Origin of the sequence: Pseudomonas frederiksbergensis, assembly GCF_003732275.1 — a bacterium.
Classification (GTDB): Bacteria; Pseudomonadota; Gammaproteobacteria; order Pseudomonadales; family Pseudomonadaceae; genus Aquipseudomonas; species Aquipseudomonas frederiksbergensis_H.
In genome coordinates this window covers 173,015-403,700 of record NZ_MOBM01000038.1, presented here as the reverse complement: position 1 = coordinate 403,700, position 230,686 = coordinate 173,015, and the positions used below count along the sequence as shown (strand labels likewise).

At 58.7% G+C, this 230,686-nt stretch carries 197 protein-coding genes and 6 pseudogenes (1 of these 203 only partly in view); 84 read left to right on the top strand and 119 right to left on the bottom strand.

Annotated elements, in window-relative coordinates; genetic code table 11:
• Positions 1 to 1,257: the 5' portion of an IlvD/Edd family dehydratase gene (locus BK662_RS21105; RefSeq protein WP_123359680.1), read on the bottom strand. Its footprint begins 480 nt before the window's first position; only the first 1,257 of its 1,737 coding nucleotides appear in the window; its start codon is at positions 1,255 to 1,257; its stop codon lies off the left edge, out of view.
• Between the two features lie 192 nt (positions 1,258 to 1,449).
• Here BK662_RS21105 and BK662_RS21100 point away from each other — a divergent pair, with 192 nt between their 5' ends.
• From BK662_RS21100 to BK662_RS21055, 9 genes are all read left to right on the top strand, one after another.
• Complete coding sequence (locus tag BK662_RS21100) at positions 1,450 to 2,772, top strand: MFS transporter (RefSeq protein ID WP_123359679.1); 1,323 nt, start codon at positions 1,450 to 1,452, stop codon at positions 2,770 to 2,772.
• A gap of 156 nt (positions 2,773 to 2,928) precedes the next feature.
• A complete protein-coding gene (araD1, locus tag BK662_RS21090) occupies positions 2,929 to 3,921 on the top strand; it encodes an AraD1 family protein (RefSeq protein ID WP_123359677.1) in 993 nt (330 codons plus the stop codon).
• A gap of 10 nt (positions 3,922 to 3,931) precedes the next feature.
• Complete coding sequence (locus BK662_RS21085; protein ID WP_123359676.1) at positions 3,932 to 5,512, top strand: aldehyde dehydrogenase (NADP(+)); 1,581 nt, start codon at positions 3,932 to 3,934, stop codon at positions 5,510 to 5,512.
• A gap of 467 nt (positions 5,513 to 5,979) precedes the next feature.
• Complete coding sequence (locus tag BK662_RS21075) at positions 5,980 to 6,276, top strand: DUF5629 family protein (protein WP_123359674.1); 297 nt, start codon at positions 5,980 to 5,982, stop codon at positions 6,274 to 6,276.
• Complete coding sequence (locus tag BK662_RS21070) at positions 6,263 to 7,438, top strand: lactonase family protein (protein WP_123359673.1); 1,176 nt, start codon at positions 6,263 to 6,265, stop codon at positions 7,436 to 7,438. The genes BK662_RS21075 and BK662_RS21070 overlap by 14 nt, the downstream gene beginning before the upstream one ends.
• A gap of 155 nt (positions 7,439 to 7,593) precedes the next feature.
• Positions 7,594 to 7,773 (top strand): hypothetical protein, encoded by a 180-nt coding sequence (locus BK662_RS21065; protein ID WP_019650041.1) that lies wholly within the window; start codon positions 7,594 to 7,596, stop codon positions 7,771 to 7,773.
• 206 nt (positions 7,774 to 7,979) lie between these two features.
• Positions 7,980 to 8,105 (top strand): hypothetical protein, encoded by a 126-nt coding sequence (locus BK662_RS35500; protein WP_259695949.1) that lies wholly within the window; start codon positions 7,980 to 7,982, stop codon positions 8,103 to 8,105.
• Between the two features lie 115 nt (positions 8,106 to 8,220).
• Positions 8,221 to 8,433: a hypothetical protein gene (locus BK662_RS21060; protein ID WP_123359672.1), complete on the top strand. Its 213-nt coding sequence runs from the start codon at positions 8,221 to 8,223 to the stop codon at positions 8,431 to 8,433.
• Positions 8,430 to 8,687, top strand: coding sequence for a hypothetical protein (locus BK662_RS21055; protein ID WP_123359671.1), 258 nt, complete (start codon positions 8,430 to 8,432; stop codon positions 8,685 to 8,687). Before BK662_RS21060 ends, BK662_RS21055 begins: the two co-directional genes overlap by 4 nt.
• Before the next feature lie 156 nt (positions 8,688 to 8,843).
• On the opposite strand, the gene BK662_RS21050 is transcribed toward BK662_RS21055, so the two are convergent.
• From BK662_RS21050 to BK662_RS21005, 10 genes are all read right to left on the bottom strand, one after another.
• A complete protein-coding gene (locus BK662_RS21050) occupies positions 8,844 to 9,440 on the bottom strand; it encodes a glutathione S-transferase (protein WP_123359670.1) in 597 nt (198 codons plus the stop codon).
• The gene (locus tag BK662_RS21045; protein ID WP_123359669.1) at positions 9,437 to 13,078 is read right to left on the bottom strand and encodes an AAA family ATPase; all 3,642 of its coding nucleotides are present in this window, start codon (positions 13,076 to 13,078) and stop codon (positions 9,437 to 9,439) included. Before BK662_RS21045 ends, BK662_RS21050 begins: the two co-directional genes overlap by 4 nt.
• The gene (locus BK662_RS21040) at positions 13,075 to 14,319 is read right to left on the bottom strand and encodes an exonuclease SbcCD subunit D C-terminal domain-containing protein (RefSeq protein WP_123359668.1); all 1,245 of its coding nucleotides are present in this window, start codon (positions 14,317 to 14,319) and stop codon (positions 13,075 to 13,077) included. The genes BK662_RS21045 and BK662_RS21040 overlap by 4 nt, the downstream gene beginning before the upstream one ends.
• A gap of 181 nt (positions 14,320 to 14,500) precedes the next feature.
• On the bottom strand, positions 14,501 to 16,153 hold the full coding sequence (locus BK662_RS21035) for a BatD family protein (RefSeq protein ID WP_123359667.1): 1,653 nt from the start codon (positions 16,151 to 16,153) through the stop codon (positions 14,501 to 14,503).
• A complete protein-coding gene (locus tag BK662_RS21030) occupies positions 16,150 to 17,886 on the bottom strand; it encodes a tetratricopeptide repeat protein (protein ID WP_123359666.1) in 1,737 nt (578 codons plus the stop codon). Before BK662_RS21030 ends, BK662_RS21035 begins: the two co-directional genes overlap by 4 nt.
• On the bottom strand, positions 17,883 to 18,962 hold the full coding sequence (locus BK662_RS21025; protein WP_123359665.1) for a vWA domain-containing protein: 1,080 nt from the start codon (positions 18,960 to 18,962) through the stop codon (positions 17,883 to 17,885). Before BK662_RS21025 ends, BK662_RS21030 begins: the two co-directional genes overlap by 4 nt.
• Positions 18,955 to 19,449, bottom strand: coding sequence for a DUF4381 domain-containing protein (locus tag BK662_RS21020; protein ID WP_123359664.1), 495 nt, complete (start codon positions 19,447 to 19,449; stop codon positions 18,955 to 18,957). The genes BK662_RS21025 and BK662_RS21020 overlap by 8 nt, the downstream gene beginning before the upstream one ends.
• Positions 19,446 to 20,390 carry a DUF58 domain-containing protein gene (locus tag BK662_RS21015; RefSeq protein ID WP_123359663.1) on the bottom strand — a complete coding sequence of 315 codons (945 nt, stop codon included), beginning with the start codon at positions 20,388 to 20,390 and terminating at the stop codon, positions 19,446 to 19,448. Before BK662_RS21015 ends, BK662_RS21020 begins: the two co-directional genes overlap by 4 nt.
• A gap of 5 nt (positions 20,391 to 20,395) precedes the next feature.
• The gene (locus tag BK662_RS21010; RefSeq protein WP_007901181.1) at positions 20,396 to 21,355 is read right to left on the bottom strand and encodes an AAA family ATPase; all 960 of its coding nucleotides are present in this window, start codon (positions 21,353 to 21,355) and stop codon (positions 20,396 to 20,398) included.
• Positions 21,356 to 21,649: 294 nt separating this feature from the next.
• The gene (locus BK662_RS21005; protein WP_123359662.1) at positions 21,650 to 22,003 is read right to left on the bottom strand and encodes a hypothetical protein; all 354 of its coding nucleotides are present in this window, start codon (positions 22,001 to 22,003) and stop codon (positions 21,650 to 21,652) included.
• 503 nt (positions 22,004 to 22,506) lie between these two features.
• On the opposite strand from BK662_RS21005, the gene BK662_RS21000 reads away from it, so the two are divergent.
• Positions 22,507 to 27,414 (top strand): NAD-glutamate dehydrogenase, encoded by a 4,908-nt coding sequence (locus BK662_RS21000; RefSeq protein ID WP_123359661.1) that lies wholly within the window; start codon positions 22,507 to 22,509, stop codon positions 27,412 to 27,414.
• 190 nt (positions 27,415 to 27,604) lie between these two features.
• Here BK662_RS21000 and BK662_RS20995 read toward each other — a convergent pair whose 3' ends face one another.
• The 3 genes from BK662_RS20995 to pdxR all read right to left on the bottom strand — a co-directional run bounded on the left by BK662_RS20995 (position 27,605) and on the right by pdxR (position 30,101).
• A complete protein-coding gene (locus BK662_RS20995; protein ID WP_123359660.1) occupies positions 27,605 to 28,024 on the bottom strand; it encodes a cupin domain-containing protein in 420 nt (139 codons plus the stop codon).
• Between the two features lie 226 nt (positions 28,025 to 28,250).
• Positions 28,251 to 28,544, bottom strand: a complete 294-nt coding sequence (locus BK662_RS20990; protein ID WP_063343499.1) for a putative quinol monooxygenase — start codon at positions 28,542 to 28,544, stop codon at positions 28,251 to 28,253.
• A 123-nt stretch (positions 28,545 to 28,667) separates the two neighbouring features.
• Positions 28,668 to 30,101 (bottom strand): MocR-like pyridoxine biosynthesis transcription factor PdxR, encoded by a 1,434-nt coding sequence (gene pdxR, locus BK662_RS20985; protein ID WP_123359659.1) that lies wholly within the window; start codon positions 30,099 to 30,101, stop codon positions 28,668 to 28,670.
• Positions 30,102 to 30,305: 204 nt separating this feature from the next.
• On the opposite strand from pdxR, the gene BK662_RS20980 reads away from it, so the two are divergent.
• Positions 30,306 to 30,746 carry a carboxymuconolactone decarboxylase family protein gene (locus BK662_RS20980; protein WP_123359658.1) on the top strand — a complete coding sequence of 147 codons (441 nt, stop codon included), beginning with the start codon at positions 30,306 to 30,308 and terminating at the stop codon, positions 30,744 to 30,746.
• A 270-nt stretch (positions 30,747 to 31,016) separates the two neighbouring features.
• On the top strand, positions 31,017 to 31,997 hold the full coding sequence (locus BK662_RS20975; protein ID WP_123359657.1) for a LysR substrate-binding domain-containing protein: 981 nt from the start codon (positions 31,017 to 31,019) through the stop codon (positions 31,995 to 31,997).
• A gap of 126 nt (positions 31,998 to 32,123) precedes the next feature.
• On the opposite strand, the gene BK662_RS34910 is transcribed toward BK662_RS20975, so the two are convergent.
• From BK662_RS34910 to BK662_RS20960, 4 genes are all read right to left on the bottom strand, one after another.
• A complete protein-coding gene (locus tag BK662_RS34910) occupies positions 32,124 to 32,273 on the bottom strand; it encodes a hypothetical protein (protein ID WP_185047173.1) in 150 nt (49 codons plus the stop codon).
• Between the two features lie 181 nt (positions 32,274 to 32,454).
• Entirely contained in the window at positions 32,455 to 33,213 is a 759-nt protein-coding gene (locus BK662_RS20970; protein WP_123359656.1) for a metal-dependent hydrolase, read from the bottom strand.
• A 3-nt stretch (positions 33,214 to 33,216) separates the two neighbouring features.
• Positions 33,217 to 34,164: a fatty acid desaturase family protein gene (locus BK662_RS20965; RefSeq protein ID WP_259695948.1), complete on the bottom strand. Its 948-nt coding sequence runs from the start codon at positions 34,162 to 34,164 to the stop codon at positions 33,217 to 33,219.
• Positions 34,101 to 34,895, bottom strand: a complete 795-nt coding sequence (locus BK662_RS20960; RefSeq protein ID WP_259695947.1) for a hypothetical protein — start codon at positions 34,893 to 34,895, stop codon at positions 34,101 to 34,103. Before BK662_RS20960 ends, BK662_RS20965 begins: the two co-directional genes overlap by 64 nt.
• A 329-nt stretch (positions 34,896 to 35,224) precedes the next feature.
• On the opposite strand from BK662_RS20960, the gene BK662_RS20955 reads away from it, so the two are divergent.
• On the top strand, positions 35,225 to 35,752 hold the full coding sequence (locus tag BK662_RS20955; protein WP_123359655.1) for a GNAT family N-acetyltransferase: 528 nt from the start codon (positions 35,225 to 35,227) through the stop codon (positions 35,750 to 35,752).
• Positions 35,753 to 35,778: 26 nt separating this feature from the next.
• Here the strand turns inward: BK662_RS20955 and BK662_RS20950 are convergent, their stop codons facing one another.
• Positions 35,779 to 36,471, bottom strand: a complete 693-nt coding sequence (locus BK662_RS20950) for an aspartate/glutamate racemase family protein (RefSeq protein ID WP_123359654.1) — start codon at positions 36,469 to 36,471, stop codon at positions 35,779 to 35,781.
• A 234-nt stretch (positions 36,472 to 36,705) separates the two neighbouring features.
• On the opposite strand from BK662_RS20950, the gene BK662_RS20945 reads away from it, so the two are divergent.
• On the top strand, positions 36,706 to 37,200 hold the full coding sequence (locus tag BK662_RS20945; RefSeq protein WP_123359653.1) for a hypothetical protein: 495 nt from the start codon (positions 36,706 to 36,708) through the stop codon (positions 37,198 to 37,200).
• A gap of 135 nt (positions 37,201 to 37,335) precedes the next feature.
• Here BK662_RS20945 and BK662_RS20935 read toward each other — a convergent pair whose 3' ends face one another.
• Both BK662_RS20935 and ccoN read right to left on the bottom strand, forming a co-directional pair.
• A complete protein-coding gene (locus BK662_RS20935) occupies positions 37,336 to 37,557 on the bottom strand; it encodes a cbb3-type cytochrome c oxidase subunit 3 (RefSeq protein ID WP_123359652.1) in 222 nt (73 codons plus the stop codon).
• A gap of 15 nt (positions 37,558 to 37,572) precedes the next feature.
• On the bottom strand, positions 37,573 to 39,000 hold the full coding sequence (gene ccoN / locus BK662_RS20930) for a cytochrome-c oxidase, cbb3-type subunit I (RefSeq protein WP_123359651.1): 1,428 nt from the start codon (positions 38,998 to 39,000) through the stop codon (positions 37,573 to 37,575).
• A gap of 433 nt (positions 39,001 to 39,433) precedes the next feature.
• Here ccoN and nirA point away from each other — a divergent pair, with 433 nt between their 5' ends.
• The 3 genes from nirA to BK662_RS20910 all read left to right on the top strand — a co-directional run bounded on the left by nirA (position 39,434) and on the right by BK662_RS20910 (position 42,495).
• A complete protein-coding gene (nirA, locus tag BK662_RS20920) occupies positions 39,434 to 41,107 on the top strand; it encodes a nitrite reductase NirA (RefSeq protein ID WP_123359649.1) in 1,674 nt (557 codons plus the stop codon).
• Complete coding sequence (locus BK662_RS20915; protein ID WP_123359648.1) at positions 41,104 to 41,598, top strand: DUF934 domain-containing protein; 495 nt, start codon at positions 41,104 to 41,106, stop codon at positions 41,596 to 41,598. The genes nirA and BK662_RS20915 overlap by 4 nt, the downstream gene beginning before the upstream one ends.
• A 225-nt stretch (positions 41,599 to 41,823) precedes the next feature.
• Entirely contained in the window at positions 41,824 to 42,495 is a 672-nt protein-coding gene (locus BK662_RS20910) for a DUF3313 domain-containing protein (RefSeq protein ID WP_123359647.1), read from the top strand.
• Between the two features lie 186 nt (positions 42,496 to 42,681).
• Here BK662_RS20910 and BK662_RS20905 read toward each other — a convergent pair whose 3' ends face one another.
• Entirely contained in the window at positions 42,682 to 43,107 is a 426-nt protein-coding gene (locus BK662_RS20905) for a YciI family protein (protein WP_123359646.1), read from the bottom strand.
• Between the two features lie 297 nt (positions 43,108 to 43,404).
• Here BK662_RS20905 and tpx point away from each other — a divergent pair, with 297 nt between their 5' ends.
• From tpx to BK662_RS20870, 7 genes are all read left to right on the top strand, one after another.
• Positions 43,405 to 43,905, top strand: coding sequence for a thiol peroxidase (gene tpx / locus BK662_RS20900; protein ID WP_123359645.1), 501 nt, complete (start codon positions 43,405 to 43,407; stop codon positions 43,903 to 43,905).
• 179 nt (positions 43,906 to 44,084) lie between these two features.
• Positions 44,085 to 45,401 (top strand): MdtA/MuxA family multidrug efflux RND transporter periplasmic adaptor subunit, encoded by a 1,317-nt coding sequence (locus BK662_RS20895; protein ID WP_123359644.1) that lies wholly within the window; start codon positions 44,085 to 44,087, stop codon positions 45,399 to 45,401.
• Positions 45,398 to 48,493: an MdtB/MuxB family multidrug efflux RND transporter permease subunit gene (locus BK662_RS20890; RefSeq protein WP_123359643.1), complete on the top strand. Its 3,096-nt coding sequence runs from the start codon at positions 45,398 to 45,400 to the stop codon at positions 48,491 to 48,493. The genes BK662_RS20895 and BK662_RS20890 overlap by 4 nt, the downstream gene beginning before the upstream one ends.
• Positions 48,494 to 48,650: 157 nt before the next feature.
• Positions 48,651 to 51,758 carry an efflux RND transporter permease subunit gene (locus tag BK662_RS20885; RefSeq protein WP_123359642.1) on the top strand — a complete coding sequence of 1,036 codons (3,108 nt, stop codon included), beginning with the start codon at positions 48,651 to 48,653 and terminating at the stop codon, positions 51,756 to 51,758.
• Positions 51,755 to 53,236, top strand: a complete 1,482-nt coding sequence (locus BK662_RS20880; RefSeq protein ID WP_123359641.1) for an efflux transporter outer membrane subunit — start codon at positions 51,755 to 51,757, stop codon at positions 53,234 to 53,236. The genes BK662_RS20885 and BK662_RS20880 overlap by 4 nt, the downstream gene beginning before the upstream one ends.
• 324 nt (positions 53,237 to 53,560) lie before the next feature.
• Entirely contained in the window at positions 53,561 to 55,642 is a 2,082-nt protein-coding gene (locus tag BK662_RS20875) for a putative bifunctional diguanylate cyclase/phosphodiesterase (RefSeq protein ID WP_123359640.1), read from the top strand.
• Between the two features lie 240 nt (positions 55,643 to 55,882).
• The gene (locus tag BK662_RS20870; RefSeq protein ID WP_008069154.1) at positions 55,883 to 56,629 is read left to right on the top strand and encodes an SDR family oxidoreductase; all 747 of its coding nucleotides are present in this window, start codon (positions 55,883 to 55,885) and stop codon (positions 56,627 to 56,629) included.
• A gap of 150 nt (positions 56,630 to 56,779) precedes the next feature.
• On the opposite strand, the gene mapR is transcribed toward BK662_RS20870, so the two are convergent.
• The 3 genes from mapR to BK662_RS20850 all read right to left on the bottom strand — a co-directional run bounded on the left by mapR (position 56,780) and on the right by BK662_RS20850 (position 60,199).
• A complete protein-coding gene (gene mapR / locus BK662_RS20865; RefSeq protein WP_123359639.1) occupies positions 56,780 to 58,189 on the bottom strand; it encodes a GntR family transcriptional regulator MpaR in 1,410 nt (469 codons plus the stop codon).
• Between the two features lie 168 nt (positions 58,190 to 58,357).
• Positions 58,358 to 59,770, bottom strand: a complete 1,413-nt coding sequence (gene ccoG / locus BK662_RS20855; protein WP_123359638.1) for a cytochrome c oxidase accessory protein CcoG — start codon at positions 59,768 to 59,770, stop codon at positions 58,358 to 58,360.
• Positions 59,771 to 59,965: 195 nt separating this feature from the next.
• A complete protein-coding gene (locus BK662_RS20850; RefSeq protein WP_123359637.1) occupies positions 59,966 to 60,199 on the bottom strand; it encodes a DUF3203 family protein in 234 nt (77 codons plus the stop codon).
• A 130-nt stretch (positions 60,200 to 60,329) separates the two neighbouring features.
• Between BK662_RS20850 and BK662_RS20845 the strand changes: the two genes are divergently transcribed.
• Positions 60,330 to 60,830: an MgtC/SapB family protein gene (locus BK662_RS20845; protein ID WP_123359636.1), complete on the top strand. Its 501-nt coding sequence runs from the start codon at positions 60,330 to 60,332 to the stop codon at positions 60,828 to 60,830.
• Positions 60,831 to 60,855: 25 nt separating this feature from the next.
• On the opposite strand, the gene BK662_RS20840 is transcribed toward BK662_RS20845, so the two are convergent.
• Entirely contained in the window at positions 60,856 to 61,038 is a 183-nt protein-coding gene (locus tag BK662_RS20840) for a hypothetical protein (protein ID WP_123359635.1), read from the bottom strand.
• 214 nt (positions 61,039 to 61,252) lie between these two features.
• On the opposite strand from BK662_RS20840, the gene BK662_RS20835 reads away from it, so the two are divergent.
• The 3 genes from BK662_RS20835 to glgB all read left to right on the top strand — a co-directional run bounded on the left by BK662_RS20835 (position 61,253) and on the right by glgB (position 69,029).
• Complete coding sequence (locus BK662_RS20835; RefSeq protein ID WP_123359634.1) at positions 61,253 to 63,250, top strand: alpha-1,4-glucan--maltose-1-phosphate maltosyltransferase; 1,998 nt, start codon at positions 61,253 to 61,255, stop codon at positions 63,248 to 63,250.
• Positions 63,251 to 63,453: 203 nt separating this feature from the next.
• Positions 63,454 to 66,795, top strand: coding sequence for a maltose alpha-D-glucosyltransferase (gene treS, locus BK662_RS20830; RefSeq protein WP_123359633.1), 3,342 nt, complete (start codon positions 63,454 to 63,456; stop codon positions 66,793 to 66,795).
• Positions 66,796 to 66,797: 2 nt separating this feature from the next.
• Positions 66,798 to 69,029 (top strand): 1,4-alpha-glucan branching protein GlgB, encoded by a 2,232-nt coding sequence (gene glgB, locus BK662_RS20825; protein ID WP_123359632.1) that lies wholly within the window; start codon positions 66,798 to 66,800, stop codon positions 69,027 to 69,029.
• 133 nt (positions 69,030 to 69,162) lie between these two features.
• Here the strand turns inward: glgB and BK662_RS20820 are convergent, their stop codons facing one another.
• From BK662_RS20820 to BK662_RS20755, 14 genes are all read right to left on the bottom strand, one after another.
• Positions 69,163 to 70,230: an autotransporter domain-containing protein gene (locus tag BK662_RS20820; protein WP_123359631.1), complete on the bottom strand. Its 1,068-nt coding sequence runs from the start codon at positions 70,228 to 70,230 to the stop codon at positions 69,163 to 69,165.
• A 388-nt stretch (positions 70,231 to 70,618) separates the two neighbouring features.
• Complete coding sequence (locus BK662_RS20815; protein WP_123359630.1) at positions 70,619 to 71,458, bottom strand: endonuclease/exonuclease/phosphatase family protein; 840 nt, start codon at positions 71,456 to 71,458, stop codon at positions 70,619 to 70,621.
• Positions 71,459 to 71,703: 245 nt separating this feature from the next.
• Positions 71,704 to 72,462 (bottom strand): PIG-L deacetylase family protein, encoded by a 759-nt coding sequence (locus BK662_RS20810; RefSeq protein WP_123359629.1) that lies wholly within the window; start codon positions 72,460 to 72,462, stop codon positions 71,704 to 71,706.
• Between the two features lie 336 nt (positions 72,463 to 72,798).
• Positions 72,799 to 74,958: a glycogen debranching protein GlgX gene (gene glgX, locus BK662_RS20805; protein ID WP_123359628.1), complete on the bottom strand. Its 2,160-nt coding sequence runs from the start codon at positions 74,956 to 74,958 to the stop codon at positions 72,799 to 72,801.
• Between the two features lie 177 nt (positions 74,959 to 75,135).
• Positions 75,136 to 75,486, bottom strand: coding sequence for a DUF2934 domain-containing protein (locus BK662_RS20800; RefSeq protein WP_123359627.1), 351 nt, complete (start codon positions 75,484 to 75,486; stop codon positions 75,136 to 75,138).
• Between the two features lie 21 nt (positions 75,487 to 75,507).
• Positions 75,508 to 78,306, bottom strand: a complete 2,799-nt coding sequence (locus tag BK662_RS20795; RefSeq protein ID WP_123359626.1) for a malto-oligosyltrehalose synthase — start codon at positions 78,304 to 78,306, stop codon at positions 75,508 to 75,510.
• Positions 78,303 to 80,381, bottom strand: a complete 2,079-nt coding sequence (malQ, locus tag BK662_RS20790) for a 4-alpha-glucanotransferase (RefSeq protein WP_123359625.1) — start codon at positions 80,379 to 80,381, stop codon at positions 78,303 to 78,305. Before malQ ends, BK662_RS20795 begins: the two co-directional genes overlap by 4 nt.
• Entirely contained in the window at positions 80,378 to 82,174 is a 1,797-nt protein-coding gene (gene treZ / locus BK662_RS20785) for a malto-oligosyltrehalose trehalohydrolase (protein ID WP_123359624.1), read from the bottom strand. Before treZ ends, malQ begins: the two co-directional genes overlap by 4 nt.
• A 13-nt stretch (positions 82,175 to 82,187) precedes the next feature.
• Complete coding sequence (gene glgA, locus BK662_RS20780; protein WP_123359623.1) at positions 82,188 to 83,774, bottom strand: glycogen synthase GlgA; 1,587 nt, start codon at positions 83,772 to 83,774, stop codon at positions 82,188 to 82,190.
• A gap of 590 nt (positions 83,775 to 84,364) precedes the next feature.
• A complete protein-coding gene (locus BK662_RS20775; RefSeq protein ID WP_123359622.1) occupies positions 84,365 to 85,312 on the bottom strand; it encodes a D-2-hydroxyacid dehydrogenase family protein in 948 nt (315 codons plus the stop codon).
• Between the two features lie 14 nt (positions 85,313 to 85,326).
• On the bottom strand, positions 85,327 to 86,376 hold the full coding sequence (locus BK662_RS20770) for an alpha/beta fold hydrolase (RefSeq protein WP_123359621.1): 1,050 nt from the start codon (positions 86,374 to 86,376) through the stop codon (positions 85,327 to 85,329).
• 172 nt (positions 86,377 to 86,548) lie between these two features.
• Positions 86,549 to 86,983 carry a YqaA family protein gene (locus BK662_RS20765; protein ID WP_123359620.1) on the bottom strand — a complete coding sequence of 145 codons (435 nt, stop codon included), beginning with the start codon at positions 86,981 to 86,983 and terminating at the stop codon, positions 86,549 to 86,551.
• Positions 86,983 to 87,429, bottom strand: coding sequence for a DUF411 domain-containing protein (locus BK662_RS20760; protein ID WP_123359619.1), 447 nt, complete (start codon positions 87,427 to 87,429; stop codon positions 86,983 to 86,985). The genes BK662_RS20765 and BK662_RS20760 overlap by 1 nt, the downstream gene beginning before the upstream one ends.
• A 170-nt stretch (positions 87,430 to 87,599) precedes the next feature.
• Complete coding sequence (locus BK662_RS20755) at positions 87,600 to 88,595, bottom strand: aldo/keto reductase (RefSeq protein WP_123359618.1); 996 nt, start codon at positions 88,593 to 88,595, stop codon at positions 87,600 to 87,602.
• A gap of 118 nt (positions 88,596 to 88,713) precedes the next feature.
• Here BK662_RS20755 and BK662_RS20750 point away from each other — a divergent pair.
• Positions 88,714 to 89,641: pseudogene (locus BK662_RS20750) on the top strand (LysR family transcriptional regulator).
• Between the two features lie 12 nt (positions 89,642 to 89,653).
• On the opposite strand, the gene BK662_RS34915 reads toward BK662_RS20750, so the two are convergent.
• Entirely contained in the window at positions 89,654 to 89,791 is a 138-nt protein-coding gene (locus tag BK662_RS34915) for a hypothetical protein (RefSeq protein WP_185047172.1), read from the bottom strand.
• 153 nt (positions 89,792 to 89,944) lie between these two features.
• On the opposite strand from BK662_RS34915, the gene BK662_RS20745 reads away from it, so the two are divergent.
• The gene (locus tag BK662_RS20745; protein WP_007901365.1) at positions 89,945 to 90,133 is read left to right on the top strand and encodes a hypothetical protein; all 189 of its coding nucleotides are present in this window, start codon (positions 89,945 to 89,947) and stop codon (positions 90,131 to 90,133) included.
• On the opposite strand, the gene BK662_RS20740 is transcribed toward BK662_RS20745, so the two are convergent.
• Entirely contained in the window at positions 90,123 to 90,527 is a 405-nt protein-coding gene (locus tag BK662_RS20740; protein ID WP_123359617.1) for a fe2+ zn2+ uptake regulation protein, read from the bottom strand. The genes BK662_RS20745 and BK662_RS20740 overlap by 11 nt on opposite strands.
• A gap of 225 nt (positions 90,528 to 90,752) precedes the next feature.
• Between BK662_RS20740 and pvdQ the strand changes: the two genes are divergently transcribed.
• Positions 90,753 to 93,098, top strand: a complete 2,346-nt coding sequence (gene pvdQ, locus BK662_RS20735) for a bifunctional acylase PvdQ (protein WP_123359616.1) — start codon at positions 90,753 to 90,755, stop codon at positions 93,096 to 93,098.
• A gap of 55 nt (positions 93,099 to 93,153) precedes the next feature.
• On the opposite strand, the gene BK662_RS20730 is transcribed toward pvdQ, so the two are convergent.
• Complete coding sequence (locus BK662_RS20730) at positions 93,154 to 94,155, bottom strand: FecR family protein (RefSeq protein WP_123359615.1); 1,002 nt, start codon at positions 94,153 to 94,155, stop codon at positions 93,154 to 93,156.
• 247 nt (positions 94,156 to 94,402) lie between these two features.
• Positions 94,403 to 99,232, bottom strand: coding sequence for a dermonecrotic toxin domain-containing protein (locus BK662_RS20725; protein WP_123359614.1), 4,830 nt, complete (start codon positions 99,230 to 99,232; stop codon positions 94,403 to 94,405).
• A 261-nt stretch (positions 99,233 to 99,493) separates the two neighbouring features.
• Between BK662_RS20725 and BK662_RS20720 the strand changes: the two genes are divergently transcribed.
• On the top strand, positions 99,494 to 100,534 hold the full coding sequence (locus BK662_RS20720) for an Ldh family oxidoreductase (protein WP_123359613.1): 1,041 nt from the start codon (positions 99,494 to 99,496) through the stop codon (positions 100,532 to 100,534).
• A gap of 171 nt (positions 100,535 to 100,705) precedes the next feature.
• On the opposite strand, the gene BK662_RS20710 is transcribed toward BK662_RS20720, so the two are convergent.
• Complete coding sequence (locus BK662_RS20710) at positions 100,706 to 101,023, bottom strand: ElaB/YgaM/YqjD family protein (RefSeq protein ID WP_123359612.1); 318 nt, start codon at positions 101,021 to 101,023, stop codon at positions 100,706 to 100,708.
• A gap of 165 nt (positions 101,024 to 101,188) precedes the next feature.
• Here BK662_RS20710 and BK662_RS20705 point away from each other — a divergent pair, with 165 nt between their 5' ends.
• Complete coding sequence (locus BK662_RS20705; protein WP_123359611.1) at positions 101,189 to 101,440, top strand: hypothetical protein; 252 nt, start codon at positions 101,189 to 101,191, stop codon at positions 101,438 to 101,440.
• Positions 101,441 to 101,642: 202 nt separating this feature from the next.
• On the opposite strand, the gene BK662_RS20700 is transcribed toward BK662_RS20705, so the two are convergent.
• The gene (locus tag BK662_RS20700; protein ID WP_123359610.1) at positions 101,643 to 102,557 is read right to left on the bottom strand and encodes a LysR family transcriptional regulator; all 915 of its coding nucleotides are present in this window, start codon (positions 102,555 to 102,557) and stop codon (positions 101,643 to 101,645) included.
• 85 nt (positions 102,558 to 102,642) lie between these two features.
• On the opposite strand from BK662_RS20700, the gene BK662_RS20695 reads away from it, so the two are divergent.
• Positions 102,643 to 103,566: a carbon-nitrogen hydrolase family protein gene (locus BK662_RS20695; RefSeq protein ID WP_123359609.1), complete on the top strand. Its 924-nt coding sequence runs from the start codon at positions 102,643 to 102,645 to the stop codon at positions 103,564 to 103,566.
• A gap of 113 nt (positions 103,567 to 103,679) precedes the next feature.
• Here the strand turns inward: BK662_RS20695 and BK662_RS20685 are convergent, their stop codons facing one another.
• A complete protein-coding gene (locus BK662_RS20685) occupies positions 103,680 to 104,225 on the bottom strand; it encodes a GNAT family N-acetyltransferase (protein WP_123359607.1) in 546 nt (181 codons plus the stop codon).
• 103 nt (positions 104,226 to 104,328) lie between these two features.
• Here BK662_RS20685 and BK662_RS20680 point away from each other — a divergent pair, with 103 nt between their 5' ends.
• A complete protein-coding gene (locus tag BK662_RS20680) occupies positions 104,329 to 105,906 on the top strand; it encodes an alkaline phosphatase D family protein (RefSeq protein ID WP_123359606.1) in 1,578 nt (525 codons plus the stop codon).
• Between the two features lie 3 nt (positions 105,907 to 105,909).
• On the opposite strand, the gene BK662_RS20675 is transcribed toward BK662_RS20680, so the two are convergent.
• Together BK662_RS20675 and BK662_RS35505 are read right to left on the bottom strand one after the other, a co-directional pair.
• Positions 105,910 to 106,383: an LEA/WHy family protein gene (locus BK662_RS20675; protein WP_123359605.1), complete on the bottom strand. Its 474-nt coding sequence runs from the start codon at positions 106,381 to 106,383 to the stop codon at positions 105,910 to 105,912.
• A 61-nt stretch (positions 106,384 to 106,444) separates the two neighbouring features.
• Positions 106,445 to 106,642, bottom strand: a pseudogene (locus tag BK662_RS35505) (xanthine permease XanP); the annotation flags it as partial.
• Positions 106,643 to 106,778: 136 nt separating this feature from the next.
• Between BK662_RS35505 and BK662_RS20665 the strand changes: the two are divergent.
• The 5 genes from BK662_RS20665 to BK662_RS20645 all read left to right on the top strand — a co-directional run bounded on the left by BK662_RS20665 (position 106,779) and on the right by BK662_RS20645 (position 110,370).
• A complete protein-coding gene (locus BK662_RS20665; protein ID WP_123359604.1) occupies positions 106,779 to 107,495 on the top strand; it encodes a helix-turn-helix transcriptional regulator in 717 nt (238 codons plus the stop codon).
• Between the two features lie 52 nt (positions 107,496 to 107,547).
• Positions 107,548 to 107,889, top strand: coding sequence for a nuclear transport factor 2 family protein (locus BK662_RS20660; protein ID WP_007897370.1), 342 nt, complete (start codon positions 107,548 to 107,550; stop codon positions 107,887 to 107,889).
• A 154-nt stretch (positions 107,890 to 108,043) separates the two neighbouring features.
• Positions 108,044 to 109,162, top strand: a complete 1,119-nt coding sequence (gene zapE, locus BK662_RS20655) for a cell division protein ZapE (protein WP_123359603.1) — start codon at positions 108,044 to 108,046, stop codon at positions 109,160 to 109,162.
• A gap of 18 nt (positions 109,163 to 109,180) precedes the next feature.
• On the top strand, positions 109,181 to 109,762 hold the full coding sequence (locus BK662_RS20650; protein WP_123359602.1) for a DinB family protein: 582 nt from the start codon (positions 109,181 to 109,183) through the stop codon (positions 109,760 to 109,762).
• A 116-nt stretch (positions 109,763 to 109,878) separates the two neighbouring features.
• The gene (locus BK662_RS20645; protein WP_123359601.1) at positions 109,879 to 110,370 is read left to right on the top strand and encodes a GNAT family N-acetyltransferase; all 492 of its coding nucleotides are present in this window, start codon (positions 109,879 to 109,881) and stop codon (positions 110,368 to 110,370) included.
• A gap of 185 nt (positions 110,371 to 110,555) precedes the next feature.
• Here the strand turns inward: BK662_RS20645 and BK662_RS20640 are convergent, their stop codons facing one another.
• Both BK662_RS20640 and BK662_RS20635 read right to left on the bottom strand, forming a co-directional pair.
• On the bottom strand, positions 110,556 to 112,301 hold the full coding sequence (locus tag BK662_RS20640) for a phosphoethanolamine transferase CptA (protein ID WP_123359600.1): 1,746 nt from the start codon (positions 112,299 to 112,301) through the stop codon (positions 110,556 to 110,558).
• Positions 112,302 to 112,497: 196 nt separating this feature from the next.
• The gene (locus BK662_RS20635) at positions 112,498 to 112,680 is read right to left on the bottom strand and encodes a DUF6026 family protein (protein WP_123359599.1); all 183 of its coding nucleotides are present in this window, start codon (positions 112,678 to 112,680) and stop codon (positions 112,498 to 112,500) included.
• Positions 112,681 to 112,952: 272 nt separating this feature from the next.
• Between BK662_RS20635 and gnd the strand changes: the two genes are divergently transcribed.
• Genes gnd through BK662_RS20620 form a run of 3 tightly spaced genes read left to right on the top strand, consistent with a single transcriptional unit; the run spans position 112,953 to position 116,270 of the window.
• Positions 112,953 to 113,933: a phosphogluconate dehydrogenase (NAD(+)-dependent, decarboxylating) gene (gene gnd / locus BK662_RS20630; RefSeq protein WP_123359598.1), complete on the top strand. Its 981-nt coding sequence runs from the start codon at positions 112,953 to 112,955 to the stop codon at positions 113,931 to 113,933.
• Positions 113,930 to 115,456: a glucose-6-phosphate dehydrogenase gene (zwf, locus tag BK662_RS20625; protein ID WP_123359597.1), complete on the top strand. Its 1,527-nt coding sequence runs from the start codon at positions 113,930 to 113,932 to the stop codon at positions 115,454 to 115,456. Before gnd ends, zwf begins: the two co-directional genes overlap by 4 nt.
• Positions 115,449 to 116,270 (top strand): HAD family hydrolase, encoded by an 822-nt coding sequence (locus BK662_RS20620; RefSeq protein WP_123359596.1) that lies wholly within the window; start codon positions 115,449 to 115,451, stop codon positions 116,268 to 116,270. The genes zwf and BK662_RS20620 overlap by 8 nt, the downstream gene beginning before the upstream one ends.
• A 131-nt stretch (positions 116,271 to 116,401) precedes the next feature.
• On the opposite strand, the gene nhaB is transcribed toward BK662_RS20620, so the two are convergent.
• From nhaB to BK662_RS20600, 3 genes are all read right to left on the bottom strand, one after another.
• Positions 116,402 to 117,904 carry a sodium/proton antiporter NhaB gene (nhaB, locus tag BK662_RS20610; protein ID WP_123359595.1) on the bottom strand — a complete coding sequence of 501 codons (1,503 nt, stop codon included), beginning with the start codon at positions 117,902 to 117,904 and terminating at the stop codon, positions 116,402 to 116,404.
• 78 nt (positions 117,905 to 117,982) lie between these two features.
• Positions 117,983 to 119,272 carry an NHL repeat-containing protein gene (locus tag BK662_RS20605; protein WP_123359594.1) on the bottom strand — a complete coding sequence of 430 codons (1,290 nt, stop codon included), beginning with the start codon at positions 119,270 to 119,272 and terminating at the stop codon, positions 117,983 to 117,985.
• Between the two features lie 283 nt (positions 119,273 to 119,555).
• A complete protein-coding gene (locus tag BK662_RS20600; RefSeq protein WP_123359593.1) occupies positions 119,556 to 119,822 on the bottom strand; it encodes a hypothetical protein in 267 nt (88 codons plus the stop codon).
• 343 nt (positions 119,823 to 120,165) lie between these two features.
• Here BK662_RS20600 and BK662_RS20595 point away from each other — a divergent pair, with 343 nt between their 5' ends.
• Positions 120,166 to 121,491 carry a sigma-54 dependent transcriptional regulator gene (locus BK662_RS20595; RefSeq protein ID WP_123359592.1) on the top strand — a complete coding sequence of 442 codons (1,326 nt, stop codon included), beginning with the start codon at positions 120,166 to 120,168 and terminating at the stop codon, positions 121,489 to 121,491.
• 69 nt (positions 121,492 to 121,560) lie between these two features.
• Here the strand turns inward: BK662_RS20595 and fapF are convergent, their stop codons facing one another.
• From fapF to BK662_RS20545, 9 genes are all read right to left on the bottom strand, one after another.
• The gene (fapF, locus tag BK662_RS20590) at positions 121,561 to 122,841 is read right to left on the bottom strand and encodes a fibril amyloid transporter FapF (RefSeq protein WP_123359591.1); all 1,281 of its coding nucleotides are present in this window, start codon (positions 122,839 to 122,841) and stop codon (positions 121,561 to 121,563) included.
• Positions 122,842 to 122,887: 46 nt separating this feature from the next.
• The gene (gene fapE, locus BK662_RS20585) at positions 122,888 to 123,625 is read right to left on the bottom strand and encodes a fibril amyloid subunit FapE (RefSeq protein ID WP_123359590.1); all 738 of its coding nucleotides are present in this window, start codon (positions 123,623 to 123,625) and stop codon (positions 122,888 to 122,890) included.
• Between the two features lie 32 nt (positions 123,626 to 123,657).
• On the bottom strand, positions 123,658 to 124,338 hold the full coding sequence (fapD, locus tag BK662_RS20580) for a fibril amyloid maturation endopeptidase FapD (RefSeq protein WP_123359589.1): 681 nt from the start codon (positions 124,336 to 124,338) through the stop codon (positions 123,658 to 123,660).
• Between the two features lie 62 nt (positions 124,339 to 124,400).
• Positions 124,401 to 125,774: an amyloid-like fimbrin subunit FapC gene (fapC, locus tag BK662_RS20575; protein WP_123359588.1), complete on the bottom strand. Its 1,374-nt coding sequence runs from the start codon at positions 125,772 to 125,774 to the stop codon at positions 124,401 to 124,403.
• A 51-nt stretch (positions 125,775 to 125,825) separates the two neighbouring features.
• Positions 125,826 to 126,398, bottom strand: coding sequence for a fibril amyloid subunit FapB (gene fapB, locus BK662_RS20570; protein WP_123359587.1), 573 nt, complete (start codon positions 126,396 to 126,398; stop codon positions 125,826 to 125,828).
• Between the two features lies 1 nt (position 126,399).
• Positions 126,400 to 126,837 (bottom strand): functional amyloid chaperone FapA, encoded by a 438-nt coding sequence (gene fapA, locus BK662_RS20565; protein WP_123359586.1) that lies wholly within the window; start codon positions 126,835 to 126,837, stop codon positions 126,400 to 126,402.
• Positions 126,838 to 127,338: 501 nt separating this feature from the next.
• Positions 127,339 to 127,863, bottom strand: a complete 525-nt coding sequence (locus tag BK662_RS20555) for an AAA family ATPase (protein WP_123359585.1) — start codon at positions 127,861 to 127,863, stop codon at positions 127,339 to 127,341.
• On the bottom strand, positions 127,860 to 128,423 hold the full coding sequence (pnuC, locus tag BK662_RS20550; protein ID WP_123359584.1) for a nicotinamide riboside transporter PnuC: 564 nt from the start codon (positions 128,421 to 128,423) through the stop codon (positions 127,860 to 127,862). Before pnuC ends, BK662_RS20555 begins: the two co-directional genes overlap by 4 nt.
• A gap of 211 nt (positions 128,424 to 128,634) precedes the next feature.
• Positions 128,635 to 130,269, bottom strand: a complete 1,635-nt coding sequence (locus BK662_RS20545; protein ID WP_123359583.1) for a methyl-accepting chemotaxis protein — start codon at positions 130,267 to 130,269, stop codon at positions 128,635 to 128,637.
• Between the two features lie 292 nt (positions 130,270 to 130,561).
• Here BK662_RS20545 and BK662_RS20540 point away from each other — a divergent pair, with 292 nt between their 5' ends.
• Together BK662_RS20540 and BK662_RS20535 are read left to right on the top strand one after the other, a co-directional pair.
• The gene (locus tag BK662_RS20540) at positions 130,562 to 131,392 is read left to right on the top strand and encodes an undecaprenyl-diphosphate phosphatase (protein WP_123359582.1); all 831 of its coding nucleotides are present in this window, start codon (positions 130,562 to 130,564) and stop codon (positions 131,390 to 131,392) included.
• Positions 131,389 to 131,820 (top strand): DUF1294 domain-containing protein, encoded by a 432-nt coding sequence (locus BK662_RS20535; RefSeq protein ID WP_123359581.1) that lies wholly within the window; start codon positions 131,389 to 131,391, stop codon positions 131,818 to 131,820. The genes BK662_RS20540 and BK662_RS20535 overlap by 4 nt, the downstream gene beginning before the upstream one ends.
• Positions 131,821 to 131,826: 6 nt before the next feature.
• Here the strand turns inward: BK662_RS20535 and BK662_RS20530 are convergent, their stop codons facing one another.
• Together BK662_RS20530 and BK662_RS20525 are read right to left on the bottom strand one after the other, a co-directional pair.
• A complete protein-coding gene (locus BK662_RS20530; protein WP_123359580.1) occupies positions 131,827 to 132,186 on the bottom strand; it encodes an MmcQ/YjbR family DNA-binding protein in 360 nt (119 codons plus the stop codon).
• On the bottom strand, positions 132,183 to 133,091 hold the full coding sequence (locus BK662_RS20525) for a LysR substrate-binding domain-containing protein (protein ID WP_123359579.1): 909 nt from the start codon (positions 133,089 to 133,091) through the stop codon (positions 132,183 to 132,185). Before BK662_RS20525 ends, BK662_RS20530 begins: the two co-directional genes overlap by 4 nt.
• 129 nt (positions 133,092 to 133,220) lie before the next feature.
• On the opposite strand from BK662_RS20525, the gene BK662_RS20520 reads away from it, so the two are divergent.
• Positions 133,221 to 133,832, top strand: a complete 612-nt coding sequence (locus BK662_RS20520; RefSeq protein WP_038983429.1) for an FMN-dependent NADH-azoreductase — start codon at positions 133,221 to 133,223, stop codon at positions 133,830 to 133,832.
• Positions 133,833 to 134,002: 170 nt separating this feature from the next.
• Entirely contained in the window at positions 134,003 to 135,040 is a 1,038-nt protein-coding gene (locus BK662_RS20515; protein ID WP_123359578.1) for an alpha/beta hydrolase family protein, read from the top strand.
• A gap of 121 nt (positions 135,041 to 135,161) precedes the next feature.
• Here BK662_RS20515 and BK662_RS20510 read toward each other — a convergent pair whose 3' ends face one another.
• Together BK662_RS20510 and BK662_RS20505 are read right to left on the bottom strand one after the other, a co-directional pair.
• Positions 135,162 to 136,349 carry an MFS transporter gene (locus tag BK662_RS20510; RefSeq protein ID WP_123359577.1) on the bottom strand — a complete coding sequence of 396 codons (1,188 nt, stop codon included), beginning with the start codon at positions 136,347 to 136,349 and terminating at the stop codon, positions 135,162 to 135,164.
• Positions 136,350 to 136,659: 310 nt separating this feature from the next.
• The gene (locus tag BK662_RS20505; RefSeq protein WP_123359576.1) at positions 136,660 to 138,249 is read right to left on the bottom strand and encodes an ABC-F family ATPase; all 1,590 of its coding nucleotides are present in this window, start codon (positions 138,247 to 138,249) and stop codon (positions 136,660 to 136,662) included.
• Positions 138,250 to 139,054: 805 nt separating this feature from the next.
• On the opposite strand from BK662_RS20505, the gene BK662_RS20495 reads away from it, so the two are divergent.
• Entirely contained in the window at positions 139,055 to 139,396 is a 342-nt protein-coding gene (locus BK662_RS20495) for a hypothetical protein (protein WP_123359575.1), read from the top strand.
• A gap of 84 nt (positions 139,397 to 139,480) precedes the next feature.
• Here BK662_RS20495 and BK662_RS20490 read toward each other — a convergent pair whose 3' ends face one another.
• A complete protein-coding gene (locus tag BK662_RS20490; RefSeq protein ID WP_123359574.1) occupies positions 139,481 to 139,690 on the bottom strand; it encodes a hypothetical protein in 210 nt (69 codons plus the stop codon).
• A 374-nt stretch (positions 139,691 to 140,064) separates the two neighbouring features.
• Here BK662_RS20490 and lpxO point away from each other — a divergent pair, with 374 nt between their 5' ends.
• A complete protein-coding gene (lpxO, locus tag BK662_RS20485; RefSeq protein WP_123359573.1) occupies positions 140,065 to 140,964 on the top strand; it encodes a lipid A hydroxylase LpxO in 900 nt (299 codons plus the stop codon).
• Between the two features lie 147 nt (positions 140,965 to 141,111).
• Here the strand turns inward: lpxO and ku are convergent, their stop codons facing one another.
• Positions 141,112 to 141,984, bottom strand: coding sequence for a non-homologous end joining protein Ku (gene ku / locus BK662_RS20480; RefSeq protein ID WP_123359572.1), 873 nt, complete (start codon positions 141,982 to 141,984; stop codon positions 141,112 to 141,114).
• Positions 141,985 to 142,194: 210 nt separating this feature from the next.
• Here ku and BK662_RS20475 point away from each other — a divergent pair, with 210 nt between their 5' ends.
• Together BK662_RS20475 and BK662_RS20470 are read left to right on the top strand one after the other, a co-directional pair.
• Positions 142,195 to 142,554: a hypothetical protein gene (locus tag BK662_RS20475; RefSeq protein ID WP_123359571.1), complete on the top strand. Its 360-nt coding sequence runs from the start codon at positions 142,195 to 142,197 to the stop codon at positions 142,552 to 142,554.
• A 51-nt stretch (positions 142,555 to 142,605) separates the two neighbouring features.
• The gene (locus BK662_RS20470; RefSeq protein WP_123359570.1) at positions 142,606 to 143,757 is read left to right on the top strand and encodes a PQQ-dependent sugar dehydrogenase; all 1,152 of its coding nucleotides are present in this window, start codon (positions 142,606 to 142,608) and stop codon (positions 143,755 to 143,757) included.
• A gap of 106 nt (positions 143,758 to 143,863) precedes the next feature.
• Here BK662_RS20470 and BK662_RS20465 read toward each other — a convergent pair whose 3' ends face one another.
• Positions 143,864 to 144,961: a GNAT family N-acetyltransferase/peptidase C39 family protein gene (locus BK662_RS20465; RefSeq protein WP_123359569.1), complete on the bottom strand. Its 1,098-nt coding sequence runs from the start codon at positions 144,959 to 144,961 to the stop codon at positions 143,864 to 143,866.
• A 92-nt stretch (positions 144,962 to 145,053) separates the two neighbouring features.
• On the opposite strand from BK662_RS20465, the gene BK662_RS20460 reads away from it, so the two are divergent.
• A complete protein-coding gene (locus BK662_RS20460; RefSeq protein ID WP_123359568.1) occupies positions 145,054 to 146,640 on the top strand; it encodes a RimK family ATP-grasp domain-containing protein in 1,587 nt (528 codons plus the stop codon).
• A gap of 7 nt (positions 146,641 to 146,647) precedes the next feature.
• Positions 146,648 to 147,571 carry a magnesium transporter CorA family protein gene (locus BK662_RS20455; protein ID WP_123359567.1) on the top strand — a complete coding sequence of 308 codons (924 nt, stop codon included), beginning with the start codon at positions 146,648 to 146,650 and terminating at the stop codon, positions 147,569 to 147,571.
• Between the two features lie 141 nt (positions 147,572 to 147,712).
• On the opposite strand, the pseudogene BK662_RS20450 reads toward BK662_RS20455, so the two are convergent.
• A pseudogene (locus BK662_RS20450) lies at positions 147,713 to 148,044 on the bottom strand (ABA4-like family protein).
• Positions 148,045 to 148,403: 359 nt separating this feature from the next.
• Between BK662_RS20450 and ilvA the strand changes: the two are divergent.
• Positions 148,404 to 149,399, top strand: a pseudogene (ilvA, locus tag BK662_RS20445) (threonine ammonia-lyase, biosynthetic); the annotation flags it as partial.
• Between the two features lie 40 nt (positions 149,400 to 149,439).
• On the opposite strand, the gene BK662_RS20440 reads toward ilvA, so the two are convergent.
• Both BK662_RS20440 and eco read right to left on the bottom strand, forming a co-directional pair.
• Positions 149,440 to 149,745, bottom strand: a complete 306-nt coding sequence (locus tag BK662_RS20440) for an NIPSNAP family protein (RefSeq protein WP_123359565.1) — start codon at positions 149,743 to 149,745, stop codon at positions 149,440 to 149,442.
• Between the two features lie 31 nt (positions 149,746 to 149,776).
• On the bottom strand, positions 149,777 to 150,259 hold the full coding sequence (gene eco / locus BK662_RS20435; protein ID WP_123359564.1) for a serine protease inhibitor ecotin: 483 nt from the start codon (positions 150,257 to 150,259) through the stop codon (positions 149,777 to 149,779).
• 387 nt (positions 150,260 to 150,646) lie between these two features.
• Here eco and BK662_RS20430 point away from each other — a divergent pair, with 387 nt between their 5' ends.
• Positions 150,647 to 150,916, top strand: coding sequence for a DUF1652 domain-containing protein (locus tag BK662_RS20430; RefSeq protein ID WP_123359563.1), 270 nt, complete (start codon positions 150,647 to 150,649; stop codon positions 150,914 to 150,916).
• On the opposite strand, the gene BK662_RS20425 is transcribed toward BK662_RS20430, so the two are convergent.
• The 14 genes from BK662_RS20425 to BK662_RS20360 form a co-directional block, all read right to left on the bottom strand.
• On the bottom strand, positions 150,913 to 151,311 hold the full coding sequence (locus BK662_RS20425; protein ID WP_123359562.1) for a hypothetical protein: 399 nt from the start codon (positions 151,309 to 151,311) through the stop codon (positions 150,913 to 150,915). The two genes, BK662_RS20430 and BK662_RS20425, sit on opposite strands and share 4 nt — an antisense overlap.
• A 90-nt stretch (positions 151,312 to 151,401) precedes the next feature.
• Positions 151,402 to 151,668 carry a DUF2790 domain-containing protein gene (locus BK662_RS20420; protein WP_123359561.1) on the bottom strand — a complete coding sequence of 89 codons (267 nt, stop codon included), beginning with the start codon at positions 151,666 to 151,668 and terminating at the stop codon, positions 151,402 to 151,404.
• 280 nt (positions 151,669 to 151,948) lie between these two features.
• Positions 151,949 to 152,680 carry a hypothetical protein gene (locus BK662_RS20415; RefSeq protein WP_123359560.1) on the bottom strand — a complete coding sequence of 244 codons (732 nt, stop codon included), beginning with the start codon at positions 152,678 to 152,680 and terminating at the stop codon, positions 151,949 to 151,951.
• Between the two features lie 543 nt (positions 152,681 to 153,223).
• Positions 153,224 to 154,162 (bottom strand): carbohydrate kinase family protein, encoded by a 939-nt coding sequence (locus BK662_RS20410; protein ID WP_123359559.1) that lies wholly within the window; start codon positions 154,160 to 154,162, stop codon positions 153,224 to 153,226.
• A gap of 13 nt (positions 154,163 to 154,175) precedes the next feature.
• Positions 154,176 to 155,672 (bottom strand): xylulokinase, encoded by a 1,497-nt coding sequence (gene xylB / locus BK662_RS20405; protein WP_123359558.1) that lies wholly within the window; start codon positions 155,670 to 155,672, stop codon positions 154,176 to 154,178.
• Between the two features lie 158 nt (positions 155,673 to 155,830).
• The gene (locus BK662_RS20400) at positions 155,831 to 157,303 is read right to left on the bottom strand and encodes a mannitol dehydrogenase family protein (RefSeq protein ID WP_123359557.1); all 1,473 of its coding nucleotides are present in this window, start codon (positions 157,301 to 157,303) and stop codon (positions 155,831 to 155,833) included.
• Positions 157,304 to 157,317: 14 nt separating this feature from the next.
• Entirely contained in the window at positions 157,318 to 158,421 is a 1,104-nt protein-coding gene (locus tag BK662_RS20395) for an ABC transporter ATP-binding protein (RefSeq protein ID WP_123359933.1), read from the bottom strand.
• A 169-nt stretch (positions 158,422 to 158,590) separates the two neighbouring features.
• Complete coding sequence (locus BK662_RS20390; RefSeq protein ID WP_007905617.1) at positions 158,591 to 159,421, bottom strand: carbohydrate ABC transporter permease; 831 nt, start codon at positions 159,419 to 159,421, stop codon at positions 158,591 to 158,593.
• 10 nt (positions 159,422 to 159,431) lie between these two features.
• The gene (locus BK662_RS20385; RefSeq protein ID WP_259695954.1) at positions 159,432 to 160,331 is read right to left on the bottom strand and encodes a carbohydrate ABC transporter permease; all 900 of its coding nucleotides are present in this window, start codon (positions 160,329 to 160,331) and stop codon (positions 159,432 to 159,434) included.
• Positions 160,332 to 160,510: 179 nt separating this feature from the next.
• Entirely contained in the window at positions 160,511 to 161,821 is a 1,311-nt protein-coding gene (locus BK662_RS20380) for an ABC transporter substrate-binding protein (protein WP_123359555.1), read from the bottom strand.
• 320 nt (positions 161,822 to 162,141) lie between these two features.
• A complete protein-coding gene (locus tag BK662_RS20375) occupies positions 162,142 to 163,047 on the bottom strand; it encodes an AraC family transcriptional regulator (protein ID WP_123359932.1) in 906 nt (301 codons plus the stop codon).
• Between the two features lie 73 nt (positions 163,048 to 163,120).
• Positions 163,121 to 163,987, bottom strand: a complete 867-nt coding sequence (locus BK662_RS20370) for a PI-PLC domain-containing protein (protein WP_123359554.1) — start codon at positions 163,985 to 163,987, stop codon at positions 163,121 to 163,123.
• A gap of 120 nt (positions 163,988 to 164,107) precedes the next feature.
• A complete protein-coding gene (locus tag BK662_RS20365) occupies positions 164,108 to 165,400 on the bottom strand; it encodes a glycosyltransferase (protein ID WP_123359553.1) in 1,293 nt (430 codons plus the stop codon).
• 55 nt (positions 165,401 to 165,455) lie between these two features.
• Complete coding sequence (locus BK662_RS20360) at positions 165,456 to 165,818, bottom strand: response regulator (protein WP_123359552.1); 363 nt, start codon at positions 165,816 to 165,818, stop codon at positions 165,456 to 165,458.
• A 257-nt stretch (positions 165,819 to 166,075) separates the two neighbouring features.
• On the opposite strand from BK662_RS20360, the gene BK662_RS20355 reads away from it, so the two are divergent.
• From BK662_RS20355 to BK662_RS20340, 4 genes are all read left to right on the top strand, one after another.
• Positions 166,076 to 169,567: a response regulator gene (locus BK662_RS20355; protein WP_123359551.1), complete on the top strand. Its 3,492-nt coding sequence runs from the start codon at positions 166,076 to 166,078 to the stop codon at positions 169,565 to 169,567.
• Positions 169,567 to 170,382 carry a CheR family methyltransferase gene (locus BK662_RS20350; protein ID WP_123359550.1) on the top strand — a complete coding sequence of 272 codons (816 nt, stop codon included), beginning with the start codon at positions 169,567 to 169,569 and terminating at the stop codon, positions 170,380 to 170,382. Before BK662_RS20355 ends, BK662_RS20350 begins: the two co-directional genes overlap by 1 nt.
• A 76-nt stretch (positions 170,383 to 170,458) precedes the next feature.
• The gene (locus BK662_RS20345) at positions 170,459 to 171,673 is read left to right on the top strand and encodes a hybrid sensor histidine kinase/response regulator (protein WP_123359549.1); all 1,215 of its coding nucleotides are present in this window, start codon (positions 170,459 to 170,461) and stop codon (positions 171,671 to 171,673) included.
• Between the two features lie 44 nt (positions 171,674 to 171,717).
• On the top strand, positions 171,718 to 172,095 hold the full coding sequence (locus tag BK662_RS20340; RefSeq protein WP_038983388.1) for a response regulator: 378 nt from the start codon (positions 171,718 to 171,720) through the stop codon (positions 172,093 to 172,095).
• A gap of 133 nt (positions 172,096 to 172,228) precedes the next feature.
• Here BK662_RS20340 and BK662_RS20335 read toward each other — a convergent pair whose 3' ends face one another.
• From BK662_RS20335 to BK662_RS20320, 4 genes are all read right to left on the bottom strand, one after another.
• The gene (locus BK662_RS20335; RefSeq protein ID WP_375539013.1) at positions 172,229 to 173,890 is read right to left on the bottom strand and encodes an ATP-binding protein; all 1,662 of its coding nucleotides are present in this window, start codon (positions 173,888 to 173,890) and stop codon (positions 172,229 to 172,231) included.
• Positions 173,891 to 173,895: 5 nt separating this feature from the next.
• Positions 173,896 to 175,398, bottom strand: a complete 1,503-nt coding sequence (locus BK662_RS20330; RefSeq protein WP_123359547.1) for an ATPase domain-containing protein — start codon at positions 175,396 to 175,398, stop codon at positions 173,896 to 173,898.
• Positions 175,399 to 175,625: 227 nt separating this feature from the next.
• Entirely contained in the window at positions 175,626 to 176,681 is a 1,056-nt protein-coding gene (locus tag BK662_RS20325; protein ID WP_123359546.1) for a tetratricopeptide repeat protein, read from the bottom strand.
• 76 nt (positions 176,682 to 176,757) lie between these two features.
• Entirely contained in the window at positions 176,758 to 177,657 is a 900-nt protein-coding gene (locus tag BK662_RS20320) for a bestrophin family protein (RefSeq protein WP_123359545.1), read from the bottom strand.
• 212 nt (positions 177,658 to 177,869) lie between these two features.
• On the opposite strand from BK662_RS20320, the gene BK662_RS20315 reads away from it, so the two are divergent.
• Genes BK662_RS20315 through BK662_RS20305 form a run of 3 tightly spaced genes read left to right on the top strand, consistent with a single transcriptional unit; the run spans position 177,870 to position 181,177 of the window.
• Entirely contained in the window at positions 177,870 to 180,017 is a 2,148-nt protein-coding gene (locus BK662_RS20315; RefSeq protein ID WP_123359544.1) for an FUSC family protein, read from the top strand.
• The gene (locus BK662_RS20310; protein ID WP_038983381.1) at positions 180,007 to 180,207 is read left to right on the top strand and encodes a DUF1656 domain-containing protein; all 201 of its coding nucleotides are present in this window, start codon (positions 180,007 to 180,009) and stop codon (positions 180,205 to 180,207) included. The genes BK662_RS20315 and BK662_RS20310 overlap by 11 nt, the downstream gene beginning before the upstream one ends.
• A gap of 4 nt (positions 180,208 to 180,211) precedes the next feature.
• Entirely contained in the window at positions 180,212 to 181,177 is a 966-nt protein-coding gene (locus BK662_RS20305; RefSeq protein WP_123359543.1) for an HlyD family secretion protein, read from the top strand.
• Between the two features lie 208 nt (positions 181,178 to 181,385).
• On the opposite strand, the gene BK662_RS20300 is transcribed toward BK662_RS20305, so the two are convergent.
• From BK662_RS20300 to BK662_RS20265, 8 genes are all read right to left on the bottom strand, one after another.
• On the bottom strand, positions 181,386 to 182,807 hold the full coding sequence (locus tag BK662_RS20300; RefSeq protein WP_123359542.1) for an efflux transporter outer membrane subunit: 1,422 nt from the start codon (positions 182,805 to 182,807) through the stop codon (positions 181,386 to 181,388).
• A complete protein-coding gene (locus tag BK662_RS20295) occupies positions 182,804 to 185,995 on the bottom strand; it encodes an efflux RND transporter permease subunit (RefSeq protein WP_123359541.1) in 3,192 nt (1,063 codons plus the stop codon). Before BK662_RS20295 ends, BK662_RS20300 begins: the two co-directional genes overlap by 4 nt.
• Positions 185,996 to 186,010: 15 nt before the next feature.
• The gene (gene mexE, locus BK662_RS20290) at positions 186,011 to 187,264 is read right to left on the bottom strand and encodes a multidrug efflux RND transporter periplasmic adaptor subunit MexE (RefSeq protein WP_007905572.1); all 1,254 of its coding nucleotides are present in this window, start codon (positions 187,262 to 187,264) and stop codon (positions 186,011 to 186,013) included.
• A 485-nt stretch (positions 187,265 to 187,749) separates the two neighbouring features.
• The gene (locus BK662_RS20285; protein ID WP_123359540.1) at positions 187,750 to 188,148 is read right to left on the bottom strand and encodes an SCP2 sterol-binding domain-containing protein; all 399 of its coding nucleotides are present in this window, start codon (positions 188,146 to 188,148) and stop codon (positions 187,750 to 187,752) included.
• Complete coding sequence (locus tag BK662_RS20280; RefSeq protein WP_123359539.1) at positions 188,135 to 189,016, bottom strand: alpha/beta fold hydrolase; 882 nt, start codon at positions 189,014 to 189,016, stop codon at positions 188,135 to 188,137. Before BK662_RS20280 ends, BK662_RS20285 begins: the two co-directional genes overlap by 14 nt.
• Positions 189,017 to 189,069: 53 nt before the next feature.
• Positions 189,070 to 190,335, bottom strand: a complete 1,266-nt coding sequence (locus BK662_RS20275; protein ID WP_123359538.1) for an NADH:flavin oxidoreductase/NADH oxidase family protein — start codon at positions 190,333 to 190,335, stop codon at positions 189,070 to 189,072.
• A gap of 24 nt (positions 190,336 to 190,359) precedes the next feature.
• Positions 190,360 to 192,012 carry a cholesterol oxidase gene (gene choxAB / locus BK662_RS20270; protein ID WP_123359537.1) on the bottom strand — a complete coding sequence of 551 codons (1,653 nt, stop codon included), beginning with the start codon at positions 192,010 to 192,012 and terminating at the stop codon, positions 190,360 to 190,362.
• A gap of 197 nt (positions 192,013 to 192,209) precedes the next feature.
• Positions 192,210 to 193,457, bottom strand: coding sequence for an outer membrane protein transport protein (locus BK662_RS20265; RefSeq protein ID WP_123359931.1), 1,248 nt, complete (start codon positions 193,455 to 193,457; stop codon positions 192,210 to 192,212).
• Positions 193,458 to 193,565: 108 nt separating this feature from the next.
• On the opposite strand from BK662_RS20265, the gene BK662_RS34920 reads away from it, so the two are divergent.
• Positions 193,566 to 193,736: a hypothetical protein gene (locus BK662_RS34920; protein ID WP_185047171.1), complete on the top strand. Its 171-nt coding sequence runs from the start codon at positions 193,566 to 193,568 to the stop codon at positions 193,734 to 193,736.
• Between the two features lie 278 nt (positions 193,737 to 194,014).
• On the opposite strand, the gene BK662_RS20260 is transcribed toward BK662_RS34920, so the two are convergent.
• Both BK662_RS20260 and BK662_RS20255 read right to left on the bottom strand, forming a co-directional pair.
• Entirely contained in the window at positions 194,015 to 194,674 is a 660-nt protein-coding gene (locus tag BK662_RS20260; RefSeq protein WP_123359536.1) for a winged helix-turn-helix transcriptional regulator, read from the bottom strand.
• A complete protein-coding gene (locus BK662_RS20255) occupies positions 194,671 to 194,964 on the bottom strand; it encodes a hypothetical protein (RefSeq protein ID WP_123359535.1) in 294 nt (97 codons plus the stop codon). Before BK662_RS20255 ends, BK662_RS20260 begins: the two co-directional genes overlap by 4 nt.
• Positions 194,965 to 195,147: 183 nt before the next feature.
• On the opposite strand from BK662_RS20255, the gene BK662_RS35515 reads away from it, so the two are divergent.
• Complete coding sequence (locus BK662_RS35515) at positions 195,148 to 195,273, top strand: hypothetical protein (protein WP_259695946.1); 126 nt, start codon at positions 195,148 to 195,150, stop codon at positions 195,271 to 195,273.
• Between the two features lie 50 nt (positions 195,274 to 195,323).
• On the opposite strand, the pseudogene BK662_RS35930 reads toward BK662_RS35515, so the two are convergent.
• Together BK662_RS35930 and BK662_RS35925 are read right to left on the bottom strand one after the other, a co-directional pair.
• Positions 195,324 to 195,440, bottom strand: a pseudogene (locus tag BK662_RS35930) (SDR family NAD(P)-dependent oxidoreductase); the annotation flags it as partial.
• A 13-nt stretch (positions 195,441 to 195,453) separates the two neighbouring features.
• A pseudogene (locus tag BK662_RS35925) lies at positions 195,454 to 195,912 on the bottom strand (SDR family NAD(P)-dependent oxidoreductase); the annotation flags it as partial.
• A 196-nt stretch (positions 195,913 to 196,108) separates the two neighbouring features.
• Between BK662_RS35925 and BK662_RS20245 the strand changes: the two are divergent.
• The 4 genes from BK662_RS20245 to BK662_RS20230 are packed head-to-tail and all read left to right on the top strand — an operon-like array spanning position 196,109 to position 201,268.
• Positions 196,109 to 197,083 carry an enoyl-CoA hydratase/isomerase family protein gene (locus BK662_RS20245; protein WP_259695945.1) on the top strand — a complete coding sequence of 325 codons (975 nt, stop codon included), beginning with the start codon at positions 196,109 to 196,111 and terminating at the stop codon, positions 197,081 to 197,083.
• 5 nt (positions 197,084 to 197,088) lie between these two features.
• Positions 197,089 to 198,006, top strand: a complete 918-nt coding sequence (locus BK662_RS20240) for an alpha/beta hydrolase (protein WP_123359930.1) — start codon at positions 197,089 to 197,091, stop codon at positions 198,004 to 198,006.
• Between the two features lie 38 nt (positions 198,007 to 198,044).
• A complete protein-coding gene (locus tag BK662_RS20235) occupies positions 198,045 to 199,505 on the top strand; it encodes a class I adenylate-forming enzyme family protein (RefSeq protein ID WP_123359533.1) in 1,461 nt (486 codons plus the stop codon).
• Between the two features lie 56 nt (positions 199,506 to 199,561).
• Positions 199,562 to 201,268 carry a GMC oxidoreductase gene (locus BK662_RS20230; protein ID WP_123359532.1) on the top strand — a complete coding sequence of 569 codons (1,707 nt, stop codon included), beginning with the start codon at positions 199,562 to 199,564 and terminating at the stop codon, positions 201,266 to 201,268.
• A 153-nt stretch (positions 201,269 to 201,421) separates the two neighbouring features.
• Here the strand turns inward: BK662_RS20230 and BK662_RS20225 are convergent, their stop codons facing one another.
• A complete protein-coding gene (locus BK662_RS20225; RefSeq protein ID WP_123359531.1) occupies positions 201,422 to 202,105 on the bottom strand; it encodes a TetR/AcrR family transcriptional regulator in 684 nt (227 codons plus the stop codon).
• Positions 202,106 to 202,300: 195 nt separating this feature from the next.
• On the opposite strand from BK662_RS20225, the gene BK662_RS20220 reads away from it, so the two are divergent.
• The 3 genes from BK662_RS20220 to BK662_RS20210 are packed head-to-tail and all read left to right on the top strand — an operon-like array spanning position 202,301 to position 204,676.
• The gene (locus BK662_RS20220) at positions 202,301 to 202,756 is read left to right on the top strand and encodes a DUF2147 domain-containing protein (protein ID WP_123359530.1); all 456 of its coding nucleotides are present in this window, start codon (positions 202,301 to 202,303) and stop codon (positions 202,754 to 202,756) included.
• A gap of 9 nt (positions 202,757 to 202,765) precedes the next feature.
• Positions 202,766 to 203,767, top strand: coding sequence for an NADP-dependent oxidoreductase (locus BK662_RS20215; protein WP_123359529.1), 1,002 nt, complete (start codon positions 202,766 to 202,768; stop codon positions 203,765 to 203,767).
• Between the two features lie 12 nt (positions 203,768 to 203,779).
• A complete protein-coding gene (locus BK662_RS20210) occupies positions 203,780 to 204,676 on the top strand; it encodes an alpha/beta fold hydrolase (protein ID WP_123359528.1) in 897 nt (298 codons plus the stop codon).
• Between the two features lie 132 nt (positions 204,677 to 204,808).
• Here the strand turns inward: BK662_RS20210 and BK662_RS20205 are convergent, their stop codons facing one another.
• Positions 204,809 to 205,387 (bottom strand): TetR/AcrR family transcriptional regulator, encoded by a 579-nt coding sequence (locus tag BK662_RS20205; protein WP_123359527.1) that lies wholly within the window; start codon positions 205,385 to 205,387, stop codon positions 204,809 to 204,811.
• A 221-nt stretch (positions 205,388 to 205,608) separates the two neighbouring features.
• On the opposite strand from BK662_RS20205, the gene BK662_RS20200 reads away from it, so the two are divergent.
• From BK662_RS20200 to BK662_RS20180, 5 genes are all read left to right on the top strand, one after another.
• Complete coding sequence (locus BK662_RS20200) at positions 205,609 to 206,703, top strand: alkene reductase (protein WP_123359929.1); 1,095 nt, start codon at positions 205,609 to 205,611, stop codon at positions 206,701 to 206,703.
• Between the two features lie 68 nt (positions 206,704 to 206,771).
• The gene (locus tag BK662_RS20195; RefSeq protein WP_123359526.1) at positions 206,772 to 207,560 is read left to right on the top strand and encodes an SDR family NAD(P)-dependent oxidoreductase; all 789 of its coding nucleotides are present in this window, start codon (positions 206,772 to 206,774) and stop codon (positions 207,558 to 207,560) included.
• A gap of 111 nt (positions 207,561 to 207,671) precedes the next feature.
• Positions 207,672 to 208,568 carry an alpha/beta fold hydrolase gene (locus BK662_RS20190; protein WP_123359525.1) on the top strand — a complete coding sequence of 299 codons (897 nt, stop codon included), beginning with the start codon at positions 207,672 to 207,674 and terminating at the stop codon, positions 208,566 to 208,568.
• Positions 208,569 to 208,637: 69 nt separating this feature from the next.
• Complete coding sequence (gene acuI, locus BK662_RS20185) at positions 208,638 to 209,624, top strand: acrylyl-CoA reductase (NADPH) (protein WP_123359928.1); 987 nt, start codon at positions 208,638 to 208,640, stop codon at positions 209,622 to 209,624.
• Between the two features lie 26 nt (positions 209,625 to 209,650).
• A complete protein-coding gene (locus BK662_RS20180; RefSeq protein WP_123359524.1) occupies positions 209,651 to 210,514 on the top strand; it encodes an enoyl-CoA hydratase/isomerase family protein in 864 nt (287 codons plus the stop codon).
• A gap of 202 nt (positions 210,515 to 210,716) precedes the next feature.
• On the opposite strand, the gene BK662_RS20175 is transcribed toward BK662_RS20180, so the two are convergent.
• Positions 210,717 to 211,709, bottom strand: a complete 993-nt coding sequence (locus tag BK662_RS20175; protein WP_123359523.1) for a GlxA family transcriptional regulator — start codon at positions 211,707 to 211,709, stop codon at positions 210,717 to 210,719.
• A 128-nt stretch (positions 211,710 to 211,837) separates the two neighbouring features.
• Here BK662_RS20175 and BK662_RS20170 point away from each other — a divergent pair, with 128 nt between their 5' ends.
• Both BK662_RS20170 and BK662_RS20165 read left to right on the top strand, forming a co-directional pair.
• Positions 211,838 to 213,085 (top strand): acyl-CoA dehydrogenase family protein, encoded by a 1,248-nt coding sequence (locus tag BK662_RS20170; protein ID WP_123359522.1) that lies wholly within the window; start codon positions 211,838 to 211,840, stop codon positions 213,083 to 213,085.
• A 31-nt stretch (positions 213,086 to 213,116) separates the two neighbouring features.
• Positions 213,117 to 213,830: an NAD(P)H-dependent oxidoreductase gene (locus BK662_RS20165; RefSeq protein ID WP_123359521.1), complete on the top strand. Its 714-nt coding sequence runs from the start codon at positions 213,117 to 213,119 to the stop codon at positions 213,828 to 213,830.
• An 89-nt stretch (positions 213,831 to 213,919) separates the two neighbouring features.
• Here the strand turns inward: BK662_RS20165 and BK662_RS20160 are convergent, their stop codons facing one another.
• The 6 genes from BK662_RS20160 to BK662_RS20135 all read right to left on the bottom strand — a co-directional run bounded on the left by BK662_RS20160 (position 213,920) and on the right by BK662_RS20135 (position 219,295).
• A complete protein-coding gene (locus BK662_RS20160; protein WP_063321084.1) occupies positions 213,920 to 214,912 on the bottom strand; it encodes an LLM class flavin-dependent oxidoreductase in 993 nt (330 codons plus the stop codon).
• Between the two features lie 244 nt (positions 214,913 to 215,156).
• On the bottom strand, positions 215,157 to 215,717 hold the full coding sequence (locus BK662_RS20155; RefSeq protein ID WP_123359520.1) for an NADPH-dependent FMN reductase: 561 nt from the start codon (positions 215,715 to 215,717) through the stop codon (positions 215,157 to 215,159).
• 34 nt (positions 215,718 to 215,751) lie between these two features.
• Positions 215,752 to 216,966: a multidrug effflux MFS transporter gene (locus BK662_RS20150; protein WP_123359519.1), complete on the bottom strand. Its 1,215-nt coding sequence runs from the start codon at positions 216,964 to 216,966 to the stop codon at positions 215,752 to 215,754.
• 25 nt (positions 216,967 to 216,991) lie between these two features.
• Positions 216,992 to 217,957 carry an LLM class oxidoreductase gene (locus BK662_RS20145; RefSeq protein WP_123359518.1) on the bottom strand — a complete coding sequence of 322 codons (966 nt, stop codon included), beginning with the start codon at positions 217,955 to 217,957 and terminating at the stop codon, positions 216,992 to 216,994.
• Complete coding sequence (locus BK662_RS20140; RefSeq protein WP_185047170.1) at positions 217,954 to 218,358, bottom strand: nuclear transport factor 2 family protein; 405 nt, start codon at positions 218,356 to 218,358, stop codon at positions 217,954 to 217,956. The genes BK662_RS20145 and BK662_RS20140 overlap by 4 nt, the downstream gene beginning before the upstream one ends.
• Before the next feature lie 79 nt (positions 218,359 to 218,437).
• Positions 218,438 to 219,295 carry a sugar phosphate isomerase/epimerase family protein gene (locus BK662_RS20135; RefSeq protein WP_123359516.1) on the bottom strand — a complete coding sequence of 286 codons (858 nt, stop codon included), beginning with the start codon at positions 219,293 to 219,295 and terminating at the stop codon, positions 218,438 to 218,440.
• A 106-nt stretch (positions 219,296 to 219,401) separates the two neighbouring features.
• On the opposite strand from BK662_RS20135, the gene BK662_RS20130 reads away from it, so the two are divergent.
• On the top strand, positions 219,402 to 220,316 hold the full coding sequence (locus tag BK662_RS20130; RefSeq protein ID WP_123359515.1) for a LysR family transcriptional regulator: 915 nt from the start codon (positions 219,402 to 219,404) through the stop codon (positions 220,314 to 220,316).
• 109 nt (positions 220,317 to 220,425) lie between these two features.
• On the opposite strand, the gene BK662_RS20125 is transcribed toward BK662_RS20130, so the two are convergent.
• The 4 genes from BK662_RS20125 to BK662_RS20110 form a co-directional block, all read right to left on the bottom strand.
• On the bottom strand, positions 220,426 to 221,514 hold the full coding sequence (locus BK662_RS20125) for a Gfo/Idh/MocA family protein (protein WP_123359514.1): 1,089 nt from the start codon (positions 221,512 to 221,514) through the stop codon (positions 220,426 to 220,428).
• Positions 221,515 to 221,614: 100 nt separating this feature from the next.
• Positions 221,615 to 222,418: an SDR family NAD(P)-dependent oxidoreductase gene (locus BK662_RS20120; RefSeq protein ID WP_123359513.1), complete on the bottom strand. Its 804-nt coding sequence runs from the start codon at positions 222,416 to 222,418 to the stop codon at positions 221,615 to 221,617.
• Between the two features lie 84 nt (positions 222,419 to 222,502).
• The gene (locus BK662_RS20115; RefSeq protein WP_123359512.1) at positions 222,503 to 222,808 is read right to left on the bottom strand and encodes a Dabb family protein; all 306 of its coding nucleotides are present in this window, start codon (positions 222,806 to 222,808) and stop codon (positions 222,503 to 222,505) included.
• Between the two features lie 79 nt (positions 222,809 to 222,887).
• Complete coding sequence (locus tag BK662_RS20110; protein WP_123359511.1) at positions 222,888 to 223,748, bottom strand: intradiol ring-cleavage dioxygenase; 861 nt, start codon at positions 223,746 to 223,748, stop codon at positions 222,888 to 222,890.
• Positions 223,749 to 223,953: 205 nt separating this feature from the next.
• On the opposite strand from BK662_RS20110, the gene BK662_RS20105 reads away from it, so the two are divergent.
• Positions 223,954 to 224,868 carry a LysR family transcriptional regulator gene (locus BK662_RS20105; protein ID WP_123359510.1) on the top strand — a complete coding sequence of 305 codons (915 nt, stop codon included), beginning with the start codon at positions 223,954 to 223,956 and terminating at the stop codon, positions 224,866 to 224,868.
• A 54-nt stretch (positions 224,869 to 224,922) separates the two neighbouring features.
• Here BK662_RS20105 and BK662_RS20100 read toward each other — a convergent pair whose 3' ends face one another.
• The 3 genes from BK662_RS20100 to BK662_RS34925 all read right to left on the bottom strand — a co-directional run bounded on the left by BK662_RS20100 (position 224,923) and on the right by BK662_RS34925 (position 226,955).
• On the bottom strand, positions 224,923 to 225,987 hold the full coding sequence (locus BK662_RS20100; protein WP_123359509.1) for a maleylacetate reductase: 1,065 nt from the start codon (positions 225,985 to 225,987) through the stop codon (positions 224,923 to 224,925).
• Between the two features lie 77 nt (positions 225,988 to 226,064).
• Complete coding sequence (locus BK662_RS20095; RefSeq protein WP_123359508.1) at positions 226,065 to 226,448, bottom strand: nuclear transport factor 2 family protein; 384 nt, start codon at positions 226,446 to 226,448, stop codon at positions 226,065 to 226,067.
• Between the two features lie 345 nt (positions 226,449 to 226,793).
• Positions 226,794 to 226,955, bottom strand: coding sequence for a hypothetical protein (locus tag BK662_RS34925; protein ID WP_185047169.1), 162 nt, complete (start codon positions 226,953 to 226,955; stop codon positions 226,794 to 226,796).
• Positions 226,956 to 227,209: 254 nt separating this feature from the next.
• On the opposite strand from BK662_RS34925, the gene BK662_RS20085 reads away from it, so the two are divergent.
• From BK662_RS20085 to BK662_RS20075, 3 genes are all read left to right on the top strand, one after another.
• Entirely contained in the window at positions 227,210 to 228,064 is an 855-nt protein-coding gene (locus BK662_RS20085; RefSeq protein WP_063321102.1) for a sugar phosphate isomerase/epimerase family protein, read from the top strand.
• 92 nt (positions 228,065 to 228,156) lie between these two features.
• Positions 228,157 to 229,158, top strand: coding sequence for an inositol 2-dehydrogenase (iolG, locus tag BK662_RS20080; RefSeq protein ID WP_123359506.1), 1,002 nt, complete (start codon positions 228,157 to 228,159; stop codon positions 229,156 to 229,158).
• Positions 229,159 to 229,295: 137 nt separating this feature from the next.
• A complete protein-coding gene (locus BK662_RS20075) occupies positions 229,296 to 230,609 on the top strand; it encodes a sugar MFS transporter (RefSeq protein WP_259695944.1) in 1,314 nt (437 codons plus the stop codon).
• Positions 230,610 to 230,686 lie beyond the last annotated feature (77 nt).

The following is a 230,686-nucleotide window of genomic DNA, read 5'->3' as shown; positions in this document are numbered from 1 at the left end:
CATGTCGAAGTTCTCGAACACCACCGCGCGCCCGCGATGCTGCATCAATTCGGCACTCGCGGCGGAAGGTTTGAGCACCGCACCCAGTGGCGCCAGGTTGCCGCGCAACACACAAATGCCGCCGTCGGCGCGGATCGGGTTGTCGAGGGTGCGGATCACTTCGTCCTGGCCGTAGATTGGCGCGTCCTTGGTGTTCTCGCCGATGGTTTTGCCGTTGACGGTGAGGGCATTCGGGTTCGGAATCAGGTTGGCTTCGCCGAGGCGACGCAACACCGCGGGCAAGCCGCCGGCGTAGTAGAACTCTTCCATCAGGAAGCGCCCGGAGGGTTGCAGGTCGACAATGGTCGGCATGCCGCGACCGATGCGGGTCCAGTCATCCAGGTCCAGCTCGACACCGATGCGCCCGGCGATGGCTTTCAGGTGGATCACCGCGTTGGTCGAACCACCGATGGCGGCGTTCACCCGGATGGCATTTTCGAAGGCTTCCTTGGTGAGGATTTTCGACAGTTTCAAATCTTCGCGGACCATCTCCACCGCACGCATGCCGGACATGTGCGCCAACACATAACGGCGTGCATCGACCGCTGGAATCGCCGCGTTGTGGGGCAGGGAAGTGCCGAGGGCTTCGGCCATGCAAGCCATGGTCGAGGCCGTGCCCATGGTGTTGCAGGTACCGGCCGAGCGTGACATGCCGCCCTCGGCCGCGAGGAAATCATCAATGGTGATGGTGCCCGCCTTGACCTGTTCGCTGAGCTGCCAGACCACCGTGCCCGAGCCGATGTCCTGGCCCTTGTGCTTGCCATTGAGCATCGGTCCGCCGGTGACGACGATCGCCGGCACGTCGCAACTGGCCGCGCCCATCAGCAGCGCCGGAGTGGTTTTGTCGCAGCCGGTGAGCAGCACCACGCCATCGATCGGGTTACCGCGAATCGCTTCCTCGACGTCCATGCTCGCCAGGTTGCGGGTGAGCATCGCGGTGGGGCGCAGGTTCGATTCGCCATTGGAGAACACCGGGAATTCCACTGGAAAACCGCCGGCTTCGATCACCCCGCGTTTGACGTGCTCGGCGATCTGCCGGAAATGCGCGTTGCACGGGGTCAGTTCCGACCAGGTGTTGCAGATGCCGATGATCGGCTTGCCGTGGAACTGATGGTCGGCGATGCCCTGATTCTTCATCCAGCTGCGGTACATGAAGCCGTTCTTGTCGGCGGTGCCAAACCATTGGGCGGAGCGCAGGGTGGGTTTCTTATCAGACATGATCGTTCTCTTATTGTATGACTATATTGTTCGAGCTACGGCGTAACATAAGCGCAATTTCGGCTGTTTGGAAGTGTTGTTGGTTAAATAGTATTACTATATAGTCGTTTTCAACGGAGGGGTGGCCCTGGCGGTTTTCTGCGAGAGGCGTCCCCCGAGGTTCTATAACAACAACAATCGGAGACCGAACTCATGAGCCAGGAACTGCGGCTTATTCGTCGCATCACGCTGAAACTGATTCCCTTCCTGATCCTGCTGTACCTGATCGCCTATGTGGATCGCTCCGCGGTCGGTTTCGCCAAGCTGCACATGGGCGCCGACATCGGCCTGGGTGACGCGGCTTATGGCTTGGGTGCCGGGCTGTTCTTCATTGGCTACTTCCTGCTGGAAATCCCCAGCAACCTGATGCTCGACCGCTTCGGCGCCCGGCGCTGGTTCGCGCGGATCATGATCACCTGGGGCGCTATCACCATCGGCATGGCGTTCGTCCAGGGACCGAACAGCTTCTATGTGATGCGCTTTCTGCTCGGCGCGGCCGAAGCCGGGTTCTTCCCGGGCGTTCTGTACTACATCACCCAATGGTTCCCGATCCGCCATCGCGGCAAAATCCTCGGGTTGTTCATCCTTTCCCAACCCATCGCGATGATGATTACCGGTCCGGTGTCCGGCGGCTTGCTGGGCATGGACGGCATTCTTGGGCTGCACGGTTGGCAGTGGCTGTTCATCGTCATCGGTACACCCGCGATCCTGCTGACCTGGCCAGTGCTGCGTTACCTGCCGGACGGCCCGCAACAGGTGAAATGGATGGACCAGTCTGAGAAAGACTGGCTGACCGGCGAACTGAAAAAGGACCTGGAAGAGTATGGCCAGACCCGCCACGGCAATCCGCTGCATGCGCTGAAGGACAAACGCGTGTTGCTGCTGGCGCTGTTCTATCTGCCGGTGACGTTGAGCATCTACGGTCTCGGTTTGTGGTTGCCGACGTTGATCAAGCAGTTCGCTGGCACTGACCTGATGACCGGGTTTGTGTCGTCGGTGCCGTACATCTTCGGGATCATCGGTTTGTTGATTATTCCGCGCAGTTCAGATCGCTTGAATGATCGCTACGGTCATTTGGCGGTGCTGTATGTGCTGGGCGCCATCGGTCTGTTTCTCAGCGCCTGGCTGACGGTGCCGGTGCTGCAATTGGCGGCGCTGTGCCTGGTGGCGTTCGCGTTGTTTTCCTGCACCGCGGTGTTCTGGACCTTGCCGGGTCGCTTCTTCGCTGGCGCCAGTGCGGCGGCGGGCATTGCCTTGATCAACTCGGTGGGCAACCTCGGCGGCTACATCGGCCCGTTCGTGATCGGCGCGCTGAAGGAATACACGGGCAATCTGGCGTCGGGGTTGTACTTCCTGTCCTGTGTAATGGTGTTCGGCCTGGTGCTGACGGGTGTGGTTTATCGGCTGCTGGAGCGTAAGCACGTGCTACCGGCCGATGAGTTTGCGGCCAGTGCGCGTGGGGCTACCCGTATCTGAATCTGAGGTTTAACACCAATCAACTGTGGGAGCGAGCCTGCTCGCGATGACAGCCTGATATTCAACATTGATGTCGGACCGAATGGCCTCATCGCGAGCAGGCTCGCTCCCACATTGGTTTTGTGGCGTTTTCGAGTTTGTTTACAGGAGAAAGACATGCGTTTAGTTCAGTTCGAATTGAGTAACGGCGAACGCCGCGTCGGCGTGGTCGAGGACGGTCTGGTGCGCGAAGTGCAGGATGCGCGCTCGGTGCGGGATCTGGCGCTGGCAGCGATCGAGGCGGGCGTCAATCTTGAGCAACAGGTTCAAACCCTGGGGTTGGGCATCAGCCACGACTATTCAGCGCTGCTGACCAATCTGCAAATCCTGCCGCCGCTGGATCACCCGGACCCCGCGCACATGCTGGTCAGCGGCACCGGCCTGACCCATCTGGGCAGCGCGTCGGCCCGGGACAAAATGCATCAGCAGGTCGGCGACGAAACCGCCATGACCGACACCATGCGCATCTTCAAGTGGGGCGTGGAGGGCGGTAAACCCGCGACCGGCCGGGCTGGCGTGCAACCGGAGTGGTTCTACAAGGGCGACGGCAGCATCGTTGTGCGACCGGGCCAACCGTTCCCGCTGCCGCCGTTTGCCGAAGATGCCGGGGAGGAACCTGAACTCAGCGGTCTCTATGTAATCGGCCACGACGGCAAACCGTATCGCCTCGGTTTCGCGGTGGGCAACGAGTTCTCTGATCATGTGATGGAGCGCAAGAATTACCTCTACCTGGCCCATTCGAAATTGCGCAGTTGCAGTTATGGCCCGGAGCTTCGGGTCGGCCAGTTGCCCCAGCATCTGGCCGGCACCAGCCGGATCCTGCGCGATGGTGAAGTGCTGTGGCAGAACGAATTCCTCAGTGGCGAAGCGAACATGTGCCACAGCCTGGAAAACCTCGAGTACCACCATTTCAAATACAGCCAGTTCCTGCGCCCCGGTGACGTGCATATTCACTTCTTCGGCACCGCGACCCTGTCTTTCGCTGACGGCATCCGCACCCAACCGGGTGATGTGTTCGAGATCAGTCAGGCCGAGTTCGGCGCGCCCCTGATCAACGGCATTGAGCCCGTTGAAGCGGCGTTTGAACCCGGCACCGTCGGCACACTTTAAGGAGACACCCATGACCCGGATTCTTGGCCACAACTACATTGGCGGTCAGCGTAGCGCTACCGGCACCGTCAAACTCCAAAGCGTCGACGCCAGCACTGGCGAGGCTTTGCCTCACGATTTCTATCAGGCCACCCTTGAAGAAGTCGACGCCGCCGCGAAGGCCGCCGCCGCTGCTTACCCGGCCTATCGCAGCCTGAGCGCCGAACGACGTGCGCAATTTCTCGATGCGATTGCCGATGAGCTGGATGCGCTGGGCGATGACTTTGTCGCCGTGGTCTGCCGCGAAACCGCATTGCCGGCCGGCCGTATTCAAGGCGAGCGTGGTCGCACCAGCGGCCAGATGCGTCTGTTCGCCAAGGTACTGCGGCGCGGTGATTTCTATGGGGCGCGGATTGATCGCGCGCTGCCTGAACGTACGCCATTGCCGCGTCCGGATCTGCGTCAGTACCGCATCGGCCTCGGGCCGGTCGCGGTGTTTGGCGCGAGTAACTTTCCGTTGGCGTTTTCCACGGCGGGCGGCGACACCGCATCCGCCTTGGCCGCCGGTTGCCCGGTGGTGTTCAAGGCCCACAGTGGCCACATGGCAACCGCCGAGTGGGTGGCCGACGCCGTGATCCGTGCCGCCGAGAAAACTGCCATGCCGGCCGGTGTGTTCAACATGATCTATGGCGGCGGGGTGGGGGAAGCGTTGGTCAGGCACCCGGCGATTCAGGCGGTCGGTTTTACCGGCTCACTGAAGGGTGGCCGTGCGCTGTGCGACATGGCCGCGGCACGCGCGCAGCCGATTCCGGTGTTTGCCGAGATGTCGAGCATCAACCCGGTGATCGTGCTGCCTCAAGCGCTGGAAGCTCGGGCTGAAAGCGTCGCCCGTGATCTCACGGCTTCGGTGGTGCAGGGGTGTGGTCAGTTCTGTACCAATCCGGGGTTGGTGATCGGCATTCGTTCGCCGCAGTTCAGTGCGTTCGTGCAGCAGGTGGCGGGGCTGATTGGCGATCAACCGGCGCAAACCATGCTCAATGCCGGTACGTTGGGCAGCTATGGCAAAGGCCTTCAGAAGCTCCTCGCGCATCCGAAAATCGAGCATTTGGCCGGCAACCCGCAACAAGGCAATCAGGCGCAACCGCAACTGTTCAAGGCCGATGTGAGCCTGTTGCTCGATGGCGATGAAGTGCTGCAAGAGGAAGTGTTCGGCCCGACCACGGTGTTCGTCGAAGTGGCGGATCAGGCACAACTCAGTGCCGCGTTGAACGGCCTGCATGGGCAGCTGACGGCAACGATCATCGGTGAACCGGCGGACTTTGAACAGTTCAGTGAACTGACTCCATTGCTGGAACAGAAGGTCGGACGGATCCTGCTCAACGGCTATCCGACCGGCGTGGAAGTCTGCGACTCGATGGTTCATGGCGGGCCGTATCCGGCGACTTCCGATGCGCGCGGCACCTCGGTGGGCACCCTGGCCATCGACCGTTTCCTGCGCCCGGTGTGCTTCCAGAACTACCCCGACAGCCTGCTGCCGGAAGCACTGAAAAATGGTAATCCGCTGCGCATCCAGCGCCTGGTTGATGGCAGGCCATCGCGCGATGCTCTCTAACGACTGGTCACAATCCCTGTGGGAGCGGGCTTGCTCGCGAAAGCGATCTGACAGTCACTGTGATGTTGGATGTGCCGCCATCATCGCGAGCAGGCTCGCTCCCACATGTGTTCGGTGTCGTGCGCGAATGATGTGATCGGCACTGACCCATTGTGGGAGCGAGCCTGCTCGCGATAGCGGTCTGACAGTCACTTCGAGGTTGGATGTGCCACCGTCTTCGCGAGCAGGCTCGCTCCCACGTGTGTCCGGTGTCGTGCGCGAATGATGTGATCGGCACTGACCCATTGTGGGAGCGAGCCTGCTCGCGATAGCGGTCTGACAGTCACTTCGAGGTTGGATGTGCCACCGTCTTCGCGAGCAAGCCCGCTCCCACATGTGTTCGGTGTCGTGTGCGAGTGTTGTGACCGACACGAGCCCGCTTCCACATTGAGCTATCATTGCTTTTTTCCATTCAAAGATTGACTGCCATGACTGCCGTAGACGACACCTTGATCAACGCCCTCGAACATTGCGACATGTTGGAAATCGACGGGCTGCACGCGTTCGACTTCTCTCTCGATGAAGACGATAACCTGCACATCGAATGCATGGACGGTCGGGCGCTCAAGCGCTGGGAGTTCAGCGTGGCGCAGATCGCGGCGGCGACTTTCGATCCTGACTTGAAGAGCTGGATCATTACCGGCGATTCCGGCGAGCACCGGTTGGTGCCCATGGAAGCATTCGGCGGTGGTGACGATGAGGACGAAGCGAATGAGGATGCGTAACCTCTGGCCACTGTTGATGGCCGGCAGTGTCGGCGCGATGGGCGTGCAGGCGGCACCGGCCGATCATTACGAGTTGCTGGTGGGCTCGTACACCGCCGGCCAGAGCCAGGGTATTTATCGCCTGAGCTTCGACAGCCGCACCGGGCAGATCGACGCCAAACCCCTGCAAGTGGTGAAGAGCGCCAACCCGTCCTGGCTCGCCGTGTCCAAGGATCAACAGCGCCTGTTCGCGGTCAACGAAAACGGCCCGGGTCAGGCCGATCCGGTAGGGCGTGTCAGCAGCTATGCGATCGACCCCAAGACCCACGAGTTGAGCCTGATCAGTCAGGTGCAAACCCTGGGCAACGAGCCGACGCACTCGAGCGTCAGCGGCGACGCCAGTCACGTGTTTGTCAGCAACTACTCGGTGGCTGAAGACCCGGGCGGCACCTTGGCGGTGTTACCGGTGGGCACCGATGGCAAGCTAAAACCCGTCGTGCAGATGAGCAGTCATCCGTCCAGCCGGGTCAATCCTGAGCGGCAGAAGTCAGCGCACGTGCATTCGGTGGTTTCATCACCGGATGGCCGATACGTGTTTTCCAACGACTTGGGAGCGGACAAGATTTTCGTCTATCGCTTCGATCCAAAAGCTAATCCGGAACTGCCATTGACCGCCGCCAAACCGGCGTCCGTCCAGTTGCCACCCGGCAGCGGGCCGCGACACTTGCTGTTCAGCGCCGATGGCAAGCACGCCTGGCTGACCATGGAAATGAGCGCGCAGGTCGCGGTGTTCGATTACCGCGACGGCAGGCTTGAGCAAACGCAGTTGGTCGATCTGGCGGCGGGTCTGCCGACATCGGGCAAGGCTGCGGCTGCGCTTCACGCCTCGGCCGACGGCAAGTTCCTTTACGTCAGCAACCGTGGCACCACCAATCAATTGCTGGTGTTCGCCATCGACCCGGCGACCGGGCACCTCAAGGAGCTTCAGCGCCGCTCCGTGGACGGTGATCACCCGCGCGAGTTCAGCCTCGATCCGAGTGGCAAGTTCGTGCTGATTGCCAACCAGAAGAGCAACCAGATTGTCGTCGTCGAACGCGACGCCAAGACCGGTCTGTTGGGTAAAACCGTGCAGAAACTGCCGATGGATGCCCCCAGCGATCTCAAGTTCCTGGTGCGTCAATAGACCGCAGGCCCCGGTTGATGGGGCCTGCAACCTTCTATTAATGAGACTGATATCGGCTAATGCTACAAAGCATTTCAAGGCGCCGACCCTCGGGAGTTAAGTTTGCTTCACGGCCCCACCGGGCAAGCAAGCCAACTGAATCGAGGAATACCGCCATGAACTTCAATCTCTTCTCCGTCATCGCCGCTTCCGCTATCTCTGCCACCGTTGCACTGCCAGCCAGCGCCAACGTTGAAATCAGCGATAAAAAATCCCACACCCAGAGCTACACCCAGAAATACCTGCAACAGAGCGCCAACTTCTACGCCGCGCTGGATCATAAAACCCAACACTGAAATGTAAGCCTTGCACCTTTTATGCAGGAGCGAAGTCACTTGCCGATCGAGCTATAAGCGCCGAAAAGCCCCGAAGTGATGTCGCTCCTGCATAACGCGTTTCCGACAGCATCATATTGCTATCAATGTATTGCTTGATATCACATGGCCATGAGTTTAAATTTGACGCTGAGTTTTTGACTCCTTCCCCAATAAGGATCGACAGCATGGCGATGCGTCTGGCAGTGGTTCTCCTGTTTCTCTATTCAACCCCGATTCTGTCTGCAGCCCAGCCCGTTTCAAACGAACCTGAGGCGGCCCGCGAGCGCTTGATGAGTTTTATCGAGGACTGAAACACGCCGGGTTCATGATCAATAAAACTGATAGCTACTATGCATAAAGCTCGCTAGTTATCTTCTGTTTTTTGATCGATTCTGTGGGCACTGAAACATGCCAACGGAGAACACCATGGCCAGCGCAATCATCACTTCTGCCAAATACGGCGCCTACCTGGCCATCGGTCTTTACGTGGTCATGGTGTTGCTCGTCAGCCTTTCGGCTCAATCGCAACAAAGCCTTCAAGCACCGATTCAGGTCGCTTATCCCGCCATTCAATTCGAACACCGCGCGCAAAACGTAATGGTCGATCACGCCGACGTGGCGGGAGTGGTGGGGGCATGAAAGGACGCAAGCTCTGGGTCATCGCCTTCCTGGCGTTCATGACCAATGGCGCTTCTTTACTTGGGATCGGGCAGGGCTCGGCGGGGTCGGTGGCACGGGCCATCGAATGCAACCACAACATCGCCCACAACATTCAGACTGCCAAGGCTTTGGAGCTGCTGGTGGGTAATCCGCCGATCAAGCCCAATGGCGGATTCTTCGGGCCGTTCCAGGTGGACTGCTCGGCGTTGGGGATGTGCGCGGTATTGGCATGAATCCCCAATCTAATGTGGCGAGGGAGCTTGCTCCCGCTGGGCTGCGCAGCAGCCCCAAAACCTGCCACCTCATTGTTTCAGACAGCTTTCATCGGCTGATATACGACTGCTACGCAGCCGAGCGGGAGCAAGCTCCCTCGCCACAAGTGCGCGGTGTTATTTCTGCATCACACCGGTGAACAGGTCTGACTCGATGAAGCGCTGCAACCACGCCTGCAACCGCACATAAGGCGTCTGCCCGAACCACTCGCGATCCACGTGGGCGAATTGCCGTACGAACGGCATCACGGCGATATCCGCCAGGCTCGGATGCCCGGCCAGCAAGTAGTCGCGCCCTTCCAGCAAATCATCCAGTTTTTGCAAAAACACCTCGCCCTCTGATCGGTAAAACTCCATCGGTTGCTCAGGATAACGCTCGGCATACTTGTAGCGATTCAGGTACACCTTGAACACCTGATCGTTCTCTTCGATCAGTGCGGCGCTGCGTTGCTGTCCTTGCGGATCATCCTTGAGCAACCAGTCCTGCGGATCGTTCTGCGCCAGCGCCCAGCGCATGATTTCCAGGCTCTCATCGATCACCTGCCCATCCACACTCAGCACCGGCACCGTGCCTTTGCTCGACAGTGCGAGCATTTCGGCCGGTTTGGCCTTGAGGCTGACCTCGACGATATTCACCGCAACCCCCGAATTGTGCAGGGCCATGCGTGCGCGCATGGCGTAGGGGCAGCGGCGGAATGAATACAACGTATTCATTTCACCTCCAGCGTACTCAGGCCGTTGCCTTGGCGGTGGACCTGAATCTGTACCGGAATCCGTTCATGCATTTCCTGCACGTGGGAAATCACCGCGACCTTGCGGCCCTGCGCTTGCAAACCGTCAAGGGCGTCCATGGCCAGTTGCAGGGATTCCGGATCGAGGCTGCCGAAGCCTTCGTCGATGAACAGCGATTCGATTTTCAGCGTGCTCGAAGCCATTGACGCCAAACCGAGCGCCAGCGCCAGCGACACCAGGAACGTCTCGCCACCGGACAGCGAATGCACCGAGCGCAGTTCATCGCCCATCTCGGTGTCCATCACCAATAACCCGAGCATGCTGCCGCCGCGTTTCAAACGATAGCGCCGCACCAGTTGTCGCAATTGGACGTTGGCGTGGTGCACCAACAGGTCGAGGTTGTAGGCCTGGGCGATCTTGCGGAAGGTGTCGCCGGTGGCCGAACCGATCAGCGCATTCAAGCGTGCCCAGCGCTGATACTCGGTGTAGGCGTCGGCGATCTGTTGCGCCAGCGCCTGATTGGCGTTCTGTCGACGCTGATCCTCGGCCTGTTCTGCGCGCAATTCGGCGCAGCGGTGCTCGCTGGTGGCGAACAGGTTTTGCAGCTCGGCCAGCGTCGTGGCCAGTTGTTCTGCATCGAGATTGCCGTTGTGCTGCGCCTGATGATCGAGCAAGCGCTGATCGCGCTCCTGCAACAGCACCTTGGCTTGCTCGATGGCTTTTTCGCTCTGCTGCAAGCGTTGACGCAGTTCACTGACATGTTGGTCGTCGACGCCCAACAAATCTTCCAGTCCGCCGTCGTCCAGTTCTGGATGCTGCGCACGCCAGTCGGCGATCTTGGCGCTCAGCTCGCGATCTTCGGTTTCCAGGGCCTGCGAACGCTCCTGCTGCGCCTTGAGTTCAGCGGCCAGTTGCACCAATCGCGTGCGCACGGTTTGCAATTCCTGATTGGCCGTCGCTTCGGCAGTGCGCGCCTGCTCGACGGCCTGATCCAGTTGCTGCTGCCACTGTTCGGCGCTGGCATGTTCGCCCAGCAGTTGAGTCAGTTTCTGCTGGCAAGCCTGTTGCTGCCCGGTCAACGCCGTGAACTGCTGTTGCGCGGCGTCCAACTGCTGGGTGCGGGTCTGCTGTTGGTACTGTTCTTTCTCCAGCGTCTGCTGGCGTTGTTGCTGTTCGCCGAGTTCATCGCGCTGCTGGTCGAGTTGTTCCAGACGCTGGGCAATCTGCCGGTCGAGCTGCATGAAGGTCGCGGCGGGTTCGTTGCGCAAGGCCTCGAGCGTCTCGGCTGGCAGCAGGGTGCTGAACGCCGTCAGTTCTTCATCCAGGCGTTGGCGATCACTGCTCAACTCTCGTTGCTGGTTGAGCAGGTGTTGTGTTGCTTGCTGACTTGCCGCTTCGGCGCTGCGCAGTTGCTGTGCAAGGCGCGCGGCATCCTGTTGCAGGGTGAGCAGGGCGGTTTGCCGTTGTTCGTCCTGCGTGATGCTCTGGTTCAACTGGCTGCTTTGTTGCGTTAGCCAGGCATCGCGTTTGCTGGCGTCCTGGCCCAACAGTTGTGCGGACAGTGGGTGCGCTTCCAGGCTTGGCGTCAGGCCTTGTTGCTGAGCCGCGAGCTGTTCTTGCTGTTGCAGCAATTCCTTTTGCTGAGCAATCAAACCGCCGACTTCGGCGCGCAGATCGGTGAGTTTTTCCTTGAGCAGGTCGACGGCTTTCTGAGCGTTGGTCTGTTCGCTTTCATCATGCCGGCCGAGGCTTTGCAACAAGGCTTCAGGCTGATGATAGGGATGGTCCGGGCTGCCACAAACCGGGCACGGCTGATCGTCCTGCAACCGCGCGCGCAGTTCTTCGACACTGGCACTGCGCGCCAGGCGCTGACGCTCCAGCAGTTCGCGGGTGACGGTCAGGGTCTGTTCGGCGACGCTCAGTTCGGCTTTGGTCTTCACGCCGTCCTGGGTCAGACGATCGCGATCTTGCTGAGCGGCGAGTTGTCGCTGCTGAAGCTCGGCGCCGCGCTTGTCCAGTTCCTGTTGGCTGGCCCACAGTCGCGTCAGTTCTTCAAAGGCCCGCAGTTGCTTGCGGTTGTCCTGTAGCAGACTGCCGAGGATCTGAATCTGCTCGGCCACCGCTTCAGGTTCGGCGCCGGCCTCTTTGTACAGCACCTCAAGGCTCTGGCGCTGGGTGGCCAGCTCCTGGGCGGCGCGGGCGGCGTTTTGCTCCAGAGCCGCCAGTTCGGCCTGGCCCTTGTTCAGGCGATTACCGATCAGCATCAGTTGTTGCAGGCGATCGCGGTAGGCATTCCAGGCATCGCTCAACGGCGCCAGAGGGGTGCTTTGCTCAAGCTCGCCGGCAATTCGCTGCAACCGTTCGGCGACCTGTTTCTGTTGGTCGAGCAAACCCTGAATCGTCCCCTGACCCTGAGTGCAGGCCTGTTCCGCCTGCTGCTTGAGGTCGGCACTGCGGCTGGCGTCCTTGACCAGACGGGCGAGGGCGCTTTGCTCTTCGAAGGCCTGGCGCAGCAGTGGCGCGCTGGAGGTGTGTTGGCTTTGCGCTTGGGTCAGCACCGTTTGGGCGGTGCCCAGGCTCTGTTCGAGTTGAGTCTGTCGCTCGATCAGCTCGCTTTGCTGTTGCGTGTGCAGCTGAATCTGCGCTGCCAGCGGCGTGAGCTGGGCGGTGAGTTCGGTCTTGCGTGCGAACTGATGCCGTTGCGGCGCCAGTTGCTCCAGTCGGGTCAGCTTCAAGCGCTCGCCGGCGAGGCTGTTCCAGTGTTGCTGGGCGGAGTGCAGTTGCTCGGTGGCGCTCTGTTGCGCGTCCTGCACCTGGCGCAGTTCCTTGAGCCAGGTGTGTTGCAACTCCAACTGTTTGAGCTGCGCTTGTTGGGTCTTGAGTTGCTGCTGAGCGTTGTTGAAACGCTCATCGAGTTCAGCCCGAGCTTCGGGGGAGAGCGGCGTGACCCCGGTGGCCTGATCCTGCAACAGCTTGTGGGCTTCACGAGCTTCTTTGGTCTTGTCGAAAGCGCGTCGACCGAGGCGGGTGTAGAGCGCGGTGTCGGTGAGCTTTTCCAGCAGTTCGCTGCGGTCGTTGTCGTCAGCCTTGAGGAAGGCGCTGAACTCGCTCTGAGCCAGCATGACGGCGCGGGTGAACTGTTCGAAGTTCAGGCCCAGCGCGGCTTCGAGCTGAGCTTTGTATTCGCCTTTCTGGCTGGCCAGCAGTTGATCCTGATCGATGTCGCGCAGGCTCTGGCGACTGGCTTGCAGTTTGCCGCCGGCCTTTTCTCGAGCGCGGTTGGCCTCCCAGCGAGCGCGATAGCGGCGACCGTCGATGCCGACGAAATCCACTTCCGCATAGCCTTCACCGGTGCCACGACGCAGCAGGGTACGCGGGTCGCCGGTGCCGATTTCGCCATCGGCATCCGGGACCTTGGCGTCGCGGCCGGTGTTGTTCAGGCGCGGCACGGCGCCAAACAGCGCCAGGCACAGGGCGTCGAGCAGCGTGCTTTTGCCGGCCCCGGTCGGTCCGGTAATCGCGAACAGACCGGCACTGGCCAAGGGCTCAGCGGTGAAATCGATTTCAAAAGGCCCGGCCAGGGAGGCGAGGTTTTTCAGGCGGATCGCGAGAATTTTCATGGCTGTTCGCTCTCCATCTGCACGTCTTGCAACAGCTCGGCGAAGTCCTTGAGCGTTTGCTCGTCGACGTCGCTGCCGTAGTTGTCCTGCCAGGCGCGGCTGAACAGTTCCTGGGGCGAAAGCTGATCCAGTTCGATCAAGGTTGTGCCGTCATCGACGCCGTCGCGGCTGCCATTGCCGGCGTATTCGGCAGCAATGCGCACCAGCCGCACGGCTTTGCCTTGCAGCGCCGTTTCCACTTGATGGCGCAGGTCCGGTTGCGGTTCGTCGAGACGGACCCGCACTTCCAGCCACGGCTGGCGCTGGATATCGGCGAGCAGGTCGATGTTGGGCAGATCGGCCAGTTGCAGCAGGATCTCGGCCAACGGCGCGGAGCCGAGGCGTTGCAGGTGGACGGAACGCGGAATCAGGCGCGGTTCGACGCTGACCAATGTTTCGCCATCAAGCTGAATATCGAGAATCTGATGCTGGTAATTGATCTCGGAGAACGACAACGGAATCGGCGATCCGCAGTAGCGAATGCGCTCTTCACCGTTGACCTTCTGCGGCTTGTGCAAATGCCCGAGGGCGACATAGCTGATGCTCGGCCCGAACAGACTGGCAGGCAGGGCTTCGGCGTTGCCGATGATCAGGCTACGTTCGGAATCTTCCGAAACCGAACCGCCGGCCATGTGCGCATGGCTGATGGCGATCAGCGCCTGGCCTGGTTTGCGCTTGATGTTGGCCGCTTCGATCAGCCATTCATGAACCTGGCCGATGCCGCGCAAATAGTTATCGCCCAAATGCGCGCCGGTCACTTCGGCCGGGCGCAGGAACGGCAGCGCCAGGCACCAGGCGGCAATTTCGCCGCTGGCATCAGGCAACGGCAGCAACAGACGTTCGGCATCCAGTTGACCGTCATCGAGCCACAGCACGCGACCGAGGGCGTGAGTGCGCAAGCGCCGCATCAACGGCGCGGGCAGTTCGATTCGCGAGCCGGAGTCATGGTTGCCGGCGATCATCACGATGGTCAGCAAGGGCTGCTGTTCGTGGGCGCTGACGATGAAATCGTAGAGGCGTTCCTGGGCTTTGACCGGCGGGTTGACTGTGTCAAAGATATCGCCGGCAATCAGCAGCACATCGGGCTGGTCCAGCTTCAGCTGACGCAGCAGCCAGTCAAGAAAACAGGCGTGCTCGAAATCGCGCTCCTGGCCGTGCAGGTTCTGCCCAAGGTGCCAGTCGGAGGTATGAAACAGACGCAAGGCGTACTCCGTAGGAAATAAGGTAATGATCGCGAGGAAAATGACAGCGACTAAAGGGAGGAGAGTTTACTGGCAAAAGGTCGGGAATGCAGAAGGGCAGAAAAGATCGCAGCCTTCGGCAGCTCCTACATTGGAATGGTGTACACCCGTAGGAGCTGCCGAAGGCTGCGATCTTTTGATTCTATTTCGGATAAAGCGGCGGCAACCCGGTATCGCCAACCAGGTCTTGAACCCCTTCGGCCGTCGGGATCGCACGAATTGCGCGCCAGAGTTCTTCGCCTTGCCAGTACTGTCCGGTTTCGCTGTAAAGCGCGCCGTTCAGGCCATCGAGCGCATCGGACAGCGGCACAAAACGCGCCGCCATGTCGGCCAGGGTTTCCGGTTGTTGCCGGGCCCAGGCGTCGAGGGCCTGGCGGGTGGCATGGGAGTCGTTGGCCTGGCAGGCGCGTTTGAGGTCGTCGAGCAGCGTGCGTGGGCTCGGGCCGGTTTGCGCCGCCCGCAGGATTGCCGGTTGCGAACGGGCGCGCCACCAGAGGCCGAAGCCCAGCAGGGTGGTGCAGGCCAGAATCACAGTGCTGAGTTTCCACCACCAGAGGGCTTCGTTGTTGGCGCCGGACATCACCTGCGGGCTGCCCGCCGGGCTATCGACGATCAGGCTCGGATTGCTCGCCACTTGCAGCGTGCGGGCCGGCAGGCTGCTGTGTTCCAGGTGATCCTCGAAGGTGTTCCACCAGACCACTTCAACGCTCGGCAAGTCAATGTTGCCGGTACGGGTCGGCACCAGGGCTTCACGGTCCTCGCGACTGCCGATCAAGCCGCGCTCGCTGCTCTGGTTGCCCAGCACCGGTTGATCCGGGTAGCGCCGCAGGCCGTTGATCTCGGTGGCGGGTAAGGGGGGCAGCTGGGAACTGGCGAGGCCTTCGGCGTTCAAGGTCAGGCTACGGGTCAGCGAGTCGCCGACCTGCGCTTGATCCGGTTCGGGGCTCCAGGTTTCGCTCAGGCTCAAGCTACGGGCCGGCAGCCAGGGAACATCGGCCGGATACGTGCCGGGTTTGGCCTTGACCGTCAGCGGGATCTCGGCGGATTTGACGCGCATCTGCTTGCCCGGTTTTGGCCCTTGGGGTGTTGCGTCCTGGGACGGCCGGGTATCGACCGGCGTGGCACTGAACATCTGCGCCGGAATGGTCAATTCACCGCTGTGTTGCGGGTAAATCGCGTAGCGCATTTCGATCACGCCATGGCGCAATCCGTTGATGACTTTTTCGTAGGTGCGCGACTCGCCCAGCTGTTCGATGCGCGCATCGGGAATCTGCAACGGGGTCAGGCTGCTGTCGTCGTACAGCGACACCGAATGGTAGATGCGCAAAGTCAGGATCGCCTGGGCCTGCACATAGACGCTGTTCTGGTCGAGACTGGCCTCGATGAACACCGGCGCCAGTGTGTTGCTGCTGTCCTGGGTTTCGCTTTCGATCACTTGTACGGTAATCGGCTGGCTCTGGACGTCGCCCAGTTGCAGCGACGGAATCACCACGCTGCCGTTTTGCCGGGGCAGCAGGGTGATGATCCAGCGGGTGGTCGCTTGGGTGTCGCCGTTGAGGGTGTTCAGTTGGTTGACCTGACGGGTGCCGCGCACTTCGAACAGCGGCTCCAGCGGGGTCAGGTCGGGTTTGCCGAACTGGGTTACGTCGCTGGTTTCCAGGGTCAGTTCGACCGTCTCGCCGGAATTCAGGCGGCTGCGATCGACGCTGGCGACCAGCTCCGCAGCCTGGGCCTGAACGGTGCAGAGCAACAGGGCGGGCAACAATGCAAGCAAGAAGGCGGTGAAGCGGGTCATCGAGTTTTTTCCTGATCCTGATGTTGTTGCTGTTCGTACCAGAATTTGCGTCTGAGCAGTTCGCCGGGGTCATCCGGGATCTTGCGCAGCCATTGCTCCAGCGCCTGGCGCTGTTCGCCTTCGATCATGTCGCTGGCCGGGTGCCGCGGTGGCGTGGTGCTTTGCTCATCGCCCAACTCGCTGCCCGGGACTTCATTGGCGCCCGGTTGCGGTGGTGTCGTGGGCGGCTGCTCGGCGTCCGGCGTGGTTTGCTCGGCGTCGGTTTTCGGCTCGCCATTGCTGGGTTGGGTGGCGCTGCCCGGCGGCGGTTCCTGGGTGATGGTTTCGGTTTTGCCATCGGCGGTTTTGTCCGGCTCGACGGGCGGCGCTGAGGCCTTCTGTTTGAGCAGACTTTCCACCAGTGCCTTGTTGGTCAGGGCCGGACGCAGATCCGGTTGACGTTCCAGCGCTTGTTCGTAAGCGTCTAGCGCCGCTTCCAGCTCACCGCTTTTGGCCAGGGCGTTGCCACGATTGTAGTGGGCGTGGGCGTCATTGCTTTCGGCAAACCGCTGAGCGGCGCCACTGTAGTCGCCAGCTTCATAAAGCGCCACGCCTTGCCATTGAGAATCTTCAAAATGCTGCGCAGCCTCGGCCGGGCGCTTTTGTTTGAGCAAGTGCAGGCCCTGTTGATCGGGACGCAGCCACAGGTCTTCGAAATCGAAGGCGTAACTCGGTTGCGGCAGCAGGAACAGCAGCGGCAGGCAGAACAGCCAGCCGCGGCGCCCGGCACAAGCGGCCAGCAATAACAGTGGCAGCAGCAGCCAGTAACCCTGATCGGCCCAGGTGTCGAGACGCAGCGTCTGGCCGTCGTTGCGCAGATCCCGTGGGCCGTCGAGCAGGCCGAGGCCGCGCAGGTCGGCATCGTCCAGGCGTGCCTGGCGGTAACGTCCACCCAGACCGTTGGTAAAGGCCTTCAGGCTGGGGCCGTCCAGACGCGGCACCAGAATTGCGCCCAGGTCATCCTTGAGGAAACTGCCGTCGTCCTGCGCGACCGGCGCACCTTCGGCAGTGCCGATACCGAGCATCAGAAATTGCGTGGACTTGTCGTCCAATGCCTGACGAGTCCCTTGGCGTTCCTGTTCCGTCAGCGACGAGCCGATCAGCAGGATCCGACCCTGGCCGAGGGCGCCCTGATCCAGCAGCGCGAGGGCCTTGGCCACCGCCAGATCGGCACGATGACCGGCCTGGGGCATCAGCGACGGCTTGAGCGCACCCAGCAGGTTGCGGCTGGTCGACAGGTCATCCGACAGCGGCACCAAGGTGTGGGCGCTGCCGGCGTAGACGATGATTGCGGTCTGCGCGTCGCTACGGTTTTGCAGCAGGTCGAACAGTTTGCGCCGGGCTTGTTCCAGCCTGTTCGGCGCACTATCGGTGGCGAGCATTTCCGGAGTCAGCTCAAGCAACACCACCAGCGGGTCGGCGGGTTTCTGGCTGGTTTGTTCGACGCGCTGCCAGCTCGGCCCTAGCAGGGCCAAAACGGTAAGCGCCCAAGCCAGGCCCAGGGCGACCCAGGGCAGTTTGCTCTCGCGACCGCTGCCACCACTGAGCAACGCGGCGTGGAAGGCCGGTGGCAGAATCATTTGCCAGCGGCCTGCGCGCTTCTGCCGATGCCAGAGTTGCCAGAGTAACCAGCCCAGCAGCGGCAACAACAGCAGCCACCAGGGACGGAACCAGTGCGGCCAGAGCGCAATCATCGGCGCCTCCGCAGTCGCAGGCGTTTGAGCCGCTGACGCCAGTCGGGCAGTTGCGATTGCAGAAACCGCTCTTTGGTAAACAGCCGTTGCAACGGGTTGTCCGGCCAGCGCTCGCGGATCACCAGCAGCATGCTCAACAGCAGGGCCATCGCCAGAGGCCAGTGATACAACGCTTGGGCCGGGCGGGCTTGGGTGGGTTGTTGAGTCACGGGTTCCAGTTGGTCGAGGGTGCGCTTGATCGCCTGCAATTCCTCGCCGTCGCGGGCGCGGAAGTACTGGCCGCCAGTGGCTTGGGCGATGGCTTTCAAGGCCGGTTCGTCGAGGTCCAGGCTCGGGTTGATGCCCAGGAATCCCAAAGTGCCGCTTTGTTCCGGATCGGTGCCGATACCGATCGGATAGATTTTCACACCTTCTTTGGCCGCCAGGCGTGCGGCGGTCAGCGGGTCGATTTCGCCGCCATTGTTGGCGCCGTCGGTGACCAGAATCAGCACACGACTTTGTGCCGGGCGTTGACGCAGGCGTTTGAGGGCCAGGCCTATGGCATCGCCGATGGCGGTGTTCTTGCCGGCGATGCCGATCCGCGCTTCGTCGAGCCACACGCGAACGGTGTGCCGATCGAAGGTCAGTGGCGCTTGCAGATAGGCCTGGCTGCCGAACAGGATCAACCCGACCCGATCGCCGTCGCGACTTTCAAGAAAGTCACCGAGCAAATGCTGCACCAGCGACAGTCGGCTGACGTCTTCGTCCTGCCACCGCATGTCGGGGAAATCCATGGAGCCGGACACGTCGACCGCCACCAGCAGATCGCGGCCACTGGCGGCAACCGGCAGGGGGTCGCCGAGCCATTGCGGGCGCGCGGCGGCGATCAGCAATAACAGCCACAGCAAAATGAACGGTGCCTGCTGACGCCACGCCGGCAGATTCGCCCGGGCACGGCGGCGAGCGAGGCCTTCGAGGTCGCTGAGAAAGCTGACTTTGAGTGCCGGTTCGCCGCTGTCGGCGACCGGCAGTAACACCCGCATCAGCCACGGCAGTGGCAGCAGGGCGAAGATCCACGGCCAGGCGAACTCAAACATGTTTGCGAATCCAGGTGTCGACTGCTTGAGTCAGGCCGGCGATGGCCTTGTCGTCGAGTTTGCATTCGGGTTTGTAGGCGCCTTCCACCAGCACCATCCAGCGCGTAAGGCCTGCAGCCGGGCATCGGTTATCGAGGAATGCCAGCCATTTGCGCCCATTAAGGGTGTGGCTCTGGCTGTAGGGGTAATGGTTGCGGCACAGGCGTTTGAGCAGCCCGTTGAGTTGCTGCAGCCAGGCACCGGCCGGGGCGCCGTCATAGGGCTTGGGCATCCGGGCGAGTTCAGCCAGCGCCGCGAGACGCACAGGATCCAGCGGTTGTTCGGCGCGGACGATAGGGCGCTTGTTCGGGATGAAACGGCGCAACTGCCACAAGCCGAGACCGATCAATGGCAGCAATAACAGCAGCAGCCACCAGCCCGGCGCCGGCGGCCAGAAGCCGATCGGTGGCGGGGAAATCAGCGGTTGCAGTTGATCGAGGCTGCTCATCGACCTTTCCCCGGACGCTGCGGGTTCAGGTATTCGCGCAGTTGCTCGACCATTTCGCTTTGGGTGCTCAAAGGCATCAGCAATACCCGCAACTTTTGCGCCAACAGCTCCCAGCGGGCGATACGCGCTTCCGCTTGTGCGCGATAGGCCTGGCGCAAGTCGTAATTCAACGTGTCGAGTTCCAGCTGCGCCCCTCGTTCCGTGAAGCGTAAAAGCCCGGCGGCGGGCAGGGCGTGATCCAGCGGATCGGACACGGGCAGTAGCAACAGGTCGCAATGGCGTGACAACAGGCTCAACTGCTGCTCGGCACCGTCGGACAAGGCGCGTTCATCGCAGATCACAATCACCAGGCTGCCGGGGCGCAGTACTTCCCGGGCGCGGCGCAGGGCAATGCCGAAGGCGTCGCGGTCCGGCTCGCGTTCGGTGTGCAGCGACTGATTGACCCGCACCAGGCGGTTGAGCAATTGCAGCAGGCTCTGTTTGCTACGTCGCGGTTTGATTTCGTAGTGCTCGTCGTCGCCGAACACCAGGCCGCCGACCCGGTCGTTATGGCCTAGCGCGGCCCAGCCAATCAGGCTCGCCGCCTGGGCAGCAAGCACCGATTTGAACATCAGCCCGGAGCCGAAAAACAACCGGCGGCTCTGTTCGACCATGATGAAAATCGGCCGCTCGCGTTCTTCGTGGAACAGCTTGGTGTGAGGCTCCTGGGTCCGGGCGGTGACGCGCCAGTCGATGCTTCGCACGTCATCACCGGCCTGATAGACCCGCACCTGATCGAAGTCCACCCCGCGCCCGCGCAGTTTGGAGTGGTGCAGGCCGATCAGCGGGCTGCGCTGGCTCGGCGTGGAAAACAGCTGCACTTCGCGCACGCGATGGCGCATCTCGATCAGCTCGGCGAGGCTGACACGGATGCCCGGCTCGGGCGGCAGGAGGGCGTTCATCGGGGTCAAGCGACGGCTACGACGTCGAGAATCCGCTGGACCACCCGGTCCTGGTCGATGCCAGCGGCTTCGGCTTCAAAGGAAAGAATGATGCGATGGCGCAACACATCGAACAGCACCGCCTGAATGTCTTCCGGGCTGACGAAGTCGCGACCGGCCAGCCATGCGTGGGCCCGGGCGCAACGGTCCAGGGCAATGGAGCCCCGCGGGCTGGCGCCGTAGGCGATCCATTCGGCCATTTCCGGGTCGAATTTGGCCGGCGTGCGGGTGGCCATGACCAGTTGCACCAGGTATTCCTCCACGGCGTCGGCCATGTACAACCCGAGGATTTCCTTGCGCGCGGCGAAGATCGCCTGCTGGCTGACCCGGCGCTCGGGCTTGGTTTCGCCGTGCAGCGCTTCGCCGCGAGCCTGTTGCAGAATCCGGCGCTCGACCGCGGCGTCAGGGAAGCCGATTTTTACGTGCATCAGGAAACGGTCGAGCTGGGCTTCGGGCAGCGGGTAGGTGCCTTCCTGCTCGATGGGGTTTTGCGTGGCCATGACCAGAAACAGCGGCGACAGGTCGTAGGTGCTGCGCCCGACACTGACCTGGCGTTCGCCCATGGCTTCAAGCAGGGCCGACTGAACCTTGGCCGGGGCACGGTTGATTTCGTCCGCCAGCACCAGATTGTGGAAAATCGGACCTTGCTGGAACACGAAGCTGCCGGTTTCCGGGCGATAGATTTCCGTGCCGGTGATGTCGGCCGGTAGCAGGTCGGGGGTGAACTGGATGCGATGGAACTGTGCTTCGATGCCTTCGGCGAGCTCTTTGATGGCCTTGGTCTTGGCCAGCCCCGGGGCGCCCTCGACCAGCATGTGGCCGTCGGCGAGCAAGGCGATGAGCAAGCGCTCGATGAGTTTTTCCTGGCCGAGAATCTGCGTTGAAAGAAAGGTTCGCAGCGCGAGCAGCGCTTCACGATGTTCCATCGATGACTGTTCCTGGAAAGGGTGACCGAAGACGTTCGAATAACGCCAGGGCTGGGGGCGTTACTTTAATCCATCGCAGGGTGCGGCGACTAACGGCATTTTGTGCAAAGTGCGGGAATTGATGGGGGAAATTGTTGGAATTTTGTAGGCGAGGGGCAGGGTGGTGATCTGGCTGGCCTCTTCGCGAGCAAGCCCGCTCCCACAGGTGACCGGGTTCTCACATGAAAATGCGATCAAATGTGGGAGCGAGCCTGCTCGCGATGAGGCAGGTTCAGGCACCCGAGATTCCGAGGCTTAGAGCTGACTTATATAAGTACCAGTCCCCTTGAGGATGTTCTGCAAGGTTTCTTCCACTTCAGCCAGATCCTGCGCATCGGTGCTGTGCAGGATTTCCAGCGAATCATCGCCATCGAGCACATCGGCGTCCGTGGCGGCGATCTCGATCAGCAGGCGGTCAGGGCTGAGGGTGACTTTCACACCGTTGAGGGCCGAAGGCTTGTCGTGGAAGATGATCTCCAGCTCATCCTCGTCCGGAAAGCGGCTCATCAGGAACATTTCGCCCTCGGCGCTGTTGCAGCAGAGCATGGCCAAGTTGTCTTCTTCTTCGTCGCACGGGTTGACGATCAAGAGGTCAGTTGTCATTTGCATGGGAAAATCCTGGCTCGGCGAGCGTGGTGAACGTAACAAAAGGCAATTCTGCCAGCCCCGGGGAATTTCTGCTTGGCTGAGTGTCAGAATATGTGTCGTGAACATTCGGGGTGTTACTGGTCATTTTTGGCACGCGGGTGCCGTAAAACCGGGCATAAAGTGCCCATTTTCCTGCACGACTGCTAGTGTTGTTCGAGGCACATGCCGCGAGTTACGTGCCGATGACCGAATATGTCGCAGCGCTGCAAGCACGGCCCTTGCCGCACTCGTTAAGCTGCGCAACGGATGAGCACCCGTAAAGGCATTGCCTGTTGCCTTGGCAGTCGTTTTTGCAGATGCCCATTCAATGGAAGGTGAATGTGACCTGAGTGTCTCGTCCAGCTTCACCCACCTGTCATCCTGTTTCCTCTGCCCGAGAATCAGGAACAGGGTGACGGATTGCCCCCGAAAGGGGTTTGCACGCGACGCTTCCATCAATAACAAGCCCAAGCGGAGTACCACAGATGGCGTTCTTCACCGCAGCCAGCAAAGCCGACTTCCAGCACCAACTGCAAGCGGCACTGGCGCAGCACATCAGTGAACAGGCACTGCCACAAGTGGCGCTGTTCGCCGAACAATTCTTCGGCATTATTTCCCTGGACGAGCTGACCCAGCGTCGGCTGTCCGATCTCGCCGGCTGCACCCTTTCTGCGTGGCGCCTGCTTGAGCGCTTCGATCACGCGCATCCGCAAGTGCGCGTCTACAACCCCGATTACGAACGCCACGGCTGGCAGTCGACCCACACCGCGGTCGAAGTGCTGCACCACGACCTGCCGTTTCTGGTGGACTCGGTGCGCACCGAGCTGAACCGTCGCGGCTACAGCATTCATACCCTGCAAACCACTGTGCTGAGCGTGCGTCGCGGCAGCAAGGGCGAGCTGCTGGAAATCCTGCCCAAAGGCACCCAGGGCGAAGGCATTCTGCAAGAATCGCTGATGTACCTGGAAATCGACCGTTGCGCCAACACGGCCGAACTGAACGTCCTGACCAAAGAGCTGGAGCAGGTTCTCGGCGAAGTCCGCGTCGCGGTCGCCGATTTCGAACCGATGAAAGCCAAGGTCAAGGAGCTGATCGAAGGCATCGACAACAGCCAGTTCATCATCAACGCCGACGAAAAGTCCGAAATCAAGAGCTTCCTGGAATGGCTGGTGGGCAACCACTTCACCTTCCTGGGCTACGAAGAATTCGTGGTGGGCGAAGATCAGAACGGCGGTCACATCGAATATGACCAGAACTCGTTCCTCGGCCTGACCAAACTGCTGCGCGCCGGCCTGACCGTCGACGATCTGCGCATCGAAGACTACGCCGTCAACTACCTGCGCGAACCGACGCCGCTGTCGTTCGCCAAGGCTGCACACCCAAGCCGTGTCCATCGTCCGGCGTACCCCGATTACGTGTCGATCCGCCAGATCGATGCCAATGGCAAAGTCGTTAAAGAATGCCGCTTCATGGGCCTGTATACCTCCTCGGTGTATGGCGAAAGCGTGCGGGTCATTCCTTACATCCGTCGCAAGGTCGAGATCATCGAACAGCGTTCGGGCTTCCAGGCCAAGGCTCACTTGGGCAAGGAACTGGCCCAGGTGCTTGAAGTGCTGCCGCGCGATGACTTGTTCCAGACCCCGGTGGACGAGCTGTTCACCACCGTGATGTCGATCGTGCAGATTCAGGAGCGCAACAAGATCCGCGTGTTCCTGCGCAAAGACCCGTACGGCCGTTTCTGCTACTGCCTGGCCTACGTGCCGCGCGACATCTACTCCACCGAAGTGCGCCAGAAGATCCAGCAAGTGCTGATGGATCGCCTGAAAGCCTCGGACTGCGAGTTCTGGACCTTCTTCTCCGAGTCCGTGCTGGCCCGTGTGCAACTGATTCTGCGGGTCGATCCGAAGAACCGTCTGGACATCGACCCGGTTCTGCTGGAAAAAGAAGTGGTGCAGGCCTGCCGCAGCTGGCAGGACGACTACGCGAGCCTGGTGGTCGAGAGCTTTGGCGAAGCCCAGGGCACCAACGTGCTGGCCGACTTCCCGAAAGGCTTCCCGGCCGGTTACCGCGAGCGTTTCGCAGCCCACTCGGCTGTGGTCGACATGCAGCACCTGCTGAGCCTGAGCGAAAAAAATCCGCTGGTCATGAGCTTCTATCAGCCTCTGGCCCAGGTTTCCGGTCAGCGCATGCTGCACTGCAAGCTGTATCACGCCGATACGCCGCTGGCGTTGTCCGACGTGTTGCCGATCCTGGAAAACCTCGGCCTGCGCGTGCTGGGTGAGTTCCCGTATCGCCTGCGTCACAACAATGGCCGCGAATTCTGGATTCATGACTTCGCGTTCACCGCCGCCGAAGGTCTGGAACTCGACATCCAGCAACTCAACGACACCTTGCAGGACGCTTTCGTCCACATCGTGCGTGGCGATGCCGAGAACGATGCATTCAACCGCCTGGTGCTGACCGCCGGCCTGCCATGGCGCGATGTGGCGCTGCTGCGTGCCTACGCCCGTTACATGAAGCAGATCCGCCTGGGCTTCGACCTGGGTTACATCGCCAGCACCCTGAACAACCACACCGACATCGCTCGCGAGTTGACCCGGTTGTTCAAGACCCGTTTCTACCTGGCGCGCAAGCTGGCCAGTGATGATCTGGAAGACAAGCAGCAACGCCTGGAACACGCGATTCTGGCAGCACTGGACGATGTTCAGGTGCTGAACGAAGACCGCATCCTGCGTCGTTACCTGGACCTGATCAAAGCGACCCTGCGGACCAACTTCTACCAGACCGACGCCAACGGTCAGAACAAGTCCTACTTCAGCTTCAAGTTCAACCCGCACCAGATTCCAGAGCTGCCGAAGCCGGTTCCGAAGTTCGAAATCTTCGTTTATTCGCCTCGCGTTGAAGGCGTACACCTGCGCTTCGGCAACGTTGCTCGCGGTGGTCTGCGCTGGTCCGACCGTGAAGAAGACTTCCGCACCGAAGTCCTGGGCCTGGTAAAAGCCCAGCAAGTGAAGAACTCGGTCATCGTACCGGTGGGTGCGAAGGGCGGCTTCCTGCCGCGTCGCCTGCCACTGGGCGGCAGCCGAGACGAGATCGCGGCCGAGGGCATCGCCTGCTACCGCATCTTCATCTCGGGCCTGTTGGACATCACCGACAACCTGAAAGACGGCGCGCTGGTACCGCCGGCCAACGTCGTGCGTCATGACGACGATGACCCGTACCTGGTGGTGGCGGCGGACAAGGGCACTGCGACCTTCTCCGACATCGCCAACGGCATCGCCATCGACTACGGCTTCTGGCTCGGCGACGCCTTTGCGTCCGGCGGCTCGGCCGGTTACGACCACAAGAAAATGGGCATTACCGCCAAGGGCGCGTGGGTCGGCGTACAACGCCACTTCCGCGAGCGCGGCATCAATGTTCAGGAAGACAGCATCACGGTGGTGGGCGTCGGTGACATGGCCGGTGACGTGTTCGGTAACGGCTTGCTGATGTCCGAAAAGCTGCAACTGGTCGCTGCATTCAACCACCTGCACATCTTCATCGACCCGAACCCGGAGCCAGCCAACAGCTTCGCCGAACGTCAGCGTCTGTTCGACTTGCCGCGTTCGGCCTGGTCGGACTACGACACCAGCATCATGTCCGAAGGCGGCGGGATTTTCTCGCGCAGCGCAAAAAGCATCGCGATTTCCCCGCAGATGAAAGAGCGTTTCGACATTCAGGCTGACAAACTGACTCCAACCGAACTGCTGAATGCCTTGCTCAAGGCACCGGTGGATCTGTTGTGGAACGGCGGTATCGGTACGTACGTGAAAGCCAGCACCGAAAGCCACGCCGATGTCGGCGACAAGGCCAACGATGCACTGCGCGTGAACGGCAACGAACTGCGCTGCAAAGTCGTGGGCGAGGGCGGTAACCTCGGTATGACTCAGTTGGGTCGTGTCGAATTCGGCCTCAATGGCGGCGGTTCCAACACCGACTTCATCGACAACGCCGGTGGTGTGGACTGCTCCGACCACGAAGTGAACATCAAGATCCTGCTGAACGAAGTGGTACACGCCGGTGACATGACCGACAAGCAACGTAACCAGTTGCTGGCGAGCATGACCGACGAAGTCGGCAACCTGGTGCTCGGCAACAACTACAAGCAGACTCAGGCCCTGTCCCTGGCGGCACGCCGTGCCTTGCCGCGGATTGCCGAATACAAGCGTCTGATGAACGATCTGGAAGGCCGCGGCAAGCTGGATCGCGCCATCGAGTTCCTGCCGGCTGAAGAGGCGATCAACGAGCGCGTCGCGGCGGGCCATGGCCTGACCCGTGCCGAGCTGTCGGTGCTGATCTCCTACAGCAAGATCGACCTCAAGGAAGCGCTGCTCAACTCCTTGGTGCCGGACGACGACTACCTGACCCGCGACATGGAAACCGCTTTCCCGCCGACGCTGGTGAGCAAGTTCTCCGCCGCCATGCGCCGTCACCGTCTGAAGCGCGAAATCGTCAGCACCCAGATCGCCAACGATCTGGTGAACCACATGGGCATCACCTTCGTTCAACGACTCAAAGAGTCGACCGGCATGAGCCCGGCGAATGTGGCCGGTGCTTACGTGATCGTGCGTGACATCTTCCATCTCCCGCACTGGTTCCGTCAGATCGAAGCCTTGGACTACCAGGTCTCCGCTGATGTGCAACTGGAGCTGATGGATGAGCTGATGCGTCTGGGCCGTCGCGCTACGCGCTGGTTCCTGCGCAGCCGTCGCAACGAGCAGAACGCTGCCCGTGACGTCGCACACTTCGGTCCGCATCTGGCCGCGTTGGGCCTCAAGCTCGACGAACTGCTGGAAGGCCCGACCCGCGAAGGCTGGCAGACCCGCTACCAGGCTTACGTCGCTGCTGGCGTGCCTGAGTTGCTGGCGCGCATGGTTGCAGGTACCACCCACCTGTACACCTTGTTGCCGATCATCGAAGCTTCGGACGTGACCGGCCAGAACGCAGCGGACGTGGCCAAGGCCTACTTCGCCGTGGGCAGTGCGCTGGACATCACCTGGTACCTGCAACAGATCAGCGCTCTGCCGGTTGAAAACAACTGGCAGGCCCTGGCCCGTGAGGCGTTCCGCGACGATGTCGACTGGCAACAACGTGCGATCACCATCTCCGTCCTGCAACAGGGCGACGGCACCCAGGACGTGGAAACACGCTTGGCGCTGTGGATGGAAGAGCACGAAGGCATGATCGAACGCTGGCGCGCCATGCTGGTGGAAATCCGTGCCGCCAGCGGCACCGACTACGCCATGTACGCGGTGGCCAACCGCGAACTGCTGGACCTGGCGTTGAGCGGTCAAGCGGTGGTGCCTACCACTGCCAATATGACTGCCAGCGCCGAGCTGGAGCCGGCTGCCTGATAGGCGTTGAATGAAAAAGCCCTGTCTCGAAAGAGATGGGGCTTTTTTTTGTCTGGAGGTTTTGTGAGGTCTGGTCGGGCCTCTTCGCGAGCAGGCTCGCTCCCACAGGTGACCGGATTCTTCCAGAAGAAAGCGATCTACTGTGGGAGCGAGCCTGCTCGCGATAGGGCCATCAGCATCGCCTCAGCTATTAGTTTTCCAAAGGAATCAACACTTTCTCATCCGGAGCCAACACCATGAACACCAACAACTTGGCGGGTTGGGTAGCGCTGGCGTTCTTCGAAACCAGATGTTCCGACCCGGCCGGTTCGTACCAGAATTCGCCGGCCTTGTAGGTGATCGCTTTTTCACCTTTGACTTGCGAAATGATCTCCCCCGAAAGCACATAGGCCATGGCCGTGCCCTGGTGTTTATGGGCGATGGACGATTGGCCCGGCTCGTAATCGACTTCGATCATCAAGGCTTTTTTGCCGGGTGCGTTTTTCAGCATCTGGTCCTGCAGGACGGTGACTTTTTCTGAAGGGGCTGCGGTGTCGTGGGCGAATGTCGGGGCTGAAACACTCAGCGTCAGGGCGGCGAGAGGGGCAGCAAAAAAACGAAGCGCATTCATGGTTGATTACCTGAGGTGGTGAGTCGTCAGGGAGCACAGTAAGCCGCGCTATCGGGCAATCAAACGGCCAATTTTCGGGAAGGCGAGGGGACCAATCAAGCAAGTCAAAATCAAAAGATCGCAGCGTTCCGCAGCTCCTACAGAATTTGCGTCCGCCCGATGTTTCAAGGGTGCACGCGATTCCAATGTAGGAGCTGCGGAACGCTGCGATCTTTTGATCTTGCTTTTAAACGATTGGAAAGCTGTTGAAGTCGACGGCATTCGCCAGTCGGCTGTCGATCAGGCCGATGAAGCCTTGCACTTCGGGGCAGTTGAAATGCGATTGCATGGCCGCTTCCGATTGCCAGCGGGCGCTGACCGTCCAGCGGGTGTCGTCCTCGGGGCAGCGGTCGACCATATAGGAGTCACAGCCCGGTAGTTCGCGCAGGGTGTCGACAATCTTTTGCAGTTGCTTACCCAGTTCGTCCGAGCGGCCGGCGGCAGCCTGCACCTTTACGGTGGTGATCACTTCGTTGGACATTGCTCACACTCCTGAATCAGGCCGGACGAATCCTGCTCATTGAGGGATAACGCCCAATCAGGATAGGCCTGCACCCCCAGACCGCCAATAGCCAATCGCCAGATAAAGCCGCAGACCAATCCCTCAGCCGAGCTGCTGCAAAATGTCCCTTAACCGGTCCAGGGCGATGTCGATGTCCAGGGTTTCGATCGCGCCGAACCCCAGGAAAAGCCCGGCCCGCGGCGCTTGCTGGTAAAAAAAGCCGTCCAGGGCATAGAGCCCCACTTCGACTTTTTTTGCCAATTCGATCACCAATGGAATATCGACCGGCACCTTACACAGCACCGCCATGTGGAATCCGGCCGTGGTCGGCACCGCTTCAAACCACGGCGAAAGATCGCCCGCCATGCGTGCCAGGATCCGTTCACGGCGCCCGGCGTAAATCGTATGGCAGCGCCGGATGTGCTTGAGCAGGCAGCCTTCGGCGATGAACTTGGCCAGTGCCCATTGGGGCAGGGTGGAGGTGTGCAAGTCGGTGAGCTGCTTGGCGCGGATCACCGCTTCGAGAATCGCCGGCGGCAAAATCGCGTAACCCAGCCGCAGTTCCGGCAACAAGGTCTTCGAGAAAGTGCCGACGTAGGCGACGATACCGCGCTCATCCAGGCTTTGCAGCGAGTCGGTGGGCCGGCCTTCATAGCGGAATTCGCTGTCGTAATCGTCTTCGATAATGATCGCCCCCAGCTCGTATGCCCTTGCGAGCAGGGCTTCGCGCCGGGCCTGGCTCATGGGCATGCCCAAGGGGAACTGGTGGGACGGGGTGACGTAAATCAGCCGGGCGCCATCAGGAATGTGCTCGACCTGAATGCCTTGCGCATCCACCGGCACGCCGACCACCGTTGCGCCATGGCTCCCAAACAATAGACGTGCTGGCGGGTAACCGGGATCTTCCATGGCGACGAGGCTGCCCGGTTGGGTCAGCACCCGGGAAATCAGGTCCAGCGCCTGTTGCGCGCCGTTGCACACCACCACGTCTTCGTCCTGACAATTGACCCCGCGCGAAAACGCGATGTGCCGTGCGATCGCATTGCGCAGCGCCGGCAGGCCTTCGGGCAGGCTGTAGAAACCTTTGGAACCGGCAATCTGGCGCAAGGCATGGGAGGTGCAGCGGCGCCAATCGTCCTGCGGAAACTGGCCCTTGCTGGTGGCGCCACCGATGAACTCGTAACGCAACGAGCCTTCCAGCGTCGGGTGGCGCAAGAATGTCGGCAGGCTGCGCCAGCGTTCGATGACATCAAAGCTCGCCAGCTCCGAATGGCTCTGCTTGTGGACGATTTTTGCCGGACGGGCATTGACGTAAGTGCCCTTGCCGATCACCCCGGTGAGGAAGTTCTCATAGGTCAGTTGTGCATACGTGTCGGAAATGGTCTTGCGCGAAATCCCCAGTTGTTCGGCCAGCAAGCGGCTGGGCGGCAGCTGCGTCCCGGCTGTCAGGCGACCGGACTCAATGGCATCGCGCAGTTGCCGGTACAACTGGCCTGCCAGGTCCTTGCGGCCGTTGATGACAACATGAAGTTCCATACCGGCGGGGCTCCTGGGCGGTTTAGGCGACTGTGCGTCGCGCCAGATTACCCGCATGAACGGCTGCGCAGAAGTTGCGTGGGCGAAAAACCTGCGATTGGCCTGCTGCCGGGCGGTCCATTGTTTTTTCGCTGAATTGGGTCTGTAACGCGGGTGCATCGGCGGCTAGTGTGGAGGCACTGATCCGATCCACGAGGTCGCCCCATGAACGCCCGTCTTGATTACTACAGCGCATCCCCCAAAGCGATGAAAGCCATGATCGCCATGGAGGCCTTGACCCGCGATCTGAGCATTGAACCGGCCTTGCTGAACCTGATCAAAATCCGCGCCTCGCAGCTCAATGGCTGCGCCTTTTGCACCGACATGCACTCGGTGGACGCGCGCCGCTTCGGTGAGAGCGATCGTCGGCTGTATGCGATCGTGGTCTGGCGCGACAGCAACTTCTTCAACCCTCGGGAGCGGGCGGCCCTGGCCTGGACCGAAGCGGTAACCCTGCTTTCGGAAAGCCACGTACCGGACGATGTTTACGCAGTGGCCCGGGAGCAGTTCAGCGAAGGTGAACTGGTCGACCTGACGATGGCCGTCAGCACCATCAATAGCTGGAATCGCCTGGCGGTGAGCTTTCGGCAAATGCCCAGCGGTTGATTCAAGCGCAAACCCTGTAGGAGCTGCCGAAGGCTGCGATCTTTTGATCTTGCCCTTGCCTATACCCTCGATCAATCAACAAAGCCAAAATCAAAAGATCGCAGCCTTCGGCAGTTCCTACGCACCGCCTTCGCGGGCAAGTCGGATCGCCGCACCGCTCGCTCCTGCAGGTATCAGGCAGTTGATTCAATTTTTACCCGGCTGTCACATCAGGTTCATGAACGATCAGCAGGATGAAACGTACAAGGACAGATCGACAGGGAGTCATCAATGTCATTCATGGAATCCACCGGGCGTCAGGGTGTGGCCGAGTACCGCAGGCCCGTAAAACAGCGCGAATCCTTGCACACGCTGGCGGCCAGAATCGATCCGGTGCTGGTGCAGTCTTTCCGGGTCAGTGCCCGTTGCGGCTGTTTCATGCAAGCGGCCCGCAGCCTCAACATCAAGTCGACCCAGTTGCGTAAACAATTGGCGCAACTTGAGGCGCAATTGCAGTGTTCGCTGTTCAGCCATTCGGGCAATGGCTTTGCCCTCAGTCGTGACGGCTTGCAGTTTCAGGCGCAGTTGATTGCCTTGGCCCATGAACGCAAGTTGCCAGTGATCGAACAGCCCTTGATTCGCCTGGCCGTGGCCGAATCAATCCTGCACCACATCCTCGGCCGCGATCTGGTCTCGCTGCTGCGGCGCAACGCCAGTGTGCGTCTGGACATCATCTCCCTGGACAGCGAACTGTCCCTGCGAGCGATCAGTGCCGATGTGGTGGTGTGGCTGGCGGGCACCGATTCGCCGTTGCCAGGCCCCAGTTTCGCCATCAGCGAACCCCAGCGTCTGGCACGGCTGGACTATCTGCCGCACATCGCCAAACGCTATTCACGGGTCGCGGCGCGGCCGGACAGCCTGGGTGACCTGGCCGATTTCATGCTGGTGCAATGGCAACACGACCGTCAGGTCACCGCTTTTGGCCCATGGAACAGTCTGGTGGAGCAGCGCCTGGCAGGGGTGGTGCAGTTGCATTCCTATGAGCTGATGCTGGAGATGATCCGTTGCAGCGCCTGCATCGGTTTGTTGCCGCACTACATGAGCCAATTCGACCGGGGGCTGATGGCATTGCCCGGGCTCTTCAAGCAACCGATGCAGCGCCAGGTGTGGATGGCGGTCAATGCCGACTCCCGGAATGAGGCCGAGGTGCAGGGAATCGTCGAACTGATCCACAACACCTTCAACGAGCGGCGGGAGTGGTTTGAAGGGTAGCCACAGTTCAAATGTGGGAGCGGGCTTGCTCGCGAAGAGGCCATCACATTCGACATCAATATCGACTGTGCAGGTCGCCTTTCACGAGCAAGCCCGTTCCCACGCCTGCGTGGAACATGGGAACGATCAATTTCTTTGACTATCCCCTTGGATATCGGCCGCTGTGGCGGTGAAGGCAGGCGGCGCCGCATGACTGTGCACGGTCTGAGCACCGACACCACAACTTGCGAAAAGCGCCATCAAGCTGAATCCTGCGACGCGAAGCAAACCTTTCATAGAAATTTCCTCATTTCCGAAGGTGACATTCAGTCCGGCCAATAACGTCGTTTCACAAGTCGAAAGCCAGGTGGCAGCGCACGACTCCGGTGCTGGATAGTCGATTGATATGCTTTTTACTCTAGCAGGTGGTTGGCGCCTCAACCGTCCAGCCTTGCCGCTCTTTTATCGGGCTGACCTCTTAACTTTTTTTCAGCGGAAGAAAGTAGGCGGCCCATCCGATTGCCATCAATGCCAGGTTGGCGCCATCGCGAAACAGCAAGCTGCCCACGGCACGCCGTACTTCCTTCGAGCTGACGCGGCCGCGGGCGATGTCGAGGCGGGCAAAACTGTGCATGTGGCGAATGACATCGAACGCCATGAGCCCCGATGCTGCCAGGAAATAGAGAATCCGCTGCCAATAGGGTATGCCCAGCGACCGCGCCAGGTCCGTGGTGACGTGCTGGTGCGCCACTTCTTCAGCGCAATGCCATCGCCACAGGCGGGTCTGTGGTGACTCCTTGACCGAGAGCAAGCCGTTTCTGCGCAAGGCGGCAGCGGACATGACAGCCGTCACGTGCTCGAACGCAGCAGCCAATGCCAGTTGCGCATTGAGTGACAATTTCGACTGAAGAGCCTCGAGATCTTTTTCGATCATGTGCTCGAACTTCTTGACTTCAAACCCCTGGGTTTCCAGTTGCTGGTTGTACAGCCTGTGCGCTCGCTGGTGGGCCCGTTCCTCTGCCACGAAACTGCGCGAATGTTCGGCAAGCGCCGACGTTTGTTGCAACCGCAACGCAGATGACTCCACCACCGAAATCACGAATTGCTCACCGGCAGGAAGCAGTACCGAACAGGCATCGAACAGATAGGTCTTGATCGATGTGTCGTTCCAGAAGGGCTTGAAGATGTCGGCCTCGGCAATCTTTGCGCGCCGCGGTTCGATAGGTGCGTCTGTCATGGCTTACTTCCAGAGTCGGGGACCGAGTCGCATCCAGGTTGCAAAGAAGGTGGGCAGGTCCGTCACGCCACCTGGCTTGCGTTTGGCCAGAGCCCTCGATTGAGCGTACGCATGGAACCAGCGGGTCGCCGGCGCGTGGTGGTGAATGCGATGCAGCGAGCGATTCAGGATGAGCCAGGACAGAGGCCTTGGCAGGTATAAATCCGTCGTGATGTCAGCGGGTGCGCGGCGCGAGCCTTGAGCCGAGATCGGCACGCCATAGTGCTCGGCCTGCGTCAGCCAGAAATCCATCCAGGCAAAAAGGCAATACGGGAGCAGATAGGCGCACACAATTTGTCGAGGCACCTCATGGATGCCTAACCCCAGCACTGCAACGAAAACGACGATCAAGGCATTGTTCCAGCGCCAGCGCCAGACCGCGCGAGGGGGTGTGTAGCGTCGGGAAATAATATTGGTGGTGACGGTAACCCATAGTTGCTCCGCTGCACCCAGCAGGCTGATCAGGCGTGTCCGCCATGTCTGTTCGTACATCAGCCCTTCGGGATCATCGGCCTGGCAGGTTTTGCGGTGGTGTTCGAGGTGAAAGTAGCGGTAGCCGACGAAGTTGGCGGCGAAAATGGCAGCCGCGAACACACCCACTGCATCATTGAGACGCGTGCCAACGAGAAACTGACGATGCACAGCCTGATGCTTGATCTCCTGAACACCAATCATCAGGATCGCCTGGAGCACGATCAGCGGAGCAACGGCCAGCCATCCATACCCCGCGTGCGCAGCCAACCAGGCAATCGCGGCCGTATTCAAGACGCACAGGGCCATGAACAGATAGCTGGGCAGGTTGGAGCGCGAGCCGGCATCGACGTGCTGCGCTTTTGTCAGAGAGGCGTTCACAAGCACACGGAGCACAGTTTTTTCATGCGCTGCAGCCAGGGCAGTGGAACTCTCTTCCATATGAAGGAAAGGCCGGAGAGCGGCACTTTACCTACGATCAGCACGCCGACATCCAGCGAAGGCTCATGCGGGAAATAGTTGTCGTTGATGGCGACGATCTTGCGAAAGCCTTTTTTGAAGTAAAACCGCAGTTGCGGATCCAGCGGCAGGCCCTTGCGTTCACCTCGCACATACTGCGCTACTGGAAGATCAGGATTCTGCGAGGCCCAATGACGAAGACCCGGGACCGGCGAGCCAAGATAGATGTCTGACCATCCCGCCTTCAGCGCATGGGGCCAAAAGAACTCGAAAATCGCTTGCACCGCTTTCGGATCAATACTGCTCAGGCTGATGCCAAACAACACACCGGTTTTTGCGGACTCCTCGCCGTCCTGTTTTCTTGCACAGTCTGCCCATGTCGGGCACTTGCGTATGCTGTCGTGCCGGGTAGGTTTCATGAACAACGACGCCAGCGCAGTCCCCGTGCGAGTGCAAAAAGCGCCGATACTCAATGCCGGGAAAGAGGCGATCCGTGACGCCAGCATGGAGGCTTCGGCGCGCTGATCGTCTTCCCACTTCCTTTGCTCAAGTTCAAGCACCGAGGGAATGTCAGCTGGCGTTAGAAATCGAACGTTGATCTCAACGTCGTTAGTGGGGCAGTAGGCCCCCACTTCATTGCTGCCAGCGTAACGATCAGGGATCTTTGCAATCCCGTTTTTCAAGGCGGCTTCTATCTCGGCAACAGGCAACATTACGTATTCGGCTCACAGATTGAAGGGGCGAGAAATCAATCCGCGTTACTGTATTGCGCTTGTGTGAACGTCTGATGATGGGGCCGCAATGACTGACCCCGCTCATTTGTGGCGAGGGGGCTTGCCCCCGTTGGGCTGCGCAGCAGCCCCAAAATCATTCAACCCGGTTGTATCTGATAAATCGCATTTTCCGGGTTTACGACTGCTACGCAGCCGAACGGGGGCAAGCCCCCTCGCCACAGGTGGATACACCTTCAATTGTTATCGCCACGCAGAGGGCGTGCGGTTTAGAGTGGTCAGCCACACACCGATCAAGGACGAACACCGTCATGCCCGACCACGACCCCGCCATTCACCTCGAACGCTTCAACGAATCCCACATCGAGGGCATCACCGCGCTCTACAACGACCCGGCCGTGGCACGGCAGGTGCTGCAGATGCCGTTTCAGTCCACCGAGGTCTGGCGCCAACGGCTGATGGCGGACAACGAGCGGGCAGTGAAACTGGTGGCGCTGCACCAGGGAGCGGTCATCGGCAACATTGGCCTTGAGCAGTTTTCGCGAATCCGCCGCAGCCACGCCGGCAGCTTCGGCATGGGGGTCGCCGTGGCGTGGCAGGGCAAGGGCGTCGGCTCGAAACTGCTGGCAGCAGCGCTGGACGTCGCCGACAACTGGATGAACCTGCAACGGGTCGAACTCTCGGTGTACGCCGACAATGAAGCGGCCATCGGTCTGTACCAGAAATTCGGTTTCGAGACCGAAGGCCTGTTTCGCGATTACGCCGTGCGTGACGGCCGGCTGGTCGATACCCTGAGCATGGCGCGCCTGCGTCGCATGCCCGAGGCCCAATGCCGGTAATTTGAGCGACGAAAATCCTGTGCGAGTCAGTCGCCCAGCGCGAACGCCACCGCCGCCTGCGCATGCAGTTCGGTGGTGTCGAGCAAGGGCAGGGCGCTGTGCTCGGGTTTGATCAGCAGGCCGATTTCGGTACAGCCGAGAATGATCGCCTGGGCGCCGCGTTCGGTCAGCGATTCGATCACCCGTTGATAGACCTGGCGTGAGGCCTCGCTGATCACCCCGACGCACAACTCGTCATAGATGATCCGATGCACGGCTTGGCGCTCTTCGGCTTCCGGCACCAGCACCGTCAGGCCTTTGGCCGTCAGACGCTCCTTGAGAAAGTCCTGTTCCATGGTGAACGCGGTGCCCAGCAAACCCACTCGCAGCGCGCCAGCGTCCAGTGCCGCTTGGCCGGCCGGGTCGGCAATGTGCAGGAACGGAATATCGATCGCTGCCTGAATCTGCCCGGCCACCTTGTGCATGGTATTGGTACACAGCACCACGCACTCGGCGCCACCCGCTTCCAGACGCTGGGCTGCATCCACCAGGATCGCCGCAGCGTCGTCCCAGCGCCCGGCATGCTGGGCCTGTTCGACAGGGCCGAAGTCGACGCTGTACATCAGCAATTTCGCCGAGCGCAACGGCCCGAGGCGATCACGTACCTGCTGGTTGATGAGACGGTAATACTCGGCGCTGGACTCCCAGCTCATGCCGCCGATAAGGCCGATGGTGCGCATTGGATTTCCTCAGGCTATGGCCTGTGTTGATAGGGCAGGCCTGAAGGGAGTTTCCGTTTGTCCAACGGCGGATACCAGCGAAAATCAACTGTACCGTTCATCTTTCGGTGAAGTGTCATGGTGCTTTTTCATCTACCGAGACTCTGTAGCCGTTCGCACCTTTTCTGTACGCGAGCGGTCGGCATCTGCCATGCTCAAAGTCCGCAGCACCGCTTCAACCAAAGGAACACCGCAATGGACGATGTACAGCAACTGGGCGAGATGCTTCGCCACTATGCAGATAGCGAAGCGCACAAGAAGCAACTGTTTGAGTCGCAATCGGCCGTGTGGGCGACGCGCATTGGTGAGTTGTTCGATCAGATCCAGCAGTGGCTGGCGCCGGTCCTGACGCCGAATCTGTTGGAAGTGAGCCGCGAGGCGTATGTCGCGTCCGGGCCGAGCGTGCCGCTTGAGACGTCGACGTTCAAGACCGAGAAACTGTCCATTGTGATCGCCGGTAAACCGGTGGAGTTTGTGCCGGACGTGATGGGCGCGGGTGGGCAGATTTCCCTGGCAGTGATGGGCTTGACCGCGGCGCGTTATGGCAGCATTTCGCTGGTGTGCCTGCCGCCCTCCAGCAGTTGGCAGTGGCGCAAGACCAATGGCTTGAAAGACCCGGACACCTTTGCCTTCGATGCGAACTTCCTGGCGCAGCAGCTGCAGAGCCTGATTCCCCGCGAGCGCGGCTGAAGCGTGTTATTTGTGACGAACACATAACCACTGTGGGAGCGGGCTTGCTCGCGAAGAGGGAGTGTCAGTCGGCATCAATGTTGCCTGACACACCGCCTTCGCGAGCAAGCCCGCTCCCACAGTGATCGTGGTGTATCAGATTTCGAGGTTGCCCCAACCCGGCTTCACTTCTGCCGGCGCGACGGCGTTCACTTTCTTTCCGGTGGCCAATTCCACCCGCCGTGCCACCTCGGGGCCATCGGCAAACGGAATCAGGCTGGCATCGTCCAGGCTCTCGGCCGTCTGATGTTTCAGGCAATACTCGACCGCCAGCCAAAGCCCCAAAACACCCAATAGATTCAACACCATCTCGATCATGTCAGGCTCCTTGCCTCAGGCAATCTGCGCTTCAAGTTCAGCCATTTTCACGTCCGCCACCCGCACCGTGCGCCAGGTGTTGTAGGCCATCAGCAACATGCCGCTGAGGAAGAACACCCCACCGACAAAGCGCACGACAAACCCCGGATGGCTGGCCTGCAAGGCTTCGACGAAGGAGTAGGTCAGCGTGCCGTCGTCGTTGATCGCGCGCCACATCAACCCCTGGGTGATGCCGTTGACCCACATCGACGCGATGTACAGAACGGTACCGATGGTCGCCAGCCAGAAGTGCGCATTGATCAGGCCGATGCTGTGCATCTGCGGGCGACCGAAGACTTTCGGGACCATGTGGTAGATGGCGCCGAAGGTAATCATCGCCACCCAACCGAGGGCCCCGGCGTGAACGTGGCCGATGGTCCAGTCGGTGTAGTGGGAGAGGGCGTTCACCGTTTTGATCGCCATCATCGGCCCTTCAAACGTCGACATGCCGTAGAAGGCCAATGACAGCACCAGAAAGCGCAGGATCGGGTCGGTGCGCAACTTATGCCAGGCGCCCGACAGCGTCATCATGCCGTTGATCATCCCGCCCCAGCTCGGCGCCAGCAGAATCAGCGACATCGCCATGCCCAGCGACTGTGCCCAGTCCGGCAGCGCGGTGTAGTGCAAGTGGTGCGGGCCGGCCCAGATATACAGGGTGATCAGCGCCCAGAAATGCACGATCGACAAACGATAGGAATACACCGGCCGCCCGACCTGTTTCGGCACGAAGTAATACATCATCCCGAGGAACCCGGTAGTCAGGAAGAACCCCACGGCGTTGTGCCCGTACCACCATTGCACCATGGCGTCGGTGGCCCCGGAATACACCGGATACGACTTGAACCAGTCCACCGGGATCGACAGGTGATTGACCACGTGCAGCGTGGCGATCACCACGATGAACGCACCAAAAAACCAGTTGCCGACGTAGATGTGCCTGGTCTTGCGTTGCACCACGGTGGTGAAGAACACGATGGCGTAAGCGACCCAGACCACCGTCATGCACACCGCGCCGGAGAATTCGATCTCGGCGTATTCCTTGGTGGTGGTGTAGCCCAGCGGCAAGGTAATCAGCATCACCACGATCACCGACTGCCAGCCCCAGAAGGTGAACGCAGCGAGCTTGTCGGAGTACAGCCGAACCTGGCAGGTGCGTTGCACCGCGTAGTAACTGGCGGCGAATTGCGCGCTGCCGGCAAAGCCGAAAATCACCAGGCTGGTGTGCAGCGGGCGCAAGCGGCCGAAGGTGGTCCACGGCAGGTCGAGGTTCATCTCGGGCCACACCAGTTGCGAGGCGATCCATACCCCCATCGCCATCCCGACGACACCCCAGACGATGGTTGCCACGACGAATTGGCGAACGACCTTGTAGTTATAGGCCTGTCCGATTGTTGCTGTGCTCATGGTCAGTTCTTCCACGGTTGCAAAGTCTTGCCAGGCCATCCGGTCTGGCATGCCATGAACTGTAGAAACCCTGTTGCAAACAAAACAGACTCAGAAAAACCGAGTTTGTACGGATCAGATGCGACGCGAGCCTGCGGACATAGGCCGTGCTCTGATACGGTTTTTTGGTGTTTAGCTGAATCTGTAACGCGCTGCGCCGTAGGTGCATAGTCGCCACCTCAAGAACGAGCCGCAGAGCCTGATGCCGACCAATTAAGGCGCAGACCTTGTGGGAGCGAGCCTGCTCGCGATAGCGGACTGACAAGCAGCACATGTGTTGAATGTGCAACCGTCATCGCGAGCAGGCTCGCTCCCACATGGATTGCGGCATTCAAATCCCTGACTGACCGGCATTAGCCGCAGAGCCCGATAATCCTGATGAGGTGGCAGCCACATGTATCAATACGACGACTATGACCGGGCCCTGGTGTTCGAGCGTGTTGCGCAGTTTCGCGATCAGGTCGAACGTTTCATGGCAGGCGATTTGAGCGAAGAAGAATTCCTGCCCCTGCGTCTGCAGAACGGCCTGTACATGCAAAAGCACGCCTACATGCTGCGCGTGGCGATTCCTTACGGCACGCTGAGCGCGAAGCAAATGCGCATTCTGGCGAGCATCGCGCGGGATTACGATCGTGGCTACGGCCATTTCACCACCCGGCAAAACATGCAGTTCAACTGGATCGAACTGGCTCAGGTGCCGGACATCCTCGAACGCCTGGCCCAAGTGGAAATGCACGCGATCCAGACCTCCGGCAACTGCGTGCGCAATATCACCACCGAAGCCTTCGCCGGTGTCGCGGCGGACGAACTGATGGACCCGCGCCCGCTGGCTGAGATCCTGCGGCAATGGTCGACCATCAACCCGGAATTCCTGTTCCTGCCGCGCAAGTTCAAGATCGCCATCTGCTCGGCGAAGCAGGACCGCGCGGCGATCATGATGCATGACATCGGCCTCTATCTTTATCGCGATGACCGCGGGCAAATGCTCTTGCGGGTGATTGTTGGCGGCGGGTTGGGGCGCACGCCGATCCTCGGTTTGCAGATTCGCGAAGGCTTGCCGTGGCAGCACCTGCTGTCCTATGTCGAGGCAGTGTTACGGGTCTATAACCGTTACGGACGGCGCGATAACAAGTACAAGGCGCGGATCAAGATTCTGGTCAAGGCTTTGGGTATCGAGGCGTTCGCCAGGGAAGTGGAGGAGGAGTGGGTGTACCTCAAGGACGGTCCGGCGCAGTTGACCGACGTCGAATATGAGCGTGTCGCCAGTGCCTTCGTGCCGCCCGATTACCGTCCACTGGCCGGCACTGATCTGGACTTCGGTACACGCCTGGCCGAGAAACCGGCATTCGCCCGTTGGGTGGCGCGCAATGTTCAACCGCACAAGGTGGCGGGTTACGCCAGCGTGGTGCTGTCGACCAAGCCGGGCATCACCGCGCCGCCGGGGGATGTCACCGCCGAGCAAATGGAAGCGGTGGCCCAGTGGTCCGAGCAGTTTGGTTTCGGCGAAATCCGCATCGCCCATGAACAGAACATCGTCCTGCCGGATGTGCCCAAGGCTGACCTTTATCTACTGTGGTGCCTGGCCTGCGAGCAAGGCCTGGGCTGCGCCAACATCGGCTTGCTAACCGACATCATCGCCTGCCCCGGCGGTGACTTTTGCGCGTTGGCCAACGCCAAATCAATCTCCATAGCACAAGCGATTCAGGCGCGTTTCGAGGATCTGGATTACCTGCATGACCTGGGCGACATCAGCCTGAACATCTCCGGTTGCATGAACGCCTGCGGCCACCACCACATCGGCAACATCGGCATTCTTGGCGTCGATAAGAACGGCAGCGAGTGGTACCAGATCACCCTCGGCGGTGCCCAGGGCAAGAACAGCGCGTTGGGCAAAGTCATCGGCCCGTCCTTCAGCGCTGCCGAAGTGCCCGATGTCATTGAACGGATCATTGCCACGTTCGTTCGCTACCGGGAAAGCGAGGAGCTGTTCGTCGATACCTTTGCGCGCATCGGTCTGGAGCCGTTCAAGGAGCGGGTATACCCGAAAATGCTGGAGGTGTCGGCATGAACAATCTGCTGCGTTTGCAAGACCGCGGCGCCGAGTGGGTGCGCGATGATCCGTGGCAGCTGATTCGTGAAACAACGGAGGAATTGCCGGCCGGGCCGCTGATACTGCCGTTACCCCAGTGGCTGACCCTGAATGCCGACAGGACATCAGCGCTCGAAGGCGTCTGGCTGGGTCCCAGCGACGAAGTGACAAACCTGGCCCCATGGTTTCCCGACCTGCCGTTGATTGCCCTGGACTTCCCGAGTTTTCGCGACGGACGTGCCTACAGCCAGGCCTATCTGCTGCGTACGCGTTTCGGTTGGCAAGGCGAATTGCGCGCGATTGGCGATGTACTGCGCGATCAACTCAGCCACATGCGCCAATGCGGTTTCGACAGCTTTGCCGTGCGCGAAGACAAATCCGCCGAAGATGCGCTGAAGGGATTGGCCGGGATGAGTGTGCTTTATGGGCGCTCGGTGATTGAGCCGCGGCCGTTGTTCAGACGGCGCTGAAGCCTGTGGCGAGGGGGCCTGTCCCAATGCTAGTAAATTAAGAGTTTTGAGCGACGAAAATCCTGTGGGCGCGTGGCTTGCCCGCGAAGAGCCCTTCGAATATCAACGATATGCTGCGGCAATAGATGAATATTGTGTTTTTTGAAAACAAAGTGCCGGGCATTGGCTATACCTGTAATTCCTCTATGCAATATTGTTGCCCGGCCTTCTGACAGGAGTTACAGCATGAAGCTTGCGTTAATGATGAGCACACTGTGCATCGCCTCTATCGGGATGGTGGGGTGCTCCAGTAAAGTCGTTGAGCCAGACCAGTATTCCGGTTTTCTCAAGGACTACAGTCAGCTGAAGGAAGCCAAGTCGCCATCGGGCGCCGTGGTGATGCGCTGGATGGACCCCAAGCTCGATGTCAAAAAATTCACCAGTGTCTACATCGAGCCGACTCAGCTCTATCCCAAACCGCAACCGACGGTGAAAATCCCGCAGACCACACTGAACGGCATCACCAGTTACTACGATCAAGCACTTAAACGCGAAATAGGCAAATCCCTGCCACTGGCCAACGGCCCCGGCCCCGGCGTGATGGTGGTGCGTGCGGCGATCACCTCTGTCACCAGCAAGACCGAAGGCCTTCAGCCTTATGAAGTGATCCCGATCGCCCTGGTGGCAGCGGCAGTCAGTACAGCCAGCGGCATTCGCGACCAGGAAACCAATCTGGCCACCGAAGCGGTGTTTCTCGATGGCGGCAACAACAAAGTCGTGGCCCAGGTGGTGCGCAAGGGCATCGGCAAACCGCTGGAAAACTCAGATCAGGTGATGAAGGCCGGTGACGTGAAAAACGTGATCGATGGCTGGGCGTCGGATATGCATCAGTCGTATCTGAAGCTCAAGTCCAAGTAATGCGGCGGGGCTGAGGGCCTATATCGCGAGCAGGCTCGCTCCCACATTGATTCTGTTTCGATCACAGATTTTGTGAACACCAGAGATCAAATGTGGGAGCGGGCTTGCTCGCGAAAGCGGTCTCCCGGTACTACTAATTTCCCCTTGAGACCCCGATATCCCCGCCTACGGTGCATCAGGTGTGATTCAGTTCTTCTTCGCCTGCGTACGCACTCGCTCTTCCTGCTCGCGCAATTGCGGTGTGAACTCGGCACCGAAGTCTTCGGCCTCGTACACCTGGCGAATCTCGATCTCGGCCTCTGTCCCCGGCATCGGGTTGGGGCAGCGCTTGACCCACTCGATCGCTTCCTCTTTCGACTTCACCTGCCACAACCAATAGCCGGCGATCAGCTCTTTGGTGGCGGCGAACGGGCCGTCGATCACCGTGCGCTGGTCACCCGAAAAACGTACGCGGGCGCCTTTGCTGCTGGGCTGCAGGCCGTCGCAATCGATGAGGATGCCGGCCTTGACCAGTTCCTCGTTGAAATTGCCCATTGCAGTCATCAGTTCTTCGCTGGGCATCACACCGGCCTCGGAATCCGGGCTGGCTTTCACAATGATCATGAATCGCATGGTCTTGTCTCCGCTGGATTTGAGTGACTCACTGTCTAGTCGAATGGCCATGGGCTAAATCGACAATGCGGCCAAAGGAAAATCGCTACAAACCTTTTGCCCCTATCTCTGTAGGAGCGAGGCTTGCCCGCTCCCACAGGGTGGTGCAGTGTTAGTAAGTTTTGTTGAAACACCTGTATCCATTTTTGTGCGACGACATATCACAATTTGTATCTGGGCATAGGTCGTCAGGCGATTTCGTGGTTAACTTCGGCCTCGTCAAAATTCTCTACATCAACGTTCAGAAGGACTCCGTTCATGGCTCAAGTCACTCTTAAAGGCAACCCGGTTCAAGTCAACGGCCAATTGCCACAAGCCGGTTCCCAGGCGCCAGCCTTTTCCCTGGTTGCCGGCAATCTGTCCGACGTGACCCTGGCGAGCTTCGCCGGCAAGCGCAAAGTGTTGAACATCTTCCCAAGCATCGACACCCCGACCTGCGCCACCTCCGTGCGCAAGTTCAATGCCCAGGCCAATGATGTCGCCAACACCGTGGTGCTGTGCATCTCCGCTGACCTGCCGTTCGCCCAGGCTCGTTTCTGCGGCGCTGAAGGCCTGGAAAACGTGCAGAACCTGTCGACCCTGCGCGGTGCCGAGTTCATCGAGAACTACGGCGTGGCGATTGCCGATGGCCCACTCAAAGGCCTGACCGCCCGTGCCGTCGTGGTTCTGGACGAAAACGACAAGGTTCTGCACAGCGAACTGGTTAGCGAAATCGGTCAAGAACCAAACTACGAAGCGGCACTCGCTGTTTTGAAATAAGCGCGGTTTTACAATTGTTAACGGCCTGGCCCTGTCCAGGCCGTTTTCATTTGTGCTTCAGTGTCTTAGCCAAACCTCCTGTTACGTAAGCCAAAGGTAAATTGCCGGTAAAGGCGCTTTGCTTAATACCCGCCAGTGCTTATCGTTCAGCCTCCCGTAGAAAGAAGCTCACGCGCCCAATGGTTGATCATTCCATGCAATCCTCCGCTTCCCGCAATCCTCGTCGCTGGCTGTTCGGCCTGCTTGTCCTGTTGGTCATCGCTGGCCTGTGCTGGAAGTTCTGGCCCGCAGGCAGCAGCCCGAAGGAGGGCGCAGGGCAGAAAGCCGTTGCCGGGCATACAGGCCGGTCGGGGGGAATGCGTCCGGGGTTTGGTGGGGCGAGCGGGCCGGTTCCGGTGCGCGTGGCGCCGGCGGTCAAAGGCGATTTCCCGTTGTATTACAAGGCGCTGGGCACCGTGACCGCGCTGAACACCATCAATGTGCGCAGCCGCGTCGGTGGCGAACTGGTCAAGGTTTATTTCGAAGAAGGGCAAATGGTCAAGGCGGGCGACCTGCTGGCCGAGATCGACCCGCGTCCTTACCAGAACGCCTTGCTCCAGGCCGAAGGCACCTTGCTGCAGAATCAGGCACAACTGAAAAACGCCCAAGTCGATGTCGAGCGCTATCGCGGCCTGTACCGCGAAGACAGTATCGCCAAGCAAACCCTGGACACCGCCGAAGCATTGGTCGGCCAGTACCTGGGCACGGTCAAGACCAATCAGGCGGCGGTCAACGACGCCAAGCTCAACCTGGAATTCACCAAGATTCGCGCCCCGATCGCCGGGCGCGTAGGCCTGCGTCAGCTGGATGTCGGCAACCTTGTGGCGGCCAACGACACCACGGCGCTGGTGATCATCACCCAGACCCAACCGATCAGCGTGGCGTTCACCTTGCCGGAAAACAGCCTGGACACCGTGCTGGCCCGCTATCGCACCGGCGCCAAACTGCCCGCCGAAGCCTGGGACCGTGGTGACACCAAATTGCAGGCCACTGGCGTGTTGCAGAGCCTGGATAACCAGATCGACGTCACCACCGGCACCCTGAAATTCAAGGCCCGTTACGAGAACCGCGATCAAGCGCTGTTCCCCAATCAATTCGTCAACGTCCACTTGCTGGCCGACACCCTCAAGGGTGTGGTGCTTGCGCCCTCGGCGGCGATCCAGTTCGGCACCAACGGTACGTTCGTCTATGCCATGGACGGCGACAAGAAGGTCACCATCCGCCAGTTGAAAGTCGGCGCCAGTGACGGTGACAACACGGTGATCACCGAAGGCCTGGCCGCTGGTGATCGGGTGGTGCTGGAAGGCACCGACCGCCTGAAAGAAGGCAGCGAAGTGGAGGTCGTCAACGACAGCAAGGATGTGCCGACCACCCCGACCGAACACCTGCAAGGCAAGTCGGCCGCCACTGCACCTGACGCGACGGCCACCGACAAGGCGAAAAAGGGCGGCGCATGAACATCTCGCGGCTGTTCATCCTTCGCCCGGTCGCCACGACCCTGAGCATGCTGGCGATTATTCTGGCCGGCGTGATCGCTTATCGGCTGCTGCCAGTGTCGGCATTGCCCCAGGTCGACTACCCGACCATTCGCGTCATGACGCTCTATCCCGGCGCCAGCCCGGATGTCATGACCAGCGCCGTGACTGCACCACTGGAGCGTCAGTTCGGGCAGATGCCCGGCCTGACCCAGATGGCCTCGACCAGTTCCGGCGGCGCTTCGGTGCTGACCCTGCGGTTCAGCCTCGACATCAACATGGACGTTGCCGAGCAGCAAGTGCAGGCCGCGATCAACGCTGCGACCAATTTGCTGCCCAAGGACTTGCCGGCACCGCCGGTGTACAACAAGGTCAACCCGGCGGACACCCCGGTGCTGACCCTCGCCATCACCTCCAAAACCATGCTGTTGCCCAAGCTCAATGATTTGGTCGACACCCGCATGGCGCAAAAAATCGCCCAGATCAGCGGCGTCGGCATGGTCAGCATTGCCGGCGGCCAGCGTCAGGCAGTGCGGATCAAGGTCAACCCAGAGGCCTTGGCGGCCAATGGCCTGAACCTGTCGGACGTGCGCACTCTGATCGGCGCCTCCAACGTCAATCAGCCCAAGGGCAACTTCGACGGGCCGACTCGGGTGTCGATGCTCGACGCCAACGATCAGCTGACCTCACCGAAGGATTACGCCAACCTGATTCTGGCCTACAGCAACGGCGCGCCGTTGCGGCTCAAAGACGTGGCGGAGATCGTCGACGGCGCCGAGAACGAACGTCTGGCGGCGTGGGCCAATGAAAACCAGGCGGTATTGCTGAACATCCAGCGCCAGCCCGGCGCCAACGTCATCGAAGTAGTCGATCGGATCAAGGCCTTGCTGCCAAGCATCACCGACAACCTGCCGGCCGGTCTCGACGTTACAGTGCTCACCGACCGCACCCAGACCATCCGCGCCTCGGTCACCGACGTGCAACACGAACTGCTGATCGCCATCGCGCTGGTGGTGATGGTCACGTTCCTGTTCTTGCGGCGGGCCAGCGCCACGATCATTCCGTCGGTGGCCGTGCCACTGTCGTTGATCGGCACCTTCGGCGTGATGTACCTCGCAGGCTTTTCGGTCAACAACCTGACCCTGATGGCGCTGACCATCGCCACCGGTTTCGTGGTGGACGATGCGATCGTCATGCTGGAGAACATTTCCCGATTTATCGAAGAGGGCGACAGCCCGCTGCAAGCGGCGCTCAAGGGCGCCAAGCAGATTGGTTTCACCCTGATTTCCCTGACGCTGTCGCTGATCGCGGTGTTGATTCCGCTGTTGTTCATGGCGGACGTGGTGGGGCGCTTGTTCCGCGAGTTTGCGATCACCCTGGCGGTGGCGATCCTGATTTCCCTTGTCGTCTCCCTGACCCTGACGCCAATGATGTGCGCGCGGCTGCTCAAGCGTGAGCCCAAGGAAGCAGAGCAGGGCCGTTTCTATCGCTCCAGTGGCGCCGCAATTGATTGGATGATCGCGGCTTACGGGTGCAAGTTAAAGTGGGTTCTCAAGCACCAGCCGCTGACCCTGATGGTGGCCATCGGCACGCTGGCATTGACCGTGTTCCTGTACATGGTGGTGCCCAAGGGCTTCTTCCCGGTGCAGGACACCGGGGTGATCCAGGGTATTTCCGAGGCGCCACAGTCGATTTCCTTCGCGGCGATGAGCGAGCGGCAGCAGGAACTGGCCAAGGTGATCCTCGCCGATCCGGCCGTGGAGAGCCTGTCGTCCTACATCGGAGTCGACGGTGACAACTCGACGCTGAACAGCGGTCGGCTGCTGATCAACCTCAAATCCCACAGCAATCGCGACCTGAGCGCCACCGAAGTGATTGCGCGTCTGCAACCGGAATTGGACAAGCTGATCGGCATTCGCCTGTTCATGCAGCCAGTGCAGGACCTGACCATCGAAGATCGGGTCAGCCGCACGCAGTACCAGTTCAGCATGTCGTCGCCGGATTCCGAGTTGCTCAGCCTGTGGAGCGGGCGTCTGGTGGAAGCCCTGGCGCAACGACCGGAATTGACCGACGTCGCCAGTGATTTGCAGGACAAGGGCTTGCAGGTGTATCTGGTGATCGACCGTGATGCGGCGTCGCGGGTCGGTGTATCGGTGTCGAACATCACCGACGCGCTGTACGACGCCTTCGGTCAGCGGCAGATTTCCACCATTTACACCCAGGCCAGCCAATACCGCGTGGTGCTGCAGTCGCAGTCCGGCGAGAAGATCGGCCCGGATGCGCTGAACCAGATTCACGTCAAGACCACCGATGGCGGCCAGGTGCGCCTGTCCAGCCTGGCGCATGTCGAGGAACGTCAGGCGCAACTGGCGATCACCCACATTGGCCAGTTCCCGGCGGTGATGATGTCCTTCAACCTGGCGCCCGGCGTGGCGTTGGGGCATGCGGTGCAGATCATCGATCAGGTGCAGAAAGACATCGGCATGCCGATTGGCGTGCAGACCCAGTTCCAGGGCGCGGCCGAAGCGTTCCAGGCGTCGCTGTCGAGCACCTTGCTGCTGATTCTGGCGGCGGTGGTGACCATGTACATCGTGCTCGGCGTGCTCTACGAGAGTTACATTCACCCGATCACCATTCTCTCGACCTTGCCCTCGGCGGCGGTCGGCGCCTTGCTGGCGTTGCTGTTGAGCGGCAATGACCTGGGGATGATCGCGATCATCGGCATCATCCTGCTGATCGGTATCGTGAAAAAGAACGCGATCATGATGATCGACTTCGCCCTCGAGGCTGAACGCAATCAGGGCATGGACCCGCAAACCGCGATCTATCAGGCAGCGCTGCTGCGTTTCCGGCCAATTCTGATGACCACCCTGGCGGCGTTGTTCGGCGCGGTGCCGTTGATGCTGGCCACCGGTTCCGGGGCGGAGCTGCGCCAGCCTTTGGGTCTGGTGATGGTCGGTGGCTTGCTGGTGAGTCAGGTGCTGACGTTGTTTACCACGCCTGTTATCTACTTGTACTTCGATCGGTTGGGACGCCGTTTCGGCAAGTCCGACGTCCAAGAGGCGGCGGTATGATGGCTCGCAAAGACAAATCTGCCCCTGCAAGGCGCACCCCTTGTGGGAGCGAGCCTGCTCGCGATAGCGGTGGGGCAGTAAGCATCGATATTGAATGTGCAGGCCTCATCGCGAGCAGGCTCGCTCCCACAGGGGTGGATGTCGGGAGCTGGCGTCGATGAACCTGTCCGGTCCTTTCATCAAGCGCCCGGTCGCAACGATGTTGTTGAGCCTGGCGATCATATTGCTGGGCGGCGTGAGCTTCGGCCTGTTGCCGGTATCGCCGCTGCCGCAGATGGACTTCCCGGTGATCGTGGTTCAGGCCAGTTTGCCCGGTGCGAGCCCTGAGGTCATGGCCTCGACCGTGGCCACACCGCTTGAGCGTTCCTTCGGCGCCATCGCCGGGGTCAACACCATGAGCAGCCGTTCCAGCCAAGGCTCGACGCGGGTGATTCTGCAGTTCGACCTGGACCGCGACATCAACGGCGCGGCGCGGGAAGTGCAGGCGGCGATCAATGCCTCGCGCAATTTGCTGCCGAGCGGCATGCGCAGCATGCCCACCTACAAGAAGGTCAACCCCTCCCAGGCGCCGATCATGGTGTTGTCGCTGACCTCGGATGTGCTGGAAAAAGGCCAGCTCTATGATTTGGCCTCGACCATTTTGTCCCAGAGCCTGTCGCAGGTGCAGGGCGTGGGTGAAGTGCAGATCGGTGGCAGTTCGTTGCCGGCGGTGCGCATCGAACTCGAACCCCAGGCGCTCAACCAGTACGGCGTGGCCCTGGATGACGTGCGCAACACCATCGCCAACGCCAACGTGCGCCGGCCCAAGGGCTCGGTCGAAGACAGCCAGCGGCTGTGGCAGGTTCAGGCCAACGATCAACTGGAAAAGGCCAAGGACTACGAGTCGCTGATCATTCACTACGCGGACGGCGCGGCCCTGCGCCTGAAGGATGTGGCCAAGGTCAGTGACGGCGTCGAGGACCGCTACAACAGCGGCTTCTTCAACGACGACGCGGCGGTGTTGCTGGTGATCAACCGCCAGGCCGGCGCCAACATCATCGAGACGGTCAACGAGATCAAGGCGCAGTTGCCGGCGTTGCAGGCCGTGTTGCCGGCCAGCGTCAAGCTGAACCTGGCGATGGACCGTTCGCCGGTGATCAAGGCCACCCTGCATGAAGCGGAAATGACCCTGCTGATTGCCGTGGCGCTGGTGATTCTGGTGGTGTTCCTGTTCCTCGGTAATTTCCGCGCCTCGCTGATTCCGACCCTGGCGGTGCCGGTGTCGCTGGTGGGCACGTTTGCGGTGATGTACCTCTACGGGTTCTCTCTGAACAACCTGTCGCTGATGGCACTGATCCTGGCTACCGGGCTGGTGGTGGACGATGCCATCGTGGTGCTGGAGAACATTTCCCGGCACATCGACAAGGGCGTGCCACCGATGAAGGCCGCGTATCTTGGGGCCCAGGAAGTCGGCTTCACGCTGCTGTCGATGAACGTCTCGCTGGTGGCGGTGTTCCTGTCGATCCTGTTCATGGGCGGGATCATCGAAAGCCTGTTCCGCGAGTTTTCTATCACCCTGGCGGCCGCGATCGTAGTGTCGTTGCTGGTGTCGCTGACGCTGACGCCGATGCTCTGTGCGCGCTGGCTCAAGCCGCATACACCGGGGCAGGAAAACCGTTTGCAACGCTGGAGCCAGCGAACCAACGAGTGGATGGTCGGCAAATACGCCACCAGCCTCGACTGGGTGTTGCGTCACCGTCGGCTGACCTTGCTCAGTCTGTTCGTGACGATTGGCGTGAATATCGCGTTGTATGTTGTTGTTCCTAAAACATTTTTACCCCAGCAGGACACCGGTCAATTGATCGGTTTCGTGCGCGGCGACGATGGCCTGTCATTCAGCGTGATGCAGCCGAAGATGGAAATCTTCCGCCGCGCCGTGCTCAAGGACGAGGCGGTGCAAAGCGTCGCCGGGTTCATCGGTGGCAACAACGGCACCAACAACGCCTTCATGCTGGTGCGACTGAAGCCGATCAAGGAACGCAACGTGTCCGCGCAGAAAGTCATCGAACGCCTGCGCAAGGAAATGCCCAAGGTGCCCGGTGCGCAATTGATGCTGATGGCCGATCAGGACCTGCAATTTGGCGGCGGCCGCGAGCAGACCACTTCGCAATATTCCTACATCCTGCAAAGCGGCGATCTTGGCGCATTGCGTGAGTGGTATCCGAAAGTCGTCACCGCCCTCAAGGCGCTGCCGGAACTGACGGCGATTGATGCGCGTGAAGGCCGTGGCGCCCAGCAAGTGACCCTGATTGTCGATCGTGATCAGGCCAAGCGTCTGGGCGTGGACATGGACATGGTCACGGCGGTGCTGAACAACGCCTACAGCCAGCGGCAGATTTCGACGATCTACGACAGCCTCAACCAGTATCAGGTGGTGATGGAGGTCAACCCGAAATACGCGCAGGACCCGGTCACGCTCAAGCAAGTGCAGGTGATCACCGCCGACGGTGCGCGGATTCCGCTGTCGACCATTGCCCATTACGAAAACAGCCTGGAAGACGACCGGGTCAGCCACGAAGGCCAGTTCGCGTCGGAGAGCATCGCTTTCGACATGGCCGAAGGCGTGACGGTGGAGCAGGGCTCGGCGGCCATCGAGCGGGCGATTGCCAAGGTCGGTCTGCCGGAAGACGTGATCGCGAAAATGGCCGGTACCGCCGATGCGTTTGCCGCCACCCAGAAGAGCCAGCCGTGGATGATTCTCGGCGCGCTGGTGGCGGTGTATCTGGTGCTGGGCGTGCTGTATGAAAGCTACATCCATCCGCTGACCATTCTCTCGACCTTGCCGTCCGCCGGTGTCGGAGCGTTGTTGTCGATCTACGTGCTGGGCGGCGAGTTCAGCCTGATCTCCTTGCTCGGGCTGTTCCTGCTGATCGGCGTGGTGAAGAAAAACGCGATTCTGATGATCGACCTGGCGCTGCAACTGGAACGGCACCAGGGCCTGGCGCCGCTGGAGTCGATCCGCAGCGCCTGTCTGCAACGGCTGCGGCCGATTTTGATGACCACCCTGGCGGCGATCCTTGGCGCCTTGCCGTTGTTGCTGAGCCGGGCCGAAGGGGCGGAAATGCGTCAGCCGCTGGGCCTGACCATCATCGGCGGGCTGGTCTTCAGCCAAGTGCTGACCCTTTACACCACCCCGGTGGTTTACCTCTATCTCGACAAACTGCGCCATCGCTTCAACCACTGGCGTGGGGTGCGTACCGATGCTGCTCTGGAAACTCCGCTATGACTGACCGTTCGCTTATCAACCTGACTGCACCGCTGATCACGGCCCGAGGCTCGCGCTTGCTGAGCCTGTCGCTGTGCGTGGCGATGCTCAGCGCCTGCGCTATCGGCCCGGATTACCAGCGCCCGCAAGCCGCCGCGCCGGCACAGTACAAGGAAGCGGCTGGCTGGCGTCAGGCCAATCCCAGCGATTCTCTGGCGCGCGGTGCCTGGTGGGAGCTGTATGGCGATCAGCAGCTCAATGGCTTGATCGAAAAACTCAACAGCGCCAACCAGACTGTCGCCCAGTCCGAAGCCCAGTACCGCCAGGCCCAGGCCTTGGTGCGCAGCGCCCGGGGTGCGTTTTTCCCGACGGTGGACCTGACAGTCGGGAAAACCCGTTCCAGCCAGGGCACCGGTAGCAGCAGTTCGAGCCTGAGCAGTTCCTCCAGCGGTATTCGCGACACTTACACGGCGCAGGCCGGGGTCAGTTGGGAAGCGGACGTCTGGGGCAAATTGCGCCGAGGCCTGGAAGCCGACACCGCCAACGCCGAGGCGAGTTTTGCCGACCTGGCGGCGATGCGCCTGAGCCAGCAATCGGAGCTGGTGCAGAACTACCTGCAACTGCGGGTGATCGACGAACAGAAACGCCTGCTGGAAGCGACGGTCGAGGCCTATCAGCGCTCGCTGACCATGACCGAAAACCAGTACCGCGCCGGTGTCTCCGGCAAGGACGCAGTGGCCCAGGCCACCACGCAGCTCAAAAGCACCCAGGCAGAGATGGTCGACCTGATCTGGCAGCGCGCGCAGTTCGAGAACGCCATCGCCGTACTGATTGGTCTGCCGCCGGCCGAGTTCAGCCTGGCTGAAACCCAAGACATCCCGGCATTGCCGCAGGTGCCGCTGAGCCTGCCGTCGCAGTTGCTGGAACGCCGCCCGGATATCGCCTCCGCCGAACGCTCGGTGATGGCCGCCAACGCCAATATCGGCGTGGCCAAAGCCGCTTACTACCCAGACCTGACCCTGAGCCTGAACGGCGGTTATAGCAGCAGCACCACTAATAACTGGATCAGCGTGCCGAACCGCTTCTGGTCGGTCGGGCCGCAACTGGCCATGACCCTGTTCGACGGTGGGCAGCGTTCGGCGGAAGTCGATCGCAGCGAAGCGGCCTATGACGAGACCGTCGCCAAGTACCGCCAGACCGTGCTCGATGGCTTCCGTGAAGTGGAAAACTATCTGGTGCAGCTCAAGGTGCTGGAAGACGAAGCCAAGGTGCGCCAGGAAGCCCTGGATGCGGCGCGTGAGTCTCTGCGGTTGACCCAGAATCAGTACAAGGCAGGGGTGATTGCTTATCTGGATGTGGTGGTGGTTCAGGCCACGGCGTTGAGCAACGAGCGCAACGTGCTGAGCTTGCTGCAGAGCCGCTTGATCGCCAGCGTGCAATTGATTGCCGCACTGGGCGGCGGATGGGACGGGCAGCTTCAGGTGAGCGACAAGCAATAACGCAACATCGTGGCGAGGGGCTTGCCTGTGGCGAGGGAGCTTGCTCCCGCTGGACGGCGAAGCCGTCCCATAGGTGTTGACGCATACGTTCAGACAAAACGCGTCAACCGGCTTGCGACTGCTGCGCAGCCGAGCGGGAGCAAGCTCCCTCGCCACAGATGATTATTGCCTTCACTGCCCTGTGCCGCGACCACCCAAACGTTTCATCGTCTTGATGGCCCTTTGATTACTTTGTGAGTGCGTTCGTCCGCGGAATCAGTACAATCGCCGACTTTGCTCCCCGTTAATGAACGCAGCACGGCGGGGGCGGTCACGAGAAGTCCCATGCTCATCGGTAGTTATTCCTTTACCCTGGTTTTCATATCGCTCTGTGTGGCGATACTTGCCTCTTATACCGCGCTCGACCTCACCGGTCGCATCACCACGGCCAAGGGCCGGGCGGCGCATCTGTGGACGGCGGGTGGCGCTTTTGCGATGGGGATCGGCGTGTGGTCGATGCATTTCATCGGCATGCTCGCGTTCACATTGCCGATCGATCTGGGCTACGACGTTACCCTTACGGCGCTGTCCCTATTGATTGCAGTCCTGTCCTGCGGCTTTGCCCTGTGGCTGGTCAGCCAGACACAACTACCGGCCTGGCAACTGGCGTTCGGCGCCTTGGTCATGGGCGCAGGCATCAGTGCGATGCATTACACCGGCATGGCCGCCATGCGCATGCAGCCGGGCATTGATTACGACCCTGCACTGTTTAGCGCGTCGCTGCTGATTGCCGTTGGCGCATCGGGCGCGGCGTTATGGATCGCGTTTCGCCTGCGCCAGCACGCACCGTATGTTCGTCTGATTCGCGGCGGTGCAGCGGTGATCATGGGCATCGCCATCGTCGGCATGCACTACACCGGCATGGCCGCGGCGCGCTTTGCCGACGGCAGTTTCTGTGGCGCGGCGGTCGATGGCCTGAACGGCAAGGGCCTGGATAATCTTGTTCTGATCACCACCCTGGCAGTGTTGAGCATTGCCTTGCTCACCTCGATCCTCGATGCCCGTCTGGAGGCTCGCACTGCGCAGCTCGCCCAATCACTGACCGAGGCCAATCGCGAACTCACCCAACTGGCGTTGCACGACACCCTGACCGGGCTGCCGAACCGAGTGTTGCTGGCCGATCGCATCGATCAGGCGATGTCGAGGGTGCAGGAGCAGGGCGGCTGTTTTGCGTTGATGTTCATTGATCTGGACGGCTTCAAACCGGTCAACGATGCCTTCGGACACCACATGGGCGACCAGTTGCTGCGTGAGGTCAGCCTGCGCCTGCGCGAGGATTTGCGCAGCCAGGACACCTTGGCGCGGATCGGCGGCGATGAGTTTGTGCTGCTGGTGCAACTCACCGAGCCGAATGACGCGCTGAACCTGGCGGCGCGACAGGTGGGGCTGATCGGGCGCTCGTTCCGGGTCGCGGAACATGACTTGCAGATTTCCGCCAGCGTCGGCATCGCGCTCTATCCGGGCAACGGTCACACCGCCGAGGAATTGCTGATGAACGCCGACGCCGCGATGTACCACGCCAAGGGCGCCGGGAAAAACGGCCACCGCTTCTTCGACACCTCGATGAACAGCAACGCGCGCAAACAGCTGCAATTGCTGCAAGACCTGCGCAATGCCGTCGATCAGCAGCAGTTCAGTCTCTATTACCAACCCAAGTTCGACGCCGGCAATGGCCGAGCAGTGGGCGCCGAGGCGTTGCTGCGCTGGATGCACCCCAGCGAGGGCATGCTGCAGCCGGACAGCTTCATCGATCTTGCGGAAAAGACCGGGCTGATCATCCCGATAGGCGAGTGGGTGCTCGACGAAGCCTGTCGTCAGATGCGCGAGTGGTACGTGCTTGGTTACACCGACTGGCGCATTGCGGTGAACCTCTCGGCCTTGCAGTTCTGCCACGCCGGGTTGGTTCAGAGCGTCGCCAAGGCCCTGGCCACTCACCATTTGCCGGCCAACAGCCTGACCCTGGAAATCACCGAAACCACCGCCATGAGCGACGCCGATGCGAGCATGACGGTGCTGCAGGAACTCTCGGAAATGGGCGTTGACCTGTCCATCGATGACTTTGGCACCGGCTATTCGAGCTTGATGTACCTCAAGCGCCTGCCGGCCAATGAATTGAAGATCGACCGGGGTTTCGTCCGCGATCTGGAACACGACAGCGACGATGCGGCCATCGTCTCGGCCATCGTCGCCCTCGGCCAGGCCTTGGGTTTGCGGATCGTGGCCGAAGGGGTGGAAACCGATGTCCAGCAAGACTTCCTGACCCAATTGGGCTGCGACTCGTTGCAGGGATATCTGCTGGGGCATCCGTTGCCTGCTGATCGCTTCATGGCCGACATTCACCGTGGGGAGCAATTGGCTACTGGCTGATGGACCCCTGTGGCGAGGGAGCTTGCTCCCGCTCGGCTGCGTAGCAGTCGTAAACCAGACACCTCGATTTACCTGATGTACCGCTGCGGCCTGGATTGGGAGCGCTGCGCACTCCAGCGGGAGCAAGCTCCCTCGCCACAGGTTTGTGTCATTGGAATTGACGCAGGTTCATGCAAAACCGCGCAATGGCGGTTATTCTTGGCCCCGACTGCTTACGCTTGAAACGGGGGAAATGCCAGCATGGACAAAGTCATCGTCATCACCGGAGGCAGCCGCGGAATCGGCGCCGCCACGGCCCTGTTGGCCGCAGAACAAGGCTATCGGATCTGTATCAACTATCAGTCCGACGAACAGGCAGCGCACAGTGTGCTGGAACAAGTCCGCGCACTCGGCGCCCAGGCCATTGCCGTGCGCGCCGATGTCAGCATCGAAGATGAGGTGATCGGCCTGTTCCACCGCGTAGACACCGAACTCGGTCGGGTCACGGCGCTGGTGAATAACGCCGGCACTGTCGGGCAAAAGTCGCGGATCGACGAAATGTCCGAATTCCGTATTCTGAAAATCCTCAAGACCAACGTTCTGGCGCCGATCCTCTGCGCCAAACACGCGATCCTGCGCATGTCGCCCAAACATGGCGGGCAGGGTGGCAGCATCGTCAACGTGTCGTCGGTCGCTGCCCGCTTGGGCGCCCCCAGCGAATATGTCGACTACGCCGCGTCCAAAGGCGCGCTGGACACCTTCACCATCGGCCTGTCCAAGGAAGTGGCGGGCGAGGGGATTCGCGTCAACGCCGTGCGGCCGGGCTACATCTACACCGATTTCCATGCATTGAGCGGTGATCCGGATCGGGTCAGCAAGCTGGAGTCGGCGATCCCGATGGCTCGGGGTGGGCGGCCAGATGAAGTGGCGGAGGCGATTGTTTGGTTGTTGTCGGATAAGGCTTCGTATGCGACGGGGACTTTCGTCGACCTGGGAGGCGGGCGTTAATCCTTAAGGTTGGCGCCGTCTGTTCTGGCCTCATCGCGAGCAGGCTCGCTCCCACAGTGGATCTGTGTGAACACATCATTTGTGAACATTACCGAGCCCTGTGGGAGCGAGCCTGCTCGCGATAGCCATCTTTCAAACGACATCAAACCTTCAGAACGACCGTACGATCCTGCCCAACGTCTCCATCGCCTTCTCCGAATCCTCGGTCCAAGGGCTGCCATAATTCAGCCGAATACAATTCCTGAACCGCTGGGTCGGTGAAAAGATCGGCCCCGGCGCAATGCTGATCCCTTGCGCCAATGCCATCTGAAACAACTTCAACGAATCCATCTGCGGCGGCAGTTCCAGCCACAGGAAGTAGCCGCCGGCCGGTTGGCTGACGCGGGTCTGGGCCGGGAAGTAGCGGGCGATGGCGGCGAGCATGGCGCTTTGCTGTTCTTCCAGGGCGTAGCGCAGTTTGCGCAGGTGCCGGTCATAGCCGCCGTGTTGCAGGTAATCGGCGATGGCGGCCTGGGCGGGCATCGAAGCGCAGAGCGAGGTCATGAGCTTCAGGCGTTCGACTTTCTGCGCATACCGCCCAGCGGCGACCCAGCCGATGCGATAACCGGGGGCCAGGCTCTTGGCGAACGAGCCGCAATGCATCACCAGACCCTCAGTATCGAAAGCCTTGGCCGGTTTTGGCGCCTGTTGGCCGTAATAAAGCTCGGCGTAGACGTCGTCCTCGATCAGCGGCACCTGATGGCGGCGCAACAACTCCACCAGCTCCTGTTTCTTCGCTTCGGGCATGGTCGCGCCCATCGGGTTCTGGAAACTGGTCATGCACCAACAGGCCTTGATCGGATGCCGTTCCAGGGTTTGGGCGAGCACGCCGAGGTCGATGCCGTCTCGCGGGTGGACGGGAATTTCCACCGCTTTGAGCTTCAGGCGTTCCAGCACTTGCAGGCTGGCGTAGAACGCCGGGGCTTCGATGGCCACCAGATCGCCGGGTTCGGTGACTGCTTGCAGGCACAGGTTCAGCGCTTCGAGGGCGCCGCTGGTGATCAGCAATTCTTCCATGGGCAACATCAGCCCGCCGACCATGTAGCGCAGGGCGATTTGGCGACGCAGTTGCGGGTTACCCGGCGACATGTCGGTGACGACCATGCGCGGGTCCATTTCCCGGGCGGCATTGATCAGCGAACGGGACAACCGTTGCAGCGGGAACAACGTGGGGCTGGGGAAAGCCGAGCCGAAGGGCACGGTGTTCGGGTCCTTGATCGAGTCCAGCACCGAGAACACCAGTTCACTGACGTCGACTTTGGTGGACTCGTTGACCTGGCTGCTGATCACCGGCTCCGAGAACGGGCTCGGTGCATGTACATTGACGAAGTAACCGGAACGCGGTCGGGCGCGGATCAGGCCGCGGCGTTCGAGCAGGTAATAGGCCTGGAACACCGTGGACGGGCTGACGCCGTAGGTCTGGCTGGCGTAGCGCACCGATGGCACTCGCTGGCCGGGACCGAGGACGCCGGAGCGGATCAGTTCAGCGATGTCGTCGGCGAATTTTTCGTAGCGTTTCATTTGAGTCCCGGTTTGAAGTTACTCAGTGGGTGCGCTGTTGTGGCGAGGGAGCTTGCTCCCGCTGGGTGCGAAGCGCCCCCAAAAATTTACGACTGCTACGCAGCCGAGCGGGAGCAAGCTCCCTCGCCACAGAGGACCGCATCTGACAAAGGACTGCATCTTAAAGGCTCAACGGTTCATCGGCGAAACAAACCGGCTCTTGGCCACGCTATAGATGTCCGGTTCATCACTGTCGACAACCTTGAAACTGATGGTCTGCGAGCTGCTGCTCGGGCGATCCGTGGTCATGGCCACCGACACCGGTACGTCGACGATCTCACCGGGGGCCAGGCTCAGTTCGGTCTTGCCTTGCAGCTGAAAGCCGTCACCATCGACCAGCGTCAATCGGTAGTCCTGACGTTGCTGGGTCTTGTTGATGACCTTCAGGCTGTAGATGTTTTCGATCTGGCCTTCACTGTTCTCGCGGAACAGGCCACGGTCCTTGCTCACGTCCAGCGACACCATCGGCCGCTCCACCAGCGCCAGGGCGAGGGCGCCGATCATCACCAGCAGCACCGCGCTGTAGCCGATCAAGCGCGGGCGCAACAGGTGGGTCTTGCCACCCTGCAACTCATGCTCCGAGGTGTAGCTGATCAGCCCACGGGCGTAGCCCATTTTGTCCATGATCGAATCACAGGCGTCGATGCACGCGGCGCAACCGATGCATTCCATCTGCAAGCCGTCGCGAATGTCGATGCCGGTCGGGCAGACCTGCACGCACAGTTGGCAATCGATGCAATCACCCAGCCCGACCTCGGCGGGTTTCACGTCACGTTTGCGCGGGCCACGGTTTTCGCCGCGGGCCACGTCGTAGGAAATGGTCAGGGTGTCCTTGTCGAACATCACGCTCTGGAACCGCGCATACGGGCACATGTGCATGCACACCGCTTCGCGCAGCCAACCGGCATGGATGTAAGTAGCCCCGGTAAAGAACAGCACCCAGAACAGGCTGACACCGCCGATTTGCAAGGTCAGCAGCTCCTCGGCCAGCGGACGGATCGGTGTGAAGTAGCCAACAAAGGTCAGGCCCGTGAGCAGGCTGATTGCCAGCCACAGGGTATGTTTGGCCGTGCGGCGGACCAGTTTGTTCAGGCCCCAGGGCGCAGCTTGCAGTTTGATCCGTTGGTTGCGTTCGCCTTCGGTGAGCTTCTCGCACCACATGAAGATCCAGGTCCAGGAACTCTGCGGGCAGGTGTAACCGCACCAGACCCGGCCTGCGAACACGGTGATCGCAAACAGGCCGAATGCGGCGATGATCAGCAGCGCCGAAAGCAGAATGAAATCCTGTGGCCAGAAGGTCGCGCCGAAGATGTGAAATTTGCTTTCGGAAAGGTCCCAGAGCACCGCCTGGCGGCCACCCCAGTTCAGCCACACCGTGCCGAAGAACAGCAGAAACAGAACCCCCGCGCCACTCATGCGCAGGGTGCGGAACAAGCCCGTGAAGCTGCGGGTATGGATCAGGTTGTCGCTGGATTTGGCCTTTATCTTTGGACGCAAAGGCTCGAACGTTTCAACGGTTCGGACGGGGATTCTATCGCTCATGGTCTTTCGCTCATCAGCCTCCATCAGGCCTGAGCACTATGACCAGCGATCTGTTTGCATAACAGACTCAGCTAAAGCAATAAAAAGAGGATCAGATGAGTTTCTGGCTCCTGCCTGCGACAACTTGATGCACCCGCAACGGCAGGCCGCAAACGCCTGTGCCAGGTGTTTGCGGCGTATGTTGATGCGGCTCAGTCAAATCACCGAATCACTGTCCGTGGCCTTCAAATGCCGGCGTTCATCCACTGCGCCTGCTACGGTCAATGCATCGGCTTCTGCTTCGGTGATATAGATGCGCTGGTCGTCGAGGTCGACCGCCGACATGGATTTTTCCCCGTCGGTGATGATGGTCACGTCGGAGCAAAGACGGATTTCTTCTCTGTTTTGGGTGATGAAGAAGCAGGTCTGGTTTTCGATGCGCACGGTCATGGAGGCGTCCTTTTTTCGGCGGATTCTGAAGTGTTAGGACGCGTGCGCCGATCATCGTTCTGTGCAACCGATTAATGGTGGGTGCGGTCCATCCTCTATCGGGTCATTACATCATCACAAGGACTGCGCCATGGATGCCTGGTGGCACGAGGTTTGGGTGACGCTGCAAGCGGAGTTCGCCGACATCGGCGACGCCTCGCAACTGACGCGCATTACAGTGCGATTGCTAATGGCCGCTTTGCTGGGCGGCATTCTCGGTTTCGAACGTGAGCAGAAAGGTAAGGCCGCCGGGATTCGCACCCATATGCTGGTAGCGCTGGGCGCGGCGCTGTTTGTGCTGGTGCCGCAGATGTCAGGATCCCAGGCCGACGCCATGAGCCGGGTGGTGCAGGGCGTGATCGCCGGCATCGGCTTTCTCGGGGCCGGGACTATCCTGAAAAATACTGATGGCGACGAGGGCCATGTCAAAGGCCTGACCACCGCTGCCGGTTTGTGGATGACGGCGGCCATTGGCGTTTCAGCCGGGATGGGCCGCGAGGCGACGGCGCTGCTCAGTACGTTGCTGGCGTTGGTGATTCTCGGTGTGATGCCTGTCGTGGTGCGCCAGATTGAAAAGGATCGAAACCCGTAAAACCTTCATGCGTCGGGAGCACTGTTCACGGACTCACGATTTCCGGCGGCTGGGAGCTCGGCGGCTCCTCCCGGGGCGGCGGGCTGGTGCCTGGCGGTTCCTGCTCGGGGATGGGGCCGGGTTCGGTCGGCGGAGTTGGCGGTGTTGGCGGAATCGTCGGCTCATCGATGTTCGGATCGGGTGTCTCGGCCGGGATTGGAATGCTCATCGATCGTCTCCAGTGGCAGATGGCGTGAGTCGTGCTTAAGTTGGTTGACCCGTACACAGGGAATTTGATTCCCCGAAAGACTTGGCAAATCCCTCTGAACTTTTACCGGCGCCTGCTGTTCGGAACTTAAGTGAGTTCATGTCGGGGCAGACCGCTTCGTGTGAACGACGACCAGGCACAAGAGCGTCCTTGGGGCGTTAAGGAGAGATGCTCGATGACCGCTGAAAAACCCACAGAGGCGAGCTACAACCCGCATATACCGCTGTCCCAGGCATTGTTGCTGCCGCGGATCGTGATCGAAAACACCATGCCGATCCTCGATGGCGGGCAATTCGCCGTTAAAGCCGTGATTGATCAGGACGTGGTGGTGACCAGTAAAGTGTTTGCCGACGGTCACGACAAACTGGCCGTGCGCATCCGTTGGCGTGCCGACGGCGACGAAACCTGGCAGAGCGAGGTGATGGCCGAGTTGGGCAATAACGGCTGGCAGGGCCAGTTCCGTGTCGAGAAGCAGGGCCGCTATGTGTTCTGCCTCGAAGCCTGGATCGATCAGTTCGCCAGTTTTTGTTATGAGCTGGAAAAAAAGCACGTCGCTGGCGTTTCGGTCAGCCTGGAGCTGCAGGAAGGGCGCACTCACGTCCAGCAGGCCGCCGAACGCTCCGAAGGTCAGCTCAGTGAACAACTGGCGGCGTTGCACCATGAATTGTCCGGTCTGCTCGAAACCGAGCAGGTTGCTTTGTTTCTGCACCAGCGTAGCGCGGACTTGATGGCCCAGGCCGACCATCGTCCCTCGCTGAACCTGAGCCCTGAATACCCGGTGGACGTAGAGCGAGCGCTGGCGCAGTTCGCCAGTTGGTATGAACTGTTTCCGCGCTCGATCACCGATGACCCGGCCCGCCACGGCACCTTCAACGACGTGCATTCGCGGCTGCCGATGATCCAGGACATGGGTTTCGACGTGCTGTACTTCACGCCGATCCACCCGATCGGCCGCAGCTACCGCAAAGGCCCGAACAACTCGTTGATCGCCGGCCCCGACGATCCGGGCAGCCCTTACGCCATTGGCAGCGAAGAGGGCGGGCACGAGGCGATTCACTCGGAATTGGGCACTCGCGAAGATTTTCGCCGGCTCGTTGCGGCCGCTGCCGAGCATGGGCTGGAAATTGCCCTCGACTTTGCGATTCAGTGTTCCCAGGATCACCCGTGGCTCAAACAGCACCCGGGCTGGTTCAACTGGCGGCCGGACGGCACGATCAAATACGCCGAGAACCCGCCGAAGAAATACCAGGACATCGTCAACGTCGACTTCTATGCCGTGGATGCTATTCCCAGTCTTTGGATCGAGTTGCGTGACATCGTCGTGGGTTGGGTCAAGGAGGGCGTGAAGCTGTTTCGCGTCGACAATCCTCATACCAAACCGTTGCCGTTCTGGCAGTGGATGATCGCCGATGTGCGGGCGCTGTACCCCGAGGTGATCTTCCTGGCCGAAGCCTTTACCACCCCGGCGATGATGGCGCGTTTGGGCAAGGTCGGTTACTCCCAGAGCTACACCTATTTCACCTGGCGCAACACCAAGACCGAGCTGGCGACTTACTTCACCGAACTCAACGAGTCGCCGTGGCGTGAATGCTACCGGCCGAATTTTTTCGTCAACACGCCGGACATCAACCCGGCGTTCCTGCATGAATCCGGGCGCGCGGGTTTTCTGATTCGTGCCGCGCTGGCGACCATGGGCTCCGGGCTGTGGGGCATGTATTCGGGTTTTGAACTGTGTGAAGCGGCACCGGTGCCGGGCCGGGAGGAATACCTCAATTCCGAGAAGTACGAAATCCGCCCACGGGACTTCAACGCGCCGGGCAACATCATTGCCGAAATCGCCCAGCTCAACCGCATCCGCCGGCAGAACCCGGCGTTGCACACGCACCTGGGCCTGAAGGTCTACAACGCCTGGAACGACAACATTCTGTACTTCGGCAAACGCAGCGTCGACGGCAGCAATTTCATTCTGGTGGCGGTCAGCCTCGATCCGCATCACGCCCAAGAGGCGAACTTCGAATTGCCGCTGTGGGAAATGGGCCTGCCCGACGATGCCAGCACTCAGGGCGAAGACTTGATGAACGGCCACCGCTGGACCTGGCACGGCAAGTACCAGTTCATGCGGATCGAACCGTGGCATCAGCCGTTCGGGATTTGGCGGATATCTGCCTCTTGAATACACCGCGCTCCTGTGGCGAGGGAGCTTGCTCCCGCTCGGCGGCGAAGCAGTCGCAAACCCGGTGAATGCGGTGCAACTGATGAACTGCAATGGGGTTGCTGCGCAACCCAGCGGGAGCAAGCTCCCTCGCCACAAAGAGCCGCCCTCGGCAGCAGAGTGTTTCGCCTTAGTGGCCTTATTGAATTCAACAGGAGTTACAAATGGCGAAGAAACCCAGGTCAGCCACCTTTATCAAAGACCCGCTCTGGTACAAGGATGCGGTGATCTACCAGGTTCACGTTAAGTCTTTTTTCGACTCCAACAACGACGGGATCGGCGACTTTCCCGGCCTTATCGCCAAACTCGATTACATTGCCGATCTGGGCGTCAACACCATCTGGCTGTTGCCATTCTACCCCTCGCCACGACGCGACGATGGCTATGACATCGCCGAATACCGTGGTGTGCATCCTGACTACGGCACCATGGCCGATGCCAAGCGCTTCATTGCCGAGGCTCATAAACGCGGCCTGCGGGTGATTACCGAATTGGTCATCAACCACACCTCGGACCAGCACGCCTGGTTCCAGCGCGCGCGCAAGGCCAAGCCCGGTTCGGCGGCCCGCGACTTCTACGTCTGGTCCGATGACGACCAGAAATACGATGGCACTCGCATCATCTTTCTCGACACCGAAAAGTCCAACTGGACCTGGGACCCGGTGGCCGGTCAGTACTTCTGGCACCGTTTCTATTCCCACCAGCCAGACCTGAACTTCGACAACCCGCAGGTCATGAAAGCGGTGCTGTCGGTGATGCGTTACTGGCTCGACATGGGCATCGACGGTCTGCGGCTGGACGCGATCCCGTACCTGATTGAGCGCGACGGCACCAACAATGAAAACCTGCCCGAGACCCACGACGTCCTCAAGCAGATCCGTGCCGAGATCGACGCCAATTACCCCGACCGCATGTTGCTGGCTGAAGCCAATCAGTGGCCGGAAGACACTCAGCTGTACTTTGGCAACACCGACGCCAGTGGCCAGAACGGCGACGAATGTCATATGGCCTTTCATTTCCCGCTGATGCCGCGCATGTACATGGCGCTGGCTCAGGAAGATCGCTTCCCGATCACCGATATCCTGCGCCAGACCCCGGAAATCCCCGCCAACTGCCAGTGGGCGATTTTCCTGCGCAACCACGATGAGTTGACCCTGGAAATGGTCACCGACCGGGAGCGCGATTACCTGTGGAATTACTACGCCGCCGACCGTCGGGCGCGGATCAATCTGGGGATTCGCCGGCGTCTGGCGCCGTTGATGGAACGTGATCGTCGCCGCGTGGAACTGCTTAACAGCCTGCTGCTGTCGATGCCCGGCACGCCGACCCTGTATTACGGCGATGAAATCGGCATGGGCGACAACATCTACCTCGGCGACCGCGACGGTGTGCGCACGCCGATGCAGTGGTCGATCGATCGTAACGGCGGGTTCTCCCGCGCCGATCCGGCCAGCCTGGTGCTGCCGCCGATCATGGACCCGCTCTACGGCTATCTGTCGGTCAACGTCGAAACCCAGGCCGGTGACCCTCATTCATTGTTGAACTGGAACCGGCGCCTGCTCGCGGTGCGCAAGCAGTCCAAGGCCTTCGGTCGCGGGACGTTGAAGATGCTCTCGCCGAGCAATCGACGGATTCTGGCTTACACCCGCGAATTCACCGGCCCGGACGGCAAGCACGAGATTATTTTGTGCGTGGCCAACGTGTCCCGCAGCGCGCAAGCGGCGGAACTGGATCTGTCGGCTTACGTCGGCATGGTTCCGGTGGAGATGCTCGGCGGCAATGCGTTCCCGCCCATCGGCCAGTTGAATTTCCTGCTGACGCTGGCGCCTTACGGTTTCTATTGGTTCGGGCTGGCGGCGGAAAACCAAATGCCGAGCTGGCACGTGGAACCGGCACAAAGCCTGCCGGACTTCACCACCCTGGTGCTGAAGAAACGCATGGAAGAGCTGCTCGAAGCGCCATCCCGACGTACTCTGGAGCAGGGCATCCTGCCGAGCTGGTTGCAGAACCGCCGCTGGTACGCCGGCAAGGACGGCATCATCGACAACGTCAACCTCGCTTACGGCGTGCGTTTTGGCGACCCGCAGCATCCAGTGCTGCTGGGTGAAATCGACGTCACCAGCGGCGGTCAGACCAGCCGCTATCAATTGCCGTTCGGCTTTATTTCCGAGGAACAGGTTGGCGCGGCGTTGCCGCAGCAATTGGCGCTGGCCAGGGTCCGGCGCGGGCGTCAGGTCGGCTTGATCACCGACGCCTTCAGCCTCGACAGCTTTGTTCATACCGTGTTGCAGAGCATGCAGGCCGGCATGGTGTTGCCGTCGGACGGCGGCGAGATCCGCTTCGAGCCTACCGACGAACTGGCCAGACTTGGCCTGACGGCCGAGTCGGAGGTGCGGTACCTGTCCGCCGAGCAATCCAACAGTTCGGTGGTGATCGGCAGCAGCCTGGTGCTGAAACTGATCCGCAAGGTCGCGTCAGGCGTGCATCCGGAACTGGAAATGAGTGCGTACCTGACCCATGCCGGTTTCCAAAACATATCGCCACTGCTGGGGGCGGTGATTCGTCGCGATGCGGCGGGCGAAGACACGTTGTTGATGATCGCCCAAGGCTACTTGAGCAATCAGGGCGATGCGTGGGAGTGGACCCAGAACAACCTCGAACGGGCACTTCGCGACGAACTCGCTGATGCCATGTCCGAGCAGGAGCAGCACTACAACGCCCTCGGCGAGCTGAAGGATTTTGCCGGCATGCTCGGCCAGCGTCTGGGGGAAATGCATCAGATGTTGGCCGCCCCGAGCGCCAATCCGGACTTTGCCCCACAGATCACCACCCAGAAAGATGCTTTGGCCTCGGCCAAGGATGTGGCGGCGCAACTGGAACATGCCCTGAAGTTACTCAAGCAGCATCAAACTGAACTGAACGCCGAGGATCAGGCATTGGTCAGTCGTTTGCTGGACAACAAAAAATCCATCCTCAGCCATGTCCAGGAACTGGGTAAAAAGGCTGCTGGCGGTTTGCGTATCCGCGTCCATGGTGACTTGCACCTGGGGCAGGTGCTGGTGATCAAGGGCGATGCCTACCTGATCGATTTCGAGGGCGAGCCGGCGCGGCCGCTGCATGAGCGCCGAGGCAAGCACAGCCCTTATAAAGATGTCAGCGGCGTGTTGCGCTCCTTCGATTACGCCGCGGCGATGACGATCAACGTGCATAACGTCGATAACACCGTCGCCGCCCAAGAGGCGCGTCAACGGGTTGCCGAGCGTTATCTGAAAGAGGCAAGGCAAGCATTTGTCGACGCTTATCGGCTGGCGGCAGCTAGTCTTGCTCATGCATGGCAAGATCCTGAAGGCGAAGACGCCGCGCTGGCGTTGTTCGGTCTGGAGAAGGCGGCTTATGAAGTGGCCTATGAGGCTGAAAATCGCCCCACCTGGCTGCCCGTGCCGTTGCACGGTCTGTACGGGTTATTGAGTGGGCTCAAACCCTTTTCCGATCTTGGTGGAGAGTAGTCATGAGTATCTCGAACAAGGAACAGGGGCATGTGGGACAGGCGCTGCTACCCAGGACGCGGGATATCGATGCGTTGGTACGTGCCGAGCACCAAGACCCCTTTGCAATTCTCGGCCCGCACGGCGATGGCGCCGGCGGGCAATTCATTCGAGCTTATCTACCGGACGCCTTGAGCGTGCAGGTGGTGGACAAGGAATCCGGGGAAGAACTCGGCAGCCTTGAGACCACCCAAACCCCGGGGCTGTTCGTCGGGCACTTCGAGCGGGCCCGACCCTATCAGTTGCGAACCCGTTGGGCCGGTGGCGAGCAACTCGCCGAGGACCCTTACAGCTTTGGCCCATTACTCGGCGAGATGGACTTGTACCTGTTCGCCGAGGGCAATCACCGCGACCTGAGCAGTTGCCTCGGCGCACAGCTGAAGACGGTCGATGGCGTCGACGGCGTGCGCTTTGCCGTGTGGGCGCCGAATGCCAGAAGGGTCTCGGTGGTCGGCGATTTCAACGTCTGGGATGGGCGCCGCCATCCGATGCGCCTGCGCCACCCTGCCGGCGTCTGGGAATTGTTCATCCCGCGCCTGCAAGCGGGGGAGGCCTATAAATACGAAATCCTCGGCGCCCACGGCATTCTGCCGCTCAAGGCCGACCCGATGGCCCTTGCCACCGCTTTGCCACCGGACACTGCATCGAAAGTCGCCTCGCCGCTGAAAATCGACTGGCAGGACCATGCCTGGATGCAGTCGCGGGGCGAGCGTCAGCGAACGAGCGCACCGTTGTCGATCTACGAGTTGCACGCCGGCTCCTGGCAATGCGAGCTGGATGACCTGGGCGAGGTCGCCCGTCAGTACACCTGGCCCGAGTTGGCCGAGCGGCTGATTCCTTATGTGAAGGAACTGGGCTTCACCCACATCGAGCTGATGCCGATCATGGAGCATCCGTTCGGTGGGTCCTGGGGTTATCAACTGCTGTCGCAATTCGCCCCGAGTGCCCGTTACGGCACGCCGGATGATTTCGCCGCGTTCGTCAATGCCTGTCACCAGGCCGAGATCGGCGTGATCCTCGATTGGGTGCCGGCGCATTTCCCCACCGATACCCACGGCCTGGCGCAGTTCGACGGCACCGCGCTGTATGAGTACGGCAACCCGCAGGAAGGTTTTCACCAGGACTGGGACACGCTGATCTACAACCTGGGCCGCACCGAGGTGCATGGCTACATGCTGGCGTCGGCGCTGCACTGGCTCAAGCATTTCCACGTTGATGGCCTGCGCGTGGACGCAGTGGCGTCGATGCTGTATCGCGATTACTCGCGCAAGGCCGGCGAATGGGTGCCCAACCGTCACGGCGGTCGGGAGAATCTGGAGGCCATTGATTTCGTCCGCCATCTCAACGATGTGGTGGCCCTGGAAACGCCGGGCGCACTGGTGATTGCCGAAGAATCCACGGCGTGGCCGGGTGTCAGCCAGAGCACGCAACAGGGTGGGCTGGGTTTTGCCTATAAGTGGAACATGGGCTGGATGCACGATTCACTGCATTACATTCAGCAAGATCCGGTATACCGCGCCCATCACCACAACGAGCTGAGTTTCGGCCTGGTGTATGCCTGGTCCGAGCGCTTCATCCTGCCGATTTCTCACGATGAAGTGGTGCATGGCAAGCATTCGCTGATCGACAAGATGCCCGGCGATCGCTGGCAGAAGTTTGCCAACCTGCGGGCTTATCTGAGTTTCATGTGGACGCATCCCGGCAAGAAACTGCTGTTCATGGGCTGCGAGTTCGGCCAGTGGCGAGAGTGGAATCACGATCAGCAACTGGACTGGTATTTGCTGCAATACCCGGAACACCAAGGCGTGCGCAAGCTGGTCGGTGACCTGAATCGGTTGTATCGCGAAGAACCGGCGCTGCACGATCAGGACGATGCCCCGCAAGGCTTCCAGTGGTTGATTGGCGACGATGCGGTCAACAGCGTCTACGCGTGGCTGCGCTGGAGCAAGGACGGGCGGCCGGTGTTGGTGGTGGCCAACTTCACCCCCGTGCCGCGACAGGCCTACCGCGTCGGCGTGCCGTTTGCCGGGCGCTGGGTCGAGTTGATCAACAGCGATGCCGACACTTATGCCGGGTCCAATTACGGTAACGGCGGCGGAGTGTTCACCGACGAAGAACCGAGCCATGGCCAGGCCCTCTCTGTGGAGTTGAACCTGCCGCCGTTGGCGGTGTTGATTTTGCGTCCGGAGGGTTGATCTAAAATCGCGTCGCTTCATTCGCGAGCAAGCCCGCTCCCACATTGGATTGTCGTCGTACACAAAACCAATGTGGGAGCGGGCTTGCTCGCGAAGGGGCCAGACCGAACAAAGCGCTTCTTGAGTCATGCACTCACCAACGCATCCGCACCCCAAGGCTGCCAATCAACCCGTTCAAATCATTGTCATCCACATCGCTGCTGTAATCGGCACTGACATACAGGCTGACCAAAGGCGTCACTCTGGCCACCAGCCCCAGACCCACGTCCACTGTCGATGAATTGCGGCTGCTGCTGATTTTGTCGACCTGATCCAGGCTTACGGTATTGCCGGTGTACACCGTGTGCCATACGTTGGTCCGCACATAGGGTTCGACCGGCAGGCCGTTAATATCGTAACTGCCTTTCAAGCGTGCCCCGACCCGACCGCTCCAGGACGTCATGTCGCTGGATGAGGCATTTCCAGAGCCGGCATAGGGCGTATCCAGGGTAACGCGTTGATTGATCAACTGCGCCTGGGGTTCGACCACCCAGTTATTACCCAGACCAATCGGGAAACCACCTTCCACCGAGAACGTCACCGCGCTGCCTTCGGTGGCTTGTCGCGCGCCCTGGTCATTGCGACTGTAGCCGTTGACCCGGCCACCGCTGGCCGTCAAGTCTACGTGCCAGCCTTGCGGACCGGTCAGGCTCCAGTAGGCGCCGAGACTTTGGCCTTGAAGGCTGAGCGTGTCATGGCCGGGGTCGGCGAGCGCGCGACTGGTCAGCAGGCCGTTGTCATTGCCCTGGAATTGGGCGGTGCCGCCGATCAGTCCGACCCGTTGAGTATGGCCGCTGTTGCTTTGTACGGTCAGCAGAGCCGGGCCTTTGAATTCGCTGGCGCCGGGGATAGAAGAACCCTGGGCCAGAGAGTCGGTTTGGGCCTGCCGTGAGGTCTTTCCGTAGACGTGGTCCCAGGCTGAAGGCGAGGCATCTTCAACCGTCAGGCGTGAGCTTTGTAAGTCTGGATTGAAGCGTAAGCGGCCGGGATACGTGGCGGAGGCGGTTGGCAAGGTAAGGGTCGGCAATGCCTGGTTGTACCAGAGGGGTGTTTCGTCCTCGGCAGGCGAGGCCTGCACCTCCATGGATGAGCACAGCAGGAATGAACTGGTGACAGTGCAAAAAGTGATTTTGATCTCTTGTGGGGTGAACGAAGTTTTCATGGGGGTCTACCTTGCAATCGCATGCGTCTCTCGCTTTGGCGTCTCTCCTACCCCGAATGAGGGGCGACCGAATGGATTGAGGCAAGGTCAGACCGCCCGTTTTTACAGGAGTCTGGAGGCTTGCCCCTGATGGATTTCCGGGGGTAGTAAGCAGTAGCTAAGAAGACTGCTGACGCTGCGTCAAGAAAGTGGCCGATAAGCGGTATGGCTATTTTAGACGTTGTAAGTGACTGATTTTTGGCGTGTATATAAGTTGTTGTTTGTGCAAAAAATCATCCCGAAAGATGCGGTCCAGACGCGCTGGGTAGGGGGCTATCGGTTGTTTGACGAACGATCAAGCGCAGGATAAACAAATGGCGTCGGTGCGCCATTGCTGTCATTTTTTCTGTCAGAGTTGGCAGTCTGTGGCGACTGTTGTTTGACGGTATTGCAGGTGCACCTCCACCGCCAGCGGCAAATGGTCCGACAGATGCGTCCAGGGTTTATGGCCGAGTATTCGAGGCTCATGACTGCTGGCATTACGCAGGTAGATCCGGTCCAGGCGCAGCAGGGGAAAACGCGCCGGGTAAGTTTTCGCCGGTCGGCCATGATGGCGTTCGAAGGCTTCATGCAGGTAGTCGCGCCGGGCGAGGGCGGCGTTGCCTTGCAACTGCCAGTCGTTGAAGTCGCCGGCAATAATCACCGGGGCATCATCGGGCAACGATTCGAGCAACAGGCAGAGCAACTGCAGCTGGAGTTGTCGATGGCTTTCCAACAGGCTCAGATGCACGCAAATGGCATGCACTTCGGCATGCCCCGGCACATCCAGAACACAGTGCAACAACCCGCGCCGCTCGGGACCGGTGATCGAGACGTCGAGGTTGCGAAATTCACGGATCGGGTATTTCGACAGCAGGGCATTGCCGTGATGGCCGTCGGGATAGACCGCGTTACGGCCGTAAGCGAAATCGCTCCACATGCTGTCGGCCAGGAACTCGTATTGCGAAGTCTGTGGCCACTCGTTGTAACGGGAAGAATGCCGGTCGTGCTCACCGACCACTTCCTGCAGAAACACCAGGTCCGCCGATGTGCTGCGCACCGCTTCACGCAGTTCCGGGAGGATGAAACGCCGGTTGAGGGCGGTGAAGCCTTTGTGGGTGTTGACCGTCAGTACTCTCAGTCGATGAATCGCCGGAGGTGTGTTCGGTGGCGTTGATTCGACGGCCTGTCGTTCGGCATCGCTGGACACGTTCACTCCTCTGAATCAAGGCTGCTGTTTCCATGCGACTGATGCACGGGCCAGCAGTTCAGTTTGAGCGACACCGCCCCATGTGGGAGCGGGTTACTGTGGTGAGGGGGCTTGCCTGTGGCGAGGGAGCTTGCTCCCGTTCGGCTGCGAAGCAGTCGCAAAGCTTTTGGGGCCGCTTCGCGCCCCAGCGGGAGCAAGCTCCCTCGCCACAAAAGCTCCTTTACCAACGACAGTCCTCGAAAAACTTAGACAAACACAATTTCATACGGCAATCGCATGCGCTCCAGAATCACCGGGGGCAGCAACGGGGCGATGCCGATCGCCGGCTCGCCGTCGAGTTGGCTGGCGTAAGCGTAAGTGGCGTGGCTTTTGCGCGCAACGGTCCAGGTGTCGAGGCGTACCTTGCGCGCGCGATGCCAGGGGATCAGCCCATGATCGCGCATCGGCCAGTGCCAGGCCCAGACCGGTATTTCGTTGAGCGTCGCGTCGACCAGGGCCGCAGCCTTGACGCTGGCCCGGCCGACGGCACCGTGGTCGCCATGGTCGTCTTCGCGCCAGGTGCTGAACACCACATCACCGGGGCGTAGATAACGGGCGATGAATTGGGTCAATTCGGACTCCCGCTCGGCAAGAGCGTTGTCAGTGAAGCCGCCGCGAATCCACTTCAGGCTGTGCATCGGCAACCCGAGTCGGCGCAAGGCTTCGACGCTTTCCTGGGGCCGGAACACGCTCAGGCGTTTTTCCGACCACTGCCGCGATCCCGGATGGCTGGCGCTACCGTCGGTGATCGAGATCAATTGCAGGGGATGACCAAGGGAGCACAGCAACTGCAGCAGACCACCGCAGGTCACCACTTCATCGCCGGGATGCGGCGCGATGACTACCGCGCGAGCGCCGGCCGGGACCAGTGTTTCGGTGTTGATGACAGGGATGTTGTCCAGTTGCGGGGCGCTGTTCCAGATCTGCGCGGGCAAACTGTTTTCGCTGATGGAAACTGATTTCATAGGCGCTACTTCCTTGTTCTGTCGTGCCCTCAGTCATGCGTATTACTTGCAGGACGCAAGCCTGGCAGACCCGTGAAGGCGGGGGTAAATAGCAATTGCAGCGCTCCGGACCCTGGATTGCCGCGGGCAGAGTATTGCTCATGGAATGCTATTCGTCGCCTCAGCCTTTGGTCTGATAGGTTTTTTTGATCCGGGCTGTGTCGAATGTTGCAAATAGTCAGCAAAAAAAACTGTGGGAGCGAGCCTGCTCGCGATAGCGGTCTGTCAGTCACATTAATGCTGGATGTGCCATCGCAATCGCGAGCAGGCTCGCTCCCACATGGACTGCTTCCTTTTTTACTCGTCTTCCTCACGCTGCAATTCGAACAGCAGCAGCGAACGGCCGGTGACTGAATATTCGTGACCGAACTCGAAGCGTTCCTGGCCACGAATCGAGGGTTGATTGGTATCGATAATGCAGGTCCAGAAACCGCCGTCAGGCACTTCCGGCAGCAGGAAATTGACGATGTCATGGTGGGCGTTGACCACCAGTAGCAACGTTGCGTCGGCACCCTTGCGGCGAATGCCGGTTTCCTGGGCGCGGCCATCAAGCAGCATGCCCAGGCAACGACCGTGGCCTTCTTCCCATTGTTCGATGGACATTTCGCTGCCATCCGGGGCCAGCCAGGTCACGTCCTTGACGCCGATGTCTTCGTTGTAATTGCCCACCAGAAAGCGCCCGCGACGCAGAATCGGATAGGCCAGACGCAGTTTGATCAGGCGTTTGACGAACTTGAGCAGGGCCTTGCCGTCTTCGCTCAGGTCCCAATTGACCCAACCGATCTCGCTGTCCTGGCAATAGGCATTGTTATTGCCTTCCTGGGTGCGAGCGAACTCATCGCCGGCCACCAGCATCGGCGTGCCCTGGGACAGCAGCAAGGTGGCGAAGAAGTTGCGCATCTGGCGCTGGCGCAGTTCATTGATCTCGGGATCGTCGGTCGGGCCTTCGACGCCATGGTTCCAGGACAGGTTGTTGTTGCTGCCGTCCTGATTGTTCTCGTCGTTGGCTTCGTTGTGTTTGTCGTTGTACGACACCAGGTCGTTCAGGGTGAAACCGTCGTGGGCGGTGACGAAGTTCACCGAGGCATACGGCCGCCGGCCACGCTGATTGAACATCTCGCCGGAGGCGGTCATGCGACTGGCGAAGTCCGCCAGTTGGCCGTCGTCGCCTTTCCAGAACGCGCGCACGGTGTCGCGGAATTTGTCATTCCACTCAACCCAACCCGGAGGAAAGTTGCCGACTTGATAGCCACCGGGGCCGCAATCCCAGGCTTCTGCAATCATCTTCACCTGGCGCAGCACCGGGTCTTGACGGCAGGCCACGAGAAAGCTGTGACGCTCGTCGAAACCGTCGTGGTAGCGGCCAAGAATGGTCGCCAAGTCAAAACGGAAACCGTCCACGTGCATTTCCGTGGCCCAGTAACGCAGGGAGTCGGTGACCATTTGCAGCACACACGGGTGACTCAGGTCCAGGGTGTTACCGGTCCCGGAATCGTTGATGTAGTAGCGCTTGTCGTCGGGCATCAAGCGGTAGTATGAGGCGTTGTCGATGCCGCGCATCGACAGGGTCGGGCCTTGTTCGTTGCCCTCGGCGGTGTGGTTGTAGACCACGTCGAGGATCACTTCCAGATTGGCCTCGTGCAGGTGCGCGACCATCTCCTTGAACTCGGCGATCTTGCCGCTGGCCAGGTAGCGCGGGTCCGGGGCAAAGAACGCAATGCTGTTGTAACCCCAGTAATTGGTCATGCCTTTGTGCAGCAGATGCTGGTCATTGACGAAGGCATGAATCGGCAGCAATTCCACAGTCGATACGCCGAGCTTGCGGATGTGTTCCAGCACGTCATCGACCATCAACCCGGCGAAGGTGCCACGCAGGTTCTCGGGGACGGAGGGGTGACGCATGCTGAAACCGCGTACGTGTGTTTCGTAAATGATCGTTTTGTCCCACGGCACGCTGACCCGATGGTCATGACCCCAGGTGTGGGCCGGGTCGATCACTTTGCATTTGGGCACGAAGGGCGCGCTGTCCCGTTCATCGAAACTGAGGTCGGCGTCAGGGTGGCCGATGGTGTAGCCGAACAACGCTTCGGACCATTTCAATCGACCGACCAATTGCTTGGCATAGGGATCGATCAGCAGCTTGTTGGGATTGAAACGATGGCCGTTGGCCGGGTCATACGGACCGTACACGCGATAGCCGTAGATCAACCCCGGGTGGGCGTCGGGCAAGTAGCCGTGGTAGATCTCGTCGGTGTATTCCGGTAACTCGATACGCTCGATTTCCACCTCGCCGGCGTCGTCAAAGATGCACAGTTCGACCTTGGTCGCGTTAGCCGAAAACAGCGCGAAATTGACCCCCAGGCCATCCCAGGTCGCGCCTAGCGGGAAGGGCAGGCCTTCACGGATTCGCGAGGCCTCGGCACGAGGTTCGGGCGCGGTTTTCTTTGGACTACTCATAGATGCTCCTGCATTGGGGGGCGGTACTGGGCTAATGCCGGTCAGCTGTGGCGAGGGAGCTTGCTCCCGTTGGGCCGCGAAGCGGCCCCCCTATCCCCAGAAAGAGGGGGACCGCTTCGCAGTCCAACGGGAGCAAGCTCCCTCGCCACAAATCAAGCGGGGCAAGGCGATAAAGCGTCAGGTCGTTGGCGGTTTACGCGCGGCGCGAGGCTTTTTCTCCGTGGATTTTTCTCCCGGCGGGATCACTGTCGAAGCGGCGGCGGGTTTGGCCTTGGGCTTGGTTTTGGCTTTGAGTGCGGGTTCGATGTCCTTGGCATTGACCAGCTTGCCGTCGGGCTTGCCGACCGCAGATTTGGTGCCGACACGTTTGCTGCCGGTCGCTTTCGATGACTTGCCGGGAGCCAGTGCTTCGGCTTCGGCGAGTTTGCAGGCCATCTCCCAATGGCGTGCTTCCTGGCCCACGGGTTTCCCTTCGGACTCCCAGATCTGATAGGCAAATTCGCGGATGCGTTTATCGTCGGTACTCATCGCAATGCTCCTGAACTGAACTCAAGCTTGGGTAGTTTGGATAAAGAGATTGACCGGGAAATCCCCCAGCGCGGCGCTGACCATCAGCTCCCTGTGTTTTGTGACTGTGACGCTTGCAAAAAGTCCCTTCAGATTTTCTTCAGGCGCGGCGAACGTCAATTTGACTCGGGTATCGCCCCACAGCGGCGCCTCAACCTGTGGTTCGGCACTGTTTTCCAGCAGCTCGGCACAGCGTATCGGTACGATCACGATAGCCCGTTTTCCCTGCCATTCACGAGCAAACGCCAATACCCGGTGAGCCTGGTTGCCGAGGACTTCAAGGGCTTGATAAGTCCCTGTCTGAAACAGCTGGGCATGCTCGGCGCGTCGGCTCAACGCATGGGCGATCAGGGTTTGCTTGATGCGCCCGTCACGCCAGTTCACCAACAGATCCGGCAGGTCCAGTCGTACGTGCATGGCCTGCTGACGGCTGACGTAATCCACCGGCCGGCGGTTGTCCGGATCGACCAGCGTGAAGTCCCAGAACTCGTTGCCCTGATAGAGATCCGGTACCCCCGGCACAGTCATTCGCAGCAAGGTTTGCGCCAAGCCATTCAACGCACCCGGGGCGGCGATGCTCTGCGCCGCCGCACCGATGGTCGCGCGCAGTGGCTGGCCTTCGGGGCTGAGCAGCAAGCGTTCGAGAAACCCATGGGTCGCCTGTTCATATCCCTCGTTTGGTGCGCTCCAGCTGCTTTGCAACTTGGCTTCGCGCAGGGCTTTCTGTTGCCACTGCCAGAGGCGTTTGGCGTAGTCCTCGAGCGCCACCTGATCATCGCTGCGCAGTTCCAGCGGCCAGCTGCCGAGGATCGCTTGATAAAGAATCAGCTCGTCGCCCGCCGAGGGCGCGCCGGGTTCAGTGCGCAATTGGTCGGCCAGGGTTCGCCAGTGTTCGACCTGTGCGCCATACCAGGCGCTGCGCTCGCTTAACACCGCCAGCCGCGCACGGGTGTCTTCGCCGCGTTTGTGGTCGTGGGTCGCGGTGGCCAGCAGGTTGTCGGGGAATTCGGCGAGGCGATTGGCGCAGGCCGCATGGAAGTCAGCCACCGGCGCACTGAACTGCTCGGTGTTGTAGCCGACATCGTTGCGCGACAGCAGCACCGCCGAGCGATAAAGCGCGGTGTCTTCCACCGCCTTGGCCGCCGCCGGTGAGGTCAGTTGCTGGAAGCGCACGCACGCATGCTTGAGCAGTTTGCGTGGGCGGCCCAGCGGGTGTTTGCGCCAGGGTTGGCCACCCAGCCAGCCGGACAGGCAATCGAGCACGGGCCAGTCGGCTTCGCCAAGGGTTTGCCTTGCACCGTCCATGGCTTGCTGGAAAAACACCTCGTCCTGGGCGCAGTTTCGGCCCAGCGGGCTGATGTAAGTGCGATACACCGGGAAGTGTACGATCAGTTCCTGCAAGGCCCGACGGATTGCGCCGAGGGTCAGGTCCCGTGTCATCAGGTCGTCCCGGGCCACTTGCAACAGGGCGTGGGCGACACTTTCGAAATCCCCGGCGAGGGAGCCGTTGAGAATCTGCTGACGCGCCAGTTGTGCTTCCTGGCGGAAATCGGCGGGCCGTTCGCTGTGCCGGCTCCAGAGTTCACCCAAGGCCTGGGCGCCTTCGGGGTCGTGTTGCAGCAACGACAACTGGTTCATGAATTCGTAACCGGTGCTGCCATCGACAGACCAGTCGCGGTGCAGGGTTTCGCCTTCGCCGAGGATCTTCTCGACGTAGATCGGCAGGTGCCGCTCCGGTACCAGTCTATCGACTCGGCGCCGCAATTTGCGGCAGTAGCCACGCGGGTCGGCGAGGCCATCGATGTGATCGATGCGCAGCCCGTCGACAAGACCCTCGGCTACCAGCTCGAAGATTTTTGCATGGGTCGCCTCGAACACCGCCGGGCGTTCGACGCGCAGGCCACCCAGTTCATTGATATCGAAAAAACGCCGCCAGTTGATGTCGTCCGCCGCGGTACGCCAGCTGGCCAGGCGATAACTCTGGCGCTCCAGCAGATTATGCAGGCGCTGGAAACCCTCGGGGGTGAGCGAGTCGTACGTGCCGAGGGTGTGTTCGATGGCGTGAAGAATGGCCGGATCGCTGGCGAGTTCATGCAGTTCCGTTTTCAGCGGAATCGCCAGGCTGTATGCGTCAGTCTGGTAGCTCAAGGTACTGAAGCGGTCTGCCAGGGATTTGAGCTGCTCGGCCTGCTCGGCATTCAATTGATCATCGGCCTTGAGCAGCTCGCCGTAGTCTGACGGGGAAATCGGGAAGTGGTGCTCATAGTGCTCGACATAAAAAGCGCCGCGCCGGGCATCGAAACGCAAGGGCAGGGTGCCGTCCTGCAAGGCGATGCCGTAATCACTGCCCAAAAAAGGCAGCAGCAACTGGCCTTCCATCAACGGGTCGGGCGAGTGCCATTGAATGTCGAAGAACTCGCCGTAAGGGCTCAGTCGCCCCCATTCCAGCAAGTCGAGCCACCAGGGGTTATCGCCACCGCCGACGGCCATGTGGTTGGAGACAATGTCGAGGATCAGCCCCATGTTCTGTTCGCGCAATGCACCGACCAAACGCCGCAATGCCGCTTCGCCGCCCAGTTCTGGGTTGACCGTGGTCGGGTCCACCACGTCGTAGCCATGCATGGACCCCGCGCGGGCGGCGAGCAGCGGCGAGGCATAGACATGGCTGATGCCCAGACTGGCGAAGTACGGCACCAGCGGCACCGCCTGATCCAGAGTGAAACCTTTATGAAATTGCAGCCGCAGAGTCGCCCGCAGCGGTTGGATGAACGGTTGATTCATTGGTCACGCTCGGCCGCCTGAAGTCGTGCACAGGCGAGCAGTTCCAGGCGCCGTGCGGCGTCCGGATCATCGAGCAGGGCTTCGCTGTCGCCGGGCAGCCTGCGGGACCAGTTGGGATGGGTATCGGTGGTGCCGGGCAGGTTGGCCTGCTGTTCGATACCCAAGGCATCTTCCATTGGCAGCAATACCAGCGGCGCGCGGGTATGGCCGAGGAAGCGGATCGCGGCGTCGAGCACCTGATCGGTTTCGTGGGACTCTTCGCGGAAATTCTGCGGGTCCTCGCTCAGCACCCGGCGCAAACCTTCGCGCTCGCGTTCACGGTGTTGGCGCCATTCGATTTCCCCCGGGGCGTCGACCAGATTCAAGCGCGCGCTCCAGTCAATATCGCGGCCATGCCACCAGCCATTGAGCGTCGGCAGGTCGTGGGTGCTGGTGGTTGCCAGCGCGTTGTCCGGCCAGTCAAGAATCGGCTTGAAGTGAGTATTGTCCTGTTCGAACAGCAGCACGCGCATGCCGAGAATCGAGCGTGCGATGAGTTTCTCGCGCAGACCCTCGGGCACGGTGCCGAGGTCCTCGCCGAGGACGACGGCCTGATGCCGATGGGATTCGAGGGTCAGCAAGCGCAGCAGGTCGTCCACCGGGTAATAGAGGTAGGCACCGTCGCTGGGCGGCGCATCGTTGGGGATCACCCACAGTCGTTGCAGCCCCATGACGTGATCGATACGCAGGCCGCCGGCATGGGCGAAGTTGGCCCGCAGCATTTCGATGAATGCGCGAAAGCCGTTGCGCACCAGACCTTCGGGAGAGAACGCGGAAATGCCCCAACCCTGGCCGGAACGATTGAGGATGTCTGGTGGCGCACCCACGGTCAGTGAGGCGAGCAATTCGTCCTGACGACTCCAGGCCTGGCTGCCGCCGCCGTCAGCGCCAACGGCCAGGTCGGCGATCAGACCGATGCCCATGCCTGCACTGCGGGCGGCGGCCTGGGCGCGTTCCAGGCTGCGCGCAATCAGCCATTGGCAGAATGCGTAGTAGCCGATGCGGGTCGAATTTTCTTCGGCAAAATGCGCCAGGGCGGTGCTGCGCGGGTCACGCCATTGTTCGGGCCACTCGCGCCAGTCGAGGCTTTCACCGCGCCGCGCACGGGCTTCCTGGATCGCTTCGAAGCGGCAATGATTTTCCAGTGCTTCGCCGCCGGCATGACGGAAACTGCTGAAGTCTGGGTGCAAGGGGTGTTCGCCGTGGGTGAACCCTTCGTACAAGGCTTCGAGCAAGCGGTGCTTGGCTTCGGCGGCGGTGGGCCAGTCGATCAGCGGCAACGCTTCAAGGTGCTTGAGCTCAGCGGCAAGGCCGGTGGCGTCGATCGCGGTGCGCAGGGCGCGCTCACCGAGGATCGCGCCGGGCGCCGCGTACAGGCTATTGAGGAACAAACGGCTGGACGGCGAGTATGGGCTGTAACGTTGGGTGTCGCCGCTGAACATCGCATGCAGCGGGCTGATCGCCAACGCTTCGGCGCCCCGTTCGCCGGCCACCCGGGCCAGATCTTCGAGGGCCTGGGTATCGCCGAAACCGCCATCGCCGGGGCGACGCAGCGAGTACAGCTGCACGCTCAGGCCCCAGGCGCGGGGGTTTTTACTGTCAACCGCATCGCCGACGCTGTAGCAGCGTTGAGGTGCCACCGCCAGGGTGAAGGATTGATCGTCGATGCTGACGTGCTGATAACCCACCGGCACCAGCCCGGGCAACACAGCGTTGTCATCGAGCTTCAAGTTAATCCGTGAGCCGTCTTCGAGATGGATCTCACACGGGGTTTGCGGTTCAAAGTAGTGGGCCAGATCAAGGCCGACGCCCACGTCGCAGGTCAACAGCGGTGGCAGGTGCCGGGTTTGTTGCACCTCCTGCAGTTGCAGCAGGCTGGCGTCGATTTCCTGAGCGCTGCCGGCGGGATGGCCAAGCCCGGCCAGCACCGAGCGCAACACCGCCGGGGTGACTTTCTGTGGACGGCCATTGGCGTCGATCCAGTCGACGGCCAAGCCTGCTCGGCTGGCCAGTATTTCCAGTTGCGCATTGCTCATGGGCGCTCTCCATCCGGGGGTAGCAAAGGGGCTGCGGCCGTGAGGCTGACTAGCGCGCAATACGGGGCAAGCATGCCCTGATTCAACAGACCGGCCGATTGTGGCGGGTGTTCGAACAGCAATGTCGCGTCGGCCTGTGGGGTGTGGACCGCAGGTGCATCGCTGAGGTTCAGGTCAATGCGCAACTGACTGCCATCGCCCAGCCGCCAGCGCGCCGTCACCGCACCCTCGGCCAGTACCTGCGCACCCAGCGCCTGGGCGCCGGGCAGGTGCGGGATGATGTGTCGGTGGCGGATCTGCAGCAGTTGGCGATACAGAGCGTAAATCGGCGATTGGCGGCTGGTGGTCAGTGTCGGCCGTGAAGCTTCGAAGGTCTGCGTCGCGTTCGGATCGGGAATCTGCTCGCGTTTGTGCGGGTCGGCAAAGGCGCTGAACGCTGCGAACTCGTTGCGTCGTCCTTCGCGCACCAGTTCCGCCAATTCACCGTGGTGGCTGGTGAAGAACAGGAACGGTTGCTCGACGGCAAACTCATCGCCCATGAACATCAGCGGAATCATCGGCGACAACAGCAGCAACGCAGTGGCGGCATAAAGGGCATCAGGATGGGCCAACTGATGCAGGCGTTCGCCAAAGGCGCGATTGCCGATCTGGTCGTGGTTCTGCAGAAATAGCACGAAGGCTGTGGGCGGCAAGTGACCGCTCGGTTCACCGCGCGCCGTACCGTGACGGGTGATGTGGCCTTGAAACACGAAGCCCTGGCTCAGGCAGCGGGCGAGCTGTTCGGTGGGGTGCTCGGCATAGTCGGCGTAATAGGCGTCGGTTTCACCCGTGAGCAGAACGTGCAGGGCGTTATGGCCGTCGTCGTTCCACTGCGCGTCAAAACCTTGCTCCAGCAGGCTGGCCTGGTTGTGCTCGTTTTCCGCCATGAGCCACACGTGCCGCGCCGGATCGGTTTGCCGCCGCACCCGTTGCGCCAGCTCTTGAAGAAAGTCCGGGTCTTCGATGGCATGCACCGCGTCCAGGCGCAGGCCGTCGAAGCGGTACTCCAGCAACCACATCAGCGCGTTGTCGATAAAGAAGTCGCGCACCTCGCGCCGCCGGAAGTCGATCGCCGCGCCCCACGGGGTGTGTTTGTCTTCGCGGAAAAAGCCTTTGGCGTAGCGATGCAGGTAATTGCCATCCGGGCCGAAGTGGTTGTAGACCACGTCGAGAATCACCGCCAGGCCGTGGCCGTGGGCCGTGTCGATCAGGTGTTTGAGTTGTTCGGGCGAGCCATAGGAAGCTTGCGGCGCGTAAAGCAAAACCCCGTCATAGCCCCAGTTACGCTCGCCGGGGAACTGCGCCAGCGGCATCAGTTCGATGGCGGTAATACCCAGCTCGACCAGGTGCTCCAGATGCTGCTCAACCTGGCTGAAGCCGCCGAGTGCACCGACGTGCAGTTCGTAGATCACCGCCTCATTCCACGGTCGACCCTGCCAGGCGCTGTGGTGCCACCGATAGGCGAGGGGATCGACCACCACGCTGTGGCTGTCGATATCGCCCGCCTGGGCGCGGGAGGCCGGGTCCGGCACCTCCAGCTCGCCATCGATGTTGTAGCGGTAGCGGGTACCCGCGGGGCAGCGGGTGTTGATCACAAACCAGCCATCGGCCTGAGGCAGCAGTGGCAGTGATTGCCCATCTTCCAGTTCGAGACTGACGAAAAACGCATCTGGCGCCCACAAGGCAAAACGCGTGTGTTCTGCGTCCAGCATGATTGCGCCGTGGGGCCAGGTCTCAAGGGTCCGTAACGGCATCGTTGAAAGCCTCTTACTGTTTGCCCGATTTTCCCAGGGCTTTAGCCACCAGCTGTTCGTAGAGTTCGGCGTAGGGTTCGACGGCCTTGCACCAGTTGAAAGGCGCCGCCATGGCTCGGCAACGCATCGCGTTGAGCAGATCCGGGAAGGCGAACACCTTGAACGCGCGGCTCAGGGCTTCGCGATAACTCTCCACCGTGGATTCGTCGAAGAGGAAACCGGTCACACCGTTTTCAATGGTGTCGGCCAAACCACCGGTATTGCGGGCCACCGGCAATGAACCGAAGCGCTGGGCGTACATCTGGCTCAGGCCGCAGGGTTCGTAACGCGAAGGCATCAGCAGGAAATCACTGCCGGCAAACATCCGGCGGGCGTCGGTTTCATTGAAGCCGATGTGTACGCCGACTTGCCCGGGGAAGCGCAACGCCAGTTCACGCATGGCTTGTTCTTCTTCCGGTTCGCCACGGCCGATGATCGCGATTTGCCCGCCATTGTCGACAATGTATTCGGCCACTGCTTCGGTCAGGTCCAGGCCTTTCTGATAGACCAGCCGCGAAACCACGGCGAACAGTGGACCTTCGGAGTCTTCGAGGTCGAACAGTCTGCGAACGTGCATGGCATTGACTGCTTTACCGTCCCAGTCGCCGATGCCGAAGGGGTGGAACAGGTGCGGATCGGTCGCTGCATCCCAGCTCTCATCGATGCCATTGGGAATCCCGCTGAGCAGACCTTGCTGGGTCTTGGCGGCGAGAAAACCGTCGAGGCCGCAGCCGAAGGCTGGCGTGGTGATTTCCTGGGCATAGGTGGCGCTGACGGTGGTGATGTGGCTCGAGTAGGCCATGCCAGCTTTGAGGAACGACATCTTGCCGTAAAACTCCATGCCTTCCTGTTGCAAGGCATGCATGGGGATCCCGAGTTCCGGGCACGAGCCAAGGCTGATGACGCCCTGGTATGCCAGGTTGTGGATGGTGAACAGGGTCGGGGTGCGTTGACCGCGCCAGTGCATATAGGCGGGGGCCAGGCCAGCCGGCCAGTCGTGAGCATGCACCAGGTCCGGGCACCAGTGAATTTGGGCGAGATTGGCGGCGATATCGGCCGCTGCTAGGCCCAGTCGAGCGAAACGAATATGGTTGTCCGGCCAGTCGCGGCCGTTGTTGGCGCCGTAGGGTGAACCTTCGCGCTCGTACAATTCAGGGCAGATCAACACGTAAATGACCAGGCCGTCGGGCATGTCCATGCGCCCGATCTTGCAAGGCGGCAATGCTGCGTGCCCGCCCAGTTCACCAATGATATGAATCGGGTTTTCGCTGTTCATTACTTGCGGATAACCGGGGATCAGCACACGGACATCGTGCAGATGCGCCATCGCCCGGGGCAGTGCGGCGGAAACGTCGCCAAGACCTCCGGTCTTTACCAGGTCGGCAATCTCCGAGGTGACGAACAGGACTTTCTTCTTGTTGGGATTCTGGCTGGCTGCCGGTGTCAGCGTCTTGGGGATCGGCATATTGACTGATTTGGCATTGAGGACACCGACGGTGCTCGTTTCCCCGACCTGCTGATGAGCACGTTCTCCCTGGATATCTAAAGCCGCACTGATCATATGAATCTCCCGTGTTGTTGATCTAATTCTAGGCCTGGCACAAACGGTGTTCGTGGCCAAATCCTGTGGCCGGGCGCAAACGCGCTACGCATCGGTGAGCAAGTGCTGCCCATGCGCTGAAGCAGAATGGGTGAAGTGGCTGTTGCAAGGAATGCACCAGTCGCTGTGGCCCTACCTTTAACCTGACACGAGGCCAGCACCAAAAGTTTCGATTATTTTCACCGAATGACTAGCCGGTTTTACTCCGCGAAAATCAGTCTAGGCCAGAACTTAGAGCGGGGTCGGCCAACGGGTGAAATTGTTCGACAATCGGTCAAAAGAGAGTACAGGCATGGGGTTTTGTAGGGAGATGCACCGACGAAGGGCAGGTTTATTTTTTTGCATGGGTCAAATCGGGACTGGGAAGTCACGATAATCGGGCGTGATGGGATGTGGGTTGCACCATTGCGGTGCGCAGGGCGGAATGTAGTGGGTTTGAGGGCCTCATCGCGAGCAGGCTCGCTCCTACATTGGATCTCGGGTGTGCACAGGATGCGTGAGCAAAGCCAAATGTGGGAGCGAGCCTGCTCGCGAAGAACGATAACGCGGTCTCAGCTCAGAATCCGAACCGGCTCCCCAGCCGCCCAGGCCTGTATGTCCTCGATCATTTGCGAAAAGAACAGTTGGTAATTCTGCCGGCTGACATACCCGACATGAGGCGTGGCCAGCACGTTTTCCAGCGTTCTGAAGGGATGATGGCGGGGCAACGGCTCGTGCTCGAACACGTCCAGCGCAGCGCCCGCCAGGCGTTTTTTCTGAAGTGCCTTGATCAATGCGGACTCATCGACAATCGGCCCGCGAGCGGTGTTGACCAGCCATGCCGTGGGTTTCATCCAGTCCAGTGCCTGAGCGTCCACCAGCCCTCGGCTGCGCTCGCTGAGCACCAGATGGACCGACAACACATCGGCCTGCTCGAACAGTTCCTGCTTGCTGACATAGGTGACGTCGACCTCGGCAGCCCGTTCGGCGGTCAGGTTTTCGCTCCAGGCAATCACCCGCATGCCGAACACCTGCCCGAACCGGGCTACCCGTTGACCAATGCTGCCCAGCCCGAGAATCGCCAAGGTCTTGCCCTGCAGGTCGCCGCCCAACCCTTGTTGCCACTGACCTGCGCGCAAGGCGTTGGCTTCGGCCACCAGGTTGCGGGTCGCGGCCATGATCAGCGCCCAGGTCAGTTCGGGGGCGGCATGTTTGTAGCTGTCCGTGCCGCAGACCTGAATGCCCAGCACGGCGGCGGCTTTCAGGTCCAGGGCGGCATTGCGCATGCCGCCGGTGACCAGCAGTTTGAGTGCGGACAAGCGGCGCAGCAGGTCTTCGTCGAACCGGGTGCGCTCGCGCATTACGCAGATCACCTCGAATGCGCCGAGCCGCTCGGCCAGGGTTTCGTTGTCGGCAGGGTAGTCATGGATAAAACTCACCTGGCCGATGCTGTCCAGCACCGACCAGTCCACCACGTCGCGAGCCACGTCCTGCCAGTCATCGATCACCGCAATCTGCATCAGCCTTTACCTCATCAAGGAACGGTATTGGTTTGGTTCAGCCAGCCGAGCAACGCCTGATGGAATTTCGCCGGTTCCTCCATCTGCGGCGCGTGGCCCATGCCGGGAAATTCGATCAGCGTCGACCGGGGAATCAGTTTCGCCACTTGCTTGCCGAGTACGTCGTAATGACCGATTTTCGCCTTGACCTCGGGTGGTGCGATGTTCTTGTTGATGGCCGTGGTGTCGGAAGTGCCGATCAGCAGCAGGGTCGGCACCTTCAGGTCCTTGAACTCGTAGTACACCGGTTGGGTGAAGATCATGTCGTAGATCAGCGCCGAGTTCCACGCCACCGCTGTTTTGCCCGGCCCTTTGGCCAAGCCTGCGTACATGTTCACCCAACGGTCAAATTCCGGCTTCCAGCGGCCATCGTAATAGGTGCTGCGTTGGTAGTCATGGATACCTTGCGCCGTGACTTTCAGCTCGCGCTCATACCATTGGTCAACCGTGAGATAGGGCACGCCAAGGGCTTTCCAGTCTTCCAGGCCGATGGGATTGACCAGCGCCAGTTGTTCGACTTGATCGGGGTATTGCAGTGCATAGCGGGTGGCGAGCATGCCGCCGGTAGAGTGGCCGAGCAGGGTGGCTTTCTGGATGCCCAGAGCCTTGAGCAGTTGCTGGGTGTTGGCCGCCAGTTGCTGGAAGCTGTATTGATAGTGGTCCGGTTTGCTGGAGGTGCAGAAGCCGATCTGGTCGGGGGCGATGACCCGGTAACCGGCCTCGCTCAGCGCCTTGATCGAGCTGTCCCAAGTGGCACCGCAGAAATTTTTTCCATGCATCAGCACTACGCTGCGCCCGTTGGCCTTGCCAAGGGCGGCGACGTCCATGTAACCCATTTGCAGGGATTTTCCCTGGGATTCAAAAGCGAAGTGTTTGACCGTGTAGGGGTACTCGAAGCCCTGAAGTTCCGGGCCGTATTCCGGCGTTTCGACCTTGGGTTGGGCCTGGTTCTGGGTATGAACGAGAGCGGGCAGTGCCGCCGTCAGCAGCAGGCCCGGTAACCAGCGGGAGAAAGTGGGCGACATGGGTGAACTCCACAGGAAATCCGCCGATGCTGGATCGGCATGATTAGGGTGACATTAAACATAGGTCACGACCGTAATGCCGAGCGCAATCCATGTGGGAGCGGCGGTGCGGCGATCCCACAGGTTGCGCACTTTAACTGACGGGCATTGGGCCATGGCCCTGCATGATCGTTCAACCCATCCACCCCAGCGTAGCAAGGGCCAATACACCGTAGCGGGCGCCCTTGGCGAGCGTCACGATCATCAGGAAACGCCCCAACGGTTCGCGCATGACGCCGGCCACCAGCGTCAGAGGGTCGCCGATAATGGGCACCCAACTGAGCAACAATGACCAATGACCATAGCGCTGATAGTGCTTTTGGGCTTGCTCGAGATGGCGAGGGCTGACCGGAAACCAGCGCCGTTCGTGAAACCGCTCGATGCCGCGCCCCAGCCACCAGTTCAGCAGCGACCCCAGCACGTTGCCCAGCGTTGCGATGGTCAGCAGCGACCAAAGCCAATACCGGTCGCTGAGCAACAGCCCCACCAGCACGGCTTCAGATTGCAAGGGCAGCAACGTCGCGGCACCGAATGCCGCGAGAAACAGCCCGATGTAGGCGCCGAACATCAATGGGCGGGGTAGTCCGCCACCACTACGTCAGTGCCGTCCTTTTTCAGACCGATCACTTGGTAGGCATCGCTCATGCCGTCCATTTCCATGCCGGGCGATCCCATGGGCATGCCAGGGGCAGCAACCCCCAACAGATCGTCGCGCTTGCTCAAGGCCAGTACTTGATCGGCCGGCACATGGCCTTCGACGAATTTGCCGTTGATAAGGCCGGTGTGACACGACGCGAGGCGAGGTGGCACACCGTGCTGTTGCTTGAATTGGCTCATATCGGCTTCAACATGGTCTTCGACCTTGAAACCGTTGGCTTCCAGATGACTGACCCATTTTTTGCAGCAGCCGCAATTGGCGTCGCGGTGAACCTCGATAGGGATCAGGTCGGCGGCCTGGGCCAGGGAAGAGATGAAGAGCGCGCTCAGGGCGACCAGACGCAGGTGGGTTCGCATGGAGATCTCGTCTCGGGTTGTGGCCAAAAAGATGCATTTTGACCCGTTTACCCAACAAAGAGACAGGGGATTGTTTCGAAGTAATACAGCCTTGGGTTAACCCCTGTGGCGAGGGGGCATGCCAGCCTGACCGGGCTTCTGCGCGACGCTGCCTGTGGGCCGGGCACCTGCTATCGGTCAAGCAACTTCATGACTTCTTCCGGATAACGCAGGCCTGCCGTGGCATTGGCCGGGAATATCGCTTCCAGGGCCTGCAACTCTTCGCGGCTCAATTTCACGTCCAGCGCCGCCACATTTTCTTCCAGGTATTTACGCTGTTTGGTGCCTGGAATCGGGATCAGGTAATCCCCTTGGGCCAAGACCCACGCCAACGCCAGTTGGCCCGCCGTCACACCCTTGTCGGCGGCCAGGGCCTGCACCTGTTGCACCAGCAAAAGGTTTTTTGCGAAGTTGTCCCCTTGAAAACGTGGGCTGAAGCGACGGTAATCATCGGCTGCGAAATCATCCGGGCTTCTCAGAGCACCGGTCAAAAAACCCCGGCCCAACGGGCTGTAAGGGACAAAGGCAACGCCCAGACGCTGGCACGCGGCCAGGCAACCGTTCTCCTCCTGATCGCGGCTCCACAGCGAATACTCACTTTGCAGTGCGCTGATCGGATGAACCTTGTTCGCTCGCTCCAGCGTGGCGACCGATGCTTCACTCAATCCCAGGTAACGCACCTTGCCGGCCTTCACCAGTTCCGCCATGGCGCCTACGGTTTCCTCGATGGCCACCTGCGGATCAATGCGGTGCTGGTAATACAAATCCAGGGTTTCCACACCAAGGCGCTTGAGGGTGCCGTCGATAGCGTCGCGAATATATTCCGGTCGCCCGTTGACGCCTCGTGTACCGGGGTTGGATGGGTCGCGGACAATGCCGAACTTACTGGCCAGAAACACTTGCTCACGCTTGCCGACAATGGCCTTGCCGATCAGTTCTTCGTTGGTATGTGGACCGTACATGTCTGCCGTGTCGAGCAGGTTGACCCCCAGTTCCAGCGCGCGGTGCAAAGTGGCCGTGGCTTCGCGGGTGTCCACGCCGGTGGTGTAGAAATCGGTCATGCCCATGCAGCCCAGACCTATCGCGCTCACCTGCGGGCCGTTTTTGCCCAGTTGACGTGTTTGCATGAAATTAGCTCCCTGTGAATTGAAAACCTATTGTTAACCTCGACAGAAACAAGATAAACCGGCTAAAACTGCTATCACTATTTGTAATTTCTAAATAATAAGCCGGTAAGCCAAAGCAATGGACCGTTTAAACGCCATGCGCGTATTCACCCGAATCGTCGAACTGGGCGGCTTTGCCAAAGCGGCGGACAGCCTGCAATTGCCCCGGGCTTCGGTGACCATTCTGATCAAGCAACTCGAGGCTCATCTGGGGGTGCAACTGCTGCAACGCACCACCCGGCAGATCAGCTTGACGCTTGATGGCGCGGCTTATTACCCGCGTTGCGTGCGGTTGCTGGCGGATCTGGAGGAAACCGAAGCGGTATTTTCCGCTGCTCGCCACAACCCCAAAGGTTTGCTGCGAGTGGATATGCCCGCGGGAGTGGGGCGTTTGATCGTGATCCCGGCATTGCCGCAGTTCACCACCCGATATCCATTGATCGAACTGGAGATCGGTTTGAATGACCGGCCTGTGGATCTGATTCGCGAAGGCGTCGATTGCGTGTTGCGCGGTGGCTCGACTCTGGACGAATCACTGGTGGCGCGCCCGCTGTGCATGCTGGACCAGGTCACCTGTGCCAGCCCGGAATACTTGCAGCGTCGTGGGACTCCGCTGTGCCTGGAGGATCTGAAAGGTCATCAGATGGTGGAATACTTTTCCAATAGCACAGGCAAACGCTACGGACTGGAATTTGCAGTCGATGACCACCTGCGGTTGATCGATCTGCCCAAGCACGTTTCGGTCAATAGCGCCGATGGCTATCTGGCGGCGTGTGAGGCGGGATATGGCTTGGTCCAGACCCCGTATTATCACGTTGCCCGCCAACTGAAGGAGGGGCGTTTGATCGAGGTACTGAGGGATGTGCCGCCACCGGGTATGCCGCTGACGGCGCTCTATCCTCCTCATCGCCAGTTGTCCCGACGGGTGCGGGTGTTCGTCGACTGGGATGGTGGAGCTCTGTGCGCAGTCGGTGAATGGCTTCTATAGAAATGACTCAAGTACCTGAGCGAGTTCCATATTATCGATGTTGATAATAACCGGGTGCGCCATGGTCGTAATGGTGATCGCCATGCCAGCCGCCGTGGGGGAAAACGATGCAGCCACTCAGGGTCAGGAGAGCAAGCAAGGGAATCAGCAATGTGATTCGACGAAACATTTCGAAATCCGGGTAATCGCCGCTATGAAGTCAAAACGCGTCATGGGCTGTAACATAAGACCTCGTTTGCAGCCCCTCATTCCCGCAGAACGGTAGTGGCTTGGCATGCAATCGGATACAAGCCGGATACATTTTTTGGTTCAGGAACCCGCAATGACCCAGTCGCAACGTTTGAAATACTCGATTCTGATTTCCCTGGTGGTACTGGGGATCATGTTCGGCCTTTCCTGGCTGCAAAATGCGGGAATCATCACCGAACAGCTGTTCCAGTACATCGCCATTGGCGTGGCAGTGCTCGTGGTGGTGATCAATGGCGTGATGCGTCGCAAGGTCAAGCCTTGAGCGACGACGCCCCCTGGCCAGATTGCTCGCTGTAGAGGACAGCGGCGGCCTGTGGATGCAGGCTGTAGCTTTTGTCCGGATTGAGGGTGATCACGCCTTCACCGCACAAGCGTTTCAACACTTCACGGACACTGAGAAAGGACAGGGGAATGTCCAGGTCCAGCAAGTGACTGTGGACGCCACGCACCCCCAGGCTGCGGTCGCTTTCGGCGGCGGTCAGCAAGGCGTCGATGACTTTGAGGCGAATCAGGCTGGTACGCAGGCCAAAACTCTTGAGCAGAAACCTGATCCGTTCGTTGCCGTGGCGTTCGGCTGGTTGATTGAAAACGCCGGAGCCCAGGGTGCTGGCCTTTGGCGCATGGCTACCGTCCGTTGGCAGTTGCGGGTTGTACATGCAAAAACTCCTTTTCAGAGCCTGATCAGGAAAAAGTGATGGGCGCTCTCAATCAATAAGACGAATGAGCCAGGCAAATAATGAAGACCCGTATGTAGAAAATTTGTCGCCGTTATGTCAGCGGCCCGTGAGCCGGGCGCGGGGGATGTCCTAAATTTTTGCTGTTTGCTTCGTTTTAAGGGGAGGCGCATTGCGTGTCATACGTCTTTTCGATCAGGAGCGAGCGTGATTATTTCCAGGCAGTTAACCAGGTTGAGCCTTGCGGGTGTGTTTCTGGGGCTCAGTCTTGCAGCAAACGCGCGCAGCCAGCCAGAGCAGGCGACGGCCGAGATTCGTCGAACCAGTTTCGGCGTGCCGCATATTCGTGCCGACAACGAGCGTGGGCTCGGCTATGGCATTGGCTATGCCTACGCTCAAGATAATCTGTGCTTGCTGGCCAATGAGATCGTCACCGTCAATGGCGAGCGCTCACGGTATTTCGGCCCGGACCAGTCTAGCGTCGAAGAGCGCGGGAACCTGGCCAGCGATGTGTTTTTCAACTGGCTGAATACCCCGCAGGCTGTTGCCGCTTTCTGGCAGACGCAAACGCCTGAAGTCCAAGAGCTCATCGAAGGTTACGTGGCGGGTTACAACCGTTCGCTGACAGAGCGTCGAGCGCAGGGTTTGCCGCAGCAATGCCAGGGAGAATGGGTGCGCGCGATTACCGCCCAGGACCTGGTCAAGTTGACCCGACGTCTGTTGGTCGAAGGCGGCGTGGGGCAGTTTGCCGAAGCATTGGCCGGTGCTACCCCGCCGAAAACCGTTGCCCATCTGGCGGGCGAACCGGCGTCGTTCCAGCTGGCGGCTTCGCGCATGCAACGCTTTGCTCTGGATCGCGGCAGTAACGCCGTGGCGGTCGGCAGCGAACGTTCGTTCAACGGTCGCGGGATGTTGCTGGCCAATCCACACTTTCCGTGGGTGGGCGGGATGCGTTTCTATCAGATGCACCTGACCATTCCCGGCAAACTGGACGTCATGGGCGCCGCGTTGCCCGGCCTGCCCATGATCAATATTGGTTTCAACCAGCACCTGGCGTGGACCCACACGGTGGATTCGTCCAAGCACTTCACGCTGTATCGCCTGCAACTCGATCCCAAGGACCCGACCCGTTACCTGCTGGATGGCAAGTCCTTGCCAATGAAACAGCAGACGCTGGCAGTGAACGTGAAGCAAGCCGATGGCCAGACCCGGCAAATCTCCCATGTGGTCTACAGCTCGGAGTTCGGCCCGATTGTGCAATGGCCCGGTAAGCTGGACTGGAACAACCAGTTCGCCTATAGCCTGCGCGACGCTAACCTGGAGAACGACCGGGTCTTGCAGCAGTGGTATGCGATGAACCGTGCCACCAGCCTCAAGGATTTGCAGGCATCGCTGCACAAGATTCAGGGGATCCCGTGGGTCAACACCCTGGCGGTGGACGATCAAGGGCAGACGCTTTACATGAACCTGTCGGTGGTGCCGAACGTCAATGCCGACAAGCTGGCCAAGTGCAGCGATCCGCGGGCCGGATTACAGATGATTCTGCTCGACGGTTCCAACAGCGCCTGTGCCTGGGACATCGACCCGCACGCTGCGCAAAAAGGTATCTACGCGGCAGACAAGTTGCCGCAACTGCTGCGCAAAGACTTTGTGCAGCATTCCAATGATTCGGCCTGGATGGCCAACCCGGCACAACCGCTCACCGGTTTTTCGCCGTTGATCAGTCAGGACAATCAGCCGTTGGGGCTGCGTTCGCGTTTCGCACTGGAGCGTCTGGGCACATTGAGCAAGGCCGGCCCTGTCGCTGCGGCCGATCTGCAACACATGGTGATGGACGATCAGGTGTATCAGGCGGCCCAAGTGATGCCGGATCTGCTGCAGTTCTGCGCCGCGAATCTCGGCGCCGATGCACCGACGCTTACACCGCTGTGTGCCAGCCTCAAGGCCTGGGATCGCCGGGTGAATCTGGACAGTGGACTGGGCTTTGTGCATTTTCAGAATGTCATGGAGCCGTTACAGCAGATCCCTGATATCTGGCGTGTAGCGTTCGATCCGAAGGATCCGCAAAACACTCCACATGGCCTGGCAATTGAACGGCCAGATGTTGCCAAAGCGATTCGGGCGGCGATGATGGCTTCGGTCGAACAGGTGAAAGCCCTTGGCCTGAAGGCCGATAGCCGCTGGGGTGATATCCAGGTGGTCAGCAGTGGCGGGCAGCAAACGCCGATCCACGGCGGGCCGGGCACGCTGGGTGTGTATAACGCGATCCAAAGCGTGCCGAGAAGCGACGGAAAACGCGAAGTCGTCAGTGGTACCAGCTATTTGCAGGTGGTGACTTTCGATGATAAGGGACCGCAGGCTCGGGGCTTACTGGCTTTCTCGTTGTCCAGTGACCCGGCGTCGAAGTACTCCCGGGATCAGACACTGGCCTTTTCGAAGAAACAGCTGAGTGTGTTGCCGTTTACCGAGCAGCAGATCACGTCCGATCCGCAGTATCAGGCTCAGACGATTCGAGAGCAGGATGAAAAAGCAGGGAAGATCGCCGCGCAGTAGTCGCGATAGCGTTTGAATCAAAAGTGAAGGCCGCACCCCGCAAGGGTGGCGGCCTTCAGCTTTTTGGGGCTTGTTGCGGGATCGAATTGAGGACCGGATTGCCGTCCTTATTGCGGGTCAGGTAGACCGGCAGCACCTTGGGTAGCGAAGCCACCAGGTTGTTGAGTTCCTTGATGTTGTAGATGCCGCCGAGGCGAATCGAGCCAGTACTGTGGTCTGCGATCATGACTGGCTTGTTCAAATAACGATTGATCAAGGGCAGGGCATCGGTCAGCGTCAGATCATCGAGCACCAGTTTTCCGCTGCGCCACGCCAGCGAATGGTCATCGGCAGAGGTCTGGCTGATTTGCGGTGTGAAGTCGCCGTGTCGGTAACGTGCCTGCATGGCAGGTTCGAGACGTGAGCCCTCGCCGGGCAGAGCACCATTGCTGGTTACCAGGACGGAACCTTCGATCAGGTTCACGCGTACCTGATCCTCATACATCCAGACGTTGAATCGGGTTCCGGTGACGCGAATTCTGCCGTCGGCCGCCCTGACAATGAAAGGGTGCTGCACGTCGTGACTGACGTTGAAGAAGGCTTCGCCTTTTTTCAACGTGACACGACGTTCATCCTTGTAGTTGCTGAACGTCAGTTCACTGCCCAGGTTCAGCTCCACCTGACTGCCGTCGCCCAGCGTGACCTGACGAACATTGTCTGTCGCCTCGAAATGCTGGTAGGCATTGGGCAGCCAACCCAGGTTCCATCCGGTGTATGCCGCCAGTGGCAATGCCAGGGCACAGACGGTGGCTGCAATGCCGAAGGTGCGCCAGGACTTTGCCGGTTTGATGCCAACTGCCGGCGCGGGAGATTCGGGACGAGGCAAATCCCCAGCCACATCCCAGATCTGCAGCATGGCTTCGTACTCGAAGGCATGCAGAGGATGGGCGTCACGCCATTGCTCGAACGCCAGGCGTTCTTCGGCCGTGCAGTCGGTGGCGTGCAGACGCATGCACCAGTGCGCAGCGGCATCGGTGATGGCGTCGTATTGGGCTTGCGAGAGAGAGTGATCGGTCATTGACTCATCCTGATTTCCTGCATTCTAACCTTGAGGGGAAGTCTGCGAGAACAACCGTCATGGCAATTGCCCATCAAAGTACGACTTATTTTTCATCCGCACGCCCGCAAACAGGGTATCGCCTGGCAGTATCCATAAATTGAGTGAAAAAAGGGTCAAGCCCCTGCAAGGCTGGTGCCCTGTACCGGGCGAGCAAAGCATGTGCAGATAGGGTGACTGCACATGCTTTTATGATGAAAAATTCAGATCAACTCGGGGATGGGGCTAGCACCGGATCCAGTTGTCGACCCATTTCACCTATCAAGTAAGCGATCGAGTCTGCGTTGCGCAAAATGACGTCGGTTCGCAGATGCACATTGTCCGGATTCAGGAAAATGTTGCGAGCTTCATCCAGTGTTTTACAGCCCGTCGTTTTGAGGATGTCCTGAGCCACATGCCCCAAACCCTCAACCGAATCCAGATCGATCCATTCCTGCAACGTTTCGTTCCAATGCGCAAACAGCTCCTCTCTCGGGGTGGCGAGGGACAGTGCTTTTCGCTGGAAATCCTGTTGCGTTTGTTTGATTGCCACACCGTAAGCGGTGACGGTGGCAATGAGATCGCTGAACGGGCGCCTTGCTTCAACCAGTGCAATATCCACGGTCTTTGAAAAAAGATGAGAGAACTCATGGATCAGCGTAGTGGCCCGGGCATGGTCGCCGACGCTGAAAGGCTCAGTCAAACAGGACTCGTACCAATCGAGTTGCGGGTCAAAGAACCTCTCCGTGAAATGCACACGATTCTGTGCGTCATCATTTATAACAAAAGCAATCGTATTGCCGATTGCGTATTTGTTTGACCCGACCACAAAACGTTCGGTATTCATGAAATCCACGTTTGGGTCCACCAGCGCTGTGCAAATGGGCACGATGACTTTCTTGATTTTGTCCAGGAGGCTGTCGTCGATAAGGTCAGCATCAAAAACGGCTCTGAGGAAGGTATCCAGCCGCGTCCCCGGCTTCAGCTGTCTGAGCTGCGCCAGGTTATGCAGACTGTTAAAAGCGTAGTAGCGAGCCAGGTCTATGGCTTGCACGATCATGCGCGCTTTTTCCGGGTGTTTTGCCCGAATGTCTTTCATTCCCCGTGCTTCGATATTCAGAAGCTGCCTGGCATATTTATCGGCGGCATGTCGATTGTGCATTTTCGACAGGGCTTTTCCATAGTGGACGGTATGGATGTCCGAATCGAGCACCAGTTGCTTGTCTGAGGTAGTCAGGAGCGCCGGGCCTTCTTCCGTGTCTTTGATCATCCGCCAGATCGCCCCGGGTTTGGTCACGCGGTACACCTTGCCCGCGATGGGGGCATAGGTTTGTCTGCTGGTCATTTCCAGGTAAGTGCCATCAGCGCTGTTCTTCTTTAAATCCTTCAGTTCGACGGCGGTGGTTTCGAAAGGCTGCAGTGACGTGCGCATCGGTGCAGTGGATTGCACTTGCGACCATTGCGGCGCGACCACAGGAGTGGCCGCCGGTTCGGCGAGAGTATTGGTCGTTGCCTGCGCTGTGCCGATCGACTCTTCCAGCGACAACCTGCCCAGTGACACCATTTGCACTGCACCGGCAATAAAGTTGAACATTGCCTGTTTCCAGTGGTGGTCCTGCAGCGCTTCGGCCGAGTTCTTGAAGTCTTTGTAGGCTTGCCACAAAAACAGCCCATAAGCCAGTTTGCCGGGTAAAAGGCCCGAGAACCTCTGGATGCCGGAGCTGAACAGGTTTTTGGCTGCCTCCCAGTCTGACTGGCCGCCGACCTCGGACTGAGCGCCGAGCATTTGCCACAGCAGGCTTGTGTTGTCGCTGAACAACCGGGTCAGCAAGTTGCCGCCGATGGGGTTAGAGGCGAGGGTGATTTCGCTCGCTTGTCCGACGGTGGACTTCAACAGATTGCGAAACCCGGATTGCGCACTTGCTGGAAGGCGACGTATCAGCAGCTCCTGTAACGGTCCCGGCGTATTGAACGCCGAGACAACGCTGGTCTCATTGTCGAACTCGGTGAATGGCGAGCCTGCATGGTAGGGCGCATACAGGACTTGCGGACCTTTCTGTCCGGAGCCGGGGCCTATCAGGTACAGGCCCAGTGTCCTGACGGCAGCAGCGCCGACTGTCTTGATCAGCTCCAGAGGGCGAACAATGGCGTGGGCGCCGTTGACAGCCGCGCGGGCGATAGCGTCCGGCATGTCCATCACCTGTCGAATCAAGTCGAAGGCGCTGTCGGAAAGACGTTGCTGCAGTTTTTGTGCATGGGCGTGTTGCATCAATTGCCAGGGCAGTTGCCGAATGAAGCGCAGCCTTCGAATGTCGGCATCGGCGCTTTTGTTCGACAAGCTGTCTATGACCAGTTTTGCGTAGGTTTGCTGAATGTTCAGTGACAGCAGGAGTTGCCTGACAGCGGACTGGTCCAGGCCTTGCGGAAGGGATTGAGTGGTTTTCGAAGCGATCGTGAAACCTGTGCCCTGGGCAATGTTGACATGGTTCAAGGCAAACTCGGTCAGGGATCGAGCGGGGCCGGCCAAGGTCAGGTTGGGGATGATTTCGATGTCGTCGGGGTCTGGCAGTGTCCCCGAGAAGCGGCTACCGAGCAGTGACTCCAACGTCTCATGCACATAGGACTTCAGCGTCTTTAGGCCGTGCAGGTAGTCTTTGTCATCGTCGACGCTGTTGCGGTATTGCTCCAGCAGTTCGATGTGCAGCTGCTGCTCCTCGACGGGTGCCATTGCGAGCCAGGCAGGCAAGGACTGCTGTAGGGTGATCGCCTGCGCGATCGAAGTGGCTCTGCGCAAGTTGGTGTCGACCACCGTTTTTGTCAGGGCTTGAAGGGCTTTGATCTGTTTTGCAGTGTCCAGCTTGAGGGCGCGCAGGTATTCGCAATGTCCCAGGAAGTGGTCAATGGATGATTGTGATAACCGCTGCAGGACATGATCTTCAATCAGTCGCAACGCACCGAGCGTATAACGCTGGTGGAAGGTGCGCTGGACAGGGGAGAGGTTTTCCAATAGCGCCAGACGTTTTTGCGGATCATGCAGGCGCCGGTCCAGTTCCTGCCTCGCGCGGCTGACGGTATCAAAGACTTCCAGGCCCTGCGCAGGTGTCCATAAAACTGTTCGGCCCGAATGCTGAGGGTCGAGCCCGCCACGCTCGGTCAACAACATGCAATTGGCCAAGGGCAGGATATTCGTTTGGCCGGTGCACTCAAGGGTCAATGAATAGGCGTCAGGCCGGAACCCCTTGAGTGAGAGCCGGCGTTTACGATCCGGCTTATCCGGATTGAGCACCGTATCGACAATGGCCCGGTCCGTGTCGCCCAATGTGGCGTCGAGCCCCCGAAGACTGGCTTCCCCACGTATGCCTACGGAAAGAGCATGAGCCAGCCGGGGTTTCATGTTCTCCAGATAGACTCGCTGCAGTGCCAACGCGGTGGTGGGTTGAGCTGCAAAGTCCGCGCCGATCAGCGCTTCGATATCGCTGAAGGTTTTCACGAACGCCGCCGCCGTGTCTGCCAGCACCATGGAGGGCTGTTGCTTGCCCGACAATACCGGTCGCGTACTCCAGCGCCCTTGGGCATCCAGCATCAGCAGGTGCTCGCTGAGCATCGAGCGGATGTCCAGCGCCTTGTCGAACAAGGCGTTGATGTCCACGATGCCGTCGCTGTGACGGAAAACCTGCAGGGCATACTCCACATTCTGCTGTTGTTTGGTGATGATCGCCTCGAACAGCTTTTTGAAGATCGAACCGGAAATCACTTTCCCGGAGACATTCGGCTGATCGAAACCGATGAAGCGCTGACGTTCCGCCAGGCTCAGGAGGCCGTAGAGCTCATCCTCATGACCGGCCGCGCTGAATTTGCTCAGTAAGGTGTCTTTGAGGTCCTGATAGTCTTTCAGCACCTGCAGCCCCTGAGCGGGGGTGTAGAGAAACGCATTGCTGCCACTGATCATCAGCGAGCCTGCCAGCTCCACATAGTTGGCCTCGTATTCCCAGAGACGCACGGTTTCGACGGTCAGTGTCTCGTACGTTCTGCTGGTCGGTTCGATCAGCGAATGCAAGTCCTGGCTTTGTTCAGGCGTGATGATTTCGGCTTCGCGCTTGAGCAGGAACTCCGCTCGCGCCTGTTCAGCAATGGCCTTGCTGAACAAATCGCGACGTGATGCGCCATCGGCACTCGCTGCGTCCCAGTAACTATTCATTTGCTCGGAAAGCAGGCTGATCAGTTTTCGGGAGGCAGTGGCTACGGCGGTTTCCCAGTATTGCTGGTCAGTGCTGGCCGGAAGCTTTTTCGGGTGGGAAAACTCATGTGATTGCCCCAACGGCCAGCGTTGATTGCGGTAGTGAAACAGCACCGCATCACTCAAGGACATCGCGTTGAGCCAGCGCCGCGCCGGAGTGCTTTCCTTATCGTGTTCATCGGCAGTTGCCGTGGAATAGAAACTGACCTGGGTCTGGCGTTGATCCAGGCCGGGGAAGGCTGACTTCAGCAGTTCATTGAGCACCGTATCGAGCAGCGAAGTCAGGGTCGGCAGCGCTTTCAACTCGTCGAGCATGGCCTGATCGTTCATGTGCTGATGTGCGGTGATGGTGCTGCTTTGGTCTTCGAACACCTCGCCTTCGATGGTTTGAAAGGTCACCTCGATAGTGGCGGCATCTGCCAGCGTTCTGCGTTGAGACAACGACATGAACGCCAGCAGGTCGTCGTCCTCGGTCGCGCTGTTCAGCTGGCGGTTCAGCTGTTCGGTCAAGGTTGAGCGGCTGTCGAACTTCTTTATGCCGGCGTAGGGGGTATAGAGAATCACGCCGTTGTCATCCGGTGTGGCGCTCAGCACGAAGCTGCCGGCCAGGGGCACGGGTTCCAGGTCGTTGGTCTTGAGCAGAATTTTTTCGGCGAGCATGGGCGGTTTCTGTTCACCGCGCAGCGTGTGGTTGGCTAGTTGCAGGTGACTGAACCATTCGAAGTCCTTTTGCGTCAGCCCGTGGGTTTGGCCAAGTTTCCTCCAGAGTCCGGGAGACTTCAGGGCCTGGGGGAAAAACATCGGAGTAACAGGTGTAGACATCGTCGAGTCTCGTTCAGGGCGCGATTGAAATTCGCCAGTGGATTGAGCCTCGAGACTAAAAGTCATTGAAGTGTGGAAGGTGGTAGATAGTTACCGCACAGCCTGCCGGTTGATCGTGCAAACTCGAGAAGAAAGTGGAGGCCGCGCGGGTACGGCCTGCAGGTGATCAACCGAAAAGTTGACAGCTCGCTCGTCGTGCGTTGTTAATCGGCTTGTCTTCGTACGCTGTTGCCCCCTCCAATAATTACTCTGGAGCTTCAGATGTCTGCGCCACACGATCATGTGTCTACTGCGGTTTCGCAAAACCTGTCCTTCGAAGCGCTGACGGCGTTGCTCGAGCAGATCTTCTTGCGCCACGGCACCTCAGCCGATGTCGCCAGAACCCTGGCCCTTAACTGCGCCGGTGCCGAGCGCGATGGTGCTCACAGCCACGGCGTATTCCGCATTCCCGGTTATGTGTCGACGTTGCAAAGCGGCTGGGTCAACGGCAAGGCTGTACCGGTGGTCGAGGACGTGGCCTCGGGTTTCGTCCGGGTCGACGCCGCTAATGGTTTTGCCCAACCGGCCCTCGCGGCGGCGCGGTCATTGTTGGTGGAGAAAGCCCGTGGTGCCGGCATTGCGGTGCTGGCCATCCGTAATTCCCACCATTTCGCTGCCTTGTGGCCGGACGTCGAGCCGTTTGCCGATGAAGGGCTGGTGGCACTGAGCGTGGTCAACAGCATGACTTGCGTGGTTCCGCACGGTGCCGACCGTCCGCTATTCGGGACCAACCCGATTGCCTTCGCTGCCCCTCGGGCCAACGGTGGTCCGATTGTCTTCGACCTGGCGACCAGCGCCATCGCCCATGGCGATGTACAGATCGCCGCCCGTAAAGGCGAGCGTTTGCCCGCGGGCATGGGGGTGGACAGCCTCGGCCAGCCAACCCAGGATCCGAAAGCGATCCTTGAAGGTGGTGCCTTGCTGCCGTTTGGCGGACACAAGGGTTCGGCGCTGTCGATGATGGTGGAGTTGTTGGCGGCGGCGTTGACTGGCGGCAATTTTTCTTTCGAGTTCGACTGGTCGAACCATCCCGGGGCGAAAACACCCTGGACGGGTCAACTGCTGATCGTGATCGACCCGAGCAAGTCGGCGGGGCAGAGTTTTGCCGAGCGCAGTGAGGAACTGGTTCGGCAAATGCACGGTGTAGGGCTCAAGCGGTTACCGGGTGATCGGCGTCATCAGCAGCGCGCCAAAGCCAAGGTCGAAGGCATTGCACTCGATGCTCAGACGCTGGCAAATCTGCGGGAACTGGCCGGGCTTTGAGCTCAAACGCAAGCCCTAATGTGGGAGCGGGCTTTTGTGGCGAGGGGGCTTGCCCCCGTTCGGCTGCGAAGCAGTCGTGAAACCTGCACACCCGCTTAGCTGATTCACCGCGGAAACAGTTTTGGGGCCGCTTCGCGACCCAACGGGGGCAAGCCCCCTCGCCACAATGGCTTAACGCCGACCCAACAACAGCCCCACCACCAAACCGAATCCGGCGGAGATGGCCACGGTTTGCCAGGGATGACCACCGATGTAGATTTCGCTGGCCTCGACTGCGGGCCTGGTCCGGTCACGTATACTGGAAACTGAACCCCGGGCCTGCTGGAGCTTCTGGGCGATTTGCCCACGAAGGGTGTCCGCTTCTTCACCGACCAGTGAAGCACTGCTCTTGAGCAGTTTTTCCGACTCTTCGATCAGGGCCTGAAGTTCGCTGAAGACCTGATCCTTGATTTGATCCTCGGCGACTTGATCGATGATTTTGCGGGCCATTGGAGTACTCCTTGCAGGTAAATGGGCAGTGAACAATGGAGTCTGGCGCGATGGCAAAAGTTGCAGCCATTTTGCGTGGCGACTCCACCCTGATGAAAAATCCAGGGCAGGACATTTCCTCCTACAGTGTAAGATGTCGCCTATTTTACGCAGCAGGTATCTTCCATGAGCTTCAATCTGGCCGACAAACCCCTTGCCGAGCGCGCGGCGCTTGAAGATGAAAAATCCCGTCTGTTCGAGCTCTGGCAAAACAACCTGGGTAAATCCAAGGGCGAAGCCGCACGGTTGTTCGGTGAGCGTGCCAAGCGCAAAGGCAAATGGGCCGAGTGGGTCCGCTCCGAACTTGACGGCATGTCGCCCCCGGAATTTGCGAACATGGTGCGCAGTGAAGTCAATCGCCTGATGGCCGCTAAATAAGCTTCCAGCGCTGACGGTTTCGAAATTGTCGAACATCAAAAGATCGCAGGCTTCGCCAGCTCCTACGGGGAATGAGTACGACCGATCAATGGCGGATGTACGCGCTCATGTAGGAGCTGCCGAAGGCTGCGATCTTTTGATCTTGCTCTTTTGCCGGTTTCGAAACTGCTAAAGATCAAAGGATCGCAGGCTTCGCCAGCTCCTACGGGTAGGAAAAGGTCGCGATAATCGCCTCGCGCACTTTCAGCACCACCGGATCGAGCTGCGTGCTGGTGCGCCAGCCCAGTTCGATCGGATAGCGTGGCAGCGCCAGAGGGCAGGGCAGCAGCGCCAGTCCGCTGAGCGTAGCGATACTTCGTGCCGCATGAGCTGGAATAGTCGCCACCGCCTGACTGCCCTTGAGCAGATGCGGCAACGCGGCAAAGTGCGTGGTCGATGCACATACCCGCCGGCTCAGCCCCAACGCCGCCAGGCCTTCATCGGTGATCCCGATAAAACCGCCCGATGACACCAGAATATGCTCACGGGCGACGAACGCTTCAAGGCTGAGAGTTTCCTGTCCCTCGGTCAGACTGAGGGGATCCACCAGGCACAGATAATCGCCTTCACCCAGCACCTGACGACTGAGCAAACGCTCGGCGAACCCGCCTGCTGTAATCGCCAGATCGATGCTGCGTTCCATCAAGGCTCGGGCGACGATCTGGCTATGGGTCTGGCGAAAGATCAGCCGCAGTTTCGGCGCGCGATCCGCGATCTCGTCAATCAATCGTCGCCCGTAGGCGATTTCGAAATCATCCGATAAACCCACCGTCACCGAACGTCCGTCGTAATGATTCGCCGCCGGATCGACCATCGCCAGGCTCTGGCGGCATTTATTCAGCGCATCGCTGACCACCGGTTTTAACTGGTTGGCCTTGAGCGTCGGCGCAAGACCTCGACCCGTGCGCACGAACAACTGATCGCCGTACACCTCGCGCAATCGGCGCAACGCCGCGCTGACCGCCGATTGCGTCACGCCCAGACGCAGCGCGGCACGGCTGGCGCTGGATTCCTCATGCAGGGCTTCGAAGACTTTGAGCAAGTTGAGATCGACGGTCGCGATATTCATTTGGTTCATATCATTCAGCAGTGAGTCGGGCTTTATTCATGATCCTGTGGCGCCGGAGAATGAGCAACACCTCATTACTGACGGAGTCATCACGATGCCCAAGTCCATCGTTGCTGCCCTGCAAATCGGCGCCTTGCCCGGCGGCAAGGCCGACACCCTTGATCAAATCCTCTCTTGGGAAACCGCCATTATCGAATCCGGCGCCGCACTGGTGGTCATGCCGGAGGCGTTGCTCGGCGGCTACCCCAAGGGCGAGGGTTTTGGCACGCAACTCGGTTATCGACTGCCGGAGGGGCGTGAAGCGTTTGCGCGGTATTTCGACAACGCCATCGACGTGCCCGGTGCCGAGACTGATGCCTTGGCCGGATTGTCCTCACGTACTGGTGCCAACCTGGTGATCGGCGTGATCGAGCGCGCCGGCAGCACATTGTATTGCACCGCGCTGTATTTCGATCCGCAGGCCGGGCTGGTCGCCAAGCACCGCAAACTGATGCCCACCGGCACCGAGCGACTGATCTGGGGCAAGGGCGATGGCTCGACCTTGCCGGTGATCGACAGCCAGGTCGGGCGAGTCGGCGCAGTGGTGTGCTGGGAAAACATGATGCCGCTGCTGCGTACCGCGATGTATGCCAAAGGCGTGGAGGTCTGGTGCGCGCCGACCGTGGACGAGCGGGAAATGTGGCAAGTCAGCATGCGCCACATCGCCCATGAAGGACGCTGCTTTGTGGTCAGCGCCTGTCAGGTGCAGGCCTCACCTCAAGCCTTGGGCGTGGAAATCGCCAACTGGCCGGCGCAGCGTCCGTTGATTGCCGGCGGCAGCGTGATTGTCGGGCCGATGGGCGACATTCTCGCCGGGCCGCTGCGTGACGAGGCGGGTTTGCTCACCGCTGAAATCGACACCGACGACCTGATCCGCGCCCGTTACGACTACGACGTGGTCGGGCACTACGCGCGCCCGGACGTGTTTGAGTTGACGGTGGATGAGCGGGCCAAACCGGGCGTGCGGTTCAACGCATAATGTGGGAGCGGGCTTGCTCGCGAAGAGGGCGTGTCAGTCGACATTAATATTGACTGACACACCGCCTTCGCGAGCAAGTCGAATCGTCGCACCGCCGCTCCCACATTGGATCTTCAGCGCAGTTGAAGCCACTCTTCGCGGGTGATCTCCCAGAGTTCCTTCGGGAATCGTCCACTGACAAAGTCGCCTTCATCGGTGTGTATCAAGCGCATGCCGGTACGTTCCGAGAGTTTGCGCGAGCCAATATTCGGCGCCGCTTTCGGCACGCGCAGCAACGGCCGGCCGAGTGTTTCGAACCAGTACTCGGTCACCGCCGCACTGGCTTCACCCATCAACCCCTGGCCTTGCCATTGCGGGGCCAGCCAGAAGCCGCGGTTGTTGTCCTGTTCATTCATCAGGCTGACATTGCCGATCAGTTGGTCGGGGGCCGACTTCAAGCGGATCGACCAGTGCCATTCTTCGCCACGGGTCATCGCCGGCAGGGCAATATCACGCAGATAAGTCAACGCGCCGTCAGCGGGATAAGGCCACGGCACCAGGACATTCAAATAACGCACCACGTCCCAGTGGGGGAATTGTTGCTGGATGGCGTCGGCATCGGCCAGTTCCAGCGGGCGCAAAATCAGTCGTTCGGTGTAGAGCGTTGGTGCGGCGTGCATCGTGGATGACCTCCTTGTAGAGACGGGTGTTGCGCGTCATGCGCAGCGTCGATTGTCGTCTAGTCTCTAGGCGTTCACACCCCTGTCAACGGATGGACCGTCCATGAGTTTGTTACTCGGCCCGATTCTGCAGTTTCGTGGCATCAACAGTAATGTCTATAACGTGTCGGCTCTAGTGGTTTTACCCTTGGGCGCGACATCACCCAGCGTAAAAGTACCCGGCGGTGTCACTGCCGGCAAACCGTTGGCCACCGCCGATATCCCGTTGCTCAATCCTCAGTACCGCGTCTGGCGCGTCGATTTCAAAGCGCTGCAAGACCAGGCTGTCGCCACGACTTACACGATCAAGATAGAGGGCGCGGAGGCCAACTTCGTCGTTCCTGCCGAGGGTCAGTCGCCGCGCATGGCCTATGTGTCGTGCAACGGTTTCTCGGACCCCAGGGACATGGAGAAAGTGGACCGGAACAACGAGCGCTGGGAGCACATGTGGGGGGTTCATCAAAGCAAGCCCTATCATCTGTTGTTGATGGGGGGCGATCAGGTTTACAGCGACGACATGCGCAGCAGTGTGTCGTCGATGAAAACATGGTTTGCCAAACCCTTTGCCGACCGTCAAAAGGCGGTCTACAGCAAGGTGATCGAAGCCGATCTGGACAAGTTCTTCGCCAGACTCTACCTGGAGCGCTGGAAACAGCCTGAGGTCGCGAAGCTGCTCAGCGCCGTTCCGACGGTGATGATGTGGGATGACCATGACATCATCGATGGCTGGGGTTCCTACGATGAGATTCTGCATTCAAGCCCGGTGTTCCAGGGGCTGTTTGCCACGGCCAAGCGCTATTTCAGGATTTTCCAGCAGCAACTGATCCAGACTCATCCTCACCTCAAACCGTCCGCTGATACCCATCCCTGTGCGATTCCCGACACCGCTGACGGCTTTCACCTGGGGTTTACCGGCCTGGGTGAATTGGCATTGCTGGTGCCTGACTTGCGCAGTGAGCGTGCGCCGGATTTGACGACGCCCCCGGCTCGGCAAACCCGGATCATTTCCCCCGTCAGTTGGGATGCGATTTATGCCTGGCTGGGCAAGGTCAAGGCGCATAAGCACTTGCTGCTGATGTCGAGTATTCCCGTCGGCTACCTGGATTTGCAGGCGGCCGAAAAGGCACTGGACCTGATCTCGGGGCAACAGGAACTGGAGGACGATTTGCGCGACCATTGGCGAAGCCTGCCCCACCGAGACGAACGCAAGCGGTTGATCATGCGGCTGCTGGATTTCGCCCATGCCGAGTCATGCAAGGTCACGCTGGTGTCCGGTGATGTTCATGTGGCGGGGGCCTGCGTGATTGAATCGACGTTATCCCGGCATCGCAACGATGGTTCAGGATTGATCTACCAATTGATTTCGACCGGGGTCGTGCATCCTGCACCGCCGGTGCTGGCGGTGCAGTTTCTGGAGTCCATTGGCAAGCACCAGGAACAGATCGACTACGGCATCACCGCAACCCTGTTGCCCATCGGTGCCCGAGGACGTTACCTGATAGCCGCTCGAAACTGGCTGGCGATAGAGCCGGATGAAGACAGCACCGGCAAAAGTCGGCTGTGGGCCAACTGGCACGTAGAAGGCCTCAAACATTGCGTGACCCAGGTGATCGATCCGGTTAAGCCGCGGGCCGAGCCGTGAGCGTCACCACGTGTCGGTAGTCGGCCCCGGCAGGCTGAGTTTGCCGTGATCAACGAAACGCATCGTGCCGAACACACCGCTGGCCAGTTTGCCCCGAAGCACGTAAGGCAGATTGTTCAGTGTCTGCGTCTGACTCAGCCCGAGGGTCTGACGCAGCACCGAGAAGGCCGAAACGCTCACCGGCACCACGATGACTGCTTCGGAAAAACGCGGAATCGAGCCCGACTGGTCGCTGACGCCGGAGGCGAGTGATTGACCGTTCACCTCCAGATCCAGGGCTACACCGTTGTAGTCGATTGCCGTTTCATTGGGGTTTTGCACACGCAGTTTTACCGCAAAACGCACTTCCAGTTCCTGGCTTGGCAGCGGCTCGATACCGACCACGTTGATGTTCAGCGGGTCGTGATGAGGGAACAGGGCGCAGGCGCTCAGGGAGAGCAGCAAGAGGGACAGAGACAGGGCGAACAATCTGCGCATGGACAGGCTCCCGTAAAGAAAAAGGCCGAGCCGCTCGTGGCTCGGCTCTTGAGCATGACGCACGGTTCAACTGTGCGACAGCTGCAGGTGAAGCGGGTTCACCTTTGGGCGCAACATCCGGATTCTGCATCACCTGAAGCACCGAGGCTTGCGGGTCGAACTCATCTTCTTCCAGCTCGATGAATTCTTCGGGCAGGAAGATATTCAGCACGATAGCGCACAACGCACCGACGGTGATCGGTGATTCGAAGATGTTGTGGTCGCTTTCGCGAGCAAGCCCGCTCCCGCATTTGATCTGTGTCAGGCCATAGAGCGATGGTCTTATCGCTCCTGCCAGTTTCTGACAGCAGCCTCTGCTAAGCTCCGACGACTTTTCAGGAAAGAGCCTGCCGACCGTGTCGCGAACCAGCCGTTTACTGACTTTGTTACAAGTGCTTCGGGGCAAAAGTCGTCCGGTGACTGCCGCGACATTGGCCAGCGAACTGGAGATTTCCGAACGCACGCTGTACCGCGACATCGCGGAACTCACCGCCCTCGGCGCACCGATCTTTGGCGAGGCGGGGATCGGTTATGTGTTGCGCAGCGGTCTGTTTCTGCCGCCCTTGATGCTCAATGCCGATGAAACCGAAGCCATCGTGCTCGGCTTGCGCTACGTGGATCAGCGTGGTGATGAGGTCTTGGGCAAAGCCGCGGCCGATGCCCTGGCAAAAATCGCCGCGGTACTCGACCCCGCGGCCCAGGAGGCCTTGCGCAACCCGACCGTGCTGCCGGGTCCTCCGGGTTATGGCTATCCGCAAAATGCCGTGCCCTTGAATGTATTTCGCCAAGCCATCCGCGATCAGGCCAAGCTGCACATCGATTACGCGGACGCCAACCAGGTGCCGAGTCAGCGGCTGATATGGCCACTGGCCCTGGGCTTTCTCAACGAGGTGCGGATCATCGTTGCCTGGTGTGAATTGCGCAGTGCCTATCGCACCTTTCGCACCGACCGGATCTCGGCCGCCAGCGAACAGGGCGAACACTATCCGGGGCGGCGCAGCGACCTCTTGCGCACCTGGCGCAAGCAGATGCAACTGGACGAAGCAGGGCGTTTCACTCCTGACAAGAACTGACACAGGCTTGTTTTAGCATGGCTCCAGAATCAACTCACAAGGAGCCGTAAACATGTCCAATCCAGCCTCTTCACTGGCCCCCGCCATCGCCGCCTACATTGCCGCTGCCAATGCTCGTGACACGTCGAGGGTTGCCAGTTTTTTCGCTGAGGATGCCAACGTGTTCGATGAAGGGCAGCATCAGGTCGGCACACAAGCCATCGCCCAATGGATGCAAGACACCGCACAACGTTATCAGCCAAGGGTCGAGGTGCTCGACGTTCAGCTGCGCACCGGCAAAGTGCTGGTGCATAACCTGATCTCCGGCACCTTTCCCGGCAGCCCGCTGGAACTGCGCTATATGTTCCGCCTCAATGAGCAGGGCAAGATCGCCCGGCTGGATATCTCGTTGTAACCCGGTGCTGTATCGCGCTGCTAAACCTGTGGGAGCGAGCCTGCTCGCGATGACGGCGGTACATTCAGCATCAATATTGACTGACCCGCCGCTATCGCGAGCAGGCTCGCTCCCACAGGGGTTGAGCTTCGCTAGCTGCTATATACTGCCGCGCATGAATGTCGACTCTCCCTTAAGCGCCTGGCAACACGCCATCGAACAGAAGGGCTTCGTCCAGGACGAAGCCCAGGAACATGCCGTGTGGGCGCTGCAAAAATGCCACGAAGCCTTGCATGAAGGCCGCACACCCATCACTGGCGTGTACCTCTGGGGACCGGTCGGGCGGGGCAAGACCTGGTTGATGGATCAGTTCTATCAAAACCTGCGCGTCCCGGCCCGACGTCAGCACTTTCATCACTTCATGGGCTGGGTGCATCAGCGCTCCTTTCAATTGACCGGCACCGCCGACCCGTTGAAAGCGCTGGCACGCGAGCTGAGCCAGGAAGTGCGCGTGCTGTGTTTCGATGAACTGTTCGTCAACGACATCGGTGACGCCATCATTCTCGGGCGTTTGTTTCAGGTGATGTTCGAGCAGGGTGTGGTGGTGGTCTGCACCTCCAATCAGCCGCCGGATCAGCTGTACGCGGATGGCTTCAACCGTGACCGGTTCGTGCCGGCCATTACCGCAATCAAGCAACACATGCAGGTGATTGCGGTGGATGGCGGGGAAGATCATCGTCTGCACCCCGGCGCCGGTCTGCAGCGTTATTGGGTGAACGTACCAGGTCAGCCCGGCGCTCTGAGCGAAGTGTTCAAAGCCTTGACCGTGGGCCAGGCGCTGTCCAGCGATCCGGTCAGGATCGGCTACCGTTCGGTCAATGTGATGCAGGCCAGTCAAACCGTGCTGTGGTGCCGTTACGCCGATATCTGCGAGCAGCCATTTGCCGCCATGGACTTCATGGCCCTGTGCGACACCTTCAGCGCTATTCTGTTGAGCGACGTGCCCAACCTCAGCGCACAAAAACGCGAAGGTCGCATCGCTCGCGGCACTGAAGACGGTGTCGAGCGGGTGGTGGCAGGGGATCGCGAGTTGCCGCAGTTGTCGGTGCATGACGACGGCGTGCGCCGGTTCATCGCCCTGGTGGACGAATGCTACGACCGCAAGGTGCCGCTGTACCTCGAAGCGCAGGTGCCGATGGAGGCGTTGTACACCGAGGGCTATCTGGAGTTTCCGTTTCGCCGCACCCTTAGTCGTCTGCAGGAAATGCAGCTAAAACGTTTCGCCGAGGCTTGATCTCCAGAAGGAGCGAACATGAATCAGCCCTTGTCTCACCATTTGCTGACCATGGCCTATCAGAACGCCTGGGCCAATCATCGACTCGCCAAGGCCTGGCTTCAGTTAAGCCGGGCTGAACTGGCTGCGCCGCGAGTCAGTTTCTTCCCCAGCCTCAACGCGACTCTGAATCACATCCTCACGTGCGACTGGTTCTATGTGGATGCACTGGAGCGGGAGTTGCGCGGTGACGAACCGCATCCCGATTGCTACGTGTTCTTCAACGTAGACGAGCCGTTCACCCACGGTGCCGATCTCAAGCGCGAGCAAGCAATGGTGGACCGTCGACTGATCGCCTACTGCGAGCAACTGCGCGACGCAGACCTCGGACGGCTCGTGACCATCGCGCGCGACACGCCGCAACATGACAGCCGTTTGCGCATGCTGTCCCATTTGTTCGAGCATCAGATTCATCATCGCGGGCAGGTTCACGCAATGCTCAGTGGCACCTCGGTCAAGCCGCCGCAACTGGACGAGTTTTTCTGTGCCGGTGAGGCAGAGTTGAGGGCCGAGGACTTTGCCGAGTTGGGATGGACCGAGGCATTGATCTGGGGCGTTTGAGAGGGAACGATCACAACAGGATCTAGTTGTCGGCACCCCGGGACTCGCGATAAGGTCGCTGGACCTTTCAGCGCGCAAGAGGCGAACTGGGGCAACTTGTGTGATTGAGGGTGGAAATGGAATCCGCAGTAATTCTTGTGCTTCAGGCCAGCTACACCAACCCGGTGCATGCCGAGGCGATTTGTCTTGTATTGAACCACTACGCCGAAGACCCGATGGGTGGCGGTCACCCGTTATCCGCCGATAGATTGCAACAACTGCCTGGGGAACTGGCCAAACGTCCGCATGCCTTCAGCGTACTGGCGTTTGTCGGCGGCGAGCCGGCAGGGCTGGTCAACTGCTTTGAAGGTTTTTCGACCTTTGCCTGCCGGCCGCTGGTCAACGTACACGACGTGGCGGTAGTGTCGAAGTTTCGCGGGATGGGGCTGAGTCAGAAGATGCTGCACAAAGTCGAGGACATCGCACGCCAGCGCGGCTGCTGCAAGATCACCCTGGAAGTACTGGAAGGTAATGCGGTGGCTCAGGGGGCCTATGGCAAATTCGGTTTTTCGCCAGGCATGTTCGACCCGGCGCACGGGCGGATGCTGTTCTGGATCAAAACGCTTTAATTTGCAATCCACAATCTTGTGGGAGCGGGCTTGTGTGGCGAGGGAGCTTGCTCCCGTTGGGTCGCGCAGCGACCCCGGCATTTCAAAGTTAAACCGCATGTAAAGGGTTTACGACTGCTTCGCAGCCGAGCGGGAGCAAGCTCCCTCGCCACGCAAGCCCGCTCCAACAGGATCCGCGCCAAAAACTACTGCTGAACAACTGCCGGCGTGACAGGCGTGCTCTTGGGTTTCATCAGGCTGAAGTCGATCAACGGCCGCTGCTGACGCTCATAAGGATCGCCGATCATCAACGGCCGTGACTTGAAGCTGTCGCTGACCAGGCTTTTGCTGCGGTCCAGTTCATCGAAACTCAGGCCTGCCAGATCCGCCCAGGTGTGAATCAGCTGAGAACTGCTGTATGGCCGTCCGAGATCACCGGCAAAATTCCAGTCATGGGTTTCTCGCCATTTCGGCGATGCCCAAGCCATGAATGGAATGGTGTACATCGGTGCCGTCGGCTTGCTCTCATTGCGGCCCAGGGTATTGTGGCCAGCGGAGTCGAAAACATCTTCGCCGTGGTCGGAGAGGTACAGCAGGAAGCCGTTCGGATCAGTCTTGGCGTAGTCCTTGATCAGGCTCGACACCACGAAGTCGTTGTACAGCACGGCGTTGTCATAGCTGTTGTACGTCGGCACCTGATCGTCACGCACGCCGTCCGGAACACCTTTGCGGTCGGTGAACTTGTTGAACGTCGACGGGTAACGGTATTGGTAGCTCATGTGCGTGCCGAGCAGATGCACAACGATCAGCTTGCGTGGGGCCGCATCGGCCAGCGCCTTGTTGAACGGCTCGATCACATCGCCATCGTACTGGGCGGCATTCTGGTTACGGTTATTGTTCAGGTACACCTGCTCATCGGCCTGCTGGGAGAACGTTGTGAGCATGGTGTTGCGCTTGGTCATGGTCTGCTGGTTGGTGATCCAGAAGGTCTTGTAACCGGCCTGTTTCATCATGCTGACCACCGACGGTGTGGACAGGTAGAGGTCGGGGTTTTCTTCGTCGGCGAAGGTCAGTACCTGCTGCAACGCTTCGATGGTATAGGGGCGCGGGGTAATGACGTTATCGAAAACCGCCAGTTGATCCTTGAGCTTGTCCAGCTCGGGGGTGGTTTCCCGTGGGTAACCGTACAGGCTCATGCGCTGACGGTTGGTGGACTCGCCGATCACCAGCACCAGAGTCGCCGGCTGATTGGCCATCGCATCGGTGAGGTTCTTGAGCGGTGCAATCTTGCTGGCGCTGTCGAGCATGGCTTGCATGCCGGCCAGGGTATTGAGGTAACGGTGATAGGCCACGGCCATCTGCCACGGCACCGCGGGCTCGATGCGAGTTTCGAATTTCTCGAAGCCGCCCGCCAGGCTGCCGGTGTGCGCGGTCTGCTTGATCAGCGGGTAACCGACCACGGCCAGCAGAATCGCCATCGCTGCGATCAGCGCCTGGCCACGAGGCAGGTACACCGGACGCAGGCGGGTCCAGAGCAAATACGCGAACGCGGTGTGGGCGAGGAAAGCCAGCACCATCCACCAGGCAAAATACTGGGTCATGTACTCGCCGGCTTCAGACACGTTCGATTCGAACATGATGAAGATGACGCTCTGGGAAAATTCCTGCTGATAGATGAAGAAATAACCGAGGCTGGCCATCGAACAGGCCCACAGCACCACGCCGATCAGCGCGGCCATCACGCGTGTTTGCCTAGGGAACAACAGCATCGGCGCGAGCCAGATGGCACTCATCACAAAGGCCTGGCGGAACCCGGTAAAACCGGAGGTGCCCGTCAGTTGAATCAGCAGTTGGGTAATGCCCGAAAAATACCAGAAGAACAGAAATAACCAGAGAAATCCTGCCCAATCAAAACCTTTCGCAGACGTTTTGCTGCGTTTAAACAAAGCCATTAGCACTCCAGCCTGATAATTACTTCGGCCGTCGCACTCTCCCTGTCGCAGACGAACGGATGCCGCACGGATACCGAACGGCCACAATGAGCCGAAGTATCGACAAGAAGGTGTGAAAACTTTGTGAGTTGCCGGAGCAGGCAGGGTTGCAGCGAGTCGGAAACAGCGGCGGCTGTTTCCGATTCAAACGAGGGGGTCAGGCGTGGGGAGCACGTTGGGTGACAGGCCAGGGCTGAACCTCATTGCCTTGGGTCAGCAGGCGCAATTGCGCGACTTCCCGCTTCAATTGGTCACGCTCATCTTTCAACTGGCGCAGTTCATCGCGACGGATCGTGACGTAAAGGGTTTGTGCTGGCAGTGCTGTGTGTACGGTGCCCATTGCTCACCTCGCAAATGGCTGTCTCAACTGTAAGTTCGCTCCCTGGATCAGGTGCTCTCTTACTATCGGCGCCAATTTTGATTTCTTTTGCCCTCGAAGGGAACTTTTTTATTTTTCATGGTCGTTGTGTCTTCGGCACGATTCCCGACGTTATCAGTCTGGATCGGGCACAATGCCCGGAAACTTCATCCCGCCGCTCTGGACTAACCCTCATTAGTCGCGTTGGGCTATAACCTTTGACACACTTTATTTGTAGTAGGGAGCATCAGTACATGCAACTCGGGATTATTGGACTGGGCCGCATGGGCGGCAATATTGCGCGGCGCCTGATGCTCAACGGACATACCACCGTTGTTTACGACCGCAATACCGCCTTTGTCGACACCCTGGCTGAAGCAGGCGCCACCGGTGTTGCCGACTTGCCAGCCCTGGTCGCTGGCCTGGCCAAACCACGCGCGGTGTGGGTCATGCTGCCCGCCGGCGCACCGACCGAAGACACCATCGACACCCTGAGCACCTTGCTCGACGCTGGCGATACCATCATCGACGGCGGCAACACCTTCTATAAGGACGACATCCGCCGGGCCAAAACCTTGTCGGAAAAAGGCCTGCACTACATCGACGTCGGCACCTCCGGCGGCGTCTGGGGCCTGGAGCGTGGTTATTGCATGATGATCGGCGGCGATGCCGAGACTGTTAAGCGTCTTGACCCGCTGTTCGAATCCCTGGCCCCGGGCCTGGGCGACATCCCGCGCACCAAGGACCGCAAGTCCGATGACGATCGCGCCGAGCGCGGTTATATCCACGCAGGCCCGGCCGGTTCTGGCCACTTCGTGAAAATGATCCACAACGGCATCGAATACGGAATGATGCAGGCCTTCGCCGAAGGCTTCGACATCCTCAAGACCAAAGCCAGCACCAACCTGCCGGAAGACCAGCGTTTCGACCTGAACGTCGCCGACATCGCCGAAGTCTGGCGTCGTGGCAGCGTGGTGTCGTCCTGGCTGCTCGACCTGACCGCCGATGCCCTGGCCAGCGACCCGAAACTTGACGGTTACTCGGGCTCGGTGGCTGACAGCGGTGAAGGTCGCTGGACCATCGAAGCCGCGATGGAGCAATCGGTGCCTGTACCGGTGCTGTCGAACTCGCTGTTCTCGCGCTACCGTTCGCGCGGGCAAGGCACCTTTGGCGACAAGATTCTCTCTGCCCAGCGCTTCGGCTTCGGCGGCCACGTGGAGACTTCGAAAAAATGACCCATGTGATCCGCAGGAAATCCAAGGCAGAACCCGCACCGCCTACCACGCTGTTTCTGTTCGGTGCCCATGGTGATCTGGTCAAGCGCCTGCTGATGCCGGCGCTGTACAACCTGAGTCGCGACGGTTTGCTGGGAAATGGACTGCGGATCATCGGCGTTGATCACAACGCCATCAGTGACGAAGCCTTCGCCAAAAAACTCGAAGATTTCATTCGGGCGGAAGTGGCGACCAAGGTCGGCAAGGGCGATCAAGCCCTTGATCCGGCCTTGTGGGCCAAACTGGCCAAGCACATCAGTTACGTCCAGGGCGACTTCCTCGACGAACGCACCTATGAAGCGCTGGCGGCGAAAATCGCCGCCAGCGGAACTGGCAATGCGATTTTCTATCTGGCTACCGCGCCGCGCTTTTTCAGCGAAGTGGTGCGGCGTCTCGGTGCTGCCGGATTGCTCCAGGAAACCCCCGAAGCATTCAGAAGGGTGGTGATCGAAAAACCTTTTGGCTCCGATCTGCACACCGCCGAAGCCTTGAACGCGTGCTTGCTAAAAGTGATGACGGAAAAGCAGATCTACCGGATCGATCACTATCTGGGCAAGGAAACCGTGCAGAACATTCTGGTCAGCCGGTTCTCCAACAGCCTGTTCGAAGCCTTCTGGAACAACCATTACATCGACCACGTGCAAATCACCGCCGCCGAAACCGTCGGCGTGGAAACCCGTGGCAGTTTTTATGAGGTCACCGGCGCCCTGCGGGACATGGTGCCCAATCACCTGTTCCAATTATTGGCGATGGTGGCCATGGAACCACCGGCCGCTTTTGGCGCCGATGCGGTACGCGGCGAAAAAGCCAAAGTCGTCGGCGCCATCCGCCCCTGGTCGACCGAGGAAGCGCGAGCCAACTCGGTGCGCGGCCAATACACCGCCGGCCAGATCGATGACGAGCCGCTGCCCGGTTATCGCCAGGAAGCCAACGTGGCGCCCGACAGCACGACCGAAACCTATGTCGCGCTCAAAGTCATGATCGACAACTGGCGCTGGGTCGGCGTGCCGTTCTACCTGCGCACCGGCAAGCGCATGAGCGCGCGCGACACCGAGATTGTCATTTGCTTCAAGCCTGCGCCGTACGCGCAGTTTCGCGACACCGAGGTCGACGAGTTGCAGCCGACCTATCTGCGGATCCAGATTCAACCCAACGAAGGCATGTGGTTCGACCTGCTGGCCAAGCGGCCGGGGCCGGCGTTGAACATGGCCAATATCGAACTGGGCTTTGCCTACAAGGATTTCTTCGAGATGCAGCCGTCCACTGGCTATGAAACCTTGATCTACGACTGCCTGACTGGCGATCAGACGCTGTTTCAGCGTGCCGACAACATCGAGAATGGCTGGCGCGCCGTGCAGCCATTCCTCGACGCCTGGGAGCAGGACGCAACGGTGGAGAACTATGCGGCCGGCGAAGACGGACCACAGACCGCTGACGAGTTGCTGACCCGCGACGGCCGTGTTTGGCACAGCGTCGGTGAGTGACGTAACGCAACAACCCATCCGTTTTCTGCTCAGTGACATGGACGGCACTTTACTGCTCCCTGATCACAGCCTCAGTCAGCGCACGATCGAAGCAGTCCGCGCCTTGCGCGAGGCCGGTGTGCTGTTCAGCCTGGCGACCGGGCGACCGCCCAAAGCCATGTTGCAGCAGATCGAAGCCCTGGGTATCGATCTGCCGACGGCGGCCTTCAATGGCGGCACAATCGTCAACCCGGACGGCAGTTTGCTGGTGGCGCATTATTTGCCGGTCACGGCAGCGTTGACGGCGTTGACGCTGTTTGCCGATCAGCCGGACATTGAAGTCTGGGTGTTCAGTGGTGGCGACTGGCTGCTGAAAGATGCGTATGGCCCGATGGTCCCGCGAGAGCAGCACGGCCTGGGTTATCCGCCGGTGGTGGTCGAGAGTTTTGAGCCTCACCTGGCACGCATCGACAAAATCGTCGCGGCCAGCAACAACGCCGAACTGTTGATCGAACTGGAAGCGCAGTTGCTGCCCAAGGTCGAAGGGCAGGCGCAGGTTTCGCGCTCGCAACCGATCTATCTGGACGTGACGGCGATGCTGGCGAACAAGGGCGAGGCATTGGCGACACTGGCCGAGTTTCTCGGGGTGCCGCTGGAACAGACCGCCGCCATGGGTGACGGCGGCAATGACCCGGCGATGTTTCATAGCGCCGGGTTGTCGATCGCCATGGGGCAGGCGGAGGAGGCGGTGAAGCGTCAGGCCGACGTGGTGACCGGGGCCAATACCGAAGACGGTGCGGCCCAGGCGATTGAGAAGTACATCCTTCCTCGATAACGACACAAAACCAATGTGGGAGCGGCGGTGCGACGATTCGACTTGCTCGCGAAGAGGCCGTCACATTCAACATTGTTGTTGAATGACACATCGCCTTCGCGAGCAAGCCCGCTCCCACATTTTGTTCAGCGTTACAGCCAGTAACTCACCGCATACCAGCCCAACACGCCCATCACCACGGTGTAAGGCAGCGCCATCCACACCATTCGCCCATACGACAAGCGAATCAGCGGTGCAATCGCCGAGGTCAGCAGGAACAGGAACGCCGCCTGACCATTGGGTGTCGCCACGCTTGGCAGGTTGGTGCCGGTATTGATCGCAATGGCCAGGGTTTCAAAGTGCTCGCGGCTCATGTGGCCGGAGATGAAAGCCTGTTTCACTTCGGTGATGTAAATGGTCGCCACGAACACATTGTCGCTAATGGCCGACAACAAGCCATTGGCAATAAACAACATGCCCGGCTGTTGATCTGCCGGCAGCGCCAGCACCCACTGGATCAGCGGCGTGAACAGTTGCTGATCATGAATCACCGCCACCACTGCGAAAAACACCACCAACAGCGCCGTGAACGGCATCGCATCCCTGAACGCGTTGCCAATACGGTGTTCGTCAGTAATGCCGGTGAACGCAGTGATCAGCACGATCACCATCAAACCGATCAGGCCGACTTCGGCGACGTGAAACGCGAGGCCGGCAATCAGAATCAGCGCCGCCACCCCTTGAACCAGCAACGCAGCGCGCTGACGTGCAGTGCGTTCGGCGTTGTCTTCGGCGGCGTAGTTGGCCAGCACCGTACGCACGTTGTCTGGCAGCAGCGTGCCATAGCCGAACCAGCGCAGTTTCTCCAGCAGCACGCAAGTCACCAGGCCGGCTGCCAGCACCGGCAGCGACACCGGGGCGATCTTCAAAAAGAAATCGGCGAAGTGCCACCCCATCTCATGGCCGATCAGCAGGTTCTGCGGCTCGCCAACCAGCGTGCACACGCCACCCAACGCCGTGCCCACAGCACCGTGCATCAGCAGGCTGCGCAGGAAAGCGCGGAACTGTTCGAGGTCGGCATGGTGGAGTGTGGGCAGGTGCCGGTCATCGCTGATTTCGCTGTCTTGACGCGGGTCGTTGCCCGAGGCGACGCGGTGATACACCGTATAGAACCCCACTGATGCACTGATAATCACTGCCGTCACGGTCAGCGCATCGAGAAACGCCGACAGAAACGCTGACAGGAAACAGAACATCAATGCCAGCAGGGCCTTGGAGCGAACCCCCAACAACAGGCGCGAAAACAGGAACAGCAGCAGGTCTTTCATGAAGTAGATGCCTGCCACCATAAACATCAGCAGCAGGATCACCGGAAAGTTGTGCACCAGCTCATCATAGAGAGCCTGGGGTGTGGTCATTTTCAGCAGCAGCGCTTCGACCAGTAGCAAGCCACCGGGCATGAGCGGGTAACACTTGAGCGCCATGGCCAGGGTGAAGATGAACTCCAGCACCAATAACCAGCCGGCCGCCACCGGTCCGACCGTCCACAACACCAGGGCGTTGAGAATCAGGAAGCCGACAATGCTCGCCTTGTACCAACGAGGTGAGTGCCCGAGAAAGTTGTGCGCGAAGGCCTGGGCCATTGAACCGGACATCGGCTACTCCTTGTATTAAGAAGCGCGCAACTTGCCGTAAGAAGAACAGAAGATCAAGTGCAGGAAAATGACGTTGGCCTAACACTGATAACGCGCGACGATCGCGCGGCAGTTTCCGTCCAGTGAGTAGCCGCCTATGACAATGCAGCCGTCGGCCTGAATCGCCAATGAAGTAGCGGTATGCGAACCGCGACCCAGGCGTGTGCGACACCAGCCAATGCCCTTGGCAAAACTGCGATCCAGCTGCCCACTGGGTAAATATCGGGCAAAAATGAAATCGGCTTCGATCCCGCCGACCATCGATCCAACTGTCAGCACACGTCCATCCGGTTGAGTCTCGGCGGCGGTCCAGCGGCAACTGCTGCGGCCGACGCCTAAAAGCTTTGGCTTGCCACCGTTGCAATGAATATCGGGTCGGCCATTACTGTGAACTTTCAGAGACAGGCAGAGCATCGGGTCGCGACTGCTGCCAAAACAATGCAAGTCACCATTTTCATGCTGGACGATCTGGTTGATCTGAGCGCTGTGCTCCCGTGCCTTGAAGGTCATGAAACCATCCACGGCGAAGCTGTCATCCAGTCGGCCGTCCGGGTGATAGCGCGCCAGCAGACCTTCCTCGGGAAAATTGATTGAGCCACTCACCAGGATCCGACCATCGCGTTGCACCATCAGGCTGCTGAGCCAGGTGTTCATCAACAAGTGCCGAACCATGACGAAGCCGCGACCGTTGAAGCTGTCGTCCAGCGAGCCGTCGGCGTTGAGTCGTATCAGCATGCCGACGTGATCGGTCGGTTCGAAGTAATGATTGGCCAGCAGCAGGATTCGACCGTCGTCCTGCACGCAGACATCACAGGCTTCGGCGCTCGGCACGCCGGGCGGTAACCAGGCGTCGCGAGCACCCAGGGAAAGATTACCCGCAAGGCGCACCACGCAACGTCCATTGTCGCCAAAACCCTGGACCGGGCAGCCTTGCTGATCAAACATCGCCAGGGCGGGAAGCGTACGGTGAGCATTCTCGTAGTGCAGGCCGGCCACCAGAATGTGCCCGTTGGGCAATGCCCGTACCTTGCCAGCCATGGCCTCGAAGCCGAGTGCGAACTGGCCGCTGATGCTGCCTTTTTTGCCGAATTCCAGATCCGCCGAACCATCTGCAAGCAGGCGGGCCAGGCCAAAGCGTTGGCCGCCCGGCGTACCGACCTTTGCCGCCACCAACAACCGGCCGACGTGGTCAATCGCAACCCCATTGGTCATGCTGGAGAGACTGCCGGCGAAATACACTTGAGTCTTGCCGGTGCCAGCGAAATTCGTATCGAGCCGTTCGGCACCATTCACGGTTGCAGGTAAGGCAAAAGCAGTCTGGGGTGACATGCATGCATCTCCTTGCCAGCCGTCCTTAATCCGGTTCCCGGATGGCGACTGCCTGAGCAAAACATTCAACCCCTGAATGACTCGGCGCACAACTGTTTTCATGAGCTGGAGGAAGCGCGTTTTGTGCCAGAACAATGTCTTTTCGAACCATTGCCAAGCCTGCCAAGTAATATGGCGGGTTAGAAGTTAAAACAGGTGAGTGGTGTCGCGCATTGACTGTAGAAAATCGTCAACTAAGAGGAAGTGGGGGCGCGGATTGCCGGGCGGCAATCCGCGAAAACGCTTAGTGCGGCATGGACCACGATTGCAGTGTGTAACCTTCCTGGCTCAACTCGGCACGGGCTTCTTCCAGCACGTGTTCGAGTTGCGCTGGATCGGAATAGGCACTGCTTGGAATTTGTTTACGGCCGATACGAGTACTAGTGCGATCGATGATAGTCAGGCTGAGCTCGCCATTACCGTCTTGTGGTGCCCAGGCCACGCATTGAAAGGGTTGGAATGCGCGGTCGGCAATCAAAAGTGCTTCGTTGATACGGAGCGGGGCGTTCATGGGGTTTTCTCTCTGTATGCCCAATCAAGTGATATGCCGTCGGTTGGGCTTACCGTTCGGCTGGTTACTTGTACTGATGCCCGCAAGTGGGGGTTGGGTCACACACAATCAAAAGAAATTTCAACTTTCTTTGATTGATTCGATATTCAGGCTGTTTCTGAAAGCTGAATGAAAGGTTCAACTCGTTAGGTAACTAACCAATTGATTTCTTATAACTAATAAGCAAACAGCCCTATAAGCAATCGATACAAGCCTGCGTCAAAATCTTGCTAGTGTTACAACGAAGCCCGCCAAATGACTGTTTTTAATAATATTTCCTAAAATTTGGCGTCAAGGAACAGTCATGATCGAAGCGCCTGCCTTGCGACGTCTTTTAGTAGTGGATCCTTGCGACGACTGCCACCGTCTGTTGCCGGGTTTACGCGCCGTGGGTTGGGATGTTGATAGCTGTACCCTGGAAAACGCCACCGAACGAACCTGCGATGTCGGCCTGTTCCGATTGCAGCCCTTTCATCTGGAGCGCCCGGAAGCCGTCAAGGAATTGATCAGCCGTAGCGGTACCGAGTGGATTGCGGTGCTGAATCAAGAAGTCCTGCGACTGCAAAATGTCGGGGACTTCGTCTGCGAATGGTTTTTTGACTTCCATACCCTGCCGTTCGATGTTTCACGGGTTCAGGTCACCTTGGGCCGCGCCTTCGGCATGGCGCGCCTGCGCGGCCAAGGCACGGTTCATATCGATCAGCCTGAACACGAACTGCTCGGCGACAGCAAACCGATTCGCGAACTGCGCAAACTGCTGAGCAAACTGGCACCCACCGAATCCCCGGTGCTGATCCGCGGCGAAAGCGGGACCGGCAAAGAATTGGTCGCTCGCACCCTGCATCGACAATCCCAGCGTCACAGCAAACCGTTCGTGGCGATCAACTGCGGCGCGATTCCCGAACACTTGATCCAGTCCGAACTGTTTGGCCACGAGAAGGGGGCCTTTACCGGCGCTCATCAGCGTAAGGTCGGACGGATCGAGGCGGCCAACGGCGGAACGCTGTTTCTCGATGAAATCGGTGATCTCCCCCTCGAACTGCAAGCCAATCTGCTGCGCTTCCTGCAGGAAAAACACATTGAGCGTGTAGGGGGGCACCAGCCTATTCCGGTGGATGTGCGGGTATTGGCGGCAACGCACGTCGACCTTGAAGCGGCCATTGAGAAGAAACTCTTTCGCGAAGATCTGTATTACCGTTTGAATGTCTTGCAAGTCATCACCGTGCCGCTGCGTGAACGCCATGGCGATCTCTCGATGCTGGCCAACCACTTTTCCCATTTCTACAGCCAGGAAACCGGCCGTCGTCCTCGCAGCTTCAGCGAGGACGCGCTGATCGCCATGGGCAAGCACGACTGGCCGGGCAATGTCCGTGAGTTAGCCAACCGGGTACGGCGCGGGCTGGTTCTGGCCGAAGGACGGCAGATCGAGGCGCGAGACCTGGGGTTGATCAGTCAACACATCACCGCTACGCCGATGGGCACCCTTGAAGACTACAAGACCCGCGCCGAGCGTCAGGCGCTGTGCGATGTGTTGAACCGGCACAGCGATAACCTGAGCGTCGCCGCCAGAGTCCTGGGCGTGTCGCGGCCGACTTTTTACCGATTGCTGCATAAGCACCAAATCCGCTAGGGCGCGGTGAAACGAAGAGGCCCGCTGCGACATTCATCGCAGCGGGCCTTTTCCATAGGGGGAAAACGGTTAGAAGTAGTACGGGAATTTCAGGCTGAAGGAAAAGTCTGGCGAGTCGTCGGTCAGGCCGATGGCCAGGTTGGGAACGATCGTCAGGTTATCGGTTGCTGCCAGGGTCATGCCGATGTTGAAGTTGGCCGAGTTGTAATCGCTGTTGGAAATCGATTGCCAATCGCCACCGTCCGGCTTGATCTTGCTCTTGCGGGCGAACTGATCGGTGAACGAGAACGACATACTCATCTTCTCGTTCAAGGCGAATGCAATGCCGGCGCCGACCTGCCAGGAATCGCCCAGTTTCACGTCCCCGGGCACCTTGGAGTTGACCTGAGGGCTGATGTCGCTGAAAGAGTCTTCCATGTTGTAGGTGTAGGCCAGGCTGCCGAACAGCACGGCCGGGTCGAAGCTCTTGACCAGCGAGAGCCCCGGGGTGATCGACCAGACACCATTGCCGGTAGGCAAGTCCTCGGGTACCGAGAGGTTATCGTTGTTCGGGTCATTGACCAGCTTGATGCCGTAAGGGTCCTTACCGGTCGGCGCCTTGAGGCGCAGTGTAAAGACCGCGTCGGGCAGATTGGCCGACTCATCCAGAAACTTGTAGGCAACGCCAAAGTTCACATCGCCGATGGTCGGGTCGCGGGTAACGGTTGCGTCCGACGTCACCGGTCCTGCGCCACCGGCGCCACCGGAGGAATACGTTGATTCGCGATAAACCACGGGGACATTGATGTCGAACTGCCAACGTTGTGCCACGTTGTAGCGGGCGGTCAGGTCCAGGGTCCAGTTATCCGCCTTGATACGGTCGAGGTTGATGTTACCGAGGAAAATTGCGTCCAGTGCCAGGAAGCCATTGAGTACCAATGCACGGGTATCGTAGTGCGTATAGGTCAGGCCGGTTTCGACGCTGAACTTGCCGCCACCGAAGAAGCCGCTGGCTTCGTCATACAGGTTGGAAACGCTTTGCGCAGGCTCCGAATCCTCCTGGAGCGATTGGCCGTATGAACTGCCCGTGGTTCCCGGCGCACCGGCGGCCACCGTCTGACCACTCCTGGGCGTTTCTGCGGGGGATTTGGTCAGGCGTTTGGGAGCAGGAGTCGCAGGTGCTTCTTCGACTTGGCGAACGCGTTGCTCGAGTACCATCAGCGCGTTCTGTTGTACTTCGTAACGCTGTTTCAACTCCATGAGTTCTTGTTTTAGTGCTTCAACCTGGGGGTCCGTTGCTGCGTATAGCAGTGTGGTCGGGGCCAGGCTACTCAAACAAACGATAGCTCTGAACGTCAACGATCGGTGCATGGGTTAGCCGTCCCTTCTGACTACATCGGGTGACACTGAGCGTAGATCAGAATCCTTGAGTGCGAAGACCTTTGAGCTGGTCCAGGTTGCCGCTCAGCGACCCGGTTGTCGCATTGTCACGCAGCACGACATTGAAGGATGTGAGGTTGTTGACCTGGTTACCACCGCCGAGCAAAGTCGTGTTCTGCATCAGCCCGCCCTGGGCCAGGCGTTGTACGGTACTGCCCTGGTTGTTGTTGCCCACGATGTTGAGTTGCACACCCGTGCCGGTCGAGGAAACGCTCAACGAGCCCGCGCCATTGGCGCCGACCAACGTCGAGCCTGCGGCCAACGCCTGGCCCTGCTGTTGCGTTGCTGGCGCTTGGCTAGCTTTTGTGACGTTGATTTCAACGTTGTTGTAGGCAGTGTTATGGTCGCCGGCAGCACGCACGACTTGAGTGACGCCTTCGGTGCTGTTGAGGCCGCTGCCGCCAGTGACGGTACCGGTGCCTTGCGAACGCGCTGAGCCATCACCTTTTTCGTTGATCATCGACACATAGAACTGTGGCTTGATGGTTGATTGTTGAATTTGCATCGAGGACGTTGCCCCGATCACTTCACCGTTGGCATTTTGCCAAGTGCTGGTCATGACAATGCCGAAACTGATGACCCGCCCCGGCATGACATAGCGGCCGCGCAGGGTCGCCAATTCCTGATCCTTCAGTTCAATGGGTTTGAATGTCTGTGCCTGGGTCGGCAGGCTGGCGGCCAGGCAAACCACGACCAGCCACATTGGAGTCTTCATTGGATGCTCCCGGAGCGTCGTGCTCCTTGTCATTAGAAGAAGTCGCTTTGGATGAATCCGAAATCCATCAACTCTGCGTCTCGCACCGGGGCGAAGGTGTTGATGCGGTTTTTGGCGGTCAGTGGCAGGGGTGGGTCGAGCAACGCATTGGTTTTGTCGTAGCCCTGACCGATGACGGCAAAGATGATGCCGTTCCAGCCTTTTACAAAGTCGTCGACTTTGTAGCGTTTATGACCGAGTACCGGATCTCCGATATAGACCCAGCCCTTATGGACTCTTTGCATGACCACAAAATGTTTGTAACCACGGATATCCATGAGTACCACCACCGGAATTCTGATTTCGCTCAGCATTTGCGGCGCTACCCGGTAGCCACGGGCCCGCATGCCGATACTTTCCACGTAACGCTTCATGTCGAGCATGGAGAAGCCCTGGACGCGGACAAGATCTTGATCGGAGTGTGACAGCATGCCTTCGATGATCTGTTCTTCATTCACGTCCAGCCAATAGGCTTGGCGCAATATGGTCGCCAGCGCAGCGGCGCCGCAACTGAAGTCGGTTTTCTGTTGCACCAGGTCGGCAAATTTACGCTCGCGCATGCTCTGGATCGGCTTATACACCACCGCGCCGCCCGGCAGGACGGAAAGCGGCATTTGTGCAGCCTCGCTCACGCAGGCCACGCAAAGCAAAAATGCCAAGGCGATAATGCGCATGGTAGGACGCCTTCTGGTTGTGTTGAAACAGGCCCCCGTAAGGGGGCCTCCAGAGACAGCAATTAGAATGAGTTGTTGGAAATGGCCAGCGAGTTGCTTTGTTGGTTACCCACACCGGCAGCCACGTTGACGCCCAGGTTGCCACTGCCACCATTCACCGAACCGTTCAGGGCCGCAGTGTTGGTCACAGGGTTTGCCCAGCCAGTTGGAGTCAGCACTTGATAGGAATAGGTGTTGCTCAAATCATATGAGCTGCTTTCACTGTAGCTTTTCGCTTTGTCGTACGCAGATTCGGACGATTTACTGCCCGATTTTTCGTACGAGGAGGCGGACGATTTATCGTACGATTTATCGTACGATCTGTCGTACGAGGAATCGCGCGATCTGTCGTACGAAGAGTCGCGCGATCTGTCGTACGATCTGTCTCTCGATGCGTCAAGCGTTGCGTCAATCGATGCGTTAAGCGATGCGTCGGCAGTCCTGCTGCGGGTGCGATCGCCATTGCCATTATTGAAGGTAACGGAACTGGCAGCCGCTGCATTAGCGTCCAAAGTAGCGTTCAAGGAAGCACTCAAAGAAGCACTCGAAGAACCGCTCGCAGTACTGCTGTTAGAGCCGCTCGCATTACTGCTATTAGAACCACTTATATCAACGCTTTTGGAACCGCTGGCATCAAAGCTCCTGGAACCGCTCGCGTCCCAGCTAGAAGAAGCGCTTTTACTGCCGCTAGCCTCGGATGACTTATCGCGAGAGAAACTACCGCTGGCCGAGTTGCTGACTGTCATCGTATCCAGGCGATACGTCCGATCGGCGTTGTTATTCACTACCAGGCCAGGACCTTGTTGATCGGCAGAGGCGGTGGCTGTTGCGTTACCAAGTGGGGCATTGGTGTTGGCAATTGCCATGGTGTTTTTCTGTTGGTTAAGGTCGCCACCAGCAATGTTGATACCCATATTACCGCTGCCGCCATTACCCGATCCGCCCATCACGGCAGAGGCTGTGCTGCCGAAGTTGTTGACCCTGTTATTGTTGCTGTATTGCGTGACGTCGGCGGTGGCTGTGGCAGTGCCGAACACGAAGCTGTTGTCTTGACTGGAGTTTGAGGCAGCATTGGCGATAGCGGACGCGTTGTCTTGTTGGTTGCCGCTACCTGCTGCCACGTTGACGCCGACGTTGCCGCTGGCGCCTGTGGCAGAGCTGGTCATTTCAGCTTCGTTGACAGTCCCTTCGTTACGGATGCGGTTGCCGGTACTGCTCTGGTTATCCCACGCATTGGCAGTCGCATAGACAGGGATCTTTGTTGGAGGAGGGGTGTGATGGCCGTTGTTGTGGCCATGGTGGTGGTCATTGTCACGCCAATCGTTCGCTTGTACAGCAACAGCCATGACCGCAGCAATTGCGAAAACCAGAGGCTTTAGTGCCATCGAAGGTTTCATGGTGATTCTCCGTACTTATTTTAGGTTAAGTGTTGTTTCTACCTGTTTGGGTCAATCCGAGACCCGTACGCTCAGGGTATTGGCCGTTCGGTTTCCCACCCCGGCGCTCTGATTCAACTGGATCACCCCACGGCTACCGGTGAAGGCCTGATCGCTGGTAGCGACCTGGCGATTGCCTGGTGCAGAGTCAGTTGGATCGGAGTTGTTGATCAGCGCCACGTTCTGCTGCATGAGGACGCTGTCGTCGATACTTTGCGGCTGTGTGCTGATGCTTATCCGCAGGGCATTGGCTTGCTGGTTGCTGGCGCCCGCGCTCTGGTTGACGCCCAGTACGCCGTTGCCGTGGCTGAAGGAGTCGCCTTGAATGCTGGATCGAGCATCGATCCTGGGGTCGACCTGCGTACGCAACCGTTGGCGAATCTGTGTGGTAGCACTGGCGTTGTTGCCAACGGCGATGGCTCGGGCGTTGGCCTGTTGCTGCTGATCGCCCGCAGCCTGGTTGACCGAGAGGTTGCCTTGGTGCTGCATGCCCGAACCGTCGATTTCGGCGTTATTGATGACGGGAGGTTGGGCAAAGGTCGATGCACTGCAAAACATGGCAATCATCAGCAGCGTACGATTCATCTCAACGGTCTCCCGTTACAACTCTCAGAGCACCCAGGCCTTGCTGGATGTTGGAATTGACCATATTGGAAATACCGTTACCCGAATTGCCCGAACGTCCAGCGGGGAGGTTGGAAAGCTGGGTCTGATTGGTGAGATTGCCGCCCAGGTTATTGGTGTTTTGAGTGACCAGGCGGGAGATACCTGCACCACTGGCGACGTTGGCAAAGTCGCCGTCGCTCAACTCATTCGTTTGCCTGAGGATTTGTTTGGACGGGTTGGCATTGGCGGTCGTGGGGCTAGGGTCGGGAGCCACCGGCGGACGCGTTGCCATGCGCGGTTGGACATCACGTTTGATAATAATGATGCCGTTGTCGGCCTGTACGGGCAGGCTGAAACTTGAGCCCAGTGCGCATCCGATCAGTAGGAGGCTATAGATGCTGTTATCAAATGTCCCCACGGCGGCAATTCCTTCTTTGTTGTGGGCTGGTCCTAAATCAGCGTTGTGAAGGAGTGAGCGAAAGCTGTGCCGGTTTTTGATTATTGTTTTGATTCAGAGGGTTATCGATCAAGGCGAGTGGATCGATGGAGGGTGCTGTTTCAGGTCTGAGACAACCGCCGGGGCGGCAATGTGATAAAGGATCGCAAACACTCTGGATCCAAGCTTTGTGCGGGGATGTATCGGCGCTTTAACACATCGCATGACAAGACGATGACCAGCGTTGAAACGGGCTGTTTGAGAGGGGACGCGTGTTTCAGAAACGGACGTATTTGCAAAAATTTTGCAACAAATGCTGGAGGAGAGTGCCAGTAAGTTAAGCCCAATCCCTTGTGGGAGCGAGCCTGCTCGCGATAGCGGTCTGACCGTCAACATAGATGTTGAATGTGAAGGCCCAATCGCGAGCAGGCTCGCTCCCACAGGTCCCGCCTTGGCATGGGGTATTGGCCCAAATAGGGCAGATCAGTGTTCGAGCAGTAACGCGACGGCTTGCAATGCCCGAAGCCGGCGTTCGGTCCAATCACCCTCAAGCACTTGAACAGGCTGTCGATGCTGCTCCAGCCACGCCTGAGTGGCGCTGAAAAAAGCCCGGCGTTCATCCAGTTCGGGCTGACAACGCTGACCGTCATCGGTCCAGTCGACCTGTTCGGGCGACAGCAGCAAGTGCAAGTCGTAGTGCCGAGCCAGCAGCGCCTGTTCGAGCCAGGTAGGGCAATCGCCAAACAGGGTCTGGCTCCAGAGCATGTTGCTCAGCAGGTGAGTGTCGAGAATCAGCAACGGCGGCCCAAGGGCGCGAGCATCATCCTCCCATTGCAGCTGACCGCGAGCAATTTCAGGAATATCGTCCGGGCAGGTGTCTCGCGCCTCCTGCTCGATGAACCAGCGCACGTATTCGCCTACCAGAGCACCGCCGAATTGCTGTTGCAGTTCGGCGGCCAGCCAGCTCTTGCCGCTGGATTCAGGCCCCGTGAGTACCAGCACTTTCATGTGCGCAACGCCGGGTCGGCGCGCCATGTCCGCCAGCCATGCACCGCCAGCAACGCGAATACCCCATAGAGGCCGGCGGTCAGGTACAGCGCTTTATAGATGAAGAGACCAACAAAGATGATGTCCAGCGCGAGCCACAGGGGCCAGCATTGCAGACGTTTTTGCGCCATCCATAATTGCGCCACGAGGCTGAAACCGGTCAACGCCGCATCAAGCCAAGGCTGGGCGGCATCGGTCCAGTGAGCCATTGCGGCGCCCAGCAACAAACTGCCGGCTGCGCCCACGGCCAGACCGAGCGCGATGGATTTTCCATCGAGCAGGCTGACCTGCCGCCTACCATGAGTCGCGGTCCCCTGAGTCCACTGCCACCAGCCGTAGAGCTGCAACGCGGCGTAGATCACTTGCAGCAACATGTCCGAATACAGCTTCACCTCGAAAAAAATCCAGCTATACAGCAGCACCATGACCAGGCCGATCGGCCAGCACCAAGGGTTCTGTTTGACCGTCAACCAGACGGCAATCACGCCGAGGGCGGCAGCAAACAGTTCAAGCCCGGACATGGGAGTTCCTTGGTGTCGTAAAAATGAGGGGGGCGAATTGTACCCGGAAAAATCGCGTCATCGTTCATCGCGAGCAGGCTCGCTCCCACAGGAGATCTTTAGAGGACACAGGCTTTGTGTTCGACAACGATCCAACGTGGGAGCGAGCCTGCTCGCGATGGGGGCGACTGGTGTTCCGGGCTGGCCGGGCCAGTTGCCCCTACTGAATTGATCAGACCCGAAATTGCTTCAGCAACCCGTTCAACTGTTCGCTCAGTTCCTTGAGGTGAACGCTGGCCACGCTTGACTGTTCGGCCGCCAGTGCCGTGCTGTGGGACAACCCGGCTGCCTGGGTGACGTTCTGATTGATGTCTTCCACCACATGGGCCTGTTGCAAGGTCGCACTGGCAATCGAAGCGTTCAACCCGTTGAGGTTGCGCAAGGCCTGGCCGATGGCATTCAGGCTGGCGCCCGCCAGGCCGGCCTGTTCGATAGTCAGCTGCGACGCACGGCTGCTGTCGCCAATCACCTTGACCGCCGCTTCGGAATGGCTTTGAAGGCGTTCGATCATCGACTGGATTTCCGCCGTGGACTTCTGGGTGCGCTGGGCCAGCAGCCGCACTTCATCGGCGACCACCGCAAACCCGCGACCTTGCTCGCCGGCCCGGGCAGCTTCAATGGCGGCGTTGAGGGCGAGCAGGTTGGTTTGCTCGGCGATGGAGCGGATCACTTCCAGAACGCTGCCGATTTGTGTGCTTTCGGCGGCCAGCGTACGAATCACTTCGACGGCTTGATCGATGGTCGACGACAGCTTGTCGATCTGCTGCAGGCTGCCGTCGATATTGACCTGCCCCTGTTGCGCCTGAGACTCGGCATTGCGCATTTCGCTGGCCGCGTGCTCGGCGTTTTTGGCCACATCCTGCACGCCGTAGGTCACTTCGTTGATCGCGGTTGCCACCAGTTCCATTTGTTGGGATTGCTGTTGGCTGCGTTGCTGGGCTTGCGCGGCATCGTTGCCCAGTTCGCTGGAAGACTGACCCAACGCGCTGGCGGAGGTTTGCAGCTGACTGATCACCAGGCGCAGTTTGGCGGTAAAGGCGTTGAAGTGCCGGGCCAGTTGCGTGACTTCGTCCTGGCCGTGGGTATCGAGGCTACGGGTCAGATCGCTTTCACCACTGGCGATGTTGGCCATGGCGTTCACGGTTTCCTGGAGCGGACGCACGATGCTGCGGGCAATCATGATCACCAGCAACGCCATGATCAGGGCGATCACCAGGCCCACGAAAGACGCCTTCCAGACCTGCGCATAAAACTCGGCCTGCATGTCATCGATGTATACGCCCGAACCAATCACCCAACCCCAGGGCTCGAACAGTTTGACGTAGGAGGTTTTTTCCACCGGCGCGCTGGCGCCCGGTTTCGGCCAGCGGTAATCGACCATGCCGGCACCCTTGGCCTTGGCGATGGCGACCATCTCGTTGAACAGCGCGAAACCGTCAGGGTCGCGGATCGTCGAGAGATTCTGACCTTCAAGTTTGGGATTGGTCGGGTGCATGACCATGACGGGCGTCAGATCATTGATCCAGAAATAATCGTTCTGGTCGTAGCGCAAACCGCGCACGGCAGTCAGTGCCTGTTTTTGCGCGGCGTCGCGAGTGAGGGTGCCGGCGGTTTCCAGGCTGTGGTAGTAGGTCAGGATGCCACTGGCCGTCTGCACCACATGCTGGGTTTTCTGAGCCTTGGCATGATAGAGGTCGTCGTGAATCTGCTTGAGCATCAACACGCCCAACGTCAATAGCATCACCACGGCTACGATCAAGATGAGCCACAAGCGTCGGCTGATCGACACACTGCGCAAGCTGTTCATAACGCTGTTACTCCGGTTTCTTGTTCTTGTAATAAACGATCGCCAGCATCCAACCACACTTTGCCGATCGGGCCTATGCGACTCAGGTCCTATTACGCGGCAGCGAAAACAGGGCGTGTCTGATAGGATTTCGGCCCCGCGCGAAAAAACCTGAGTTCCAGTTTGGTTTTCACGGAATTTTTACGGTTTTGTGGGGATCTTTGTGCGCGCGGGATGTCAGCTACGCTGATCGCAGTGAACGCTCAAAAAATATTAACGGGGCGTGCCTGGGGCATTGCTTCTTGGGGGATTGATGGATCTTTGGACGGCCTTTCAGGCATTGATTTTAGGCGTTGTAGAAGGGTTGACGGAGTTCTTGCCCATTTCCAGTACCGGGCACCAGATCATTGTGGCGGACTTGCTCAACTTTGGGGGCGAGCGGGCCATGGCCTTCAATATCATCATTCAGCTCGGGGCAATCCTGGCGGTGGTCTGGGAGTTTCGCCGCAAGATCTTCGACGTGGTCATCGGTTTGCCGACGCAGCCCAGCGCTCGACGCTTTACCGCGAACCTGTTGATTGCCTTCCTGCCGGCCGTGGTATTGGGGGTGATTTTCGCCGACTTGATTCACGAGTACCTGTTCAACCCGATTACCGTGGCCACCGCATTGGTCGTGGGCGGGATCGTCATGTTGTGGGCTGAACGCCGTCAACATGAAGTGCATGCTGAAAGTGTCGATGACATCACCTGGAAAGACGCCCTGAAAGTCGGCTTCGCCCAATGCCTGGCGATGATTCCGGGGACCTCGCGTTCCGGCTCGACGATCATTGGCGGTCTGCTGTTCGGGTTGTCGCGCAAGACGGCCACCGAGTTCTCATTCTTCCTCGCCATGCCAACCATGGTCGGCGCGGCGGTGTACTCGGGCTACAAATACCGCAACCTGTTTGTGCCGGCTGATTTTCCGGTGTTCGCCATTGGCTTCGTCACTGCGTTTATCTTTGCGATGATCGCCGTTCGGGGCTTGCTCAAATTTATCGCCAGCCACAGTTACGCGGCGTTCGCCTGGTATCGCATTGCGTTCGGTCTGGTGATCCTGGCCACCTGGCAGTTCGGCTGGGTCGACTGGACAGCAGTCAAGCCATGAACGATTCCAGTGCGCGCAACAACAACCCCGGACGCAAGTCCGGGGGCGCCATTCAGAACCTGCGGCTGAAACTGCTGGTGTTCGTTGCGCTGTGCGCAGTGCCGTTGTTTGGCTCGGTGTCGCTGTGGCTGCACGGGGTGTCGGTGATTCCCCTGGCGGCCTACGGCATCGTCAGCGTGCTGGCGTTTTTCCTGTACTGGAGCGACAAGCACAAGGCCCGCGCCGACAGTTGGCGCACGCCGGAGAATGTCTTGCACGCTGTGGAGCTGGCCGGCGGTTGGCCGGGTGCCTTGCTGGCCCAGCAAACGTTTCGGCACAAGACCCGCAAAGTCTCGTTTCAGTTGGTGTTCTGGCTCATCGTGCTGATGCATCAGGTGTTCTGGATCGATCAGCTGTTTCTGGGCGCTAATCTGTTTGCGCTGCTTTAAAGCACTTTAAAGCAGCAAGCCGACCTGCGTGCGCTTGGGCAACTTGCTCACCACCAGTTGGTGGGAACGTTGCAGCAAGCCTTGCAGTTCTTCGGTGCCCAGCGGGTAGGGCGTTTCCATGATGACCCACTGGGCCCGAGCCAGATACGGCGCCGGGTGAATGCCCGGCCGGTCGCAATGGCCCAGGAACAGGTCCTTGTCGACCTTGAAAGCCAGCGACTGTCCCCGCAGGTTCTGCAAGGCGAACATCTTGTTCCCGGCAATCGAAAACACCCGCACGCCACCCCACTTGTAATCCTCCCGCGCGCCGGGCAACGCCAGGCAGTATTGCGCGACATCCTCTTCGCTCATTAATCCCGCTTTCATAACAGTCTGTCCCCACAAGCATTGAATGATTCGATCAAATGGTCGATCCAGGCGCGCACGGCCGGCATCACCCCGCGTCGATGAGGGTAGACGGCTTGCAGCCAGCCGCCCGGCAATGACCAGTCGGGCAACAGTTGCACCAGCTCGCCGTTTTTCAGCTCCTGCTCGCAATGCATCATGGGCAGCATGGTAAAACCCTGGCCACTGAGGGTGCAGGCTTTGCGTACGATGAAATCGTCGATCCCCAATCGCGCTTCCAGGCTCAGATCATAGCTTTTACCTGTTTGATCAAGCATGCGGATATGCACCATGCGGTCGGCTTCCAGAGCGCCGAGAACGGGCAGGTTTTTCAGGTCTTCGGGATGATTGATTTCACGGCCGAGCAAAAATGCAGGGCTGGCAACCATCAGCATCTGAGCCTGACGCAGGCGGCGGGTGACCAGCAATGGATCTTCATCACCCAGATCCCGCACTCTCAAGGCGACGTCGACGCCCTCGTTGATCAAGTCAACCCGACGGTTGAGCAACATCATCTCCAGCTGAACCTGAGGGAATTTCTCCAGGAAGTGACTGATCACCCCAGGCAGAATTTCGTGGGCCAATCCGACGGGGCAGGACACTCGCAAGCGCCCTCGGGGTTCGCTGGACATGCTGGCCACCGCTTCGTCGGCCATCTCGGCTTCCAGCAGCATCGCCTGACAATGGCGCAAGTAACGCTCGCCCACGGCGGTCAGGTTGAGTTGGCGGGTGGTGCGTTGCAGCAGACGCGCTCCCAGGCGTTCTTCCAGCTCGGCGATGCGTCGCGACAACCGCGATTTGGGAATCCCCAACAAACGCCCGGCCGCTGCGAAACCACCGGCTTCGACCACCTTGGCGAAGTAGTAGAGGTCGTTGAGATCTTGCATGGTTTAAACTCGACTGTTCTATCAGTGGGACAAACTATCGCATTGTTACCGACTAATCATCTATTGGTTTCGTCGGTAGGATTGTCTCCATTAGATCGCCGGTGGCGATCCTCACCTTGGAGATCCCACATGAAATTACTGCATATCGATTCGAGCATTCTGGGTGACAACTCGGCTTCCCGTCAGCTGAGCGGCGAAGTCGTCAAAACCTGGCAAGCCGCCGAGCCTGGCGTTGTGGTGACTTACCGCGACCTGGCAGCCGACGCCATCAGCCATTTCTCCGCCACCACCCTGGTCGCCGCCGGCACCGCCGCTGAACTGCGCAACGCCGCGCAACAGCACGAAGCCGATCTGAGCGCGCAGGCCCTGGCCGAATTCCTCGCCGCCGATGCCGTTGTGATTGCCGCGCCGATGTACAACTTCACCATCCCGACCCAACTCAAGGCCTGGATCGACCGCATCGCCGTAGCCGGTCAGACTTTCCGCTACACCGAAGCCGGCCCTGAAGGCCTGTGTGGCGGCAAGAAAGTCGTGATCGTCTCGACTGCCGGCGGTCTGCATGCCGGTCAAGCAACCGGTGTTGCGCACGAAGATTATTTGAAAGTGCTGTTCGGTTTCCTCGGCATCACCGACATCGAGTTCGTCCGCGCCCATGGCCTGGCCTACGGTGATGAAGTGCGCACCAAAGCCATGAGCGACGCTCAGGCGCACATCAGCGAGCAATTGTTTGCTGCCGCATAAGGCTTGCGTAAAGTCGTAAACAGCTCGGGCAATACCCCTGAAACTCTGTATTCTGGTCATCGTGATGGCCAGGTACGGAGTTTTTTTGTTTCTGGCGGTTATCAGTCTCTGGCCCAGGTTATGCAGTCGAGGGTTAACATCTGCGGTCAGGTAATAAGGTGGGGCATCCCATGATGCGTCTTTGTGCAACGCTACTGATTTGTCTGCTGGGCAGCCTGAATTCAGTGCATGCCATGCCTGCGCCGCATCCTCACTGGAGCGTCGGTTTCCATGAGATGACGTTCCTTGATCCGCTGGACTTGCAGCCGATGCGCGCCATCGCCTTTTACCCGTCCAGTGAAAAGGAACATTCCAGCACGCTCGAGGGCTACTCGATCGAAGCCGGTGAAGACACCAAAGTCGCCATCGGACGTTTCCCGATGCTGATGCTGTCCCATGGCAACACCGGAACCCCGCTGGCCCTGCACGACCTCGCCACCTCATTGGCGCGCAAGGGTTTTGTGGTGGTGGCGGTGATCCATCCCGGCGACAACTCCAAAGACCACAGCCGCCTCGGCACCTTGAGCAACCTTTATGGTCGACCGATCCAGATTTCCGAAGCCATTACCGCGACCTTGGGCGACCGGATGCTTGCGCCGTTCGTCAATGCCGAGCAGGTTGGAGTGATTGGCTATTCGGCGGGCGGCGAGACCGCGTTGATCCTGTCCGGTGCCACCCCGGATCTGGATCGCCTGCGCCGTTATTGCCAGGAGCGCCCGGATGATCACGATGCCTGCAACACGCAAGGCGAACTGATCGTCGATCGTGATGACTTGCAGCCAGTGGCAGACCCGCGCGTGCATGCCTTGCTGCTGATGGCGCCGCTGAGCCTGAAGTTCGGCCGCCATACTCTGGCCGACGTGCATGTGCCGGTGCTGCTGTACAGCGGTGATGGCGACAAACTGGTGGCGTTCGACAAAAACGCCGCAGCGCTTGCGCGCAAACTGCCGACCGCACCGGACTTCAAATTGCTGGCCGGGGCAGGGCACTTCGTGTTCCTGGCGCCGTGCAACGAAGAACAGATCGCCGCCATGCCGGCACTATGCACCGATGCCGACGGCGTCGACCGCAAGGATATTCACCGCAACATGATTTCCGAAGCCGGACGGTTCTTCTCCCATGCCCTGGGCAAACCTACCCGCGCCGGCATGCAGACCGCAGATCAATAATGTCCCCGGAACCCTTGTGGGAGCGGGCTTGCTCGCGAATGCGGTGGGTCAGACACATTAATGTCGACTGACACGCCCTCTTCGCGAGCAAGCCCGCTCCCACAGGGGATATGCGGCAGGCTTAGGCCATTGCGCGGTGTTTCAGTAATAAGGTCAAACCGAGCCCGGTTATCGACAACAACGCCGCACTAAAGAAAATCCACGAATACCCCAGGTTCAACGCCACCGCGCCCATCAGCGGCCCGGCAATCGCCAGCGCCAGATCGAAAAACACCGCATAAGCACTCAAACCCGCTCCGCGACTGGAATTGGGTACTTGTTTGATCGCTTCGACCCCCAGCGCCGGATACACCAGCGACAAGCCGAACCCGGTCAGCCCTGCGCCAATCAAGGCATAACCCGTCGAGGGCGCCAGCCACAGCAGGACCAGCCCCACAGTTTCAATGGTCATGCAGGCAATGGCGGAGGTGAAGCCACCGAAACGGCTGATACTGGATATGAACAACAACCGCGCCAGAATGAAACAGACCCCGAATACCGTCAGGCAATACGCCGCGCCGGTCCAGCCAAGGCTGACGTAATACAGGGTAATAAAGGTAGTGAGCGTGCCGTAACCGATGGACGCCAGGCTCAGGCTCGCGCCGAAGGGAGCAATGCGGCCGAACACCGCCCAGAACGGCAGGCGCTCGCTGCGAATCACCGGCACCGAAGGTTTGTTGCGGATCAACAGCAGCGCCATCAAGGCCAGTAACGACAGCGCAATCCCGAGGCTGGCGAACCCCAGTTCAGCGACCATCACCACGCCCAGCGGCGCGCCGATGGCGATGGCGCCGTACGAGGCTATCCCGTTCCAGGAAATCGAACGCGCCGTGTGCTCGGCACCGACCTGGCCCATGCACCAACTGATTGTGCCGACTCCGATCAACCCTTGAGCGATGCCCAGCAACAACCGGCCAGCGATCAGGATGATCAGGCTCAACAACGGCACACTTTGCAGCAGGGTCGACAGCAATGTCAGCGCGCCGCTCAACGCAATCCCCGACAACCCGTAAACAATCGCCCGTTTGGTACCGATGCTGTCCGACATACGCCCGGCCATGGGCCGACTGAGCAGGGTGGCCAGGTACTGAGAACCAATGGTCAGCCCCGCGACGATGGCGCTGAACCCCAACTGTTCATGGACATATCCCGGCAACACCGCAATCGGCAAGCCGATGCAGAGGAAGGCGATAAAGGTATAGAAAACGATAGAGACGATCTGCAGAGTGATCGCCATGGAGCTTTGCGGGGGCAACTGCTGCACAGACATGAGAGCTCGTTCGCGGGCGGCGGTAGGAGAACTGCATCATGGCGTGGGTGTGAAATAAAAGGAAGCAGGCTAACAATGTGGATTGCAAATCAGGCTGGAACTTCATTTTGCGGTGTCAGTGATGGCCTCTTCGCGAGCAAGCCCGCTCCCACACTGGATCGGCCGCGTGCAGAAGATTGATAGCTACTGGAGATCCACTGTGGGAGCGGGCTTGCTCGCGAAGGTTTCGGCACCACAAACTTCCTTGGCCCAGAAATACAAAAAGCCCCGTCACCAGGACAGGGCTTTTCACTTGAAGCTTGCAGCCGTCTTACATCAAAACACCCTGACTACGCAGGTAGTCGTCATAGGTGCCGCTGAAGTCGATCACGCCGTCGGCGCTCAGCTCAATGATGCGGGTGGCCAGGGACGATACGAACTCACGGTCGTGGCTGACGAAGATCAGCGTGCCCGGGTAGTTCTCCAGCGCCAGGTTCAGCGCCTCGATGGATTCCATGTCCAAGTGGTTGGTCGGTTCGTCCATGATCAGCACGTTCGGCTTTTGCAGAATCAGCTTGCCGAACAGCATGCGACCTTGCTCACCACCGGAGATGACCTTGACCGACTTGAGGATCTCGTCGTTGGAGAACAGCATGCGACCGAGGGTGCCGCGAACGATTTGCTCGCCGCCCTGGGTCCACTGGCCCATCCAGTCGAACAGGTTGCAGTCGTCTTCGAAGTCGTGAGCGTGGTCCTGGGCGTAGTAGCCCAATTCCGCGGCGTCGGTCCACTTCACGGTACCGGCATCCGGGGTCAGTTCGTTGACCAGAGTGCGCAGCAGGGTGGTTTTACCGATACCGTTCGGGCCGATGATCGCCACGCGCTCGCCGGCTTCAACCTGAAAGCTGAAGTCCTTGAACAGCGGCTTGCCATCGAAGCCTTTGGCCATGCGCTCGACGATGACCGCCTGACGGTGCAGCTTCTTGGTTTGTTCGAAACGGATGAACGGGCTCACACGGCTCGAAGGCTTGACTTCGGCCAGCTGGATCTTGTCGATCGCCTTGGCGCGGGAGGTCGCTTGCTTGGCTTTCGAGGCGTTGGCCGAGAAGCGGCTGACGAACGATTGCAGTTCCGAGATCTGTGCTTTCTTCTTGGCGTTGTCCGACAGCAATTGCTCGCGGGACTGGGTCGCCACGGTCATGTATTCGTCGTAGTTGCCCGGGAACAGGCGCAGCTCGCCGTAGTCCAGGTCAGCCATGTGGGTGCACACGCTGTTCAGGAAGTGACGGTCATGGGAGATGATGATCATCAGGCTGGAGCGCTGGGTCAGAATGTTTTCCAGCCAGCGGATGGTGTTGATGTCCAGGTGGTTGGTCGGTTCGTCGAGCAACAGCACTTCAGGATCGGAGAACAGTGCCTGCGCCAGCAACACGCGCAGTTTCCAGCCCGGAGACACTTCGCTCATCGGGCCGAAGTGCTGCTCGATGCCGATACCCAGGCCCAGCAACAGTTCGCCGGCACGGGATTCAGCGGTGTAGCCGTCCATTTCGGCGAATTCGGTTTCCAGCTCGGCCACGGCCATGCCGTCTTCTTCGGTCATTTCCGGCAGCGAGTAGATGCGGTCGCGCTCGGCCTTGACCTTCCACAGCTCTTCGTGACCCATGATCACGGTGTCGATCACGGTAAATTCTTCGTAGGCGAACTGGTCCTGGCGCAATTTACCCAGACGCACGTTCGGCTCGAGCATGACCTGGCCGCCGGACGGCTCGAGGTCGCCACCGAGGATTTTCATGAAGGTCGACTTGCCGCAACCGTTAGCGCCGATCAGGCCGTAGCGGTTACCGGCGCCGAATTTGACCGAAACGTTTTCGAATAGCGGCTTGGCGCCGAACTGCATCGTGATGTTAGCTGTGGAGATCAATTACTTTACCTATCAATGGGTTGCGAGCTGCGCATTTGGCGCTTGGGCCATTCCTGGGGCGTTCTGGAGTTTCTCTCCATCTCTCCCCAATCATCGCTAGAGTTCAACCAGCGCGCATAAGTCGAGAGCAGCATCTGGACGCTGTGTCCAAGCTGTTGGGCAATAAAGGCGGGATTCATGCCAGACATTGAGCATATTGTCGCATAAGTGTGACGGCAGTTGTACGGTGGGCGATAACGTGTCGCCCGCTTCTTCAAGGTGCGGCCCCGGTTTGTGCAGAATCGGGGGCTGTCTGATGGGGTGGCTCATCCAGGGGGCGGGCAAATGTAGGGGCGCTCCTTTTGATCGCACCTCAATGTTATTTTTGTTCAGTGTTGTGTTCGGGACACTTGGCGTGGCTCTGGGTAAAGTCAGCACTGCTTGCCCGGCCTTGTGTGTTTCAGATGGATTGCTGAATGGCCAGCACTTGGTCAGGGTGGGCACCAATTCAGACTCGTCTCTCCATGCCATGCGTGACAGCAGAAGGTGGGGAGGGGGCTATTCTTCTTCGTCAGGGGCCGGATTTGCGGGCGTGCTGGCGTTTCGTTGTCATCACCGCTGACCATCACCTGATCAATAGCGGCTCGCAGATACTCCCCTGGTACTCTCCCAAGACGCGCCCCTCACCCGCACCCTGTGAGTCGCAGTGGTGCCGGTGATTATTTGCCGCTCAATGCATGCGGGCGTAGTTGGAAGGAAAGGGGGTTGCCGTCAAAACTATTGACCGGCTCATGAATTAGTATTCCTTCCTCCCAACCCAAGGAACATGGAAGTGAGACACAAATACGCAACAGGTTTGTTTTTTTTACTGACAATTGTGACGGCTCAATGTGCTTACTCCGGCACTACAGACGAGTCCGTTGAGAACGCCTCATTGCTCTGCAAAATCCTGGATGGCAACGACGCCTTGACTCAGGCCTCCGAGTTCTCAAGCGAAGATCGTTCGGTCAACATCTCGGTAGACAGCTCTCCAGAAGAAGCCAGAAAGCTTTGCCCCGTCATCAGTGCCATCGTCGAGCATCACGACATGGTTTTTGCGCAAGGCTGGACCGTGCAGATCACCTCTCCAGGCAGTGACCATGAAGTTGTCGCTATCTGCCCGCTGTAAACGACTCGCTGGCAGCGGTTGAAAACCTGGCTTTGCCGCACGTTGAACGGCGTGCGACAAGTCGGTGCCTGACCAGGTCGAGACTCAGAGCAAGTAGCCAGTGGCTTGTCCGAGGTGGTTGTCCTGCCCTCCGGTGATGAGGTGCAGCGGGATGTGCGGTTGCTCATCAAGGGATGGGATTTCGAAACTTCCCATTATTTGAACGTGTCGCTCATTCAGTCCGGTCGACTCTTCTTCTTCTTTTGCCTTAGCCATTCTCGCGTGGTTCGCTGCGATTTCATTGAGAGTTGACACGTTAAATCTCCCGGTGACTGACCAAGCGTATCGCTGCAGTCCTTAAACGTTAATTTAATTGCCGCCGCGTCAGAATTACGTCGTTCTGGGGCTGCTACATTCTGCTTCTGCAAAGCCCAAGCCAGTTACCGTCATATATTGGGCGCTGTATTTACATACGCGACGAATGGTGGTATGGCATGAGGCTACTATCGGGAGAGCGGTTCGCGAACCGTGCTACTCATAACGTAGACACATTTTCACAGTTGAAGGTTAACTATTAGTTACAGAGTTTGGCTAAAATGCCATCTTTCGACCCTGTGCCGACCATCGGCATGGCTCAAGAACGCGCCATCGGGACGCAGTTTGTTCATTTCTGACGTGTGACGATTTCCGTGAAATTTATCATTGCCGCTATTTATGTCATCTCCATCGCGTATGTTCACTTGCGCGGAAAGGTGCGCCACAAATTAGGCCGCCAGTTAAGTGACCACTCGACGTTTCTGGCACCGATCAATTGCTTCCTTTATCTGTTCTCGAAAAAGCCCAGTAAGCCTTATCTCAACCCGGCAGACTTTCCCGACTTGAGCCCTTTGCAGGCTCATTGGGAAGAGATTCGCGCCGAAGGCCAGAATCTGCTCAAGGCCGGGGAGATCAAGCGTTCGAATCAATATGACGACGTTGGTTTCAACTCGTTTTTCAAAAGTGGCTGGAAACGTTTCTATCTCAAATGGTATGGCGATAGTCATCCGTCGGCCGCAAAACTCTGTCCGCGCACGACTGAACTGGTGCAAAGCATCGGCTCGATCAAGGCCGCGATGTTTGCTGAACTGCCGCCGGGTTCGAAACTGGTCCGTCACCGCGATCCCTATGCCGGTTCGTACCGTTATCACTTGGGACTGGAAACGCCGAACGATGCCGGCTGCTATATCAACGTCGACGGTGAGAACTACCATTGGCGCGACGGCGAAGCGGTAATGTTCGATGAGACCTTCATTCATTACGCCGAAAACACCACTGCGCAAAACCGCATCATCCTGTTCTGTGACATTGAACGGCCGATGAAATATCGCTGGGCGGCAGCGTTCAACCGCTGGTTCAGCCGTACGGTGATGGCGGCGGCGGGCGCGCCGAACGATGCCGGCGACAAGGTCGGTGGTATCAACCGCTTGTTCGCCAAAATCTACAAGATTCGCCTGCGCGGCAAAGCGCTCAAGAAGCGTAACCGCGCTCGCTACTACCTGGAGAAGTGGGCGATTTTTGGTGGGTTGCTGACGATTTTTGTTTTGATCTGAATTTGGTATTGAGGCGTATGACGCCTTCGCGAGCAGGCTCGCTCCCACCTTTGTTTTATGTCGTTCACAAGGCCAATGTGGGAGCGAGCCTGCTCGCGATGGGGCCGAGATTCACACCGCCTGACTCATGGATGTACCAGTGAAGGGTCAGCCGCTCGACCGTTTCGTGGGCTTTTTCTGCGCAGCAGGTTTGGCTTTGGTGGCCGGTTTACTGGCCGTTTTACCGCCGCCCTTGCCACCAAGACTGCGTTTGAGCAATTCGGTCAGATCGATAACATCGGCGGTTTTACGCACCTCTTCACCCGTCGCCGTTTCGACATCTTCGATCTTGCCTTCATTCGCCTTCTTCTCGACCAGCGCCATGATCTTGTCTTCGAAGCTGTCGCGGTACTCCTCAGGCGTCCAGTCGGCACTCATGTCCTCCACCAGCCGTTTGGCCATCTCCAGCTCACCTTTGGCCAGATCCGGCTTGGTCACCTCACTGCCCAGCTCCAGTTGATCCAGGCTGCGCACTTCGGCCGGCCAGCGCAGCATCACCAGCACCATGGCTGACTCCAGCGGCATGAGGGCCGCCAAGTGCTGGCGCGAATGCAATACCACGCGGGCCAGAGCGACCTTGTCGGTTTTGCTGAGGGTTTCGCGCAACAGCGCATAGACCTTGCCGCCGCGTTTGTCCGGCGCCAGGTAGTAGGGCGTGTCGATGTTTTGCAGGGGGATCTGCTCGCTGGCGACAAAGGCAAAAATGTCGATGGTCTGGGTCGACAGTGGATGAGCCGAGCGAATCTCTTCCTCACTGAGCACCACGTAACGTCCCTTTTCGTACTCGATCCCTTTGACGATGTGCTCTTGGGTGATTTCCTTGCCGGTGACCTTGTTGATGCGCTTGTAGCCGACCGGGTCCATGCTGCGGCTGTCGAGCCAGTTGAAATCGATCCCGCGCGAAGACGTCGCCGAAACCAGCGCCACGGGAATATGCACCAGACCGAAACTGATTGCGCCTTTCCAGATTGCCCGTGCCATCGTCGTGATCTCGTCGATTGATGTTCTGGTGACCTGTGCCCAAGGGCAAAAGTTTCAGTCGGCGGCGGCCCGGTCCTGCGGGCGGATCGGCGGTGCGGTTAACTCGTGTTACATCTTGTGAAGGAGGTTTTAGTTAACAAATCCGAACCCTGGGCGTAGCGTGGCTTCATTCATCCATGAAGCGTGGCGCGCTCATTTAGGGAGGTCCCCATGAACCGATGTGTGCTCGGCGTCATCGCGCTGGCATTGAGTGGCGTGCTGAGTCCTTTGGCTCTGGCAGATGCCGCATCGCCGTCCTCGCCCTTGCTGCTGGCGCAGAACCTGCCGGGCAGCACCCACAACAATCCCTACAACAGCCCGATTCGCCGGGCCAATCCCAACAGCATGCAAGGCACGCAACCCAGCATTCCGGTAATCCGCGGGCCAGGCACGGTGCCTGTGCCACGACCGCCAACGCTGGATAACGGCGGTATCGGCAACCGCTATCCGCAAGATCGACCGGCTCCCACCAGCCAACCGAAATTCATTCCCAATCCACCGCCCCGGGACTCGGACCGCAACTACCGTTGAACGGCAGGACAGAGCTCTTGCCAGCCATTTTGACGACAAAAGGAATCGTGCATGTTGCGTAAAACCCTCTTGGCCACTTTCTGTGCCAGCGCGTTATTTACAGCCACTGCGCCCGTTTTCGCGGCGCCGACACAGGATATAAAAAGCGAGCAGGGCACCCTTGAGCTCACGCCGATCGTTAAAGGCCTGGAACATCCCTGGGCGCTGGCGTTTCTGCCCGATCGCCAAGGGATGCTGGTGACCGAGCGGCCCGGTAACCTGCGGTTGGTCAGCGCTGACGGCAAACTCTCGGGCCCGCTCAGCGGCGTGCCTCAGGTCTGGGCCAAGGGGCAGGGCGGGTTGCTCGATGTGGTGCTGTCGCCCGACTTCAAGCAAGACCGCATGGTCTATCTGTCTTACGCCGAAGGGGGCGGTGAGGGCGGCAAGGCCGGCACGGCGGTCGGTCGCGGACGGTTGTCGGAAGACCTGACGGCCATCAAGGATTTCAGGGTGATCTTCCGTCAGGAGCCCAAGCTCTCGGTCGGCAACCACTTCGGCTCGCGACTGGTGTTCGATCGCGACGGTTATCTGTTCATCACTCTGGGCGAGAACAACGACCGGCCCACGGCGCAGGACCTCGACAAACTGCAAGGCAAGATCGTGCGGATCTATCCAGACGGCAAGGTGCCGAAGGACAACCCTTTTGTCGGGCAAAAAGGCGTTCGCCCGGAAATCTGGTCCTACGGCCATCGCAACCCGCAAGGCGCGGCGCTCAATCCCTGGAGTGGCACGCTCTGGGAAAACGAGCACGGTCCCCAGGGCGGTGACGAGATCAACATCATCGAACGAGGCAAGAACTACGGCTGGCCGCTGGCAACCCGCGGCATCAACTATTCCGGCCTGCCAATCCCGGAAGCCAAGGGCGAAACCGCCGAAGGCACCTTGGGCCCGCACCATGTATGGGAAAAATCCCCCGGCCTGAGCGGCATGGCCTTCTACGATGGCGATCGCTTCAAGGCCTGGCAGCACAACGTGTTTATCGGGGCGCTGGTGAGTCAGGAGTTGATCCGCCTGCAGTTCGAAGGCGACAAAGTTGTTCACGAAGAGCGGTTGTTGGGTGAATTCAACAAACGGATTCGCGATGTGCGGCAGGGGCCGGATGGATATTTGTATGTACTGACCGATGAAGATGAAGGGGGGCTGTACAAGCTTGGCCTGAAGTAAAACGCATAACCTGTGGCGAGGGAGCTTGCTCCCGCTGGGGTGCGAAGCGCCCCCATGCAATCGACTGCTTCGCACTCGAATGGGAGCAAGCTCCCTCGCCACAGGTTTACTGACGCCGATAGAGAATCACCGCAGCCCGCAGCTTGCCTCGCCCGAAACTGCACATTTTGTCGAATTCCCCATGGCTGACCGGCAAGTGCTGGCAATCTATCGACTGACGATGCTGGCTGTGATCCACATCCGGATCGTGCAGGTAGACGAACTCTTCATCGCAATCGGTGACGATCACCCAGTGCGGCGCCTTGGAACGGGTCAGGCGATAGCTGCTGATCAATACCAGCGGTTGTCCGCCATCGTGCAGTAACCGTGGCAGATCCAGTGGTCCGCCGATCATTCGCTCCACGTCGGTGGCTTGCAACTGCGCCGTGAACTCCTCGTGTACCAGGCGCATTACGTCTTTTTTATGCGCATCGCGCACGCCGTCGAGGAACAGCGGCCCGGCCATGCTCAGTTGCAGCCGCACCCGAAAGCCACGCCGCCATGCTGCCAGCGCCATACCTTGAGGGCTGCAGCCTCCGTGGCCAGACGTCATGAACACCGTGGTCGCCTCGCGCCAGATTTGCAGTTCTTCGCCGCGCTCCAGCGCTCGATCGTCTTGCAGTGCGCCCATGGCCATCAGCAGGCAGGCCGGGCCACAGGTGAACTCGGTGGTCTGCGGGTAGTAAGGCACCTTGATGTTGCGTGAGTCGCGGTGCTGGAGGATACGTTTTTCCAATCGCAGCGCGTCGGCATGGTCCTGGTAATAGTCGTGAATCCGCGCGAAACGCCGGTAGCCGTTGCGCTCATACAGAGCAATCGCCGTCGGATTGTCGATGCGCACTTCCAGCCGCAGGTAGGCGCAGTCATGCTCAATGGCGCAAGCCTCGACACGTTCGAGCAATTGCTTGCCCAGTCCACTGCCGCGAGCATCAAGGGCGATCGCAATCGAGTATAGGCGCGCCAATGAAGTGCCCCGGTGAAACAGTACCACCGCATAGCCCACTAATTGCTCGCCACGTTGGGCCACCAACAGTTGTCCGTGAGCCCGAATGATCATCCATTGAAAACTGCGACTGTTGAGCCGGTCCGTGATGAAACATTGCTGTTCGAGTGCCAGCAGTGCCGGTATGTCTTCAACTACCGCCAAGCGAAAAACAGGATTCATATGACCGCCGTAAAAGTTGCGTAACGAAACGGGACTTTCGTAAAAGTTCGTGCTTAATAGGAAAGGTCTTGTTCTTCAATGGATCAATCACTATGTCAGCGGTACAAGGTCATTGGCGCGAAGTATCTGAGCAAACGTTACCGGCAGCAATAACTTCTGCAAACTATTTAAATGGCTCGATCAGAACTTCCAGCCAGTTGACGATCATCGTCGAACGCAAGGAAGACTGGGCCTCTTACTTTCCCAGTGAAGACATCGTCACCGCCCAGGAATACCTCGAACAGACCCGCGACAACGAGCAGGGCAAGCGGGTTCAGGTGATCAACCTGTGCCGCAGCTACAAGTACCTCGGGCACGGTTATTACTGCTCGCTGCTGGCCGAAGCGCGGGGGCACAAGGTTATTCCGTCGGTGCGGACCATCAGCGAACTGACCCGCAAATCCCTGTATGGCCTGGCCCTGGATGATCTGGATAAAACCCTGGAAAAAGCCCTCAGTAATCACCTTTACAGCGATACCGAAGGGTTTACCCTGACACTGTACTTCGGCAAAACCTCTATTGAGCCATTACAGGATCTGGCTCGACAGTTGTTCGAGGTTTTTCCTTGTCCGATATTGCTGGTTGAGTTTCGTCAAACTAATGGTTGGCACATCGAAGGTGTAAAGTTTGGCGCCTTGCATAAGTTGCGTGAAGATCAGGAAGATCAGTTCGCTAATGCACTTGACAGTTTCAGTCGCAAGATCTGGCGCATGCCGCGCTCCAGGCGATTGGCCCGTTATGACCTGGCCATTCTGCACGATCCGCAAGAAGCATTACCGCCGTCCAATCCCAAGGCTTTGGACAACTTCGTCAGGGTCGGCAAGACACTGGGCATCGACGTCGAGCTGATTGAACGCAAGGACTACGCCCGAATCGCCGAGTACGACGCGCTCCTGATCCGCGAGACAACGAGCGTCGACAACCACACCTACCGCTTCGCCAAAAAAGCCGAGAGCGAAGGTTTGGTGGTGATGGATGACCCGGCGTCGATCCTTCGCTGCACCAACAAGGTTTATCTGACTGATTTGCTCAAGAGCCATCAGCTGGGCATGCCCGCCACTGAAATCCTCTACAAGGAACGACCGGAAGATTTCGAGCGGGTAGGCGAGCGTCTGGGGTTTCCACTGGTGCTGAAGATCCCCGACGGTTGTTTCTCAAAGGGCGTCATCAAGGTCCAAAGCCAGCAAGCCTTGCTTGAAGCCACCGCTGAACTGTTCGAACACTCGGTGTTGCTGCTGGCCCAGGAATTCTTCTACACCGAATACGACTGGCGCATTGGCGTGCTCAACCGCAAACCGATCTTTGCCTGCCAGTACTTCATGTCCAAGGGCCATTGGCAGATCTACAACCATAAGGCCAAAGGCCAGGACATCAACGGCGAATGCCGCACCCTGGCGGTTCACGAAGCACCGCGAGCGGTGGTTGAACTGGCGGTGAAAACCGCGAATCTCATCGGCGATGGTCTCTACGGCGTCGACCTCAAACAGTCCGGCGACAAAGTGGTGGTGATCGAAGTCAACGACAACCCGAACATGGACGCCGGCATCGAAGACGCCTACTTGCAGGACGATTTGTATTCCTTGGTGCTGGAAGAGTTTGTCCGTCGGCTGGAGCTCAAACGCCGCGGTCAGGCCTGGTGAGCGGCCGATGATCAAGAGTTTTGAGCTGAGCCACGGCGCCCTGCAAGCGGTCGAACGGCTAGACGCCGACGTGATGCTATTCAGTAACCCCGATGCGGCCGAACGGGATCTGTTGCACAGCCATTTCAAGCTCGATGAACACGCTCTGGCCTCGGCCCTGGACCCCGACGAGGTGTCGCGCATCGAGTTCCACCCCGACAACCTGTTCCTGATCTGGAAGCGTCCGAAAAACTACTCAGGTGGTGGTAGCCTGTCCTTCGAAGTGTCGTCCTGTGGCTTGCTGTTTTCCCCGGGGCGTCTGCTAGTGATCGCCACCGACGACTCGCCGCTCAGCGGCCTCGGCACGCGGCAGTCACTGAAGACGCCACTGGATGTGTTGCTCGACCTGTTGTTCAACAACATTCACCACTATCTGGGGCACCTCAAGGTGATCAAGATGGTTGCCCGGGAGTTGCAGCAGAAATTCAATGCCTCGATGCAGAACCAGCATCTGATCCAAATGTTCAACCTCAGCGAAAGCCTGATCTATTACATCAACGCCATTCACAGCAATGGCGCGGTCCTGACCCGGCTGCGTAATCATGCGGCAAAGGAACACTTCAGCGTTGAAGCCATTGGTTTAATCGACGATCTGATCATCGAAAATAACCAGTGCTACAAACAGGCGGAAATCTACTCCACGGTGTTCTCCGGGCTGATCGATGCGCGGGGCAATCTGATGAACAACAGCATGAATAACCTGCTGCGCAAACTGACGTTGATCAACGTGGTGTTTCTGCCGTTGAACCTGATTGCGAGCATTGGCGGCATGTCCGAGTTCAGCATGATGACCGCCGGCACGCCGTGGTGGGTTTCCTATCCGTTGTTTCTGACGGCGATGATGCTGGGGGCGGGGGGGATGGTGATTGGCCTCAAGCGCCTGGCGAGGTGACTTTGGCGGCTGTCAGATTGCCTTCGCGAGCAGGCTCGCTCCCACATTTTGATCTGGGTGCCCAACTTTCGAGTCCGGAACAGCCCCCTGTGGGAGCGAGCCTGCTCGCGATAGCCATCTCAAAATCAGACAAAATCTGGATCATGCTTGTTGAGTGGCATCGATGGAGTTCTTGCGGCATTGAAGACCCCGCACCACCAGATACAACAACGGCCCGACAGACACAAAAATCGCCGTCACCAACAAATAAGGAACCACCGACAACCCCGACTGCCCACGCTTGCGCGCATCCTGGTACATCCAGATACCGGCAAGTGTCGCCAACAGGTACAAAACAATCACCACCTGCGCAGTATCGGGCCGCGACATCAGGCTGATGCCGAAGTCGAGCAACGACTGCTCGGCCTGCAGCCCGAAACGGTGTAGCCGGCGAAGGCGATCAGGGCAATGAGGGGCAGGGCGACAGACTTCATGGTTTCCTTCCTTGGGACAATGAGCAGAATCGCCAGCCTACAGCGGCTCTTGAAAATTGGCCATTGACTTGCCATCAGCCTCCGGCTAATTTCCAGCCATGACTTCCACCGTATTGCGCTGCCAGCCAAGCATTATTACCGCCATTCCTTATTTGGCGGGCTAGCTCACGACTGCAGCACCCAACCCGCCCTAGAGGCGGGTTTTTACTTTCTGTCTTCTGGGTTTTGAGCTTACCGGATGCACGCAACCGGTGTAGGAGCTGCCGAAGGCTGCGATCTTTTGATCTTGAAAAGCAAAGATCGCAGCCTTCGGCAGCTCCTACACCGACCGCGTAAACCCGGATACCAAGGAGACGATCATGAGCAGCACCCCCGCCCAGCAGAGCTTGCTTGAGCACTACGTGAAAAAAATCCTCGCCGCGCCGGTTTACGAACTCGCCGTGCGCACGCCGCTGCAAGCGGCACCGGCATTATCCGAGGCGTTGGGCAATCAGATACTGCTCAAGCGTGAAGACTTGCAACCGACGTTTTCCTTCAAGATCCGCGGCGCTTACAACAAACTGGTGAACCTCAGCGACGAACAGAAAGCTCGCGGCGTGATCACTGCCTCGGCTGGCAATCATGCCCAAGGCGTAGCGTTGGCGGCCCGCGAGTTGGGGGTCGCCGCAACCATTGTCATGCCCTGCACGACACCGGAATTGAAGGTGCATGGGGTTCGCAGCCGAGGAGCGGATGCAGTGCTGCATGGCGAGAGTTTTCCGTTTGCCCTGGAGTACGCGCTGGACCTGGCACGGCAAACCGGTCGCACCTTTGTCTCGCCTTTCGACGATCCGGACGTGATCGCCGGACAGGGCACCGTCGCCATGGAAATCCTTCGCCAGCACCAAGGGCCGCTGGACGCGATCTTCGTTCCGGTGGGCGGGGGTGGCTTGATCGCCGGTATCGCCGCGTACGTCAAATACCTGCGCCCTGAAGTCCGGATCATCGGCGTCGAGTCGGAGCATTCCGCCTGTTTGCAGGCTGCATTGAAGGCCGGCGAACGGGTCGTGCTGCCAACTGTCGGCACCTTCGCCGATGGTGTGGCCGTCGCTGAAATCGGGGCTTATGGTTTTGAGGTCTGCCGGTTTTGCGTCGATGAGGTGATGACCGTCAGCAACGACGAACTCTGCGCCGCCATCAAGAATATCTACGACGATACCCGCTCGATCACCGAACCTTCCGGCGCATTGGCCGTGGCCGGGATCAAGCAGTACGTGGCACGAACCAGCGCCCGTGGTCAGACCCTGGTGGCCATCGATTCCGGAGCGAACATCAATTTCGACAGTTTGCGGTACGTGGCCGAGCGCGCAGCGTTGAGCGGCGTGTCGGCGTGAGGGGGGCTCAGATGTTAGGAACTCAGGCCAGCAGCGGACGCAAAAAGGTCCGCTCGTAGCTCACAATGAACTTCTTCTCGACCAACAAGGCCACCAGTTCCGTGCTTTCTGGGTCGGTCATCGCAATATGTCGGTAGCTTTCGTAGTCCGCCAGTGACGGAAAACTGAACAGGCAGTAGGCGATATTGCTCGCGCCCTCGGAAGGCAGGAAATACCCGTGGTGAGTACCGCCCAAACGTTCGACGATGCCGAGCCAGGCTTTGGCGTAGGCTTCGAATTCGGTCAGTTGATAGGGGTCGATCACATATTTGACGTGACAGGTAATCAAGGTGGGAGCTCCTATGGGCGTGATGGACCGGTTATTCCTGAACGGCTTTCTCGACATGGCTCGACGCTGACCAGATCCGGTAGCGCACTTCGACGTCTTTGGGCACGTAGAGCACGATCGGCAGCTTGCTGTTGTAACGCAGCCTGAAACCGTCACCGACCACCGGTACGAAGTCCTTTTTGCTCTTGCCATCGGGGCAGGCCATCAGCGTGCTCATCGGGCCGGTGACTTTTTCCAGCCGGTAAAACGGGTAACCCCAACCCTCAAGGTTCTTTTCCTCAAGCCTGCCGCCCAGGCGCTGACGGTTGCAGTCTACGGTCAGGGTCTTGCCGGCAAGAATCTCGACTTGATAGCCGTCTTCCTGTTGTTGCGGGGCGAGGTGAATGACCTGGCGGGTAAAACCGCTCTCGGGCTTGGGATACGGCGCGACGTCTTCGAGTGTTGCGGCGTGGGCTGCGGACGACAGAACGGCAACTATCAGCCCGACGGTCGTGTTAAAGGGCAAAGCACCCATGATGCCTCCTTGCGTGTGTGTGGGGTCAGCGGATACTGAATGGATGGACCGCATTCTTACTACCGTCCTCAGCCAATGCAAACCCGACATCGTGGGGTATGCAAAATGCAGGTTTTGAAACAGTCCTTTCTTGCATTTTGCACGAGTCGCTTTATAGCCACCCCCGCCAATCCTTGATTCGCCGACGAGGTGCAGAGCGAAATTCTGGGCATGTTTTATGCTGAAGCTGTCTTGAGCTGACCGCGATCCCTGTTGAGTCAGCGCTGAAACAAGAAAACGGTCGGACGTTGGAACGATGAAACCCGCACGGACGAAAAGAACGGGCGATCTGAGCTCCGACCGACATTGATTTTTGATTGGCAATCTCACAATACCGAGAGGGTGGCCATGTTTCTTTCTGCCTTGGAACTACGCAATATCGTTGAAAGCAGTTTTCTTCCGAAACGCTGCCAATGCACGCTGTCGCCGGACCTGTCGATGACCGTCAAGGTGTATTCGGACAGCGAGACTGACCATCTCGACCTGTTCGTCACCGGCATAGACGCCCATCACCTCAACGGGTGTCGGGAAATCAATAATCTGATAGCCGAGTTACGCACCGACCTTGCGCACAATGCGCACAGCCAGCTGTTGCACCCGACGTCAAAAGCCCATTAACCGGCAGTTTCACCCAGTTCGAGCGACACGCGCCGGGTCTGGATAAACCCCAGACCCAGTGCCAGCTCTACCACTATCGCCAGCAAAATACCCGGCCCGGCATGACCATTGAGCCATTCGCCGAAGCCCAGTGCTGCCAAACCGAAACACCCCACCATAAAGCCGCTGCACATCGCGCTTCGCGCCACCGAGGGCGGGGCCTGCCGAACAAGATAAAACATCACCCCCAACGCGCCGAACAGCACCGCACTGCGCCTGGCAACAAACCCCGCCGCGGACGAATACTCGATACTCCAGATTGCCAGCAACCCTTGCGGCATCAAACCCCAAGCCAGCGCCAGCAGAAAACAAAGGGCGGCGGTGAATGTCGACAGCGTGCGAAACGAGAACTGCATGACGAATCCTTTCGGCAGTGAGGGGGACGCCAAAGCATAGCGTCAGAATCCTCACAGGCCTACCGCCAGGCACCGAATCAGAATCTTCTGTCAGTTCTGATAACTGCACGCGTCAGAAAGTTTTCGGTACGTAATTTCCGCAGGCTTGCCCGACTTGTCGATGTACTTCATGTCGGCCGTCACCACTTGGCATTCCAGCGTCTGCGGCTCAGTCAGGGAAACGACTTTGCCCACATGAAGCGGCATGCCGTAGTGATAGGGCACGGCCTGTGACGACGACGTCTCGTTGGCCTGAGCAAGACCTGCGAGCGCGGTGCAGGCGAGGGCGGTGGTCATCAGTAGTATTCGCATGTTCACGATGGGTCTCCAGTGCAGAGGGAAAGTCAGTTCGATGCAAGAACGTCGAACCTGCCGCACTGGGCGTCAGAGGTAGCTGAGGGCGTGCGGTCCAGTAAAGTCTTGGACCGTGGGGTTAAGCGATGGTTAACCGGGTTGCATGCCGCCTGTCGTGGGGCGCCAGTTGATTGCCGCGATTTTGCGCAATGAATACAGGCATTTTTCGAGGCGATTGGCCGCTACGCCAGATAAAAAAGAAAGCCCCACAGGTGGGGCCTTCCTTATTACCTGGCCAGGAAATTCAAAGCGATTGCAAGGAAATGGTCGCGCTCTGAGAGTCTTGCTGGCTGTCAGCATCCATCCACACCCACTGCGTACCGTCGCCTTGCAGATTATTGGAGATGCTCTGAATCTGCGAGTAAGAGATCTTGACGGCCCCAACCGCACTGGCAGTAGGCCCAATTGTGGTGACCTGGCCGGTGAGGAGGCCATTTGACGTCTCATTGACGACGAATACGGTCGCTTGCGCCTCACGGAACTGGCAGGAGATGAACTGTGTAATGGTGCTGGCGATCGTCAGGTTCATCCACTTCGATGGGGGTACCGCATAGTAACGGACGTACTTGTTGAACGGATGCTGCTCACCATCGGCCGGTAGAGGATAATTGCTCAGCCCCGAGGTATTGGTCGGCATGCCGACACTTCCCAACCAGATTTCGACCTGGGAGTTACCGGCATTGCTGGGCAGTGAAACCGAAACGGTTTGAGTATCGGTGCCCGAGACAAAACCCAATGATGCCAAGCCTGCATTGGCTGTGGTACCAGGCACCGTGATCGGTACGGGCGGTTGGCTGTTGCTCCAGTTCACGTAGACAGTCGAATTGTTGTCATTTTGAGCGGAGTTGTAGGTAAAGATGCCATAAAGCTGGCCGGGGCTAAGCGCGGTGCAGGTGGCTGTATCTCCTGCGGTGAGAGTAATACGTTGTCCGCCGTTCCAGTTAATTTGGGCAGCTGAGATAGCGACACTTTCCATGTTGGAGTTCCTTTTCCTGTTGTGGGGGTATAAGGATGAGCGCACAGCAATAATCCTTACCTGCGCTGTGCGTGGAAAAGATATTAGTTGAAGGTATGTGGCGGTCAAGTAACTGGCTGGTTGTTTTCAATTAAATAAATATCAACCTCAGCGGTAGCTGGATTCTGCCGATATAAACATGCAGTGATTGTCTGTTTTATTTATTTGATTCAGTAGGATGAGGGTATTGTATGCGAATAGATACAGTGCTGTCCGACAGATGCGGAGGTAAAAAACTTACAAGATTAATATGTCGTTGGTGTCGTCAATCTTGTGTGGCTATTTTGTTTTGAACTAGTTGTGAGTGTAAATTGCTATAACTATTGTTGTCCGGCTAAATAGGATAAAGCTGTCAATAGCCGCTTGTCTTTTGATGGGGTTAATACAACTTTAAATCGAAATAAAAATATATCAAAAAAATATAAAAGCCTGTCTATTGTTCAGGTCCAACGGCAGGCCCTGAAATCAGGACCTGCGATTGGAGGAGGTATGGGGGCGTCGATATCAGCTCAACTGCCGCCGATACGGCAAATCCGGCCCGGTCTTGCTGCAGGTCAGCGCCGCAGCGCTCACTGCAAACCTGAGCATCGCGTCAATTTGCTCGCGACTCAGCTGTTGCAAACCTCCAACCGAATCCAGCTGCTGCTCGGTCAACCAGGTAATCAGCGCCGCCTGAAACGTATCGCCAGCCCCCACGGTGTCGGCAATCTTCACCGAACAGGCCGGCACCGACCACGAACCGTGGGCACGGCTGAACACCGTTGCGCCTTCGCCGCCACGGGTGAGGAACACCAACTGACAGCGATGCTCCAGCCAGCTTTCGATCACACGCTGAGGATCTTGCTCGGGATACAACAGGCTCAAGTCTTCGTCGCTGACCTTGATCAGATCCGCCAGCTCCACCAGCGTGGCAATCCGCGATCGCCACAACTCGATGTTCGGCTCGGGATTCAGGCGCACGTTCGGGTCGAGGCTGATCAGGCGTTTGCCGCTTTCCCGTTGCACCAATGCCAGCAAAGTATCGGCAATCGGTTGCACCACCAGCGAGAACGAGCCGACGTGCAAACCGCGCACTTCAGGCCCCAGCTCTGGCAGATGCGTCAGGCTCAACTGCCGATCAGCGCAGCCTTCGCCACGAAAGCTGTAATGGGGCGAGCCATTGGCACCGACGGCGACCATTGCCAGGGTGGTCGGCGCGGCAAAGTCCACGAGGTACTCCGGGCGCACACCTTCATCCTGCAGCACTTGCTGCAAACGTCGGCCGAGGTAATCGGTCGACAGCCCGCCAAACAGCGCCGCGTCCACGCCCAAACGGCGTAAACCTACGGCCACGTTGAACGGCGAGCCGCCGGCAATTGCCTTGAAATTCACTTTGGATGCCAAGCCACTGGCATCGTCTTCGCTGAAGAAATCGAACAGCGCTTCGCCACATACCAAATACATAATTGCTCGCTCTTTAAAGGGTTGCGACATGCTGTTGATAGCGTTCATAGGCCTGCTGGCAGGCCACCACATTTTCTGCAATCGGTAAGGTTTCACTGGTCAGATCGAGCTTTACGCAACGCTCACACAAGTCCGTCAGGCTGTCTTCGTGACCGTTTGCCCAGGACTTGCACCACGCCGCCTGAATCGCCGCGCCGAGGGCCGCGGCCTCGCTTTGTTCGGTACATATCACAGGCGTATTCATGATGTCAGCGACGATCTGCCGCCACACCGGGCTCTTCGAACCGCCGCCGATCAGGCAGATGCTGCGGCTTTGTAAGCCATTCTGGCGCAGCAGGTCTAGCCCGTAACGCAAACCGAAGGTAGTGCCTTCCACCACGGCGCGGCACAGGTTGGCCCGGGTCAGGTTGGTCATGGTCAGCCCCAGCAGGCTGCCGTTGGCATGGGGCAGGGCGGGAACGCGTTCGCCATTGAGGAACGGCAGCATGCACACGCCGTCGGCACCGATCGGCGCTTGCTCGACCAAGGCGTTGAACGCCTCGATATCCAATTCGAACAACTCGCGAATCGCGCCGGTCGCGTTGGTCAGGTTCATCGTGCAGATCAATGGCAGCCAGCCGCCGCTGGAGGAGCAGAATGTCGCGACCGAGGTATCCGGGCTGACGTTCGCTTGCTCGGCATAGGCGTAGACCGTTCCCGAGGAGCCGAGGCTCATGGTGATCGCGCCGGGTTTTATATTGCCGGTGCCGATCGCGCCCATCATGTTGTCGCCGCCGCCGCTGGAGATCAGCGCCTTGGGGTTGATGCCCAAATGCTCGGCGATACTTGGCAGGATCGTGCCGACCGGTTGGTGGGCATCGATCAGCTGCGGGAGTGCGGCTTGCAGGCGCCCGGAGGGGTCGATGTCGCGCAGCAGTTGCAAGTCCCATTGGCGGGTGCGCACGTTGAAATAACCGGTGCCCGAGGCATCGCCATACTCGCTGCAACTGCGGCCGGTGAGCCAGTAGTTGAGGTAGTCATGGGGCAGCAAGATGCGGGCGATTCGGGCGAACACTTCCGGATGCTGTTCTTTGGTCCAGAGCAGTTTGGACACGGTGTAACCCGGCGCGATGACTACGCCGAGGTGCTCCAGTGAGCCTTTTTCGCCGCCCAGATGGGCGAGCAAGCGGTCGTTCTCCGGCGTGGACTCGGTGTCGCACCAGAGCTTGGCCGGACGCAGCGCCTGGCCGTGATCGTCGAGCAGCACCAGACCATGTTGCTGGCCGGAAACACCGATGCCGAGGATGGCCTGACCGTCTACATTCGCTGCGAGCAACGCGCGGTGGGTGGCCAGGGTAAAGGCTTCCAGCCATTGGGCGGTGTCTTGCTCGCGACGACCGTTGGCGCCGTTGATCAGGCTGTGGGCGGCGGCGCCCTGACCGAGGACCTGGCCGCTGTGCGCGTCGAGGACAACGGCTTTGGTGCCTTGGGTGCCGCAGTCGATGCCGAGGAAAAGTTGTTGGTTTGCCATGGAAGATCCTTGGATCGTCAGGTCGATATCAGTGAGCCCAATCGCGAGCAGGCTCGCTCCCACAGGAGATCTTCAGAGGACACAGGTTTTGTGTTCGACAACGATCCAATGTGGGAGCGAGCCTGCTCGCGAAGACGGCAGCAGGTTCACCACCATTCTTACGCCAGAACCCGCTCCAACGTCCGCGTCACCCCAACCTCCCGCAAGCTGTTACAGCACCACTCGAACGCTGCCACGAACTCCGGGGAACGCGGAATCGCCGTCCCGAAAATCTCCTCAACTTCCAACAATCGTTGAGTGATCAACACATCATCGGCCACCAGCGCCTGACAGAACGCCGCCCGCGGATCCGCAATTGCATAGGTCTGGCCATTCTCATCCACGCCTTTGAGGTACAGCGCCCACGCCGCCACCACCAGCGCCGCACGCTTGGTCTCCTGCCCATCGGCAATCAAGCGGTTGATCGTCGGCACGGTGAACTTCGGAAACTTCGACGAGCCGTCCGAACACACTCGCTCCAGCTGATCGGCAATCGCCTGGTTGGAGAAGCGCGCCACCAGGGTGTTTTTGTACTCGGTCAGGTCGATCCCCGGCACTGGCGCCAGTTGCGGCGTCACGTCCAGGTCCATGTAGGCGCGCATGTAGCGCACGAACAGCGGGTCGTTCATGGTTTCGTGAACGAAGCGGTAACCCTTCAAAAAGCCCAGATAAGTCAGGGCCAGATGGCTGCCGTTGAGCAGTTTGATCTTCATCTCTTCGTAAGGCGTGACATCGTCGGTGAACTGCACGCCGACCTTTTCCCAGGCCGGGCGACCGTTGACGAATTTGTCTTCCAGTACCCACTGCACAAACGGTTCGCAGACCACCGGCCAGGCATCATCGACGGCATGTTTGTCGGCCAGTTGCAGACGATGTTCGGTGCTGGTCATCGGTGTGATGCGGTCGACCATGGCGTTGGGGAAGCTGACGTGGCGTTCGATCCAGGCGCGCAGATCGGCATCGCGCAGGGCGGCGAATGCCAGCAGGGCTTTACGGGTCACGGCGCCGTTGTGCGGCAGGTTATCGCAAGACATCAGCGTGAACGCAGGCGTGCCGGCTGCACGACGTTTGGCCAGTGCGGCGCAGAGGAAACCGAACACGGTTTTCGGTGCGTTCGGGTGGGACAGGTCGTGCTGGATCTGCGGCAGGTGCGCCATGAACTCGCCGTTGCTGTCATCGATGCAATAGCCGCCTTCGGTGATGGTCAGCGAGACGATGCGGATGCCTGGATCGGCGAGTTTGTCGATCACCGCCTCGGCGCTGTCTTCGGCCAGCAGCATGTCGCGGATGGCGCCGATAACCCTCACTTCTGCGTCGTCGCTGTCGCCGAGTTCGAACAGGGTAAACAGATAGTCCTGCTCTTTGAGATCGTTCCGGGCGCGGCGGTCTTCGGCGCGCAGGCCGATCCCGCAAATGGCCCAGTCCAGCGCTTCGCCGGTATTCATCAAGGCGTCGGTGTAGTACGCCTGATGCGCGCGGTGGAAACCGCCGACACCAATGTGCGCGATGCCTTGGCGGGTATCGCTCAGGGTGTAGGCGGGCAGGGCCACCTCGGGGGCGAGGCGGTTGAGGTTCTGTCTATTCAGTTTCATCGCATGCTCTCGGATCAGGCTGCGGCGCGCAGTGGGCGGGTCAGCGCCACGCCGTCGGCATCGAATAAATGGCAGTGTTCGGCATCCAGGTGCAGGCTCAGGGTTTCGCCATAACGGCTGGCCAGATCGCCGCGAACGCGCATGGTCAGCGCTTCGCCGGAAGACGTCAGGACATGGCAGAAGGTGTCGCTGCCCAGACGCTCGCTGACGTCGGCAGTGACTTGCAGGGTGCAGTCACCGGGTTGCGCCAGCTGCAGATGTTCCGGACGAATCCCTAAGGTCACCGCACCGCCGACACTCAGGTTGGTACCGGTCAGCGGCAGGGTGATGCGGGTGCCGGCGTCCAGCAGCACTTCGCAGCTTTGGCCGTTGACGCGGGTGACTTTGCCCTTGAGGAAGCCCATTTTCGGCGTGCCGAGAAAGCCTGCGACAAACAGGTTGGCCGGCTGGTGATACAGGTCCAGTGGCGAACCGACTTGCTCGATCTTGCCGCCATTGAGGACGACGACTTTGTCAGCCATGGTCATCGCTTCGACCTGATCGTGGGTCACGTAGATCATCGTGGCTTGCAGTTCTTTGTGCAGGCGCAACAGTTCCAGGCGCATCTGCACTCGCAGCGCGGCGTCGAGGTTGGACAGCGGCTCGTCGAACAGGAAGATTTTCGGGTTGCGCACGATCGCCCGGCCGATCGCCACGCGTTGACGCTGACCACCGGACAGTTGCTTGGGTTTGCGTTCCAGCATCGGCCCGAGTTCAAGGATGCGCGCCGCTTCGCCGACTTTTTTCTCGACTTCGGCTTTCGCCACACCGGCCAGGTCCAGAGCGAACGACATGTTTTTGCGCACGCTCATGTGCGGGTACAGGGCGTAAGTCTGGAACACCATCGCCAGGTCGCGCTTGGCCGGGCTGACTTCGGTGATGTCGCGGCCATCCAGTTCGATGGTGCCACCGCTGACCTCTTCAAGACCGGCGATCAGCCGCAACAGGGTGGATTTGCCGCAGCCCGACGGGCCGACGAATACCACGAACTCCTTGTCATTCACTTCGAGGTCGATGCCTTTGATGATGGAAAAACCTTCGAAGCCTTTTTGCAGATTTTTTATCTTCAGGTTGGCCATGATGATGGGCCTCCACATGTTGTTATTCAGTTGAGCCGGGTGGGCTTTTTTGTGGGAGCGAGCCTGCTCGCGATGGCAGGCGATGTTTTTTTCCTGGCTGCACGCGTTATCGTTCACGTCCATCGCGAGCAGGCTCGCTCCCACAGAGATCGCATTCGGTTGGTGATCTTCATTTCACGGCACCGAACGACAGGCCGCGGACCAATTGTTTCTGGCTGATCCAGCCGAAGATCAGGATCGGTGCACAGGCCAGGGTCGACACTGCCGACAACTTGGCCCAGAACAGACCTTCAGGACTCGAGTACGAGGCGATCAACGCGGTCAGTGGCGCGGCTTGCGACGAGGTCAGATTCAGCGACCAGAACGCTTCGTTCCAGCACAGGATCAGCGACAGCAAAACCGTGGAAGCCAGGCCACCCTTGGCGATCGGCAGCAGCACCCGAACCATTTCCTGCCACAGCGTCGCGCCGTCCAGGCGTGCGGCTTCGAGGATGTCTTTGGGGATGTCTTTGAAGTAGGTGTAAATCATCCAGACCACGATCGGCAGGTTGATCAGCGTGTAGATCACGATCAGCGCGATTCGCGTGTCCAGCAGGCCGAAACTCTTGGCCAGCAGGTAGATCGGCATCAGCACGCCCACCGGCGGCAGCATCTTGGTCGAGAGCATCCACAGCAGCGTGCCTTTGGTGCGCTGGGTTTCGTAGAACGCCATCGAGTAGGCCGCCGGCACCGCGATCAGCAGGCACAGGGCGGTGGCGCTGAAGGAAATCACCACCGAGTTCCAGGCAAAGCTGAAGTAGTCACTGCGCTCGTTGATGTGCAGGTAGTTCTCCAGCGTCGGCGTGAAGATGAACTGCGGCGGCGTGGCGAACGCATCGATTTCGGTTTTGAAACTGGTCAGCACCATCCAGAAGATCGGGAAGAAAATCAGGATCGCGATGGCCCAGGCCAGGGTGCCGAGCAGCAGGCTTTGCAGACGGCGAGATTGTTGAAGAGTCATGGCGCAGGCCTCAGGCTTTGTCTGTCAGGTTTTTGCCGATCATTCGCACCAGCACGATGGCCGCGACGTTGGCAATCAACACCGCGATCAAACCGCCGGCGGACGCCATGCCGACGTCGAACTGCACCAGCGCCTGGTTGTAGATCAGGTAGGCGAGGTTGGTCGAGGCGTAGCCGGGGCCACCGTTGGTGGTGGTGAAAATTTCGGCGAACACCGAGAGCAGGAAGATGGTTTCAATCATCACCACCACTGCGATTGGCCGGGCCAGGTGCGGCAGGGTCAGGTGCCAGAAGATCGCGATGGGACCGGCACCGTCCAGGCGCGCGGCTTCTTTCTGTTCCTGATCGAGGGATTGCATGGCGGTCATCAGGATCAGGATCGCGAAGGGCAGCCACTGCCACGAGACAATGATGATGATCGACAGCAGCGGGTAGTGCGCCAGCCAGTCCACCGGCTGCGCGCCGAACAGCTTCCAGATGTAGGCGAGAATCCCCGAGACCGGGTGAAAGATCAGGTTTTTCCAGATCAGCGCACCGACGGTGGGCATGATGAAGAACGGCGAGATCAACATCACCCGCACGATGCCGCGACCGAGAAACTCACTGGCCTCCAGCAACGCACTGATCAACACGCCGAACACCACGCTGATCAGCAGCACGCTGCCCACCAGTAACAGGGTGTTGGTGGCGCCGGGCAGGAAGCCCGAGTCGCTCAGAAAGTAGCTGAAGTTCTCCAGCCCCACGAACTGGTTTTCACCGGGGTAGAGCAGGTTGTAGCGAATCATTGAAAAGTAAACGGTCATGCCCAGCGGCACGATCATCCACAGCAGCAACAAGGCTACCGAGGGGCTGACCAGAAACCAGCCGGGATTGCTCAACCGGTTTTTACGCACCGGTTGGGGGATGTCCATGTGAGCTTTGACAGTTGAAATATTCATGGCGATAGAACCGATTCATGCAGACCTATGAAGATCTAATGTGGGAGCGAGCCTGCTCGCGATGGCGGTATATCAGTCACCCGCAATGTCGAATGGGAGGCCGTCATCGCGAGCAGGCTCGCTCCCACAGAAGGCGGGAGCAGGTTGCGGGGTTACTTGGGATAACCGGCGCGCTTCATCTCACGTTCGGTGGTTGACTGGGCGGCGGTCAGGGCCTGGTCGACCGTGGTCTGGCCGATCAGCGCTGCCGAGAACAGTTTGCCGACCTGGGTGCCCACGGCCTGGAACTCGGGAATGGTCACCAACTGGATGCCGATGTAGGGCACGGGCTTGAGGGACGGTTTACTCGGGTCCGCGGCCTTCAGCGATTCCAGCGTCACCTTGGCGAACGGCGCGGCATTCATGTAGGCCTCGGTGTAGGTCGAGGCGCGAGTGCCTGGCGGCACGTTGGCGATGCCGTCTTTTTCCGCGACCAGCGCACCGTATTCCTTGGAAGTGGCCCAGGCGCTGAACGTTTTCGCCGCGTCCTTGGCTTTGGAACTGGTCGGGATGGCCAGCGCCCAGGAATACAACCAGGCCGAACCTTTGTCGGTGGTTTCATGCGGTGCGTAGGTGAAGCCGACGTGATCGCTGACCTTGCTTTGGGTCTTGTCGGTGACGAACGAGCCGGCGACGCTGGCATCGACCCAGATCGCACACTTGCCGCTGTTGAACAGCGCCAGGTTTTCGTTGAAGCCGTTGCTCGACGCGCCCGGCGGGCCGGACTTCTTCATGGTATCGACATAGAAGTTCAGCGCATTCTTCCACTCGGGGCCGGTGAATTCCGGCTGCCATTTCTCATCGAACCAGCGTGCGCCGTAAGCATTGGCGACGGTGGTGATCAGCGCCATGTTCTCGCCCCAGCCAGCCTTGCCGCGCAGGCAGATACCGTACTGTTCTTTGTCTTTATTGGTGAGTTTGCCGGCAAATTCGCTGATCTGAGTCCAGGTCGGGCGCTCTGGCATGGTCAGCCCGGCTTCTTTGAACAGGTCGGTGCGGTAATAGGTGATAGAGCTTTCAGCGTAGAACGGCAGGGCATAGAGCGAGCCCTTGACCGAAAGGCCTTCACGCACCGAAGGGAAAACGTCGTCGAGGGCGTAGGTGGCCGGCAAGTCCTTCATCGGTTCCAGCCAACCCTTGGCACCCCAGAGTGCGGCTTCGTACATGCCGATGGTCAACACGTCGAACTGTCCACCCTGGGTGGCGATGTCGGTGGTCAGGCGTTGGCGCAGGACGTTTTCTTCGAGCACCACCCAATTGAGCTTGATGTCCGGATGCTCGGCCTCGAAGGTTTTCGAGAGTTTTTGCATGCGGATCATGTCGCTGTTGTTGACGGTAGCAATGGTCAGGGTCTGGGCGCCAAGGCTGACGCTACTGAGGGTCATGCAGGTGAGAGCAAGCAGAGCTTTTACAGAAGGTTGCATCATGCACTCCTTTTCTGCACCCGGCGGGTTACAGAAGGACAGTTATTGTTTTTGTGTCTTCCGACGGCAGGAAGAATGTGCACTGATTACAGCCCTCAATCGATGGGCTGACAAATCATCCATCGCACTGTGACCGATACTTTTTTGCACTGGGGTTCAATGCGGGAAGCGCAGAGGACGGTGTTTTAGCGGTTAACCCCGATTGAATCCGTACAGGTTTATACGGCCGAAAATCAAAAGATCGCAGCCTTCGGCAGCTCCTACAGGGATCGCGGGATTCTGTAGGAACTGCCGAAGGCTGCGATCTTTTGATCCTGCGTTTAACCGTGGTTTTGCTCAGTCAAACGCTGCACCGCCAGCCGCCGGTAGTGCGACGGCGTCATGCCCTTGAGCTGTTGAAAGCGCCGGTTGAAGTTGGAAATATTATTGAAGCCTGACTCGAAACACACATCAGTCACTGTTTTGTCGCCATCGGCCAGCAGCTCGCAGGATTTGCTGATGCGCAGGCGATTGACGAATTCGATAAAGCAGCGCCCAGTGGCCTGTTTGAACACTCGGCTGAAGTAGGTCGGCTTCAGCCCCAGATGCTCGGCAACTTCTTCCAGCGGCAAATCCCGGGCGTAATGGGCAAAGATGTAGTCCACCGCCCGGTTGGTGCGGTCGATATTGTGTTCATCGGCCAATTGCGGCGTTGTCGCACCGGACAGCAACTGATAGTCATCAGACGCGGCCAGCAACTCCAGCAGAATGAAAAAGTGCCCCAGCCGGGTCATGCCCTTGGTATCAGCGATGCGCTGCATCAAGGTCATGGCCTGGCGGATCGTATGTTTGCAGCGAAACTCGATGCCGTACTGCGCGCGCTCCAGCAAGGGGGCGAGCGTCTTGAGTTCGGCGAACACCTGATGGCCGCTTTCAAACAGTTCGTCAGTGAAATTGACCAGCATGTCGCGCTTGGGCACCACTTCGTCTTCGGCGACCTGGCTGATCCAGTTGTGGGGCAGGTTGGGTCCGGTCAGGAACAGCGTTTGCGGGTAGAAGTTACCGATGTAGTCACCGATGAACACTTTGCCGGAGCTGGCGACGATCAGGTGCAGTTCGTATTCCTTATGGAAATGCCAGCGCACCAAAGGGCAGGGGAAGCCGTGTTGACGATAGATGATGGATAACCCGTTATGGTCGTCCATCAATTCGTAGGCAGGATCGGTAACTCTGGCGATACGCGTCATGTCCAGTGTGGTCTTTTTGTTTTTCAGACGCCAATCATGCACCCCCGCCCAAAATAGTTCCAGTTCGCCGGCCTTACGTCTTGCGCAGTCCCCTGAAAAAGTTGATTTCCCTGCAATAGCTGACCAGTTGTGTCGCTCCAATAAAGTCGGCACTGATAATGCTGCACTTCGGCGCCCATCCAGAGTCCGGACCAAACCACTTGTTCAATTCCTGGGTGATTCGTTTTACTCCAGCGAGTTCTCCATAACTGGTGGCGGATAATGACCAGAATGTGTTTTTGTGGGGCGGGTTATTCAGTGTTCTTTCAATATGCTGTCTTAGCTCTTCGGGGGAAGTAATGTCGCTGCCGCTCCATTCACTTCTAATTTTCGGCCAATACAGGGGTGAGGTGAAGTCCGGGTGCCATTCGCCGGCAAGTACGATTCTTTGCAGGGAACTCATTTTCTTTAGTGCGCCCAGTGTCAAGTATTGGTTTTTTAGCGGGATCAATCGCTCGCCCAGTTCACTCATGATGGCCTCATGAAAGCCTTTATAATCGAAATGTTGTTCATCAAGGCCTTTGAGTTCGTGCATATCCAACACGACGAATTCATCCGGGTTTTCATTAAGGAAAAAGTCCAGGCTCTTGAACAGTTCGCTCAACGATCGGCCTCTGAGCAGCTTGTAGCCGTGAAACGTATGGAACTTCTTGACGCCCAGCCAGTGCTCGTCTGAATGGAATCGCAGGTCGAGTACCCGGACGCCCTCGTTGAGCTGCTGGATAAATGGCCCATCCTGGCAGACAAACCAGTGACTGGCCGGTTGAACGTGGATTGGGTAAGGAAAGTCATAATCCACGCCAGAGTTATGGGCGCCGGGCCAGACCAATTCCAAGAGGGTTAACTTATCAATGGAAGATGTCGCCGACATCCAGTTTTTATAGGGGTATTTATTTGTCATTATGCAGTCCGTTGCTATACAGGAATAAAAGAACGCCCGATTATCAGAGTTGTTGTCGTGCGATTTATTCTTGATTGTAGGTCAGGGGCTGTGCAAGCAATTAGTGTTTTCAAAATATTGTTATTGCGAGCTGTTTTTTGCCTCTATCCATTGCGACATGTATTGAGTGCTTTTATGCAGGTGGTGGCGCAACATGCTGCCGGTAAAATTTTCGTTACGCAAACTTTGCAAGTTATTCCGGCAGTGCTCTAAACGTTCTATTAATGCAGGACCATGGATATCTTGACGATAACGCTTGTTCAATAACTCAGCACCTGCCTGTTGGGCCTGAGTCCAGTGCAACTTATCCTGGTTCAGCTTTATGGCTGCATCCGCCAGGGCTTGAGCCGAGCGAGCCACATGACCGGACCATGGCATCTCACCGCACATGCCTTCGGCGCCTATGGGGGTAGTGACATTCGGGGTGCCACAGAGCATTGCATCGACAATCTTGCCTTTGATACCCGCACCGAAGCGTAACGGTGCCAGGCACACCCTGGCTGCAGACATGACTTGCAAGGCGTCTTCTGCCCAGTTCATCACATGAAACCCTTGGGCCGCATTGTGCAGGGCGGTGGCTTTGGGCGGCGTATAGGCGCCATAGATATGCAGTTGCGCCTCTGGCAGCTGCGCACGGATCAGCGGCCAGATCGTGGTTTTCATCCAGAGCACGGCATCCCAGTTCGGCGCGTGCCGGAAGTTACCGATACTGAGAAAATGCGCACGGTCTTCAAAGGCTGGCGGCGGCGCACTTGGCGCATCGACCATCAGCGGACACCAGTGCAGCAAGTTGCGCGGCAGCCGGAATTGTTCGACCAGCAGCTCGATTTCCACTTCGGAAATCATCAGGTTCAGATCACAGCGATACAGCGCTGCGATCTCCCGTTTGGCCAGATCGGTGTCAGCCATCAGCTCGAACTCTTCGCGCAGTGCCGGGGCGAACAGCCCGGTGAAATCATCAACATCGTCACTGGCCTTCAGGCGGTCCTTGAGGCGCTGATGTCGGGCATGCCGCAGGCTTTGCAGGTCGGACGTTTCAAGAACGCGCAACGCATCAGGGCAGTGTTTTTCGACCCGCCAGCCGAACTGCTCTTCCATCATGAATTGGTCGAACAGCACGATATCTGGTGCCAGTTCACTGACAAAGGTGTCGAAACTGCTGTTATTCAACTCGATCGGCACTTCGCGAATGCCCAGAGAGGTCAGGTCCGCACGGTGCTCACCGGTGCCGGCCGGGCTGCTGAAGGTAATGTCCCAGCCTTGCTGCAGGAACGTATCGAGAATTTGCATCACATGCCCACTGGCCGCAGAAGAGCGGGGCTCGGGCCAGACGTAACCAATCACCAGGACTTTGGTTGCGCGGGGCTGACTCATTGACGGGTATTCCTTGAAGCGGGTAGAGAACGGAGAGGATCGGGCGCGAGAAAAGTCAGGCCTGGACGAGTATGCCCTTGACCTTATCCCGCAACTGATCAATGGAAAACGGCTTGCCGATCACATGCATATCGTCAGGCACCTCGATGCTTTCGGCATAACCGCTGGCGAACAGAATGGGCAACTCGGGACGCAGCATCCGCGCCTGCTTCGCCAGTTCCCGACCATCCATGACCGGCAGCCCCACATCCGTCATCAGCAAGTCGATGTCCTGATCTTCATCGTTGATGAAGTCCAGCGCCATTTCACAGCCATCCGCTGCAAGCACCCGGAATTCCAATTCCTCCAGTACATCGACGATCAGCGTGCGCACGATGGCATCGTCTTCGACGACAAGGATGGTGGAGGTGATGGGCATAGTGGGCTCTCAAAGATTGAATGTGCGGCTTCGTCGATCGAAATCGCCGGGCTCTAGCGTGAATAAGTGACGAATCATGACAAAGTGCCGGCGCGTTACAAAAACAATAGCCGCACAAGCACTGCAGAGAATAACCGCTCCTTTGTCCCAGAGCAGCTAAATGCAGGTTTTTGCCGCGAAACATGTCAGAAAAATGGATGAGCTCGGCCGTTTTGGGGCAGACTCGATGCTTTTCAACAGTACGACAAGGCTTCCCCATGACCTCTGCGTCCTCGGTTGATGAGCAACGATTCCGTAAACTCCTGAGCCGCAACGTCAGCCTGCCATTGGGTGTGGGCGTCATCAGTGCGGTGTTCTTCGTTTCGCTGATTACCTATCTGCTGTCGGTGATCCAGTGGGTCCAGCACACCGACCGGGTGATCAATAATGCCAATGAGGCGATAAAGCTGACCGTCGATCTGGAAACCGGCATGCGCGGGTTCCTGCTCAGCGGCGATGAACATTTCCTTGATCCCTACGAGACGGCCAAGCCGAGAATCGCCGTCGCTCTCGATACCTTGCTCGAATTGACCACCGATAATCCGGTCCAGACCGATCGTCTGCGCCGGCTCCAGGCCTTGCAGACGGAATGGGGCAATTACGCGCAATCGATGATTGATTTGCAGCGCGCCAGCGGTGACTACCGTGGCGCCGTCAAGGCCGGGCGCGGCAAGCGGCTGACCGATGAGATCCGCAAGCAATTCGAAGAGGTGATCGATTTGGAACAGCAGTTGCGCGCCACTCGCAACGAGGAAGTGCGCCAAACCACGATTTGGAGCATCGCCCTTTATCTGCTGTTCGTGGCCGGTATCAGCGGGTTGCTGGCCTACATTGGCCGTCGGGACTTGCTCAAACTGTCGCAAAGTTACAGCGCCAACCTCGCCGGGCAACAGGCCAGTGCCCGGCGTCTGGAACAGCAAGCCTGGTTGCGCAACGGTCAGACCGAACTGGCCGAGCAAGTCCTGGGGCAGTTATCCCTCAATCTGTTGGGGCGCAACATTCTGCAGTTCTGCGCCCAATATTTAGGGACAGCTGTCGCGGCGATCTATGTCCGTGAGGATCATGGTGGCCTGAAACGCATCGCGTCATACGGTTTTTCCCGGGAACAGGAAGCGCTTGAGCAGCAGATCTACAGTGGCGAAGGGATTGTCGGCCAAGTGGCGCAACAGGCGCGCTTGATTCGTCTTGATGACGTACCGGGCGACTACTTCAAAGTCAGCTCCGGCCTGGGCGAAGGTTTACCGCATAGCATATTGGTGGTGCCGACCAGCGACGACGATCGGGTCAACGGTGTGATCGAACTGGGGTTCCTGCGCACGCTGACCGATCGCGATGTTGAACTGCTCGAATTGATTGCCGGCAACATCGGTACCTCGATCGAGGCTGCCCGCTATCGCCAACGCTTGCAGGAAGTGCTGGCCGAAGCCCAGCAACTCAACGAAGAGCTGCAAGTTCAGCAAGAAGAACTCAAGACCGCCAACGAGGAGCTGGAAGAGCAGTCGCGGATTCTCAAGGAATCCCAGGGCCACCTGGAAACCCAGCAGGCAGCGCTGGAGCAAACCAACGAACAACTCGCCGAGCAGGGGCAGATCCTGGCCGCGCAACGTGATGCCATGGACCAGAAGAACACCGAACTGAATCTGGCTCAAGTTGAGCTCGAAGCGCGCGCCGAAGAGTTGCAGCGCTCAAGCAAATACAAGTCCGAATTCCTCGCCAACATGTCCCACGAGCTGCGCACGCCACTGAACAGTTCGTTGATCCTGGCCAAACTGCTGGCGGAAAACCCGCAGGAAAACCTCAGCGCCGAGCAGGTCAAGTTCGCCGATTCGATCTACTCCGCCGGCAACGACTTACTTAACCTGATCAACGACATTCTCGACATTTCCAAGGTCGAGGCCGGCAAGCTTGAGGTACGTCCAGAGAACACCAATGTTGCGCGTCTGGTGGAAGGCCTGCGTGGTATGTTCCAGCCGATGGCTGCGGAAAAGAACCTGGATTTCCAGGTCCAATTGCAGGCCGATGCACCGCTGATGCTGTTCACCGACCGCCAGCGGCTGGAGCAAGTGATCAAGAACCTGCTGTCCAACGCGGTGAAGTTCACCGAAAAGGGCACGGTCAACCTGAGCGTCGCCGCTCAGCCAGACAATGGCATCGCCTTTATTGTCCGTGATTCCGGCATCGGTATTGCCCCGGATCAGCAGGAAAGCATTTTCGAAGCCTTCCGTCAGGCCGATGGCACCACCAATCGTCGTTACGGCGGCACCGGCCTGGGCTTGTCGATTTCTCGTGATCTGGCCACGTTATTGGGCGGCTCCATCAGCGTGACCAGCATGCCCGGGCAGGGCAGTGTGTTCACCCTGGTGTTGCCGCAGCACTACGTCGAGCCGGGCGACGCGCCTGTCGAGACCATGAAAGCCACGCCGGTAGCTTTGTCGAATAGCGCCGTGGTTACTACGACTATGCCGCTGATTGCCGACGTCGACATTCCGCGTTTCGACGATGATCGCAACAAGGCGCCATTCGCTACTCGCTGCATTCTGGTCGTGGAGGATGAGCCGAACTTTGCGCACATCCTCTACGACCTGGCCCATGAACTGGGTTATCAGTGCCTGGTAGCCCACGGCGCCGACGAAGGCTACGACCTGGCCAGGCAGTTCATCCCCGATGCGATCCTGCTGGACATGCGCCTGCCGGATCATTCCGGGCTGACGGTATTGCAGCGTTTGAAAGAACATGCCGAAACCCGGCACATCCCGGTGCATGTGATTTCGGTCGAAGACCGCATGGAGGCCGCCATGCACATGGGCGCCATCGGTTATGCGGTCAAGCCCACCACGCGTGAGGAACTCAAGGCTGTATTTGCCCGCCTCGAAGCCAAACTGACGCAGAAGGTCAAACGGATATTGCTGGTCGAAGACGACGATGTGCAACGCGACAGCATCGCCCGGCTGATCGGCGACGAAGACATCGAAATCACCGCCGTCGGGCTGGCGCAGGATGCTCTCGAGCTGCTGCGCAACACGATTTTCGACTGCATGATCATCGACCTTAAGCTGCCCGACATGCTCGGCAATGACTTGCTCAAACGCATGTCCACCGAGGATATCTGCTCGTTCCCGCCGGTAATCGTCTATACCGGACGTAACCTGACCCGGGACGAAGAGGCCGAGCTGCGCAAGTATTCGCGCTCGATCATCATCAAGGGCGCGCGCTCGCCCGAGCGGTTACTGGACGAAGTGACACTCTTTCTGCACAAGGTCGAATCCCGCTTGTCCCAGGAGCGCCAGACGATGCTCAAGACCGCCCGCAGTCGCGACAAGGTTTTCGAAGGACGTAAAGTGCTGCTGGTGGACGATGATGTACGCAACATCTTCGCCCTCACCAGTGCGCTGGAGCAGAAGGGCGCAATCGTGGTCATTGGCCGTAACGGCCGTGAAGCGATTGAAAAATTGAATGAAGTCGAGGACATCGATCTGGTGCTGATGGACGTGATGATGCCGGAGATGGATGGTTTCGAAGCCACCCTCCAAATCCGCAAGGATCCGCGCTGGCGCAAGCTGCCGATCATTGCGGTGACGGCCAAGGCCATGAAGGACGATCAGGAGCGCTGCTTGCAGGCCGGCGCCAATGACTACCTGGCCAAACCCATTGACCTGGATCGCCTGTTCTCGTTGATCCGTGTGTGGTTACCGAAGATGGAACGTATCTAGTGGAGCGCAGTACGGAAATCGAATTGCGCTTGCTGATTGAGGCGATTTACCTCAAGTACAGCTACGACTTTCGCGATTACTCCAGCGCGTCGATCAAACGCCGGGTCAATCACGCCTTGAGTCAGTTCGAGTGCAAGTCCATCTCGGCGCTGCAAGAGAAGGTTTTGCACGATCCGACCGCGTTCATGCAACTGCTGCAATTGTTGACGATCCCGGTCAGCGAAATGTTCCGCGACCCTTCACACTTCCTGGCGCTGCGTCGGGAAGTGGTGCCGCTGCTCAGGACCTATCCATCGATCAAGGTCTGGATCGCTGGTTGCAGCACCGGTGAAGAGGTCTATTCGATGGCGATTCTGCTGCGCGAAGAAGGCCTGCTGGATCGCACCATCCTCTATGCCACGGACATCAACCCACGCTCGCTGGATAAAGCCCGGCAGGGGATTTTCTCCCTGGAGAATGTCCGGGCCTACACTCACAACTACCAGCAGGCCGGTGGGCAGCGCTCGTTCGCCGATTACTACACGGCGGCCTATGGTTATGCCATTTTCGACAAGAGCCTGTGCGACAACGTGACTTTCGCTGATCACAGCCTGGCCACCGACAGTGTGTTCTCGGAGACTCAATTGATTTCGTGCCGCAATGTATTGATTTATTTCAACAAAAAGCTACAGGGTCGCGCGTTCGGCTTGTTTCACGAATCGCTGTGTCATCGGGGTTTTCTGGCATTGGGCAGTAAGGAAACCCTGGATTTCTCGGCCTATGGCAATCAATTTGAAGCATTGGTCAAACCCGAACGGATCTATCGAAAATCATGAATAGGGCAGTGCTGGATACTCATCTGCTGGATCTTTGCGGCATCGGCTGTCTGCTTATCGAGCTGGAAGGAATCGCATGTTAGGTAATATCCAGGCCAAATTACTGATCGTCGACGACCTGCCGGAGAACCTTCTGGCGCTCGAAGCCTTGATCAGGCGTGAAGACCGTATCGTCTACAAAGCCCTGTCCGCCGACGAAGCCTTGTCGTTGTTACTGCAACACGAGTTCGCCATGGCCATTCTCGATGTGCAGATGCCCGGCATGAACGGCTTCGAGCTGGCCGAGTTGATGCGTGGCACGGAAAAAACCAAAAACATCCCGATTGTGTTCGTCAGTGCCGCCGGCCGCGAGCTTAATTACGCGTTCAAGGGCTACGAAAGCGGGGCGGTAGACTTTTTGCACAAGCCGCTGGACGTTCACGCGGTCAAGAGCAAGGTCAATGTCTTCGTCGACTTGTATCGCCAGAGCAAAGCGATGAAGCATCAGGTCGAAGCGCTGGAGCAAAGTCGCCGGGAGCAGGAGGCGCTGCTCAAACAGTTGCAGAATACCCAGAATGAGCTGGAGCAAGCGGTGCGCATGCGTGATGACTTCATGTCTATCGTGGCTCACGAAGTCCGTACGCCGCTCAATGGCCTGATTCTCGAAACCCAGTTGCGCAAAATGCACCTGGCCCGGAGTAACGCCGCGGCCTTCACGCTGGACAAGATGCACGCGATGGTCGACCGCGACGAGCGGCAAATCAAAAGCCTGATCCGTCTGATCGAGGACATGCTCGATGTGTCGAGGATCCGTACCGGCAAGCTGTCGATCCGTCCCAGTCGGTTTGACCTGGTGCAGTTGGTGAGCAACCTTCTGCAGAATTTTGCACCGCAGGTCGAGGCCGCGGAGTCGTCGGTTACCTTGACGGCCAACCAGCCCGTGATGGGCCACTGGGACGAGTTCCGTATCGAACAAGTGATTTCCAACTTGTTGACCAATGCGCTGCGTTATGGCGCCAAGAGCCAGATCGACGTACGCGTGTACAATCAGGACGGGCAAGCGTGGGTTGAGGTTCAGGATTGCGGTATCGGGATCAGTGAAGAGAATCAGCAGCGCATTTTTCAGCAGTTCGAACGGGTTTCCGCCAAGGCCGTTGTAGCCGGGCTGGGCCTGGGGCTGTTTATTTCGGAGCAGATTGTCGCCGCCCACGGTGGCTCCATCACCGTCGAGAGCCGGATTGGCGAAGGCGCCTTGTTTCGCGTTTGTCTGCCGCTGCAGGAAAACAGCCCGATAAACGCAACCTCTGAGTGACCATACGGTCGTATCAGCAGCTATTGACCGAACAAAGGCTTTCCATGAGTGAAGATGCACAAGATGTGGTACTGATCGTCGAGGATGACCCTTCGATCCTGATGGTGCTGTCTGCTTATTTGTCGGGTGAGGGTTACCGGGTGCTGCAAGCCGAAAACGGCGAGCAGGCCTTTGAAATTCTGGCGAGCAAACCGCATCTGGACATGATGATCACCGACTTCCGCTTACCGGGGGGGATCTCTGGTGTGCAGATCGCCGAACCTGCCGTGAAGCTGCGACCGGAGCTCAAGGTCATCTTCATCAGCGGCTATCCGCAGGAAATTCGCGAGACCGACAGCCCGATCACCCGCAAAGCGCCGATCCTGGCCAAGCCGTTCGATCTGGATGTGTTGCAACAGATCATGCAGGACATGCTGTCCTGAAGGCAGCTATATCGCTGACCAACCGGCCCCTGTAGGAGCTGCCGAAGGCTGCGATCTTTTGATCTTTTTGCGCTCGCGCGACGGCCCCGGATCAAAAGATCGCAGCCTGCGGCAGTTCCTACACAAGAATCCTTCAGATTCTGATCATTTCCCGCACCTTCGCCGTCAACAAATCGAAGGTGAACGGCTTGGTGATCATCTGCATGCCAGGGTCAAGAAAACCACCGCGCACGGCGGCGTGTTCAGCATACCCGGTGATGAACAATACCTTGAGATCGGGTCGATACTGCCGGCCGATTTCCGCCAGTTGCCGGCCGTTCATGCCCGGCAATCCCACGTCGCTGATCAACAGGTCGATTCGCTGACCGGAGTCAAGAATCGGCACGGCGCTATCGGCATCGCCCGCTTCAACGAAGGCGTAGCCCAATTCACTCAATACGGCGCTGACCAGGACTCGCACGGCGGGATCGTCTTCGACGATCAGCACGGTTTCGCCGTCCCGGGCGTAAGGCGCGTGTTGGGCATCGACTTGGGTGTCCTGGAGCAGTTCCCCCCTCAAACGCGGCAAAAACAGACTGACCGTAGTGCCTTTTCCGACTTCACTGTGAATGCTGACGTGGCCGCCAGACTGTTTGCTGAAACCGTAAATCATCGACAAGCCCAGGCCCGTGCCCTGGCCGATGGGTTTGGTCGTGAAGAAAGGATCAAAGGCCCGGTTGATGGTGCTTTGCGGCATGCCGCAACCGGTATCGGTGACGCTCAGGACGATATAATCGCCCGGTTGCAGATTGCTGTGTGCCTCGGTAAACCCCGTATCCAGATGCTGATTGGAGGTTTTGACCAGCAGCTTTCCGCCGTCGGGCATGGCGTCCCGGGCGTTGAGTACCAGGTTGAGCAGGGCGCTTTCGAGTTGATTGGGATCTGCCTCGGCCACCCATAGTTGCTCGTCCAGCTGCATTTCCAGGTGAATGCTTTCATTGATGCTGCGCTGCAACAGTTCACCCATGGATACCACCAGGGTGTTCATCTGCACCGGTTTTGAATCCAGCGACTGGCGTCGGGAAAATGCCAGCAAGCGATGCGTCAGGCCCGCCGCGCGGTTGGCTGAGGTCACCCCAAGATCGATCAGGCTGTCCAGGTCCTCGGTGCGTCCCCGGGCCAGGCGTCGACGCAGCAGCTCCAGGCTGCCGATGATGCCGGTGAGCATGTTGTTGAAGTCGTGGGCAATACCGCCGGTGAGTTGGCCGACCGCTTCCATTTTCTGCGACTGCCTGAGCACCTCTTCGTTGTGGCGCAATTGCGCGGTGCGTTCCTCGACCTGTTGCTCGAGGGTTTCCAGGGTGTTTTGCAGACGCAGTTCGCTTTGGCTCAGATCAATCAACCGGTCCCTGGCTTCATACTGCCGTCGTCGCCCGCGCAACGCTGTGGTGACGAGGCTGATCAGCGTGACCGGATGAAACGGCCGCTCGAGAAAGGTCACGTTGCCCAGTTGCAAACCGAGTCGCGATGCAGGGTTCTGCTCCGGGCCACCGTGGTGGGTCAGCAGTACGATCGGCAGATCCGACCACGCCGGCTGCTGCTCGATCAGACCCAGCAGCGGTTCAAGGTTTGCGCCCAACAAGGCCTCGGAAGCAATCACCAGCAGGCCGGCACCCAGCGACAGTTCATTGCACAACGCGCCTATATCCCGGGTGATGACCCCATCGAACCCTGCCTCGTTGAGCATCATCAGCGCAATCTGACTGTCGCGTCCCAACGGCGCAAGAATGATCGCACGCTCGGACATTGCCTCCATGACCGTCACTGGACATCTTCCTCAAGCAGCGGCTTGCTCGCGCCCAGGTAAGTGGGCACGCCACGCAATACACCCTGGAATGCATCCAGTGGTTCACCGATGGTCATGCCCTGACTGCTGATGCGGTACTCGCGGATGGTCGATTCGTGGCTGCCGGTGCGTTTCTTGATGATCGAGATCGCCCGGCGAACCTTGCCCTTGGCTTCGAAGTAGCGCAACAGAATGACGGTGTCGGCCAGATAGGTAATGTCGACGGGGGCCTGCATGTCACCGACCAGCCCATGTTGGGCGACGGTCATGAACGTCGCGGCGCCTTGGCGATTGAGGTACAGCAGCAACTCGTGCATGTGCAGCACCAAGGCATTTTCTTCGGGCATTGCCGCCTGATAGCCGTTGATACTGTCAATCACCACGGTTTTGATATTGCTCTCATCGACACAACGACGAACCCGGTAGGAGAATTCGCCGGGAGACAATTCGGCAGCGTCCACTTGATCGATCAGCAGGTTGCCGGTTTCCTCCAGGGCCTTCAGGTCGTTGCCGATGTTTTTCATCCGCTCGAACAGCAGCCCCAGTTCTTCATCGAAGATGAACAACGCGGCCTTTTCGCCACGGGCCACCGCCGCAGCGGCGAAGACCATCGAAATCAGCGATTTGCCGGTACCGGCCGGGCCGAGGATCAGGGTGCTTGAACCTGTCTCGATACCGCCTCCGAGCAGGGCATCCATTTCCGGGATGCCGCTGGTCAACTGCTGGCGGATATAACGCCCGCGGTGTTCGGCCGCCACCAGGCGCGGGAATACATGTACGCCATCACCCATGATGATGAAATCATGAAAACCGCCCCGGTACTTCTGACCGCGATACTTCACCACGCGGATGCGCCGGCGTTCGGCGCCGTAATTGGGCGTCAATTCTTCGAGACGAATCACCCCGTGGGCCACACTATGCACGGTTTTGTCGAGGGCTTCGGTGGTCAGGTCATCCAGCAGCAGCACGGTGGCCTCGTAGCGCACGAAGTAATGCTTGATGGCCAGAATCTGCCGACGGTAGCGCAAAGAGCTTTGGGCCAACAGGCGGATTTCGGACAGGCTGTCGACCACTACGCGGGTTGGTTTGACCCGTTCGACCGCTTCGAAAATCTGTTTGGTGGCTTCGCCCAGCTCCAGGTCCGAGGAATACAACAGACTCTGCTGATGCTCGGCATTGAGCAGGCTTTCCGGCGGCGTCAGCTCGAAGATGTGGATGTTCTCATCCAGCTCCCAGCCGTGGGATAACGCCCCCTGACGCAGCTCGCGCTCGGTTTCCGACAGGGTGATGTACAACGAGCGCTCGCCGGCACGGGCGCCAGCCAACAGAAAATGCAAAGCGATGGTGGTTTTGCCGGTTCCGGGTTCACCCTCCAGCAAAAACATGTGGCCGCGGGTTAATCCACCGGCCAGGATGTCATCCAGTCCTTCTATGCCGGTGACGGCTTTTGCATTGATCAACTCGTTAGATGTAGACAAGAGATGCCCTCTCATGACTAGGGGAAGCGAGGCAGCAGACTTGAAGTGCCTGAGTGGACTGCCTGATCACTTGACCTTTCGCCGAGACAGCGGTTCAACCTTTTGTGTTTGTGTGTGGTTCTTGTACAAAAAAGCAAAGATCGCAGCCTTCGGCAGCGCCCACAGGCGCGTAGGAGCTGCCGAAGGCTGCGATCTTTTGATCTTGATTTTCGATCTTTTGATCTTGATTAAAGCCCTTGCTGCAACGCCGGATCGTCGGGGTTTAGCTGTTCCAGCTGTGCCAGCAATATCTGCACGTTCTGCAACTGTCCGCTTTCCTTCCAATAGTTGATCAGCAGCACGCGCGCCTTGCGATCGGCAGGATGGCGCTGAACGATTTCCTGCAACTGGTTCTGCGCCGCTTCCAGCTCTTGCTCACCATGCAACGTGGTAGCCAGATCGTAGCGGTAATCCTTATTGTCCGGCTCAAGCTCCACGGCTTTGGACAGCCCGAGCAGGGCGAACTCACTTTGCCCGTGATGCAGCAACCAGAGCCCCAGCGCATGTTGCAGGTAGGCCGAGTCAGGCTGGGCCTTTAACTGTTTTGCCAACAATTGCCTGGCGGCGTCGCTTTGGCCCTGTTTATCCAACACTTCGATCTGCATCACCAGTGCCGGCAGGTTGCCGGGCGCCAGTTGCAACGTGCGCTCCAAGGCCTGTTGCGCGTCTTTCAGCTCGGCATTGTGCAAGTGCAGGCGCGCGAGTTGGTATTGGGTTTCGGCACTTTCCGGCTGACGTTTGAGGAGCTGTTCCCAGGCATCGATGGCTTGCTCCAAAGCGCCGAAATACAACCCCAGCTCATCCGGCGTCAGACCCAATAAGGCGTTGACTGCTGCAAACCGCACGCTCGGGTCGCTGTCATCGAGCAAGGGCCCCAGCAACAGGCTGCGCTGCCCACTGGGCACCAGCCCATTGATGCTTTTGATCGCTGCGATGCGCACATCCGCCGATGGATGTTGCAGGTCCGCATCCGCCAGTTTCAGGGCTTGCGGGCTTGGGTAGTTGGGCAGTTCGGCGTGTAGCCAGACACGGCGCTTGGTCGACAGGTCAGGGCGACCCAATTGCTGATAAAGCACCCGCGCCGCCCCTGGTTGACCGGCACGTGCCTGGGCCAGCGCTTCGCTGTAGCCATGCTTGATCGCCGCCGGCACCACGGGCGTCGTGCTACGCAGGAAAAACCAGGCGAGGGCGAGGGCAAACAATACGCAGAGGCTGATGAGCAAGTAGCGGCGGGACTGAGGCATGCAGGAATCCGGGAGCTGGCAGGCTTTTGCAAAGCCACCAGCTTCGGTCAGGCCGGGCTGTGAGTCAAACCCAAGCTTAGGTCAGCACGTAGTCGACGGGCTCAAGGGCGGGTGGCAACGCGGTTTGCCCCAGCGCTGCCAGCACTTCGCGCTCCAGCATGCGCACAATCGCATTGCACGGCAGATCGTTCTCATCGAAGCCGAAAGGGTCTTCCAGGTCGTCGCCGATTTCGTCGAGGCCAAAAAAGGTGTAGCTGACAATGGCGGTGATCACCGGCGTCAGCCAGCCAAGGGGTTCGGCCATGGCAAATGGCAACAGAATGCAGAACAGATAAATGGTGCGGTGCAGCAACAGGGTGTAAGGGAAGGGCAGCGGCGTGCTTTTGATTCGTTCGCAACTGGCCTGCACCTGGCTGAGGCTGACCAGTCGAGTTTCCAGTTGGGTGTAACGCCATTCGCTGATCTGGCCGCGTTCGGCCAGCGCTGAACACCGAGCACCGATTCGCTGCAAGAGTGCGTCAGTGATGTTCGGGTGCTTTGCGTCTACGGCTTCTTGCGTCCACGGCTTGATCGCGTTCATCTCGTTTTCAAAACGCAGGCGGGCGATCAAGCCGTAGGTGAAACCGCAGAGTTCACGCAGCAGCAGTTCACGTTCGGCCGCCGCCATCAACCCTTGGGTTTCGCGAATCAACGAACGTACTTCGATGACCAGTTGCCCCAGTTGCTTGCGACCCTCCCACCAACGGTCGTAGCAAGCGTTGTTGCGAAAACTCATGAAGATCGACAATGCCAACCCCAGCAGGGTGAAGGGTGTGGCATTGACCTTGGAGAAATAGGCCGGGTGCCAAGTCTCCACCAACACAATGACCGACGCGAGCAGGGTCACCAATAGACTGCGCAAGGCAATACGCTTGGCAATCGAGCCTTTAAGGGAAAACAGCATGCCGATCAGATTCGGCTTGGGACGCACAATCATGGGGAGCAACTTTATATATAGAGAGTGGCGCTTTCGCAGCAGTGTCAGCCTAAGGGGCGGCGGGGAGGCTGTCCAATTGCTATGGCTGACGAGGTAATCGACAGGCTCTATCAAATTAAACATCTCTATCGGCGAACTTGCCTACAGGTTTTGTCGACACTGAAACCTGTCGAGGCACTGAAGCAATGACTACGCTTGCTGGAGATGACTTAATGAGCACTCCCATGCAACCGCTGCTTCAATATTTCAAGGCGATACTCAACCCCGGACGAGAGGTGCTGCTGTTCGCCCTGAGGACCATTGTGGCCGGGCTGCTGACATTATATCTGGCCTTCCTGTTCGACCTTGAACAGCCCAAGTGGTCGATCATGGCGGTGGTCATCGTCAGCCAGCCATTGGGTGGCATGGCCCTGGCCCGAAGTTTCGGCCAGGTCATCGGCACCACGTTAGGCGCGGTGGTGGCGGTGTTGATCATGGCGATCTTCCCCCAGGCGCCCCTGCCTTTCATCCTCACCCTGGCCTTGTGGTTGGCATTCTGTACCGCCGGCGGCACCTTGTTGCGCTACACCAGTTCCCAGGCCTTTGTTCTGAGCGGGTACACGGCGGTAGTCGTGGCGCTGCTGGCGGTACCCGATCAGGAAGGCACGTTCCTGCTGGCCGTCACTCGTGTCACCGAGACACTTTTGGCGGTGGCTTGCGTGTGCGTGGTCAGCCTTCTCACGGCGCGGCCGGAAGCTGTGGCGCGGGATTACTTCGCCAAGATCGATCAGGTCATCAAGCTGCTCGCGACCCACGCTGCTGCCGTCATCCGAACCGAAGAAAGCGAGGCCGATTTCCATCGGCGGCAGATGCAACTGCTCGGCGCAATCAGTGCTCTGGAGGGGGTACGTCGGCATTTATATTACGATGCGCCACGGTTGCGCAGCGCCAATGGTCTGGTGCAACTGCTGGGTAATCAGCTGGTGCTGCTGACTTCGCGGTTGACGGCCCTGCGTCACCAGCGGCAACTGCTCACCGAACGCTGGGAAGGCGCGTTGCCGGAAGAGATACAGCGTTTGCGCGCCGAAGAACTGGCGTTTCTCGATGAATTGGCGCTGCAAGGGCGCTCATTGTCGAGCGAGGCACGGCACCATTTCGCGGCGCTGCAACAGCGTTTCGATGACCAGGCCTACAAGGCCGAACAACTCACCGAGACGATGCCTGCCACCCTGCGTTCATTGGCCTGGGCACTGCGTTGGGAGCAGGCACGGATGCTAGAGCAACTGGCGCAGATTCTGGAACTGAGCGACGCGATCCAGGAAGGGCGTGAAGCCAGTTGCGTGTTCCGTGGCCAGGAAAATCCGCTGCATTTGGACTTCACTTTGGCGGCAATGAATGCAATCCGGGCATTTTTCGCGTTGCTGGTGGCCGGGTTGATCTGGATCGAGACCGCTTGGGACGGGGCCCGTGGCGGGATGATCGTGGTGGGGATTCTCTGTTCGCTGATGGCGACTTTTCCGCGGCCGTTGCTGGCCGCGCAAAGCTTTGCCAGAGGGCTGGGTCTGGCCTTGGTGGTGTCGGCGCTCTATCTGTTCCTGCTGATACCGATGATCAGTAACTTCGAGTTACTCGCCATGTTGTTAGCCCCATTGCTGTATGCCGTCGCGGTAGGGCTGGCCAGTCCGCCAACCACTGGCACAGGCATCGGTCTTGGGCTAACGACAATACTGTTGCTGGGCCCACAAAACACAGGAAGCGGCCAAAACAGTGCCATTCAGTGGTTCGAGTTTGCCGGTGCGTACATCAGCGCCTGCGCGCTGGCGCTCAGTGTCTACGCCTTGATCTTCCCGTTCAGGCCCGTTTTGCGGATACGCCGGCTGTTCAATGAAAGCTGCGAGCAGGTCTACGCTTTGCTGAAGACGCCGGCCACCGATGAACAGCAATTTGCGTTTGAAAGCCGTATGGTCGATCGCCTGACCATGATGTTGGGACTATTGCCAGCTACCAACGACAAGCATTCCCGGGAGCTGTTCGAAGTCAGCCTTGGGTGCATGGCACTGGGTGTGGCTTTGAACCAGCTCAGGCAACAGGGGCAAAGCAACACGTTGCTGAGCACAGAACAGCAAAACCATTTACTGGCTGCCGTGCGTGAAACAGGCCGATTGATCTCCGGGCGGCCCGGGATTGACCTTGAGCAGTTGCTCGGAAACTTGCGTGTCTTGGGCGATGAAATGGACGATTTGCATTTAGACGTTCATGAACACCTGTGGTCGGTATTCAGAATGCGCGTGGCGTTGTTGATCGTGGTGTCGTTTCTGGAGCGACATCGCCAATACTTTCAACCCGCCCAAACTGAAGGAGAGCCAGCCCTTGCCCATTGATTTTGAATTGGGTGGCGTCTACTTGCCGCCGATTGCCCAGGCGTTACTGCTGGCCCTACCGATTTTCCTGCTGCTGGACTGGATCTTGCGCCGCTTTGGCGTGCTGCGTTTTGTCTGGCATGAGGCCTTGTTCGAAGGCGCGTTATACGCCTGCGTTTGCGCGACGCTGATTCTGGTGATGGGAGCTTGATGCCTTGAAGAAGATCCTTGCCCGACTCGTGACTGTGGCGGTGGTATTGCTGGCCTTCGTGCTCGGCTGGTTCGCCTGGGAGCATTACACCCGCGCGCCCTGGACTCGGGATGCACGGGTTCGCGCCGATGTGGTGACTTTGTCCGCCGATGTCTCGGGGCGCATCGTCAGCCTGAGTGTTCAAGACAACCAGCATGTTACGAAAGGCCAGTTGCTGCTGGAGATCGACCCGGCTCGTTATACGCTGGCAGTGGAGCATGCCAAGCGTGCGGTGGAAGTCGCGAAAGCCACGCTGGGCCAGTCTGAAGCGACGATTGTCTCCAGCGAAGCGCTGCTCAGGCAGCGCCAAAGCGAAGAGCGTCGCCGTCGAACCCTTAAGCAGGGTTTCGCGATTTCCGGTGAAGAATGGGAAAAATCCAGCACCGAAGTGGCGGTGGCGCAGGCGGAGCTGTTGCGCAATCAGGCCAATCTGGGCCTGGCCCAAGCCAACGTGCAACTGGCGATTGCCGCATTGACCCAGGCCGAACTGGACTTGCAACGCACGCGGGTCGCAGCGCCTGTCAGCGGTTACGTGACCAACTTGCTGACTCGTCAGGGCGATTACGCCACTGCCGGAGGAGCGTTGTTGGCGCTAGTGGACAGCGACTCGTTTTATGTCAGCGGCTACTTTGAAGAAACTAAGCTGCCGCGAATCGAGGAGGGCGACCGGGTCAGGGTCGAGTTGATGAGCGGCGAGACCTTCGGCGGCACCGTGCAAAGCATCGCTTTTGCTATCGCCGACCGCGAGAACTCCCCCGGCAGTCGCCTGCTGGCCAGCATCAACCCCAGTTACACCTGGGTCAAGCTGGCGCAGCGGGTGCCGGTGCGGATTCAGATCGACGCCGACTATGTCGCCAAAAACCGCCTGCGTGCCGGGACCACGGCTACGGTAACCGTTGAGGAAAACCGAGATCATGAGACTGCCCACTAATCCCCTGTGGGAGCGAGCCTGCTCGCGATAGCGGTCTGTCTGCCAACATCACGTCGCCTGTCAGTCGGTCATCGCGAGCAGGCTCGCTCCCACAGGGGAATGTGCTGGATCCAACAAGCGTGCAGACAAAAAAAAGCCCCGCGACCGAATGAGGCGCGGGGCAAAAGAATTGGTTGGTTGCGGCCAACCAAAGGAGTTCTTTAAAACGTTACTTGCTGGCGACCGTCTCTGGTTGCCAGCCGCCGCCGAGGGCTTTGTAGATGGCGACAATGCCGCGATACAAATCGACTTCGGCCTGGGCCTGGGTGTCTTCCGCTGCCAGGCGCTCACGCTGGGCATCGAGCAGCACGAGGAAGTCCACGGTGCCTTCGCGGTAGCGAATGTCGGCGAGATCGGCAGCGGCGCGGCTTGATTCGCTTTGACGAATCAGCGAGATCAGGCGCTGCTGACGTTTACCGTAATCGCTGAAGGCGTTTTCCGACTCTTCCAGCGCCAGCAGTACTTGCTGCTCGTAGGTCGCCAAGGCGCCTTCGGCTTCAGCATCGGCACCGCGCAAACGGGCGCGTACGCTGCCCAGGTCGAATGCCGCCCAGGTAATGCTTGGGCCCAGCGCCCAGGCGTTGGCCGCCGAGGAGCCGATCTGCGAGCCGCGCCCGGCGGTGAAACCGAGGAAGCCGCTGAGACTGACCCGTGGGAACAAATCAGCCTTGGCCACGCCGATGCGAGCGGTGGCGGCCGCCAGTTTGCGCTCGGCGCTGAGGATGTCCGGACGCCGTTGCAGCAGTTCGCCCGGATCACCGATCGGCAGGGCCTTGGCGATTGCCGGCAAGTCTTTTGGACTCAGGTCGACGGTCAGCTTGTCCGGACGCTCACCCAGCAGGGTGGCGATGCGGTTGCGCTGACGCACCTGTTCGGCCTGCAGTTGCGGCACGCTGGCTTCGACAGAGGCCAGGCGCGCATCGGCGCGAACCACGTCCAGCTGATCGCCGACACCGGCATCACGCAGGTTTTCGGTGATCTTGCGCGATTCCTGCTGGTTGTTCAGATTGGCCAGGGCGATCTTTTCCCGCAACTGCGCGCCGCGCAGTTGGCCATAGGCGTCCACCAGTTCGGCAATCATGGTGACTTGCAGTTGGTAAAGATCGGCTTCGGCCGCCTGCTGTTCGGCGTCGCTGGATTCCAGATTGCGCTGGATGCGACCGAACAAGTCCAGTTCCCAGGCCATGTCCAGGCCCAGGTCATAGCGTTCACTGTTGACCCGTTTAGTGGTCTGGCCGGGAATCTGCCCTTTGGCCAAATCACTGCTCGCGCGACTGGTGATGGTCGGCATGGCGTCATTGCTGGCGTCATCGCGAATTGCCCGGGCCGCTTTCCAGCGGGCGAAGGCCACGCGCAAATCACGGTTGCCTTGCAAGGATTGCGTCACCAGTTGGTTGAGTGTCGGATCCTCGAACTGCTGCCACCAGATGCCTTCGAAACGTGCGCGGTCAAAATTCTTCTGACCGGCGCTGCCATCGGTGGCGGCCGTGATATTGGCCGCCTCCGTAGCTGGGGTTTTGTAGTCCGGGCCGACGGCGCAGGCACTCAGGGCCAGTACCAGAAGGCTCGGCAGGAAGGCTTTCAGGCTCATTGTTGCGCCTCCAGTTGCTTTTCCAATTTCAGCGCCTTGGCCGCTTTGCGCGCTTCACCGCGCTCCACAAAGTTGCGAATCAGTACGTAGAACACCGGCGTCAGCAACAGACCGAAGAAGGTCACCCCGAGCATCCCGGAGAACACCGCTACACCCATGGCATGACGCATTTCGGCACCGGCACCGCTGGAGAAAACCAGAGGCACAACACCCATGATGAACGCGAAGGAGGTCATCAGGATCGGCCGCAGACGCAGGCGGCAAGCTTCCAGTACCGCTGCCAGCGGGCCGAGGCCTTCTTCCTGTTTGTCCTTGGCAAACTCGACGATCAGAATCGCGTTCTTACATGCAAGTCCCACCAGTACGATCAAGCCGATCTGGGTGAAGATGTTGTTATCGCCGCCCGAGGCAATCACACCGGTAATGGCCGACAGCAGGGTCATCGGTACGATCAGGATCACCGCCAGTGGCAGGCTCCAGCTTTCGTACTGCGCCGCGAGTACCAGGAACGCCAGCAGTACGCAGAGCGGGAACACGAACAGCGCCGTGTTGCCGGACAGAATCTGCTGGTAGGTCAGGTCGGTCCACTCGTAGGTCATGCCGTTGGGCAATTCGTCCTTGAGCAGTTTCTCGATGGCTTTCTCGGCCTGGCCGGAGCTGTAGCCGGGGGCTGCCGCACCGTTGATTTCCGCGGTGATGAAGCCGTTGTAGTGCATCACGCGGTCTGGCCCCGAGGTGTCGCTGACCTTGATGAAGGTCGCCAGCGGAATCATCTCGCCCCGGTTGTTACGCACTTTCAGTTGACCGATCTGGTCCGATTCGAGGCGGAACTGCTGCTCAGCCTGAACGTTGACCTGGTAGGTGCGACCGAAGCGGTTGAAGTCGTTGGCATACAGCGAACCCAGATAGATCTGCAGGGTGTCGAAGATGTCGCTGACGGCCACGCCGTGGGTCTTGGCTTTTTCCCGGTCGATGGCGGCATCGACCTGCGGCACGTTCACGGTGTAGCTGGTGAACAGAGCGGCCAGTTCCGGGACGCTGTGGCTTTTGGTGATGATGTTCATGGTTTCTTTGTACAGCTCGTCATAGCCCAGGTTGCCCCGGTCTTCGATCTGCAGGCGGAAACCGCCAATGGTCCCCAGGCCTTGTACCGGCGGCGGCGGGAAGATCGCCATGTAGGCTTCCTGAATCCCGGCGTACTGGCCGTTCAATGCACCGGCAATCGCACCGGCGGACATGCTCGGGTCCTTGCGCTCGTCGAAAGGCTTCAGGGTCACGAACACGATGCCGGAGTTAGGGCTGTTGGTGAACCCGTTGATCGACAGACCCGGGAAGGCCACCGCGCTTTCCACGCCAGGCTGTTTCAGGGCCAGGTCGGACATGCGCTTGATCACGTCTTCGGTACGGTCCAGGCTCGAGGCGTCCGGCAGTTGCGCGAAGGCCACCAGGTATTGCTTGTCCTGGCCGGGTACGAAACCGGTCGGGGTACTGGAGAAACCGAAGAACGTCAACACCATCAGGCCAGCGTACAGCAGCAGGGCGATACCGCTGCTGCGGATAACCCGGCCTACAGTGCCGACATAACCGTGGCTGGCCTTGTCAAAGAAGCGGTTGAACGGATGGAACAACCAGCCACCGAAGATCTTGTCCAGAACCTTGGAGAAACGGTCTTTCGGTGCGTCATGGCTCTTGAGCAACACGGCGGCCAGCGCCGGCGACAAGGTCAGCGAGTTGAAGGCCGAGATCACGGTCGAAATCGCAATCGTCAGGGCGAACTGTTTATAGAACTGCCCGGTCAAGCCGGAGATGAACGCCGCCGGGATAAACACCGCACACAACACCAGCGCCGTCGCGATGATCGGGCCGGTCACTTCACGCATCGCACGCTTGGTGGCTTCTACAGGGGTTAATCCGAGCCCGATGTTTCGCTCGACGTTCTCCACCACCACGATCGCATCGTCGACCACGATACCAATGGCCAGTACCAGTCCGAACAGCGACAGGGCGTTCAACGAGAAGCCGAACAGGTGCATCACCGCGAACGTACCGATCAGCGAAACCGGCACTGCTACCAACGGGATGATCGAGGCGCGCCAGGTTTGCAGGAACAGGATCACCACGAGTACAACGAGGATCAGCGCTTCGAAGAGGGTGTGAACCACCGCCTCGATGGAACCGCGCACGAAGATCGTCGGGTCATAGACGATGCTGAAATCCATGCCTTCCGGGAAGTTCTTCTTCAGCTCGGCCATTTTCTCCCGAACGTCGTTGGAGATCTGGATCGCGTTGGAGCCAGGGCGCTGGAAGATCGGGATCGCCACCGCCGGCTGGTTGTCGAGCAAGGAGCGCAGGGCGTACTGGCTGGAGCCGAGTTCGACGCGAGCGATGTCTTTAAGGCGAGTGATTTCACCATTCTCACCGGAGCGAATGATGATGTTCTCGAACTCTTCCTCGGAAACCAGACGGCCTTGCGTGTTCACCGACAGCTGGAACGCGGTGGCATTCGGCGCCGGCGGAGCGCCCAGGGCACCGGCCGCCACTTGACGGTTCTGTTCACGGATCGCAGTGACCACATCGGTGGCGGTCAGGTTGCGCGAAGCGGTCTTGTTCGGATCGAGCCACACCCGCAGCGAGTAATCGCCCATCCCGAACAGCTGCACATCACCGACACCGCCCAGACGCGCCAACTCATCCTTGATGTTGAGCAAGGCGTAGTTGGACAGGTAAAGCATGTCGTAGCGTTTGTCCGGCGAGGTCAAGTGCACAACCATGGTCAGGTCGGGCGACGCCTTGTCCACGGTGATACCGATGCGCGTCACTTCCTCGGGAAGTTTGGGCTCGGTCCGGGTCACGCGGTTCTGAACCTGAACCTGCGCGTTATCCAGGTCAGTGCCCAGGGCGAAGGTGATGGTCAGGGTGATCTTGCCGTCAGCGGTGGACTGCGAGGACATGTACAGCATGTTCTCGACGCCGGTGATGGCTTGCTCCAACGGAGCGGCCACGGTTTCACCGATGACTTTAGGGTTGGCGCCCGGGAAGTTGGCACGGACCACAACGGTCGGTGGCACGACTTCCGGGTATTCGCTGATCGGCAACTGGAACAGCGAGATGGCGCCAGCGATCAGGATCAGCAGCGACAGTACCGCTGCAAAGATCGGCCGTGAAATGAAGAACTGGGAAAAATTCATCGGAGTAATTGTCCCTTAACCGCGTGGAGTGGCAGCAGCCACTTTCACAACCGTACCCGGCGCGACCTTGGCAGGCGCGACTTGGGGCAGGTTGCTGGCTTCCAGCGCTTGTCGTTGTTGTGCGAGGGCCGCGAGGGTTTCCTGGCTGGCCATCGGGATCACTTCAGGGGTGACCGGTGAACCAGGGCGAACCCGTTGCAAGCCCTTGACGATGATGGTGTCGTCCTTGTTCAGGCCGCTGCGCACGATGCGCAGACCTTCGATCTTCGGACCCAGCTCGACAGGGCGGTAAGCCGTTTTATTGTCGGCATCCATCACCAGCACGAACTTTTTACCCAAGTCGGTACCGACCGCTTCGTCGTTGATCAACACCGCGGAGTAAGTACCGCTGCCCACCAGTTTCAGGCGGGCATAAAGACCTGGGGTGTAGGTGCCGTCGCTGTTGTCGAACACCGCACGACCGCGGATGGTGCCGGTCTTCGGGTTGACCTGGTTATCGACGAAGTTCATCTGGCCCTGGTGCGGGTTGCCGTCTTCATTGGACAGGCCGAGGTAAACCGGCGTGGTGGCGCCGCGTTGGCCCTGGCGGGCGAGCTGGGTGTATTTAAGGAAGACACGCTCGTCGGCGTCGAAGTAGGCGTAGACCTTGTCGGTAGACACCACGCTGGTCAGCGCGGTCGTATCGGCGGTCACCAGGTTGCCGGCGGTGATTTCCGCACGGCTGACACGGCCGCTGATAGGCGCAGTGACGCGGGTGAAACTCAGGTTCAGTTTGGCCAGGTCCAGTTGGGCCTGGAGGGCGCCGACGGCCGCGCGAGCTTCTTGAGCCGCGCTGGTGCGCGAGTCGGCGAGTTCAGCGGAAATCGCGTTGCTGGTGCGCAGACGTTCGCCGCGCTGGGATTCGTTTTCGCTGCGGGTGGCGGTGGCGCGAGCCTGGGCAACCAGGGCTTCGAGGCGGCGGACCTCAGCCTGGAAGGGGCGCGGGTCGATCTGGAACAACAGATCGCCTTTCTTGACCAGCGCGCCTTCGGTGAAGGCCACGTCATCGATCTGGCCGGAAACCCGTGGACGAATCTCTACTGTTTCCGGCGCTTCAAGGCGCCCGGTGAATTCGTCCCACTCGTTGACCGGTTGTTCCAGCACCTTGGCCACGCTGACTTTGGCCGCGGGCATGGTGGCGGCAGCGTCCGGAGTCTTGCCGCAAGCGCTCATCACCAGCACGGCCAACAGGGCCAAGGGGAAGCGCAAATGTTTGAGTGACTGTTCCATGGATGCATCCGCCAATGTATTGAGATGGACGGATGATGCTTGGCGGGGGTGTATGGCACGAATCGAATGAAGCGAAGGTAACTATCATTCGGAATGATATAAGCTCAAAGCGAGCCCTCTAGCATGCACCTTCCGTTAGTGGGCTATCAAATGAAATGATGACAATTCAGTGTTGCAGGGAGTGTAAAGGATTGGCTTGGAACTGTGTTGCGGCCATCAGCCTCAACCCAAAACTGAGGATCAAGCCAGGTGATCCGGATCTCCGAAGAACATTTTGACTAGGCTCTATGGCGGTGGTTTAAGGCTGAAAAAGCTTAGCGATGCCCCCACTAGCACCCAGCACACGAGCGACCGAAACGGGGGGCTGACTGAGCCCGAAAACTCTTGAATAGCCACTAAGATCACGGCGAGAAAGTCAGATCCGACAGGCACCCATAAAAAAGCGGGTGACTGTCAGATCAAGTAGGGCTTACTGCATCAAATTCCTAGCGCGTCGAAGGGTAAAATGCTGATGTTTTTTTACCGGGCTGCAAGTATTCAGTTAATCCCTGGAACCACATCACTTCAACAAAGTCACCGCGGATAACCAAGTCCTCTTTACGCAATCCTGTCAGAAATGCATCTTTACTATCTTTGGCAGACAGAATGGCGAAACCCTTTGCTGCATCTCTAAACGACAGGGTGAATTTTGGCTTTTCAGTCAAACCGGCAGAGGATTTTATCTTGCCGTTTTTAAGGGTGAAGTAGCGACCCACTCCGTCATGCGTTTGGATTTGAAAGACCAGCTCCTTGCCTTTAACGTATTTTGCACAGTCAGGACTTTTTTTGATTGTTCTCTGTAATAGCTTGGTCAACGCCCATAACAAAAATTTAAACTTCAGCATGGTGAGCTTGCTCCGCAAGGGGGGACTCGTTGAGGAATTGAATGGCGTGTTTGAGAAAACGCTCAGGGCATTGGAATTGAGCACCATGACCGGCATCCGGGTACAGGAACAGTTGGGCGTTCGGGATGTTCTGAGCCATGTACCAGGAATTGACCGTTGGAACCATAACGTCATTCATACCGTTCAGAATGAACGTCGGCTGTTTGATCTCGCGCAGATGATTGAAAGGATCGTTCGGGTCCAGCTTTGGCAAATAGTACATATTCGCTTCGATCTGGGCCTGTATCACTTCAGGAGAGCTGGGTGGGTCCTGGTCGACACGCTGATGACGGCGCTCCCAGAAATCACGTCCGGCCTGCTGCGCCGCCGCGGATCGACCGAAGAACAGAAACAGAAAGTCTTCGAGGGTCGGAACGGGGCGCGGTGCAGCTTCCAGCACTCCAGGGTCTGAATCCGGATTACCGCCACGAGGTCCGGTGCCGAGCAGCATGAGCTTGCGGACGAGGTCGGGATGGCGTCGTGTCAGGTCCTGGGCCTGAAAACCACCCAGTGAGAAGCCTAGAACATCTACCTTGGACAGGCCTAACTTGCGGATTACCGCAGCCGCGTCATCGGCCATATGTTCGATCCGGTTACGCGGTTTGCCGGAAGAAGAGGCAATCCCTCGACCGTTGTAGAGGATGACCTCGCGCCCTGCAGCCAGGCCATCCGTCATAAGTGGGTCCCAATGATCCATACCGCCGCGAAAATGTTGAAGGAAGAACAGGGGGGGCTGGCCTGTCGTATTGTTGCCCCAGCGGCGATAGGCAAATTGATCACCATCAACTTCCACGAAGCGGGTAGGGGTGGTGAAATGGGTGTCGGTCATGTTGAAGTCTTCCAGGTGGTTATTGTGGCGATCGATGCGAGTGAGCCTCGGGCTCAGGCCCGTGCGCGCATGCGCCGCGTACGGAACGTGCCCCAGCCGCTTTTCATCACTGATTTCGAAAGTGCCCACAGCCCACTTTCGTTGGGGCGCGGATCACCGCCATTGGCGATTCGTTTGAGCTGCAGCGTGTACCAGAAAATTTCCATGACGCCCATCTGATCGATTTGCTTGATGCCTGTGGTGATCGGCCGTACACGTTGCGAACTGTCCTGACCTTGCAGCAGGGCCGCCGGTGCCTCGGGATCAATGGCCAATAACCGCGCGAGGCCAATGACATCGAGCGCTCCGGAACGCAGCGCAGCGTTCATGGCGGCGGCACTGCGAAAACCGCCAGTGACCATCAAAGGCACCTTGATCGAGGCGCGCACCTTTTCAGCAAACTCAAGAAAGTAAGCCTCCCGCGCTACGGTGGATGCTTTTTTCGTCTCCTGGAGCCCGCCGCTCATGGCTGGAGCCTCATAGGTGCCCCCCGAAATCTCAATCAGGTCGATGCCTGCTTCGGCAAGTGCATGAATCGTCGCCATTGATTCCTCTTCGGTGAAGCCTCCGCGCTGGAAATCTGCTGAGTTGAGCTTGATGCCGACGGGAAATTCGGCGCCGACCTGGCGGCGAATCTCGGCGTAAACAGCCAACACGAAACGTCGACGTTTTTCCGGGCTGCCTCCCCATTCATCCGTACGCCGATTGTGGTGTGGCGAGAGGAACTGGTTGATCAGATAACCGTGCGCGCCATGGATTTGCACGCCGCTGAAGCCGGCCTCCTTGCAGATGGCGGCGCTGCGTCCAAAGCGCCGGACGATATCTTCGATCTCGGCCGTGGTGGCTTCGCGCGGAGTCTCGAAAAGTGCGGCCATGTCCTCGCGGAACGGGACCGCTGATGGCGCGAGGTTGCTGTCATTCAGGCCCTTGGTCGACTGCTTGCCAGGGTGATTGAGCTGCACCCAGATCGCGGCTCCCTGCCTGGTTGCAGCACCGGCCCACTGGCGTAGCATAGGCATGTCAGTGACATCCTCGATCACCACGTTGCCTGGTTCGCCGAGCGCACGCCGGTCTATCATCACATTTCCGGTGATGAGCAAACCAATGCCCGAGGCGGACCAGCGCCGGTACAACTCGACCAGTTTCAACGTCGGGTGATTGTTGTAGGTGCCCAACGTTTCGCTCATGGATGCCTTGGCGAGGCGGTTGCGAAAAACGCTGCCGTTCGGGAGTTGCAAAGGCTGGTTCAGCAGATTTTCTTCAGGCGAGGCGGCGGTCATGGTGAGTTCTCAATAAGGGCTGTTTCATGATTGAAGGGTGTGCAGCGGGATGGAGTCCGATACCTGCCAGGATTGCGTGTTTTTCAATGGGATGTACGACATGGCATGCTCGGTCAGCGCGGTAATCGTCAGGCTTGGATTAACCCCGAGATTGGCGCTGAGCATCGAGCCGTCGCAAACCAGCAAGTTCTGATAGCCGAAGACCCGGTTCTGTACGTCCATCACGCCGCGCTCCGGCGAGTCCGCCATCGCACAGCCGCCCATGCAGTGGGCCGTGGTCGGGATGTTGAATAAGATCTCGGACAGAAAGGTGGTCGGTATGCCACCGAGCGCTTTCGCGCCCTTTTCGGCAAACGCGTTCGCCTCTGGAATGAAGGTTGGGATGGGGCCACCTTCGCTGGCGAGCTGTTTTGCGAACGGCCAAAACCAGCGACGCCTGAATCGCATGTCGAGAGACGCGTCCACGGTCTGCATGACCAGCAATAACAGGGTCTGACGGGCGAAACCGACGGGGTTATGCACGAGCAATGCTTGCAGCGGATGTTTGAGCAGCGTCCACAGCCAGGTCAATATTCGCGTCCACCCCGGGCGCCCGCCGCACAGCAAGGTCATCATGAGGCCAATGGCGTCCGAGCCTTCCGGGTAGCGCACGACTCCGATATGTGTGCGCTCATCGAGATAGATGCTGCCACCCCCCGCCAGTCCCGGCGACATGCTCTTGTCCGCTGCCGGGAAGCGTACGCCGATAAGGGATTCGGCATTGGTGCGCACACGTTTTCCGAGGTCGTCGCTGATGCGCGGCAACGACCCGTTTTGTTTGAGCCGGAACAACAATTCCATCGTGCCCAACGACGACGCGGCGAAGACCACGCCGCGGCAGCGAAAGCTGCGGCGCTGCTTGTCGAACCAGGTGGTCGAGCACTCAGTGAGGACTTCATAGCCGTCACTGCCGTCCTCCTTGCCGTTGAGCGGCCGCACGTCCACCACCCTGGTTTCGGCAAAAACCTGGGCGCCACGTTTTTCTGCGAGATAAAGGTAATTCTTGTCGAGTGTGTTCTTGGCGTTGTGCTTGCAACCCATCATGCAGCCACCGCAACCGGTGCAAGTCCCGCGCTCCGGGCCTTCACCCTCGAAGTAGGGATCCGGGTAGCTCTTGCCGCCTGCTTCACCGTCGGGAGCAAAGAAGGCCCCTACGCGGGGGGCGTGAAACGTATGGCCCACGCCTTGCAAATCCGCCATTTTCTTGAGGCGTAAATCAGCCTCGCCCATGATCTTGCTCTCTGTCACGCCCAGCATCTTCTCCGCCGTGGCGTAGTACTGCGGCATGATTCGTTTCCAGTCCGCCAGGCCGGCCCAGGAACCCTCATTCCATACGCTATCGCGCGGTGTCAGCAAGGCATTGGCATAGGTGATGGATCCGCCACCGACTGCGTTGCCGCTGACGATCATCACGTGACGGAACAGGCGCATGTTGTAGAAGCCGAACATCTTCAACCCGGGTCGCCACATCCAGCGCCGCGCGTCCCAGTTGGATTTTGGAAAGTCCTCGGCCGTCCAGCGTCGGCCCATCTCCATTACGCCAACGCGGTAGCCCTTTTCTGTCAACCGGAAGGCGGACACGCTGCCACCGAATCCGGAGCCGATCACGATGTAGTCGAAATCGAAAGATGGATTCATTGCGTGCTGCTCAGGCAAGCACTGCGTAGAGGCGTGGAAAAACTGGTCATGCCGGTCTCCTTATTTTTGTAATGGTGCTGCGGACACTAGTTGCAGGAGTGACTCTGTCAGGATGACTATACCATTCGTATATTTTTATCGCTATACGAACAGTATAGTATTGTTGGGCTGTAGACGTAGGCGCAGGAAGGGTCAAATCAGAAACGATAGGTTATCTGTGTACCTATAATGTGCGCGCTGTTGTCGTATTTTGCGTTGTAGCTGGGCTGTACGCCGGTTGTATTTGCTTGGCTGACAGAGGTGGTTGATTCCCATAGATAGCCATAAGCGAAATCGATGGTCAGGTCAGTGTTGGGGGAGAAACCTGCACCCAACGTCACCGCTTTTCGGTCGCCCACGGGGAGTCGGACGTTTCGATCGGCGTTGCGGGCAGGTGATGGATCGTAGGCGAAGCCACTTCGCAGTAGCCATTGGGGAGAAAGTCGGTAAGAGGCCCCAACAGCCATCGACCAGGTGTCATGTAATTTAAAGTCATCCCCGAAGCTGTTAAAACCCAGTTGCTGGCCCAGCGGCGGTACACCACTATTAACGGCTTCGATCCTCTGAACGCGGCTCCATCGGGTCCAGGTCGCGCCCAGGTAGCCAGTCCAGCGCTCGTCAAAGTGATGGGTAAACGATGTGTCCAGCGACTCTGGCAAAGTGATGTCTATTTTATTGCTGTATTTGCCATCGAGACCGAAAGCACTTGGCGAGTTGCTCACCTGCGTATGGCCGTTGACGTGAAAATCAAGTTTTGAATGATAGGTGATGCCCCACGTGGTGGAGTCGTTCAGGTCGATCATCAGGCCGAAATTATAGCCAATGGCGTTATCGTTACCCTTGATAGTGATCTGCGTGTCGTTGCCCCCATTGAGCAGCCCTGTGGCCAAATAGGTTTGCATATTGTTTTCGATACGGTTCAATGTTAGCCCGCCTCCGACAGAGACATGATCATTGATGCGATAAGCAACGGCGGCGTTCAGGGTTTTAACTTGAACCTTGCTATAGGAACCATGGTAGCGTCCCTGGAACGAACTTTCGTAATCGTTCACAAGGCCATAGAGAGCGTACAAGCCCAAGCCGAAAGTGAAGCGTTCGTCAATCGGTATGGATAAATAGCCAAAAGGGATTGTCGTCAGGGGTACGGAATCTCCTTTATTGGTGCCTGGCGCATCGCTATGAGAGTTTTTAATATCACTATTAACCTTGATCAAGGCGAACCCTCCGCTCACTTCCCTGCGCTTTATTTTGCTCAGGCCGGCCGGATTTCCATAGACAGTACTCGCATCCAGAGCAGCGGACGAGCGCCCGGCATAAGCAGTTCCGGCGCTGCTAACGCTTTGCTCGTTTATAGATAAACCATTGGCTAAAGATAAAGTTGCCTGCCCACAGATAGCCAATGACATAGTGGTTATGAACAACGCTCTGCTTGACTTGAGTATCAGGGTGGACCCTGTCTCAAGATGACGCTTAAAACGCAGCACTGATCTCCGGGAAGGGCGAAGTGCAGAAAGATGTTGATGGTTCATCTGGCGGTACCTGTTGTTGTTGTTGTTGTTGTTGTTGTTGTTGTTGTTGTTGTTGTTGTTGTTGTTGTTGTTGTTGTTGTTGTTGTTGTTGTTGTCGGGATGAATAGAAATCGTGGGCGGCGGTATACATCAACAGTGCCGGCTGGGCTGGAGTAGGAGAGTGTTAATTGGGTCTTGCAGACACGTAGTTGTTTTTTAGTTGCAAAGCCCTCTCTGGAATATCACATGCTCAGGCGATTGCCATATTTATATATTTTGGGGTTGCAAGTTGCGTTGATGGCAAGAAGAGCCTTGCGTGGCAGGCAAGTACCCTTGGGCCAGACGCGGGTACAAGGTTGCGAGCAGCTCGCTGATAAAGAGGCAATGACGGATGCCGGGCGGGCAAGTCCCCCTCGATCCGCATGGCGCGAGGGAAGGGGGAAAGGCCGGCAGTCCTAGGGCTTGTATTCGAGTACTTTGAACACTCGTGTGAATGCTGGTCGATCCCCTTGCAACAGCTTTGCATGACCTTCGCGAAGTGCGCGAGTTGGAGTGATCTGGCGCAGGACTAACGCAATGAAGGTTTCCATGTCGCATTGTATTTTGACGTCGATGGGTTCTTCGCTTGGCCCGGATCGTGCCAACAGGTTCCCGTCGTTGACTTGAATATGGAAGACTTCCGCCCCCACCTGGAACTCGTACAACTCCTGCAAACCGGTGCTCGCAGCCGAATCGTTCGAGCCTGTCAGGCACAGAGCTATGAGTTCCGCGCGAGCACTGGACGGATCGATGCGTTCGTCGATCGGTAGGCTCAGCCCCCAGAATCCCAGCGCGATCACCGGCTTGCGTAGTTGCTCGCCCAAGTCCGTCAGCTCGTAAGCTGGCGTGGCGGAAGGTGTGTGCAGGGTGACCTGTTGAATGACGCCGTTCTGCACCAGCATGGCCAGGCGTTCGGACAGTCGGTTTGTACCCATGGCAGGCAGGATCGCGAGCAGATCCTTGAAACGCTTCGGACCTAACAGGAGTTCGCGAATCAAGAGCAGCGTCCAGCGATCTCCGAGTACGTCGAGCGACCGGGCTAAGGGGCAGAGTTGACCGTAAGTTTTGTTTGTCATGCCGCATTGTACAAAATTCCGCTCAGTTGAAATACAGTGGAAAGCCGCTGCTGCCTCAAGTCGAAGGAATTGGGAGTTGTCCCAAGCCCTTGGACGGTGGCGCGCACCTCATCAAGAGTGACAATCGCGATCAGCGTGTGGTTGTGCACTGTCACGCAGCTCGAAAAACGCTTCAGCGGTTTTAGGGTAGAAATTTCTTCTTCTGACAGCGCGGTTACACGCATCGACGCCAAATGGATGGGGAGCGTCGTATCTGCACTTTCTACTGCTGATCTCATGGTCGCTTTCATGTATCGCTCACTGAACAGGTTGAGTAATTCTTATTGATTTCACTATACCGTTCGTTTAGTTGTGATGCTATATAAAAAGTATAGTTGTGTCGTAAGCCTGTCTATCGCGCAATGCGTTGGACGACCCAGCGGGTCAGAGCCGCAGGCGCGAGACGTGTAGCGAACGAGAAGAATCCGGCTTGCATGCCGACTGTCCAGTGGGTCTTGTGGATTCGTCGTTTCGACGTCGCGCAAGCCCACACGGTCGATGCGACGTCGTGCGACGTGAGCCGAATACCCAGCGATCTGGCGCTGGGGATACGACCGTAGTCATCAGCCATTGCGGTCTTTACGAAGCTCGGCCAGATATCGCTCACGCGAATGCCGAACTTTCCCCATTCGAGGTCGAGTCCTTCGGTGAATCCGCGCACGGTGAACTTGCTCGCCGAGTAGGTTGCAAGTTCGGGCTGGCCGTAGATTGCGGTGGCGGAGGCCATTGATGACATGAGAGCAGGGCGTGCCTCGCAGGTACCGGAAAGCGCTGTGACAGCCGGTGATCATTCCCGAAACGTTCACGTCAAGCATTGCTTGATGTCTGGTCAACGGTACGGCTTCAAATTGACCGGCAGCGAGAATCCCAGCGTTATTGAGCAACACATCAAGCCGCTGGCCGCTATGTGCCCAGAAATCCATAAGCGCTTGCTTCCATGCTTCGGGATCGTTCACGTCGAGCGCACCGGAGACGGCGTTGCCCTCTCCCAGGATCGCGGCGACCGCAGCGACACCCTCTGAATCGATATCGTATAGCCCCACGAACCAACCGCGCCGCGCAAACAACTCAGCGCAGGCGCGACCGATTCCCGAAGCCGCGCCTGTGACGAAGATGGCTGGTCTCCATTCAGGAAGAAGGGATTCAGTCGGATTTCTGCCTGTTTGATTGCTCTGTACCACAGTGATGTGCGGTTTCATTTCAGAGGTTCCCTTCAGGAGCTGAGCATTCAGGTTTTGTGTACAGGTCAGTGCATATTGCGAGAGTAATATAACGGTGTTATGTTTTGCAATAACAGTGTTATCCATCTCTCCGGCTGATCTGATGACTGGTCAGAAGGTGGAAATACTGATGGGAGCGCTTGCTCCTTACGTTTGTCACCGGAGGATCCAAGAGATGACGAAGATGCATACGCCGCCTGAATGCCTTGATATGGAGTCCCGTGGCTCTGTGTTGGTTGCGCGGCTGGATGGAGGTCCACACGGGTTGATGGGGTTGGACATGGCCAATGAGCTTGCGGGGCTATTGGACAAGCTGGAGTCCGATACCGCGGTAAAAGCGGTGGTGCTCACCGGAACTCATCCTGAGCGTTTCATCGGTCATGCAGACGTTCGTTGGCTGCAGGAAGGTGGAAAGAGTATCCCGTCGGTCGGGCGCAGTATGGCCTCGGCGATCGCTCGAACCGCCAAGACCGTTCGCGGTATTGCGCCATTGGCGGCAGCTGCGTCCCTGACACCGCTGGATGGCGGGATGCAACTCGACAAGCTGCACGACACTTTTTTACGGATGAGTCGCAGTGGCGTCATTTTCGTCGCCGCGCTGAATGGATCTGCGCTGGGACTTGGCAGCGAGCTCGCGTTAGCGTGTGACGTCCGCCTGATGGCGGATGGCGATTTTTTCATCGGGCAGCCCGAGGTTCTACTTGGAATCCTTCCTGGTGGCGGAGGCACTCAGCGATTACCACGACTGGTCGGCGCCCATCGCGCGCTGATGCTGATGCTTGACGGTCGTCCGGTGTCACCACAGAAGGCGCTCGAAATAGGATACATCGACGAAGTGGTTGCTCCAGATGCGCTGCTTGATCGAGCCATCGAGCTGGCCGGGTATCTGGGTTCCCGACCCAAAGGGGCGATTGAGGCAGTCAAGCGAGCCGTGTACTTCGGCGGGTCAGCCACCCTCGACGAGGGGCTGCATATGGAGCGTACCGAATTCATCAAGGTCTCGCCGACCGAGACTGCGCAATCGCTCATGGTTGAATACCTTGAGCGCACCGATCGGGACGGCAACGTGCCGTTCTACAACCCGGCCATTTTCGAGCAAACCCTTGAGCAAGGCTCTTTACCCCTGCAAAACGGGGGAGGGAGGAAATGAATCAAATGTCACCGCTTACCTACCCATTCACTCGCCAGGATATTCGCTTTGACTCGGGCGAGACCTACTGTTCGGCCTGGCTCTACCTGCCGGTTGGCGTAGAGAAACCGCCGATTGTAGTGCTCGGACACGGACTGGGTGCGGTTCGCGAGATGCGCCTGGACGCCTTTTCCGAACGATTCGCCGCTGCGGGAATCGCTACATTGGCCTTCACCTACCGTTATTTCGGAGACAGCGGTGGTCGGCCCAGACAGTTGATGTCTGTGAAGCGGCAACTGGCTGACTGGGATGCAGCGCTGGGCTTCGTCAAAGGCTGCGCGGATGTCGATGGGCGCCGGGTTGCAGTATGGGGAAGCTCGTTTGGGGGAGGGCATGCGATCACCGTGGCCAGTCGGCATCCCGAGTTACTGGCTGCCATCAGTCAGTGCCCCTTTACCGACGGTCTGGCCTCCGCCGCCGCACTGGGTGTGAAGGGATCGCTGCAGGTATCCCCGGTGCTCTTGCGTGATTTTGCGGCCAAGCTACTGGGTCGCCCGCCCGTGATGGTGCCAATCGCTGCCGCTCCCGGTCAGCCAGCCTTGATGAATGCGCATGACGCCCTGCCGGGTTATCTGGCCTTGGTGCCGAAGGGGATGGTGTTCGTCAATCACGTCGCCGCACGGGTGCTCCCGGAAATCATGGCTTATCGACCCGGACGCTCTGCCTCCAAGGTGAAGCTCCCCATCCTGTTTTGCGTCAGCACCACTGACACCGTCACACCACCGGAACAGACGATCGCCTTGGTGCGCAAGGCGCCACATGGAGAAACCAAACTCTACGCGGCGGGGCATTTCGAGTTCTACATGGGCGACGCGTTCGAAGAACTGGTGAAGGATCAGACTCAATTTCTGACGAAATATCTACTCGGCTCTTCAGCCAATTGATTCAAGCGTTTCCGTCACTTTCAGAGAGAACAACAATAATGTGCTTTTCCAAACTTTCAGATTTGCGCGCGGTGACAGAGCCTGAGGGTCTGTGCATCGCTGACGACAGCAGCAACCTGACTAACCGGCAGTTCCATTCCAGAGTCCTCGCGGCAGCGGGAGTATTCGTGGACAGGGGGGTGGGCGTTGGAGACGTCGTTGCGATCATGTTGCCCAACCAGGTGGAGTTTGTGGTGGCGATGTTCGCCGCCTGGCGTCTGGGGGCGGCGGTCACGCCGATCAATCCTGGGCTGACCAGCAAGGAAGCCACTCATCAACTGGTTGATTCGGGGGCGAAGCTGCTCATCAACGTCAGCGGCGAAGTCATAGTCCCGAATCTGCAGTCCCTGCCTGTCGCCACTCTGGAAACGGGGGCGTCCTACACCGGCGTACCCTTTGAAGAGCCTGGCGCACTGGCACTGTTGATCTACACCAGTGGCACTACCGGCCTGCCGAAGGGCGTGATGCTCGATCACGCCAATATTGAGGCCATGTCGGAAATGGGGCGAAACTCACTCAAGGTCACGGCAGCAGACCACTGTTTATTGATACTTCCACTCTTTCACGTAAACGGCATTGTGGTGAGCACGCTCGTCCCGCTATCAAGCGGTGGTCGGGTTTCGATTCGCAAGCGTTTCAACGTCGACACGTTTTTTGAGGATGTCGAGTGGCTTCGACCCACGTACTTCTCTGCAGTGCCAACCATCTACGCAATACTTAACGCGTTACCTCGCGAGGTAAAACCTTATACCTCCAGTCTTCGGTATGGCATCTGCGGCGCGGCGCCTGCATCGGCGGAACTACTGAAAAAATTTGAAGCTCGCTTCGGTTTTCCGCTGCTTGAGGGATATGGCCTGTCCGAAGGCACGTGCGCTTCGACCATCAACCCCTTCGACGGCCTACGCAAGGTCGGTACGGTCGGGTTGCCCTTCATCGGGCAACGCATTGCAATCGCCGACCCGAGCGGTGTGCATTTGCCGCAGGGCGCCACTGGCGAGGTGCTGGTTCAAGGTCCTAACGTCATGCGTGGTTACCTTGGGAAGCCCGAGGAAACAGCGAAGACCATCGTCGATGGCTGGCTGCACACCGGCGACATTGGCCGGATCGACGAAGACGGTTATCTGGCCATCGTCGGGCGCCTTAAAGAGATGATCATTCGTGGTGGAGAGAACATCTATCCCAAGGAGATCGAAGATGTGTTGTTCGAATTTCCAGGCGTTCTCGAAGCAGCAGCGATCGGTGTTCCCCACGAGACCTTCGGCGAAATTGTGATGGCCTACGTCGCGTTTCGTGCGGGATTCGCCGGTACCCAGGAGGACTTGAGCGAGCACTGCACTGACCGGCTGACGCGTTACAAAAGACCTTCCACAATCAACATCATCGACAGACTGCCAAAGAATGCCGTGGGCAAAGTCGACAAGCTGAGGCTGCGGAAGATGTGGACCGAATATGTCGATTGACAGGTACCTGATGGACTTTAGGCGCAAAGCAATCAGCACGTAGAAGGGGACACATCATGAAAAACGCAGACTTCGACTGGCTGGTGATCGGATCGGGATTTGGCGGCAGCGTCTCGGCGCTGCGCCTTGTGGAGAAAGGCTATCGCGTCGGGGTACTCGAGCGCGGCCGTCGCTATCGCGACGAAGACCTTCCCAAGTCGGCCTGGCAGTTCAACAAGTATCTGTGGGCACCCGCATTGGGTTTGAAGGGCATCATGCGCATGTCGCTGTTTCGCCATGTCTTTTTTCCCAGCCAGTCGGGTGTCGGTGGCGGCAGTACCGTGTATGGCGGTGTGTTGTACCGTGCCAAGCCAGAGTTCTTTGAAAACGTGCAGTGGCGGGAGCTCGGCCACTGGGACAGGCTATTGCAGCCTCACTACGATACGGCCGAACGCATGCTTGGGGTAAAGACGGTGCCATTCGACTCGACGAACCAGCACCTGGCCCGGGAGATGGCGCAACACTTCGGAACCGAAGACACATTCACTCGAGCACCCACCGGAGTGTTCTTTGGCGAACCGGGCAAAACCGTCAAAGACCCCTATTTCGGCGGGGAAGGGCCTGACCGTACCGGGTGTATACGTTGCGGCGCCTGCATGGTGGGATGCCGCGTCGGTGCCGTGAACTCGCTGGTGAAAAACTACCTGTGGTTCGCAGAGAAACGCGGCGTGCAGATATTGGCAGAGCGCGAGGTCGTTGATGTGAGCCCACTCGGGGCAGCCGATGGTAGTGACGGCTACCGTGTGACCGCCCAGCGCCCCGGCGCCTGGTTCACCCGTGATCGCCATACTTACACCGCCCGTGGAGTGATCTTCGCCGGCGGGGCTCTCGGTACCAACGAATTATTGGCCAACTGCAAGCACGGCGGCTCGTTGCCCCGGGTCAGCGATCGCCTTGGTGAACTGGTGCGCACCAACAGCGAATCGGTTCTGAACGTGCGCCTGCCCGAGGACCGCAAGACCTGGAACGATGTTACCGCCAGCAGCAGTGTGCATGTCGATCAGGATACCCACATCGAGTTTCTCACCTACGGTCGCAACGCCGACTTCCTCAGTTTGCTTTGCACGCTGCTGGTCGGTAAGGGTAACCGCGTGACGCGGCCGCTGAAGTGGCTGGGGAATATCGTGTTGCACCCAGCGCGATGGCTCAAGTCGCTATGGCCATGGGGCTGGAGCCGACGCATGGTAATGCTGTTAGTGATGCAGACATTGGACAATGCGATCGCACTTCGCCCCCGCAAGCGTTGGCTGGGTCGCGGCTACCGCCTCGTCACCGAGCAGAATCGCGACAAGCCAAATCCGACTTACATCGAGATGGGTAACCAGGCGGTTCAATGGTTGGCCAGGCACACCGGCGGTATTGCCCAGAGCAACGTACTGGAAGCGCTGGGCAACATTCCGACAACAGCCCATGTGCTGGGCGGTGCCGTGATCGGCGCCAATGCCAAAAGCGGCGTGATTGATCAGAACCTACACGTTTTTGGTTACCAAAACATGTTGGTGTGTGACGGCGCTGCGATGCCTGCAAATCCTGGGGTTAATCCTGCGCTGACCATCACGGCACTCGCCGAGTACGCAATGGCGCAGATTCCACAGGCCCGCAATAACGAAGGTGTTCATGAGCGAGGTGAGGCGGTAGCTACGAAACCGTCCAGTGGCGTGCTCAGCCATCCTGATAATCAGCGCGTGGCCTCGATACAGATCCCTATCCTGCTGCACATATGAGCATTGAGCCGCAAAACATACGAGCATCTGTCATGACCGGTTCCTTCTCTGCATGAGCGAACCGGTTGACCCAACCTCTGAACATGCCGAGTGGCTGCGTACTTGAACTGAAATACTGTTCGCTCCGCGTTACCGCATGGTTGCGCGGTTTTTTCAAGGTTTTAACGGAGTTGCCTGCCCGGCAATTACGCCAGCAGTGGAAGATTCCACTTTTTCGCGCTTCGCTCCCAAGCCGACAACAATGTTGTTACACGTCGCTACCAGGATCTGCGAAGCAGGATTTTCCATGCCTGAGAAGTGGCCAGCGAGTTCGAGCATGATGAATCCGTGCGCGGCACTCCACAGCTGTGGCGCGATGAGAGCAGGATCGATTTTGCGAACGCATTTGGCATCAACCAAGCGAGCGCACGCGTTGATCAGAATCGCGTATGTCGCCTTGAAGGCTTCCGATTGCCCATCTGCAATCGCTTTCATGGTACCTCGTGAGGGGCTATATCTGCCGTCAATCGAAAGACCAAACATTAAGTCGTACAGATGGGGATTGCTTCGTGCAAGGTCTCGGCAAGCCAGGAGCATCGCACATAAGTCGGTTATCGGATCATCCGTGATTGGCACACGCTTGAAGACTGCAGCCAACCGCTTGAATCCCTCGTCAGCGACTGCTTGTAGAAGTTCCGGCACTCCGCCGAAGTGTGTATAAACCCCCATCGTCGACAGGCCGGCTTCGCTCGCTACCGAACGGGCCTTGACTTCGGACGGGCCGTTAGTCGCAAGCACACGGATGGTTGCCTCGACGAGGCGGGTGGGGGCATTAGGGAGTGAGTTATCAGTGGTCATGTTGCAATACTGCCATAACGGCGTTATGTTTATCAAATAACAGCGTTATATGGCTGGCGCGACTGGAAGCTTGCTCAGAAAGCGATCTGAACACAGCAAGCGCAATCCGATAGCGTGAGCCACAGGGCCAATTTCATACACTGAAAATGGCATCAAGCCGACAAGAAAATTCGCTCAATCATGAGGATTCAGACAATGCGTACGCTCAAAGCAGGTGTCTTCGGACTCACCCTGGCAGCAGCAGTCATATCATCGGCACTGTGGGCAGACGACAATTCGCCGATTGGCCTGTGGCAAAACATCGACGATGTCAGTGGCAAGCCGAGGGCGTTGATTCGAATCACCGAATCCAATGGCACTCTTAAGGGCATTATCGAAAAAGCGTTTCCCACCCCCAAAGAAGATCAGAGTCCGAAGTGCGAGAAATGTGAAGGCGTGAACAAAAATGTGCCGATTGTAGGCCTGACCATTCTGACCGGTTTGCGAAAGGATGGCGAAGAATACACCGATGGCCAAATCCTCGATCCGGATAACGGTAAGGTCTATAGCAGTAAAGTCCACCTGACCGACAACGGCAAAAAGCTCAGCGTGCGCGGCTACATTGGCACGCCGCTGCTGGGGCGTTCACAGACCTGGGTACGCCAGGAATAAGGAAGCACGATGAAAGCATTCATTATCGATCGCTATGGAAAAAAGGTTGCGTTACGGGCGACCGAAATGCCAGAACCTGAATTGGGCAAGGATGATGTTTTAGTCCAGATCCATGCTGCCGGTGTAAACCCTCTGGATTTAAAAATCAGGGACGGTGAGTTCAAAATGATTTTGCCTTATCGCATGCCACTTATTCTGGGGAATGATTTGGCCGGGGTTGTCGTACGGGTCGGCTCAGGAGTGCTGCAATTCAAGGCGGGTGATGAGGTCTATGCACGGCCCGATGACAATCGAATTGGTGCATTCGCCGAATTCATTGCGATCAATCAAGGCTCGCTGGCGATCAAGCCGAAAGATCTCACCATGGAAGAAGCGGCTTCTATCCCTCTGGTTGGCTTGACGGCCTGGCAGGCGCTGGTCGAAAAAGCGGACCTGAAGAAAGGTCAAAAGGTGTTAATTCATGCGGGCTCCGGTGGTGTGGGAACACTGGCCATTCAGCTGGCCAAACACCTGGGGGCGACCGTAGCGACGACCACGAGCACGGCGAATGTCGAGTGGGTGAAGCGCCTCGGTGCGGATATCGTGATCGATTACCGCAAAGACGATTTTGAAAAGGTCCTGCACGACTACGATGTGGTCTTGAACAGCCTGGGCACAGAGACTCTCGAGAAGTCGTTACGCATCCTAAAGCCGGGTGGAAAGCTCATTTCGATCTCTGGACCACCGGATGTGGACTTTGCGAAAAGCGCTGGGTTGTCCGGGTTCCTGAAACTAGTCACGCGTCTGTTGAGTTACGGGATCAGGAAAAAAGCCAAACGCCGTGGCGTCAGCTATTCATTCCTTTACATGAGAGCCAACGGCGACCAATTGCGTGAGCTTACCGCGCTCATCGATTCGCGGGTCATACGTCCGGTTGTGGACCGGGTTTTTCCGTTCGAGTTGACCCCGGATGCCTTGGCCTATGTTGAAACCGGTCGGGCAAAAGGCAAGGTCATCGTCAAGGTAAAATAACGAGACGACCCCATGTTCGAAAACTTCGAAACGCAGCAAATTACCGTAGGCGATGTGGAAATTGCCTGTGTTGCAGCGGGTAAAGGCGAACCCATCCTGATGCTCCACGGCTTTCCGCAGACCATGGCGCTCTGGGCACGTATCGCGCCTGGGCTGGTCGCGCGTGGCTATCGGGTTGTCTGTGCTGATTTGCGTGGGTATGGCGCATCGGATAAGCCGCCGCTTCAAGCGGATCTGTCAAATTACGGATTTCGCGCCATGGCCGCGGATCAGGTCGGACTGATGCGTGTGCTCGGGCATGAACGGTTCCATCTTGTTGGACACGACCGTGGCGCGCGCACTGCATACCGGATGACGCTGGATTATCCAGAGAAGGTGGCGAGCGTCACGCTGATGGACATCGTTCCTACGGCTGTGATGCTGACAGATCTGCGCAAGGACGTAGCCCACAGTTACTGGCACTGGTTTTTCCTTTCTCAGCCCGAACCCTTCCCGGAGCGGATGATTGAGGCAGATCCCGATTTCTTTTTCGAGAGCTGCCTTTTCGGCTGGGGCGCCGCAGGGCTGGAAGATTTTGATGCTGACCAACTGGCGGCGTATCGGAAAGCCTGGCGTGATCCGGCGACGATCGCTGGGTTTTGCAACGACTATCGCGCCACGCTCACTGTGGATCTGGAGGACGATTTGTCAGACTCCGGACGACGTATCACCGCGCCCGCGCTGATCCTCTATGGCGCCTCAGGTGCGATGGCCAAGCACTATGATTTACCCGCCACTTGGGTAGATCGCTGCACGGTGATGGAGGCTTCTGCGATAGTGGGCGGACATTTTTTCTCTGATTCCCGGCCGGACGAGGTCATTGAGCGAGTCGCCGCATTTTTGGCAAGCCATCCCTTGCAATCTTGCTGAAAACCTCCCGTGCATCGATGTCGATGTCTGCCACGCCCTGTTGATAGCGGATAACGCTCAGCGACGCCGGCTGCGAATGGCTCCACCCCATGGGCACGCAGCCACTTCTCGGGAGGACCGCTGAGACAACGACTACGTGGCCTGCGACGGTGACAGTGTCGCGAGAATTTTTTCGCGGCAGACCTCCAGAATCTCATCCGCCAGCGGGGAATCATCCGGACAAGCCCGCGACAGCACGACTGCGCCGACCACATGGGCAAGCATGTCGATCATCTGTGCTCGCACTGTGTGCGGATCCACGTCGTCCAGCGAGTCCTCAGGCTCAAGGACTGCCAGCATGCTTTCGATCCCGTCAGCAAACGTTGCCTTGACCTCCTCCGATTGACGCGCAGCGTCCCCGCAGAGGGCCGCCATCGTGCAGCCAACGCTGCGGCCATCACGGTGATCTCGTGACATGTAAAGATTGACGAACTCGGTGGCGTCGAGGCCTGCGCTATTGACCAGGCTCTGCGAAAGCCCGCTCGCCGCTGCTTCAGCCATCAAATCGGCTTTGGAGCGAAAGTGCTTGTAGAACCCGCCATGGGTGAACCCGGCAGCGGCCATCAGTTCCGCCACCCCCACACCGTCATAACCGCGTTCACGAAACAGGGCGGAGGCCGTCTCGACGATGTGCGCCCGATTCGCCTGTGCCTGCGCTTTGGTGACCCTCATACCCACATGCCTCTTTGAATCTGCTGACTGTCAGGCGACCAATATACATTGATGTCAATCATCATCAAAGTTATTGACGATTAAGATTATGATCATCATCATAACGGCTCGCTAACTTTTGGAAGGGCTCAGGCCATGAGCGACGCCCGCCTGAAAGCGCCGATCGTATGGTGATGCGCACTCGCAACAACGATCATCAGTCAACGTGGGAGAAACAAAATATGACCGAAGAAACTTTATTTGAGCCCTACACCCTCGGCTCCCTGACGCTCTCCAATCGGGTGGTCCTGGCGCCGCTGACGCGCAACCGCGCCGGCGCGGGCTTCGTTCCAAGCGAGTTCGCTGCAACGTATTACAGCCAGCGGGCGTCGGCCGGTCTGCAGATTTCCGAGGCCACACAGATTTCGCAGCAGGGGCAGGGCTACCAGGATACGCCCGGCATCTACTCGCAAGCGCAGATCGACGGTTGGCGTGAGGTCACCGATGCCGTCCATGCGAAGAGCGGGAAAATTTTCCTGCAGTTGTGGCACGTCGGGCGAGTTTCGCATGTTGATCTGCAGGAGAACGGCGCCGCTCCGGTGGCGCCCTCGGCCATTCGAGCCGCAACCAAGACGTTCGTCAACAACAGCTTTGTCGACGTTTCCGAGCCTCGGGCGCTGGAGCTCGACGAACTGCCCGGGATCGTCAACGATTTCCGCCAGGCCGCGGCAAACGCCATCGCCGCAGGCTTCGATGGCGTCGAGATCCACGGCGCCAATGGCTATCTGCTGGACCAGTTCGTCAAGGACGGTGCCAACGTACGCACCGATGCCTACGGCGGGTCTATCGAAAATCGCGCGCGGCTGCTGCTGGAGGTGACGGCAGCAGTGGTGGGCGAGATCGGCGCCGAGCGCACCGGTATTCGTATCTCGCCGGTTTCGCCCACCAATGGTGTCTCGAGCAGCGATCCACAGGGGCAGTTCGACTACATCGTCGACCAGCTCGATGCCTTGGGCATCGTCTATCTCCATGTCGTCGAGGGCGCGACCGGCGGGCCGCGCGAGGTCGCACCGTTCGACTTTGAATCCCTGCGTCGGCGATTCAGGAACACCTACATCGCCAACAATGGCTATGACCTGGATCTCGCTACTTCCCGACTCACCGAAGGCAAGGCAGACCTCTTCGCGTTCGGGCGCCCGTTCATTGCTAACCCGGATCTGGTGGAACGTCTGAAGACCGCAGCGCCGTTGGCGGCGTTCGATCCGACCACGCTTTTCGGCGGTGGTGCTGCGGGATACATCGACTATCCGGCCCTCGCTGACGCCAGCGCCCTGTAACACTGGCGCGGTGTCGATTTGTACGTTGCATGCCCTACATGTGTTCACCTGATCAAGAGAGCAAATACATGACTACCCATCCCGCAGTCCTCATTACCGGCGCTTCCTCCGGCATCGGCGCTACCTACGCCGAGCGCTTCGCACGTCGCGGCCACGATCTCGTGCTGGTTGCCCGCGACAAAGTGAGGCTGGAGGCACTTGCGGCTCGCCTGCGCGAGGAAAACAGCGTCGCTGTCGATATCCTCCAGGCCGATCTCACCAGGCCCAGCGACTTGGCCGTCGTCGAGACGCGCCTGCGCGATGATTCGCGAATCGGCATCCTCATTAACAACGCCGGGGCAGCCCAGTCTGGCAGCTTCATCGAGCAGACGACCGACGATGTCGCTCGACTCGTCGCGCTCAACACAACCTCGTTGGTGCGACTCGCCAGCGCAATCGCCCCTCGGCTTGCGCAGGCCGGTGAAGGCGCGATCGTCAATATCGGCTCAGTGGTTGGCTTGGCGCCGGAATTCGGCATGTCGGTCTATGGCGCCACCAAGGCCTTTGTGTTGTTCCTCTCCCAGGGACTGAGTCTGGAACTCACGCCCAAGGGTGTCTATGTCCAGGCCGTACTTCCTGCCGGAACCCGCACCGAGATTTGGGGGCGTGCGGGCATCGACATCAACGCGCTGCCGGAACTGATGGAGGTGGGTGAGCTGGTGGATGCCGCGCTGGCGGGCTTCGATCGGCGTGAGCTTGTGACCATCCCGCCACTGCACGACGCAAGTCACTGGACGGCCCTGGATGCCGCGCGACAAGCGCTCATTTCAGACATTAGACAAGCGCATGTGGCAGAGCGGTATCGCACGCCCTCGTAAGTATTCCGGCGACGCAGAGGTAGGGGCGTCATCACTTTCAATCAACATGAAGCAGACCGGGATCTCCCCATCTCAGGACTCCCGGTCCACACCAGACGCACGGAGTAAACAATGACCCATTCCGACAATTACCTTGGATCGGGTACGTCCTATGTAACTGCCGTAAACCGCTCGATCAATGTCGCAGGGACTGTGTTTGCCTACCGTGATCTGGGGCCTCGCAGCGGAGTGCCGCTGATTCTTCTTAACCATTGGGGCGCGGTATTGGACAACTTCGACCCGCGGATCATCGATGGTCTTGCCAGCAAGCATCGCGTCATCGCCACTGACTACCGGGGCATCGGCGCATCGGGAGGAACAGCGCCCCTGACCATTGATGAAATGGCGCGGGATGCGATAGCCCTGATTCACGGGCTGGGCTTGGAGAAGGTCGATCTAATCGGTTTTTCCCTTGGCGGATTCGTGGCACAGGACATCGTGCTGAAAGCACCCGACTTGGTGTGCAAGCTCATTTTGGCCGGTACCGGGCCGGCGGGCGGCAAAGACATTGACAAGGTAGGGTCGGTGTCGTGGCCATTGATGATCAAGGGCTTACTGACGCTACGGGATCCGAAGTTCTATCTGTTCTTCACAGCCTCGGCCAATGGTCGCCAAGCCGCGAAGGCCTTCTTGAAGCGACTGAAGGAGCGCAAAACGGATCGGGACAAGGGACCCACGCCAAGTGCCTTCTCGCGACAGTTGAAGGCGATCAAAGCGTGGGGGCGGCAGGCACCCCAGGATCTCGGCAGTATCCAGATCCCGGTACTGATCGCCAATGGTGATAACGACATCATGGTGCCGACAGTGAACTCTACTGATATGGCGCGCCGCATCCCGAACTCGCAACTGATCATTTACGAAGATGCCGGACATGGTGCGATTTTCCAGAATCACGCCAATTTCGTGGCGAAGGCGCTAGCTTTTCTCGATCCCGGACATCCTGAAAAAAAGTTACCTGACCCGCACTAGTTTTTCGGATACGCGAGGCGTAGGTGCCTTGAGTTGATTTCGACCAGCATGGTCATTGAGGAGACGATGATGACGTTCAAAGCACTGCTCGCAACAAAGACTGGTGACAGGATTTCGGCCAGCGTAGTTGACGCGCATGAGCAAGATCTTATGCCAGGAGACGTTACCGTAAAAATCGACTATTCGACCGTGAACTACAAGGACGCTCTAGCCCTTAGTGGGTACGCCGACGTCATCAAGCAGTTTCCATTGATTGCCGGCATCGATTTTGCCGGCACCGTCGAAACCTCTGCCTATCCCGGCATCGCCGTGGGGGACCGCGTAGTCGCCAATGGTTGGGGGCTGAGCCAGACCCATCATGGCGGATTTTCTCAGAAGGCACGCGTAAAAGGCGAGTGGCTGGTCAAGCTTCCGGACGTCTTCTCGACCAAGGACGCAATGGCTATCGGCACGGCAGGGTATACGGCGATGCTGTCGGTACTGGCGCTGGAGCATGGCGGTCTCACACCGGCTCGCGGTGACGTCCTCGTCACTGGCGCCAATGGCGGAGTCGGCTCGATCGCGATTGCGATTCTCTCCGATCTCGGCTATCGCGTGGTCGCGTCGACCGGGCGTGTTGAGGAGCAAGATTATCTGACCCGTTTAGGTGCGGCGCAGATCATCGATCGCCGAACGCTGTCTGCCCAAGGAGCACCGATAGCGACTGAAAAATGGGCTGGCGTTGTGGACTCGGTCGGCAGTCATACGCTAGCGAACGTATTGGCGCAGACCCAGTATCGCGGTGTGGTGACGGCCTGTGGTCTGGCTCAGGGTATGGATCTTCCAGGGTCGGTGCTGCCCTTCATCCTGCGCAATATAACCCTCGCTGGCATCGACTCCGTCAATGCCCCGTACGAGTCCCGACTCCAGGCCTGGACGCGCCTGGCGAGCGATCTCAATCTGAGCAAACTCGCGCGCACGACGCAGGTGGTTGGTCTCGCAGAGGTGCCCGCGGTGATCGGCCGAATGTTCGAAGGCAAAGTCCAGGGACGCGTAGTGGTCGACGTCAACGCGTGACCATGAGCTCCATCAAGGAATGCGAAATGACGCAACCAAGTACGATCAGCATTGCGCGACTTTCACCGAAAGTCTGCAAGATCAAGTTCTCGAATCCACCGACTAATTTGATCGTGCCCGAGACCGTCAATCGCCTGCATGAAGTCGTAAAGGAACTGAGTGAGGACGAGAATGTTCAAGTGGTCATTTTCAGCAGCACCGTCTTTGGCTACTTCTTCAACCATTTTGATCTTGATGAAGCCGGAAAATTTCCGATGCTGGCAGGTGTGGAAGGGATGCCGACGTGGATCGATCTCGTCGTGAGGCTTTCCAAAGCTCCGTTCATCAGCATTGCTTCAATCCGTGGGCGGACGAGAGGCGGCGGGAACGAATTGGCGTTGGCGTGCGATCTACGTTACGCCAGCCGGGAGCATGCAGTGTTCGGCCAACCCGAGGTCGGTATCGGAATTCTGCCGAGCGGCGGGTGCAGTGAGCGCCTTCCACGTCTCATCGGACGTGATCGCGGGCTCGAAGCGATATTAAGCAGCGATGACTATGACGCTGATCTGGCAGAACGCTATGGATGGGTGACGCGACCTATCCCTGACGAGGAATTGGACCGATTTGTGGAGGGCATGGTGTCCCGACTTGCGTTATTCGACAAATCAGCACTGGCGGCTGCCAAAGCCCAAGTCAACAGAGTAACACTGCCGCCGGATGCGGATCTCTTGATGGCTCATGGTGAGTACGTTGAGTCGTTGACGTGGGCGGTGGACCAGGCGCGACTACCTCTGCTTCGGATGCATATTGCTGAAAAAGGGATCGAGAAGGTGGAGTCGCGCCTGGGGTATTACATAGGTCTCACAAATCAACCACCTTTTATCTGGCGAAGCTTGTTATTGCGACCTTAGCGACTTTATTAAAGATTCGGGTCGAAGGTGGCGAACGAGAGCATTGACCGGAGGGGCACGGTTAGTCTTTTTCAAAGACTCTCAGGGTCGCCGAAGCTGCGACGCCCAACCGCTGTCGGATCAGAGTCTGGGAGCTACGTCGGCAACCCGGTGCGGCTCAGCACAGTGGTCGCGATGGCCTTCACTTTGCGACAGTGCTTGGTCAGTCTTCCATGGGTAACTGAAACCTGGCTCGATAAGCGCCTGGCGTGAACCCAACGCGCTCACGGAACAGGCGTGAAAACGAGCTGATATCACTGTAGCCGACATAGTGAGCGATTCGCTCGGTACTCAGGTCGCCAGCCTCCAGTAAAGCTCGCGCCGTATCAACGCGTAGGTTCTGCAGATAGGTGAGCGGTGACTGTTCAAGCACCTTATTGAAGCGGCGTATCAATGTACGTTCGCTCACGGCCAACTTCTGCGCCAGGTCTGTCATGCGCACCTGGTCCGCCAAGTGATCCTGAAGCCACTTTTGCGCGCGTTGAATCAAGGGATCATTGTGGGTCTTGTCGGCGATAAGCGGCTGGAAAGGTGTCTGCGTCGTTTGGGTCAAATCGATCAGCATGCTGCGGGCGCATTGTCTGGCGATGGCCTCTCCCGCGAATTTGTTAAGCACGTGAACCGCTTGCAACAAAAATGTGGCATGTGCGCCACCGCATACCAGACGTTCAGATTCAGTCACCACTGGACGCATTTGCAGATCAACCTTCGGGAATCTGCTGCGGAAATGCCCCTCCAGCCACCAAGTGGTCGTCGCCACTTTGTTGTCGAGCAAACCCGTCTCAGCAAGCAGGAAGGTACCCGTGCAATTGGCACAGAGCCATGCACCATTTCGCCATTGGCTAACCAGCCAGTCACGCACAGCTCCCTGTTTTTCCAGGAAACCCTGGAAATGCTGCCAGCCGCGATAATGCAGGCTGGGAATAAAGACCAAATCGTAATGCTGGTTCTTCGGCAGCGCCCGCATGCCGAGTTCGAGGCCATTGCTCGCGCGCACAGGCAGCCCGTTCTGCGATATGAAATGCCATTCAAACAGACCTGACGGTGGCATCCCCTGTTTTGACATGTGCGCGTTGGCAACCTGAAGCATGTCAGCAAAACCTCCCACAACGGAGGCATAGGAGTCGTCAAAACCCAGAATCGCAACGGTGGTCATGGCGGAACCTTTTTTGGCATGGATGGCGATATTCGCATATTTACCGTCGTTTTTGCCTATTACGTCATTCCATCAGTTTCCATACCGTTCACACCACGTTGCTTCCCCAGGCTACAGAAGAGATAACCATGACCCATCTTGCCAATACTTCGGTCAATGCGACTGTTGCGCGTCACCAGGATCGCCTGTATCACGACCTGGATACCCCGCAGGAAATCCTCGCTATCCGCCAGGAGATTCGTCGCTTCGCCGACGAACATGTCGCCCCGGTGGCCTACGCCATTGGCCACACAGAGGAGTCCGTTGCAGCGTTCCCGCGTGACTTGTTCGCCAAAATGGCCAAGGCCGGTTTATTTGGCATTCCCTTTACCGCCGATGCGGGTGGGCGAGGGCTCAAATACCCCACCACGGCCACTGCCGTGATGATCGAGGAGTTGGCTTACCATTCGAACTCGGTGGCCGCCATCGTGGACGTGCATTGCATTCTCGCGGGTAATGCGCTGAACCACGGGGCGGACTCGATCAAGCAACGCTATCTCAGGCCTTTGCTCAGCGGCGACAAGATCGGGAGCTTCGCAACTACCGAGCCGGATGCCAGTACCGACTTGAGCGTTGAAGCCATGGGCACCCACGCTACGCGCACCGAAGATGGCTACATCGTCAACGGCCGCAAGCGTTTCATTTCCAACGCCCCAGTTGCCGACTTTGTTGTACTGCTCTGTGTCGATGGCGCGCGCATGACCGAGTTGGTGGTCGAGTTGAATTGGCCAGGTGTTCGTGTTGGCGAACCCGACAAGAAAATGGGCAACCATGGTCAACTGACGGCGGATATCTATTTCGATAGCGTCAAAGTGCCCATGACGAACGTCGTTGGCCAGCCCGGTGATGGTCTCAAGATAGCGTTGCAAACACTGACGTTCGGGCGCATCGGGATTGCCGCCAGCGGGACCGGCATGGCTCAGGCATTGTTTGATCACAGTATCGCGCGGCTCAAGACGCGCCGGGCTTTTGGCAAAGCCATTGCGCAGTTCCAACACTGGCAGTTCAAGATGGCCGAGCGCGCCACTGAAATCGAGAACGCCCGCAACCTGTATCTCAAGGCGGCGTTGCGCATGGACGAAGGGCTCGCTTTTCCGGAGCCCGAGGCCGCGATGGCCAAATGGTACGGCACCAACCTTGCCGGTGAATTCGCCCGCGACGCGGTACAGATCTTTGGTGGCTACGGCTTTATGCGCGAGCTCGCGGCGGATGGTTCGCACTACCGTGTCGAAGAGATCTATCGCGACTGCAAGATCGCCGAAATCTATGAGGGAACCAATGAGATTCAGAAGCTAGTCATTGCACGTGCCATCTTCGGTAAAGACATCACCGGCTGATTGGATGGCCAACCCAATGGAGAGCTGTCCAATGCACATCCTCATTATCCACGCGCACAACGAGCCGCAATCGTTCAATGCGGCCATGAAAGATCTGGCGGTCGAAGAACTGCGGGGGCAAGGGCACTCTGTCGAAGTGTCTGACCTGTATGCCATGAGCTGGAATCCGATCGCCAGCGCGGCTGACTTTGGCAGCCGCGTAAATTCAGAGTACCTGACGTATGCCTTGGAACAGCGTCACAATTGCTCGCTACGCACACTGGCGCCGGATATCCAGGCGGAGCTGGACAAGTTACTGAAGGCCGATCTGGTGATCTTCAACTTCCCAATCTATTGGTTCTCGATGCCGGCGATCATGAAAGGCTGGATAGACCGAGTATTGGTTTCTGGCGTCTGCTATGGCGGAAAGCGCTTTTACGACCTGGGAGGCCTGGCTGGCAAGAAGGCCATGCTCGCCATTACTGTCGGCGGTCAACCACACATGTTGGTGAGCGGCGGCGTGCACGGTGAACTCAACGATATGCTCCGTCCTATCCTGCGTGGAACGTTGGCCTATACCGGGATGACTGTGCTTCCGACCTTTGTTGCCTATCACGTGCCGTACATTTCCCAGGAAGCACGTGTCACTCAGTTAGCAATGTATCGACAGCACCTGCGTTCGCTGGACACACTGCAAGGGCTTTCATTCGTCTCACTTGATGAGTTCGATGAGAAATTGCACCCGATTTCCGCTCCGAATCCCTAGCAGACACCACGTTTGCCTACATAGTTTTCTCACCATCGGTACTCCATGTAGCCAACAAGCGAGCGGCTCATCGCCGCTCGGCTCGTCCCTTAAGCGAGCTGATCAGCGAGCGCTTGAGCAGCAATCTCATAGGATTTACGCCGCGCTGCTGGGTCGAATATTCGGGCGTCGACCATGAGTTCATCAGCACCTGTGAATTCGATGAATTCCATCATCGTCGAGCGCACGTCCTCCTGCGTACCGATTGCTGTGAAGGCGAGTTCACGGTCAAGACTTGCTCGAAGACTCGGCGCAATGCCCTGCATATAGTCTTCAACAGGCGCCGGCAAGAGGGTGATGTCCCCCGTGTGGACGCCTGCGACCCACTTCCGATGGGAGCTGGCGATGAATTCCGCTTCAGCGCGCGTTTCGGCAGCAAAGACGTTGATCCCGGCCATCACGTAGGGCTTGTCCAGGTAGTGGGATGGCTGGAATTGCGAGCGATAAACTTGCAGAGCTTCCTTGATCAACCTCGGAGCAAAGTGGGAGGCGAAGGCATAGGGCAATCCCAGGTGTGCGGCTAGGCTTGCCCCATAGGTACTGGAACCAAGAATCCAGACAGGAATGTCTTGCCCGGCGCCAGGGACCGCGCGCACAGGCTGGCGACCGTTGTCTTCGAAGTAGTCGAGAATCTCGACGACGTCACGTGGGAATTGGTCAGCGCTGGTTTCAGTGGATCGCCGCAAGGCTCGCATGGTTACGCCATCTGCGCCTGGCGCCCTGCCGAGCCCGAGGTCGATGCGACCAGGATAAAGTGTTTCCAAGGTACCGAACTGTTCAGCCACTGTGAGCGGCGAATGATTCGGCAGCATGATTCCCCCAGAACCGATGCGGATTGAGTTGGTGTTGGCGGCGAGATGGCTCATTAGCAGTGTGGTTGCCGAGGAACCGATGCCTGGCATGTTGTGGTGTTCGGCGAGCCAGTACCGCCGGTATCCGCATGCCTCGGCATGCTGAGCAAGCTTTACTGAGTTCTCATAGGTTTGAGCCAGGGTGCTGCCGACGTTGATGGGGATGAGGTCAAGGATAGACAGTGCAGTCATGGGTTCACGCTCCTAAAAAACATGTTACCCAGTGTTTCAGTTGAACGAATGTTTATAAACGCCATGCAACTCGTTTCAGAGTTGAGTAAAGCGCTACATTGGCTTTAGGATGATGAGTAAACCCTGGCTACTTTACCCAAATGGAAAGTAGCTCTGGGTTTACTCGTGTCGGTGTTGCTCCACAATGCTTTCTATAATTCAGAAAGAAGGTGTGACGACTTAGTCGCCACACCTTTGGCAGGCCTCATGCCTTGTGCAGCGCAGCCATTTTGCTCAGGGCAGCCAGCTGATTAGCAACGAAGTCACGGGTCGCGGCGTCGCTGATCGCGTCTTTTTCCTGGTCGACCTTGCTGGGGATCTGGCCCACCATCACCTCAGGTTTGTTGAGCACGAGTGCATCAAAAAACACTAGGATCTGCCGCAGGTGATACTGCGCGCGGGCCCCGCCGATCAGGCCAGGTGACCCTGTTTGAATCGCAACGGGCTTCCCGGCAAATGGAGTGTCGGGGAGACGCGAGATCCAGTCCAAGGCATTCTTCAGTACGCCAGGCACTGAATAGTTGTATTCGGGAGAAACGATGATGACAGCATCGGCCTGTTTGATGGCCTTGCCCATCTTCACTACTGACTCCGGAAAACCTTCGGCTTGAACATCCGCATCGTAATGCGGGATGTCCCCCACAGATTCCAGAAACTCAATCGAAACGCCTTCAGGCGCCAGGGACGGTAGCGAGCGTGCCAGTGTGGCATTAAACGAGGCTTTCCTCAGGCTACCGAGGAGTACGACAAATCGCAGTGGTTGCATCTTGAAGTCCTTATAAGTGGGGATGAAGAAAGAGTCAGCCGGCTTGTTCTCCGACTGGGTGTGGCATGATTGAGCGGTGGCCGATCAAGAAAGTCAGGGCACCCAACACCGCACACGCGAGCATCACACCCGCCATGGCATGAGATGTTTGGCCGTCATAGAACGCGCCGGCCAGCAGGCTTGCACAGGCCCCGCCAAGCATTTGAGTGGCACGTAGCAGAGCTGCACCCGCCCCGGCAGTTGTAGATAGATCCTCAAGCGCCGAGTGAGTGGCGTTTGGCATGACAATGCCGGTACACAAGTTGCTCATGACAACCAGCGCAGTAAGGATGTAAATCGGGTAAATGGCCAGTTGGGACTCGACCACCAATCCCAGGCTGATCAGCAAGCTGGCGAGCAAGGCCCCGCCAAGCACCCGGTGCTCTGCAAAGCCTGCGTGTATCAACCTCCCATTGACCCAAGAGCCTGCGATTGTGCCCATGGCTGTCAGGGCAAATAGCACAGCAAAGCCAGCGCTGGTCATGCCCAGGTTGTTCATGAACACCAAGGGCGAGGCTGCGATATAGGCGAACATACCTGCGAAGTTGAAAGCCATGATTAAGGTCGAAACCAAGAACCTCCTGCTCTTCAGAACGCTCAGGTAGGAAGTGAGGAGTGAAGCGGCGGCATTGGAGCTTTTGCGCGTAGCGGTTTCATCAAAACTCGTTTGGGCACGGAGCCAGAGAATCACACCACATACCGCCAGCGCGGCATAGATCCACCGCCAGTTACCCACCACCAGAATCGCTGAGCCGAGTAGTGGTGCTATCAGCGGCGCAAGGTTGTTGACCAGTGCCAGATGGCTTTGCAGCTTGCGCGCTTGAACACCCTCAAATTGGTCTCGGACAATGGCGATGGGTAGTGTTGCGGCAGCTCCGGCTGCGCATCCTTGTAGGAAGCGCGCACTGAGCAATAGGTTGATGTCCTGGGCAAAGGTGCAGGCAATGCCTGCGATGGTGAACACCCCTAAGCCGGCAAGAAGGATAGGGCGTCGACCGATCCGGTCGGACAGTGGCCCAAACAACAATGGCCCCAGCACGAATCCGAAGATAAACACGCTCAGGGTTTGAGAGGCGAACGCTAGAGAGACACCAAGCGCGTGACTGATGTCGGCAATGGCCGGCAATCCCATATCGATTGAGAGTGGTGGGAGCGCTGTGACGGCACCCAACAATAAAATGTAAAGCCACAGAGGGCGTGACACGGACATCAATCAGTACTCGTAGGCTTGAAGCCTAGTGGCTAGGGAAATGTGGAAGGACAAATTCGGCGAGCTCTTCCATGACCTCATCTGCCGGTCTTGAGCCATATTTGAGGTTTAACGCCATATGCGAAACGCCGATACGCTCATCCTCTTGCAGGAACTGAATCAGCGCATTTCGGCCCATCCGATAGCCTGAGTGAATCTTCTGGGGCATCTCATTCGGGTTCGCTGCCAGGTCGAAATTCATACCCTGAAGCAGAGGCTTGAATTTGCCAGGGCAATACTCAGCAACAAGCGTTTGCCAGTCCTTGGCTGCAGTGCGAAGCGTTTGGTGATCAAGGATGTAGTAGAGCCATCCGTCAGCGTGTTCCGCGATCCATGGCAGTGATTGTCGGCTCGTGCCTGTCACCAGCTTCGGTATGCGGCTATGCACTGGTTTGGGCAGAAGATCCGTTTGCCCATTCATGCTGATCAGGCCCTTGGCACCCACCTTCGGGAACGTTTCTTCTGTCAGTTGGCGCAACGCGTGGAAGGTGTCTTGAAACCTTTGTCCTCGCGTCTCGAAATCAATATCAAAAGCAGGGTACTCGATAGGGCGATCACCGGATGCTACGCCCAGCAGTAGTCGTCCTCCGGATAACTGATCGACAGATGCAGCGGCTTTCGCCAAGTGAATCGGATGGCGCAACGGCAGCACCGTGCTGGATGTCCCCAGCGCTATGCATTCGGTCTTGGCGGCTAGGTATCCCAAGTAAACGAAAGGGTCGAACACCTGGCCGACGTCGCCAAAATTGGGGTCGAACAGCGGAACATCGCGAGCCCAGAGTGCTGCAAAGCCAAGTTGCTCAGCCCGGCAGGCGAGTTCTGCGTGATTGGCCAGCGTCGGTACTGCGCCCTTGTAGGACTCGATGGCCATGATGAAGCCGAGGGTGAGGCGCCCTTGCTGAAAGGCGCGCTCGAATCCAGTGTGGTGATTCAGGTCGACGCCAAAACTCATTGGGCAGCCACTGCAACGCCGTAGGAGTCTTCGAAGAAGCGGTAGCGCGTGATCAGCTCGTTGATGACTTCAAATTCGATCGCGAACTCGCTGGTGATGGTTTTGCCAGTACGAATTACTTGGCACTGCAGTGAACCCAGCGCGACACCACGTTCATAATCGGCCATTTGCGACTTGATGTTGAATTCTTTGGGTTGCAGGTAGGTTCCAAAGTCGCGATAGAACGCAGCCACTGCAGCGCGGCCTTTGCGCTCGCCAACCCAAGGTGCGATGTCAGAGGCTCCAGGAATGCTCCAGTCCACATCTTGGCTAAAGCACTCCGCAATGGCTTCCGGACTTTGTCCGGACGAGATTTTTGCAAAAAGGGTGCGGATGACTTCGATTGTTTTTTCAGTGCTCACAGTGTCCCGGCTCCGATTTAGAAAAGGGGGAATGCTTTCAGCTCCGCGTGGGGAGCTGAAAGCAGGTGTGACGAGTGAGTTACTTGCCGAATTGGCTGATGGTCATTTCGTAGGCGCGATTGGCCATCTGCTCCAGAGGGAGCTTGCGGTGGGTGTCGGACAACACTTCTAGGCCCCACGGGCCGTCATAGCCAGCAGCCTGAACAGCCTTGATGAATGCTGGGACGTCGAAGGTGCCGTCGCCCGGCAGGACGCGTTTGTGGATGGTGTCCATCCACAGTGGCTCAATGGCGTACTTGTGTGCATCGTTGAGCTCGATCGACTTGATGAAGCGAGCCGGAATCTTGGAGATATCGTTGAAGTCGATTCCACCACGCTGCAGGTGCCAGATGTCGAGCAGCAGGCCGCCGTTTGGCTGGTTGGCACCTTCCACGATGGCCAAAGCGGTTTCAATCGTGCGCACGTTGCTGAAAGGCATGATTTCCAGAACGACGTTGGCACCGACTTCTGCAGCCTGTTGGCTGAGCAGGGTGAACTCTTTGACCATCAGGTCGATGTCCGCAGTGTCCTCACCGATGCCAGGGCCGATCTTGATGGAGCGAGCGCCCAAGGCTTTGGCTGCTTCGAGCAGTTCCTGACGAACCTTGTCCGACTGACGACGACGTTCGCCGGTGTGATACCAGTCCACCAGGAATTCCAGCTCGACATGCTTGATACCGTTCTTTTCGAGAATGGCTTTCATGGCGGGATATCCAATCTTGTCGACGGTATCCATCATGCCGTTGTGAACCAGGCCGATGCCTTTAAAGCCCGCGTTGCCGGCAGCTTCCATCCGATCCTCGAACGAGTACGGGCTGACCTCGGTCGGGCCCATCGGAAAGATGTCACCTGCAATAGTCCAATACGCAGCAAGCAGCTCAATGTTTTGAGTATTCATTTCTCTGTCCTCATTAGGGTTGGAATCAACTTGAGAACAGACTAGGGTAGAGCGTTGTTGCGATAAACCTCATTAGACTCCTTTCAGAGTGGAGTAAAGGTGGACAATGGCGCAGGTTGAACAGGCGTTAAGTGGTGTGCTGATCTTCGTGACAGCGGCACGGGCTGGAAGCTTTACAGTGGCTGCTGATCGGCTTGGCATTACCAAGTCAGCGGTGGGGAAAAGCATTGCGAAGCTCGAAGAAAGGCTCGGATGCAAACTCTTTCATCGAACAACACGGAGCTCGGGCTTGACCGTAGATGGCGAGGCCTACTTCGCAAGCTGCTCGGCTGCAGTAGATGAAATCCTCGCTGCCGAGGCATCATTGACCAGCCACCAACAAACGCCCAGTGGACGCCTGAGGGTTGATCTGCCTGCCGCTTATGGCCGGAGCGTTGTGCTGCCGGTGTTGCTGGAAATCTTGGATGCAAATCCTGACCTCAAGTTGACGGTAACCTTCACCGACGCCGTCATTGACCTGATCGAAGAGGGGATCGATCTCAGTATCCGCTTTGGGACATTGAAGGATTCCAGCGGCCTTGTAGCTCGTCGACTTACCGTGCAGAAGCAGCTTATATGTGCCTCACCCAAGTATCTCGCTAAGCACGGCTGCCCTGAATCTCTGGAGGAGCTGCAGAACCACAGTTGCATCGTGAATTACCGACGTGGGCAGCGGGTAAGTTGGAGCGTCCTGGATGGGGACGGAGAACTCACACGCATCACTCCCCCCGGAACTCATGAAGTTGGAGATGGCGATGCCATCGTTTCCATGACGGTGGCTGGGCAGGGTATTTGCCAGATGCCGAGCTCTTTAGTTCGAGATCATCTTGAGGCGGGGCGGCTCGTTCAGGTTCTTGAAAAATACAATCCAGGTGACGTGGAGATCCATGCGGTATGGCCCCAAACACGTCACCTGCTACCGAAGGTTCGGCGTGTCGTGGATGAACTCGTACTGCGGGCAGAGCGTGGGGCGCTGGATTGAATAGCGTTTTGCGATCTCGAATGCGCGCCAGCAGGAAAGCCCCAGTGGCGTTTATCGGTCATGGGGAGTATTCCGCTGCCCAGGCTGGGTCTGGGCAGCAAAAATAACTTCAGACCAAGGTTACTTCCTGCCCGAGAAGTTCTGACGATTTGAAAAGCGCCTCGAGGATCAGGTTGATATTGTGTGCCTGAGTTGCGGGAACTTGAGATGGCAAGCCTTCAGTAAGCGATTTAACGAAGGCGGCAGCTTCTCGATCAAAATAAACCGGGTTGCCAATTTCAGCGATCTCAGGTGAATACACGGTTTTTCGCACAGCCCATACTTCGGGGAAACTCGTTTCGTTCCAATGCGTCCAGCCTTGCGAGTGACCAATCTTTCCATCGTGATACAGCTTGTAAGAGGCGGGCATTGGGGTGGAGTGCATCACACCGTGCGTACCGTAGGCTGTCACGTCCCAGCTTTCCGTCCAGGGCATGGGATCCCATGACATGAAGTCGATGGTGACGACTTTGTCATCGTAATTCAGTATCGCGACGGCGGCGTCTTCGCGCGCAGAGTTACTCATTTGACCTGCAAACTTGGTGATCCTGGCGTTCACGAATTTAGGCATACCAAAGTGCAGCAAGATCCGGTCAATTGTGTGGCAGCCAATTACGTAGAAGGCGCCACCCAGGTCGCCTGGCTGTTTCATGTGGTTGGTGTCGGCCTCGTCGTGCGAGCAACCTGCATGAGCCCGCACCTGAAGTACCTTGCCGATCTCTCCGCTTTGGAGCACTTGCTGCATTTTTTCCACTGCCGGCGAGAACCTCCAGCAGTAACCAACCTGGAATAGGTTGCCTGTGCGCTCAACCGCTTCCACGATGCGCAAGGTATCGGTCGAGTGGCGACCTGCAGGTTTCTCACACAGCACCGCCTTACCTGCTTCCAATGCCTCGATGGCCCAGTCAGCCATCAAATAACTTTTGGGATGCACCAGGACGATGTGTACGTTGGGGTCGCTTAGAATGTCGTCTTTGCTGCGCGCCTGAAGGCCCAGCGCGTCGGCAAAAGGTTCAAGCAGCGGACTGTCGTCGTAAGCCCCGAAAAACTCTACGCCCGGGAGACGCTGGAAGGCCTTTACACGCCCTGACGTGTGAGGGTGGGTGATTCCCAGGCACGCCACACCCAGCTTGGTTTGATTCTCGATCTTGGTAGCCATCATCTATCCTTTTGTTTTTGTGGTCAGTACGGATGCCACGTATGGCAGAGGCTTCCAGGAGTCTTGCTCCCCGGGCGCGCGTGCCAAAGTTGGTGGGCGGTCATATCACCGAGCGGATGCTGCCACCGTCGACACCCCAAACACTGGAGGTCACAAAGGACGCAAGATCAGACGCCATGAAGACAATGACGTTAGCCACCTCTTCCGGAGTGCCAAGGCGATCAAGAGGGAGTTGGCGTAGCGACATCTCATGCTCCACTGCGGCTTGAGGTTCCATCCCGTGGACTTTGGCCATGGTCTCAGCGAAGCCGCCCGACTTGGTCCAGAAAGGCGTCCAGATAGGGCCCGGCGCAACGGCGTTGACACGGATGTGCGGGCCTTCACTGCGGGCCAAGCCTTTGGTTACGGCGAGAACAGCTGCTTTAGAGGCGGAGTAGTCAAGCGGGCAGGGTTCTGGCTGTCGGGCAAGGTCGGAGGCGTTGTTGATAATGACGCCGCTTTGTTGAGCGCGCATCACCGGCAGGATTTTGCGACAAGCACGTACGTAGCTCATAAAATTGAGCTGCATGGTTGCTTCCCAGTCTTCGTCAGTCAGGTCGTCGAACATCCGCACGGCGCCAGAGCCAACGTTGTTGACGAGCACATCAACCTTGCCGCCGTAGATGGCCAGAACGCTATCGATGCCATCGTTCATACCGCTCAAACTGCTGAGGTCAGCTTTACTGACAGCCACGGTGGCGCCCAGAGCCTCAGCCTCGTGCTTCAGTTCTGCGAGGGCTCCTTCATCCCAGTCCAACAACGCGAGCTGGCTGCCTTCGCCTGCAAACGCCAGCGCTGTGGCGCGACCGATACCTTTCGCTGCGCCGGTGATGAGCACGATCTTGCCGGCAAGGTTAGTTTTCATATCTGATACCTTCTTTTTTTGAGCTGTTGAAGCACGTGGTGCTCGTTTCTTATTGATTCGAAGTTCAGTTAGAACAGGTGTTTATTACATGAAGTAGTCAACCTGGTGCCTGGCGGTGCGAACGTTTCCGAGTTCTTCGCGAACTCGTAAATGAGCAGGGTGCGTGGCATAACCCTGCAGCGCTTCCATGGAATCGAATTCCGAATACAGCACCACGTCGCAGGCATAATCGATCTTGCTGAAGTCGACGCCGATCTCTAGCTTGAGAAGGCCAGGAATTACGCTGCGAAGACCTTCGAAAGCACTTTTGAGCTTTTCTATATTGGCTGAGCGCTCATGCTCAGTTTCGCCAAGCAGGTTCCACATGACGATGTGTTTGACGGGTCGCATAGTCCTCTCCGAGGTAAGTGTGCGAGTACTGGCTATGGCCTGCACACTGCAAGCCTGGTAGACAAGAAATGTATGTGCGCTAAGCGTTGTGCAGGATGAAGTCAAAATCCAGGGTGTAATAAAGCGAGTCGATCGAGTTACCGTACGGATCGATTCCACTCTCATGGCGAACCCAGTCTGCAATCAAGGACGAACGGACACCGAATACCGCATCCGAATCCAGATAGTCGCCACCCTCTCGGAACACGTGGGTGACTAGACGCTGATATCCAGGGGCAGTGATCATGAAATGCAGGTGGGCAGGGCGCCATGGATGCCGATTTAACGCCTCCAGCATCTTGCCAACCGGGCCGTCATAGGGAATGGGGTAGCACTCAGGGACAATCGTGCGGAAGTGGTAATGCCCATTGGCGTCGGCCTGGATAATCGCCCGTCCGTGGTAGTCCCCCATATCTGGCTTCTGAACGTCGTAAAAGCCGGCGTCGTCGGCTTGCCAGACTTCGATGGTCGCATGTGGGATGGGGGTGCCATCTTTGGCCGTGACGGCGCCCTTCACAAACCATGGCGAGCCTGGAAGCCCACCACTTATGTCTTCGCCCAAGTCGTAACGAGGGGCGTTGGCGACATGGAAGGGGCCGAAAACCGTGGCTTCAGTGCAGCCTTCCGGCTTCTTGTGATTCTGGGCGATAACCAACGTCGACAGGCCCAGCGTATCGGACAGGAGGATGAATTCCTGTCGTTTGTCGGTCGTGATATGACCGATTGCGGTCAGAAACTCGATTCCCTTTTCCCATTCCTCCTCGGTCAAATTAGTCTCCCGCGCAAATGCGTGGAGGTGCTGAACGAGTGAAGTCACGATCTCATGTAGGCGCTGATTTTCGGTCCCTGCATTTCGAGTGAGGACAGCTTGTGTGATCGTCTGCTCATCTAGGTTTCGCATGGAGATGCATCCTTTTTTTATTTGAGTCAGGAGAGACCTGAGGTGACCTACTCCCTGGGGAACATCAGCTGTTGGCTGGCAGATGCCTGTTCCCGAAACTATAGCGATACGCTAAAGTCACAGACGGTGGAATAAAATACTAAAAATGAAAATCTTTCTTTCACCACAGAAATAATCTTCCCCTTTTTCGTGTGGATGCCTAAGGATGGATCGATTTACTGAGCTCGAGCTTTTCGTATACACGGCTGAACTGGGAACGCTGAGTCGCGCGGCTGAGAAGCTGGAAATTTCCAATGCCGCTGCAAGTCGTCACCTCGCCGCGCTCGAAACACGGCTCGGAGTTCGACTGGTGGAGCGGAGTACGCGCCGTTTATCACTTACCAACTCAGGGCATGATTTTTATGCCAAATGCAAAAGCCTACTCGCTGAGCTAGCGGATGCAGAGGCCACGGTCAGTGCCGCTCTGATTGAGCCAACGGGCACTCTGACGATCAGCGCCACCATCTCTTTTTGCATGTTGCATATCGCACCCATCGTGCCCGAGTTTCAGCGCCGCTACCCCGGAATCAAGGTCAAGATCATCGGCGCCAACCGGTACTACGACATCATCGACAGCGAGATTGATTTAGCGGTTCGAACGCGTGAATACGAAGCCGATTCGAACATTACTGTCCGTCGGCTGGCCGAGACGAGGCGTGTACTCGCAGCTTCGCCCAAATACCTCCAGCGCAAGGGGATCCCCAGGACCGTGCAGGATTTGGCCGAGCATGATGTGCTGATCTATAGCCTTGCGAACCATCCCAACACGATGGAGTTCACTCGGGATGGGGTGCATGAAAGCATCAAGGTGCAACCGGCCCTGGAGACGAACGACGGTCAGATCGTCAGGGCAGCAGCACTGGCGGGGGCAGGGATACTGGTACAGCCCAAGTACATCATCTATGACGACCTGGTAGCCGGTAGACTGATACCCGTGATGGATGATTGGGATCTGCCTCGATTGACCATCAATCTGGCGTTTCAGGACCGACGTCACATGCCCGCAAAGACTCGCCTTTTCATCGACTTCCTGCTCGATCACTTCAAGCGCAGCGACTACGAGCGTTACTGGACTCGATGAAAAAAGCCCACTCGACTTCCTTCACGGTCACCGAGTGGGTGAGGCAATAGTTATCTAAGCAGGACGTTTTCCTTCATATGCATCTTGCAGCAATTGGCGAATCCCCTCGCGCTCGATCGGTCGCGGGTTCCAATAAGGATTGCTGAGGGCAATGTCTGTCGCGCGATCAAGATCCGCCTCGGTCAGCCCCAGCTCGCTCAGCTTCATGGGTGCACCGAGTTTTTGCGCGAGATCGAATAAGGCGCCACCGGCTGAATCATGTTTCCCGCCCAGGGCTCGAACGATGCGCGCGGCTGCGTCCGGAGCAGCGCTGGCGTTGTAGGCGATAGCGTGGGGCAGCACGATAGTGTGTGTCTGGGCGTGAGGGAGGTTGAAGCTGCCACCCAGCGTGTGACACAGCTTGTGATGCAGGGCCATGCCTACATGGCCGAGCACGGTGCTGCACAACCAGGCGCCATAGAGACAATCGCTGCGGGCATCCAGATCGTCAGGCGTCTGGTTGATGCGCTCCAGTCCCTCGGCCATCGCACGAATGCCTTCTTCTGCAATCAGCGACATCACAGGGTTTCCATCTTGGGAATAAAGGCCTTCTGCAGCGTGAGCGATAGCGTTCATGCCGCTCATGATCGACATGCCCAGGGGGAGGGTGGCCGAAAGCTCTGGGTCATAGATCACGGTTTTCGGCAACACTCGTGGGTCTTTGCCAGTTTTCTTGATGCCGTTTTCGGTCAGGCCATACACGGGCGTCATTTCCGACCCGGCGTACGTTGTGGGGATCGCCAGGATTGGTAGGCCTGATTCCAGCGCGATTGCCTTTCCCAGACCGGTAGTGGAACCGCCGCCAATGGCAATGGCGCAATCAGCCCCCAGTTCTTTCGCAACTTCTCGCGCTTCACGAGCGGTCTCGATTGGGACATGCATAACTGCTTTATCGAAGATCCCGGCAGCACGTTTGCCCAGGATGTCGGCGATTCGCTCAGCCTGATCACGTTGCTCTGGTGTGCACAGCACAAGGGCGCGTCGGGATTCGAGGCGGTCAATCTCTGCCTCCAGCTGTTGAAGGGATCCTTTGCCAAAGATCACGCGAGCTGGCAGGCCGGTGTAAGTAAAGTTTTTCATTTTGTCAGGTGTTCCTATCGTTGAGAGTTGGCGCGGCAATCTCTCGGGCAGTAGAGATCCGCTCTGGCGGTGCGCGTTTATGTTGGAATGGGCGTCGGCTGATAAGCGAGAAGCTTCCACTCGCCGTCGCGCTGCTCCCAGACGGCCAGGGCTTTATTACGCAGCGTCTTCTGGACGCCGCCTGCCGTGATCTCACCGTTCATCTCGCCGAAGACGAGCGCAATGTCCCCAACGACCTTGATGGACTCGATCGGATGTTCGACATGGTGATAGACATAAAATCCACCCAGGCACTTGTCGAGGTAGCTCTCAAGCGTATCGACGACTCCAGTGGAGTGGGCATAGCTCAGATCAGGATGCGCGTAAGTTTTGAAGGCATTGAAATCGCCAGCGACGATCGCTTCGTAGCGTTTGCTTTCAAGCTCGCGAATCAATTCTTCCACTGCGTTATGGTTCTTCATGCTAGGCCTCTTGGGGTCTCTCGTGGGCATGTGAGCGAGTGTCGAGGCATGCCCTTTTCTTTTAGCCACCTGAAGCTGTTATTCCCAGCTTCCGAACGGGTCCAGCCTATAATTACGAATGGGCTTATAAAACCTCACTTTTGGAAATCTTTATTTCATAGGTGGAATAATATCCTTCGAGCCATCCCATTCTGATTCCTGATGGAATAGAAGCGCCCGAGGTCGGCCCAACTCTGCCCCCCCAAAGATGAGCAACGGTCCATCAGGCCCTTCTATGGCTTGGATTCTTCCACTGAGTGAAAAAGAGATTTCACTTTCTGGTATTTTTCTTCCTAAAACGCATGCCTAAGATCGTTCCCATAACGACAGCTCCTCAAGCTGCACTAAAACAAGAACGGAGACATAGCTATGTACTTGCTCCTTGCCTTCCTCCAAATCTTCATCGCCACCGCGAACGCGTTGCTGATGCTTGTCTGCAATATGCATCACGCCGCGTGGACGGCTCACGCTAAGTCGGTCGAAGCAGCGCAACCTCTATTCAATATCAGTCTTTTCCCTTGGCATAAGTCGGGATATCCCTCGGGTTTTTCCCGGGATGCGTCGAGCCCGCTTAGCGGAAGATCGCATCCGCGAGCGCCTCTCCAGTATCCGATTGGCATTGAAGTGCCATAACTGGAAACGCGTTTCCCTTTTACAGCTTGTCCTGGATCTAGCAGGGCTCGCACGCCTCAACCTTTGCAACTGCATCTCAGGAGTTACACATGAGCAATCAAAACGTCGAATTGTTGGCCGCCTACTTCACCCTGTCGGGTGACGTCTACCCGTTCGGCCCAACCGAAATCAGCCCATTCGCGTTCCGGGATCGTGTAGAGGCAGCGGCTCAGGCTGGTTACAAGGGTGTGGGCCTGATTCACGTTGACCTGATGTCGACAGTTGATCGCATCGGTTTCCGCGAGATGCGCCACATCCTCGAAGCGAATGGAATTAAGCACATTGAGTTTGAGTTCCTGACCGACTGGTACCTGGATGGTGAGGCTCGCCGCGCCTCCAATAAGATGCGTGCAGAGCTTTTCAACGCAGCCCAGGAGCTGGGTGCTCGTGCGGTCAAGACCGCCCCAGGCCTACACCAGGAAGAAGCGAATATCCCTTTGATGGTTGAGCACTTTGGAAACCTGAGCGCTGAAGCCGCGACCTACGGTACCGACATCGTCCTGGAAATAATGCCGTTTAGTAACGTGCGTACGATCGATACTGCGCTGGCTCTGGTTCAGGGCGCGAACCACGACAACGGCAAGCTGCTGCTGGACATTTGGCACTTGGCGCGTGGTGGCGTCGACTTCAGTGAGATTGCTCGTATCCCAGGAAAATTCATTGGCTCTGTCGAGTTGGACGACGCTGATAAATACGCCGTTGAGCCGCTGTGGCAAGACACTATCCATCGCCGTCGTCTGCCGGGCGAAGGTGTGCTCGATGTGCCTGGCTTTATTAAGGCTATTCAGGCTACCGGGTACGCCGGTCCATGGGGTGTGGAAGTGCTGTCGGAAGTCGTGCGCAAGCTGCCTCTGCAAGAGATGGCTCAGCGAACCTTCGAAACCACCATGTCTCAATTCAAGTAACGCTAAGAGATCCGCATGTTTTTGCGCGGGGAAAGATCTCCGCGCCCCGCCTAAAAATAATAGGCAGCTAGGCTGTCAAGGGAAGAACTATCATGTTGCGTATTGCCGTATTGGGTGCTGGGCGTATCGGAAAAATCCACGCCGCTAACGTCGCTACAAATCCTCGTACCAAACTGGTTGTGGTAGCTGACCCGTGGAAGGAGGGGGTCAATGCGCTGGCTATGCAACTGGGTTGCGAGGCAGCCTACGACTATGCTTCGGCCATTGAGCGTACTGACGTCGATGCTGTTTTTATCGGCACTCCCACTGAGTTTCATATCGAACTGATGCTACAGGCGGTGAGGCTGGGCAAGCCAGTTATCTGCGAAAAGCCAATTGATATGGATTACGAGCGCGCGAAGGCTGCTGTCGATGAGCTTGAACGCCTGAATGGCCGTGTGATGCTGGCATTCAACCGCCGATTCGACCCCGACTACCTGCGCCTGCGTCGGGCGATCGACGATGGTGAAATCGGGGTGGTTCGACAAGTCATTATCACCAGTCGTGATCCAGCGCTGGCCGCAAGGGCCTACCTGGAAACGTCTGGGGGCATATTCCGTGACATGACTATTCACGACTTCGACATGGCTCGGAGTCTGCTTGGCGAGGAGCCAGTCGAGGTTTTTGCGGTGGGTAGTCGACTGGTGGATCCGACGCTCGAATCGATTCCGGACTACGACAGTGTCATGGTGCTCATGCGTACTGCTTCTGGTCGCCAATGCCACATCAACTGTTGCCGTGAGGCTGTATATGGCTTTGATCAGCGCCTGGAGGTTTCCGGTTCCAAGGGCATGCTGTTGAACGAGAACCATCGTACGAACAGTGTCCGTCGTTATGGCGCGGAGGCAACTGACGTGGCGGATCCTCTTCTCAACTTCTTCCTGGAGCGTCACGCCGACTCGTACAAGATCGAGCTCAACAGCTTCCTGGATGCGGTTGAGAATAACAGCCCGATGCTAGCAACACCACGTGATGGCCTGCGGGCGCTTCGCTTGGCGAACTGCGCGAGTGAGTCGGCTGAGACGGGCAAGATTGTAAGGGTAGGCGACCGTTAATTTATCCAAGTCGTGAGCCCCAGCTCTTGCTAGGGGCTCCGCCTTACGGAGCACCAGAACCGAAAAGGATGTTTGAAGTTGACGTAGCAAAACATAGTTGCAGGGGCTGGCATTCGGCCCTGGCCCAGGACTTGAACATGGCCTGGCGTGCACTGATGACGGTTAACACAAAAATAAAGGTACCGGTCATGAACACAAATACAAGAGCCCTGAGCGGGCTTACTCATAATCACGAAAAGCTCTCCTCGACCCGGCTGGCATTTATTTTCGTGACAAGTCTGTTTTTCATGTGGGGCCTATCCCATGGACTTCTCGATGTGCTGAACAAGCACTTCCAGGACACCCTTCATATCTCTCGCGGGCAGTCAGGACTGGTTCAAACGGCCTACTTCGGGGCGTATTTCATCATTGCCTTGCCAGTCGGTCTGTTCATGGAGCGCTTTGGTTACAAGGCTGGGATTCTGGCAGGGCTCGCATTATTCGCCATCGGAGCGCTGCTGTTCATTCCGGCTTCGATGGTCGGAACATTTATGCCATTTTTGGTTGCGTTGTTTGTCCTGGCCTGCGGCTTGGGATGTCTGGAAACCGCCGCAAACCTATATGCAGCTGCCTTGGGCGATCCTGCAAAATCGGAACAACGTCTGACGTTTGCTCAGTCTTTCAACGGTCTGGGGGCGTTCATCGGGCCGGTCATTGGTGGCGCGATTTTCTTCGCCCCGCCCATCGAATTCAACGGCAGCCGCGTCGATCTGGTTTCGGTGACGTATGCGGCGTTGGCCATCATTGTGATGTTGATGTTCGTCGCCTTTGCTCGAATTCAACTTCCTGAAATTCGCAACGAAAAATCCTCTGACGTGCTGTTGCCAAGTGCGGGGGAAGTAAGCCTCTGGAAGAAGAGCAACTTCACCGGCGCGCTCGTCGCTCAGTTCTGTAACGTCGGTGCTTACGTCGGTATTGGTGCGTTCTTCATCAACTACGCGATAGATCACTGGCAAGGGATTTCTGCTCAGAAAGCCTCCTACCTCCTTTCGCTCGGGATGCTTGCCTACATGGTCGGTCGATTCGCCGGTACATGGGTAATGCGCTACGTTCCTGCACGTTCATTGTTGATTCTCAACAGCCTGGTGAGCATGGTGCTGTGCATCATTGCCATCGCCGGATTTGAGCGGATCTCAATCTTCGCGGTTGCCGCCATCTATCTGTTCATGTCGGTGATGTACCCAACGATTTTCGCGATGGGCATTCGTGGACTCGGCACGCAAACCAAGAAAGCCGGTTCATGCCTGGTGATGACACTCGTCGGGGGGGCGTTCGTTCCATTGCTGATGGGAGCACTCGCCGATCACTTCGGCATTGCTGCGGCGTTTTATATACCGCTGGCATGTTTCGCTGCCATCGCATGGTATGGGCTGAGCCAGCCGTCCGTGACGGCGACTATTAAAGCTCACTAACTCAAATTTCGAGCGACGTGTGGTAGGCCCTGCATGGCAAGGCCTGCTGCAACGGATTCGGCTTGCCCGAAATTCTT

Bases quoted from the DNA above. Each gene is read 5' to 3' on its own strand.
- BK662_RS21075 (WP_123359674.1), top strand. From the start codon at position 5,980: ATGACTGCCGTAGACGACACCTTGATCAACGCCCTCGAACATTGCGAC.
- BK662_RS20880 (WP_123359641.1), top strand. From the start codon at position 51,755: ATGACTGACCGTTCGCTTATCAACCTGACTGCACCGCTGATCACGGCC.
- BK662_RS20370 (WP_123359554.1), bottom strand. From the start codon at position 163,987: ATGACAAATAAATACCCCTATAAAAACTGGATGTCGGCGACATCTTCC.
- BK662_RS20910 (WP_123359647.1), top strand. From the start codon at position 41,824: ATGAAGCTTGCGTTAATGATGAGCACACTGTGCATCGCCTCTATCGGG.
- BK662_RS20895 (WP_123359644.1), top strand. From the start codon at position 44,085: ATGGTTGATCATTCCATGCAATCCTCCGCTTCCCGCAATCCTCGTCGC.
- BK662_RS20645 (WP_123359601.1), top strand. From the start codon at position 109,879: ATGGAATCCGCAGTAATTCTTGTGCTTCAGGCCAGCTACACCAACCCG.
- zapE (WP_123359603.1), top strand. From the start codon at position 108,044: ATGAATGTCGACTCTCCCTTAAGCGCCTGGCAACACGCCATCGAACAG.
- BK662_RS20840 (WP_123359635.1), bottom strand. From the start codon at position 61,038: ATGAGCATTCCAATCCCGGCCGAGACACCCGATCCGAACATCGATGAG.
- BK662_RS21015 (WP_123359663.1), bottom strand. From the start codon at position 20,390: ATGAACGCCCTCCTGCCGCCCGAGCCGGGCATCCGTGTCAGCCTCGCC.
- BK662_RS20600 (WP_123359593.1), bottom strand. From the start codon at position 119,822: ATGAACGCCCCGCTCCGTATCAACGAAGCACTTTTGATTGCCGACCGC.
- BK662_RS20540 (WP_123359582.1), top strand. From the start codon at position 130,562: ATGGATCTTTGGACGGCCTTTCAGGCATTGATTTTAGGCGTTGTAGAA.
- BK662_RS20170 (WP_123359522.1), top strand. From the start codon at position 211,838: ATGACCCATCTTGCCAATACTTCGGTCAATGCGACTGTTGCGCGTCAC.
- BK662_RS20770 (WP_123359621.1), bottom strand. From the start codon at position 86,376: ATGTCGCCCACTTTCTCCCGCTGGTTACCGGGCCTGCTGCTGACGGCG.
- BK662_RS20155 (WP_123359520.1), bottom strand. From the start codon at position 215,717: ATGCAACCACTGCGATTTGTCGTACTCCTCGGTAGCCTGAGGAAAGCC.
- BK662_RS20525 (WP_123359579.1), bottom strand. From the start codon at position 133,091: ATGCAAGATCTCAACGACCTCTACTACTTCGCCAAGGTGGTCGAAGCC.
- BK662_RS20210 (WP_123359528.1), top strand. From the start codon at position 203,780: ATGTTCGAAAACTTCGAAACGCAGCAAATTACCGTAGGCGATGTGGAA.
- BK662_RS20950 (WP_123359654.1), bottom strand. From the start codon at position 36,471: ATGCGCACCATCGGCCTTATCGGCGGCATGAGCTGGGAGTCCAGCGCC.
- glgB (WP_123359632.1), top strand. From the start codon at position 66,798: ATGAGTATCTCGAACAAGGAACAGGGGCATGTGGGACAGGCGCTGCTA.
- BK662_RS20875 (WP_123359640.1), top strand. From the start codon at position 53,561: ATGCTCATCGGTAGTTATTCCTTTACCCTGGTTTTCATATCGCTCTGT.
- treS (WP_123359633.1), top strand. From the start codon at position 63,454: ATGGCGAAGAAACCCAGGTCAGCCACCTTTATCAAAGACCCGCTCTGG.
- malQ (WP_123359625.1), bottom strand. From the start codon at position 80,381: ATGAGCAATGCGCAACTGGAAATACTGGCCAGCCGAGCAGGCTTGGCC.
- BK662_RS20685 (WP_123359607.1), bottom strand. From the start codon at position 104,225: ATGCACGCCGCACCAACGCTCTACACCGAACGACTGATTTTGCGCCCG.
- BK662_RS21025 (WP_123359665.1), bottom strand. From the start codon at position 18,962: ATGTTTGAGTTCGCCTGGCCGTGGATCTTCGCCCTGCTGCCACTGCCG.
- fapB (WP_123359587.1), bottom strand. From the start codon at position 126,398: ATGAATCGTACGCTGCTGATGATTGCCATGTTTTGCAGTGCATCGACC.
- BK662_RS20360 (WP_123359552.1), bottom strand. From the start codon at position 165,818: ATGCCCATCACCTCCACCATCCTTGTCGTCGAAGACGATGCCATCGTG.
- BK662_RS20255 (WP_123359535.1), bottom strand. From the start codon at position 194,964: ATGAAAGCGACCATGAGATCAGCAGTAGAAAGTGCAGATACGACGCTC.
- BK662_RS20515 (WP_123359578.1), top strand. From the start codon at position 134,003: ATGATGCGTCTTTGTGCAACGCTACTGATTTGTCTGCTGGGCAGCCTG.
- BK662_RS20675 (WP_123359605.1), bottom strand. From the start codon at position 106,383: ATGCGCAGATTGTTCGCCCTGTCTCTGTCCCTCTTGCTGCTCTCCCTG.
- BK662_RS20755 (WP_123359618.1), bottom strand. From the start codon at position 88,595: ATGCAAACACGTCAACTGGGCAAAAACGGCCCGCAGGTGAGCGCGATA.
- mapR (WP_123359639.1), bottom strand. From the start codon at position 58,189: ATGAAACGCTACGAAAAATTCGCCGACGACATCGCTGAACTGATCCGC.
- pnuC (WP_123359584.1), bottom strand. From the start codon at position 128,423: ATGTCCGGGCTTGAACTGTTTGCTGCCGCCCTCGGCGTGATTGCCGTC.
- BK662_RS20475 (WP_123359571.1), top strand. From the start codon at position 142,195: ATGAACCGATGTGTGCTCGGCGTCATCGCGCTGGCATTGAGTGGCGTG.
- BK662_RS21050 (WP_123359670.1), bottom strand. From the start codon at position 9,440: ATGAATACGTTGTATTCATTCCGCCGCTGCCCCTACGCCATGCGCGCA.
- BK662_RS20555 (WP_123359585.1), bottom strand. From the start codon at position 127,863: ATGAAAGTGCTGGTACTCACGGGGCCTGAATCCAGCGGCAAGAGCTGG.
- glgX (WP_123359628.1), bottom strand. From the start codon at position 74,958: ATGAGTAGTCCAAAGAAAACCGCGCCCGAACCTCGTGCCGAGGCCTCG.
- BK662_RS20240 (WP_123359930.1), top strand. From the start codon at position 197,089: ATGTCACCGCTTACCTACCCATTCACTCGCCAGGATATTCGCTTTGAC.
- ku (WP_123359572.1), bottom strand. From the start codon at position 141,984: ATGGCACGGGCAATCTGGAAAGGCGCAATCAGTTTCGGTCTGGTGCAT.
- BK662_RS20545 (WP_123359583.1), bottom strand. From the start codon at position 130,269: ATGAACAGCTTGCGCAGTGTGTCGATCAGCCGACGCTTGTGGCTCATC.
- BK662_RS21100 (WP_123359679.1), top strand. From the start codon at position 1,450: ATGAGCCAGGAACTGCGGCTTATTCGTCGCATCACGCTGAAACTGATT.
- BK662_RS20285 (WP_123359540.1), bottom strand. From the start codon at position 188,148: ATGCTGAAGTTTAAATTTTTGTTATGGGCGTTGACCAAGCTATTACAG.
- araD1 (WP_123359677.1), top strand. From the start codon at position 2,929: ATGCGTTTAGTTCAGTTCGAATTGAGTAACGGCGAACGCCGCGTCGGC.
- BK662_RS21020 (WP_123359664.1), bottom strand. From the start codon at position 19,449: ATGAGCAGCCTCGATCAACTGCAACCGCTGATTTCCCCGCCACCGATC.
- BK662_RS21070 (WP_123359673.1), top strand. From the start codon at position 6,263: ATGAGGATGCGTAACCTCTGGCCACTGTTGATGGCCGGCAGTGTCGGC.
- BK662_RS20150 (WP_123359519.1), bottom strand. From the start codon at position 216,966: ATGTCCGTGTCACGCCCTCTGTGGCTTTACATTTTATTGTTGGGTGCC.
- BK662_RS20810 (WP_123359629.1), bottom strand. From the start codon at position 72,462: ATGAAATCAGTTTCCATCAGCGAAAACAGTTTGCCCGCGCAGATCTGG.
- BK662_RS20765 (WP_123359620.1), bottom strand. From the start codon at position 86,983: ATGTTCGGCGCCTACATCGGGCTGTTTCTCGCGGCATTCGGTGCCGCG.
- BK662_RS20635 (WP_123359599.1), bottom strand. From the start codon at position 112,680: ATGGGCACCGTACACACAGCACTGCCAGCACAAACCCTTTACGTCACG.
- BK662_RS20595 (WP_123359592.1), top strand. From the start codon at position 120,166: ATGATCGAAGCGCCTGCCTTGCGACGTCTTTTAGTAGTGGATCCTTGC.
- choxAB (WP_123359537.1), bottom strand. From the start codon at position 192,012: ATGAATCCATCTTTCGATTTCGACTACATCGTGATCGGCTCCGGATTC.
- BK662_RS20740 (WP_123359617.1), bottom strand. From the start codon at position 90,527: ATGTACAACCCGCAACTGCCAACGGACGGTAGCCATGCGCCAAAGGCC.
- BK662_RS20720 (WP_123359613.1), top strand. From the start codon at position 99,494: ATGTCTGCGCCACACGATCATGTGTCTACTGCGGTTTCGCAAAACCTG.
- BK662_RS20265 (WP_123359931.1), bottom strand. From the start codon at position 193,457: ATGTCATTGGCTATCTGTGGGCAGGCAACTTTATCTTTAGCCAATGGT.
- BK662_RS20230 (WP_123359532.1), top strand. From the start codon at position 199,562: ATGAAAAACGCAGACTTCGACTGGCTGGTGATCGGATCGGGATTTGGC.
- BK662_RS20455 (WP_123359567.1), top strand. From the start codon at position 146,648: ATGATCAAGAGTTTTGAGCTGAGCCACGGCGCCCTGCAAGCGGTCGAA.
- BK662_RS20990 (WP_063343499.1), bottom strand. From the start codon at position 28,544: ATGTCCAACGAAGTGATCACCACCGTAAAGGTGCAGGCTGCCGCCGGC.
- BK662_RS20905 (WP_123359646.1), bottom strand. From the start codon at position 43,107: ATGCGATTCATGATCATTGTGAAAGCCAGCCCGGATTCCGAGGCCGGT.
- BK662_RS20095 (WP_123359508.1), bottom strand. From the start codon at position 226,448: ATGAAGAACCATAACGCAGTGGAAGAATTGATTCGCGAGCTTGAAAGC.
- BK662_RS20760 (WP_123359619.1), bottom strand. From the start codon at position 87,429: ATGCGAACCCACCTGCGTCTGGTCGCCCTGAGCGCGCTCTTCATCTCT.
- BK662_RS20845 (WP_123359636.1), top strand. From the start codon at position 60,330: ATGGATGCCTGGTGGCACGAGGTTTGGGTGACGCTGCAAGCGGAGTTC.
- BK662_RS20945 (WP_123359653.1), top strand. From the start codon at position 36,706: ATGGACGATGTACAGCAACTGGGCGAGATGCTTCGCCACTATGCAGAT.
- BK662_RS20775 (WP_123359622.1), bottom strand. From the start codon at position 85,312: ATGCAGATTGCGGTGATCGATGACTGGCAGGACGTGGCTCGCGACGTG.
- BK662_RS20175 (WP_123359523.1), bottom strand. From the start codon at position 211,709: ATGACCACCGTTGCGATTCTGGGTTTTGACGACTCCTATGCCTCCGTT.
- BK662_RS21010 (WP_007901181.1), bottom strand. From the start codon at position 21,355: ATGGAACATCGTGAAGCGCTGCTCGCGCTGCGAACCTTTCTTTCAACG.
- BK662_RS20680 (WP_123359606.1), top strand. From the start codon at position 104,329: ATGAGTTTGTTACTCGGCCCGATTCTGCAGTTTCGTGGCATCAACAGT.
- BK662_RS20115 (WP_123359512.1), bottom strand. From the start codon at position 222,808: ATGCGACCCGTCAAACACATCGTCATGTGGAACCTGCTTGGCGAAACT.
- BK662_RS20345 (WP_123359549.1), top strand. From the start codon at position 170,459: ATGTTAGGTAATATCCAGGCCAAATTACTGATCGTCGACGACCTGCCG.
- BK662_RS20425 (WP_123359562.1), bottom strand. From the start codon at position 151,311: ATGCAGTTCTCGTTTCGCACGCTGTCGACATTCACCGCCGCCCTTTGT.
- ccoG (WP_123359638.1), bottom strand. From the start codon at position 59,770: ATGAGCGATAGAATCCCCGTCCGAACCGTTGAAACGTTCGAGCCTTTG.
- BK662_RS21045 (WP_123359669.1), bottom strand. From the start codon at position 13,078: ATGAAAATTCTCGCGATCCGCCTGAAAAACCTCGCCTCCCTGGCCGGG.
- BK662_RS20885 (WP_123359642.1), top strand. From the start codon at position 48,651: ATGAACCTGTCCGGTCCTTTCATCAAGCGCCCGGTCGCAACGATGTTG.
- BK662_RS21035 (WP_123359667.1), bottom strand. From the start codon at position 16,153: ATGACCCGCTTCACCGCCTTCTTGCTTGCATTGTTGCCCGCCCTGTTG.
- BK662_RS20980 (WP_123359658.1), top strand. From the start codon at position 30,306: ATGAACGCCCGTCTTGATTACTACAGCGCATCCCCCAAAGCGATGAAA.
- BK662_RS20120 (WP_123359513.1), bottom strand. From the start codon at position 222,418: ATGAAAACTAACCTTGCCGGCAAGATCGTGCTCATCACCGGCGCAGCG.
- BK662_RS20390 (WP_007905617.1), bottom strand. From the start codon at position 159,421: ATGACTCTTCAACAATCTCGCCGTCTGCAAAGCCTGCTGCTCGGCACC.
- BK662_RS34915 (WP_185047172.1), bottom strand. From the start codon at position 89,791: ATGTTTCGTCGAATCACATTGCTGATTCCCTTGCTTGCTCTCCTGACC.
- BK662_RS20960 (WP_259695947.1), bottom strand. From the start codon at position 34,895: ATGTTGCCTGTTGCCGAGATAGAAGCCGCCTTGAAAAACGGGATTGCA.
- BK662_RS20410 (WP_123359559.1), bottom strand. From the start codon at position 154,162: ATGTATTTGGTATGTGGCGAAGCGCTGTTCGATTTCTTCAGCGAAGAC.
- BK662_RS20660 (WP_007897370.1), top strand. From the start codon at position 107,548: ATGTCCAATCCAGCCTCTTCACTGGCCCCCGCCATCGCCGCCTACATT.
- BK662_RS20320 (WP_123359545.1), bottom strand. From the start codon at position 177,657: ATGATTGTGCGTCCCAAGCCGAATCTGATCGGCATGCTGTTTTCCCTT.
- BK662_RS21005 (WP_123359662.1), bottom strand. From the start codon at position 22,003: ATGCAAATGACAACTGACCTCTTGATCGTCAACCCGTGCGACGAAGAA.
- BK662_RS20165 (WP_123359521.1), top strand. From the start codon at position 213,117: ATGCACATCCTCATTATCCACGCGCACAACGAGCCGCAATCGTTCAAT.
- BK662_RS20850 (WP_123359637.1), bottom strand. From the start codon at position 60,199: ATGACCGTGCGCATCGAAAACCAGACCTGCTTCTTCATCACCCAAAAC.
- BK662_RS20605 (WP_123359594.1), bottom strand. From the start codon at position 119,272: ATGTCACCCCAGACTGCTTTTGCCTTACCTGCAACCGTGAATGGTGCC.
- BK662_RS20800 (WP_123359627.1), bottom strand. From the start codon at position 75,486: ATGAGTACCGACGATAAACGCATCCGCGAATTTGCCTATCAGATCTGG.
- BK662_RS20700 (WP_123359610.1), bottom strand. From the start codon at position 102,557: ATGAACCAAATGAATATCGCGACCGTCGATCTCAACTTGCTCAAAGTC.
- BK662_RS20890 (WP_123359643.1), top strand. From the start codon at position 45,398: ATGAACATCTCGCGGCTGTTCATCCTTCGCCCGGTCGCCACGACCCTG.
- BK662_RS20125 (WP_123359514.1), bottom strand. From the start codon at position 221,514: ATGGCTACCAAGATCGAGAATCAAACCAAGCTGGGTGTGGCGTGCCTG.
- pdxR (WP_123359659.1), bottom strand. From the start codon at position 30,101: ATGGAACTTCATGTTGTCATCAACGGCCGCAAGGACCTGGCAGGCCAG.
- BK662_RS21055 (WP_123359671.1), top strand. From the start codon at position 8,430: ATGAAAGGACGCAAGCTCTGGGTCATCGCCTTCCTGGCGTTCATGACC.
- BK662_RS20075 (WP_259695944.1), top strand. From the start codon at position 229,296: ATGGCCTGGCGTGCACTGATGACGGTTAACACAAAAATAAAGGTACCG.
- BK662_RS20510 (WP_123359577.1), bottom strand. From the start codon at position 136,349: ATGTCTGTGCAGCAGTTGCCCCCGCAAAGCTCCATGGCGATCACTCTG.
- fapC (WP_123359588.1), bottom strand. From the start codon at position 125,774: ATGAAACCTTCGATGGCACTAAAGCCTCTGGTTTTCGCAATTGCTGCG.
- BK662_RS20955 (WP_123359655.1), top strand. From the start codon at position 35,225: ATGCCCGACCACGACCCCGCCATTCACCTCGAACGCTTCAACGAATCC.
- BK662_RS20835 (WP_123359634.1), top strand. From the start codon at position 61,253: ATGACCGCTGAAAAACCCACAGAGGCGAGCTACAACCCGCATATACCG.
- BK662_RS20245 (WP_259695945.1), top strand. From the start codon at position 196,109: ATGACGAAGATGCATACGCCGCCTGAATGCCTTGATATGGAGTCCCGT.
- BK662_RS20650 (WP_123359602.1), top strand. From the start codon at position 109,181: ATGAATCAGCCCTTGTCTCACCATTTGCTGACCATGGCCTATCAGAAC.
- BK662_RS20915 (WP_123359648.1), top strand. From the start codon at position 41,104: ATGAACAATCTGCTGCGTTTGCAAGACCGCGGCGCCGAGTGGGTGCGC.
- gnd (WP_123359598.1), top strand. From the start codon at position 112,953: ATGCAACTCGGGATTATTGGACTGGGCCGCATGGGCGGCAATATTGCG.
- BK662_RS21060 (WP_123359672.1), top strand. From the start codon at position 8,221: ATGGCCAGCGCAATCATCACTTCTGCCAAATACGGCGCCTACCTGGCC.
- fapD (WP_123359589.1), bottom strand. From the start codon at position 124,338: ATGCGCATTATCGCCTTGGCATTTTTGCTTTGCGTGGCCTGCGTGAGC.
- ccoN (WP_123359651.1), bottom strand. From the start codon at position 39,000: ATGAGCACAGCAACAATCGGACAGGCCTATAACTACAAGGTCGTTCGC.
- BK662_RS20275 (WP_123359538.1), bottom strand. From the start codon at position 190,335: ATGACCGCCGCCTCGCCTGAAGAAAATCTGCTGAACCAGCCTTTGCAA.
- iolG (WP_123359506.1), top strand. From the start codon at position 228,157: ATGTTGCGTATTGCCGTATTGGGTGCTGGGCGTATCGGAAAAATCCAC.
- BK662_RS34910 (WP_185047173.1), bottom strand. From the start codon at position 32,273: ATGAAAGGTTTGCTTCGCGTCGCAGGATTCAGCTTGATGGCGCTTTTC.
- BK662_RS20395 (WP_123359933.1), bottom strand. From the start codon at position 158,421: ATGGCCAACCTGAAGATAAAAAATCTGCAAAAAGGCTTCGAAGGTTTT.
- tpx (WP_123359645.1), top strand. From the start codon at position 43,405: ATGGCTCAAGTCACTCTTAAAGGCAACCCGGTTCAAGTCAACGGCCAA.
- BK662_RS20725 (WP_123359614.1), bottom strand. From the start codon at position 99,232: ATGTCTACACCTGTTACTCCGATGTTTTTCCCCCAGGCCCTGAAGTCT.
- BK662_RS20530 (WP_123359580.1), bottom strand. From the start codon at position 132,186: ATGAAAGCGGGATTAATGAGCGAAGAGGATGTCGCGCAATACTGCCTG.
- BK662_RS20110 (WP_123359511.1), bottom strand. From the start codon at position 223,748: ATGCGAAACCTAGATGAGCAGACGATCACACAAGCTGTCCTCACTCGA.
- BK662_RS20430 (WP_123359563.1), top strand. From the start codon at position 150,647: ATGTTTCTTTCTGCCTTGGAACTACGCAATATCGTTGAAAGCAGTTTT.
- BK662_RS20205 (WP_123359527.1), bottom strand. From the start codon at position 205,387: ATGAGGGTCACCAAAGCGCAGGCACAGGCGAATCGGGCGCACATCGTC.
- BK662_RS20400 (WP_123359557.1), bottom strand. From the start codon at position 157,303: ATGAAACTGAATAGACAGAACCTCAACCGCCTCGCCCCCGAGGTGGCC.
- BK662_RS21065 (WP_019650041.1), top strand. From the start codon at position 7,594: ATGAACTTCAATCTCTTCTCCGTCATCGCCGCTTCCGCTATCTCTGCC.
- BK662_RS20870 (WP_008069154.1), top strand. From the start codon at position 55,883: ATGGACAAAGTCATCGTCATCACCGGAGGCAGCCGCGGAATCGGCGCC.
- BK662_RS20965 (WP_259695948.1), bottom strand. From the start codon at position 34,164: ATGGAAGAGAGTTCCACTGCCCTGGCTGCAGCGCATGAAAAAACTGTG.
- BK662_RS20375 (WP_123359932.1), bottom strand. From the start codon at position 163,047: ATGACGCGTATCGCCAGAGTTACCGATCCTGCCTACGAATTGATGGAC.
- treZ (WP_123359624.1), bottom strand. From the start codon at position 82,174: ATGCCGTTACGGACCCTTGAGACCTGGCCCCACGGCGCAATCATGCTG.
- BK662_RS20195 (WP_123359526.1), top strand. From the start codon at position 206,772: ATGACTACCCATCCCGCAGTCCTCATTACCGGCGCTTCCTCCGGCATC.
- fapF (WP_123359591.1), bottom strand. From the start codon at position 122,841: ATGCACCGATCGTTGACGTTCAGAGCTATCGTTTGTTTGAGTAGCCTG.
- BK662_RS20160 (WP_063321084.1), bottom strand. From the start codon at position 214,912: ATGACTGCACTGTCTATCCTTGACCTCATCCCCATCAACGTCGGCAGC.
- BK662_RS20730 (WP_123359615.1), bottom strand. From the start codon at position 94,155: ATGACCGATCACTCTCTCTCGCAAGCCCAATACGACGCCATCACCGAT.
- xylB (WP_123359558.1), bottom strand. From the start codon at position 155,672: ATGGCAAACCAACAACTTTTCCTCGGCATCGACTGCGGCACCCAAGGC.
- BK662_RS20970 (WP_123359656.1), bottom strand. From the start codon at position 33,213: ATGACAGACGCACCTATCGAACCGCGGCGCGCAAAGATTGCCGAGGCC.
- eco (WP_123359564.1), bottom strand. From the start codon at position 150,259: ATGGGTGCTTTGCCCTTTAACACGACCGTCGGGCTGATAGTTGCCGTT.
- BK662_RS20495 (WP_123359575.1), top strand. From the start codon at position 139,055: ATGGAAGTGAGACACAAATACGCAACAGGTTTGTTTTTTTTACTGACA.
- BK662_RS20335 (WP_375539013.1), bottom strand. From the start codon at position 173,890: ATGGAGGCAATGTCCGAGCGTGCGATCATTCTTGCGCCGTTGGGACGC.
- BK662_RS20460 (WP_123359568.1), top strand. From the start codon at position 145,054: ATGTCAGCGGTACAAGGTCATTGGCGCGAAGTATCTGAGCAAACGTTA.
- BK662_RS20520 (WP_038983429.1), top strand. From the start codon at position 133,221: ATGAAATTACTGCATATCGATTCGAGCATTCTGGGTGACAACTCGGCT.
- BK662_RS20640 (WP_123359600.1), bottom strand. From the start codon at position 112,301: ATGGCTTTGTTTAAACGCAGCAAAACGTCTGCGAAAGGTTTTGATTGG.
- BK662_RS20220 (WP_123359530.1), top strand. From the start codon at position 202,301: ATGCGTACGCTCAAAGCAGGTGTCTTCGGACTCACCCTGGCAGCAGCA.
- BK662_RS20100 (WP_123359509.1), bottom strand. From the start codon at position 225,987: ATGAAAAACTTTACTTACACCGGCCTGCCAGCTCGCGTGATCTTTGGC.
- BK662_RS20355 (WP_123359551.1), top strand. From the start codon at position 166,076: ATGACCTCTGCGTCCTCGGTTGATGAGCAACGATTCCGTAAACTCCTG.
- BK662_RS20180 (WP_123359524.1), top strand. From the start codon at position 209,651: ATGACGCAACCAAGTACGATCAGCATTGCGCGACTTTCACCGAAAGTC.
- BK662_RS20935 (WP_123359652.1), bottom strand. From the start codon at position 37,557: ATGATCGAGATGGTGTTGAATCTATTGGGTGTTTTGGGGCTTTGGCTG.
- BK662_RS20995 (WP_123359660.1), bottom strand. From the start codon at position 28,024: ATGAATGCGCTTCGTTTTTTTGCTGCCCCTCTCGCCGCCCTGACGCTG.
- BK662_RS20470 (WP_123359570.1), top strand. From the start codon at position 142,606: ATGTTGCGTAAAACCCTCTTGGCCACTTTCTGTGCCAGCGCGTTATTT.
- BK662_RS20190 (WP_123359525.1), top strand. From the start codon at position 207,672: ATGACCCATTCCGACAATTACCTTGGATCGGGTACGTCCTATGTAACT.
- BK662_RS20085 (WP_063321102.1), top strand. From the start codon at position 227,210: ATGAGCAATCAAAACGTCGAATTGTTGGCCGCCTACTTCACCCTGTCG.
- BK662_RS35515 (WP_259695946.1), top strand. From the start codon at position 195,148: ATGCCGACTGTCCAGTGGGTCTTGTGGATTCGTCGTTTCGACGTCGCG.
- BK662_RS20365 (WP_123359553.1), bottom strand. From the start codon at position 165,400: ATGAGTCAGCCCCGCGCAACCAAAGTCCTGGTGATTGGTTACGTCTGG.
- BK662_RS20225 (WP_123359531.1), bottom strand. From the start codon at position 202,105: ATGACCACTGATAACTCACTCCCTAATGCCCCCACCCGCCTCGTCGAG.
- BK662_RS20795 (WP_123359626.1), bottom strand. From the start codon at position 78,306: ATGAATCAACCGTTCATCCAACCGCTGCGGGCGACTCTGCGGCTGCAA.
- BK662_RS20280 (WP_123359539.1), bottom strand. From the start codon at position 189,016: ATGACCGACACCCATTTCACCACCCCTACCCGCTTCGTGGAAGTTGAT.
- BK662_RS34920 (WP_185047171.1), top strand. From the start codon at position 193,566: ATGTTGATGGTTCATCTGGCGGTACCTGTTGTTGTTGTTGTTGTTGTT.
- mexE (WP_007905572.1), bottom strand. From the start codon at position 187,264: ATGGAACAGTCACTCAAACATTTGCGCTTCCCCTTGGCCCTGTTGGCC.
- BK662_RS20215 (WP_123359529.1), top strand. From the start codon at position 202,766: ATGAAAGCATTCATTATCGATCGCTATGGAAAAAAGGTTGCGTTACGG.
- BK662_RS20745 (WP_007901365.1), top strand. From the start codon at position 89,945: ATGACCCAGTCGCAACGTTTGAAATACTCGATTCTGATTTCCCTGGTG.
- acuI (WP_123359928.1), top strand. From the start codon at position 208,638: ATGACGTTCAAAGCACTGCTCGCAACAAAGACTGGTGACAGGATTTCG.
- BK662_RS21085 (WP_123359676.1), top strand. From the start codon at position 3,932: ATGACCCGGATTCTTGGCCACAACTACATTGGCGGTCAGCGTAGCGCT.
- BK662_RS35500 (WP_259695949.1), top strand. From the start codon at position 7,980: ATGGCGATGCGTCTGGCAGTGGTTCTCCTGTTTCTCTATTCAACCCCG.
- BK662_RS20295 (WP_123359541.1), bottom strand. From the start codon at position 185,995: ATGAATTTTTCCCAGTTCTTCATTTCACGGCCGATCTTTGCAGCGGTA.
- BK662_RS20710 (WP_123359612.1), bottom strand. From the start codon at position 101,023: ATGGCCCGCAAAATCATCGATCAAGTCGCCGAGGATCAAATCAAGGAT.
- fapE (WP_123359590.1), bottom strand. From the start codon at position 123,625: ATGAAGACTCCAATGTGGCTGGTCGTGGTTTGCCTGGCCGCCAGCCTG.
- BK662_RS21000 (WP_123359661.1), top strand. From the start codon at position 22,507: ATGGCGTTCTTCACCGCAGCCAGCAAAGCCGACTTCCAGCACCAACTG.
- BK662_RS20145 (WP_123359518.1), bottom strand. From the start codon at position 217,957: ATGAGTTTTGGCGTCGACCTGAATCACCACACTGGATTCGAGCGCGCC.
- BK662_RS20235 (WP_123359533.1), top strand. From the start codon at position 198,045: ATGTGCTTTTCCAAACTTTCAGATTTGCGCGCGGTGACAGAGCCTGAG.
- BK662_RS20315 (WP_123359544.1), top strand. From the start codon at position 177,870: ATGAGCACTCCCATGCAACCGCTGCTTCAATATTTCAAGGCGATACTC.
- BK662_RS21030 (WP_123359666.1), bottom strand. From the start codon at position 17,886: ATGATTGCGCTCTGGCCGCACTGGTTCCGTCCCTGGTGGCTGCTGTTG.
- BK662_RS20705 (WP_123359611.1), top strand. From the start codon at position 101,189: ATGAGCTTCAATCTGGCCGACAAACCCCTTGCCGAGCGCGCGGCGCTT.
- BK662_RS20325 (WP_123359546.1), bottom strand. From the start codon at position 176,681: ATGCCTCAGTCCCGCCGCTACTTGCTCATCAGCCTCTGCGTATTGTTT.
- BK662_RS20135 (WP_123359516.1), bottom strand. From the start codon at position 219,295: ATGAATACTCAAAACATTGAGCTGCTTGCTGCGTATTGGACTATTGCA.
- BK662_RS20300 (WP_123359542.1), bottom strand. From the start codon at position 182,807: ATGAGCCTGAAAGCCTTCCTGCCGAGCCTTCTGGTACTGGCCCTGAGT.
- BK662_RS20380 (WP_123359555.1), bottom strand. From the start codon at position 161,821: ATGCAACCTTCTGTAAAAGCTCTGCTTGCTCTCACCTGCATGACCCTC.
- BK662_RS20260 (WP_123359536.1), bottom strand. From the start codon at position 194,674: ATGACAAACAAAACTTACGGTCAACTCTGCCCCTTAGCCCGGTCGCTC.
- BK662_RS20130 (WP_123359515.1), top strand. From the start codon at position 219,402: ATGGCGCAGGTTGAACAGGCGTTAAGTGGTGTGCTGATCTTCGTGACA.
- BK662_RS20415 (WP_123359560.1), bottom strand. From the start codon at position 152,680: ATGGAAAGTGTCGCTATCTCAGCTGCCCAAATTAACTGGAACGGCGGA.
- BK662_RS20535 (WP_123359581.1), top strand. From the start codon at position 131,389: ATGAACGATTCCAGTGCGCGCAACAACAACCCCGGACGCAAGTCCGGG.
- BK662_RS20975 (WP_123359657.1), top strand. From the start codon at position 31,017: ATGTCATTCATGGAATCCACCGGGCGTCAGGGTGTGGCCGAGTACCGC.
- BK662_RS20465 (WP_123359569.1), bottom strand. From the start codon at position 144,961: ATGAATCCTGTTTTTCGCTTGGCGGTAGTTGAAGACATACCGGCACTG.
- BK662_RS20105 (WP_123359510.1), top strand. From the start codon at position 223,954: ATGGATCGATTTACTGAGCTCGAGCTTTTCGTATACACGGCTGAACTG.
- nhaB (WP_123359595.1), bottom strand. From the start codon at position 117,904: ATGTCCGGTTCAATGGCCCAGGCCTTCGCGCACAACTTTCTCGGGCAC.
- zwf (WP_123359597.1), top strand. From the start codon at position 113,930: ATGACCCATGTGATCCGCAGGAAATCCAAGGCAGAACCCGCACCGCCT.
- BK662_RS20200 (WP_123359929.1), top strand. From the start codon at position 205,609: ATGACCGAAGAAACTTTATTTGAGCCCTACACCCTCGGCTCCCTGACG.
- BK662_RS20340 (WP_038983388.1), top strand. From the start codon at position 171,718: ATGAGTGAAGATGCACAAGATGTGGTACTGATCGTCGAGGATGACCCT.
- glgA (WP_123359623.1), bottom strand. From the start codon at position 83,774: ATGATCAGTGCGGCTTTAGATATCCAGGGAGAACGTGCTCATCAGCAG.
- BK662_RS20695 (WP_123359609.1), top strand. From the start codon at position 102,643: ATGCCCAAGTCCATCGTTGCTGCCCTGCAAATCGGCGCCTTGCCCGGC.
- nirA (WP_123359649.1), top strand. From the start codon at position 39,434: ATGTATCAATACGACGACTATGACCGGGCCCTGGTGTTCGAGCGTGTT.
- BK662_RS20385 (WP_259695954.1), bottom strand. From the start codon at position 160,331: ATGGACATCCCCCAACCGGTGCGTAAAAACCGGTTGAGCAATCCCGGC.
- BK662_RS20820 (WP_123359631.1), bottom strand. From the start codon at position 70,230: ATGAAAACTTCGTTCACCCCACAAGAGATCAAAATCACTTTTTGCACT.